Here is a 230,686-nt window from a genome sequence, read left to right as displayed (position 1 = left end):
CATGGATTTATTTCAATAATCCCAACTAATTATCTTATTTTAGGGTATGAACCTAAAGCGGGAAATGATATGGGCAATGTAAAGATTGCGCTTGGCATGACTAGATTTGCACCGGTTAAAGAAAAAGTATTTGCATTAAGATCTATTGGCAATGGTTATGAAATTGATTATTTTGGAATTATAGATGCTTTTAAGAGATTTAACAGACAAAAGCTACCAGTTCGAATTTTAGGTTTTCCTTCTTATTTATATATGCTTTTAAAAATGATGAAAGACTCAGGCATAAGGCCATTAAAGTTAAATAAAAGGTCTGTAGTTCTAACAGGTGGTGGTTGGAAAAAGTTTGGTGATATGGCAATAGATAAGAATGAATTATATTCAATGGTTGAAGAATTTCTTGGTATTCCAGCTAAGAATTGTCGTGATTTCTACAGTGCTGTGGAGCACAGTGTTGCGTATCCTGAATGTGAAAAACACCACATGCATGTACCCATATGGAGTAGAGTTATTATCCGTGATGTGAAAACTTTAGAACCGTTAGGTTTTAATCAGCCTGGATTCCTAAACTTTGTAAGTCCATTGGTTTCTTCTGTGCCTATATCTTCTATACTTATGGGGGATATGGCAGTATTAAGAGATGGTAAAAAATGTGGCTGTGGAATTGAGACACCCTATTTTGAAGTACTTGGTAGAGCAGGAACAGCTAATGTAAGAAGCTGCGCAGTTGCTGCTTCAGAGTATATGAAGGGAGACTAATATGGATAATATTTATAGAGGGGAACTAATTTCTAAGGATAACTTTATCAATAATCTTAGTGAACTAAAGGAAATAATAGAAGCTGATTTATTGCTTGAGACACTGATGCCAGAAATAGTCATTGAAGCAGCCCATAGTTTGGCAAAGGAAATCAATAAACAGGAGGTTGTGCAGCAACTTATAGCAATGGGGATGCCAAAATGGGTTTCCGAGGAATATGTAAAGGTTATTATAGATAGTATAGATAGAAAGGCACTGCTGACTAAAGTACATTCTGAATTAGGAGAGAACCCTTTTGTGTGGAAAACGGTTGAGACAGGGATAGAAGAAAAAGAACAGCCTCTTGGAGTAATCCTACATATTGGAGCAGGAAATGCTTTAGGACTTTCTGCATTTAGTGTTATAGAAGGCCTCTTAACAAGGAATATAAATATATTAAAGTTGCCAGAACATGAAGGTGGCTTGTCCTCTAAGATACTTATGAGATTAGTTGAGATAGAACCTAGGTTAAAACCATATATCTATGTTCTTGATGTGTCTTCAAAGAATAGTGAAGTGATTGGTAAACTTGTGGAAATGGCAAATGCAGCTGTAGTCTGGGGATCAGATGAAGCTATTAGAGCTATAAGGAAACTTGCTCCACCATCTTTGCCTATAATTGAATGGGGTCATCGCTTGAGTTTTGCCTATTTTACAAAGCAAGAGAAGGATGAAAAAGATTTGGCAGGTTTAGCAAGGGATATATGTTTAACGGATCAGCTTTATTGTAGTTCTCCTCAATGTGTTTTTTATGAAACTGATGAGAATAAAGAGCTTGATGATTTTGCAAATAGGTTGGCAAAACATATTGAAAGTGTGGCAGCAGAATATCCATCATTAGTTAGACCTATAGATGTACAAGCACAAATCACATGGACCCATGAACTTGTTAAAATGGAGGAAATTCTAGAAGAAAAAAGATTGATTACTGATGAAAAAAAGCAGTATAGTGTTATGGTAGACTATAATGCTGAACTAAAAGCATCTCCACTTTTTCGTAATATTTGGGCAATGCCAATAAAACGAGAAAAATTATTAGGTTTGTTAAGAGCTCACAAGGGTCACTTGCAAACTGTTGGATTGAGTTGTCATAAGGAAGAATTAGATGAATTGTCTAATATTTTATATTCAGCGGGAGTAAATAGAATTACAAGTTGTGGTTATATGTCTGTTAATTATAGTGGTGAACCCCATGATGGGGTTTATGCTTTGGGAAGATATGTTCGGAAGGTTAATAGAAGAGTGAAATAATAAAGAAGGAGAATTTTCTAAGTAATAGAAATTTTCCTTCTTTTTCAGTTTAAAAACATACCACTTACAAGTAATAACTAACCACTTACTGTTATACCATTTACAAGGGCAAAAGCAATTAATATAATAATAACTGTGGGGAGGGAAAATATGAAAATACGAATTGAAGTAGATAATAAAATAACTGAAAATGAAGTTATTATTAAGTGTAGTGAACTAAGTGAAGAGGTTGAAAATATTCAAGTTATGCTTGGCGATATGCTATCGAATAAGAAAGGTATAATTTTTTACAGAGGTGATGCGGAGTATTATCTTTCTTTGGAAGAAGTTTTATTTTTTGATACTGAAGAAAATGGTATTTGTGCACATACCATTAGTAATATATATAGTGTTAAATATAAGCTTTATGAACTTGAAGAATTCTTGCCAGGATATTTTATGCGAGTTTCAAAATCAACAATTCTAAATACAAATCATATTTATTCCATAACACGTAGCCTATCATCAGCAAGTAAGGTTGAATTTCAAAATACTCATAAACAGGTATATGTTTCAAGATATTATTATAAACCATTAAAAATTAAATTATTAGAAAAGAGGAAATAAGATGAAAAAAGAAAGTGTTTTTTGGGGAATTTTATTAATATTAGCAGGTATTTTTTTGATTGTAAGTAAACTTGGATATATCCCTAATATACATGTATTTAGTTTATTGTTAACAGTTTTTTTGGTAGTAGTTATTGGAAAAAGTTTACTTCGTCTGAATTTTCAAGGTATTCTATTTCCTATTGCATTTATTTGTATAATATATGATAAAGAATTAGGGCTTACAGCTATTACACCTTGGACAGTGCTAATGGCAGCGCTATTTGGTAGTATTGGTCTTTCTATGATTTTTCACAAGCACATTAAATGGATTAATCATGAGCATAATCATGATGATTACAAGTTTGAGAAAATTAATATAGAAGATGGAAGTAATGTTGGATTTAAAACTTCATTTGGTGCTAGTATAAAATATATAAATACAGATAAGTTTGAGCAAGCTGATTTTAATTGTTCTTTTGGAGCTATGAAGGTATATTTTGATAATGCAATAATGAGTAATGAAAATGCTGTAGTTAGAATTAATGCTTCTTTTTCAGGAATGGAATTATATATACCCAAAACTTGGAGTGTTAATGATAAAACAAATGTGTTTTTAGGATCTATTGATGAAAAGAATAGAAATAATCAAACAACAACAAATACTTTAACATTAGTTGGTGATATTAGCTTTTCAGGAGTAGAGATAATTTATATCTAATGTATAAGGCATAATCAAAAAATAAGAAAACTTGTTATAATGCTAGGTGGTCAAAGTCTTGAAGTTCAATGGACTTTGATCACTTAGTGTTTTTTGTTGTGTTAAGTGTAGGGGAAATAACAAATGTACTTGTTGGAATAGCAAGTGCAAGGTGGTTTAGAATAATGACGGGTGAGCCACATCATAAGTAATATCAATGATAACTTAATAATGTATTTAAGTAAGGTCGAAGAACTAAGTACTGATGAGGTGATTTGTATATCATTTCATGATGATGAAATATAAAAACATAAATAGATTATTATAAAAAACTTTGAAAAGATGCTGTATCGCTCAAAATGAACGACAGCATTTTAAATTATTTGACAATTGAGATTTTTAAAATAAATCCCTAACCAATAATCACTCACGGGAAACTTCCTGTGAGTGATTTTTCAATGCCTAGTAAATTATAGAATTATTAGAATATTTCTTTTCTTAAGAAGTGTAATAAGTAAAACGTTGTAATTATATTACAACATTTTAAAATAATGTATAACTTAAACTTATTGAACATAAAGAAAAAGCAACATTTCATAGGGGTAATATGAATGTTGCTTCTTTATATTTATAGGGTAAATATTTATGAAAAAAAATATTATTATCAGCTTTATAAACTTATTATAATATGAAATTATGTCAGAATGGTGGCAAGTTTAGATTAAACTCATTAAAAATTTAATAATATTATATTTATAAATATGTATATGGTTCACCATGAATATGGAGAAGAATATTACCATAAATATGGTGAAGAATATGCGCCAAAAATGAGGGCTGAGAGGTTTCGAGGTTGGAAAAACTAGTTATTTTAAGAATATTTCTTAATTTAAAATATATATATCAAAATATCAACATAGTAAGCAAGTGATTATTTTGTAGTTACTGAATTTTATTTGTAGATGTCCAGTTCAAACCAGAAGATACTGCCTTGACCAACAGTACTTTTAACTCCATAATTGGCATGATGTTGGCCAAGAATAGTTTTTACAATTGACAAGCCAAGTCCCGTTCCAATTGCTGCACGTTTATGCTCTTTGCTAACCTTATAATACCTATTCCATATAAGTGGTAGTTTATCTTGGTTGGATTACTTCAGGTTTAAAAGATGAATTACCTCCACCAAATAGAGAAATAGGTTATGGTATTTCAAAAGATATACACGTAAGGGGCATGCAACTCAAGCTTCTAAAGGGTTAATTAAGTACTTATTTGAAAACACTAATTGTGAGGTATTAAATACTACTGCATTAACATATAATACTTCTTCAAATAAGGTGATAGAAAAATGTGGTTTTAAGCTAATTGATACTATAAAAATTGATGGGGAGAACTATTACTATTACAAACTCAAAAAGGTGAATGGGAACATAAAAACATAGAAGAATAATAAACATATAAGTATATATAATAATGAGTAAAAATAAAAGGAATACTTAAATCGTTAATGATGAAAAGTAAGATGAGAAATACGATTAGTAAAATAGAGTATATATAAATAATTAACGTATAAAGCAAAATACATTAAATAAAAGTGTCAAAAAATATGTAGCATCAAAATATACAAAGGACAATAACCGTTTCTTTACTTATATAATAAAATTTTGTTTTTCACCAAAATTTTCTTCATATTTTGGGCACCCAAAACGTTTTGCAAGCCATTGTACGATAAATGGACATAAAATTGCTGATAAAACAGCAGCACACGATATTTGCACAGTTGCTAATTTTACATAAGAAGAAAAGCTCGGAACTATTTGTCCAATCATCGCTGGCACTGCAATTGTGTTACCAGCAACAGATACAGTTGCCATACCACCATAACCAGGTCTTTTTAATAAAACTCTGTCAACAATAAAGGCAACAGGCCCAGTTACAACTATTACAATAATAAAAAGAAAAACTCCGCTAAAGCCTGCCTCAAAAATTTTCCAAAGATCAATATTTGCTCCTAAAATAAAGCCCATTATAGGTAGCACTAATGCAGTTCCGTTTTTCCTGATAGTTTAATTTTATCATCAAGGGTGCATAATAAAATTCCAATGCATATAGGTAATAAAATGGTTACATATTCTTGCCAACTTATTGCATTGCTTCCTGCAATTCCGATAGTAAGTAAAGAGAGCATAGGGCCTGAATTTAAATTAAACATTGGTCTTGCAACAAGGTCAGCATGGTCGCCATAACTTTGTACGAGCCCCATATATAAACTACCATTATTGTTCGTTAAAGCACATAAAATTGCTAAGCTACATGTTCCTAGTATTCCGTTATTTCCAAAGTAGTGAAATATAAGAATATAAACACCAGCACCTGCTAAATATTTAAACAACACGTGACTGCCACCTCGCTTTAAAGCTTCTGGTATATCACTAATGCTCATTTGTGTTCCTGTAAATAATAAAGTCAAGACCATCATAACTTTTAATCCATCATCAGAAATTAAAGCTTGACTATAACTACCTATTCTCAAAATTGAAGGACAAATTGTATTTAAAATAGCTGATATAAATAATGGCACAATCATTGTCCCAGCTGGTATTTTATTTATTTTTTCTAATATTCGCATGTTTATCTCCTTTTCTGCTTATCTAAACTTAGTAAAAATAAGTTTATTCTATTTAATAGTACATATTTATTATGATATTTTTTTCCATAGTAATAAATATTAAATTGTATAAAAGTGATCTGTTGCTGAAAAATACACAAAGTAGTTAAATAAAGCCTAAAAAGGGATTATCTTAAGAAATTAAATAAGAGTTTTAATTAATGAACAATGTGTAGATTTGGCGTAGTAATTTATTGAAATAATGTTCTTTGAAAATTGAATAGTGTGATATTTACAAAACATGATATAATTAACTGAAATATAAAATAATTTGTTGAGGTAATAAATATGAAAGATAATATCATAAATCGATTAAAGACATGGGGAAGAAGTGCCGCTGGAAAAATCTCTTTTTTTTATTTTTTATCAGTGTAGTATTGATTTTTATAGCATGTTCTTCATGGGGGAATTTAAGTGAAAATGCAGCTAATAACACAAATAATATTTTAATTGGATTAGCAACTAATTTATTAGGAATTATTGTTACGGTTTCATTTGTTCAGCACTTTATAGATCGGCAAGATGAGAAACAAGAGAGAATTGAAGAAATTGCGTCAATAAAAAGATATGATAGATTAATGCTTATATTAATTAAAAAATATGTAATGTATTTTAATTATGTAATTACACCTATGGAGAAAAGAGCTGGATTTAATCATTTAGATTTAAAAACGGATTTTTTATTTGAAGATATGTGTGATATGTATGTACAAACACTAGAGAATTGTGATGCCTTGTTCAAACCACGTATAACTTTATTTTATGATTCAGAAGAAAAATTAAGGGATTATATGATTAGAATGATTGAAAATGTTCCATTTAAATATAATGATAAACTCAAAGATTGTATTATGAATTTTATTGAAAAATCTTTAGCTTATGATGTGCGTGGCGCAATATTGGACAAGATTAATAATAGAACAGCTGATAATCAAAAGTTATCTGAAATTATTCAAAAAGAAATAAAGGACCCATCAAATAAATGGCTTGAAAAAGCACTGAATGGGGAGCACATAGGTTTTATGTTGCCATATGTTAAGTTGTATAATTTAATGCAAATAGAAATCCAATTAATAATAGAATACCAGAATTATTTAAAAAATTTAGAGTAGTTCTGATAATATTTATATTGTATAGCTTCATGCAAAAATCAAATGCCAGCTCTCTATATACAATTTTCGTTCTAATGAATTTCAATTTATGAAACATAAGTATTATTTCATTTAAAAATTTAATAGTAAATTAAAAAATATCGCACTATTCTATACTATGAATAGATTTGCGATATTTTTTAATTTGAAATACTACGTAATACTATTAAGGGATGCACTAAAAATGGGTAATAAATTAGAATAAAAGAACTTAACATATAAAAAGTAATATGGTAAGTTTTGTTTTATTTTGGTAAAATATATTGAAATTAATTTTATAAATGGTATATAATAGAATTTAGTATAGGTTTGTATTAAATCTATACTATGAGAACATAAGAGAAAGGGGCGTAGCTTTATGACAAGACCTGTTATTTATGCATAGCAAAGGCTATTGCATAAGAGTTAATGATAAAAATATAAAATAGCCTTTGCTCAATCCTAAGATAAAATTATATTTAGGAGGAGCATAAAATGAGCTATGCAAAAGCTGGGGATGTTTTCCCAGATGAAATATTAAAAATAATTCAAAACTATATACAGGGTGAATACATTTATATACCAAAGAAAGAGGAAAATAAAATTGCATGGGGTGAATTAACTCAAAGCAAAAAGGAACTTTCAAATAGAAATACAAGTATATATGAAGATTATTTAACTGGAATGTCTACACAAAGCCTTTCAGAAAGATATTATTTATCACCAAAAACTATACAAAGAATTATTTTGCAAAAAAAGAAAATATCATGATAGAGAATATGCTGCCTAATTTGTATTAGGTGGCACTTTTTTGTTTAAGAATTAAGTAAGAGGTTGTGTGTGTAGAAGGACTAATGTTATTGTTAATAAGTAATGAAAAGCGAAGAAATGCGTGTATAACTATTAAGAGTAGTTACTATAACTTTGTAAAAATTCGAATTATACATTATTTTATAACTGCACGACAATAGGGGAGATTATATATGTTAAATGAGTTGATTTCTGAGTTAAAAACCCGTGGTGTGAATTTTGTCAAAGTAGTTGATATATCCATGCTCTCGGTAAAGGAAAATAAGGGGTATAGTGTTGCTATTTTGATAGGAATAATTTTGAGCCCCAGTTATATTTTTCGTCTGTCAAAAGAAAACATAGTAGACTATTTTGAGTTTTCAAAAAAGGAACATGATGTTAATGAACTTTCAGAATGGACGGCTGATTTTATCAAAGCAAAAGGATACAAAGCATATGCTCAATCAGAAAGAAATCTTATAAATGGATTTTATGATGTAAATACTAAAACCACTACACTTCCACATAAAAAAATTGCCATGTTGGCTGGATTGGGTTGGATTGGGAAAAGTAATTTGCTAGTTACTGAAGAATATGGAAGTGCACTTTGTATGTGTAGTGTATTGACAAATGCACCGTTACCCACTCAAAATAAACCGATAATAATGCCTAAATGTGGGGGATGTACTGTTTGTAAGGATATTTGTCCAGCAAAGGTTATCCATGGATCTACATGGGAAATAGGTATGAATAGAGATTTAATAGTCGATGTATACCACTGTGAGACTTGTTTGAAATGTTTAACTAATTGTTTATGGACCCAGAAGTATATGAAAATTTCAAGTGACTGAACAGCAGAAGCCAAAGGTGAAGTCTTGATTTGTAAAAGTTTTAAATGTATATGGAGTATAATCCTTATGATTTTTATCATATTGCCTCATTTTTATTTATGAAATAAGAATGAGGTTTTATGTAATATGCAGGGGTGATAAAATATATTTATAGAAAAGAGATTGGAGGAATTATTTATGACAACAGATATTTTTAATGCATAGCAGAGGCTAGTGAATTATTATAAAAATGTAATGAGATAGCCTTTGCAAATCCTAAAAATTCAATTGACTTAGGAGGAGCAACATGAGCTATTTAAAAAAATATCAATGGGAATTAGATCCTATAAATTTACCAATAATAAGAAGGAATTGTCCTAAATGTAATGAAAAAGCAAGCTATATAAATACTGAAAGATTTAGAGTAAATGCTAATAAAAGTAATATTGACGTTTGGCTAATTTATCAATGTGAAAAATGTAAATCAACTTGGAATATGACAATATATGAAAGAATAAAACCATATGATATTAATAAAGATGAGTATGAAAGATTTCTTTCTAATGATAAAGAATTAGCCAGAGAATATGCTTTTAATTTAAGTATATATAATAAAAATAAAGCTGAAGTTATTCTAGAAGATGTTAATTATAAATTAATTCAAAAGAAATTAGAAGTATATTATATTAAGGAAACTCCTACTCCTAACGTCGTAGGAGTAAGCGATTCGCGCAAAAAGCAAGTTTTTGGCTCTCTGCTTAATGAGAATGAGCTTGTTATTGAAATTGCTTGTAAGTATCCAATAGAGATTAGAGTGGACAAGCTTTTAAGTGATAAACTGGGAATTTCAAGGAGCCAAATAAAAAGTATGCATAAAAAAGGATTAATATTAATTAAAGATGATAAAAATTCATTAAATGCAAAAGTAAGAGATAAAATGGAGATACATGTTTTAAAGGTAGTAGAGAATATAGAAGTTTTAGAAGCTATAGTATAAAGGCGTTTTATTAACTAATACAATTAAATAAAAGTTAGAGGGGAGTATTCAAAAAATGCAGAAAGAAGAAATAAACATGAGCCCACTTACGAGAGAAGAAAAGGATTCTTTTGTGGGCTATTGTGAGGTTGAACTTGTGGATAATTACGGTGGAGTTACGTAAGCGTCAAAGAATCGACGCGTAGCGGTAGTATAATTTAAGTGATAAAATAAACCCAACAGAAAAACTTATATTCTCTGTTGGGTATAATTTTATATAGAAATAATTATTTGGTAGTCTTAACGCGCAGTTCATCTGGAATGCTTTCAGACCATGGCATACATTTTTCTAGTATGTCCATTTCCTTAACTTCTGAATTTGCAAACATTTCAAATAAATATACTAAATACTTTTCCACTGCTAAGCCATTGGCTTTAGCCGTTTCAGTAATACTATAAAGTAATGCACTTGATTTTGCGCCTTTTACTGTCTTGGAGAACATCCAGTTTTTTCTGCCAATTACAAATGGTTTTATAGCTCTTTCAGCTGCATTATTATCAATTTCAAGACATCCATTTGTCAAGAAAGTTCTCATATATGGCAACAACTTTTGAGCATATGCAAGAGCTTTACCTAAAGGACTTTTAGGAAGAGCATTAACAATTTCATTATCTACATATTCTTGAAATTTATTAAGAATGGGTGCAGATCTCTTGAGCCTTATTGCATGTCGATCACCATAATAATCATCACTACATATATATTGTTCCCTTAGATCTTTTTCAACTTTATAAAGTCGCTCACAATAATTAAACCCTTCTATTGCGTGAGACTGCTTTAGAGCTTCGGGGTTTAAGGTTGATATTATATCAAAGAATTTTCTTCGAATATGGGCCATACAATATAGTCTTTTTATATTCTTAACTTTATTATAGCCATCATATCCATCTGTTTGAAGATATCCAGAGAAACCTTCAAGAAATTCTTCAGCACAAGAACCAGATCTTGTTTTCTGATAATCATATAAAATTATATGGTTCTCTATGCCTCCGGAGCGATATAGCCACATGAACCTTTTTGAGTTGGAGTCTTTTCCATTTTCCTCAATAACCTTCACATAAGTTTCATCGGCGTGGATATAATTTCTTCTTAAGAGTTCCTCTTTCATATAATGAAAAACAGGCTGAAGTTCATTTGCACAACTTATTATCCAGTTGGATAATGTCTGTCTTGAAAGATTAACATTCATCATCTTAAAATATGATTCCATTCTATATAATGGCATTGCATATTGATATTTCATGCTCACAACATGAGCTAATAATTCATTTGAAGCCATACTTTTATATAAGAAAGTATTTGGAATTTTTGCAGAAATTATATTGGCTTTATCAGCATCCGCTTCGCAATTTTTGCAAGCATATGTATATGAAATATGTTCTTCTATGTAAAGTTCTGCTGGCTTATATTTTAAAATTTCTTTTGATTTTTTACCGATTATAATTAAATCATTCCCACATTTATCGCAAAATGTTTCAGAGTCAGCAAGTTTATGCTCAATTGTAACTCTATCTAGGCCGGATAGATTATCTTTCTTTCCTAAATGAGAAGATGATTTTTTTCTTGTATATGTAATTTCTTCAATGGAAGGCTCATCTATTTTAATATCACTGTTTTTTTCAGCATCATTAAAAAGTGAGAGCTGTCTTGAATCAACTTGTTCACTAGATTGTCCAAAAATTTTTCTGTTTTTATTAAGGAGCTGTCCTTTAAGAAAAGCCAATTCCTTTTTTAAATCATCAATTTCCTTATCTTTTGATTCAATGTCTTTTTCCATTTTAGAAATCAATAATTTTGTTTTTTTATCAAGTTGATCTTCTAAATCTAAAATATCCATCCCTATACCTCACAACAAATATAGGGGTATTTTACCACAAAACCCTCAATTCCGAAACTTGTAAAAGTTCAAAATTAAGGGTTTACAGCGATATTTGTTTTAAAAGCTATTTCTTACTTCAATTGGCTTAAATTTAGACTTAGTTCTAACTTCATATCCCATAAGCAACCATTTCAATTCCTCTTTGTTGATTTTAAGAGCTTCGTCTGGAGTCATCGGCCATTTCAATTTACTATTTTCAAGTCGGAAATAGTACAGCCAGAATCCTTCATCAAAGTGAAGTATCTTAATTTTATTCATTTGCCTATTGCAAAAAACAAACAAGGCTTTTTCAAACGGATCCAACTTTAGCTGCGTTTGCACAATCACTACTAGTCCATCAATACTTTTTCTCAAATCTGTTATTCCACATGCAAGATAAACTGTATTAACTTTATTAAGATTAAACATTTGTAATCAAATCCTTAAGCAACTTACTCAAAATAGCTATTTCATTAGCCGGTACATATATTTTAGCGGCTCCTATTTCTATTATTATATTAGGTCTATCAGCTGGAACTACGGTGACTTCAGTTGTTACTTTTTCTTCTCTCATTGAAATTGCATGAAACTGTAAATTATTATCTTCATTCTTGAATTTCTTTTTATAGTAATGAAATTGACTTTTAGTAATGTGATTTGCATTGCAGAAAGTTCCTAACGTTCCTTCGTAAGAAGAAAAGGTAGCAACAATTTCTCTCCAATTTATCTTCTCATTATTATTCATGTAAATAAACCTCCATTGTTAAAATCTATGTTAATTTTAACAATAGAGACTTACATTTATCTATCCGTTAATTTTTTTACGCTTACGGAGTTACGTTTCCTATGTCAGTTATGTATCCTACAGATGAGGCTGGAAAGATAGAAGAGCTTGGTCCATTTTGCTTGGACTTATCAATAAATGCAAAACCTAAAGATGACAAATTTCCATTGATAATAATATCTCATGGAAGCGGTGGGGGGAACTTACTTTATAGAACTCTTGCTCATCATTTAGCTTGTAATGGGTTTATAGTAGGAATGCCTGAGCATCCATTCAATAATTTCAATAATAATACATTGGAGGGAACTGTAGAAAATTTAGAAAATAGACCAAGACATATTAACACTGCTATAGATTGGTTTTTTGATAGCGAGAAATTTGTAAGTGTTTTAAAAGCAGATTCTATTTCTATAATAGGTCACTCTACTGGTGGATGTACTGCATTAGCAGTGGCAGGAGGTATACAAACTTCATTGCCTAATGAATCTTCAGATGGAAAGACTAAACAGATAAATGTAGCACATAATAGAAAGATTAATTCACTTGTTCTTCTAGCTCCAGGAACAGTTTGGTTTAAGGATAAAGGAGCTTTGAGTGGAGTAGATATTTCAATTTTAATGCTTGCTGCCGAAAAAGATCAATTCATTCAACCTTTCCATGCACAAATTGTTTTGGACGGGGTTGCGGATAGCAGTAAAGTCGAGTACAAAGTTATTGAAAATGCTGGACACTTCTCATTCTTGAGCCCATTTCCAAAATTTATGATTACGCCAGAGTTTTTTCCAGCACAAGACCCAGTTGGTTTTGATAGAGAGAAGTTTCATAATGAACTTAATATTGAGATATTGGATTTCTTGATGAAAGTGAAGTAAAAAATTAATTAATATATATTTTGCAATTAACAATTGATGCCATTTATGGATAGTCTGTGACCAATTTATGATGAAATCACTATTTGATTTTTTTTAATCTTATTTACAAGATTGTTTTAGGTATGTGTCATAATAATCCCCCGCATGTTGAAATTACTATACAACATGCGGGGGATTATTATTTCAAAATGAATTCATAAAAGCAATAAATTCATTATATTCTTGCTACTGTGAATTTAAATAATTTTGAAAATTTCTAAGAATACATCTATCAGAACTACTCATAATTTTATATTTGTACCATTTTTTATAGTTATCATATCTATATTTTGAAGCTTGGAAAGATAAAGCACAGTAAATCTCAATATCAGATGAAGATCTTATCTTTAATTCATCAAATACTTTCTTAACCTTGTAAGTACCACTGTAATCTTCAATGATTAATTCGGATTTTGCCAATACATTGTTGGAGTCTTTTTCTTCTACTGTTAAAGTAACATTAATCTCTCTAGAAAGCGTATCTGGTTTAGCATAACTTATTTCTGCCACAACAATAAACAATACTGATTCTCCTGAATTAATTATTTCCTTTACTGGACCATTTGGGGTATCAAACATTTCCGTATCAAGGGTTTTTCCTTTAAACTTTTTTGTATCACTATTTATTGACCAATGATACTGTATGTCTTTATCGGTAGTTTCTTCTAGTTTGGGTAGTAATGTTATTCCCTTAACTGAAGACATATAAAGACCATAGGTATCCACATCATTTACAATTGAAACACTAAGTGGTTTAGGTTTGCTAATATTTTTTGGAGCACTACATGATACAAATGAAAATAGTAATAAAAACATTACTAAATAACTTAATCTTTTTATTATAATCTACTCCTTTATATTTTAATTTAACTGGTATGATATCTATTTAAATATAATAGTTTTAAACAATTATCTACAAGGGTGTAGTTACTACAAAACCTTAATTGTTACACATTTTAAGAATATTTAGAATAAGAAAATCATTTATTACTCAATGTTTCTTCTATCAACTTTGGTAATACAGTCATCCTATATACAAAAACCTTCCACTGTCCATTCTCTTTTGAAAGTCCAATGTATCCTTTCCCAACATCTGTTTGTTCGGTATTATCTTTGTTTAAGCTAAACTTTAATTTAGTTTCAAAATTATATCCTGCTTTATTTTCTTTGATATCATAAGAATTTTGGGACAAAGTTAAGTCTGTAACTTGCATTGTATAATTACCTTCAGCACAGCCTTGAGTATTTAAAGTGTTGAATCTGTTTGCAACCAAAGAATTATATCCCTCTTCCGTCATTAAAGATTTTATAGTTTTATCATTGGATTGCATAGTTTCAGCAAGAGCCTGAACATCTTTAATTTTAATTAAATTATTATAGTCATTAATTTTATTTGAATCTACTGTATAAAGTTCTGTTTCAAATTCTTTAGCAACTTTTTGAGCATTGTTTTCATTTGAATTACTACATACAACTAAAATTAATGTAACTAAAGATAAAATACTAAATAATTTTGTTACCTTTTTCATAAATTCCCCCTCATATAAAAACAATGGATTATACAAAATTATCTACTATTATTCATTAAAAATACCATATTATTTATATTATAGACATATATATCAGAATAAACAATTTTAAGTTACTATACTTTTTGAGAAAACAAATAGAGTCAATGCTCCTTCATAAAATGAGTTGAAATGGGCAAGTTAAATCAAAAAAATTCTACGTAAGTAATTACATTTTTATATGCACTTTGTCTAAGTAGGATGCAGTGAAAAACGCAAATTCACTCCCTTGAATAATTACAATTCTGTAATTATTATTTTATTAATTTATAAAAAACTTTTATGAATTTTCTAAAAGTTGCGATAATCCTACTTGTATACTATGCACAGATTTATTAAATTCTTTATTACTTAATATAATAACCACGTATTTTTTATCAGCATTTCTTTCTATAAATGTAGTATATCCTGGTAAACTTCCATCATGAAATATAAGTTTATCTCCTTCACTATCTTTATTAATAAACCATCCATAACCATAATTATTTAAATAAGGAGTAAACATTTCATCTAATGATTCTTTTTTAATTAATTTACCTGCAAATAAAGCACTTTCCCATCTATATAAATCTTCAACTGTTGAACATATTTCTCCAGCAGAGTATGGAAGTGAGCTTTCACAATCAATTGCCTTTGTATATTTATTTGTATTTTCCCATATTACAGAGTAGCCAGTTGCTTTGTTTTTTATAGTAGATTGATTGCTTAAAAATCCTGTTTCATTCATTTTTAAAGGTATTAATATATTTTTTTGTATATAATCTTCATATTTCATTTTTGATACTTTTTCGATTATATCTCCAAGTAATATATAATTTGAATTGCTATATTCATATGATGTTCCTGGATCAAAATTAAGTTGTTTATTTTTAAACACTTCAATTAATTCATCATGAGTATAAGTATGTCTTCCACTTTCCAATGAGTCGATAATCTTACGGCTGTCTGGAATTCCCGAGGTATGTGTAAGCAGATTATAAATTTTTATTTTATCTCCATTGGGATAATCAGAAATATATTTGTTAAGTGTGTCTTGTACATTTAGAAGTTTATTTTCTTGAAGCATTAAGATCGCTGTAGCTGTGAATTGTTTTGTTAATGAGGCAATTTCAAAAACTGTGTGAGAAGTATTAGCAATATTATTTTCATAATCTGCCATTCCATATCCTCTATCTAATAATATATCATCATCTTTTGCAATAAGAATTGTACCACTAAATCCATCTTTTTTAGAATAATCATTCATAGATTTAATTAATTTAGATTGAATTTCCTTGTAATTTGCTTGTGTACTTTCTTGTACACTTGTTCTTTGATTACTTGCACAACCTGTTAATAAGATTGTAAATGTACATATTAAAGTTATTATTTTTAACACAGTTATTTTTATCATTATTAACTCCCCCAACTTTACCAATTTCATTACAACTAAGATTAAATGCGATTACGTTTCCATATCCTAACCTTTAATGTATAAATATAATAGTATTAATAGTGAGGATTAACAACTAAGAACGTTCCAATTATACAATTTATCAATTAAAATGTCTGTTGCAGTTATTTTAAAATATAAATATTTCAAAGAATATATTTTAATTTACTTTGTCAAATCTACAGATTGTGTACTAATTTAATTACCGATAACTTGAATATTTTTTTCTTAAATTCATAAAATAGAACTTGAATCATTTAATACTGCAAACAAATTATGAAAGGTGGCTATAATTGTGAGAAAATTTGCCCTTATATTTTCTGCTTTTTTATTTATATCTTTTAACCTCAATACGGTATTCACAGTAGCTGAAACTAAGCAGACTTTTTCTGAAGGAATTTATAGTCTAAAAGATTTGAATTTGCTAGCAAACGTTCCATATAAAGTTCAAAATGTTTCTGGCGGTAAAGCTTTTATTATTCTACTTAATAATGATCTTGTACTAGAACAATCTATACGTTTTGATTCGAATTCATTACAATATATATTGAATCCAATGTCATATGATTATAAGATTCTAATAGCAGGTACTGATCAATTATCATTTTCTTAAGCAAAAAGTCCTTATTGATTTATATAAGGTTTAAGGACTAGTTACAAAATTAAGTGACTAGTCCTTAAACCTTAAATAGGGGAGTGTCCACTTATAATTTTTAATATAAGAAGATTACGTATTAGCAAAAGACTAATTAATGGGGAGATACAATCTTTAACCCTATAGCTCATCTCATTTCAAGTACACATGCAATAATCAAAATTAACCATTCCGTAAGTTTCACTCCTTGCAATATTTAAAAATTAAAAAAGGCCAAGGCGATATTATATTATGTATTAGTTTTACTAACTATTTAGTAGCTCCTTTGAAATTTCCTCAAATCTTTCATCAGTTATACCAAGTTTTTTATTAAATCTTTCATCTTCCATTCTTGCAACAATTATCGTGCTTGGAGATATTTCATTGATAATATTTTTTATCTTTTGAATTGATGTTTCATCATCGTTATAGCCCTTAATGATAGTAATTTCAAATATAAATTTCCCTTTATATTGTTTATTAAATGAAACCATATTTGAAATATATTCTACTAAAGTATACCCTTCAATAGGTCTTTGGACTTTTTGAAAATCTTCTTCTGTTATTACTTTTATCTCTCCAACTATCTCATCACATTTATTAGCAATTTTTATATATTCATCTCTACCTAGTAAATATCCATTAGAAAGCAGTCTTACAGGTATTCCTTTGGTTTTGACAAGGTCAATAATATCACCAATTTTATCATTTACTAAGGCTTCTCCCTTTGAGTTAATAAAAATTAATTCTGCTTTAGTATTTTCTATCATGCTGTTCAGTTCAACCAAGGATCTATCTACTTTATCAAATGACTTTTGGGTATCTACCTTATTTTGCGACTTTCCAATAGGACAAAATATGCAGTCAAAATTACAATGCTTTTCTGGAAGTATGTTAACTTCCAATACCTTTCTTCCATCTTCTATATAAATATCGTTATAACTGAAACCATCAATAACCGTATTCTCCTTAAATTACTTTATTAATACTTCTTTATTGTTAATATCAAGAATTGAAATCGTACATGTTCCGCCTAAATTATTCTGTACTAAATTATTATTAATCATTTAGCCTCCTAGATTAAAATAATTGAAAATAAAAAAAGCCATAGAAATATTATCACAATATCTCCCAGGCTTTTATCCTTCCGTGTACACAGTTAACTGTGCGTTTTCTCTCGGACCTGCCAGTTACAAACTGCGGAACCCTAGAAAACTTAAATATATAATTAAATTATGATTTACAAGTTTAAAATTGTAAATTGATTTTAGCATAAGATTAATATTAAATCAATATAACCAAAATAGAATTTATTCTTAAACCCTGGTTTCATTTAGAAATAAGTGTACTTATGGGAACTTTAAAATTATTTTCCGAGTAATCCCCAAATATTATTGTTAAAATCATTACCCATGAGAACAACATCTTTCATCATTCATTAAAATTGCTTCGCACTTAATTAGTATGACACAAGAAAAAAATTGCAAATTCAATTTTGAATAATGCGAAATTTTAATTTAATTTTTATTTTTACTAATCGTAATGTAATAACTTGTAAAGCAATGTCATAGAAATTTATAAAAGTAAAAAATTGAATCTACTCTTAATGAATTACAGATATTTCTCCATCACCAGTTATAATTAATGTCTCTCCAATTTCTATAGGACCAAATTTTATATAGTCATTTTCATTACTAAGTATTGCAAACAATATCTGGGCGCCTTTAGAGTTAAGCAATGTAATAGTAACAGGTTTATCTGGAGTTGTAAGTTTAATATTACGATAATACCCCTTGTGTTCAGGAGAAATATTATAGATACCTTGTTTTAAAGTATCTGAAGTGGGAATTTTTTGTGCCTGCGTAACTTCTCCAAACATAAGTAAAGATACTAAAAGAATTATAAAAAATTTCTTTATTTGCATACCGTTCACCTCTTATTATTAGTATTTTCTTTACTAATAGAAATATACACTCTTTTGATATCTGAATTATCAATAGTTTTTGTATCCTTCAATTACTTAAAATTGTGAATTAATTATTGAATATAACATGAACATCGTATTATTTAATTTTCAAAGAACATTTATATACTTTACTTCATTAAAATGATTCCCACTTTCTAAGAATTGCGTAGAAAAAAATATTGCAAATTCATCTCTGAATAATGCAATATTTCAATATGTTATTTATTTTTATTAATTTATAATGCAAGAATATTGTATCCTATCTAAATTAATTGTTATTTTAGATAATCATTTTAATGATAATTCAGAATTGAATGCTATTATAGCATGTCCTGAAATTTTAACTTCTGTAGGCTCTTTATTTTCTATTTTTACCTCAACATCGATAATCCCTGGCCTTTTTATAGCATCACCTTGTTTAGCTTTAAATTTAAATAAAGAATTATTATGATTAACCAATTTGTGATGAACCAGATATGCACCTAAAGGACCATTCGCATTACCAGTTACAGGATCTTCATTAATACCTATTACAGGAGCAAACATTCTGCCATGTACTAAAATATCGTTATCCTGAGAATTAACTGTGAAAACATAATAGCCATTACACTTAATATCCTTGCTAAGTTTAGAAAGTGCATCATAATTTGGTTTGATTTTATTTAAAGTTTCAATGCTTTTTATACCAACCATAACCTTAGAATGACCTGTTGAAACTACCTGTATTGGATAATCTTCTAGTAGATCGTTATTACTTATATTAAGTGCCAATATAACATTTTTTATATTTATTTCATCAATAATTGATCCAAATTCAATTCTCCCTTGTGTCATAATAATTTTGTAATCATCATTTTCTTTTACTATATCAACAGGTAAAATTCCCGCACCAGTTTTATGATAAACCCTTGACGTAACAAGCTTATTTTCTATAGCACGAGCATAATGAGCTGCAATAGTTGCATGTCCGCAAATTGGCACTTCATTTGTTGGAGTGAAAAACCGTATGTGAACATCGTACTCATCACTATTTGAAGATAGAATAAAAGCTGTTTCAGAATTATTAAGTTCCCTAGCTATTTTCTGCATTTCATCTGTAGTTAATCCATCAGCATTTGTTATTACTCCAGCTGGATTTCCTGCAAATTTTTCCTTAGTGAATGAGTCGATTTGGTATAAATTATATTTCCTTATCATAATTTTCCTCCTGAAGATATTATCAATTTTTATATTGGAAGTTTGTTGATAGTCTCTGTTAATACTTCACTATACTATTATGATTGATTATAACATATTTTGTTAATACCACATTATTGAATTTTTAAAGAACAAGTTTTTACTTACTACACTAAATCTACATTAAACGCTCTTAAAAGGTAGTTTTAACATAAAATAAAACCAGGGTTTATTTTTAAACCCTGGTTTCATTTAGAAGTAAGTGTACTTATGGGGACTTTAATATTATTTTCGGAGTAATCCCCAAATATTATTGTTAAAATCATTACCCATGAGAATCACCTCTTTCATTTATTATTGTGTGCATTATTGAATTAAATATACACCTATATAAAAGTGCGCACTAATAAAAAAAGCACGAAGTGCGATATAAATGAGAAGGATTGTATTCATGTATAAATTCACAAAGGTACTGTAATTGATTATACTATATATTGCAATAAAGTTTTCACATATCTCTTAACCCGCATTTTACAAGCAAATTCTAAAATTCTTAAGTTCTTTAGAATATTAGAACTTTAGAATTCCTAATTGTAAAATCATTATTGAAACTTATATACTAATAAGTTGTGAAAAATATACTATCTAAATAGGGAGAAAGAAACATGGATAAAAAGTTAGATACTATATTGAATGAATTAAAAAATGAAAACAATAATTAATATTTATAGTATAAATATTGTGTTAATAAACAAATTTAAGAGAAGAAAATTTATATAAGGTTTAAGGACTAGTTGCAAAATTAAGTGACTAGTCCTTAAACCTTATAGGGGTGATCGTTCAGCTATAATTCTTAATATAAGAATATTATGGCTTATTTGACTTAGATCTCTTTTCTACCAATTTCATCTGTTAAATATCTGTTTATCTACGGCAACCAATAAATTCATTTTACAGGATAATACGATATTTAATTATTTATTTTCTATTGTAAATACTATACATGTATCAAGTCCAACAATATTAGGTAATCTAATATTGGTTTATTATTAATTATCTATAGTTTTTTCCAGCAACTTATTCAGCAGGCTTAGTTACATGAACTACACCTGCTGGATGTTGCGGTGGTGCATAAATAGAGTATACTTTAAGTGGTTTATTGCCTGTATTGATAACATTGTGCCAAGTGCCAGCAGGTATCATAATTGCAAAGTCATCATAGACGTTTGCTTGAAAGTCTAGACTTTCTTTACTTTTTCCCATTTTAACAATTCCTTGTCCATCCTCAATACGTATGAACTGGTCAATTTTGGGATGAACTTCTAAACCTATATCATCACCAACCTTGATGCTCATCAAGGTAACCTGAAGATTGTTTCCTGTCCATAAACCGATACGGTAATTATTGTTTTGCTTGGTGGCTTCATTAATATTAACTACGAAAGGTTGTGGACCATAATCTTTCAATACAATTGGAGCATTTCCCATTAATCTTGAATTATCCTCCATTTCATCATCAACTGGAACATAATGGTCATAGGAATAAGGGCACGAATAAGTTCTATAATCATTATAAATACCATCTTGGTTATAATCACAATAATGGCATGGATGGAGTCTATGAGTATTATTCATATTGTTTCTTCCTTATATAATATTTCAAATTTATAATATGTTTTAGTTTTTGAAAGTGTTCTTATATTCATTGTAAATACTGCATTATTCAATTTTCAAAGAATATTTTTTATTGGTTACTACACTATATTCTCTACAGATTGTGTAACAATTATATTTAAAGTATATTTATGTTTGATTTTTCGCATTCAATATACGCTATAGGGACAGTAAAGATAATTTCACCTTTTTTACTTGCTATATTATTTAATCTATTTTGGAGATTAAAGAACATACTTCGTAATGGAATAATGCAATAAAAAATCAAATTTAAAATTGGAGTTTATTTGAAAGTTTAAGGAAAGTTTAATAATAGGATACTTACAGAATATGTTATAATTAACAAGAAATATATAGATTCCGCGTAGTAATTGATAATAACAGTCTCTAAAAATTAAGTAATGGAATATTTGTAAAATATATTATAATAAAAGTATAATTTTGATTGGATGTATCAGTTAATATAGTTAATTATTACAGATAAAGAGGAGAGAACGATGATGAAATTTGATGTTAAAAGTATAATTGTAGGATTGGTGATTGGTATAATAGGAGTTTCTATTGTTTTTGTAGCAGTAGGAAAGAAAACAGCAGCTATAAGTGAGAAAGCGGCGGTGGCTGTTACTGCAGCAGAAGAAATAAAATCAGCAGCCATTAATAATGATAAGGTATATTTTAATGGAAATGATATTAAGTTAAAAAAGACTTTAGTTACTATTGTAAAAGAGGGGAGTTCTGAACCCCAATTATATATGCCAATGGACGAATTGCTAGAATACATGCATTTCAAAGTTGAATGGAATAGGAAAGATAATGCTGTGTATTTGACTATGAATGGTCAGAATAACCAAGAGAACCCAGAGGTTACACCTAATATTTCAGAAAATGAAACAAATACAGAATCTATAGAAACTACGAAGAGAATCCAAAAAGGCATAGATATTACAGCTGATGCTTCAAACAATGAAATAGATGCAGAAGCTATAGAAACCATGAAGAAAACAGGGAATTGGGGTTATATTGAGAAGTCTCTCCCACATATGACTGCTAATGGTATAGAAAAAGTTGTAGAAATATATAACTCAAAGCGTGCGAATTCATCTGAATATAAAAAAGCAACTGATTATATAAAGAATTAAATTAATATGAAAAATAATAAATTAGAATATCACATTTTAATATTGGATTTTATTATATTACGTAAAAAAGCAGTATATCGCTACTGCTTTTTTTATGATTAAATTTCAACACTGTGTTAAAACATAGACAAATTTTGAAGAACATTTTACTAGGCCAAATAAGAATATTGCGTACTATGTAAAATCTATATCCATTCCACAATTTCTTTCATAAGCTTTCTTGGTCGTGGATATGGAGATTGGTTTGGATATCCGATTGCCACTGCGGCTACAAGTTCTTCTCCACGATTTAACCATGAACATATTTCTTTATCACAATAAAAAACATCGCAGATCCAAAGAGTTCCCAGTTCAAAATCCAATGTTGCTAAAAGGAGTGTTTGTACAGCGGCACCTATTGATTGAGTATCAGTTAGCAATCTATAATGATTATAATCTTCTTCAAAATTAGAAAATGCATTAAATACTAAAACTACGGCTGATGATTCATTAATGGAATTTATGCTTAACTCAAAACTTCCAGTGGACTTATTTTCTTTCTTATGCTGATTTAATACATTCTCCATAATATTTACTAATTCATATTTTTTTCTGTTTTGAAGAACAACGAACCTCCATGGTTGACGATTTTTACCTGAAGGTGCTTTAGTTGCTAATTTTAATAATTCATCTATTATTTCGTTTGGTACTATTTTATTTTTAAACTTTCTTATACTTCTTCGTTCTTCTATTGCCTTTTTTACATTCATATTACTTCTCCAAACATGGGTTAACCTTTAAGACCATTTGTTTGTCGTTCCATATTTTCTATAACAATATCATGAATATCACCTAATGAAGCACAATATTCTAGCACTTTCCATGGAGTATTTGTGTGAAAATGTATTTTTATTAATTCTTCATCTCCAACTGCAAGTAAACAATCACCTTCAATATTTTTGGTAATATAGTCGTTTATTTTATCTTCTGAAAGATTTTCTCCCTCAATTAATAACTGGGTATCAAATTTGTATTCAAGCATAATTATTCTCCTTGTATACCAATATATTTTGTATTTTGCTGGTTACTACTAATATGTTTTTTTCATCATTCATGTTTGCTTCCTCCCTACTATATAAATCAAACTACAGAATTTAGTAGTTTTACGCAGAAAAAATATCGCAAATTCATTTCTGAAGTAATGTGATATTTCAATCTGTTATTAATTTTTATTGATTCACATAATAAAAATATTATGATTTATTTCTTTTAACTATTAGTGGTACAACATTTATACAGATAGAACTTAAAAATGCACCTACTATAATACTTATATAGTTATGCTCGCCATATTTATCATTCAACAATTGTTTTTCATACTCAAATGAAAATACAAATAAAAAAAATATCAAAATCAAAATAGTTTTAATATATTTGTGCATTCTAGTATTAACAAATAATTTGTTATGAAAATCAGTCTTTTTAATTATCCAATTAAAGATACCGTAAAAAACAGAGAAGATTATAAAAAACGTAAGAAACTTCATTTTTCCTCCCAATGCACTTTAAAGTTTTAAATTTACTATTATGGATCAATTATAACATATTTTATTAGTTTCAATTTGCTTTTGTATCTGTAGCATTAACCAATATTTTAATACATGGTCAGGGATTGGCAAAATTTAAACTATTAAGAACTTTCGTATAGCAAAGATACTTCCTATAGTACCTAGAATTATTCCAATAAGTATAAAACTCCATGATATAGTTGTTAATATAAAAGATGGATCTATAAAACTAATCGTTGTTGCAACATAAGGAGTTACTTGTCTATATACAGATCTATATAAGAAATACATTACACTTACTGCGGACATTGCTCCTAAAAATCCAATTATTATACCCTCGAAAATAAATGGCCACCTAATAAACCAATCTGTTGCACCAAGATATTGCATTATACTAATTTCATCACGTCTTGTATACATAGCAAGTTTTAGCGTATTTTTAATTAAAATAAATGATGCTACCAAAAGTGTAAGGAAAAGTATCACTCCTAGCAATTGAATTAGTATAGTAATTGTTACAATTTTACTCGGAAGAATTTTACCACCATTAATTTCATTTATACCTTGTAATTCATTAATTTGAGAAATTACTTTAGGTATATCATCTGATCCATTCACTTTAATTATATATGATGCGGATAGGGGAATATTATTTTTAAAAGTAATATCAGTTACACCATTTGCCGCTTTTATTTTATTATATATATTTTGCTGATCTGTAATCTTTATATCATCCTTTAAAGTTACCAGTATTTCAAATTCGGAGTAAACACCAATAATCCCCATTTTAATATTGAATATAAATAGCAAAAATGATCCTAAAAGAAATAACATTGACATTACTATAGCAATTGAAGCAATGCTGCTAGTAAGATTTCTTCTAAGATTTTTTAAAGCATCTTTAAAAAATGAATTTAAGGTACTAATCCTCATAATTCAAAATACCCCTTTCTTCATCTCTATTAACTATTGTGCATTAGATTATAATTCTATATAAAACCTATTGTAACATAATTTACATAATATATCACGAATATACATATAGTGTCAGCTTTTGTTTCAAAAACATTATTTTTATAACAAATATCTATTTTTTAAATTTTCTTATCTTGGGATTATCATGGATCACCTAAAATAACAGTCACATCTTAATGATATTATTATCATAATTACCGATAGAATTATTGGCAAGTTTAAGGGGATTAAAGTAAATGTAAGAGTTAGCCATATAATAACCGACGAGTATATAGAACATAAAAGATATTGGAGATTAGAAGAAAAGTTGAATATAACATATTCTAGAATAAAGCAGATAGAAAAAGAAGCAATTAAAAAGATGGAGAAATATATTGCATGAGGAATATTGAATAATGGAATTCAATATATTGGTATTTTTTACAAGGTGGTTGACTCTTACCTTAGGTAAGCGTGTATATTAATATTAAGCTATATTTTATCAAATCAATTAATTAACAATAGTAAAATTGAGTAATAAGGAGTGAGGCTTTTATGAACGATATTATTATAAAAGATGGAATTGAAAATATGGATTTTGAAAAAGTAACCCAAATGCTTTCAAATTCATTTTGGAGTCCAGAAATTAAAATCCATGAAGTAAAAAAGGGTGCTATTAATTCAGCTTTAATTGTCGGTGCATTTGTTAATGATACGGAACAAATTGGTTATGGAAGAGTAATTTCTGATAAAACAAGATTTGCATATATAACTGACGTATATATTGATGTGAATTTTAGAAAAAAAGGAATAGGTCAGAAAATTATTAATTATATCTTAAATAATCAAAAATTAGAGGATGTATATCAATGGTTACTAATTACAAAAGACGCTCATGGCGTTTATAATAAAGTCGGATTCAATCCTGTTGCGCGACCATTAGATTTGATGGAAATAAGAAAAATCAGACCAAGACGATAACTTATTGTACATTTTTATTACGTTATAAATTAATAAAAGTAAATAACACATTGAAATATCACATTATTCAGTAATGAATTTGTGGTATTTTTGTGATCCATACATGGAAATTGAAAATAAATATGAATTAACTAGAAAGTGTCTAATAGAGTTAAGTGAACTTCATATACCACAATGATTACTACAAAGGCACATTATGATTTGGTTTTTAGGGATATAGACATATTAAAAAATTATAAAGGAGATGTAACTGTATTGTTAGGTCTATCAAATTTAAACCTCCTTTCAAATTTAGAAGAATCTCATACAATTAAAAATATTGAAGTAGCAAATAAATTACATGAACAAGGAATAAAAGTATGGGCTTTCATAACTCCAATTTTACCAGGTATTACAGATGTAAATGAAATGATAGGAAGTTTAAATAAATATATACCAGTGTTTTTAGATAAATTGACCATAGAAAAAGATAGTATATCAATGGGAAAAATGCTAGAATATATAAATAATAAATATCCAAAATTAAAACCTATATATGAGGATATTATATTTAATGATAGAAATGATTATATTGATGAATTGAGAAATACATGGAAAAATAATTCTCTCGTAAAATTTGTATTTGATTAAAAAAGTAAGCTGTAATTCTAGAATTACAGCTTACGGATAAGGATAAAGAGTTAGGATTGACTTGTAAAATTAAAATATTAAATTGAAAATATGTTATGAATTAATATGAAAATAAGGTGATAATGTTATGATAAAAAATTTTTCTAAGAAAATTATAGTTTTAGTAATAATAATTATATTAGTTGGTTGTTATGCTGCTAAAAATATAATTATTGATTATTACTATTTAAGTTCTAGTGAAGCATGTGCAGATTCAATAAGTAACGAAGCAGATTTTAAATTTGATGCAGCAACAGGAACAATAACAAAATATATTGGTAATCAAAGTGAAGTAGTTATACCAAGCACAATTAATGGTGAGACAGTAACGAGTATAGGAAAAAATGCGTTTGTAGATTGTGGTATATTGATAAAGATAACAATTCCTGAGTGTATAACGAGTATAGGAACTAATGCATTTGGAAATTGTGGTAATTTAAATGATATAATTCCAAAACATAATAATAAATATTATACAAGTCTTGAGGGAGTATTATTTAATAAATTAAAGACTGAAATAATAAAATATCCCGAAGGGAAAAAGGATACAAGTTATATTATTCCAAGTAGTGTAGCAAGTATAGGCGATGGTGCATTTATATTGTCTCGTAATCTAACAAGTATAACAATTCCAAATAGTATAACAAATATAGGAGAAAGAACATTTAATGGCTGTATTGGTTTAACAAGCATAAATATACCAGATAGTGTGATAAATATAGGTGATAATGCATTTGGGCATTGTAATAAATTGATAAGCATAAAAATTCCAAAGGGTGTAACCAATATAAGTGGTAGTGAATTTTCAGATTGTATTAGTTTAGAAAGTATAACAATTCCAAGTAGTGTAGTAAGTATAGGAAATAGCGCGTTTTATGGTTGCCGTAATTTACAAAGTATAACAATCCCAAGTAGTGTAACAAGTGTTGGAAGCGCTGCATTCTATAGCTGCAGTAGTTTAGAAAGTATAACAATTCCAAATGGAGCAATAAGTATAGAAAAATATGCATTTAACGATTGCAGTAGTTTAACAAGCGTAACAATTCCAAGTAGTGTTACAAGTATAGGAAATAATGCATTTTTAGGGTGTGGTAATGCGATATTTTATGTGGAAAGTAAAAAAACTAAAGAACTACTTCTAAAGCCAGATGCAAATTCAGATATATATGTAGAGAGTAATAAAATAGTAATGAAATAATAGAGAAAAAGTTGTTATTTCAACAGTACTTATATCTCACATTATTAGTTATTACTATAAAAATTAACTATGATGTTGGAAAATATAATGCTCAAAAGCTTACAAAAATTCAACATGTAAGAACTAGATGGTATGACATATATTTATTTTTGATTGTGTCCTTAAAAGGTAATTATAGGCATTATGACACTATAGATACATATAATTGGGCTACTAAAATGTTAAAGGAAGCACTAAATGAGTGCAAAGGGGGTGAATTGCTTGAATGAGTTTTCTTTTTTTGATATAATGCTGATTGTTTTGGGAGCAAGTTTATTACTAAAAGATTTATATACAGTATGCCATCATGGGGAATTAATTATGAAAGTAAAAGAAGACAGAGGTTTAATTATTTTCTATATAGTGGGATTAATAATAGTTTGTATGATGTTCTGGCATAATGTAAGAGATTATTTTTACTATGGAAAAAGTAATAGAATTAATAATATTAATAATATTTTAGGAATAATATTTTTGATAGAAGTCTCAATATCAACTATAATAAAGACATTTATAAATTCACAAATAAGAGAAAATGGAATATATTACTTTGGTTATTTTTATAAATGGTCTAAAATTCAGAGTTATAGCCTGGTATCACCAAATAGAATTGAATTTAAAGTGAATACATTGTTTAAAACTAATAAAAGTTTTAAACTTAACATAAATGAAGAAGTTAAATTTAAAGTAGACGAAGTAATACAAAGAAACCTTTCTTCATAATTTTTTTATGATATATATATAAGATTGAAAAAACATCGTATTATTTAATTTATCCAATAATCACTCAAGGGAAACTTCCCGTGAGTTATTATTTATATATGTAGATTTGGTGAATTAATTGGTAAATAATGAGCTTTGTAAATTTAATAATACGGTATTTACTAAAAATACTATAATAAGAACACATCTACTGATGTGATAAAACTATATTCTATAAATAGAGTTCAATTTCAAGGAGGTCAAAAATGAATTTAATTAGAGATTATAGAAGTGATGCAGCAACATTAGCTACATTTGAAATGCGACAAGCTATGGCAAATGCAGAAGTAGGAGATGATTTTAGTCGTGAGGATCCAACCGTAAACCACTTAGAAGAAATGAGTGCTAAAATGTTTGGAAAAGAAGCTGGACTATTTGTAATTTCTTGTACTATGGCAAACCAAATAGCTATTATGACTTCTACTCACCACGGAGATGAAGTATTAGTTGGTGAGGAGTCCCACATTTATAATATGGAAACTGGAGGATTAGCTGCACTTGCAGGAGTACAAACCAGATCTCTTAGAAGCAGCGAAGGACATTTTGATTTTCAAGACATTCAAAAATCAATTAGAAAACGTGGACTACAAGTTCCAATGACAAAGGTATTATGTTTAGAAAATACATATGATTTAAACCGTGGTATTCCGCTATCAAAAGAGTATATATCTGAAGTATCTTTACTAGCTCATAAAAATGATCTACTAGTTTATTTAGATGGAGCTCGAATATTTAATGCGGCAAGTGCTCTAAAAGTTGAACCTAAAATATTATGTAAAGATATAGATATTATGCAGTTCTCTCTCTGCAAAGGATTAAGTGCACCTGTAGGATCTGTTCTTCTTGGAACAAAAGATTTTATTGAAAAAGCACGAAGAATGAGACAAAGAATTGGTGGTGGATTGGCACAGGCTGGTCATATGGCAGCAGCAGGTGTTGTTGCACTTGAAACCATGATTGATAGGATACAAGATGATAATATAAACGCTAAGAATTTAGCAATAGGACTTGCTAATTTAAATGAGAATATAGTCAATTATGAAAAGACGCTAACTAATATTGTACAAATAGACCTTAAAAGTGTTGGAAAAGATGCTTACTATATGAGTAAGGATTTAGAAGAACATGGAATAAAAATAAAAGTTATAGATAGAGAAACCTGCCGACTTGTAACTCATAGAGGTATTACAGCAGAAGATATTGAAGAAACAATCAACATAATAAAGAATACAATAAGATAGATGCAGCAATATTAGAGAAAATAATCTCAAGAGGCTAGATTAAAAAAGAAGATTTACAAAAAGATAATAGGACAACAAGACAGGATTGTGGTTTTACGATTTTTTTGATTGTCCTAATTTAGGTCCAAGCTTATCTAGGATAAAGTGAGTCTTATCTTACTATGTTCGTTCCTACAATTATATAATTCAAATACTGCTAAGTTAATAAAATTATGAGACGATTTGCTAAATGACTTGTTGACTTAACTAAGGTATTAATGTAATATAACAAGGATAAGTATGTTATAATTGGGAGTGAAGACATGAAAAATATTATAACAAAAGTAATCTCAAATGGAATTGCAGAAGAAGTCGGGATTGAAGTTAATGATGTTTTACTATCTATTAATGATAATAAAATAAATGATATTATAGATTATAAATTTTTATCAGCCGATGAAGAACTTGTTTTAGAAATAGAAAAGGCAAATGGCGAGATATGGGAAATTGAAATTGAAAAAGAATATGGTGAGGATTTAGGCATAGAATTTGGTGGCGGCTTAATGGATGTAGCAAAATCATGTAGCAATAAATGCATATTTTGTTTTATAGATCAGCTTCCAAAGGGAATGAGAGAAACACTATATTTTAAAGATGATGATTCAAGATTATCTTTTCTGCAAGGTAACTTTGTTACTCTAACCAATATGAAGGACGAAGATATTGATAGAATAATTAAATATCACATAAGTCCTATCAACGTATCTGTTCATACAACAAATCCACACCTTAGAGTTCAAATGCTTAACAACAAATTTGCTGGAGATGTATTTGAAAGAATGCAAAAACTAGCAGCTGCAGGGATTATAATGAATGCACAAATAGTTTCAGTTCCAGGAATAAATAATGGAGAGGAACTTAAAAGAACAATTAAAGACTTATATACATTATATCCACAAGTTTCTGATGTCGCAGTAGTTCCAATAGGTATAACTAAATTTAGACAAGGACTTAAAGAGGTTAAGACATATACAAAAGAAATGTCTATAGAAGAACTTGAAGCAGTTAAAAGACTTCAAGACATGTATATAAGAGAAATTGGAGAACCATTTGTTAGATTATCTGATGAATTTTATTTAGTCGCAGATAAACAAATTCCACGTCAAGAGTTTTATGATGATTATCATCAAATAGAAGATGGAATAGGTATGGTTAGATGCTTTAGAGATGCCATAATTAACACATTAGATGATTTGGATTTAAAGAATAGTGGCAGTTTTTCTATTGTTACAGGGTGCCTCGCATATAATGAATTGTTAGAAGCTACGCATAAAATTAAAAGACGAAATTCTAAAATAAAAATTGATGCTTACAAGATAATAAATAATTATTTTGGAGAGACAATTACTATAGCGGGACTTTTAACAGGAACTGATATAATAGATCAAATGAAGGGCATAATAAATAGTGAATATTTAATATTGTCTAATAATATGTTTAGAAAAGGATATGAGCTCGCGGATTCTGATGAACAAATTATGTTAGATAATATGAAAATAAAAGATATAGAATTAGCTTTAAACGTGAAGGTTATAGTAGTAGATTACACAGGAGAAGATTTGATTCAAAAATTAAATGAAACAAACAAGGAGGAAAATAAAAATGGCTAAACCGATAGTTGCTATAGTTGGAAGACCTAATGTTGGAAAATCAACATTATTTAATAAATTAGCAGGAAAAAGAATTTCAATAGTACAAGATACACCAGGTGTTACAAGAGATAGGGTATATGCAGAAGCTGAATGGCTAAGTTATAACTTTACAATGATAGATACAGGTGGTATTGAACCAGAAAACCAAGATATTATATTAAAACAAATGAGAAGACAAGCAAAAATTGCAATTGAAACTGCAGATGTAATAATATTTATAGTTGATGGAAAAGAAGGATTAACTGCATCAGACCATGAAGTTGCAACAATGCTTAGAAAGAGCAAAAAACCAGTAGTTTTAGTAGTTAATAAAATCGACAATTTAAAAGATGAAAATAATGCATTTGAATTTTACAATTTAGGAATAGGTGAGCCTATAACAATATCAGCAGGTCAAGGACTAGGACTTGGAGATATGCTTGATGAAGTAGTTAAGAATTTTGATAAATCAATTTACGATACAGATGATGATGAATATATTAGAATAGCTATGGTTGGTAAACCTAATGTAGGGAAGTCTTCATTAATTAATAAATTACTTGGTGAAGAAAGAGTAATAGTTTCAGATATTCCAGGAACAACAAGAGATGCAATAGATAGTTATTTAGAAACATCAGAAGGCAAATTTATCTTAGTTGATACTGCTGGGATTAGAAGAAAGTCAAAGGTAAAAGAAGAAATTGAAAGATATAGTGTTATAAGAACTTATACTGCAATTGAAAGAGCTGATGTTTGTATACTTATGATTGATGCAACAGATGGTGTTACAGAGCAAGATGAAAAAATCATAGGATATGCACATGAGCTTAGAAAAGCTATTATGGTTATTGTTAACAAGTGGGATCTAGTTGAAAAAGATGGTAAGACTTTAGATAAATTCAAAAAGGAATTACAAGGAAACTTAAAGTTCTTAAGTTATGCTGAGTATTTATTTATTTCTGCATTAACAGGACAAAGAACTAATAAGGTACTTTCAATGGCGAAATATTGTTATGATAATTATAGCAAGAGAATTTCAACAGGAATATTAAATGACGTTGTAAGTAAAGCAGTTCTTATGAAAGAACCACCTACAGTTTCACTTAAGAGAATGAAAATTTACTATGTAACTCAAGTTGCAACTAAACCACCAAAGTTCGTGTTCTTTGTAAATGATGAAAATGCTAGACATTTCTCATATGAAAGATATATGGAAAATCAATTAAGAAATAGTTTTGATTTTAAAGGAACTGGTATACAAATAGAATATAGATCAAGAAAGGAATAATTATGAGTAAGATTACTTTTCTAGGCGGGGGAAGCTTTGGTAGTGCCCTGGCTGTGTTACTTGCAGAAAAAAATAATATTGTTAATATATACGACAGGAATGAAAGTGTTGTTAATGAAATAAATATTAAAAGAACAAATGAAAAGTATATGAAAGATTTAATATTCCCGGCCACCGTAACTACATTTAATAATATTGATGAAGCAATTGAAGGCACTGATTATATTGTATTATCAGTTCCTTCTCATGTTATTAGAAGTATGTGCAAACTATTAAAAGGAAAAATATCTAAGGATATACCAATAATTTCAATTGCTAAAGGAATTGAAGAAAATAGTGATAAAAGATTATCAGTTGTAATTGAAGAAGAATTAGATAATCCAGTAGTTATTTTATCAGGTCCAAGTCATGCAGAAGAAGTTAATATGAGGCTTCCAACTACGATTGTAAGTACATCTAAAGATATGAAATATGCAGCAGACGTTCAAGACTTATTTATGAATTCATATTTTAGAATTTATACTAATGATGATCTTATAGGAGTTGAAATTGGTGGTGCTGTGAAAAATATAATTGCACTAGCTGCAGGTGTTATTGATGGTCTTGGATATGGAGATAATACAAAGGCTGCACTTCTTACAAGAGGGATGAAAGAAATTTCTAGAGTTGGAACAGCACTTGGTGGAAGATTAGAAACTTTTTATGGGTTGACTGGTATGGGAGATCTGATAGTTACGTGCACATCTATGCATTCTAGAAATAGAAGAGCTGGTTTATTAATAGGCAAAGGAATGCCAGTTGAAGAAGCTCTAAAAGAAGTTGGAATGGTTGTTGAAGGTGTAAAGGCATGTAGAGCTTTTTATGAGCTTAAAGAAAAGATGGATATATCCATGCCTATAACAGATGGTCTTTATAAAGGTCTATTTGAAGGCAGAGATGCTAAAGTTATTATTGATGAACTTATGAATAGAGGCAAAAAAAGCGAAACATTTTAAAATTAAATATACACGTAAATATAGTAATCACTCAAGGGAAACTTCCCTTGAGTGATTATTTTGTATTATATATTTAATTGTTTAGTTTTCACATTGGATATTTATAGAATTCTAAAATAATTTTAACCATCATATATATAAATGGTTACAGTTATTTTAGAATTTTTTTTATTTTTTATATGTGAAATGATCTTGGTTGCACTTAATAAGTTCCTAATTGTGCTTTGCACTTTTTAGAAGTGCGTGCTTTTTTATATGTGTTTATTTTTTTATAGGTGTGTATATTTTAAAATTAGAATGAATATATATATATTGGTAAAAAGAATATAGGAGGGAACTAGATGGATGATTTTAACATATACAAAGATATAGCAGATAGAACCCAAGGGGACATATATGTAGGAGTTGTAGGACCAGTTAGAACAGGTAAATCTACATTTATAAAAAAATTCATGGATCTTATGGTAATACCTAAAATTGATAATACTTATAAAAAGGAAAGAGCTAAAGATGAATTGCCACAAAGCGGATCTGGCAAAAACATTCATACAACAGAACCTAAGTTTGTACCTAATGAGGCAGTTGAAATAAATTTAGGAGACGAAATTAAATTTAAAGTAAGGATGGTTGATTGCGTAGGATATATTGTAAAAGGCGCACTAGGTTATTTAGACGGAGAGGAAAGTAAGATGGTTCATACGCCTTGGTTTGATTATGAGATTCCTTTTGAAGATGCTGCTGAAATTGGAACAAGAAAGGTTATAAATGACCATTCTACAATAGGTCTTGTAGTTACTACAGATGGTACTATAACAGGAATAGATAGAAATGATTATATAGATGCAGAGGAAAGGGTAATATCCGAACTGCAATCCTTAAATAAACCGTTTATTGTTGTTCTTAATACAAGTAAACCTAATTCTCAAGAAACTAAGGTACTGAAGAAAGAATTAGAAGATAAATATAATGTAACAGTACAAGTCATGGACGTTTATAATATGGAAGAACAAGATATTGAAGAATTATTTAAACATGTACTTAAAGAATTCCCTATAAAAGAGATTAATATAGATATGCCTGAATGGTTAGAAAAATTAGAGTGTAACCATTGGCTAAAAAAAGACTTTTTCAACATAATTATGAATATGAGTCAAGATGTTTCTAGAGTAAGAGACATTAAATATTGTTTAAATAATTTTGAAGAAGAAGATTTTATGGGAACAGCGGCAATAAAAGAAGTTGATTTAGGGAATGGAATGGCAAAAGTACTTATGAAACCTAAAGATGGAATTTTTTATAAAGTTCTTAGTGAAATATGTGATTTAGAAGTTAAATCTGAAAGTGATTTACTTGGTATCATAAAAGATTTAACTCATGCTAAATATGAATATGATAAAGTCAAAGATGCATTAGAAGATGTAAAGGAAACTGGATACGGACTAGTTGCGCCACAACTTGCAGAAATGAAGTTTGAAGAACCTGAAATTATTAAACAAGGTAATAAATATGGTGTAAAGTTAAAAGCTAGTGCTCCAAGCTTACATTTTATAAAATGTGATATAAAAACTGAAATAAGTCCTATAATGGGATCTGAAAAGGAATCAGAAGAACTCGTAAAAGGATTACTTGATCAATTTGAAACAAACCCAGATCTCCTTTGGCAAAGTAACATGTTTGGAAAATCATTAGAAGTGCTAGTAAAGGAAGGGTTACAAAACAAATTATATAAGATGCCAGAAGATGTACAAGTTAAGATTCAAAAAACATTACAAAAAATCATTAATGAAGGTAATGGCGGATTGATTTGTATAATACTTTAAAAAGATAGATGGAAAAAGTGTTGATTTTAGAGTGTAGTTAAATAAGTGCCGCTATATTTGTATATTATACAAATATAGTATAATCAACACTTCTTTTTTGTTTTTTTTATGTAACTAAGTGGAGAGAAATACATAGTCTTTGGATATAATAAAAGAAAGGATATAAATGAGGGGTATTATGAAAAGAGAGTATAAAGCTTATAAGAAAGTTGGCAAAATAAAAATCTCTATAAGTGAGTTCTTGGAGCTTGATTTATCTAGAATTGTTTATGCCTCTCCAGGTGTTATAAACCATATAAAAAAAAGACATGGTAGGCAACTCACCAAAAAGATGAAAGATAATATAATAGATATTATAGAAAAAATAATAAAAAACCCGGAATATGTTGGATTAGACTATGGTCGAGTATCGGTTGGATCACTTCAATTGATAAAAAAGATTGATAATATTATTTTACTTTTGGGATTGGAAATTGATATAGACGAACAATATATATATGTAGCAACAATGTATCCTATTACGTTGTCAAAATTGAATGCAAGAATATACAAGGGAAGAGTATTAAAAGCTGAAAATATTGAATTAAAAGAGAGTATATAGATAAGGCACAATCAAAAAAATAACAAGTCCATTTGCTAGCCTATTTCACATCATGCTGCGTCGGCAAATTGACCTAATAGGCCCACTATGAGGGCAATTCGTCTCCTTGCCTGATGAAAAATATTCATGGCAATTTTGGACTTGTTATTTATTTTCATGTGCCTAATATACTTTAAAAAACTTATTTTTGAGGTGAGAAAGGGCTCCTCACGCGCTAAGTATAGTAAATAGAGATGCAGGATACGCCGACCTGCCAAAAAATAAGCTGGAAATAGAGATTACCTTACAATGATTTTATAAAGGATCGTAAGGTAATCTCTTTTTTGTATTATATTTACTAAAAATAATATAAAATAAATATAAATGTTAACAATGTGTGAACAAAGCATTGACAGGGTATGCTTTGTTCATTTATGATTAGTCTATTGAACTAGTGAAACTATTTAGAAGGAGGTGTAAAGTTGATAAAAAGTATGACTAGCTTTGGAAGAGCTCAAAGTGAAGAAGGCAAAGCTTCATGTTTTTCTATAGAAATGAAAAGTGTAAATCATAGATATTTAGATATAAATATTAGAATGCCTAGAACAATGCTTGCCCTAGAAGAGAAAATAAGAAGTATAATTAGTAAAAAATTAAATAGAGGTAAAGTTGATGTTTTTATAAATTATAAGAATTATGGAAATGATGTTGGAAAACCGAAATTAAATATGGAGTTAGCTAAGAATTATTATGAATGTTTAAAGCAAATCCAAAAGGAATTAGGTAGTATAGATGATATATCTACTACTAAAATAGCTAGGTTTCCAGATGTAATTAATTTAGAAGAACGAGAAGAGGATTTGGATAATATTTTTAATGAAATTTCTCCATTGGTTGAATCTGCTCTGAGTCTCATGGAAGAAATGAGAGGTAAAGAAGGAGAAAAGTTAAAAGAAGACATATTATCAAAAGCTAAAATAATAGAAGAATATGTTGGAGAAATTGAAAAAGTAGCAGATAATATCCCTAAGCACTACAAGAAAAAGCTTGAAGAAAGATTAAGCGAATTATTATCTGGAGTAGATATTGATGAAAGTCGTATAGCCCTTGAAGTAGCTATTCTTTCTGATAAGGCAGCTGTAGATGAAGAAATAACTAGACTTAGAAGCCACTTAAGTCAAATGAGAAGCACTTTGGATTTAAATGAATCAATTGGAAGAAAATTAGATTTCATAATTCAAGAAATGAATAGAGAAGCTAATACTATAGCATCTAAATCAACAGATGTAGATATGACTAACAAAGTAATAGAAGTGAAGAATACAATTGAAAAAATAAGAGAGCAAGTTCAAAATATTGAATAATTAGGAGGAAAAAATGGGAATTAAATTAATAAACATAGGTTTTGGCAATATAGTTTCTGCAAATAGATTAGTTGCAATTGTTAGCCCAGAATCAGCACCTATTAAAAGAATTATTCAAGAAGCAAGGGACAGAGGGATGCTTATAGATGCTACTTATGGAAGAAGAACTAGAGCAGTTATAATAACCGATAGTGATCATATTATATTATCAGCAGTTCAACCTGAAACAGTGGCTCATAGATTAGCAACAAAAGATGAAGTAGTAGTTGATGAGGTTGATGAATAATGACAGTCGATGGTAGAGGGCTACTAATAGTTATATCAGGACCATCAGGTGCAGGGAAAGGTACTATATGTAAAAGTTTTATGGATAGAAATAAAAACGTAGAGTTATCTGTGTCTGCAACTACACGAAATCCAAGAAACGGAGAAGTGGAAGGAATTAATTACCACTTTATGTCTAAAAAACAATTTAAAGAAAAAATAAAAGCTAATGATTTTTTAGAATATGCAGAAGTATATGACAATTATTATGGCACACCTAAGTCTAATGTTGAAGAAATATTAGAAAGTGGAAAAGATGTTATTTTAGAAATAGATATACAAGGTGCATTAAAAGTTAAGGAAAATACAGAAGAGGGCGTTTTCATATTTATACTTCCACCATCTATGGAAGAATTAAAACAAAGAATTATAAGTCGTGGAAGCGAAACTCAAGAATCATTAATGAAAAGATTTAATTCTGCGTACAAAGAAATAAATTATATTTCTAAATATAATTATGCAGTCGTAAATGACAAGGTTGAGACTGCAGTTGAAAAATTGGAAGCTATAATATCTGCTGAAAAATGCAGAGTAGATAGAATAAAAGATAGTATATTATATTCGAAGGAGGGCATGACAAATGAACAACTCTATGATTGAACCATCAGTGGTAGATTTATTAGACAAAATACATGACAGATATTCTTTGGTAATGTTAACATCAAAGAGAGCTAGACAATTAATTGAGGGTTCTCAACCTAAAATTTTAGTGGATTCAAAAAAACCATTAACAATTGCAATTAAAGAATTGGATGAAGATGCATTTGAATTTGAAATCTTAAAGCAAGGTCAAGAATAAAATGAACAGAAATGTAGTGATAGGAGTAAGTGGGGGTATTGCAGCATATAAAGCCTTAGAAATTGTAAGTTTACTTATAAAAAAAGGTGTTAATGTGAATGTAATTATGACCGAGTCAGCTACTAAATTTGTAACACCACTTTCTTTTCAATCATTAAGTCAAAATATGGTTTCATGTGATATGTTTACAGAACCAAAAGCCTGGGAAATTCAGCATATTAGTTTAGCAGAAAAGGCAGATGTGTTTTTAGTAGCACCTGCTACTGCTAATATAATAGGAAAAGTTGCAAATGGAATAGCTGATGATATGCTTTCAACTACAATAATGGCAACAAAAGCTAAGGTTATTTTTGCACCTGCAATGAATACAAATATGTATGAAAATCCTATAGTTCAAGATAATATAAAAAAGCTTAAGTCTTTTGGATATGAATTTATAGATCCAGCAGAAGGACGACTTGCTTGTGGAACAACAGGAAAAGGGAAACTTGAAAGTCCAGAAGTTATAGTAGATCGTGTTTTAATGGAACTAAATGAGAAAAAAGATTTATTAAATAAGAATGTTATAGTAACAGCAGGGCCAACTATAGCACCTATAGATCCTGTTAGGTTTATTACAAATAGATCAACTGGAAAAATGGGTTATGCAATAGCTAAAGAAGCACGAAATAGAGGTGCTAATGTAACTTTAATCTCTGGGCCAACAGCGCTAGAGGTTCCAAGGAACATTAATGTTATTAACGTTTCAACAAATGAAGAGATGAAAAATGAAGTTATCAAGCGATTTGATAGTGCTGATATAGTAATTAAATCAGCAGCTGTTGCCGATTATAAACCTAAAAATTACAGCGCTCAAAAGATAAAAAAAACTAATGGAGATTTAGGGATAGAATTCACTCGCGATAATGATATTTTAATGGAACTTGGAAATAAAAAACAAAAACAAATTTTGGTGGGCTTTGCAGCTGAAAGTCAGAATTTAAAGGAAAATGCTAGACTTAAACTTAAAAGAAAGAATTTAGATTATATTGTAGCAAATGATATAACTGCAAGTGATACTGGTTTTGCCTCAGAAGATAATAAAGTAATAGTTTTATCTAAAGAAGGAAAAGAAATACATTTAGATAAGATGAGTAAAGAAAAAATTGCAAGTAATTTATTTGATATCATATTTGAGAAGCGCTAGAATCTTTGCGCTTCTTTATTAATATAAGGCACAATCAAAAAATAACAAGTTCATGTGCCTAAGGGTTGAAAAAGTGAATGACTTGGATATTGTGTTATAATAGACTAAGAATTAATGATACTAAGTGCCCTTGAGGGTATGAAATTGGTCGTAAGGTGGTAGAGGTAAATATTATGTATGCTGAAATAATTATAAATAGTGATGCCCAAGAGATAGATAGACCATTTACATATAAAGTGCCTTATGAACTTATAGAAAATATAGATGTAGGATTTAGAGTTAAAGTTCCCTTTGGGCAAAGAAGTAACCCTGTAGAAGGATTTGTATATTCAATATTGGAAGATGAGTGTGCAAATTTTAATTACAAGGTCAAAGATATTTTGAGATTATGTGATGATGAGGCTATATTAACACAAGATGATATTAAAATGATTAAATTTTTGAGAAAAAAATATCTTTGTAAATTTATTGATGCTGTTCGTCTTATGATTCCAGTTGGTATTATGAAAGGTTCAAAGAATAAAAAGAAAAAAGTAATATCTATTAATAAAGAAATAAACGTAGATGAACTCAAAAAAGAAAATTACATAAATTTATATAGGTTTATAGTTAGTAATAATGGTGTTTATACTAAAACGGAAATTACAAATAATGAACAGTTTTCTATATATTCATTAAATAAGCTTATCGAAAAAGATATTTTAAAAGTGGAAGAACAAGTAGTTTTTAGATATAATACTCGTAAATATGAAAGTGATAATAATAAATTGCTAAATGAAGAACAAGAACATTGTTTAAATACAATTTTAAAGGAACAAACATTAAAGTTCCTTATAAAGGGAGTTACAGGCTCGGGAAAAACAGAAGTATATATGAGATTAGTTGAAGATGTATTAAATCGAGGTAAAAGTGCAATTGTTTTGGTACCGGAAATTTCATTGACACCTCAAATGATAGAGAGATTTAAAGGCAGATTTGGCGAAGACGTAGCATTATTTCATAGTAGACTATCTGATGGAGAAAGATTTGATGAATGGTATAGAGTAAAGATGGGAAAAGCTAAATTAGTTATAGGGGCAAGGAGTGCATTGTTTTTGCCTGTGCTGGATCTTGGTCTTATAATAATTGATGAAGAACACGAAAATACATATAAATCAGAACATAATCCTAAATATCACACTAGAGAAGTAAGTGAATTTTTATGTGAACTTAAAAATTGTAAATTAATTTTAGGTTCAGCTACTCCAAGTATTGAAAGTTATTATAAATCTCTTCAAGGGGAATATAAGTTAATAGAAATGCATAAAAGAATTAATGGGAATAAAATGCCAGAAATGCACATAGTAGATATGCGGGAGGAACTTAAGAATAAAAATCTTTCTTTATTTAGTAAAAAACTTTTTGGAGAAATTGAAATAGCTTTAAAAAATAAAAAACAAGTAATTTTATTTTTAAATAGAAGAGGTTATTCCACATTTATATCCTGTAGAAGCTGTGGATATGTATTTAAATGTCCAGAATGTGATGTCTCTATGACATACCATAAGAATGGATATTTAATATGTCATTATTGTGGAAGAGCAGAAAAAGTTAGTAAGGTGTGTCCAAAATGCAATAGTAAATATGTGAAATTTTTTGGTGCAGGAACAGAGCGAGTTGAACTAGAAGTTAAAAAATATTTTCCGACAGCAAAAGTATTAAGAATGGATGTAGATACTACTAGGCATAAAAATTCGCATGAGTCTATTTACAATTCTTTTAAAAATGGAGAAGCAGATATTTTAATAGGAACTCAAATGGTATCAAAAGGATTAGATTTCAAAAATGTTACTTTAGTTGGAGTTTTGGCTGCGGATATGTCGCTTAATTTGCCAGACTACAGAGCTTCTGAGAGAACATATCAAATAATAACTCAAGTTGCAGGAAGAGCTGGTCGTGGCGAAGATGAAGGTACTGTAATTGTTCAAAGTTATACGCCAAACCACTATAGCTTAAAATATGCCAAGGAAGAAGATTATGAATCTCTATTTAAAGAAGAAATCAATATAAGACGGTTGATGGAAAATCCGCCTTTTGGTAAAATATTATTGATTAATGGCTCTTCAAAATTTGAAGAAAAACTAAAGAATTTTATGAATACTTTAGCAGACAATTTGAAAAAACTATTAGTAGAAGATTTTAAGCTTCTTGGTCCAGTTCCTTGTATGATTACAAAGATCAAGGAAAATTATAGATGGCAAATAATAATAAAAGGAAATTTTGATGATGAGTTTAGTGAAAAAGTTAAAGATACACTTTATCTATTAAATAAGAGTGTATATAATGAAATAAGGATTAGTATAGATATTAATCCTAATAATATGATGTAGGGGGAAACCAAACCATGGCAATAAGAACTATAAGACAATTTGGAGACGATGTATTAAGAAAGAAGTGTAGAGAAGTTGATGAAATAGATGATAGATTATTAACTTTAATTGAAGATATGAAGGAAACAATGTATGAATATGATGGTGTTGGTCTTGCAGCACCACAAGTTGGAATATTAAAGAGATTATTTGTTATAGATATTGGAGAAGGTCCATTAGTATTTATAAATGCAGAAATAATAGAAACAAGTGGTTCACAAATAGATGAAGAAGGATGCTTAAGTTTACCAGGAGAATTAAAAGAAGTTATGAGACCTAATTATGTTAGAGCAAGAGCTTTAAACGAAAAAGGCGAACAATTTGAAATAGAAGCAGAAGAATTACTTGCAAGAGCTATTTTACATGAGTATGATCATTTAAATGGAACTTTATTTATTGACAGAGTAAAAAAATAAATAATGACAGGAGAAAAAACAGAATGAACATAGTATTTATGGGTACTCCTGATTTTGCTGTTCCTTCTTTAAAAAGATTAATTGAAGAATATAATGTTACAGCTGTCTTAACTCAACCAGATAAACCAAAGGGTAGAGGCAAAAAGATGGCATATTCTGTAGTTAAAGAAGAAGCATTAAAACATGGGATTCCAATATATCAGCCTATAAAAATTAAAGAGGATATAGATTTAATTGAAAAATTAAAATCCTTAAAACCTGATTTTATAATAGTAGTAGCTTTTGGACAAATTTTAACTAAAGAAATACTGGATATACCTAAATTTGGATGCATAAATCTTCATGCATCTCTCCTACCTATGTATAGAGGAGCAGCACCATTAAATTGGGCAATAATAAATGGTGAAAAAGTATCTGGAAATACTACAATGCTTATGGATGTAGGGTTAGATACAGGTGATATGATTCTTAAAGATGAAGTTGAAATTACTAATAATATGACAACTGGAGAATTACATGATATATTAATGGTACGAGGAGCAGAGCTTTTAATTAAAAGTATAGAAGGTATTTCAAATGAAAATATAGTAATGCAAAAGCAAGCAGATGAAACTTTTTATGCAAAAATGTTAGATAAAAATCTTGCAAATATAAATTGGAACAAAAGTTCAATGGAAATTCATAATTTAGTAAGAGGATTAAATCCTTGGCCTATTGCTTATACTGAATATAAGGGCGAAAGAATGAAAATCTATGAAACAGAATTTTTGGAAGAAGAAAATTCAAAGGAACCTGGAACAATTATAGATGTAAGCAAAAATGGTATAAAGGTTGCATGTAGAATTGGTGTACTGATTATAAAAAAAGTACAGTTTCCAAACGGTAAGCCATTAACTATAGAACAATATCTCAATGGACATGAAATAGAGAAGAATATTATTCTTTAGTTTAAAATACCACAATTAATACGACTCATTGCAATTAGCAATAGAGACGACTAAGAAGAAGAGGTAGAATATGAATTGTAGAGAATTAGCAGTGAAAATATTAGATAGAGTTTTAAATGAAGGAGCATATTCTAATATAATACTATCAAAAGAACTAAATGAATCAGAATTAAACGATAAAGATAAATCATTACTAACTGAAATTGTATATGGTGTGTTAAGAAGAAGAAAAACATTAGATATTATAATTTCTAACTTTGTAAAAGACATAAAATTAATGAATAAGGATACACTAAATATTTTAAGAGTAGCAATATATCAAATGAATTTCTTGGATAAAATACCAAGCTATGCTGCTTGTAATGAAGCAGTAGAAGAAGCGAAACAAATATCTGAAGGTGATTCAAAATTAGTAAATGGAATACTTAGAAATTTCACTAAGAATCCAGATGATATTGAGGTTCCAGGAAATAAAATTGATGAATATTCATACAAATTTTCTTTTGAACCTTGGATGATAAGATTATTAATTAAGCAATATGGAGAACCAATATCTAAGAAAATAATGTCAGGCTTAAATGCAATTCCACAGGTTAGCGTTAGAGTAAATGAAATTAAAGTAGATTATGATGGAGCTTTTGAAGAACTAGAAGCACTAGAATATGAAATTGAAGAAGGTTCTATTTGTCCAGAAGCAATTTTAATTAAAGGTGGTAAATCCATAGAAAATAATCCACTTTTTAACGATGGAAAGATTACAGTTCAAGATGAAAGTGCAATGATTATCGCGCCTTTATTAGAATTGGAAGAAGGCATGACTGTTATAGATTTATGTAGTGCACCAGGTGGAAAAACTACTCATATAGCAGAAATACTTCAAAATACTGGAAAAGTATTAGCATTTGATCTTCATGAGTCTAAGCTTGGATTAATAAGAGAAAGCTGTGAGAGGTTAGGATTAACTAATGTTGAAGTTAATACAAATGACGCAACTAAATTAAACAGTGAGTTAATTGAATCTAGCGATAGAATTTTACTAGATGTTCCATGTTCTGGAATTGGTATAATAAGAAAAAAACCAGAGATAAAATGGAATAAGACTAGAAATGATTTAAGAGATGTTATACCTGTTCAAAGAGATATAATGGAAAATGCATGGAAATATTTAAAAACTGGTGGACTAATGATATATTCTACTTGTACATTAAATAAAGAAGAAAATGAAGAAAATATTGCTTGGTTTTTGAATCGTCATAAAGATTGTAACATTAAAAAAATCTTTGTTGGTAAGCAAGATAACTTAGTATACAATAGAAATGGGTCTTTAACTATTATGCCTAATGAATACATGGATGGATTTTTTGTGGCAAAACTTGAAAAAAGATAATAGTAGGTGAATAAATGAACAATTTACTAGATTATACTTTAGAAGAACTTAAAGTATGGATGAAAGAAAATGGTGAAAGTGCATTTAGGGGTAAACAAATATTATCATGGATTTATAAGGATATTAATGACTTTGATAATATGAAGAATATATCTAAGCCATTAATATCTAAATTAAAAGAAAATTTTACTGTTAACATGCCGAAGATAATAAAAGTATATAAATCTGATATTGATGGAACTGAAAAATTTTTACTAGGATTTGAAGATGGAAATTTAATAGAATCTGTACTTATGAGATATAAACATGGTAATTCCATATGTATATCAACTCAAATTGGTTGTAGAATGGGATGTAAATTTTGCGCATCTACTATAGATGGGCGTGTTAGAAATTTAACCACAGGAGAAATTTTATCACAGATTCTTGTAGTTCAAAACTACATTAAGGAAAGAATATCTAATATTGTCTTAATGGGAAGTGGAGAACCACTAGATAATTATGATAATGTTGTAAAATTCTTAGAAGTAGTTTCAGCGGAATATGGATTAAATGTTGGGCAAAGACATATAACATTATCTACTTGTGGAATTGTGCCAAAGATATATGAATTGGCGGATAAAGAATTTAGCATAACTCTTGCAATATCACTACATGCATTTAGTGATGAAAAAAGAAAAGAGATTATGCCTATAGCTAATAAACATACTATTTACGAAATATTAGAAGCTTGTAGATATTATATTAATAAAACCAACAGAAGAATTACTTTTGAATATGCATTAGTAAAAGAAATAAATGATAGCAAAGAAGATGCAAAAGCTCTTGGAAAGTTACTCCGCGGAATGCTTTGCCATGTAAATTTAATACCAGTAAATGAAATAAAAGAAAACACTTATAAACGATCTTCAAAAAAGGCAATCGATGATTTTTCTGAAATATTGACTTCGTTTGGCATAGAAGTTACTACAAGACGTGAAATGGGAAGTGACATTAATGCAGCATGTGGACAACTTAGAAGAAGTTACATCGAAACCCAAGAATAGAGGAGAGAATGAAATGGTAGGTTTAGTTAGTGATGTGGGATTAAAACGCACGTTAAATGAAGATTTTGCTTCTTATTTAGAAAAAGAAGAATTTAAGATATATGTAGTAGCAGATGGAATGGGTGGACACAATGCAGGAGAAGTTGCAAGCCAAATGGCCGCAGAACGAATTGTTAGCTATGTAAATGAAAATTTTTCTTCTTGCATATTAGAAAACTTAATTAATGAAGCTATTAAAAAAGTGAATAGGGATATATTTAATTTTTCGAACACTAATGAAATTTTAAGTGGAATGGGAACTACAGTTACAGCTTGTCTTATTACTGGAAATTTTATACATGTTGCTAATGTAGGGGATAGTTGTTGTCTTGGAATAAAAAATAATGAAATAAGAAAGATTACAAAAGATCACTCGTTAGTACAAGAGCTTGTTGATAGTGGAGACATAAGTGAAAAAGAAGCAGAAAATCATCCAAAGAAGAATATTATCACCAGAGCTTTAGGTACTAGTAGCACTGTGAATGTAGACGTATTTGAATTAGATAATAATGAATATGATGAGTATTTATTGTGTTCAGATGGACTTATAAATGAGTTGACTAAGGAAGAGATTCTACAAGTTGTCACTGAAGAAAGAGACTATGTAAATAGTGCTAATAAATTAGTGCATTTGGCAAAAGAAAAAGGTGGCAGAGATAATATAACAGTATTGTTGTTTGGAGGAGAAATGTAGTATGGATGGAATTGTACTTGGAAACCGATACGAGTTGTTAGAAAAAATAGGTGAAGGTGGAATGTCACAAGTATTTAAAGCAAGATGTAATAAACTAAATAGGTTTGTTGCAGTTAAAATTCTTAAAAAAGAATTTTGTGATAATGCTGACATTGTTGAGAAATTTAAGGAAGAAGCAACTGCCATTGCGACTTTATCTGACAACAATATAGTAAATATACTTGATGTAGGAACTCAAGATGATATAAGTTACATTGTAATGGAATATGTTAAAGGTAAAACTTTAAAGGATATAATAAAGCAAGTAGGAAAGATGAATTACGAGACAGCTATATCTGTTGCTATTCAAATTTCTAAAGCTTTGGATTGTGCTCATAGAAACAATATAATTCATAGAGATGTTAAGCCGCAAAACATTTTAGTAACGGAAGATGGAATAATGAAAGTAACTGATTTTGGAATAGCAAAATCGGTAACTTCTGAAACTATTACAAATACGGATACAATAATGGGATCTGCTCATTATCTATCTCCAGAGCAAGCAAAGGGAAGTTTTATTGATTGTAGAACAGATTTATATTCATTAGGAGTTGTTTTATACGAAATGGTTACAGGAAGTCTTCCTTTTCAAGCGGATACTGCTGTGACTATAGCATTAAAACATGTTCAAGAAGAGGTTGTACCTCCGAAAAATCTTAATTCAAAAGTTCCTGATAGCTTAAACCAATTAATTTTAAAGGCCATGGAAAAGGAACCTGTTAAAAGATATCAAAGTGCTAAAGAAATGATAGCAGATCTTCAAAAAATTAAGGATGACCCTAATGCGAAGATTGATAAAAAAGAAGAAGGTAATGATCATACTATTATAATGTCAGCTGTAACTGATCAAATGGCAAGTAAAGAAAAGACAAATAATAAGAATAATAATGAAGACTATGAAGATTATGATGAAGACGATGATTATTATGAAGAAGATGAGGAGAAAATGAGTGCGAAAAAAAGTAAGATAATAAAAATCGCAATAGGTGTAGTAGTATTATTATTACTGATAGGTCTAGGTGCTGGAGCATATAAAATAGCTAGTAATTCAATTGCGGCGAATACTAAAGAAGTTCAAGTTCCTAATATAATTGGAGAAAGTGTTAATGATGCAAAAAAACAACTTGAAGGCTTAAACTTAGTTTTAGTAGAAGGCGGAACAGACTCTAGTGATGAACCAGAAGGAACAATTATTAAAATGAACCCAGAAGTAGGAACTATGGTTAAAGAAAAGAGCTCCGTCAGGGTTATTGTAAGTGAAGGGAAAACAAAAGCTAAAATGCCTGATTTAATTGATAATGATATGGATTATGCAAATAATGTTTTAAATTCTTATGGAATTAAAATTAGTAGTGATAATATTAGTCAAGAATTTGATGATAATGCACCAAAAGGGCAGGTAATAAGGCAAACGCCTAAAAAGGATACTGAAATTACTTCAGATACTAAAGTAACTGTTGTTGTAAGTAAAGGAGCAGAAATTAAATTTACAACAGTACCTAATGTAATAAGCTTAGATACAGAAGTAGCTAAGAGTAGATTAATTGATGCTAAATTAAAGGTTAATGTTGAGGAGAAGCTAACTGAAATTGAGGGCGAGAATGCTAAAGTATTAAGCCAATCTATTGAAGGAAGTAAAGTAGAACAAGGAACTTCAATTACAATAGTAGTTGGAAAATATGTTGCAAAACAACAACCTCAAATAACTAATCCAGGAACTGTTAAACCAGATAAAAATACACCAACGCCAACACCAGGCACAACAACTCCTAGTACAGGAACAACACCAAGTACAGAAAAAACTCCAAGTACAGGAACAGCTCCAAGTACAGGAACAGCTCCTAAAGGTCCTTGGGATACTAAAACTAGTAATTAATATTTAAAGAAGCACTTTAAAATATAAAATCAAAATTGTTATTTTTAAGGATAACTTAATAAAAAAATATGAGGAGGGGTTGGTAAAAACCCTCTCCTTATTTTTATAACTGTATAAAATTATAAAAGATTCAATATACTAATAATGTAAGAAGATATATTAAAGTTCTTAAAAATTATTATACAAAGTCTGTAAAATTATGGAGGAAAAATATGAATGGAAAGATAATAAAAGGTATAGGAGGATTCTATTATATTAAGACAGAAGAAGGTTTAATAGAATGCAAAGCTAGAGGTATATTTAGACATAAAGATATAACACCCATGGTAGGAGATAATGTTACTATTAAAATAGAAAATGGAAAAGGTGTTATTGAAGAAATACATGAGCGAAAATCGAAATTAAGTAGACCAACTGTTGCAAATGTTTCACTAGCATTTATTGTTTTTGCAGTTAAGAGTCCAGATATAAATTTTGATTTATTAAACAAATTTTTAATTTTATGTGAGTATAATAATATTGAAGTTATAGTTTGTTTAAATAAAATAGATTTGGTTTCAGAGGAAGAAAGAGATGAAATAAAAAAGAGGATAAATGATATAGGATATGAAGTTCTTTATATAAATGCAAAAGAAGGACTTGGAATAGAGAGATTAGAAGAAAAAATTCAAGGGAATATTACAGTTTTCTGTGGTCCATCTGGAGCAGGGAAATCTACACTAATTAATAAACTCTCTAGTAAAGCACATATGGAGACTGGAGTCGTTAGTGAAAAGATTGGAAGAGGTAAGCATACCACAAGACATAGTGAACTTATAGAAGTTTCGGGTGGATATATTGTTGATACACCAGGATTTTCTACATTAGAAATAAAAGATTTAATGGATAAAGAGTCTCTTAAATATTGTTTCCCTGAATTTACTGAGTATAATGATAAGTGCAAATATAGAGGATGTCTACATTATAAAGAACCAAGTTGTGCTGTAAAAGAGGCAATGGATAATGAAGAAGTTAATAAATATAGATATAATTTTTATATAAAAACATTAGAAGAAATAATGAAGGAGGAAAAAAACAAATGGTAAAGATTGCACCATCAATATTGTCAGCAGATTTTTCGAAATTAGGAGAAGATATAGAGAGAATAGATAAAGGGGGAGCCGATTTTATCCATATAGATGTAATGGATGGATCTTTTGTACCTAATATATCCCTAGGATTACCAGTGATAAAATCAATAAGAAATAGAACAGATAAACCATTTGATATACATTTAATGATAAACAATCCATCAAAGTACATAGATGATTTTATAATTGCAGGAGCAGATATAATTACTGTTCATTATGAAGCAGATCAACATATAGATAGAACAATTAATTATATTAAGTCAAAAGGTATTAAAGCTGCAATTTCATTGAATCCAGGAACTCCAACAAGTGTATTAAAGGATTTAATAGTAAATTTAGATATGGTTTTAATAATGTCTGTAAATCCAGGTTACGGAGGACAAAAATTTATACCATATTGTTTAGATAAAATTAGAGAAATAAAAGAATTTAGTAATAAAGTTAACCCATCACTATTAATAGAAGTGGATGGTGGCGTAGATAAAACGAATGTAAAAGAAATTATAGAAGCTGGTGCTAATGTAATTGTTGCAGGTTCTGCTGTGTTTTGTGGAGGAGAAATCAGCGATAATATAAAAGCTTTAAGGGGGTAATACTTTGAATGTGGCGATTGTAAGTGGAGGAACAGCACCTTCAGAAAAATTGTTAAGAGGTTATCTAGGTAAGGTAGATTTTATAATAGCTGCTGATAGAGGGAGTGAATGTCTCTATAATTATGGGATTGTTCCAGATTTGCTCCTTGGAGATTTTGATTCTGTTAAAAAGGAAATTTTAGATGCTGTAAAATTACAAATAAAAGAAGTTTTAGAGTTTCCACCTGAAAAGGACTATACAGATACTGAAATTGCAATAATAGAAGCTATTAAAAGAGGCTCAGAGAAAATATATTTATTTGGAGCAATTGGATCTAGAATGGATCATACACTTGGGAATATAGGTCTTCTTTTAACAACTAAAAAAAGAGGAGCAAATCTTGAAATAATAAATGATAATAATAGACTTTATTTAGCTGAAAAGAAAATGGAGTTATTTGGAGACTATGGTGAAAACATATCTTTTCATGCACTATGCGATAAAGTTAAGAATTTTAATATTAGAGGTGCTAAGTACAATTTAGAGACTTGTGATTTAAGCTTATTAGATCCAAGAGCTATATGTAATGAGTTTATTGATACTCCAATAGAGATTAGTTATGAAGATGGAGAATTATTAATTCTGCACTCAATTGATTAGGTATATGAAAGCAAATAACAAGTTAAATATGACTTGTTATTTTTTATGTCTAATATACGTTCAATGGTTTGAAGTTATTTTTTTTTAATCAATAAAAGTTGGAACATTTTTAGGAGTAACTGAATATTAATATAATAAGACGAAATTAATTTTAAGATGGGTACTTTATATTATTAATATTTAGGAGGGATAGTTATGAAAATAATAGCATTTAAATTGCCAAGATTTTTATCCAATATAATAAGATTTTTTAGAAGAAAAAACTAGAGTATACATAAAAGTAACTTTCCAATTGACAAGTGTCAATTTACAATGGACAATAAAGGAATATCATCCTCAACTGTAAATTGTTAATTGTTAACTGTTAAGAGCTTAAATAACTCTAAACAACAAAAAATGCAATTGGGATAACAATTGCATTTTTTATTATGAACTATATTGCTCTTTGGACCTTTCCAGATCTAAGGCATCTTGTACATACATGAACAGTTCTTGGTGTTCCGTTAACTAAAGCTTTTACTTTCTTTATGTTAGGAGCCCAAGTTCTCTTTGATTGACGATGTGAATGGCTGTATTGTACACCTGCTACAACACCTTTATCACATATTTCGCATCTTCTTGCCATTAGAAAACACCTCCTTATATTGCATAGATAATCATCTTCAATAGGACAGACTAAATTATACCATAGGGAAATATAATAGGCAAGATAAATTAGTATTTATTATAAATTAATAGTAGTTTATAATAAATAGTAAATAAATAGTAGTTTAGAATAATATAATATTAGTAGTTTACAATATATATTATCTGAATACTTGAATAATATATTGTTCTAATATAAAATATAAAATAGGATATAAGATTTTAGGAGGAATATGAATGATTGGATTTTCAAATGAAAATGGTAATATAAATTATTCAGAAGAAGTTTTAGCTAAAATTGTTGGATTATCAACAATGGAATGCTATGGAGTAGTTGGTATGGTTTCTAGAAATGCTGGCGAAGGACTTTGGGAACTTATGGGCATAGAAAATTTAGCAAAAGGTGTTAAATTACAATTAACAAATGAAAACAAATTACAAATCGAATTGTTTGTTATGGTTGAATATGGAACAAAAATATCGGTTATATCTAATAATATAATTCAAAAGGTTCGTTATAGTGTTGAAAACTATACGGGTCTTAAGGTTTCATCTATAACAGTAAATGTTCAAGCGGTTAGAGTTTAGGAGGATAAACTGAATGGAATATACAAAAATCAATGGCCATGATTTTTATAACATGGTTGTTAATGCTAGTAATAGACTACTAGAACAAAGTGACTTTGTAAATGCACTAAATGTATTTCCGGTTCCAGATGGAGACACTGGAACTAATATGTCTATGACATTTAAAGCAGCAGTTAAAGAAATAGAAAATATAAATACTGATTCTATAGGAGAAGTATCTAAAAAATTAGCCAAAGGTGCATTAATGGGTGCTAGAGGTAACTCGGGAGTTATATTATCTCAAATACTTAGAGGAATTTCTAAGGGACTCGAAGGGAAAAAAGAAGTAGATGTTATTGAATTTGCAATTGGTTTCCTTGAAGGGTCAAAATCAGCATATAAGGCAGTTATGAGACCAACGGAAGGAACTATACTTTCTGTAATCAGAGCAGCAGCAGACGCAGCAATAGCATCTGAAGCTAAAGATATAGTAAGTTTTATGGAAGAAGTAACAATTAAATCTAAAGATATGCTAGATAGAACTCCAGAAATGCTACCAGCACTTAAAAAAGCTAAAGTAGTCGATTCTGGTGGAATGGGACTTTATATAATACTTAAAGGTATGCATGAAGCTTTAAAGGAAGAAATTAAAGCTGAAATAAAGGATATAAAAATAGGAATACCTGGTAATACATTAGCACAAGCTACTGAAGACATAGAGATTAAATTTGGTTATTGTACTGAATTTATAATCTTAGGTGATGCTAAACGTGCAAAGAAATTCCAAAATGAAATAGAGTCTCTTGGAGATTCTATGATTGTTGTTGGATATGATGATGTTATTAAAGTTCACATACATACGAATGATCCAGGACTTGTATTATCTAAGGCAGTAGCTATAGGAGAATTATCAAAAATTAAAATTGATAATATGAGAGAAGAGCATAGAGAAATTTTAATGAATGCTAAGGACAAAGAATTAAATAATGATAATATAGAAGAAAACAATCTTCAAAATGAAGATGAGATTTTAGACGATGAAAAGAAGAAATATGGATTTATAACAGTAGCAATGGGCGATGGAATTTCAAGCATATTTAAAGATTTGGGTATAGATTATGTTATTGAAGGTGGTCAAACCATGAATCCATCTACTCAAGATATTTTAGATGCTGTTAATAAAATAAATGCTGAACATATTTTTATTATGCCAAATAATAAAAATATAATTATGGCAGCTAATCAAGCAGCAGAAATATCTGATAAAGATATTCGTGTAGTACCTACAACAACTATTCCACAAGGAATAGCATGTGCAACTATGTTCAATTTCGATTCTGAACCAGAGGATAATTTCAATAATTTGAAAAACACAATTGAAGAGGTTAAAACTGGGTCAGTAACTTATGCAGTTCGCGATACTGAAATTGATGGGATTGATATTAAAGAAGGAAATATGCTAGGACTCGTAGAAGGCAAAATAAAAGAAGTAGGCGAAGACAAAAAAACTGTAGCAAATAAAGTTCTAGATGACATGATAGATGACGAATGTGAACTTATTACTGTATATTATGGTGAAGAAGTAACTGATGAGGAAGCGAGTGGGTTTCAACTTGAGTTACAAGGTAAATATGAGGAGTTAGATATTCAATTCTATAAAGGAAATCAACCTCTTTACTATTTTTTAATGTCAGTAGAATAAGGATAACAATAAAAGCGCCTAAATAATGGGCGCTTTTTGTCATTTTTGGAAGGAGGGAAATTTTGGATATATATAGTAATATTTCTGAGTTAAAGGGAGTAGGTCCTAAAGCTAGTGAAAAATTAAATAGATGTGGAATTTTTAATATATTAGATATCTTATTATATTTCCCAAGAAATTACGAATTTGTAGATGGTAATGCAGATTTTGAAAGTATTAGTGGAGAAGATAAACAAATATTAAAATGTGAAGTTGTTAAATTTAGAAGTGATATTAGAACAAAAACTGGTAAGATCCTCACAACAATAGATTTTAATTATGATGGATATAAAGTGTCTGGAAAATGGTTTAATCAAAGATATATAAGAAATACTTTTAGACAAGGACAAGTATATAATTTAATGGGTAAGTTTAAAAAAATAGGAAATACATTAGAAGTAGTTAATCCTACAGTTACTTGTGAAGAAGCACTTTCTAGTGAGATTTTACCTAAGTATCCATTAAAATCAGATATAAGTAATAAATTATTTGAAAAATTGATTAACGAGATATTATCACATATGGAAGTTAAAGAAAATTTACCTAAGGATGTAGTAGATAAATATTCTTTGATTTCATTAAATGATGCCATAAGAAGCATACATTTCCCAGAAAATAAAGAGATGCTAGAAAAAGCTGAAATAAGACTTAAGTTTCAAGAATTATTTACATATTCATTAAAATTATTGCTTCTAAAAAATAATATTAAAAAAAATACCAATGGAATATTTTTTGAATGGGTAGACGAGTTTAGTGAATTTAAAGAAAAACTACCATTCCCTCTTACTGGTGCACAAACTAGAGTTGTACGTGAAATTTTGAGGGATCAAAAATCAAAATATTCTATGAATAGATTGATTCAAGGTGATGTTGGAAGTGGAAAAACCATAGTTGCTCTAATAGCTATTTTTAATGTTATTTTGAATGGTTATCAATGTGCTTTTATGGCACCAACAGAAATTCTTGCAAGTCAGCATTTTGAAGAAGCAAAAAAAGTTTTTAAGGATTTTAATATAGAAATAGAATTACTAACAGGATCAACTACTTCAAAGGAAAAGCAAAGAATTAAAGAGAGAATTAAAACTTCAGAGCCTATTTTGGTAATAGGAACCCATGCACTTTTCCAAGACGATGTAGAATTTAGAAAATTAGGATTAATAGTAACTGATGAACAGCACAGATTTGGAGTGGAGCAAAGAAGTAAGCTCATAAATAAAGGAAAAAGAGCAGATTGTTTAGTTATGACAGCTACCCCAATTCCTAGAACCTTAGCTTTATATCTTTATTCTGATTTAGATGTATCTATAATTGATGAATTGCCACCAGGTAGAAAGAAAATAGATACTAGATTTTATGGAGAAGCTCAAAGAGATATAGGTTATGATTTGGCTTATGATGAAATTAAAATGGGAAGACAAGTATATATAGTTTGTCCTCTTATAGAAGAAGACGAAAAGGAAGAATTGAATTCAGTGGAGACAGTATATAATAAACTTACAACAGGAATATTTAAAGATTTAAAGGTTGAAATTCTTCATGGAAAAATGAAGGGAAGCGAGAAAGAAGATATAATAAAAAGATTTAAAAATAATGAATTTAACGTTTTAATTTCAACCACTGTAATTGAAGTTGGGGTTAATGTGCCTAATGCTTCTGTAATGATTGTTGAAAATGCAGAAAGATTTGGTCTTTCTCAGCTTCATCAATTAAGAGGGAGAGTTGGACGTGGAGAGTATTCTTCTTATTGCGTTCTTATAGCAAAAGCTAAAAGCAATACAACTAAAAAGAGGATGCAAATAATGACAGAATGTAGTGATGGTTTTTTAATATCAGAAAAAGATTTAGAACTTAGAGGTGCAGGCGAAATGTTTGGTAGAAAACAAAGTGGAGATGAAGGATTTATCCTTGCAAATCTTTATGAGGATATAAAAATATTAAGATGTGCTAAACTAGAAGCAAACAATATTCTACAAAATGAAAGTAGTGTAAATAAGGAAATAATAAATGAACTAAGCAAGAATCTAGAAAAAAGCAGTAAATATATTTGTTTTAATTAATTTGAAATACTATATATAGATGTGTTAATATATACACATATGAAAAAATACACACAGATAAAAGAAGTGCGAAGAACAACCAAGATCATTTCACAGATAAAAAAGGCACTAAGTGCAACCAAGATCATAAATTGTGAATTATAAATTGAAAAGTCTGCGAAGCAGATTTTCTTGTATGCTTAGTTAAGGAGGAATAAAACTTGAGAATAATAGCAGGAAAAGCAAGAGGACATAAATTGATACCTCCAGCGACAATGGAAACTAGACCAACATTAGATAGAGTTAAGGAAGCTATGTTTAGCACAATTCAATCATATATACCAGAGGGCGTAGTTGTAGACGTTTTTTCAGGGACAGGAAGCTTGGGATTAGAAGCTGCCAGCAGAGGGGCAAGTGAGGTTTACTTATTTGATAAGAGTGCAGTTACATTCCCACTGTTAAAGCAAAATGTTGAAAGTCTTAAATTTCAAGAATTTTGTTTTCCTATAAACACGGATGCATATGTAGGACTTAAACAATTAGCAAGCAAAGGAAAAAAATTTGATATAATATTTATTGATCCACCTTATTGTAAAGAAATGATTCCAGAAGCTATGAAAATTGTTAAGGAACATGATTTATTAAAGGATGATGGAATAATAGTTACGAAAATAGATACTATTGAAGAAATTTATGAAGAATATGAAAATATAAAGTTAATAAAGAGCAAGAAGTATGGAAATACAACTGTATGTTATTATAAGTATGAGGAGAAATAAACAATGAAAATTGCAGTATATCCAGGAAGCTTTGATCCTATAACTAATGGACATCTTGATATTATAAAAAGGGGATCAAAGGCTTTTGATAAAATTATAGTAGCAGTACTAGTTAATGTGGATAAAAAGTATCTTTTTGAAATTGATGAAAGAGTTCAATTAATAAAGAAAGTGACAAAAGATATAGAAAATGTTGAAGTTAGAAGTTTTAATGGGCTTTTAGTAAATTTTCTAAAAGAATGTAATTCTAATATAATTTTAAAGGGCTTAAGAACGACTTGTGATTTTGAATATGAAATGCAAATGTCATTTATGAATAGTGAATTGGATTCAGATATTGAAACTGTATGTATGATGGCATCTTCTAAAAATTTACATATAAGTTCATCTGGTGTTAAGCAGGTGGCAAAATTTGGAGGGAATATTAAGGGACTTGTCCCAAGCGAAATTGTCTCAGATATAGTAGCTAGAATAAATATCTAAGGAGTGTTTTTATGGAAAAAATGGAGGTTAATGTTATAGAATTATTAGAATATTTACAGGATTTGGTGGAAAATTCATCAAAGGTACCAATGAGTGGTAAAGTTATGATTGATAAAAAAGAAATTATTGAAGTAATTGATCAAATAATTAATTATATGCCAGATCAATTTAAAAAAGCTGAATGGGTTATGAATGAAAGAGAACGAATATTAGATGAAGCTAAAAAAGAATATGATTCTGTTAGAAAAGACACTATGACTATGATGAAGCAAAATGTTGAAAAACATGATATTGTAAAGGAAGCAAAGATAAGGGCAGAGGAAATTATAACCTCAGCACAACGAGATGCTAAGGCTATAAGACTAGGTTCTAGAGATTATTCTGATGAAATATTAACTCAATTAGATAAAGAAATAGAAGATCAAAAGATAAAATTAATAAAAAGTCTCCAAAGTAGTTTTGAATCAGTTGCAAAGAATATAGATACAAGTTTAAGTGGTGCATGTGATGTTATACAAGACAATGTTAAAGAATTACGTGGTATGAAGAAATAATTTAGAAACCTTATTAACTATAATCAATAAAAGTGTTAGCAAAATTAATACTAATATTGGATAAAAATGTGCATATACACTCATATAATAATTTAGGCCAAGCTTAAATGTATATATGCTTGTAGGCAAGATTTCTAATGATATATAAGTTATAATAAAACTAAAGATTCCTTGGACTATTTTAAAAAAAATATATTTACTATAATGAATTTTAGTATCACTTACAAAAGAGCTTACTTGTGCGATCACAGCTAGACCAGAAAATGAGCATAAGAAACTTATCATACTTAATTTAAGAGAAAGAGAAAGGGATAGGGTAGATATTATACTACATCCATTTGTCATTTCTATACTTCCTAAAAATAAACAATATAAAGTTCCGCTGGGTAAGCTAAAAAAATTCTCCAATTGTTGAAACATAATATAAAAATAAGTATTGTTTTTAATTAGAGAGATTACAACAGAAAAAATTATAATAAATCCACCAATAGATAAGGTGGTATTTATTCCATTTTGAACTGCATTTTTTATTGCGGAACCAAAATCTATAAATTCATATTTAGGACAAGACAGAGAACTTAACCGATTTAAGTTTCTCTTTTTTTTTGTTATAAATCCTATAAAGATAGCTGATGTATAATTCCCAATAAGCAAAATATAACCTAAAGAGAGATTCCCAAGTAAGGTTCCAGCAACAGAACCAATCAAAAACAGTGGTCCAACATTAGAAGCTATGTTCAAAAGTCTTTCATATTCATCTTTTTCAATATAGTTCATAGAATACAAATCAACACAATACTTTGCACCTAAGGGATAGCCACACAGAATGCTAGCTACGAGTGGAAAAGAACAATTCTTAGAAAGTCCCAGTGGTTTACAAACTAAAGGGCCAAGAAACTTAGAATAGAGGTTTATTCCATCATAATATATTAGTAAATTGCAAATAACTATAAAGGGAAAAGTTGTAGGTAATATGGAATTATACCATAATTTGCATCCTGAAATAGTAGCAGAAATACATTGATTTATATTCAATATAAAAAGAATTATTAATATAGAAATGAAAATGCAAATAATAATATTTTTTTTTATATTAAGTTGCTTAATTAAAACAATAATTAAGCTTATAATTAAAAACCATAAGATAATAGCATATATCATGAAATCACTCCAATTTTTATTTCATATGAATTATGTATATTCTTATGGTTATGTAAAATATTACTATATTATAATAGGACCTTTTAAATAATCATCCATAGGATTTACCTTTGGATTTAAAAGAGAATAGGTTTTCGTGCCTAAAATATCAATTTTCATATGGTCAGATAAATTATTTCTAGGAACTTTTGTTATTATATTAATATTACCTTTTGCTTTTATATTCTTTAGCATAGTACGTCCAATAGAATTAAATCCAAGAACTCTCGCATAAGGTGTAGGCGTTTTAGATAAGCTAAATAAATCAAAATCTTCAAGATTTAAAAAACTTTGAGTAAGAATTCTATTAATTCTAGTATAAGTATATCTTTTACTCTTAGAATTTAGTATTAATTCATTTAAAGAATTGGCCTTAATAATTTCTTTTAATATTTTGTTTTCTAAACCCTCCGAGACATCAGGTAAATTAAAAAGAGATTTTTCATTTGTAAATAATTTATATTTAATATATTTAAACATATCCTCTTCAAAAATAAATGGATAATTTGAGGAAGACAAATCATATAAAATATCATAACTAGATTTTGGAAGTATATCAATTAATGCGGTTAATGAATTTTCTTTAAGATAATTCCTTATGGAGGTGGCTGACGAAAAAGAACAATTCAAATTATTATCATTATAAGATGCACCTTCTCGTTTCAATGTTCTAGGTATTATTAAGCTATTTAGTGTTTTTAAAGCTTTTATATATTCAATGCCTAAAATATTATTAGAATTAGATAATAAATTTAAAACATCATTAGAATTTAAATAATCATTAAGAGCATTTGCTCGGCTTAAATGAAAAGGTAAGCCTAATTTTAAATTATTTTTCAAAAGACTTTTATATTCGGAAGGCTCAGAAACTAAAGTGTTAGCTATATCGTCTAAGGTATTTATAGTACCTTCTTCACTTCCGAAGTAGAGATAATCTACTATTCCCAAAGAATTAAGAAGAGATACACCTCCAAAAGCAAAATGTTCAGCAGAAGATATTGAATAAACTAGAGGTAATTCTAAAACTAAATCTACTCCATTTCTAATTGCCATTTCTGCTCTTTTCCATTTATCTATAATTGAAGGGATCCCCCTTTGCATAAAATTACCACTCATAACGCAAACTATTCCATCTGCATTTGTGTGCTCTTTTGCTTTTTGAAGATGATATTCATGCCCTTTGTGAAATGGATTATATTCTGTAATTATTCCTGTAATTATTATAATCATCCCCTTTTTAATAAAAATCTTAGACTTGATATTTTCTTGCCTATGTTTAAAACTAGTATAGCATATATATAATATTTGCCAAATAAGAGTAACGAAATATGGTTAAAAGTAATTGTTAAAAAATATACTTTAATGGTATTACTATATTAATGAGATACTTTTTCAATATTCAGAGAATTGAAAAAAAAATAAAATTTATATTAAGAGATATTTAGGTTGAAAAATAAGTATATGTCGTATTTACAGGATTATTATGTGCTTTTTTATTGATTATAACTAAGAATATCCTATAGTATATTGAAATACTTAATATATAAATTGCTTAAGGTAGAATATATAGCTATATTTACGAATGAATTATAAAGTAATTTTATATAAAAAATAATTGTTAAAAAAAATACTTTTAGTATATTGTTATTTTACAATCGTGTTATCAGATAATTTAGATTATTGCCAATCTAAAGACTTCTATTTTTATAGCGAATTTATGTTGAAAAAACCCCTAATATAGGAGTATAGTAGTATTAGAGATAGAGTATAGAGAGGAGAAACGAGATATGGACCTTATGAAAAAAATATGGACTCATGCACAAGCAAACAAAAAGAAAATTGTTCTTCCAGAAGGTAATGAAGAAAGAAATATAGCAGCAGCAGAAAAAATACACAAATTAGGATTAGCATATCCACTTTTAGTTGGTAATAAAGAAGAAATAATAAATAAGTCAAAAGAATTGGATGTAGATTTATCAGGAGTTGAAATAATAGATCCAAATGAGTCAGAGAATTTAACTAAATATATAACAGCTTTTTATGAACTTAGAAAGAAAAAGGGTATGACTATGGAGAAGGCAGAAAAAATAGTTAGGGACCCTCTATATTTTGCGACTATGATGGTTAAATTAGATGATGCAGACGGGATGGTATCAGGAGCAATTCATACTACTGGAGACCTACTAAGGCCTGGACTACAAATAATAAAGACAGCCCCAGGGGTATCTGTTGTTTCAAGCTTTTTTATAATGCAAGTTCCAGGATCAAGTTATGGAGAAGAAGGATTACTACTATTTGCAGACTGCGCAGTTAATCCAAACCCTACTGAAGATCAATTAGCTGCAATTGCAATTGCAACAGCAGAAACAGCTAAGAAATTGTGTAAAATGGAGCCTAAAGTAGCAATGTTATCGTTCTCTACAATGGGAAGCGCTGATAATGAATTGGTAGATAAGGTGAGAAATGCAACACAAAAAGCACAAGAACTCAGACCGGATTTAGATATAGACGGAGAATTGCAATTAGATGCAGCTATAGTTAAAAAGGTGGCAGATCAAAAGGCACCAGAAAGTAAAGTTGCAGGACGCGCTAATGTTTTGGTATTCCCAGATTTACAATCTGGGAATATAGGATATAAACTAGTTCAAAGATTTGCAAATGCGGCTGCTATTGGACCAATTTGTCAAGGTTTTGCAAAACCAATAAATGATTTATCAAGAGGATGTAGCTCAGACGATATCGTAAATGTTGTTGCATTAACAGCAGTTCAAGCACAAACTAATATTTAGTATTATGAATTATAGATTTTAGGAATTTTTAAGGCATATTCTAAAAAAAAATAATAAGTCAGTATGCTAGTTTATTTCGTGTAATACTTTGCTAATATGTTTACCTAATAGTAAATATCAGGTAACATAATTCCTCGTCTGACCTAAAGTGAAAAATTTCATGTGGAATTTTATATTCTGCCTGGAAATTTTTACTAGGTACCCTTAGGGGAACATAGTCTTAAGACAAAATATACATTGCATAGTTGGCTCATTATTTTCTTTCATATGTCTAATTGAAAAATATTGAGGATTAGTAAAGGAGAGAAAATTATGAAAATATTAGTTATAAATTGTGGTAGTTCTTCACTAAAGTATCAACTTATTGATATGGCGAGTGAGCAACCTTTAGCGCAAGGACTTGTGGAAAGAATAGGAATTGAAGGATCAATATTAACACAAAAAGTTGAAGGTAAAGATAAATATGTGGTTGAAACACCACTTAAAGATCATCAAGATGCAATTGAACTTGTGTTAAAAAGTTTAGTTGATGAAACTTATGGTGTAATAAAATCAATGGATGAGATAGCAGCAGTTGGACACAGAGTTGTTCATGGTGGAGAAAAATATGCAACTTCAGTAATAATTGATGATGAAGTTCTTGAAAATCTTCAAGATTTCGTAAAGCTTGCACCTCTTCATAATCCAGCTAATATAACTGGAATAAAAGCTTGTCAAGAACTTATGCAAAATACACCAATGGTTGCAGTATTTGATACAGCATTTCATCAAACTATGGAAGAAAAAGCATTTATGTATCCACTACCATATAAATTCTATAAAGAGGATAATATCAGAAGATATGGTTTCCATGGAACATCACATAAGTATGTAGCGGGTAAAGTTGCTGAAACTATGGATAAGGATATTAAAGATTTAAAGATTATTACTTGCCATATAGGTAATGGAGTAAGTATTACAGCAGTTGATGGTGGTAAATCAGTTGATACAACAATGGGATTTACACCTCTAGATGGTATTATAATGGGATCAAGATGTGGAAGTATAGATCCATCAATAGTTACATATTTAATTAAGCAAAAGGGATATTCAGCAGAACAAATAGATGAATTATTAAATAAAGAATCAGGAATTTTAGGCATATCTGGTATAGGAACAGATTTTAGAGACATAAGAAGTGGTGTTGAAAGAAAAGACCCTAGAGCAATACTTACTATGGATATTTTCGGATACCAAATTAAGAAACAAATTGGTGCTTATGCAGCGGCAATGGCAGGTGTAGATGGAATTGTATTTACTGCTGGTGTAGGTGAACATGCTCCGGAAATAAGAGGAAGAGCTTTAAACAATATGGAGTTTTTAGGCATAGAAATAGATGCAGAAAAGAATAATAATCAAAACATTGGAGATGGCATGGAAATTTCTAAAGAGACTTCAAAAGTTAAAGTGTTTGTAATACCAACAAATGAAGAGCTAATGATTGCTAAAGAAACTTTAGAACTAGTTAAATAAATGAAAAATTAAGAATGAATGATGAATAATTAAGGAAGAAAAGCTGTAGCTTTTCAAAAAATAGATTAATAAAAAGAAATTACTTAGTAATTTCAACCTCAATCATTCATTATTCATCATTAACTATTAATCATTTATAATAAATACCTTGACTTTTTACTAGTCAATTTATATAATAAGTTGTGTTTGGTTTATAAATATATGTGCTAAGGAGTGAAAAAGGGAGATTGTTATATAGTGTGCTGTAAGTTTATTATATAATGTACTCTGTAATTTTATGAAAGTACAAATTTCAGATATTATTTTAGGTAAAGATAGAAGCAAAAAAATTGATTACGCATTTGAAATACCACAATTTGACTTTGAAGGGGATATAATTAAATATATAGGCTCTTGTAAAGTTATTGGGGATATTGTACCAAATGGAGATATATTAATAGTAAGTGCTAATATTAAAGCTGATTTAGAAATGATATGTTCAAAATGCTTAGATACCTTTATCTATCCAATAGATATTGATATAGAAGAAAGGTTTACAGCTAATAGTAAATCTGAAGATGATGAAGCTATTGTTGTATTTGATGATGTTTTAGACATCACCGAAATTGTTGAAACTAGTATAATTTCAACATTACCTATTAGAAGAATTTGCAAAGATGACTGTAAAGGACTTTGCCAAGAATGTGGATGTAATTTAAATTTAGATACATGTTCTTGTAATAAAGAAGACGTAGATATACGTTTTGAAGCCTTGAGAGGTTTGTTTGATAATAAGGAGGTGTAAGATATGGGATGTCCAGCAAGAAAGCAATGTAGCGCTAGAACAAAGAAAAGAAGAGCTCAAACTTTTAAAGCTAGTTTACCTGGTATAGTAGAATGTCCACAATGCCATGAAATGAAACTTGCTCATAGAGTATGTAAAAACTGTGGTTTTTACAAGGGTAAGGAAGTTGTAGCTACTGCAAACTAATGAAGAAAGTCTTTATGACTTTCTTTTCTTTTATACAAAATGATATGGAAAATCATAGTCAAGATTCAACAAAAATCAACTTTTAAACATATTATCTACGTAGATAAGATGAAGGGGGATTATTATATGAGGATAGCTATAGATGGTATGGGTGGAGATAATGCGCCTGTAGCTGTAATAGATGGTGCAATTCAAGCTTTAAAAGAATATAATAATATTGAATTATATATTACAGGACCAAAAGAAATTATAAATTCAGAATTAGATAAATATACATATCCTAAAGATAAGGTTACTGTTATTGATGCTAAAGAAGTGATTTTACCGAGTGAACATCCTGTAATGGCACTTCGAAGAAAAAAAGATTCTAGTATTGTTAAATCATTAAATTTAGTTAAAGACGGAACTTGTGATGGGATAATATCAGCAGGAAGTACAGGCGCATTTTTAGCAGGATGTACTCTAATAATAGGTAGAATTAATGGGATAGAAAGACCTGCACTTGCACCTATAATGCCAGGTAGACATGGAAATTTTATGATAGTAGATGTTGGTGCTAATGTTGATTGTAAGCCAGCGTTTTTAGTTCAATTTGCGAAAATGGGGAAAATCTATTATCAAAAGATTTTTAATGTGAAAAATCCTAGTATAGGACTTATAAATATTGGAGAAGAAGAAGAAAAAGGCAATGAACTTACAAAAGCAACATATCAGCTTTTAAAAGAAGAAAATTCTCTTAACTTTAAAGGGAATATAGAACCAAGAGATATACCTACAGGGGATACTAATATTTTAGTTAGTGATGGTTTTGTAGGAAATACAGCTTTAAAAATGTATGAAGGTTCCGCCTCAAGTATTTTAGGCATAATGAAGGATGAAGTGCTTAGGTCATCAATTATTTCTAAATTAGGTGTAGTTTTATTAAAACCTGTACTTAAAAATATAATGCGAAAATTTGATTATAAAGAAGTTGGTGGAGCGCCTTTTTTAGGTGTTGATGGAATATGCATAAAAGCTCATGGTAGCTCAGATGCAAAGGCATTCAAAAACGCTATTAAGCAAACTAAAATTTTCTATGAAAATGATGTGCTAAAACATATAAAAAATGAGTTTTCTATAGAAAATTAATTAAAATATTGATAAACTAATATTGACGATTTAAACAATATATACTATTATCTAAATGTAGAACTTGGGAGGTGAAAATAATGTTTGAAAAAATACAAGCAATTATTGCGGATAAGTTAAGCGTCGATGTAGGAAGCGTTGTTATGGAAGCATCATTTATTGAAGATTTAAATGCTGACTCATTAGATATAGTTGAACTTATAATGGCTCTAGAAGATGAACTTGATTTAGAAATACCTGATGAAGACGTTGAAAACTTCAAAACAGTTGGAGATGTTGTAAATTACGTAAAAGCTCATCACGAAGAATAAAATAATCCCGCAGGTTTGCGGGATTTTATATTTTCAGATTAATTTAGTTTATTCTTGAATTTGTTATACTAGGAATATGCCTTAAGCATAAAAAGTGTTTTAGCAAGTTGAAGAATAAACTTCAAGGAGTGGAATACATGAATAGATACACACTTAAAGAAATAGAAGAAAACCTGGGAGTTTGTTTTAATAATCCTACTTTACTAAAAACAGCACTTACACATAGTTCGTTTGGAAATCAATTTAAAGATGCTGAATATAATGAAAGACTTGAGTTTTTAGGAGATTCAGTATTACAGCTTTGTATTACAGAATATCTTTTTAATAACTTTAAGTATAAGAGTGAAGGCGAATTAACTAAAATAAGAAGTTTGATAGTTTGTGAAAATTCTCTTTATGAAATCGCAAAAAAAATAAATCTTGGGTCTTATATTAGAATGAGCAAAGGTGAAGAACTTACCGGTGGAAGAGAAAGAATTTCAATACAAGCGGATGCTGTTGAAGCGGTACTTGCTGCTGTTTATTTAGACAAAGGTCTTGGATTTGTTAGAGATTTTATATTGCTTCATTTTGAGGAAGTAATAAATAAAGCTATAAATAATGAAATAGTATTGGATTTTAAAACAAAACTTCAAGAACTCCTTCAAAAAGATGGAGAGATAATAATTCAATATGAATTAACAAGATATGAAGGACCACCTCATAGAAGAAAATTTTTTACCAATGTGGTTATAGATAAAAAACTAATGGGTGAAGGATCCGGTTACAGTAAAAAAGAATCAGAACAAAATGCAGCCAAACAAGCTTTAGATATATTGGATAAGATAAATGAGTAAGAATTATTATATAATACCTATATTTGTGCCACACGCGGGCTGTCCACATAATTGCGTGTTTTGCAATCAAGATAGAATAACTGGAGCCAGTGATGATGTTACAGCACAAACTGTAAGGGATACAATAAATGATTATTTAGAAACAATACAAAATAAGAATGCAACTATTGAAGTTTCATTTTTTGGAGGAACATTTACAGGAATAAGAGAAGAAAAGCAAAAAGAACTTTTAAACATAGCTAAAGAATTTAAAGATAAAAAACTTATAGAGAAAATAAGGTTATCTACAAGACCGGATTATATTAATGATTATATATTAACTTATCTTAAGGAATATGGAGTTGATATAATAGAACTTGGTGTTCAATCATTGGATGAAGATGTATTGAAAAAGTCTGGAAGAGGACATAACGTTTTTGATGTTATAGAAGCGTCTAAACTGATTAAAGAATATAATATTGTTTTAGGTCATCAAATAATGCCAGGACTTCCGGGGGATACATTTGAGAAGGATATAAACACAACTAAAGCGTCCATTGAGATGAAGCCAGATATTTGCAGAATATATCCATCTTTAGTTATAAAAGATACACCTATGGAAAAAATGTACACTTCTGATCAATATATCCCATACTCTTTAGAAGAAGCGGTGAACATAAGTAAAGTTATGTACGACATGTATAGAAAAAACGAAATTAATGTAATAAGAATGGGACTTCAACCAACGGAAAGTATAAATGAGGGCGGAGATATTGTAGCTGGACCATTCCATCCTTCTTTTAGAGAATTAGTTGAAGGTAGCCTGCTCGTAGATATAATTTTAGAAAATATGAAAGAAGAAAAAAATGCATGTATTCATATTAATTCTAAAGACTTGAGTAAACTCTATGCTAATAAAAAAATATATTTTAACAAACTTAAGGATAATAATAAATTTATTGTGGTAGAACAAGATGATAAAATTGATAGAGGACATATAAAACTCTGTCTAAAAGATAAAAAATTAGATATAATATATTAGCGAGAGGTTTCCTCTCGCTTTTAATATTATACTTACATACTATATTGATATTTATTAAGCTTTAATATAAACTAAAATATAATGAGGAGTGTTTAATATGAAAAAAAAGACTAGAGACAAGATGACAATTGCATTAGCTATTTTTATGGCATTAGCTATTATTATAAGTTTTATACCAGCAATATTTTAAAGAGAAGGAGTGAATGAATTGTTTTTAAAATCTCTGGAAATAAGAGGATTTAAATCCTTTGCTGATAAAACAGAATTAAAATTTAGAAAAGGTGTAACAGCAGTTGTAGGTCCTAATGGAAGTGGGAAAAGTAATATTTCTGATGCTGTAAGATGGGTACTTGGAGAACAAAGTGTTAAGGTACTCCGAGGTGGGAAGATGGAAGATGTAATATTTTCAGGAACTCAGTTTAGAAAGGCTGTTGGACTCGCACAAGTTTCACTAACTCTTGATAATAGTGATGAACAATTAGCAACAGAATATAATGAAGTGACAATATCTAGAAGAATATTTAGGTCAGGAGACTCTGAGTATTTAATTAATAATTCAAAATGCAGACTTAAAGATGTAACAAATCTTTTTATGGATACAGGAATAGGTAAAGAAGGATATTCACTAATTGGACAAGGTAAGATTGAAGCTATTTTAAGTGGTAAGGCTGAAGAAAGACGATCTCTTGTAGAAGAAGCAGCAGGTATTGTAAAATTTAAGACTAGAAAAGAAGAAGCAGAAAAAAAGTTGAGTAATACTGATGATAATTTAGTTAGAATAAATGATATTTTATCAACTTATGAAGAGCGAATAGAGCCTTTAAGAATTGAACGAGAAAAGGCATTAGAGTTTAATGAATTATCTAAAGACCTAAAAACAAAAGAAGTATCACTTATCGTCCATACTATAAAGAATATGGAAGAGGAACTAAAAAACTTTAATGAAGATTTAGAATTGAAAATTAATGGTATTGAAGATAAACGAAAAGAAATGGTTAGTGATAAAGAAAAACTTAAGGTTTTAGAATACAAAATAGAAGAAATAGAAAAGAAAAATTTAGAAGAAAAAGAACAATATTATAATTTGAAAGAAATAGTAAGTGATGATGAAAAAAGTGTTGAACTTTACAAGGAAAGAATCAAGAGTTTTGAAGAGAAAATCAATAGAAATAATTATGAAGTAAGTGATATTGGAGTTAAAATAAGAGAAATAAATGAAAGTAAAATAATATTAGAAGCAGAATTAGCTAAAAAGCTAGAAGAGCAAAAGTTCAAAAATCAAGATATTGAAAAGTTAGAAGAAAGCAATGTGAAAAGTTCTATAGAACTTAAAAGCATAGAAGAAGAACTTAAAGCTTTAAAAGAAGGCGAATTTGAACTCTTAAGAAGTAATTCGGATATAAAAAATGAGATTACTATATTAAATAAAGATATTTCACTTAGAGAAGAAAAAAGAGAAACTTTAAATTCATCTATATCATCTTTAGAGCATAACATAGTGATTAATTTGGCAACTTATAAAGGATTAAGTAATGATATTGAAAGTAAGAAAGACAATATCAAGTTATTAAGTCTACAAATAGTAGAAGATAAGAAAAAAATAAGTTCATTATCTTCAGATTTGACTAAAAAGGAAAATGACCTTAGAGAATTAAATAGAATATTAACTAAACTTGATGCAAATAAGGTTATGCTAGAAAACTTAGAGAAGCATTATGAGGGGTATAATAGGTCTGTAAAATCATTGATGGAGTCAATCCATGAGGAAAAAATTACTTCTGCTTCCGATACTAAAGTTTTAGGTGAAGTTTTTACAGCTCCAAAGAATTATGAAACAGCTATAGAAATAGCATTAGGAGCTGCAATATCTAACGTAATAACAAAAAATGAAGAAATAGCTAAAGTTCTTATTGGATATTTGAAAAAAAATAACTTAGGAAGAGCGACATTTTTGCCGTTAAACATAATAAGAGGCAGAAAATTAGATTTAGATAAAAACATTACGTCAGCTAATGGCTATATTGGCATTGGAAGTGACATAATTTCTTACGATAAAGAGTATAAAAATATAATAGACTACGTTCTTGGAAGAACGATAATTTGTACTAATATGGATTGCGCTTTAAATATTGCACGTATTGGAAAATATAATTATAAGATTGTTACTTTAGATGGAGAAGTATTAAATCCAGGAGGATCATTAACTGGGGGCAGCATAAAAGGAAAAAATTCTAATGTTCTAGGTAGAAAAAGAGAAATCGAAGAATTAACAAAAGATATACATCGTAAAAAGGAATTTTATGAAGAAGCGGTAAAAGTAGTTCAAGATATTAAAGAAGAAATCAAAAAGTTAGATGAAGATATATTAAATAAAAGAGATGAAGTTCATGAAAAAAGTATTGAATTAACTAAAAAAGAAAGTGAAATTCAAGGGCTAGGTGATGAGACTGATAAATTAAAAAGAAATTTAGAAGTATCTAAAGAAGAGATTGAAAGAATAGTAAATGAAAAAGAAATTATATTAAAAAAGCTTATAATTAAAGAAAATGAAATTAAATCTATTGAAAATGAAAATACATTTAATAAAAGTAAAAGTATAGATTTAGAAGAAATAATAATCGTAAAAGTACAAGAAGTAAATGACAACGATACGAAACTTACAGAAATGAAAATAAATAAGGCAACTTTAGATGAAGCTATACAAAATAGAAAAAATGAATTTACGCGTTTGGGAAAAGAAATTCAGGATATAGCTATTAAAAGTGAACTTTTAAATAAGGAAAATACTGAAAATAAAAATAGTATTGAAAGTTTAAATTTAGAGATAGAAGTTAGAAATAATAATATAAAAGAGAATATTATTGATATTGAAAAATTGGAATTAAATTTTAAAGATCAAGAAATAATAAAAGAAAAGTTAAAGCAAGAATTTAAAGAAAAAGATAATATAATAAGTGGTATTTTAGACGAAATTAGAGTAAAAGAAATGGAAGTTAATAAAAGAGAAGTAGTTAAGGCTAAAAAAGAAGCTGATAAAGAACACATGTATAGAAAACTTAACGAAGAATTAGAACTAACATATGCAGAAGCTTTAGATATATGCGAACCAGTAATTGATGATGAAGCTTTAAAACAAGAGATTTATACTACAAAGGGTAAAATAACAAAGCTTGGAGTGGTAAATTTAGCCGCTATAGAGGAATATGAGGAAATAAAAGATAAGTATGAGTTTATGTCGACGCAAGCAGAAGATTTAGAGAATGCTAAAAAAGAATTAAAATCTGTTATCGAAGAGATGACGGGTGAAATGAAAGTTTTGTTTAGGGATAATTTTAGAATTTTAAATTATAATTTTAATGAAACTTTTAAAGAGCTATTTAAAGGTGGAAGTGCAGAACTTATATTAGGTGAAGGTGATGAACTTACAGCTAATATTGATATAAATGTAGAGCCACCAGGGAAGAAACTTCAAAATATTAATTTAATGTCAGGTGGAGAAAAAGTTTTATCTGCAATAGCATTACTTTTTGCAATTTTAAAAATGAAGCCAACTCCATTTTGTATACTAGATGAAATTGAAGCAGCACTAGATGATGCTAATGTATACAGATATGCAGAGTTTCTAAAACTGTTTTCTAAGAATACTCAGTTTATAATTATAACTCATAGAAAAGGCACTATGGAAGTTAGTGATATTATATATGGGGTAACTATGGAGGAAAAAGGAATATCTAAAGTAGTATCAGTAGACTTATCGGAAAATTTTATTTAGGAGGAAATGAATTTGTTTGAAAATTTATTTAATAAACTAAAAGATGGATTAACAAAGACTAGGAATGGATTAACTGATAAAATTAATGAGGTTTTAAATTTAGCAATAACCATAGATGAAGATTTATATGAAGAATTAGAAGAAATATTAATTATATCGGATGTAGGGATGGATACTACAGTAAATATTATAGAAAGATTAAGAAGCAAGATACGTAAGGAAAAGATAAATGATCCTAAGGAAGTTAAGATTGCATTAAAGGAAGTTATAAAAGATATATTGCTTGAAGGTTCTTATGACGATGATGAAGAATCTAAAAAAGTAATCCTTGTAATTGGAGTTAATGGTGCAGGTAAAACAACTTCTATTGGAAAACTTGCAGCTAAGAACAAAGAAGCTGGTAAAAAAGTATTATTAGCTGCTGCAGATACATTTAGAGCAGCAGCTATAGATCAACTTGAAGTTTGGAGCAGCCGAGCAGGCGTTGATATAGTGAAACATCAAGAAGGTTCAGACCCTGCAGCAGTTATTTTTGATGCAATAGCTGCAGCTAAAGCTAGAAATATTGATTTATTGATATGTGACACTGCAGGAAGACTTCATAACAAGAAGAATTTAATGAATGAACTTGAAAAAATTAATAGAATAATAGATAGGGAGTTAGAAGGTTATAAAAAAGAAACATTACTTGTTTTAGATGCAACTACAGGACAAAATGCTGTGATTCAAGCTAAACAATTTATGGAATCTTGCCCGATTGATGGAATAATATTAACTAAATTAGATGGAACTGCAAAAGGTGGAGTAGTTTTATCAATAAAACAAAGTTTAAATATTCCTGTTAGATATATAGGTGTTGGAGAAGGCATTGAAGATCTTCAAAAGTTTGATGCAGAGGGATTCGCAGAAGCATTAATATAAAATTTTTATATGTGTTAAGTAAAAGTACTTGACACATATAAAAAATCCTGTTAAAATCTTTTTTGTGGGTAAGGTGATTAAATGGAAGATAGAGTTGAAATTTCATTGCTTATGGATTTTTATGGTCCATTGTTAACTGAAAAGCAAAATGAAATTCTGCAGTGGTATTATAATGATGATTTATCTTTATCTGAAATAGCGGAACTCAATAAAACGAGTCGTCAGGCTATTCACGATTTAATCAAAAGATGTTATAAACAACTTCTCTCCTATGAAAGTAAGCTGAGCTTACTTAAAAATAGTATGAATAGAGAAAAGGAAATTATAAATTTTTTAGAGTATTTAAAAAATAAGTATTCCATAGATAATGAGGATATTATAAAATATAAAGAGAAACTAGAAAATTTATAAGGAGGAGACAAACATGGCTTTCGAAGGATTAGGTGAAAAATTACAGGAAACTTTCAGAAAATTAAAAGGTAAAGGAAAGTTGAATGAAAAAGATATAAAAGAAGCCATGAGAGAAGTAAAGCTTGCCTTATTAGAAGCTGATGTTAACTATAAAGTTGTTAAACAATTTATTGCATCTGTTAGCACTAAGTGTGTTGGAGATGAAGTACTTGAAAGTTTAACACCAGGACAACATGTAATAAAAATAGTTAATGAAGAACTTACTAATCTTATGGGTGGTAGTGAAAGTAAAATTAACTACAGTAGTTCAGGTCTTACAGTTATAATGTTGGTTGGATTACAAGGAGCGGGTAAAACTACTATGTGTGGTAAACTTGCGTTAAACCTTAGAAAAGATAATAAGAAACCATTACTCGTAGCATGTGATATTTATAGACCTGCAGCTATAAAACAATTAGAGGTTGTAGGAAAACAAATTGAGATTCCAGTATTCTCTATGGGGGATAAAGTGAGTCCCGTTGAAATTGCAAAGAATGCAATAATTCATGCAAAAGATAATGGAAATAATGTAGTTATTATAGATACTGCAGGTAGACTTCATATTGATGAAGAATTAATGCAGGAATTAAAAAATATAAAAGAAAATGTAAAACCATCAGAAATATTATTAGTTGTTGATTCAATGACTGGTCAAGATGCTGTTAATGTAGCAGAAAATTTTAATAATGATTTAGACTTAAGTGGTGTTATATTAACAAAATTAGATGGTGATACTAGAGGTGGAGCTGCACTTTCAATCAAGAGCATAATTGATAAACCAATTAAATTTGCTGGTATTGGTGAAAAAATGAATGACTTTGAAGTGTTTCATCCTGACAGAATGGCATCTAGAATACTTGGAATGGGTGATGTGTTATCACTTATTGAAAAAGCTCAAGAAGCTATTGATGAAAAGGAAGCAACAGATTTAGGTAAGAGAATGTTAAATCAAGAATTTAACTTTGATGATTATCTAATGGCAATGGAACAAATGAAGAAGCTTGGACCGTTAAACAAAATTATGGAAATGATACCTGGTATGAATTCGAAAGAACTTCAAGGTGTTGATTTTGATAAAGGAACAGAAGCACTTGATAAAAGTAAAGCAGTTATTCAATCTATGACAGCTAAAGAAAGAAAAAATCCAAGTCTTATAGCAAAATCGCCTTCTAGAAAGAGCAGAATAGCTAAAGGATCAGGTACAAGTGTGCAAGAAATTAACAAGCTTATGAAAGGCTATGAAATGATGAAAAAGCAAATGAAGCAAATGAAGTCATTAACAAAGCAAGGAAAGAAGGGCGGCGGCTTATTTGGTAAGCTACCATTCTAGAAAAAAGACATATTTGGTTAAGTATTTTTATACAATACCTAAAATATATAAGCATATTTAAAGGAGGTGAAATTAAAAATGGCAGTAAAAATTAGATTAAGAAGAATGGGTTCTAAAAAAGCACCTTTCTATAGAATAGTTGTTGCAGATTCAAGAGCACCAAGAGATGGTAAATTCATCGAAGAAATTGGATACTACAATCCATTAACTGAACCAATTGACTTTAAAGTTAATGAAGAAAAAGCTACAGCATGGATTGCTAAGGGAGCACAACAAACAGATGTAATTAAAAGACTTTTCACTAACGCAGGCGTTACTAAGTAATTTTTGGAGGTGAATTTCACAATTAGTAGGTACTAATTGTGGACGTTTATGAAGGAATTAGTTGAATTTATCGCTAAATCCCTTGTTGACAACCCAGATTCAGTTGTTGTTAATGAAGTAAATGGAGAACAATCCATAATACTAAAATTAACAGTAGCACCAGAAGATATGGGGAAGATTATAGGTAAGCAAGGAAGAATTGCGAAGGCTATAAGAACAGTTATAAAGGCTGTAGCAGTTAAACATAATAAACGAGTTATAGTAGAAATCATCTAAAAATCAAGAGTTAGGGTTAACCTAACTCTTTTTAGGTATATGAAAAAATATTATATATAAAATAGAGGTGACAAGATTGGATAAATTATTTAAAATTGGTCAAATTATAAATACCCATGGAATTAAAGGTGAAGTTAAAGTTTATCCTTTAACAGAAGATATTAACAAATTTAAACGTCTAAAAACTGTTTTAGTAGGTGGAGTGGAAAAGAATATATTAGGAGTTAAATTTCAAAAGGATAGAGTTATATTAAAAATAGAAGGAATAGACTCTATGAATGATGCTGAAACTTATAAGGAAAAATATATTGAAATTTCAATTGATAAAGAACCTGAACTTCCACCAGATACTTATTATGTTTCAGATTTAAAGCAATGTACAGTATATGATACTGGTGAAAAAGAAATTGGAAGAGTTTTTGATGTAATAAGCACTCCTAATAATGATGTATATTGGATTCAACAACCTAAGGAAGTATTAATACCAGTTCTTAGAGATATAGTACTTAGTATTGATATAAATCTAAAAAAAATCATTATTAAACCAGTTGGACAGTGGCAAGATGAAGATTAGTATATTGACATTATTTCCTGAGATGTTTTCTATTTTTGACCATAGTATTATAGGGAGAGCAAGAGAAAATAATTTAATTGACTTCAGTTTATTAAATATACGAGATTATACTTTAAATAAACATAAAAAAGTTGATGATTCTCCTTATGGTGGTGGTGCAGGAATGGTTATGGCACCTCAACCTATAGTTGATAGTATAAGGTATGCAAAAGAAAATAATAAAGGCAAGGTCATATTTTTAGGACCTAGAGGAAAGACTTTTAATCAAGAAATTGCAAAAGAACTTTCTAAAGAAGATAATCTTATATTTCTATGTGGACATTATGAAGGAATCGATGAAAGAGTTTATAAACATATAGACATGGAACTTTCACTTGGTGATTTTGTATTAACTGGAGGGGAAATGGCTGCAATTCCAGTTATAGACTCCATTCTAAGACTTATTCCAGGTGTTCTTGGAAAAGAAGAAAGTTTTATGGAAGAATCTTTTTATGATGGATTATTAGAATATCCACAATATACTAGACCCGAAGATTTTGAAGGAGATAAGGTTCCTGAAATATTATTATCTGGACATCATGAAAATATAAGAAAATGGAGAAGGGTTAAGTCTTTGAATATAACTAAAAAAAATAGGCCGGATTTATATAAAAATATAACTTTGACTAAAGAAGATATTAAGATTTTGAAGAATAATACAGAAAATTCACATTAAAAAATAAAATATAATACATAATTTTTGTTGAAAAATAAAAAAACATGTGTTATTATTAAAATTGTGCTAGTACGGGCGTTCCTCTGTCACTATATAATATGTTAAGAACGTCAAATTATCTTTAAAGGAGGGAATGCACAATGAACGAAATAATAAGAGCTATTGAAGCTGAACAAATCAGAACTGATCTACCAAACTTTAAGGTTGGAGACAACATAAAAGTTTATGTTAAGGTTAAAGAAGGTACAAGAGAAAGAGTACAAATGTTCGAAGGTACTGTAATGAAAAAACAAAATGGTGGATTAAGAGAAACTTTCACTGTAAGAAGAGTTGCTTTAGGAACTGGAGTTGAAAGAACTTTCCCAATGAATGCGCCAATTATCGAAAAAATCGAAATCTCAAGAAGAGGTAAAGTAAGAAGAGCTAAACTTTACTACTTAAGAGATAGAGTTGGTAAATCTGCTAAAGTTAAAGAATTATTAACTAGATAGTATTAAAAGGGACTGTTTCAGTCCTTTTTTTTATACGTTCAAATAAAAAAATAAGGAGGAATCTACATGGTAATTAATTGGTTCCCGGGACATATGAAAAAAACTCAAAGAGAAATTAAAGAAAACTTAGCATTAGTTGATGCTGTTATTGAAATAAGAGATGCTAGAATTCCTAGAAGCTCAGCTAATCCAGATATTGAAAAGTTATTAGAAGGAAAACCTAGAATTATACTTTTAAACAAAAGTGATTTAACTGATGGTAATGTAACTAGAGAGTGGATTAAACATTTAACTAAAGAAGATGTTAGAGTACTCGAAGTCAACTGTTTAAAAGGTGATGGACTTAAAAATATAAAACCTGAGCTACTTATTCTTCTGAAAGAAAAGCATGATAGATTAAGAACAAGGGGTATGGTTAATATAACAACAAGAGTTATGGTTGTTGGAATACCTAATGTAGGGAAATCTACGTTTATAAATAAATTGGGAAAAAATAATATAGCTAAAACAGGAGATAGACCAGGTGTTACTAAGAGTAAACAATGGATAAAGACAGATATAGGAATTGAGCTTTTAGATACACCAGGAGTATTGTGGCCTAGATTTGAAGATAATAGAACAGCTTTAAATTTAGCTTTTACAGGCGCTATAAAAGATGAAATAATGGATATAGAAGAATTAGCCTTAAAGCTTGTAGAAAGACTGCAAATAAGTTATACAGCTAAATTAATAGAAAGATATAAAATAGCAGAAGTTTTTGAAAATCCAGTAGATACTTTAGATGCTATAGGCAAAAGGCGCGGAACTCTAATTTCAGGAGGACAAATTGACTATAATAGAATAGCAGTTATTTTACTTGATGAATTTAGAGGTGGAAAAATTGGAAACATTTCTTTAGAACGTCCGGGAGATGAAAAAACTAATGATGCTGTTGAATAAGGATACAAAGGTTTTGTCATTTTCAGAAATTAAAGAAGAAATAAATAAAATTTCCATAGTTGATTTATATAAAGATGGAGATAGTGCAAAAGTTATAGATTGGTTAGACGGCGATAAAAGAAAGAATGTATTATCTCTTAAAAATAAAATTCAAAGAGAATTAGATATATATTTAAATGAAATTCAACGAGTTAAAGCAATGTATGATTTTGATAAATCGTTTGGAAATTATAGATATGTGGCAGGTGTAGATGAAGTGGGAAGAGGGCCTCTTGCAGGTCCTATTGTTGCCTGCTGCGTTATGCTTGACTTAAATGTTTTAGATAAAGATTTGATTTTATATGTAAATGATTCTAAAAAAGTAAAAGAATCTAAGAGAGAAGAACTTTCTGAAATTATAAAAGAAAAAGCACTGAGTTATCATATAGCAGTTTCTTCAAATGAGGAAATAGATGAAAGGGGGATATCTTATTCTAATAATAAGATATTTTTAGAGAGCTGTAATTCACTTGCTATAAAGCCTGACTTAGTATTATCAGATGGATATTTAGTTAAGAATATTGAGATAGAAAATAAGGCGGTTATAAAAGGTGATACAAAAAGTGCTTGTATTGCTGCAGCATCAATTGTTGCGAAAGTATATAGAGATAATCTTATGAAAGAATATGCTAAAAAATATCCAAACTATGATTTTGAAAATAATGTTGGATATGGCACATCAAAACATATAGAAGCTTTAAAAAGATATGGAAAATGTGATATACATAGAAATAGCTTTTTAACAAAATTGTTATAAGTGATAAGTGATAAGTGATAAGTGAGAGTCGAAAAAGTGAGAATAGAAATTTCTATGTGAGCTTTTATATTTGGTTTCTCCAACTTAGTTGATGAGTAAATGTGATTTAAGATTAAGAAAAACTCTGTAATAATACTGGAATAAGTAGTATTATTACAGAGTTTTTATCTTTTTAAACAAACTAAATTCATATATGTTGACTAAGTGGGTGATTCACACAAAATCTATGATTTCATGTAAATCATTTATAGTCTAAAAGCATCCTTTAGATGGTTTATTTTAAAAAGTGTATTTTGATTGTTTAAATAAACTTCTATAACATCAAATCTTATATTAATGTTAATTAATTTTTTATAATAAATATAAGAGTTAGTAACTTTTATTATTGATTTTTGTTTTGAAAGATTAATTGATTCTTTAGGTAAACCATAATCATAATTATATCTACCCTTCACTTCAATAATTATTAGTATCTTATCTTTAACACAAATAATATCAATCTCACCTAAAAAATTTCTGAAATTACAATCTAATATATGATAGTTACTGTCAAGTAAATATTTCTTAGCTAAATTTTCACAATAATTTCCGATTTCTTTATTTAATTTTTTCACTAAATCACTCCAACTTTAGAATTAGGCACAAAATAGAATAGTATATTCACTTATAATTTTTGTATATGCCTAATATTAATTTTATGTATTTAAGATTATTAACAATTAAAAATAAATTAAACAAATTTACTTTTTTAGAATTAATATTTAAATGTGTGTCTATAATCGTTAATGGGTGATTTATATGGCAGTAAAAATAATTAGTGCAACGCACAATGGTTTAGAAGGTTTTTTAATAAACGTTGAGGTAGATATATGTAAGGGCTTGCCGGTATTTAATATAGTCGGACTTCCAGATGCCTCAGTAAAAGAAGCTAAAGAGAGAGTTAGAGCAGCAATTACAAATTGTGGCTTTGAGTTTCCACTCGGCAGAATTACTATTAATTTGGCTCCAGCAGATGTAAGGAAGATAGGCTCCCTTTTAGATTTACCTATTGCACTTGGAATTCTTATGGAGTCTAATCAAATATTTAGGAAAGATATGAAGGAATATATAGTATTTGGAGAATTATCTCTATTTGGTGAACTGAAAGGAATAAAAGGGACGATACCTATAATAATTGAAGGTGTTAAGGAGAAGATTAATAAGTTTATTTTTCCTTATGACAATGTAGAAGAAAGTTATTATTTTGAAGGTGGAGAGTACTATCCTTTAAAAACTTTAAAAGAAGTAATTTCATATATTACATATGAGGATGTACTTCCTTATGAAGCAGATAATGAAATTAAAGTTTACGAAAGTGACGATTCATTAGATTATGGTGGTATTATAGGTCAGTATTCATCTAAAAGAGCACTAGAAATAGCAGCGGCTGGAAATCACAATGTTATTCTCTATGGAGAGCCTGGATGTGGTAAAACAATGCTTGCAAAAGCTTTAATATCAATTTTACCATCTTTATCTCAAGAAGAATTAATAGAAATTGCAAAGATTTATAGCGCAAGTGGTCTTATAACTAAAACTTCACATATTAGTAGACCTTTTAGATCTCCACATCATACAACTACAAGAGTAGCATTAATTGGCGGTGGAAAAGAAATAAAACCTGGTGAAATAACACTTGCACATAATGGAATATTATTCTTAGATGAAATTTTAGAATTTAAAAAGGAAGCTTTAGAATCTCTACGGGAACCTCTTGAAGAGAAATATGTAAATATAAATAGGATTAGTGGAAGTTATCAAATGCCTGCTAATTTTTTGCTTATTGGTGCGTTTAATCCTGTTGAAAACAATCAAGATAAAGAGTGTAGTGAGGATAACTATTATTTAAATACTAAGATTAAAAAATACTCTAAAAAGTTTTCAAGTGCGTTATTAGATAGGATTGATATTTTGAATTATGTTCCTAGATTGAATTATGATGAAATAAAGAATGAAAGAGACACCTATGATTCGAAAATTATGAGAGAAAATGTTCTTAGAGCTAGATTGATTCAAAAAGAAAGATTTAAAAATACAGCATATAAATATAATTCGGATATAAAAGGAAAGAATATTTTTGAAATATGCAGAGTTAATAATAAATGTACAGAAATTCTAAAACATTATTACAATGACTGCAATGTATCTTTAAGAGGATATGGTAAGGTAATAAAATTATCAAGAACAATAGCAGATATAGAAAATGAAAAAGATATACTAGAAGGACATCTTTTAGAAGCTTTTAGTTATAGAAAAAATATTAATGGAGAAATTATTTGATGTCGAGCCACTGTAAGCAACTATTATGATTATATTAAAGTAGGAGTTAAGAGTGGCACGATCCTAGATAAGTGAAAGGAATATAGATAAATGGATTATGATTTATGGTTAATACTTGTTAATATATCAAACTTTCGAAAGAAAAAGTTAATTGATACATATAAAAGTGCAAAAAATGTATATAATAATTTTGAAGAAATATTAAAAGAAAATAAAATAATATCAAAAAAATTAAATAATTTTCAAAAAGATGATTTGTACTATGAAACTATAAATCTCAAAGAAACATTATTTAAAAAAAAAATCGGTTATATTACATACGCCAATCCTTTATATAGTGAGAAATTAAGTGGGATTTTAGATTCGCCATATTTTCTGTTTTATAGGGGAAATATAGATCTCATAAATAAGAAATCTATAGGAGTTGTAGGGGCAAGAAAATGCTCAAATTATGGATTGGCTGCAACAAAGCTCTTGACAAAGGAGCTTATTACTAATAATATAACGCTTATAAGTGGAGGCGCAAGAGGAATAGATTCCATTGCACATAAAACAGCTTTGGAGAATAATGGATATAACATATCCGTATTAGGTTGTGGAATAGACATAACGTATCCATCTGAAAACGAAGGTTTGTTTTCAAAGATAGCAGAAAATGGCGTAGTAATTTCTGAATTTTTACTTGGTACACCACCATTAAAAGATAATTTTCCTAGGAGAAATAGAATAATTAGTGGGCTTAGCGAAGGTGTAATAGTAGTAGAAGCGTCAGAAAAAAGTGGATCATTAATAACAGCAAGATTAGCATTACAGCAACAAAAGACAGTTATGGCTGTACCTGGTTCCATATTTTATAGTGGAGCAAGGGGTTCTAATAAATTGCTTAGAGATGGTGCTGTAATTTGTACAGATGTAGAAGATTTAAGAGTTACACTTAGCTTAGAACATGTTCACATTAAACCTATGAAGTTTACACCAGAAAAAAATGAAATATTAGATATGATAACAGATTCACCAGTTCATATAGATGATATTTTTAAAAATACGTCTGTAGATAGAGGTGCTTTATATGCATTACTATTTGAAATGCAGATAAAAAGTGAAATTATTTGTTTACCTGGAAATTACTATGTGAGAACAATTTAAAAATGTATAGGGGGGTGAATACTTCATAAATTTTATGAAGTTGTAATATGGGACAAAAACTTGTAATTGTTGAATCACCGGCAAAAGCAAAAACAATCGCAAAATATTTGGGAAAAAATTATATAGTAGAAGCATCAATGGGGCATGTAAGAGATTTACCTAAGAGTAGATTGGGCGTTGATATAGATAATAACTATACTCCTAAATATATAAACATTAGAGGAAAGGGAGAATTAATAGATAAATTAAGAAAAGCTGCTAAAAAAGCAGATAAAGTTTATCTAGCTACCGATCCAGATCGTGAAGGAGAAGCTATTTCATGGCACTTAGCTAATATTTTAAAAATTTCAGAAGATGAAACATGTAGAATTGTATTTAATGAAGTTACAAAGACTGCTGTAAAGGCATCTATAAAAGAAGCAAGAAAAATTGATTTAGATTTAGTAGATGCACAACAAGCAAGAAGAATATTAGATAGGCTAGTTGGTTATGAAATAAGTCCAATCTTATGGAAAAATGTAAAATGGGGACTTAGTGCAGGCAGAGTACAATCAGTAGCTTTGAAATTAATATGTGATAGAGAAAAGGAAATAAATGAATTCATTCCCAAGGAGTACTGGTCTATAGATTGTATGCTGAAAAAAGAAAAAAAGAAGTTTCCAGCGAGACTTTCAACATATAAAGGAAAAAAGATTGAAATTGAAAATGAAGAATTGTCAAATAGAATTGTAAGTGAACTTGAAGGTGGAAACTTTATTGTAAAAAACATAAAGAAAGGTAAGAAAAATAGAAATCCACTTCCGCCGTTCACAACAAGTACACTTCAACAAGAAGCAAATAAAAAATTAAATTTTATGACTAAAAGAACTATGTCTATAGCACAAGGACTTTATGAAGGTGTAGAAATAAAAGGTTATGGAACAGTAGGCTTGATAACATACATGAGAACGGACTCGGTAAGAATTTCTGAAGAAGCACAAACTAAAACTAAAGAATTTATTGAAAATACTTATGGCGAAAAATATGTACCGAGTTCTCCAAGAATATATAAAGGTAAAAAGAATATTCAAGATGCCCATGAAGCAATAAGACCTACTTATGTTGAAATTACACCACAAATTGCAAAAGAAAACTTGAATGCAGAACAATTTAAATTATATTCATTAATATGGAACAGGTTTGTGGCAAGTCAAATGGCATCATGTGAACTAAATACAAATTCAATAGATATATTAAATGGGGATTATAAATTTAAAGCATCAGGTTCAATAATTTCTTTTGATGGTTTTATGAAAATATATGAATATTCAAATGAAGATGACGAAAGTTCAGTATTATTACCAGATTTAGAAGAGGATGAAGAACTTAAAACAGATTCACTTAAAGGGACTCAACATTTTACTCAACCGCTACCTAGATACACTGAAGCATCATTTGTTAAATTGTTAGAAGAAAAAGGAATAGGTAGACCGAGTACTTATGTACCAACTATTTCAACTATACTTGGAAGAAACTATGTTATCCGTGAAAAGAAGAACTTATTACCCACGGAACTTGGAGATATAGTAAATAATATCGTAAGTGAATATTTTAAACAAATAGTAGACGTAGATTTTACAGCGGATATGGAGAAAAAGCTTGATGATGTAGAAGAGGGATCTGAAAATTGGACTAAAATAGTTGGAGAGTTTTTTGATCCATTAAAAATTGCAATTGAGAAAGCGGAAAAAGAAATATCGAAGGTTGTAATTGAAGATAAGGTCAGCGATGTAAAATGTGAAAAATGTGGACGTATGATGGTAATTAAAAGAGGTAGATTTGGTGAATTTTTAGCATGCCCAGGATATCCAGAATGTAAAAATGCTAAACCTATAGTTGAAGAATTAGATGTACCGTGTCCAGAGTGTGGAAAAACTATTGTAGCTAAGAAAAGCAAAAAGGGAAAGAAATTTTTTGGATGCTCAGGATATCCAGAGTGCAAGTTTGTAAGTTGGTATGAACCAGTAAAAGAAAAATGTCCTAATTGTAATTCTTATATGGTATTGAAATATTCAAAGACAAAAGGAAAGTATATACAATGCTCAAATAGTGAATGTAATTATAAAGAAGAATTAAAAAAGGATATAACAGAAGATGAAGAAAAGTAAATATAAAAATAGCGTTAATAAACAAGAAATATTATTTTGTCGAATCACAAAAAAAGAATGTTGAAAAGCAGAATTTTATATGATAAACTAGTCTTAATAGCAACTTGTAAAAAAATTCAATAAATTAAGAATTTTCTAACAATTATATTCTTTTTATTTAAGACATATTTGGACAGGTGTTTTTGTGTTTAAATAATATTGTTATACAGTTGCCAAGGAGGATAAGAATATGTCATCATTATTAAGTAAAACTAGAATGTTAAATAAGATTTTGCTGAGGTCTGGTACAGAACCTTTGGCATTCCAAGATATATGTACATTATTAAGTGAAGTTCTTGAATGTAATGCATACATAATAAGTAGAAAAGGAAAAGTACTTGGCTATACGTTTGGTAAGGATTTTGAATGTGAAGCTATGGAGAAAAAGGTAATAGAAGATAAAAAATTTCCTGAAGATTACAATAAATCACTTTTGCAAGTTAATGAGACATTGGCAAATCTTCCTAATGAAGGTAGATGTGTATTCCAAGAAATTGGTAACTGTAAAAAAGTAGATAAATTATCGACAATAGTTCCGATTATAGGAAGTAGAGAAAGATTAGGGACATTAATATTAGCTAGATTTGGGACCTCTTTTACAGATGAAGATTTAGTGTTAGTAGAATATAGTGCAACAATTGTAGGAATGGAAATGATTAGAGCTATGCAAGATGAAATTGCAGAAGAAACTAGAAAAAAAGCAGTTGTTCAATTGGCAATAGGAACTCTTTCTTATTCTGAGCTAGAAGCTGTTGAACATATATTTGAAGAACTAAATGGAAGTGAAGGATTGTTAGTAGCTTCAAAGATAGCAGATAAAGTGGGAATAACTAGAAGTGTTATAGTAAATGCACTCAGAAAGTTTGAGAGTGCTGGAGTGATTGAATCTAGATCTCTTGGCATGAAAGGAACTTATATAAAGATATTAAATGAAAAATTAACAGAAGAATTAAAAAAGATTAAATAAATTAAGTAGCTATAGGTAAAAGGTATCCTATAGCTATTTTTGATTTTAAAGGAACATATATGAAAATGAAATGTGGCATATTTAGCTAATTTATTTTTTAAACTGTCTAAATTGAAAAATTTTTGTTGATACGTTAAATACCTTGTGATATACTACTTAAGATAACAAATACACACATTATCCAATTTATAGATTAGGTGCCCTTAATTTAAGGGAAATTTATAAGCTAAAGATAGTGGCGGTAAAAACCAAGGAGGTAACAAAATGTCAGTAATATCAATGAAACAATTATTAGAAGCAGGTGTACATTTCGGCCACCAAACAAGAAGATGGAACCCTAAGATGGCTCAATACATCTTCACAGAAAGAAATGGGATCTATATAATAGATCTTCAAAAAACAGTTAAGAAGGCTGAAGAAGCTTATAACTTTATTAAACAAGTATCTGAAGAAGGAAAAGATGTACTTTTTGTTGGAACTAAGAAGCAAGCTCAAGAAGCAATTCATGACGAAGCTATAAGAAGTAACATGCATTTCGTAAATAACAGATGGTTAGGTGGAATGTTAACAAACTTCCAAACTATCAAAGGTAGAATAAGAAAATTAGAACAAATAGAAAAAATGCAAGAAGATGGAACTTTTGAAGTTCTTCCTAAGAAGGAAGTTATAAAGCTTAAGGCACAAATGGAAAAGCTTACAACTAATCTTGGTGGTATTAGAAACTTAGACGTTGAAAATGTTGGAGCAATGTTTATCGTTGATCCAAGAAAAGAAAAGAACGCTATATTAGAAGCTAGAATTTTAGGAATACCAGTAGTTGCCATTGTAGATACTAACTGTGATCCAGAAGAAGTTGATTATGTTATTCCAGGTAATGATGATGCTATTAGAGCTGTTAAATTAATAACTGCTAAAATGGCTGATGCTATTATGGAAGGAAGACAAGGCGAAGAATTAGCTGAATAATTCAAATATAAGGGGTAAGTGAGGTTCACTTTACTGCCCTTTTATTAGAAGTTAAAGGATTACTTTATTATTTAGGAGGAATTTAGATTATGGCAAATATAAGTGCACAATTAGTTAAAGAACTAAGAGAAATGACTGGTTCTAAAATGATGGATTGTAAAAAAGCTTTAGTAGAAACAGATGGAGATATTGAAAAAGCTGTTGAATTTTTAAGAGAAAAAGGACTTTCCGATGCAGCTAAAAAATCTAGTAGAGTTGCTGCAGAAGGTGTAGTTAAAACATATATTGCAGATGATAAGAAAAGTGGAGCAGTTCTTGAATTTAACTGTGAAACAGATTTTGTTGCTTTAAATGAAGAATTTGTTGCTTTTGCTGATAAGTTAGCTAAAATAGCAGTTGAAAAGTCAATTGCTACAGTAGAAGAACTTCTTAATGAAAAGTTTGATGGAGAAACTGTAGTTTCAGAAAGCTTAAAAGCTTTAATAGCAAAACTTGGTGAAAACATGTCAGTTAGAAGATTCACTAAATTCTCTGTTGAAAATGGAGTAGTTAAGAGCTATATTCATGGTGGTGGAAGAATTGGAGTTCTAGTAGAAGTTGCTTGCGACAAAGATTCAGAAGTTCTTGATGAAGTTGGAAAAGAAGTTTGTATGCAAATTGCTGCTTCAAATCCATTATTCTTAAGCAAAGATGATGTTGATACAGAATCTATGGATAAAGAAAAAGAAATCTATAGAGTTCAAGCTTTAAATGAAGGAAAACCTGAAAAAATCGTTGATAAAATGGTTATGGGAAGAATTAATAAGTACTTTAAAGAAGTTTGTCTTTTAGAACAACCATGGGTTAAGGATGGCGATAAGTCAATTGCTAAATTCTTAGAAGAGAAATCTAAAGAGGTTGGTTCTCCAATTACAGTAACTAGATTCGTAAGATACGAAAGAGGAGAAGGAATCGAAGTTGAAAAGGTAGACTTTGCTGAAGAAGTTGCAAGACAAATCGGTAAATAGTTAAAACCTAAAGAGAACACTTTGTGTTCTCTTTTTTTAAAGAATAAGGCAGATGAAAGAAAATAACAAGTCAAAGATGAGATGTATATTTTGCATCAGACAAGGAGGCATATTTATCTCATAGTAGGCTATTAGGTGAATATGCCGATGCAGTATGATGAAAAATAGACTAGCATACTGGCTTGTTATTTTTTGGAATGTGCGAAAGCAAATATAATCTCTAAAAAATTCAGGAGGTAATTATAAATGTCAGATTGCAAATACAAGAGAGTAATTTTAAAGATTTCAGGTGAAGCATTAGCTGGAGATAGTGGATTTGGACTTGATTTTAATGTTGCTAAGAGAATAGCACTTGAAATTAAAGAATTAGTAGACATGGGTGTTGAAGTAGGAACTGTAGTTGGTGGCGGAAACATTTGGAGAGGCAGAAGTGGAGAAGGCATGGACAGAACTACTGCAGATTACATGGGAATGATGGCAACTTGTATAAATGCATTAGCGCTACAAGATTCTTTAGAACAAGTAGGTGTTAGAACTAGAGTACAAACTGCTATAGAAATGAAGGAAATTGCAGAACCATTCATAAGAAGAAGAGCAATGAGACACTTAGAAAAAGGAAGAGTTGTTATTTTTGCGGCTGGTACAGGAAATCCATATTTTTCAACAGATACTACTGCAGCACTTAGAGCTGCTGAAATTGAAGCAGATGTAATTCTTTTAGCTAAAAAGGTTGATGGCGTTTATGATAAAGATCCTCATAAGTACCCAGATGCTAAAAAATATGATACACTATCATATATAGAAGTATTAGACCAAGGATTACAAGTTATGGATTCTACAGCAACTTCATTATGTATGGATAATGGAATTCCAATTCTTGTATTTGGATTAGATGAACCAGGAAATATTAAAAGAGCAATGTATGGAGAGAATATTGGTACATTAGTAACAAAGAAATAGGAGGAGAATCATGATTAAGGAAATCATTAAAAATGCAGAAGAAAAAATGAAAAAAACACTATCTGTGTTAGAGTCGGATCTATCAACAATGAAGGCAGGTAGAGCAAACCCAACAATGCTTGATAGAATTCATGTTGATTATTATGGAAGTATGTGTCCACTTAGCCAGGTGGCAAATGTTTCAGCTCCAGAACCAAGAGTACTTATGATAACACCATGGGAAAAACCTCTATTAAAAGAAATAGAAAAAGCTATCTTAAAATCAGATTTAGGTTTAAACCCTTCAAATGATGGTTCAATTATTAGATTAGTAGTACCAGAATTAACAGAAGAAACTAGAAAAGTTCTTGTTAAGAAAGTAAAGAAAACAGGAGAAGATGCTAAGGTAGCTATAAGATCAATTAGAAAAACCGCTAATGATAAAATTAAAGATTTAAAAAAAGATTCTGATTTCTCGGAAGATCAAATAAAAAAAGCTGAAGATGAGATTCAAAAGAAGACTGATGCAGTTGTAAAGCAAATAGATAGTATAATTGCGACAAAAGAAAAATCAGTACTATCAGTTTAAAGCTCAAAACCTGCTAAAAAGCAGGTTTTTTCCATTAAAAACCAGGGGGAGAAAATATGTTAAATATATTTAAATCAAAAAAAGAATATAAAGAAAATTTTGACTTGGATATGAATAACATACCAAATCATATAGCTATAATAATGGATGGGAATGGACGATGGGCCAAAGAACAAAATTTGCCAAGAAGCATGGGACATAAGGCAGGGGTTGAAACTATTAGAATAATCCTAAAAGAAGCTACAAGACTTGGTGTGAAGAATTTAACTTTATATGCTTTTTCAACTGAGAATTGGTCAAGACCTAAGGACGAAGTTGGAACATTAATGAAGCTTTTAGTTACTTATTTAAGAAAAGAGTTAAAAGAATGTCATGAAAATGGCGTTAGAATGAACGTTTTAGGTGATATTACAAAATTGCCACAGGAATGTCAAAAAGCTTTAAATGAAGCTATAGAAACTACTAAGAATAATACAAAGATAAACTTAAGTTTTGCTTTAAACTATGGTGGAAGAGATGAAATAGTTAGAGCTATTAAGCTTATTAGTTCAGATGTAAAAAATAATATAATAAAAGAAGACGAAATTAATGAAAAGTTGGTAGAAGAATATTTATATACTAAAGATATACCAGATCCGGATTTAATTATTAGACCATCTGGAGAACAAAGAATTAGTAATTTCTTGCTATGGCAATGTGCTTACTCTGAATTTTGGTATTCTGATATAAATTGGCCAGATTTTAAAGAAATAGATTTAAAAAGAGCCATAGTGGATTATCAAAATAGGGATAGGCGCTTTGGAAAAGTTAAATAGAGGAGTGATTAGATTTTGAAGTCTAATAATAGATATTTAGGTGCTGCGATAATTGCTCCATTTATAATATTTGTTTTTCTTGGAGGAATGTATCTTAAAGGCTTTGTATTTGCATTATCTATAGTGGCAATTTGGGAATTTTATAATGCGCTAAAAGAGAAAAATTTCAAACCAATAAGAAGTGCGGGATATATTCTTTTGGTAATATATTATCTTCTAAATAATAATTTTGAACTAATGATGTATGTTATTGTTGCAGCAGCATTTATATTATTAATACTTCCAGTTATAAATTCGGAATATACGTTTATTGATGTTTCATTAACACTATTAGGATTTATATATTGCGGAATTTTATTTGGTTTTGTATATTTAGTTAGTGCAAAACCAGCGGGTGAATTTTTAATTTGGATTATATTTATTGGTTCATGGCTTTCAGACACAGCAGCTTTTTATAGTGGCAAATTTTTTGGTAAACATAAACTTTCACCTAGAGTATCACCTAAAAAAACTATAGAAGGTTCAATAGGGGGACTTATAGGAGCGACGATTTTTACTGGAATTTTTGGAATTATAGTACAAAGATATATAAATATTATGCCAATATATAATTATTTTATAATAGGTGCTTTGTGCGGAATATTTGGTCAATTTGGAGATTTAGTTGCGTCTTCAATAAAAAGATATGTGGGAATTAAGGACTATAGTAATTTAATACCAGGACATGGAGGAATATTAGATAGATTTGATAGTATAATATTCTCAGCAACTGTTGTTTTTTATTACTTAACTTTTATAATAAAACTTTAGGAAAATAATCGCAAATTTATAAATTTGCGATTTTTTTATGTAAATTAAATTATGGAGTTTTTAAGCAAATATAATAAGCATATACATACTATAAAGTAAAACTTTTAAGGTGGAAATTTGTACTTTAATTCAAGTCAGGGAGGTGAAGAATATTTTTAAAACATATAAAAAACTTTTTTCGCTTTTGTTATGCTTTATATTTATAGTAATAGGTACGTTTTTTATAAAATATTATTTTAAACCTTTTTTATTTATGATTCTAATGACTATAATTTGCACACCTATATATATAATTATGCTCAAATTAAAAATATCAAATAAAATTGCAGGTGTTTTAAGTATAATAATTGTTAATATTATTATAATTCTTATAGGAATATATTTAGGAAGCGAAATTATTAGTGTAGTTAGAAAGTTATATCTAACAAATTTGGATGTGATAAATAAATTAATTCAGGATATTTCTATTGCACTAAATATAGACTTTCAAAATTTAAAAATTGGGAGAAGTGTAATTTCTATAATTAATGACCAAAATATAAGAAGAGGAGCAGTAAGTACTGGAGAAAGTATTCTAGCTTATTTTATAGGGAATATATGTACATTTTTTGTATTAATTGATAAGCAAAGAATATTAGAATTAATTTCAATGTTATTTCCGAAAGATATAATGCTAAAATTTAAAAATCAAAAGGAAAATTTTATTCAAATGATTGTAATAGAAGGAATATTAGTGCTAATTACAACTCTAGAAATTATAATTGGATTTGTTATACTTAAAATTCCTAATTTTTTTACTCTTGGTGTGATATGCGGTATTTTAGATATTTTGCCATACGTTGGAACTATAATTGTATTTATTCCGATTATAATATACAATATTGTAATGAAGAATTTTCTTTGTGCATTTGGGCTTATATGTTTATATATATTAGTGCAAATCGTTAGGGAGATATTAGAGGCTAAATTTTTAGGTGACAAATTAGAGATTCATCCTCTTGTCATATTATTATCTATATATATTGGAGTGGAGGTCTTTGGTATTTTAGGAATATTAGTTGGACCGATGTATAGTATTTTAGCAAAAGAAATAATTTATAGCACAGATTAATTCAATTAACAATTAACAATGAAGGATAAAAGCTCACAGAGAAAGTTCTGCTATGCAAATACAAGATTTGGAGCATCACTTTTCCTTCGGAATTTATAAAAGTTTATTCAAACTTAAAATGTACAATTTTGAGTGAGATTTATGTATTCAAATTTTCATATGATTATAGATATATTGAATTAATTATGGTGATTGTTGTGCTTGGATTTTAGGAGGAAAAAGAATGAGAAAACTTTCTATACTAGGGGTTACGGGTTCCATAGGAACTCAAACTTTAGATGTAATTAGAAAATCAAATGGAGAATTAGGATTAATAGGAATAACCGCAAATACTTCAGTAGAAAAGGTTATTGAAATAATAGAAGAGTTTAAACCTCTTTATGTAGCTATGATGGATTTAAAAAGTGCTTATGAAATAAAGAATTATTGTAAAAAACAAAATAAAGCAATTGAAGTTTTAGAAGGTATAGAAGGGCTTAATAAAATAGCCTCTTTAGATGAAATTGACATAGTATTGACATCTGTAGTTGGTATGATAGGATTGGGACCTACTATGAAGGCTATAAAAGCTAAAAAGGATATTGCCCTTGCTAATAAAGAAACTTTAGTTGTTGCAGGGGAAATTGTAATGAAAGCTGCGAAAGAAAATAATATAAAGATACTTCCAGTAGATTCAGAACATAGTGCTATCTTTCAAGCTTTAAGAGGAAATGATATAAATACATTAAGAAAAGTTATTTTAACTGCATCAGGAGGCCCTTTTAGGGGGAAAATAATAGATGAATTAAAAGAAATAAAAGTAGAGGATGCACTAAAGCACCCAAAGTGGAATATGGGAAGAAAAATCTCTATAGATTCTGCAACACTTATGAATAAAGGACTTGAAGTAATAGAAGCACATTGGCTTTTCAATTGTGATTATGATAATATACAAGTTGTAGTACATCCACAAAGTATAATACATTCTATGGTAGAATATACTGATGGAAGTATAATAGCACAACTTGGAGCACAAGATATGAAATTGCCAATACAATATGCTCTCAATTATGAAAAAAGAGGAAATCTTATTGCGGATACAATAGATTTTTATGAAATATCAAAATTAACTTTTGAAAAACCAGACTCAGATACGTTTAAGGCATTAAATTTATCATTTAAAGCTGGGAAAATAGGCGGACTTATGCCAACTATTTTAAATGGAGCTAATGAAGCAGCCGTAGAGTTATTTTTAGATAAGAAAATAAAATTTTTAGAAATTTCAGATATAATAGAAAAATGTATGGAATTATTTAAGGCTGAAGTTAAAAACGAATTAACACTAGAAAATATTATTGATTTAGATAAAAGAGTAAAAGAATATGTTGTAGAAACATCAGTACTTTAAGGAGGTAATTTTTTGTATATACTATATATAATTATGGCTATATTAGCCTTTGGAGTTTTAATAATCGTTCATGAACTGGGGCATTTTACATTAGCAAAACTAAATGGTGTTAGGGTTGAAGAATTTTCTATTGGAATGGGCCCAAATGTTTTTTCAAAACAAGGAAAAGAAACGAAATATTCTTTGAGACTTTTCCCAATAGGTGGATATGTAAAAATGATGGGAGAAGAAGAGGCTGTTGAAGATGAAAGAAGTTTTTCTGCTAAATCTCCTTTAAGAAGAATAAGCATAATTATAGCTGGAGTTATTATGAATTATTTATTGGCAATAGCTATATTTACTACAATAACATACAATTTTGGATATAGACCAACAATTGCTGGTAACATAGAAAATGCATCACCTGCATATGAAGCAGGACTGATGAACGGTGATAAGATTTTAAAAATAGCAAATTCTAAAGTTTTTTCATTTGATGATATAATGGCTGATATATATTTATCAAAGGGGGAAACAATAAATTTTTTAGTTGATAGAAATGGTGACAAGAAAGATATAGCTATAACGCCTAAACTTAATGATGAAGGTCAATATAAAATAGGAATGGGTTTTGCTGAAAAAGTAGAAAACCCAAGTATGGGAACTAGTTTTAAGCAAAGTTTAAATCAAACAGCATCATTGGTGTCTCAAACTTTTAAAGGGCTTAAAATGATATTTACTGGGAAAGCAAACCTTAAAACCGATGTGGGTGGACCTGTTACAATAATTAAAATGTCAGCAGCAACTGCAGAATCAGGGATTTGGAATTTAGTCTATTTTGTTGGATTTTTAAGCGTAAATTTAGCAGTATTTAATTTATTACCTTTTCCAGCATTAGATGGTGGTTGGTGTGTAATATTATTAATTGAATTAATAACTAGAAGAAAAGTCCCAGATAAGATAGTTGAAAAATTAAATTATGCTGGATTTGCAGCGCTTATAGGACTTATGATATTAGTAACTATAAAAGATTTTGTATTTCCAGTCAACATTAAATAATTTAAGATTATATAGCTTGCTTACACGTGTAATTTTATGTGAGCAAGCTATTTTTATTAAGGAATTTTCCATTTTATAAGTTTACAATTATGTGTTTGAAGAGATATAATTACTAAGATGTAATACAAAATTTAAATTTTATAGTCTAGTAAATTTAATGAAATAGAATATTTTGATTGATGATATAAGTACATTTCTAATAGTTAAATTGGAAATGTAAAAAAATATTTTTATTAATTATAAAATGTATCTTGTTAATCTAAGCAATAGGATAGGTGGAGGAAATATGAAAAGAAGAATTTCAAAGAAGATTAAAGTTGGAAATATATATGTTGGGGGAGATGCCCCTATTACAGTACAATCAATGACTACAACTCAGACTAAAAATATAGATGATACATTAGAACAAATAAAAAAGTTATATGATGCAGGCTGCGATATTATAAGATGTGCAGTACTAGATATGGATGATGCGGAAGGTTTAAGAGAAATAACAAAGAAATCACCTATTCCAGTAGTTGCAGATATACATTTTGATTATAAGTTAGCTTTAAAAGCAATTGAAAATGGAGTTTCAGCTCTTAGAATAAATCCTGGTAATATAGGAAGCATAGATAGAATTAAAATTCTTAAAGAGGCTTGTGTGGAAAAACAAATACCCATAAGAATTGGTGTTAATTCTGGATCTTTAGAAAAAGATATTTTAGAAAAGTATGGTATGCCAACAGCAGAAGGATTAGTTGAAAGTGCACTCAGACATGTTAAAATTTTAGAGGATTTAGATTTTCATGAGATTGTCATATCAATAAAGTCATCTAATGTATCTATGATGATAGATTGTTATAGATTAATAGCTGGAAGATGTGATTATCCTCTTCATTTAGGAGTTACAGAAGCCGGAACTATTCAAAGAGGAACAATTAAATCAAGTATAGGAATTGGAACACTTCTTGCAGAAGGAATAGGAGATACTATAAGAGTATCGCTAACGACTGACCCAATTCATGAAATAAAGGTTGGGATTGAAATTTTAAAGACTCTTGGATTAAAGAAAAAAGGTGTTGAATTCGTATCTTGTCCCACTTGCGGAAGAACTCAAATAAATTTGATAAAGATTGCAGAAGAAGTTGAAAAAAGATTAGAAACTTACAAGAAAGATATAAAAGTTGCAGTTATGGGATGCGTTGTAAATGGACCGGGAGAAGCTAGAGAAGCTGATATTGGAATTGCTGGCGGCATCGGAGAAGGAATCATTTTTAAAAATGGCAAAGTTATAAAGAAGGTAAAAGAAGAAGACTTAGTTGATGCTCTTATGGAAGAAATAGATAAACTATAATTAATATTTAAAGAAAGCCAAAGGCTTTCAAAAACTCAACTGTTAATTGTTAACTAAATTTAAATATTCCTTGTATTGTAAAAATATTTGTGATATCATGTAAGTAGATTTATTTCTAATAGCTAGAAAAAAGGAGTGGGAAAGTTACCCGCTCTTTCTGTTTGTAACGCAACTAATCTAAGATAGTTGCGTTTTTGATTACAAATTTTAAAAATGCATAAGATAAGCTTAAGCTAGGTGTTTTTAAATGATGAAAGTGAGGGTTAGAAAATTGAAAAAGAATGCATTGATTGAAAAAATCGAAGAACTAATTGAACCTATTATTTCAGAATTATTGTATGAATTATATTATGTGGAATATATAAAGGAAAATGGAGAATTTTATTTAAGAATATATATAGATAAAAAAGATGATAGAATATCATTAGATGATTGTGTAGCAGTTTCAAGAAGAGTTAGTGAAATTTTAGATGTTGAAGATCCAATTAAGGATGCATATTTCTTAGAAGTTTCTTCACCAGGTCTTAATAGAGGCTTATATAAAGAAGAACATTTTAAAATGGTTATAGGAAAAGAAGTATTAGTTAAGCTTACTAGCTCAATTAATGAAACCAAAAGTGTAAAGGGAATATTAAAGGATGTTTTAGAAGACGCTATAGTAATAGACGCAGAAACAGAAGTTAAAATTCCAAAAGATAAAATAAAATTTGCAAATTTAGAAGGGGAAATATAGCAAGGAGGGTATAAAAATGAATGAAGAGTTTGTAGGTGCTCTTAAAGAATTAATTAAAGAAAAGGGGATTTCAGAAGAGTTACTTTTTACAACAATTCAAGATGCAATGGTTGCAGCATATAAGAAAAATTATGCTAATGCTAATACAAATGCGCAAAATGTAAAAGTAAATATGGACAGAGAAACGGGAGAAATACATGTCTATGCTCAGAAAACAGTAGTAGATGAGGTATATGATGATGTAACAGAAATTTCACTTGAGGATGCAAAAGAATTAAGTCCTAGAAATGAAGTTGATGATATTATAAACATAGAGGTGACTCCAAAAAACTTTGGAAGAGTTGCAGCTCAACTTGCAAAGCAAGTTGTTACTCAAAGAATTAAAGAAGCTGAAAGAAATATAATATATGATGAATATAAAGAAAAGGAATTTGATATAATTACAGGAATTATACTAAGAAAAGACAAAGGTATCGTTTTTGTTAATTTAGGAAAATTAGAAGGTATAATAGGCCCTAATGAACAAATTCCAAATGAGGAATATAATTTCAATGAAAGGTTAAAACTATATATAGTTGAAGTTAAGAATGGAACAAAGGGTCCTCAAATACATGTTTCAAGAACACATCCAGGATTAGTTAAAAGATTATTTGAACTTGAAGTACCAGAAATTTTTGAAGGCGTAGTTGAAATTAAGAATATTTCAAGAGAAGCAGGTTCAAGAAGTAAAATAGCTGTATATTCTAACAATGAAGAAGTAGATCCAATGGGAGCTTGTGTAGGACCTAAAGGAGCAAGAGTACAAAGTATAGTTAATGAACTTAAAAATGAAAAGATAGATATAATAAAATGGAGTAAAAAGCCAGAAGAATTTATAGCTAATTCATTAAGTCCAGCAAAAGTTTTAGAAGTAGTAGTTAATGAAGATAACAAAACTTGCAAGGTTGTTGTAGATGATAATCAACTATCACTAGCAATTGGTAAAGAAGGTCAAAATGTAAGACTTGCAGCTAAACTTACAAATTGGAAGATAGATATTAAGAATAAAACTCAAAAAGATGCTCAAGATGCAGAAGAAGAAAGAATTCTAAACACTGAAGTAGAAATAGAAAATGAAAATACTACGGACTTAAGTGAATTAGAAATTTCAGATGATATTGAAGTTGATGATTCAAATGAAGATGCTTCAATTGAAAAAATAGAAGAATAGTGAGGTGCTTTTCATGAAGGTTAAGAAAATTCCTTTAAGAATGTGCACAGGTTGCATGGAAATGAAACCAAAGAAAGAATTAATTAGAATAGTGAAAACTCCAGAAGAAGATGTTTGTGTCGATTTAACTGGTAAAAAATCGGGAAGAGGCGCATACATTTGCAAAAACATAGAATGCTTCGAAAAAGCATTTAAAACAAAAAGACTTAGTAGAAACTTGGAAATTCCTATAAGTGAAGAAATTTATGATAAACTAAAGGATGAAGTTAATAATGAATAAGTTTTTCAACTTTTTAAGTATTGCAAAAAAATCAGGGAATTTGCTTGAAGGATATAGTAAATGTGATGATTATAGAAATAAAACTAAAATCTATATGTTTATAATATCTAATGATTTATCAGATAAATCTAAGGATAAATTTAAAAAACATTGTATAGAAAAAAATATACCATATATTGAAGATTTCTCGAAAGAGGAACTAGGAACTCCAATTGGGCGTAAAGAAATTATGCTACTTGGAATACTGGATAACGATATAGCAAAAAAAATGTTGTCGTTATACGAGGAGGAAAAAAATATATGAGTAGATAATAATATGGGGGTGACTGCATGTCAAAAATAAGAGTGCATGAATTAGCAAAAGAATTAAACATCGAGTCAAAGGAATTAATAACTATATTAATGGAAGAATTTAATATAGAAGCAAAAAATCATATGAGTACAATTGAAGATGATGATGCTATATTAATAAAGGAATTATTAGCAGAAAGAGCAGAAAATTCAGTGGTAAAAACTGAAACTTCAAAGAGCATCGTTGACGTATATGAAGATGAATTAGCGGAACAACTTAACAATGTAAGTAGAAAAAAGAAAAAAACTAGAAGAGAAGAAGAAGAAGAAGCTTTAAAAATTGAAGCTGAGAAAAGTATGGAAGATGCTAGAGTAATAGAAATAGGTGAAAGCATAACAGTTAAGGAATTAGCTGAAAAGCTAGAGAAACCTACAAATGATGTAATAAGAACATTGATGTTTTCAGGAGTTATGGCGGGAGTAAATCAAGAAGTAGATTTCGAAACAGCAAAAAAAGTATGTGTTGAATATCAAGTTATTGTTGAAAAGAAAGAAGAAAGCCAAGAGTTAGAAGTTTTGGAAATCGAAGAAGATGATGAAGAAGATCTTCAAAAGAGACCACCAATTGTAACTGTTATGGGTCACGTTGACCACGGTAAGACATCACTACTTGATTGTATAAGAAAAGCAAAGGTTACTGATTCAGAAGCAGGCGGGATAACTCAACATATAGGAGCTTATACTATTACATTAAATGGAGAAGAAATAACTTTCTTAGATACTCCAGGTCATGAAGCTTTCACAGCAATGAGAGCTAGAGGAGCACAAATCACAGATATTGTTATATTAGTTGTAGCAGCTGATGATGGAATTATGCCACAAACTAAAGAAGCTATTGATCACTGTAAAGCTGCCGGAGTTCCAATAGTAGTTGCAATAAATAAAATTGATAAACCAGGCGCTAATATTGATAGAGTTAAACAAGAATTAGCAGATCGTGGATTGCTTACAGAAGATTGGGGCGGAGATACTATAAGTGTAGAAGTATCTGCAAAACAAAATTTAAATATTGATAAGTTACTTGAAATGGTTCTTCTTTCAGCAGAAATGCTTGAACTTAAAGCTAATGAAAATAGAAGAGCAAGAGGAACTGTAATTGAAGCTAAACTTGATAAAGGTAGAGGTTCAGTTGCTAGTTTATTAATTCAAAATGGAACTTTAAGAGTTGGAGATTCAATTGCAGTTGGCTCTACATATGGTAGAATAAGAGCTATGTTTGATGATACTGGTAAAAACATTAAATCTGCAGGTCCATCAATTCCAGTAGAAGTTTTAGGACTTTCAGAAGTGCCAGAAGCAGGAGATAGATTTAATCAAGTAAAAGACGAAAAAACTGCTAGAAATATGGCTGAGAGCAGAAAAAGCAACTTAAAAGCAGAAACTTTACTTGCAAATCATAGAGTTTCATTAGAAGACTTATATAACCAAATTAAAGAAGGTAGTGTTAAAGAACTTGCTATAATAGTAAAAGCAGACGTTCAAGGTTCTGTTGAAGCTATTAAGCAATCATTAGAAAAACTTTCTACTGATGATGTAAAGGTAAGAGTTATTCATGGTGGTGTTGGAGCTATAACTGAAACAGATATAACACTTGCAAATGCTTCTAATGCAATAGTTATAGGGTTTAATGTAAGACCTGATAATAATGCAGCATTCCAAGCAGACAGAGATGGTGTAGATGTTAAGAACTATAGAATTATCTATGATGCAATTGATGATGTTAAAGCAGCTATGATAGGAATGCTTGATCCAATATACAGAGAAGTTATATTAGGTTCTGCAGAAATAAGATCAATATATAAGATTTCAAATGTTGGAACAATAGCAGGATGTTACGTATTAAATGGTAAGCTTCAAAGAAATGCAGAAGTAAGAGTTATAAGAGATGGAATAGTAATTTTTGAATCAACATTATCATCACTTAAGAGATTTAAAGATGATGCAAAAGAAGTAAATGCCGGATATGAATGTGGTTTAACTGTAGATAAATTCAATAATATTAAAGAGGGCGACATCGTTGAATGCTTTATGATGGAAGCAATTAAGAGAAAAGAACTTTAAAAGAGGTGAAGTAAACATGGCTAATTATAGAGGTGGAAGAATTAACGAAGAGTATAAAAGAGAAATTAGTAATTTAATTCAAAATGAAATTAAAGATCCAAGACTTACAGCTATGATTTCAGTTACTGATGTTCAAGTTACTAAAGACTTAAGATATGCTAAGGTTTATGTAAGTATATTCACTAAAGATGATGAAGAAAAGAAAAGTAATCTTGAGGCATTAAAGCGTTCAAGTGGGTTCGTAAGAAAAGCAATAGGTCAAAAAGTAAATTTAAGACACACCCCAGAAATAATTTTTGAATTAGATGATTCTATAAACTATGGTATGCATATGGATGAATTAATTCACAAGATAAGTAAAGAATAATGAATTTTAAGGCTATAAAAGAAGAAATTTTAAAATCAAAAAGAATTGGATTATCATTTCATGCATCTCCAGATGGAGATGCTATAGGGAGCATATTAGCACTTTTAAATGCACTTAGATATTTAGGAAAGGATTCTTATATTATATCAAGAGATGTTATTTCTGATAACTTCTCTTTCCTTTCTTTATCTAATGAGATTGATGGCAATACACCAGGACCTAAAATGAATACTGATTTAGTAATAGTATTAGATTGTGGTAATGCTGACAGAATATCTGCAGATTTAGATAATTATAATGGAAAGATAATTAATATAGATCATCATATTTCTAATGAAAAGTATGGATTTATTAATTATGTAGATGTAAATGCAGCTGCTACATGTGAGATATCATATTTATTAATAAAGGAACTTGGAATTGAATTTAATAATAAAACTGATATTGAAATAGCTATAGGAAGTGCAGTTTATACTGGGATTGTAACAGATACAGGTTCCTTTAGACATTCAAATGTTACAAGTAGAACTCATGAGATAGCATCCAAACTTATTGAACTTGGAGTTGATAATAGCAAGGTTCATACTAGTCTTTTTGATAATAAGCCTTTTAATAAAGTGAAATTAATGGGAAGTGTTTTATCTAATATAGAGCTTGTTTTAGACAACAAGGTAGCAGTCCTTCAAATACCAAAAGGAATGCTGGAAGATTTTAATCTAATAAATACTGATACTTCAGACCTAAGTTCAGTTGGACTTGGAATTAAAGGTGTAGAAGTTTCTATGCTTCTAAAAGAAGTAAAAGATGGTGTTAAAGGAAGTTTAAGATCTAAGAACAATGTAGATGTAAGGAAAGTCGCCGAAGTGTATGGTGGTGGTGGTCATATAAAGGCTGCTGGAGTTATGCTAAAAGGTGTAGATATTATAGAAGCAAAAGAAAAATTATTAAATGCACTCAAAGAAGAAATGCACCTATGAAAGAAGAAATAAAAACTTCACCTATTAAAAAAGGGGATAGGAGCTTTAATTATGAAAAAAGAAACTTCACATATAAATGGAGTATTAAATGTATTTAAAAATAAAGGAATGACTTCTTTTGATGTAGTTAGAAAAATTAAATTTTTAGCTCATGAAAAAAAAGTTGGACATACTGGAACTTTAGATCCTGAAGCAACTGGAGTTCTTCCAGTTTGTCTCGGGAAAGCTACAAAAACTATAGATTATATTATGAATAGTAAAAAAGTATATGATGTTAAATTATTACTTGGAACAAAAACAACTACATATGATTTAGAAGGTGACGTAGTAGAAAGAAAGAACACAGAACATCTTACAGAAGATGAAGTTTCAGATGTTGTATTATCTTTTATTGGAGAATATGATCAAGTTCCACCAATGTATTCTGCACTTAAAAAAAATGGAGTAAGACTTTATGACTTAGCTAGACAAGGTATTGAAATAGAAAGAGAAGCTAGAAGAATTAATATATATAATATATCTAATTTGGAAATTGATTTACCTTATGTATACATGAAAGTAGCTTGTTCAAAAGGAACATACATAAGAAGTTTATGTTACGATATTGGTGAAAAGTTGAATGTAGGCGGAACTATGGCAGAGCTGAATAGATCGGAGACATCTATTTTTACACAGGAAAATAGTGTTAATATAGAAAATTTAACTGAAGAAAATATACAAGAATATATAATAACTATTGAAGAGGCTCTTTCGTTTTATCCTAAAATCACTGTAAATAGTTCGTTTACTAAATTGTTAGTGAATGGAGTTAAAGTTTTTGATAGGCGGCTAACAAATGAAAGATGCGAAAAAAATGTTTTATATAGAGTATATGATAGTGAAGAAATTTTCATAGGTATTGGAAAACAAGATGATGAGGGCTTTAAAATTGAAAAATTGTTGCTTTAAGCATATTTGATTTGCATATACCTAATTACTTTTTTAGATGCCTTAATTTGGGAGTGAAGACATGATTATTATAAATAAAGATTTAAAAGATATTCAAAAATTTAATAATTATATAGCGCTTGGAAGTTTTGATGGACTTCATATTGGGCATCTTTCTTTAATATATAAAGTGGTAGAGATTGCTAAGAAGAATAACGGTAAAAGCATGGTTTTTACATTTAAAAATCATCCTAAAACCTTTATAAATAAAGAGCATGTAACTAAACTTTTGATGGATAATGATAGAAAAGTTGAAATTTTAACAACTTACAAAGTAGATATAGTTTGTTTTCAGGAATTTAATCTTGAATTTATGAAAATGACACCGGAAGAATTTGTGGAGTTTTTAGTGATTAAGTATAATGTAAAAGGATTTGTTGTAGGTTTTAATTATAAATTTGGATACAAAAACTTAGGTAATATAGAACTGCTGAAAAAACTACAAAATAAGTATGGATATGAATTATGTGTTATGGAGCCATGTACATATAAAACACAAGTTATAAGCAGCACTAGAATAAGAAAATCTTTAGAAGATGGAGATGTTTTAGAGGCTAGTAAAATGCTTAGCTTACCATATGCATTAAGTGGGGAAGTTATTAACGGAAAGAAGATTGGAAGAACTATAGGATTTCCAACAGCAAACTTAAAATATAATGAAAAATTTATTTTACCTAAAGTTGGTGTATATTATACCAATATAAAGGTGAATAATAATATATATAAAGGAATTACATCAGTAGGAAACAATCCTACTGTACAAGGTGAAAAATTAACAATAGAAACATATATTTTAGACTATAATAAAAACATTTATGGAGAAAAAATTGACATAAATTTTATAAAAAAAATTCGAGATATGAAAAAATTTAATAGCGTAGAAGAATTAAAAAATCAGCTTGAAAAAGACAAATCTTTTGCAAAAAATGAGAATTACATGTCGAGTTTAATAATATAGTTTACAATAATAGTTACTTTTGATATAATAACACATGGAACCTACTTCTAAGTTTTAAGGTGCCATCTTTTTACTTGGAACTGGGGGATAATATAATACACGGAGGTGCACTTATAATGGATAAGGCAAGAAAATTAGAATTAATCAAACAATTTGGAAGAAGTGAAGGAGATACTGGTTCTCCAGAAGTTCAAGTAGCATTACTTACTGAAAGAATCAAATCTTTAACTGAACATTTAAAAGTTCATAAGAAAGATCATCATTCAAGAAGAGGACTATTAATGATGGTAGGACAAAGAAGAGGTCTTTTAAACTATTTAAGTGATCAAGATATCGAAAGATACAGAACTTTAATCAAAGAATTAGGATTAAGAAGATAATTTTTAGAGCGGAGTTTTTCCGCTCTATTATTTTAAAAAATAAACACCTATGGAAAGAGTGAGTAGAACAATTTCGAACATTTCACCTATAGAAAAAGCACGAAGTGCAATCAAGAACATGTTACATTTTAATATTTAAAAAATTATAATAAATAGATGAACCTAAAGGGAGGTCAAAATTATGAATAACGTTCTAACGACTGAAATCGCTGGAAGAGTATTGAAAGTTGAATTCGGAAAAGTAGGTATGTTATCAAACGCAGCAACATTTACTAGCTATGGAGACACAGTAATTTTAACTAATGTTAATGCATCAGAACAACCACGACAAGGAATAGATTTCTTTCCTCTAAGCGTTGAATATGAAGAAAGATTATATGCAGTAGGTAAAATTCCAGGTGGATTTATTAAGAGAGAAGCTAGACCGTCAGAAAGAGCTATATTAAATGGTAGAGCTGTTGATAGAACTCTAAGACCTCTATTTCCTCACGGATACAGAAATGATGTTCAAGTAGTTAATACAATAGTATCTGTTGAAAATGACAATTTACCTGAAATATTAGCAATTAATGCAGCGTCACTTGCATTATGTCTTTCAAGTATTCCATACACAATTCCAGCTGCTGCAGTGCAAGTGGGAATTATAGATGGTAAATTTGTTGTAAATCCAGATACTGAAGCACGTGGGAAGAGTACTCTTTTTTTAACAGTATGTACTACAAAAGAAAGAGTAATGATGGTTGAAGCTGGTGGAAACGAAATACCAGAAGATACTATGATAGATGCTATTAAATATGGTTTTGATGAATGTCAAAAGATTATTGCATTCCAAGAAGAAGCTGTAGCTAAATTTGGAAAGACAAAGGATGTACCAGTATTATATACTGTAGATGCAGAACTTGAAAAAGATATTAAAGAATTTGCTCAAGATATGGTTAAAGAAGCAATGTATATCATGGATAAGGATCCAAGAAATGCAGCTATAGATGCAGTAAATGAAAAAGTTAAAGCAGAATTCGGTGAAAAATATGCTGATAAATCAGGGGATATAAAAGAAGTTCTTTATACAATGCAAAAGAAAGTTGTAAGAAACATGCTTTTAAAGGATAAGAGAAGACCTGATGGAAGAGCATTTGACCAAGTTAGACCTTTGGCTTGCGAAGTAGGAATTTTACCTAGAACACATGGTACAGGATTATTTACAAGAGGATTAACTCAAGTAATGACTGTTGCAACACTTGGATCAATTAGCGAAATTCAAATATTAGATGGAATAGATGAAGCAAAATCTAAAAGATATATGCATCATTACAACTTCCCAGGATATAGTGTTGGAGAAGTAAAACCTTTAAGAGGACCTGGTAGACGTGAAATTGGTCATGGAGCATTAGCAGAAAGAGCTCTTTTACCGCTGCTTCCATCAGAAGAAGAATTCCCATATACTATTAGATTAGTATCAGAAGTTTTAAGTTCAAATGGATCAACTTCTCAAGCATCAGTTTGTGGTTCGACATTAGCATTATTAGATGCAGGTGTACCTCTTAAAAGACCAGTTGCAGGTATTGCAATGGGATTAATAACATCAGATGATCTATCAGAAGAAGCGGTAATAACTGATATTCAAGGAATAGAAGATTTCTTCGGAGATATGGACTTTAAGGTAGCAGGAACAACAGAAGGTATAACATCAATTCAAGTGGATACTAAGCTTCATGGATTTAGTTTTAATGTAGTAGAAAATGCAATTCGCGATGCAAGAAAAGCAAGACTTACTATAATTGATAAAATAAATGAATGTATGGCATCTCCTAGAGAAGATGTTTCATTATATGCACCAAAGACTCAAACAATGAGCATAAATCCAGATAAGATAAGAGATGTAATTGGAGCTGGTGGTAAGGTTATAAACAAGATAATACAAGATACAGGCGTTAAAATTGACATAAAAGAAGATGGAACTGTATTTGTAAGTTCAACTGACCACGAAGGTGTTACAAAAGCTCTTAAAATAATAGAAGCTTTAACTAAAGAGTTTAAAGCTGGAGAAGTTTATTTGGGAAAAGTTACTAAGATAACTACATTTGGAGCATTTGTTGAAATTTTACCTGGAAAAGAAGGCTTAGTTCATATTTCTAAGTTAGCTAAAGAAAGAGTAAATAAAGTAGAAGATGTAGTATCAATTGGAGATGAAATTTTAGTTAAGGTTACAGAAGTTGATAACCAAGGTAGAATAAATCTTTCAAGAAAAGATGCTTTAGAAGAACAAGAAAATAAAGAAGCTAAATAAAGGGCAATTAATTGCCTTTTTTAGGCATATTAAAGAAAATAGTAAGTCTATGATGCGATGTATATTTCCAGCTAGACAAGGAAGTATGCTTGCCTTATAGTGAACTATTAGGTAAATATACTGATGAAGTATAGCTGGAAATAGACTAGCATGCTGATTTGGTATTTTTTTCATATGCATAACTAACAAGGAGGGCAAATATAACATGTATAATACATATACCCTTAAAAATGGATTAAGAGTGGTAACCGAAAAAATAGAACATTTAAATTCTATTAGTGTTGGAGTAATGGTTCAAAATGGTTCGAGAAATGAAAGTATAGAAGTTAATGGAATATCACATTTCATTGAGCATATGTTTTTTAAAGGAACTGATAAAAGAACTTCAAAGGGAATTATGGAAGAAATAGAAAATGTAGGTGGACAAATTAATGCTTTTACAAGTAAAGAAGCTACGTGCTATTATATTAAAGCATTAAATACCCATTTAGATTTATCATTGGATGTACTTTCAGATATAATATTAAATGCAAAGTTTGATCCAGAAGAAATAGAAAAAGAAAAAGGCGTAGTAATTGAAGAAATTAATATGGGTGATGATTCACCAGAAGATGTACTAGATGATATACATTCTAAAGCTTCCTTTGGAGAAGGATCACTCGGATACCCTATCCTTGGAACTATACCACTCGTGAAATCATTTACTAGAGAAAAAATATTAAATTTTATTAGTGAGAAATATACGCCTTATAACTCTGTAATATCAGTTTGTGGTAAATTTGATGATAAAGAATTGGAAGATTTAATTAATGAATATTTTGGTTCTTGGGAAAGTAAAAATGAGTATAAACCAGAATATAGTGAAACAATAATACAAGTTGATTCTGCATATGCAAAAAAAGAAATTGAACAACTACATATTTCGTTAGGATTAGAAGGATTACCTTATGGAGATGAAAATAATTATGCATTAGTACTTCTTAATAACATATTTGGAAGTGGAGCTTCATCAATTCTTTTTCAAAAGGTAAGAGAAGAATTAGGGCTATGTTATTCAATAACATCATATTTACAACCATTTCAAGGTGTAGGTACATTAAATATATATGCAGGTTTAAATAGAAATTATGGAGAAAAAGCTTTAGAAGTTATAGATAAAGAAATTTCTTTATTTAGTAAAAATGGAATAACTGATAAACAACTTGAAATAAATAAGGAAAAGATTAAAGCTAATTATATTTTAGGATTAGAAAGTACTAGTTCAAGAATGTTTGCAAATGCAAAAACATATCTTTTTAGAAATAAGATAAAAACTCAAGAAGAAGTTATAAAAAAGATAGATGATATAAATAAAGATAATATTCAATATGTTTTAGATAAATGCTTTAAAAAAGGAGTTCTAAATACAGCTTATGTTGGGCAGGATGTTGAATATGCTAAATTAGACTCTATAATTTTAAAGAATAGTAAAGCTTATGATAATTCGAATAATAATAAGATTAATTTATAAAGAAATATGTAATAATACACCTCCTTTTCTCATATTATTTTATGAGTACTAAAAGGAGGTTTTTGTTATGAGTGAAGAAAGTAAAATTAAATACTTAAGTGATATAGAAAGATATGAACTGATAAACATCAACGATGGAGAAAAATATGATTATTTATTAAATAACGATTTAATAATAGATGAAGAAGGAAACTTTAAATATCTAATAGTTAATTTAAGTGGTGGGAAATTCAATCTATTTAGTAGTAAGGATTTTTTAGAAATTCCATGGGAGTGTGTAAAAAAGATTGGGGCTAAAACTATTATATTAGATGCAGATGATGATGTGATTAAAAAGGTAAAACTATAATTAGGAGGAAATGCAATGAAAATAGTTGTACAAAAATTTGGAGGAACTTCAGTTTCAACACATGAAAGTAGAACGAAAGTTATTGAAAAAGTTAAAAATGCTATTAAAGAAGGATATAGTCCTGTTCTAGTAGTGTCTGCCATGGGTAGGATGGGGGAGCCTTATGCTACAGATACATTGCTATCATTAGTAGATGATAAATTCAAAAATACAAATAAATTAGCAAAGGATCTGATTATGTGCTGCGGAGAGACTATAAGCTCAGTTGTTATGAGCAGTGATTTATATAGTGCAGGAATTGATGCTATGCCACTTACTGGCGGGCAAGCAGGTATACTAACTGATAATAATTTCACAAATGCTACGTGTACTGAAGTTAATCCAAAGAAGATTTTAGAATTAGTATCTCAAGGAAGAGTTCCTGTAATAACAGGATTTCAAGGAATTAGTGAAAGTGGATATTTGACTACACTCGGTAGAGGTGGAAGTGATACTTCAGCTTCTATCTTAGGAGTTGCACTTAAGGCTTCTGCTATTGAAATATATACTGATGTAGATGGAATTATGACAGCTGACCCAAGAATAGTTGAAAACGCCAATCTAATTGATGTGATAAGTTACAATGAAGTATTTCAACTAGCTGATAAAGGTGCCACTGTAATACATCCTAAAGCTGTAGAAGTTGCTATGGAAGGTAATGTTCCTATATTGATTAAAAACACTATGAGTAGCTGTAAAGGCACCTTAATAAATAATTTTGGGGATAAAAGTAAAGATAGAATTATGACTGGAATTACTAGCCAAAAAAATAGAATTCAAGTTTCTATTAAAGCTTCTGAAAATGAAGGCAATATTAAATATAAAAATGTCTTAGACTTAGTTGCTGCAAATAAAATTAGTTTGGATCTAATAAATATATTTCCAAGCGAACAAATTTTTACTATAAATCAAAATGACAAAGATGTTTTAGAAGATATTTTAGATACCGCTAGTTTGAGTTATGATCTAATAGAAGATTGCAGTAAAGTGGCTGTTATTGGATCAAAAATGAAGGGCATACCAGGTGTTATGGCAAAGATTATAAAGGCCTTAAGCGATAATAATATAGAAGTATTGCAAACAGCAGATTCACATATGACGATTTGGTGCTTGGTTCACTCTAAAAACGAAAAAGATGCAATAAATGTTTTACATAAAACTTTTAAGCTTTAATTATGAATAAAATATTTCCTACTGTACAAAATAAAAGAGTATAGGAGGAATTATTTTATGTATAAAAATATTTTAAATAGTGAAGATTCAGAAAATGAAAATAATAAATCAGAAGTAAAAGATAAAATAGATAATGTGAAGGAACTAGGAAATACAGGTTTAGCAAATCCGAATAGGAAAATTCAAGTTTTATCTATTATAGGTCAAATAGAAGGGCACTCAGTACTTCCGCCACAAACAAAAACTACAAAATATGAGCACATTATTCCACAATTAATAGATATTGAACAAAATGAAGACGTTAAGGGATTACTTATAGTATTAAATACTGTTGGGGGCGATGTAGAGGCGGGTCTTGCTATATCTGAAATGATTAGCAGTATGTCCAAAGCTACAGTTTCTATAGTGATTGGAGGAGGACACTCTATAGGTGTGCCTCTTGCAACATCTTCAGATTTTTCGTTTATAACTCCATCTGCAACCATGATAGTTCATCCGGTGAGAATGAATGGATTTGTGATTGGAGTATCTCAAACATTTGAATATTTTAAAAAAATGCAAGATAGAATAAATGAATTTATAGTAAGGACATCTAATATTAAGCAAGACACTTTAGAAAAACTTATGCTGCAAACAGATGATTTACTAAATGATGTTGGAACAATGTTAATTGGAAAACAGGCAGTAGATTGCGGATTAATTGATCAAGTTGGAGGGATACACGAGGCTATAGATAAACTTAATGAACTTATAGAAAAATAGAAATGCCGGCTATAGAAAAAAATCTATAGCCGATTTTTGTTTTTAGTGTTATCTTATTATAGGAGAATAGATGTTTGATTTTTATAAAGTGAGACTTTTTAGGTGGTGTTTTATACTCCAGGTGAATTTAGTTGGACTTATACCATCAAGGGGCACCTAGTCCAGAAGCATGCAGCTGTTATCTTCCGCTTGAATAAGAAGGAGATTTACAGATGCTCTAGATATCGGATAAAAAATATGAGTTGTAGTATGTATATTTAATAAAAATAGAGGAGAATAATTATTTAGTGTAGAAATAAAAATACGAGGTGATTTAAGTTGGGTAGGACTAAAGGTAAAAATACTACTGTGAAAAGCAAAAAAGATGAAAATACAATAAATCCTGATATAGTAGGAATTGTGTATATTGCAACAGGAATAATACTTGCCATAGCAATATATACGTCATTAGCTGGAATATTATCATCTTTAGCACAAAGAATATCATATGTAGTAATTGGAATAGGTGCAAATGCATTGCCTATGTATTTAATATATTTTGGATTCCAATATATAAAAACAAGAGGAAATATTAAATTAAATAAGAGATTTTTTGGAATAACCATATTAGTAGTTGTTATTATGTTGATATTCGGAATTATAAATATTCAAAGTTTAGACAATCAAAGTGATTTTTTTGAAAATATTAAATGGATGATTAGTGATAATACTAAAACTATGCATGGAGGAATAATATCATATCTTATATGCTATCCATTTTATAAAATTGTAGGAGCTTTAGGCACATACATTATACTTCTTGCGTTTTCAATAATAGCTGTTATTTTAATTTTTGATATTACATTATATGATTTAGGTATAAAGGCATATAATAAAGGGGAAAAAATAAGAAATAATAGAAATAATAAGGTAAAGGAAAGAGAACGAATTGAAAAACAAAAAACTCGTGAAAACTTTATAAATATAGTAGAAAAAGATGGAAATGAACAAAAAAGTCAAAATGAAAAAGAGGCTTTTTTATCTGGAGTAAATAAGAAAATAAAGATTTTAGATTTTATGAAGAACTCAGAGGAAGATGAAGAAGAAGCTTCACCACAGTTAAAATCTGAAATTTCATCAGATATTCAAATAGATAATTTCTTAGATAAACCAATACAGAACCATTCTCGCAAAAAAGAAAATTTAGATAATGATGTTAAAGATGTAGTTAATAAAGAAATACAAGAACAAATTTCTGAACATAAAGAAGTAAAAGAATATAAACATCCTAATATAGAATTGTTAAAACTAAATGCTAATACAAAGTTAAATAGTACAGATAAAAAGGAATTAATAGAAAATGCAAACAAACTTGAAGAGATATTATCTAACTTTGGGGTTGATGCAAAGGTGACTCAAGTAACTAAAGGTCCGTCTGTTACAAGATTTGAACTCCAACCAAGTCCAGGGGTTAAAGTCAGTAAAATAGTAAATTTATCAGATGATATAGCACTTGGACTTGCAGCTTCAGGAATAAGAATAGAAGCTCCAATTCCAGGAAAAGCAGCAGTTGGTATTGAAGTTCCAAATGGAAAACAAACTCCAGTATTTTTAAGAGAAGTATTAGATAATGAGGAGTTCATTAATTCTAAGAAAAAGTTAGCCTTTGCACTAGGAAAAGATATTTCAGGCAAGTGTGTTGTAGGAGATTTAAGTAAAATGCCTCATACATTAATTGCAGGGGCAACAGGTTCAGGGAAAAGTGTATGTATAAATTCACTTATAATAAGTTTATTATATAAATATAATCCTGATGAAGTTAAACTTCTTATGGTTGATCCTAAGGTTGTAGAATTAAATGTTTATAATGGAATACCTCACCTTTTGATTCCAGTTGTTACAGATCCTAAAAAGGCTGCAGCAGCTTTAAATTGGGCGGTAAATGAAATGACCAATAGATATAAGCTTTTTGCCGAGTTTGGAGTTAGAAATATGGAATCATATAATGAATTATTTGATAAAGGTGCCATAGAAGCAAAGATTCCTTATATAGTTATAATTGTAGATGAGCTTGCTGACCTTATGATGGTTTGTCCAAATGATGTAGAAGATTATATTGGAAGATTAGCTCAAATGGCAAGAGCTGCTGGTATGCATTTGGTTATAGCAACTCAAAGACCATCAGTAGATGTAATAACGGGAGTAATTAAGGCTAATATACCATCTAGAATATCTTTTGCAGTTTCATCTCAAATAGATTCTAGAACTATTTTAGATGGAGCGGGTGCAGAAAAACTTCTTGGAAAAGGGGATATGTTATATTATCCGGTAGGAGAAAGTAAACCACTTAGAGTACAAGGATGCTTTATATCTGAAGAAGAGGTTGAACAAGTAGTTTCATTTATTAAGAGTGAACAAGGTGATAGTAATTATGAAGAAGATATAATTGAACATATTAATAGTGCAACAGATTCAAAATCATCAGAGTCAGGTAAAAATAATGATGATGTAGATGAATTACTTAATGAAGTAATAAATGCTGTGGTAGAGTATGGTCAAGCATCAACTTCATTTATTCAAAGAAAATTCAGAATAGGGTTTAATAGAGCTTCTAGAATTATGGATCAATTAGAAGAAAGAGGTATTATCTCTGAAAAGGATGGAAGCAGACCAAGACAAATTCTTATTACAAGACAACAACTTTTCGATGATAATAATGAGGAAGAAAATAACTAAAATAAAATTAAATTTTATTTTTTGCATAAGTTTGAACTAAATATGAAATTATGGTAAATTTTATGTTAACTTTTTCTTATGTATGCATTAAATTAAAGGAATTAATATATTTTCATGTAATATAACAGTATATATATTATTAGTGGCTTGTAAAATATAGTTTTAATTTGTTATAATTAAAACTATTAGAAAACAGGAGGATATGAGACTTGAGTGAAATTAAAATAGAAATGACAAATGTAAAAGAAAAACTAAGTACTACTTCGGATAAGTATAAGGTGGGAATGGTTAGTTTAGGGTGCGATAAAAACAGAGTTGATTCAGAAATAATATTAGGTAAAATGAGTAATGAGTATGAAATTACAAGTGATCCTAAAAATGCAGATATAATTATTGTAAATACCTGTGGATTTATAGAAAGCGCAAAGCAAGAATCTATTGATACAATACTCGAAATGGCAAATTATAAAATTAATTATAAATGTAAATTGCTTATAGCAACAGGATGTCTTACTCAAAGGTATGGAGAAGAATTAAGAAATTTAATACCTGAAATGGATATAATACTTGGAGTTAATGATTACAATAAAATAAATGAATATATAACAGATTTCATAGATGGAAATAAAATAGCTTCAGAACTTTTAAATTATTCTGATGAAAATATTAATGAAGGAAAAAGAATTCTTACAACTCAAAAGGAAAGTGCATATATTAGAATTGCAGAGGGCTGTAATAATTTTTGTACATACTGTGTAATTCCTAAAATAAGAGGAAAATTTAGAAGCAGAAAAATGGAAAATATCATAAATGAAGCAAAAGATTTAAGCGAAAGTGGAGTTAAAGAAATAATACTCATAGCTCAAGATACCACTTTATATGGTAGTGACATATATGAAAAGAAAAGCCTTCATTTATTACTTAGGGAATTATCTAAAATTGAAGGCATTAAATGGATTAGAGTGCTTTATTGTTATCCAGAAGAGATATATGATGAGCTTATAGATGAAATTGCAAGTAATGAAAAAGTTGTAAAGTACTTAGATTTACCTATTCAACATATAAGTGATAAGATTTTAAAGCTTATGGGAAGAAAAACAAGTAAGCAAGATATAATGAATAAAATAAATAAATTAAGAGAAAAAGTTTCGGGAATTGTATTAAGAACAACCTTTATAGTTGGATTTCCAAAAGAAACTGAAGAAGATTTTAATGAAATAATTGATTTTCTTAAAGAATATAAGCTTGATAAAGTAGGTGTGTTTACTTATTCTCAAGAAGAAGATACTGCAGCTGCTAAAATGGAAGGACAAATAATAGAAGAAATTAAGAAAAAAAGAGAAGAAAAATTAATGATAGTGCAAAAAGATATTTCAGAGCAAATAAATAAATTGAAAATTGAAAAGTTATATGATATCCTTGTTGAAGGAAATGACGGTAAATATTACTATGGAAGAAGCTATGAAATGGCTCCTGATATAGATGGAAGTGTATTATTTGAATCATCAAAAAATATAAATGTGGGTGAATTTATAAAGGTCAAAATAGTTAAGAATATGGATTATGATCTAGTGGGAGTTGAAGCTTATGAATCTTGCAAATAAGTTAACATTAATGAGAATATTTTTAGTTCCTGTATTTTTGTTATTTATGGCTACTAAAGATATACCTTATGGAAGTTTTATAGCTACTTTTATATTTATCTTGGCGGCATTAACTGATAAATTAGATGGATATATTGCTAGAAGTAGAAATCAAATAACTAATTTTGGGAAATTTATGGATCCCTTAGCTGATAAATTATTAGTTACGGCAGCATTAATTTCATTAGTTGAATTACATGTGGTGCCAGGATGGGCGGCAGTTGTTATAATTGCACGTGAATTTGCTGTTTCAGGATTAAGATCAATAGCAGCAGCCCAAGGTAGAGTTATTGCTGCTAGCTGGTGGGGGAAAATTAAGACTGTAATACAAATAATAGCTATAATTTTATTGTTATTAAAAGTAAATATACATGATTCAATAGATCTAAAACATTTCGTAACTGGCAGTTATTATTTAAAGGAATTTTTTGTAATAGTACCCAATATAATGCTCATGATTGCAGTAGTTATAACTTTGGTTTCAGGATATGATTACTTTAAGAAAAATAAAGAAGCTGTTTCTATTGATAAATAAGAAAATAAGCTAAAAATAGAAAATTTAAATTATAAATAAAATTTATGTTTAAGAATATAAAAAAGTGGATATTAATTAGATGATTCCTTCTTTTAATGGATTAAAGAAGGAATTTTTCTTAGAATTAATTATTGACTATAATTTATAATTAATTTATAATAAATATAGAACGTAAGTTCGGTGAGAGGAGTTTAATATTATGGGACATATAGATGCTGAAAAATTAAAAGCAATTGAAAGTGCAATGAGTCATATAGAAAAGCAATTTGGAAAAGGATCAGTAATGATACTTGGAAATAACAATATTGCTAAAATGGAGGCTATATCAACTGGATGTTTAGATTTAGATATAGCACTTGGAATTGGCGGAGTACCTAAGGGTAGGATTATAGAAATTTATGGACCAGAAAGTTCAGGAAAAACTACAATTGCCCTTCATATAGCTGCAGAAGCACAAAAAAAAGGCGGTGCTGTAGGATATATAGATGCAGAACATGCTTTAGATCCTAGTTATGCTCAAAAACTTGGTGTTGATGTAGATAGCTTAATAATATCTCAACCTGATACAGGAGAACAAGGCCTTGAAATTGCAGAAGCTTTAGTTCGTTCAGGAGCAATTGACGTTTTAGTAATAGACTCTGTTGCAGCTTTAGTACCTAAAGCTGAAATTGAAGGGGAAATGGGAGACTCACATATGGGTCTTCAAGCGAGACTTATGTCACAAGCCTTAAGAAAACTTGCAGGATCAATAAATAAAACAAATTGTGTTGCTATATTTATTAACCAATTAAGAGAAAAAATAGGGGTTATGTTTGGTTCGCCAGAAACAACGACTGGAGGAAGAGCATTAAAATTTTATGCATCAGTAAGAATGGATATTAGAAGAATAGATTCTATAAAACAAGGTGATGCCATCGTTGGTAATAGAACCAGAATTAAAATAACAAAAAACAAAGTAGCACCACCATTTAAACAAGCAGAATTTGATATTATGTATAATGAAGGGATTTCTAGAAACGGTAACATAGTGGATGTTGGAGTAAAAGAAGAAATAGTTCAAAAAAGTGGAGCTTGGTTTTCTTATGGAGATATAAGACTCGGACAAGGAAGAGAAAATTCTAAGATATTTTTCAAAGAAAATCCGGAAATAGCATTAGAAGTAGAAAATAAAATTAGAGAAAAATATAATCTTCCATTAGCAGAATTAGCTAAAGAAGATATAGTAGACAAAACTAAAGATGATAAGACTAATGAAATTAAAGGTACTAAAAATGATATAGCTAAAGGCGATGCTAAGGATACAAAAAAATAGAATTTAAGGGTGAAAAACGAATACAGTATTGTTGCATTAATATACTGATAAATGCAACGCATAATATAGCTACATTTGTGCTGATTCACATTATGTAGCTATACTTATAATTAAGTATTATAGAGTATAATGAAAGATATAGCATTATATGAGCAAACTTGACATAATTTTATTTTTAATATAAAATATAAGGGAATACTGGTTTATCATATTTCTAAAGTGCAGTGAGAAGAGTATGACGCCTTTTATACTTTCTTGTTAGAAAATATAATGAGAAAATAATAAATTAGGAGGTGTTTATGTGGGACTAACGGTAATGATATTAATAGACGTAGTAGTTTTATTAGTATTAGGAATAGTGGTTTATAAAACGATTCAAGGTACATCAAAAACTAAAGTTGAATCGCTTGAAAAAGAAGCAGAAGAAGTTTTACTTAGAGCTAAAAAGGATGCAGAAACAGCTAAAAAGGAATCAATCCTTGAGGCAAAAGAAGAACTTCATAAATTAAGAAATGATTTTGATAAGGAATCTCGTGAAAGAAGAAGTGAGATTCAAAGGCTTGAAAGAAGAGTAATCCAAAAGGAAGAATCACTTGATAAGAAAAGTGAACTTCTTGAAAAGAAAGACGAAACAATCAATGAAAGAATGCTTGAAGTAGATCAAGTAGAAGCAAAGGTACAGAAACTTTATGAGGAAAGAAGAGCAGAGCTTGAAAGAGTATCAGCCCTTTCTGGTGAAGAAGCTCGTGAAATCCTTTTAGATGAAATTAGAAAAGAGATTACACATGATGCTGCTTTAATGATAAAAGATATTGAAAGTAAGGCAAAGGAAGAAGCAGACAAGAGATCAAGGGAAATAATCACAACTGCGATCCAAAGATGTGCTGCTGATCATGTGTCTGAAACAACTGTACACGTTGTTGCACTACCGAATGATGAGATGAAGGGTAGAATAATAGGCAGAGAAGGAAGAAACATTAGAACATTAGAAACTTTAACAGGGGTAGACTTAATTATAGATGATACTCCAGAAGCAGTTATTCTTTCTAGCTTCGATCCGATTAGAAGAGAAGTTGCAAGAATGGCACTAGAAAAGTTAATAGTGGATGGAAGAATACATCCAGCAAGAATCGAAGAGATGGTTGAAAAAGCAACTAAGGACGTAGAGAACAATATAAAAGAAGAAGGGGAACAAGCGGCCCTTGAAACTAGTGTACATGGACTACATCCAGAAATCATAAGACTTCTTGGTAGATTAAAGTATAGAACAAGTTATGGTCAAAATGTGTTAAAACATTCCATAGAGGTTTCATACTTAGCTGGTTTAATGGCTTCAGAGCTAGGTTTAGATGTTACTCTAGCTAAAAGAGCAGGATTGCTACATGATATTGGGAAAGCTGTCGATCAAGAACAAGAGGGGCCTCATGCTTTAATTGGTGGAGATCTAGCTAAAAAGTATCATGAATCACCATTAGTAATTAATGCAATAGCAGCGCATCATTCAGATGTAGAAATGCAATCTTTAGAAGCCGTACTAGTTCAAGCAGCGGATGCAATATCAGCAGCTAGACCAGGGGCTAGAAGAGAGACATTAGAAGCATATATTAAGAGATTGGAAAAGTTAGAGGAAATTGCAAATTCACATGAAGGTGTAGAGAAGTCATATGCCATTCAAGCTGGTAGAGAGATTAGAATTATTGTTAAACCAGATAAAATTGATGATGCTGGGACAATTGAATTAGCACATAATTTAGCTAAGAGTGTCGAGGAAGAACTTGAATATCCGGGACAAATTAAAATTAATGTGATAAGGGAAACTAGATCAGTAGATTTTGCTAAGTAAAAAAGGAAGTATATTTTATTTATATGATAAAATATACTTCCTTTTTAAATACATGAAATATAATGTTAAAATTATTATAGAGTAAAGATGGTAGTAATAGTGATTCATAAAATAAATTTAAATTTTATGAATTATAAAAAAGGAATTTTAAGAAAGTTATAGAATTATATTAAATGAAAACGATTTGTATAATAAACTCTAGGAGGAATAACAAAAATGGATGTATTAAAAGTATCAACAAAATCAAATCCGAATTCTGTAGCAGGTGCACTTGCAGCTATAATAAAAGAAAATAACATTGCAGAAATGCAAGCCGTTGGAGCAGGTGCTATAAACCAAGCCGTTAAGGCTATTGCTATAGCAAGAGGATTTATTGCTCCAAGTGGAAAAGACATAGTGTGTATACCTGCATTTACAGATATAATAATAGATGGAGAAGAAAGAACAGCTATAAAATTAATAGTACAACCTAGATAAGTAAATTTATTTTCAAATTAATGAAGAAGTAGTAAATTTTAAGTTGATATTATTTAAAAAAACGATTATACTATAATAGATAAATGCTATAATTATTAATATTATTAATATTTTGTAAAGAGGTGTATATATGATATCAAAAGAAGTTTCAGTAAAAAATTCATCTGGTCTTCACGCTAGACCAGCAACATTATTAGTTAAGAAAGCTTCATCATTTAAATCTGACGTTAGTATAGAATATAACGGAAAGAAAGCAAATGTAAAAAGCTTAATTGGAGTGTTATCTTTAGCAGTAACTAAAGATGCTGTAATCAAAGTTGTAGCTTCAGGAGATGACGAAGCTTTAGCAGTTGAAGAAATTGTAAAATTAGTTCAAACATTAGAAGACTAATATACAAATCAAGGTTCCATATTTTTAATATGGAACCTTTTTCTTTTTGATAATATATGCTGAATTGAGATTTTAACTATTAGAATAGGATTAGCATATCAACTTTTCAATATAGACTTAGTAAATGTTTAATTATCATCAATAATTAAATTGCATCTGAATAATACAATAACTAAATCTACAGCTGCAAATAATATAAGGATGTAAATTATTCTTTCTATTAATGAGCTGTTTAAAGAAATTACGGTGACTAAATTTAAATCGAATAATCCTATTATTCCCCAATTTACAGATCCTATAAAAACTAACAAAAAAGAAAGTTTATCAAATATATTTAGTTTACACATGATATTTCACTCCAATCTTTTATAAAACTCTTATTATATTTATATGAATCTTAACGAAGATAATAACTTAAAGTTAAAATTTAAGTTATACATAATTTAAACAAATGAAACAAAATAGACAAGCGTGCGGTTTGTTATTTTTTTTGATTTGTTTAAATAGAAAAAGTAGTGCAAATTGTTACAAAATAAAAATTTTAATAGGCAAAAACGAGGGAAATATGATATAATACGAATATTGTAACAAAAAGTTTAAAATATATTCGTGTGGAGGTTTTTTAATGAGAAATTTATACAGCACACCTTTAAATTCAAGATATGCATCTAAAGAAATGAGTTTCATTTTTTCAGATGATATGAAATTTACAACTTGGAGAAAATTATGGGTAGCTCTTGCAGAAGGTGAGAAAGAATTAGGATTAAATATAACAGATGAACAAATAAAAGAACTTAAAGAACATATAACCGATATAAATTATGAAGAAGCAGCAAAACGAGAAAAAGAAGTTAGACATGATGTAATGAGCCATGTATATGCATATGGTCTTCAATGCCCATCTGCTAAAGGTATTATTCATCTAGGTGCTACATCTTGTTATGTTGGAGATAATACAGATGTTATAATAATGAGAGATGCTTTAATTTTAGTGAAAAATAAAATAGTTACTGTTTTAAATCATTTGAAAAATTTTGCTATTGAGTATAAAGATATGCCAACACTAGGCTTTACACATTTTCAACCAGCTCAATTAACTACAGTAGGTAAAAGAGCTACATTATGGATGCAAGACTTAGTAATGGATATTGAAAATATAGATTTCGTAATATCAAAATTAAAACTTCTAGGTGTTAAAGGTACTACTGGCACTCAAGCTAGTTTTATGGAACTTTTTGATGGAGATGAAAGCAAAGTTAAAACGTTAGATAAAATAGTAGCAGAAAAAATGGGATTTGATAAAAGCTTTGGAGTTACAGGTCAAACTTATCCAAGAAAGCTTGATTCAATAGTTTTAAATACTTTATCAGAAATTGCTCAAAGTGCTTACAAATTCAGTAATGATTTAAGATTACTTCAAAATATGAAGGAAATGGAAGAACCATTTGAAAAAAATCAAATTGGATCATCAGCTATGGCATATAAGAGAAATCCTATGAGAAGTGAAAGAATAAGTGCATTGGCAAGATATGTAATAGTAGATGCATTAAATCCAGCAATTACTGCAGGAACTCAATGGTTTGAAAGAACTTTAGATGATTCAGCTAATAAGAGATTATCTGTTGCTGAAGGGTTTTTAGCATTAGATGGAGTATTAAATCTGTACATAAATATTTCTGAAAACATGGTAGTATATGAGAAAGTAATAGCAGCGCATGTATTAAATGAATTACCATTTATGGCTACTGAAAATATAATGATGGAAGCTGTAAAAAGAGGTAAAGATAGACAAGAGTTACATGAAAGTATTAGAGTTCACTCAATGGCAGCAGCTCAAAGAGTAAAGGGTGAAGGCCTAGATAATGATTTAATAGATAGAATCATAAATGATGAATCATTTGGCCTTACTAAGGAAGAAATCTTAGGTGTTATTGATCCTACTAAGTTTGTTGGTAGATCACCAAGCCAAGTTACAGAATTCATTGACGAATATGTAAATCCAATTATCAATGATAATAAGGATGCATTAAAAATTAAGAGTGAAATAACTGTTTAACTTAAATATTATAATAAGATTTTAGATATTTATATGAAGATACCTTGGCTAAAATAAGACTAAGGTATCTTTTTATTTTAGTTAAATGTTAATGCTCTAATTTTAGGATATCTATGTGGATAAATCTGGCTAAGTGGATAATTTAGCTTATCATAACTATGACAGCAATAAAGACAATCATTATTTTGAAGTTTGTAAGTAATAAAGCCATTATGAAAAAATCTACCTATAGCAGGAGTATAAAATTGAATTAAGCAACCTTTATCTAACGATTTATCATCAGGAAGATTAGTGCCTAATTTATGTGTTGTTAGGTATGCGTAAAACTCTTGGACTCTAATCCAAACATGAGTATAAGGTTTCCAAGTTGGAGTTTGTTTAAAGCCACCAGCATGAAGAATTTGAGACATAAAGTTGGTACAATCTCCACCAATGCCTGCAAAAGATTTGTAGTTAGGATTATAATTTAATGCGAATCTTTCAGCATAATTACAAGCTTCTTCTATATTAAAATTAGAAACTTTTCTTTCGGCATGATTGCTATTAGAAAAGAAATTAGAAGTCATAAAGGTTTCATATAATGAATCAATTAAAGAAATGTTATTTTCTTCTGAAATTCTGCTTTTATAAAAAATAGAATTATCTATATTTGATAAATCTGTTTCTAATACATAGTAATACAAAGCGGGCTTTTCTTCTTTTTCTAGTAAGAATTGTATTTGATATTTACCCTGTAAATGTTCTAAAATAACAATATATTCATGAAGGCAAGCAGAGGGGATATTGTTTGGATAATTCTGTATAATGAAAGAGGCTTTAAAATTAAGCTTTAGTTTGATAAATTTGAAGTTTTGATCTATTATATTATAGTTGTAGTCAAACTGAAAATTTTTAAATATAGAATTCAGTTTTTTACTCCATTCAAAATCAAATAATTTCTTTAAATATATTTCTTGCAGTAAAGAGTTATCTAAATCATAAATATTATTAGAACTTGAATTAAGATTATCGTAAGGAGTTGAAAGCAAAGCACATAGATTATATAAACTTTTTGATAACATATATATTTCCTATTAAAAATTATTATATTAATATCTTTATGAAGAAAATTATAAATATATATCAAAATAAGTATATAGTATATAATTTTAATTTCAATGTGGATAAAATATAAATGTGATGAAAAACAAATAAAATCATAAAAATTAATAAGTAGATATATTTGTAAATAATGTGCTATAATATATCGTGATTGAATTCATAAAACAATATATGATATTTTTTATATTTAAATATGAATAATTTAGATATAGAAATATAAATTTGATGAATATACTTGTAAATAGTACTTGTTATAGGATAAAATCAAATTTATTAAAGACTTTTATAAAGGAGCTATAAAAAGAATGCAAGAATTATCTAACGTAATAGCTAACAAATATGAGGAAATAATTGATAAGATAAAAAGTTTTTCAAGTGAATATCTTAGTGATGAATACAAGAATATTTGTATTGGAGCTGCAGAAACATTATTTTTAAACAATGAAGAACAATTAAAAAAGGGAAAAAGTCTTTCATGGGCAGCCGGAATAGTGCATGCTATAGGAACTATAAATAATTTATTTGATTCGAAAGAAGAGCCATATATTAAGGCTACTGATTTATATAAGGCATTTGGTGTTAGTGGTAGTACAGGCTCAACTAAATCAAAAGAAGTACAAAAATTATTAGATTTATCAAAAGAAAATAAACAATGGATACTTGATAATGATAAAAACATAAAAAATTCAATAAACAATAGATTAGAAGAGAAACAAGAAGTTACAGTCACATTGGATGATATATCAAAATCAAGTGAAAAGATTGAAAAACAACAAGAAGAACCTTTTAAATTTGCTGTTCATAAGAATTTTGTAGCAGCAGAAAGAATCTTAGATTATGCATGGAAGCAAAAGAATTATAACAATAAAGCAAAGTATGCAAAAGAGGCACTAAAAATATATGAAGATTGTGCAGATGCATATATTATTTTATCAAAGAATTCTAGTTTAAATAATCTTGAGAAGAAAGCTCTTTTAGAAAAAGCAGTTAAGGCAGCACAAAATCTATTAAGAATAGATAATTTAGAAACTGCAGAGCCGCAAATATTTGAACTAAAAATAGCTGAACCTCTTTTTGGTGCTAAATACAGTTTAGCTGTTCATTTGTGGGAAAATGGAGAAAAAGAAGCAGCAATAGAAAATGCTCTTGAAATTTTAAAATATAATGAGCAAGATAACTTAATGATTAGAAGTTTACTCGCAAATTGGCTATTAACTGAACAAAGATATCCAGAGTTAAAAGATTTATTAGAAAAATATGAAAAAGATAATTCAGCAGCTATAAATTATAGTAGAGTTGCATTTTTATATAAAACTAATGAAATTAAGGCAGCAGAAAATGCATTAAGACGAGCATATAAGAGAAACTCATTTGTAATACCATATATAGTAAAGCAAAAAACAATTCCAAGTTCTGTGCCACATTTGATTAAATTTGGAAGTGAAGAAGAAGCTATAAGATATGCTAGTTTGGGATTAGAGGTCTGGAATGACCCTAAGATGATTCAATGGGTTAAGGAAAAGAAAAAAGATTTTGATATGATAACTTTTAACTAATACTTTACATAAATATAATCATGTGATACCATACAATAGTAAATTGAATAAAGTGTCTTCGGGGTTGGGTGAGATTCCCTACTGGCGGTATAGCCCGCGAGCTTTAAAAAGCAGATCCGGTATAATTCCGGAGCCTACAGTTATAGTCTGGATGTTAGAAGATGATAATTAATATAAATTATATTTAAAATTAAAATTTTAAGTATTCTTATTAGTTTGTATTTGTGCCCTGAATTTTTTTGAAAAATTCAGGGCTTTTTGATTTTAGTAAGATAATATATTGAAACATATATTATTATATATATAAAGCACTCATAACTTTATGTATTTTTAAAAAAGAATCAAAAGTCATGCAAATTACTTTGAAATTTTAATTGTAAATAAAATTAATAATTGCCATTTATAATAAAAACTCTGAAGATTTTAAATCTTTAGAGTTTTTTGAATTTAGAAATTTATAATGGGCAAAATGTATAGAAAGGGAGATGATAATTCTTGGATGAAAAATATATGGAAAAAGCCCTGGAATTAGCTGCGATGGGAATTGGGAAAGTAAATCCTAATCCATTAGTAGGTGCTGTTATAGTAAAAAATGGTCAAATAATAGGAGAAGGATACCATGAATGTTATGGTGAAGCTCATGCGGAAAGAAATGCTGTGAAAAATGCAGTGGAACCAGTAGAAGGTAGTACTATTTATGTTACATTGGAACCTTGTGCCCATTATGGAAAAACACCTCCATGTGTAGATTTAATAATTGAAAAGAAATTCAAAAGAGTTGTAATAGGAATGTTAGACCCAAATGAACTAGTTTCCGGAAAAAGTATTGAAAAATTAAAAGAACATGGAATTGAAGTTGAGGTTGGGGTTAAAGAAGAAGAATGCAAAAAGTTAAATGAGATATTTATAAAATATATTACATCAAAAATTCCATTTGTAGTTTTAAAAAGTGCTATATCATTAGATGGAAAAATAGCAACCTATAGTGGAGAATCTAAATGGATTACTTCTAAAGAATCTAGAGAAGATGCACAAAATTTAAGGAATAGATTGAGTTCAATTATGGTAGGTGTTAACACAGTTATTGCTGATGATCCATTTCTTACATGCAGAGTTAATAATGAAAAGAGATTAATAAGAATTGTTTTAGATACTAATCTTAGGATTCCACTAGATTCAAAATTAGTTAAAAATAATGATAAACTCACTATTGTTGCAACTACATTAAGCTCAAGTGAAGAGAAGAAACAATCTTTAAGAGACTTAGGAGTTAAGGTTATAGAAGTTTCAAAAAAGAATGATAGAGTAAATTTAAAAGAACTTGTAAAAAGCCTAGGGCAAGAAGGTGTAGATTCTATACTTATTGAAGGTGGAGGAACATTAAATTTTTCTGCACTGGAAGAAGATATAGTAGATAAAGCAATTTTTTATATAGCTCCTAAAATATTAGGTGGAGAAAATAGTAAAAGCTGTATAGCTGGAATGGGTTTTTCTAAATTAGATGATGCAGTTAATTTAAAGAATTTGAGTTATAGAAAAATTGGTGAAGATTTAGTAGTTGAAGGATATATAAGGCATAGTTAATAAAGTAATTATAACTTAAAAAGCAACTTTAACAAAAAGTGCATCAAAGTATAAAAAAATAAGGAGGCAAAATGTTTACTGGAATTATTGAAGAAGTTGGAACCCTTAAAGAACTTAGTATAGGAAATGGTTTTGGAGTTATGGAAATCAAATGTAGCAGAGTTTTGGAAGACGCTAAAATAGGAGACAGTATAGCTACAAATGGAGTTTGTCTAACGATTAGAGAGAAAAGTTCAGATTCATTTAAAGCAGAGGTAATGGGAGAAACTTTAGCAAAAAGTAACTTAGGTAGTTTAAAAGTTGGTGATAAGTTAAACCTTGAAAGAGCATTAAGACTTAGTGATAGACTTGGTGGACATATTGTTAGCGGACATATAGATGGAGTTGGCACCATAGTTTCAATAAAAGAAGAAAGAGATGGAACTTGGTTTACAATTTCTGCACCTAAAGAGGTTTTAAAGTACATCATATATAAGGGCTCTATTGGAATAGATGGAATAAGCTTAACAGTTGCTACAGTTTCCGAGGAAGTATTTAAGGTTTCAGTTATACCGCATACTCTTGAAAATACGATTCTTATAGATAAACAAATTAATTCTAAAGTAAACTTAGAATGTGATTTAGTAGGTAAGTATTTAGAAAAATTTATTAATATAAAAAATGAAGAGCAAGAAATTAAAGAAACTAGTAATATTACAATGGATTTTTTAATGAAGAATGGATTTTAGATTAAGGTATATAGGAAAAGAAAATAACAAATTTAGCAGTACAATTTGTTAACTGAGAGTTCTAAGGAATGTTTATGATATTGAATTGAATTAGTATTATGTAAAAATAAATTATTAATGTAGGGAGATAGGATTATGAATTTTTGTAGTGTAGAAGAAGCAATAAAAGATATTAAAGAAGGAAAAATGGTAATAATTGTAGATGATGAGGGGAGAGAAAATGAAGGAGATTTAGTAATTCCAGCAGAACTAGCAACTGGCGAAAATATTAATTTTATGATTAAGTATGCAAGAGGACTTGTATGTGCACCAATAGAAGAGGAAATTGCAATAAGACTCGGATTAAATCCAATGGTTGAAAAAAATACAGATAATCATGAAACTGCATTTACTGTAGCTGTTGATCATATAGATACAACAACAGGTATATCAGCATTTGAAAGAGCTTATACAATAAATAAGCTTGTAACTTCAACAGATAAACTTGATTTTAGAAGACCAGGACATGTATTTCCTTTAATAGCTAAAAAAAATGGTGTATTAGAAAGAGTTGGTCATACTGAAGCTTCAGTGGATTTAGCAAAACTTGCAGGTTTTAAAGGTGCAGCTGCTATATGTGAAATAGTTAAAGATGATGGGCACATGGCAAGAAGAGAGGATTTAATTGAATTTTCTGAAGTACATGATTTGAAAATTTTATCTGTAGAGATGTTAATAGAATATAGAAAAAAATATGATTTAAGTGTATCTAAGGAAGCAGAAGCTAAATTACCAACAAAATTTGGAGATTTTAAGGTTTGTGGATTTAAAGAAAAAGACAGTGAAAAGTGTCATTTGGCATTAATAAAAGGAGATATTACAACCTGTGAACCAGTACTAGTAAGAGTTCATTCTGAATGTTTAACTGGAGATGCTTTAGGTTCTAGAAAATGTGATTGCGGTGAGCAATATGCAAAAGCTATGGAAATGATAGAAAAAGAAGATCGTGGAGTACTTTTATATATGAGGCAAGAAGGTCGTGGAATAGGTCTCTTAAATAAATTAAAAGCATATGCACTTCAAGATACGGGATTAGATACAGTTGATGCAAATTTAGCTTTAGGATTTAAAGATGATATGAGAGATTATAAAGTAAGTGCAGATATGCTTAAAATTTTGGGAATAAATAGAATTAATTTAATTACAAATAATCCAGCAAAAATACAAGGTCTTGAAAAATATAATATTGAAGTAGCTGAAAGAGTTTCAATACAAATGCCTTTAAACAAAAATGATGAATTTTACTTAAAAACTAAAAAAGAAAGAATGAATCATTTATTAAATATATAAAACTAACATATACAATTTAATTTTGGCCTGTTAATACAAATTTAGAAGTGATAAGTTTAATCATTAATAAATTAGTAATTATATAATAAAATTTATACAAAAAATAATTAAAATAATGGAGGAAAAAGTAATGAATATATTTGAAGGAAATTTGATATCAGAAGGATTAAAGTTTGGAATAGTAATAGGAAGATTTAATGAATTTATTGGTGGTAAGCTTTTAGATGGTGCATTAGATGGATTAAAAAGACATGGAGTAAAAGAAGAAGATATTGATATTGCATGGGTGCCAGGTGCATTTGAAATTCCATTGATAGCTAAAAAAATGGCTAAGAGTTCTAAATATGATGGAGTAATATGTTTGGGTGCAGTAATAAAAGGATCTACGCTGCATTATGATTTAGTTTGTTCAGAAGTTTCAAAGGGAATTGCAAATGTTTCTCTTGAAAGTGAAAAGCCAGTAATATTTGGTGTACTTACAACAAATACTATAGAGCAAGCAATAGAAAGAGCAGGAACTAAGGCAGGAAATAAAGGATATGAATGTGCAGTTTCAGCTATTGAAATGGCTAACTTACTTAATACAATAAAATAAAGTAAATATTTAGAGTTATATAAAGATAATTATTTATATGAATTTTGGAAATGTGATTATACATTAAGTTTGTATAATCACATTTTTTATAATATCAGTTGTTAACATACAATATTATGCTACTACCATTTTCTGAGTTTTCAAAATGAATTGTACCACCATGTACTGCAATAATTTGCTTTACAATAAAAAGTCCAAGACCATGTGAAGTACCAGTAGGCATTTCATTAGAAGAGTTTAGATTTTCTAAAACATCATCTTTAAAGCCTGTTCCATTATCTTTAATTTCAATTATGCAGTATTCTTTTTTCTTTTTCATTTCAATGGAAATATCACAACCATTTTCATTATGTTTCATGCTATTTCCTATAATATTATTAAGAGCACGTTCAAATAATCGCATATCACCATTTATCATATAACTTTGAACCTCATCAGAAACTGAAAGTTGTAGAGTGTATTTATCATCACGTAAATTATTTAAATGATCTACGACTATCTTTCGAACAAGTTCTGCAATATAAAAAGGCTGAATGTTTAAAGGCTGCATTTCATATTCAAGCTTTACTGTTAAATTTAAATCATTGACTAGCTGCTTTATTTTTTCGCTTTGCAATCTTATAATGCTAAATTGTTTTCTTTCTTCTTCAGAAAAATTTTTATTATTTTCTAAGGAACTAGAATAGCCCATAATCATAGAAAGTGGAGTACGGATATCATGGGATACTGAGGTAATCCAATTGTTTCTTGCGGTATCTCTTTTTTCTATTAATTTTTGCTGTCTTAATAATTCTGTAGATGTGATATTTATGTTGTTTGCTAAATCTTTAAAAGCCCCTTTAATATTAAGCAAAATCGGCTTTTTTTCAGCCATATCTTCTACTCCTTTTATAATTATACGAAGAGAAAGAAAAAAACGAATTCCAAATAAAAATGCTAATAATATAGCAATTAAAAAATTTATTATTAATCCAGCTAATAACCACTTAGGAGCATTGTACATAGATATTTCAGAAGCTTCAAAATTATATTTCCAAGTGCTATTTTTACTATCACCGAGAACAAATAATCCATTTTCATGTTGCCATTCCTTAACTGGATAATCATTTAGAAACCATTTAGAAAAAGATGCAATATCTGAAGAAGTGTAACTTAAAGGAACATCTTCTGGTAAGTTTTTACTCCATATAACTTTCCCATCATCACTTAAAAGCATTGCCCATTGAAATTTATCTGTTATTAAAGAAGAAGCTTCATCAGATAATATATAGTTTGTACCTTCTCTTTTTAAATCTTGGCTAATATTAGATATACTATATTTAGGGGTTTGATCTTTACTGGAATATGCTGCCCATGAAATTAAAATAATCAAATTAGTTATTAATAGTAATACAGCAATTCCTCCAGCTGAGAGAACATTACGTAAAATTATTTTCATTATTCCCTTCATTTTATGCCTCCAATACAAGCTTATATCCAAGGCCTCTTACTGTTAAAAGGTACTTTGGATGAGATGGTTCTGGTTCTATTTTTTCTCTGAGTCTTCTTATATGTACCATTAGTGTATTTTCATATCCAAATAAATTATCATCCCAGGCAGCTCTGCATAAGGCATCAATAGTAACAATATTTCCTTTGTTAGCATAGAGCTTGTCTAACAAAGCATACTCTTTAGCTGTTAAGGTTAATTCTTCTTCTTGTTTTTTTATAGTCCCACTATTCATATCTATAAGCATATTGCCTAAATAAAAAGTAGGTTTTTCCTTAGGTTTCATACCTGAGGGGAAATATGTTCTTCTAAGTATAATGTTAAGCCTAAGGATTAATTCTCTAGGAAGAAATGGTTTGGTCATATAATCATCTGCACCAAGTCCAAGTCCTAAAAGTCTATTTTCATCTTCATCTCTAGCAGATAAAAAAAGTATAGGAACTGTCGAAATTTCACGAAGCTTTTGCATAAGAGAAAAACCATCTCCATCAGGAAGCATTACATCTAAAATAACAACATGAGGAGTTACCTCTTTAAATTTTTCTATAGCCATACGACAATTAGATGCTGTAAATACTTCATGAAAGCCTTCATTTAACATAATAGTTTTAACCATTTCCAATAGGGAAGGTTCATCGTCTATAATTAGAATTTTTGAATTTTTAATATTATCCATTTTAAAGCACCTTTCTATGTAATTAATTTTAGTTATCTATAACTGTAAATAATTATACACTAGCATTTAGCTATAAAAAATTACTTTTTACAATATTAAGGTAAATGTAAGGTAGAGTTCATTAAGCTGTAAGGTAAGTATTTTATATTTATAAGTGAAGTGAGACAGACATATTTTAGAAAATACTTCAGCAGGTTAAGTTATTTTATTTAATATATTTTAAGAAGAATGAAAGGGGTTATTAGATTTGGAACATATAATTACAACTAATAATTTAAGCAAAAAGTATGGAAATGTTTATAGGGTAAAAGATGTTGATTTAAAGATATCAACCAACACTATTTATGGATTTTTAGGTCCCAATGGAGCTGGAAAGTCTACAACATTAAAAATGATTTTAGGGTTGGCTAAACCAACAGAAGGGGAAATAAAGGTATTTGGAAAATTATCAAATGATAAAAATAGATTAGAGATTTTGAAAAATGTAGGAAGCCTTATTGAATCTCCAAGTTATTATGGACATCTAACAGGAATAGAAAATTTGAAAATTGTTCAAACCTTGCGTAATGCGCCAAAAAAAAATATAGATAAGGTATTAGAGATTGTTAGATTAGACAATCAAAAAAATAAAAAGGTAAATCAATATTCCTTAGGGATGAAACAAAGATTGGGACTTGCAGCTGCATTACTTGATTTTCCTAAGCTCCTTATTTTAGATGAACCTACCAATGGACTTGATCCAGCGGGAATACAAGAAATGAGAGAGTTAATATGTTCTCTTCCTAAAAAATATGGTATGACAGTTGTGGTTTCAAGTCATCTATTAAGTGAAATTGATCAAATGGCTAATACTGTAGGAATTATAAATCATGGAGAATTGATTTTTCAAGATAATCTTGAAACTCTTCATGAAAGAAGTCAACATAAGATTGCAATTAAAACTTTGGATAATGCAAAGGCAAGGAGTGTTTTAAATAGCCAAGGTATTATTTGTGATGCTGAAAGTGAATATTTATTATTACCACAAACTTCTAATGACTTAATTATAAAATGCAATGAATTATTTTATGAAAATAAAATTATGATGCTTCGCATAGAAGAACGTCAAAAGAGCTTAGAAGATATTTTCTTAGAGTTAACTGGAAAGGCAGTGAGCTTATGATGAAAGCACTTTCTATGGAATTTTATAAAATACGTCATCGTAAAATAGGCCTTATGGTATTAGCTATAATTGCAGTACAGTTTATTACAGTTGCCTATTCAATAAAAAGAATGAAACCTTATGAATTACCACAAGGCTGGATGTACTCAATATTATTGTTTGCACAAATTAACTGCTTTTTTATGCCAATAGCGGTAGCTGTTATAGGGTCGCGCTTAAGTGATATAGAGCATAAAGGAAATACTCTTAAATTGTTAAAAGCTATTATGCCAAGCAGTCAATTATTTGCGGCAAAATTTGTATGCGGTACAGTATATATTGTTATTACAGTTATTTTACAAATTGGATTTATGATTTTTGCAGGACATTTAAAAGGTTTTACACAAGAGTTTCCAAGTGGTTATTTTGCTTATTATTTATTATTTACACTTATAGTTAACTTAACTTTATTATTATTACAGCTAATCATTTCATTATTATTTATAAATCAAATGATTTCATTTGTTGTAGCAATTACTGGAACACTTTTGGGAATATTTTCAATGTACATTGGTAGTATATCTAAATTTGTATTATGGGGTTATTACTGTGAATTATCACCAGTAAGAATGAATTGGGATAAAGATACACGAATAATTGATTTATATTGGATTAATATTCCTTTTGGTGAACTTTCAGCATTAGTTGTAATATTTATTTTAATATATATGATCGGGAAAAAACTTTTTGTAGGAAAGGAGATTTAGATATGTTTTTAAATGCATTAAAAGCTGAACAAATAAAACTTCACAAATGCCATATAGGGATAGCGTTTTTTATAATACCATGCATTTCAGCTATTTTAGGAACTGTCAATTACGTAAGCAATATAGATATATTAGACAATGAATGGTATAGTCTTTGGACACAGCATACTTTGTTTTTTTGCTACTTTTGCTTTCCAGCTTTGATAGGAATGTATTGCTCTTATATTTGTAGATTAGAACATATGAATAATAATTGGAATAGCGTTTTAACTGCACCTGTCAGTTTTAGCAGCATATATTTTTCAAAGTTTATCACAATTATGAAAATGTTATTTTTAACACAAGTTTTTGTAGGAATATTATTTTATATTTCAGGGAAAATAGTAGGATTGACAAGTCCAGTTCCAAGCGGTATGTTTTTGTGGCTTTTCTTTGGATTTTGCGCAAGCATTTCTATTGCCTCAGTTCAGCTTGCACTTTCACTGATAATACGAAGTTTTGCAGTGCCAATAGGTATTTCATTACTTGGAGGAATTATGGGAATCGCAGTTAGGGCGAAAGGCCTTGGACTTTACTATCCTTATTCCTTATTTCCAATTGGAATGTGTTCAAACAATCCAGAAAGCAACTTGGAATGCAGTGTAATTTCATTTATGATTTCATGTATTTTATTTGTAATAATATTTAGTGGAGTTAGTATTTTAAAAATGAAGAAAAGATAAAAGAAAATCTATTACAAAATTTATTGAGAATAAGTATAATAGTTATTATAGGAAAATTAAACAGAAAGAAGGTGAACTCTGGTGTTGGTTGGGCTTATTATTTATTTTCATGTGCCTAAGTGTATATAATATCCAACACTGAGATAAAACTATGAAAGAAAAGACAAGTACTATAATAAATGAAATGATAAGATATTATGCAAAAGATCCAAGAAGAGTAAATCACTTTTTAAAGGTATTTTCTTTTGCTAAATCAATAGGTGAGCTAGAAAAACTAAATGAAGAGACTCAAGATGTTTTAGAAGTAGCAGCTATAATGCATGATATAGGAATAAAAATTAGTGAAGAAAAATATAATTCATCAACAGGAAATTATCAAGAGATTGAAGGACCACCAGTTGCAAGAGAAATGCTTTTAAAATTTGAGTTTGATGAAAAATTTATAGAAAGAGTATGTCATTTAATTGGGCATCATCATACATATAGTGAAATTGATGGAATTGATTATCAAATATTAATAGAAGCAGATTTCTTAGTTAATATTTATGAAGATGAAATTAAAATTCCTCAAATAGAAAGTATTAATAATAAATATTTTAAAACAAAAGCAGGAACTGAATTTTTAACCAATTTGTATTTATAAGAAAAATTAATTATATCCTCTCCAATACTTAATATGAGTGCTGGTGAGGATTTTTTAATTTTAGTGAAAGGACTGTAGAAATAAATAAAAAAATTAGTGAAAAGAATGAGGGGATTAAAGGAAAAATAAAGAGGAATTTGTAAAAATTGTAGTATAATGAACGGAGGATATTTGTGAAGAAATAGAGGGGCTACAATTTTTATCTTCTGAAGAAAAGTAAGAAAGTAGTATTGTAGAGATGCTCATAATGTCTAAAATGGGAAGTCAGTGATTTGGATTTTTTAGAAAATAGATACACGAAGGTATCAAGATGTTGCGAGGCTGTTATATAAAATAAATACATATAGTTTTACAGTTTATAATTATACCAATTAGGCTAATAATACGAAATTAAGACATTAGACGTATTATAAAATATCCTAGTAAAGCTTATTCATGCCTTACTAGGATATTTTACTGCTGCCTTTAAAAAAATATTAAAGGTGCTAAAATTTTTACGATTACCATAGAAAAGTACTATCACACTTTTTGTATTATTATAATTAACATATCTTTAGTTTATAGTAATTAAATTAGTTGATTATTTATTTTAACAGATCTAATATTTCGTCTTCTGTAATTGAAGAATCGCAACGAACCTCTATTTCTCTATTTTTACTAACAATAAATCCTGGTACAGTTACAATATTATATTTTTCCCTAAATGAGTTAATTGAATTATCTGAAAAATTATCACTATCCACATAGTAAATAGTTATGTTAATTTTATTAGTCAAGCCACTTAATTTTTTAGCAAATTTACGGCAGAATGGGCATGTTGCACGACCAATATAAGCAACAGCTAAGTCTTCATTAGATAATAATTCGTCTGCTTGTGTAGAAATTACTTTTTCAAATAACCTTACATCTTCTTCATAGCTATCTTTTTCAAACATTTGTATCCTCCTTGTTTTTTATAATATTATATCAAAGCTAAATTATTAAATCAATTTAGTTAGCTTTTCTAGTAGTAATTTTGTGAAATTATAGAAAATATTATAACTATCCATAATATGATGGTGATCATATCATATAGAGAATGTGTTTAAATTATCTGGAACTAGAAAAGAAGGCATAGAAAAAGAAAATTATATGAGAAGTGATAAGTATGGTATTTTGAAAATATGTTGAATTAAAAGATAAATTGTAATTTTATACAAGGGGGGAACAATAGGTGAGTCTCGAATTTAAAAAAAAAGCGACTTTTATAGAGGAATATTGTACCGATTATTGGTGGATGGATATTCCTTTGATAATAGATGGCAAAAATGTTTTGAACCCAATTGGATAGAATTTGATAACTTTTTCTTTGATAATTTGGAAATTGCAGATAAATATGGTTTTATTACAACTTTGGATGGTGAGCCCATTGGACATAACTGCATTGTAACCAGATACAAGGGTAATGGTTATGGGGAAATATAACTTGAGGAAGCTGTTCGTAAAATCTTTCAGTATGATGGTGTTAAAAAAATTGTTGTAAGCACAAATGGCAAATTAATTTCAGCACAACATAATTATGAAAGTATAGGCTTTAAACTTCGCCAAAGAAGGGAAAATAAAGATGATACAGCTTTTTCGGGTGAGCACATTGATTATGAAATTATTTTATGAATAAGCTTAATTATAAAAAGATAAGGAATGTAGAAACTCCAATTTGTAGTGTTTTCATTGATTATGAAATTTTAATAGTAAATTAGAATCACACTATTTAGTTAAATAATGCGATATTGGAAAGTATGGTATAATTAACTCATAATAAACAGATAAGTTAGAATTTGGAGGATAATTATGAAAAAATGGTATGATGAAGAGTATGAATGGGAAATTGAGGTAACAGGGTTTCTTCGAAGTGACCACACAGAGCGGTATTGCCGAAACGGCGAGGAGGTTGGAGATAAGTATACCTGCACCTATGGCTGTCCTGTAAATAACGATGGACAGGGTATTTGCTCCAAAGTAATGATGATTATGTTCCCAATCATGGAGGCTGTCAGAAGTGGTGGAGATTTAAAGAATATTGGTGGTGATGGCAAATACAGCAAGGATGTTGTATGTCCAGATGGCTGTGTTATGTTTAGGATGACGGCAAATAAACTTGAAAATGAGAATTTTTATAAGGGGAAGTTTTTCGATTAGATTAAATTTTTATTGTGTTCAGTTTGAAGATAGACCAAAATGTATAAATTTCAGTTTGGTAATCTGACAAACAGGAGTTGAAATTTGAATTTGGTTCGATTGTGAGGTGGTAGAATGGAAAATTTACCTTTGAATACTGATTTCGATACAGTAGTCGAAGAGTTAATAAAAGAAATTCCAGAGGTAAAACCTTTTTATGATATGGTATTAAAGCAGTGGCATGGAGAAGAACCAGGACCACATATTATTTTTGAAGATGTTTTAAATCCATATTTGGTTAATTTGCTAAAGATTAACGAAGATAGAGAATTAATAATCCGAATTTTTAATTTTTTAGAAAAAATGGCTACTAATGACGAGTTTTTAGTTCAAAATTCATTATTAGAATTTACGGTATTAGAAAGACTGTCAAAAGATGACACAATATTAGCAAAATCCAAGGAATATATGGGTAAAGAAACAAAGAGTGTATGCGATGAAGCTGTATTTTTCAATTACAATACAGCATACAAAGAATTAATAAAAGAAATTCCAGAAATAAAACCTTTTTGTGACAAGAAGTTAGAACAGAATTATGGTGAAGAAACAGAAAAATATAGCATTTTTAAAGATGTTTTAAATCCATATTTGATTAATTTGCTTGAGATTAACGAAAATAAGGAATTAATAAGCAGAATTTTTAATTTTTTAGAAAGAATGGCTACGAGTCACGATTATATACTTAAAAACGTATTAGAATTAACGGTATTAGATGAATTAGCAAAGGATAAAACAATACTAACAAAATCCCCAAAATATATGGGGGAATATACAAAGGAAATGAATGATAAATCTCAATTTATAAATAACAATACAGTGGAAATAAAATTATTAAAAGAAATTCCAGAAATAAAACCCTTTTATTATAAGAAGTTAGAAATGTATCATAGTGAAGAACCACAACGACATATTATTTTTGAAGATGTTTTAAATCCATATTTAGTTAATTTGATTAAGATTGACGAAGATAGAGAATTAATAAGCAGAATTTTTAATTTTTTAGAAAAAATAGCTACTTCTTATTATAATGAAGTTCAAGATGTATTAAGATATTTGGGATATGATATGACAATACTGTCAAAATCTCAAAAGTATATGGGGAAAGAAACAAAGAAAATAACCCATGATATAGAAAAAGTTTTAGGAAAGCTAATGGTGCAAAGGGAAAATGTAATGGAACTTTTAATTAATCTATGTCCATCATTTGAGGGCAAATGGAAAGAACATTTAGAAGATAATTTTGATAGAGACTGTGAGACAATTCTGTATAGAGACTTGTACGTATTTGCAAGGCATCTAACAGAATTGACAATAAATAATAGTTTTGGAGATTTTAATGATATTTTCGATGAAATAGAGCGTTTGATTCAGGAAGGAGATTCTTTTGTTAGCGATGCAATTGTTGTAGGTTTGCTTGAAGATTTTCAAAATGGTTTATTAAGTAATGGATACGAGTTAAAAATAATGGAGAAATATCTAAAGCCAGATACAAAGAAATATTGGATAGCTTTGATAAAATATTGGAATCCTTAGGTTAGTTTGTAGAAATTTTTGACTTATAAGAGCTTTGCATATTAATCAAAACATATAACGCATTGTAAAATCGCATTATTCAAGAGATTGAATCTGCGGTTTTTTTACTGCGTAATTCTATGTATATGTGCATCTATAGCTTATAAAATTGAATAGTATGGTATTTACAAGATATGTTATAATTTATAAAAAGATAAATTGTACAATATTAAGAAATTTAGAATATAAATTATTTATATTTTCTAGTCAGGAGTGTGAAAATTTGCTGAAAGAACGTATTTATTTATCCGTTGAAAAAATAGGAATGAAAGACTTGAAAATCCTATTTTTTATAACAGTCCTGTAGGAATAAGATTTGAAATAAGTGAGTCTTGGGGTGAAGTATATTGTAATGACGAGTTAAATCCTAAATATCTACAAGAAACTCATAAAAAGGTTTTAACTATATATCAGAGTTTGCCCTGTAAATTTGATACTCTTCTTTGGACAATGTATCCGAATGAGTATAATGAGTATGGTAGAGATTTTCTTCAGAATTTTATGGAAATAACAGAATTACCTTTACCTCAGGAGAAATATTCCGATATGGTTTATTTAGATGAGGATAGTGATGAGCAAATAGAAAAGATATCTTATTATTGGGATTTGAGAACAAATGTTATAAATATAAATAAACTTTTAGAAGAGATAAGTAAAGCTGATCTAGGTGGATTTTCAGCACTTGTATCAGCCATATTTCTATTTGATACGAATTTGAATGTATTATTCCATTATTATGATGATAGAGGATTAGATATTGTCTCTGAAAAGAGAGAAACAATTTATCCACTTTATAAGAATTATAATGAATGGATACTAGATTATGATAGAGAACATATAAATAAAGTATTTAGAAATAATTAATAACTTATTTAAAAATATCACTAATTCAAAAGAAATTTGAATTAGTGATATTTTTTTATTCGTAATAGTATAGTTAAGAAACAAATTACAATTTGTAGGGTAAGTTATAAGTGTTATTAATTGCTATTGATACGATGAACTATCATAAACAGAATACAAAGTCCCATTATTCATAAACTAGGAAGTATATAAAATGTTAGTTAATTCAGTTCCCTCTATAAAGTCTTAGAGTAAGACATCTAAGACTTCCACCACCGGCAAGGAGGGCATCATCTGGATGAAACTTTATAATTTTCACACTGCGATCATGAAGCATTTTCTGAGTTTTTGTGGTTAATGAAAAGTCATAATGAATAATTACATTAGGTTCAAGAGGAATGAAGGAGGTTCCCCAATATAATTGTTCACGATTTGTAATGTTGATTATTTCTACTCCATTATTAGCCATGTAGGTTTTAAAATCTATCTGAATTTTGGCATCTTTTGTAATGAGAAAAGTTTTTAGAAATGCAGGAATGTACGCTAGAGCTAAGGTGTCGCTAATACGATTATAAATCATATCGGGATGCATATACCTCCTGAGCTTAGGAATTTTTACATAAATTACTTTCTTGAAAATCTCTAAAAACTTTGGAATACCTTTCATAATAGAAGCTTCAGTATGCCTTTCGGTGTTTGCTATTAAAAGAGTGTCTGGAGATAACATTAAGCATCCTTCAAAATTATCACCTGTATTAAATTCGTGGAATATAGGAATTCCAAGATTTGTTAGAGCCTCCTTAAGAACAATATCTTCATGTTCTCTTCCTCCAGGGCACATCTTAGATAAAATAGCTCCATTTGTATTAACAACTCCAACATCGTGTAGGTATGTTAGATTAGGGTGTTTATTCATTAAATCTATATTTTCACTTACAAGACTACTAAGCTCTAAAACCTCTATTCCAAGAGATTTTAAAAACTGTGAGTATCTTATATGTTCATTTATGAACTTGTGATAATTAGGTGATTTATTAAATAGATAATATTTATAGTTATTTTTGTTTATTATATTAAGGGACGTTTTAGGAGTGTGAATCATAACACTTTTCAATTTGCCAAGCTTTTCAGTACCATATTGCCCTATAAAGCGATTTGTTTTCACGTCAGTTAAATGTATATCCATATATTATTACAGCTCCTCATCTTTTTTATATGATTTAGTTTATCCAGATTCACTTTATTTATAATTTATGTATATTGCAAGAAAGCTTCGTCATAATGACGAAGCAATTAAATTTGCAATAATAATCATAATGTTTTAAATTATGATTATAATAAAGATACTGAAAATAAAAATAGAAATTAGGTGTTAAAGATGAAAAAAACATTGTATGATTATAGGGATAAAATAAAGAGATTACCCATAAAAGATAAATATAATAAAGATGAAATTTTAATAAATGATTTTTTAATAGAAAAAGAGAAAGACATAGAAATATATTATTCACCTCATAATGAGTATATAAATTCAAAGGCAAGGGTATTTATAGTTGGAATAACTCCTGGTTTTCAGCAAATGAGCACTGCTATTTCTACTGCAAGAAGAGAACTGAAAAATTATAACAATATTGAAAAAATTCAATATCAATGTAAGAAAGCAGCACGTTTTAGTGGTAGCCTTAGAAATAATCTAATTAATATGCTAGATGAAATAGAAATTAATAAATATTTAAAGATAAATAGCTGTAGTCAGTTATTTGAAGAAAAGGATTATTTATTACATACTGTTTCATTAATACCATATTCTGTTTTTGTAAAAGGTAAAAATTATTCAGGTCATACTCCAAAGCTTATGAAAAGTGAATTTTTGATGAAATATATTAATGAGAACTTCGTTAATGAATTAAAAAGTTTAGATAATGTAGACAATATTCTTATAATACCTTTAGGAAGATCAGTAGAAGAAGTTTTATATAAGTTATGCGAAAATAATATCATAAATGAAAATCAAATTTTAAAAGGATTTCCACATCCATCTGGAGCCAATGTAAATAGATTAATTCAATTAAAAGAAAATAAAGAAAAGATGATTGAAATAATAAAAAATAATTTTAAATAAGACTTGTAAAACCAATACTAAAGTATTCTACTTAATACACAAGTTCCCAAAAGATAAATAAAATAGTGTAGTATAATTATGAGAGACTATATACAAATAAACATATACTATTAAAAGTTGTTTGATTGGTTAAGAATCTTAAAATTAAAAATGGAGGTCTTAAATATGAGGGGGAAAGAAAATAAAGTAGTAGTAGAATATTTTCATGTTGCATTGCTATGTATTTTTATTGCAGTATTTATTTGGTCATTAATTAATCCTATGGATTTATTTACGTGGTTTTTAGAAGTATTGCCTGCAGTAATAGGCTTAATTCTTATAATAATCACATATAAGAGATTTAGGCTAACTAACATAGTTTATGTGCTAATACTAATACATTCTATTATTTTAATTATTGGTGGACATTATACATATGCAGAAATGCCTGCTTTTAACTGGTTAAGAGATACTTTTGAACTTTCTAGAAATCATTATGATCGTTTAGGTCACTTTGCACAGGGTTTTATACCTGCAATTATTATGAGAGAAATACTACTTAGAACTTCACCACTAAGAAGAGGCAAATTATTAAATATTTTAGTAATATGTACTTGCTTAGCGATTAGTGCGTCATATGAATTAATAGAATGGGGAGTAGCAGAAGCTACAGGTAGTGCGGCAGATGCATTTTTAGGAACTCAAGGCGATGTATGGGATACACAATGGGATATGTTTTTTGCATTAATAGGGAGCATTAGTTCATTGTTATTACTAACAAGAGTTCATGATAAGTTTTTAAAACAATATAATAAATGCTAGAAACGAAATAGATTAATAAGTGATTTTATAAAAAAAGGAATAAATTTACGTGAACTACAATGTTATAATCCGTTTTCATCAAGGAATTTAATGAATTTCTTTTCTGATAAAATTTCATTTGTTACAAACTTACCATTAAAGAAAAAGCTATATGTTGTAAATGGTGAGGGCGCATTTTTAGCACTATCTAAGTTTTCAAATTTGTGTATTATTAATTCAACACTTCGTTTATTAGCTATTTCTTTTATTATTTGAATATATTTTTCGGTATGTGGACATTGATTAGAATAATATACTACCAAACCATCTTCTGAAATTTTGCTTTCTTTTGCACAATTTTTAAAAGATGGTTTTTCTGTTCCGTCTTCAAAAGGAAGATACAAAAGTTCATAGTATGGTTCAGCAGTGTCAGCAATTTTGAAGCCTTTGTATTTCAGATAATTTCCATCACTTAAAAATGGCATTTTCTTTTTTGATGAAATTACGACAATGCCTTTTTTTCCTTGAGATTTACTATCTTTAATACACTCATTTAATAATATATTTGATATTCCTTTTCCTTTATATTGTCCAGAAATCCAAAAGCAATCAATAACCATATATTCATCTGCATTAATTGGATACCAAGCTTTTTTACCAGGTATATATTCAATAAAAACTTTGCCTCTTACATCTGCTTTTTTAAAAATAAGTCCGTCTTTAAAGCGATCTTTAAGCCAGTCTTTTTTTGAACTAACACAACATTCTCCTTTTTTTTCGGAAATAGCACAACATATATGCTCTTGATATATATTATTTTCTGTTATTTGAATAAGTTCCACAATAATCTCTCCCCTCGTTTAATTAAAGAATACCACATATAACATGACAACAGTAGGTCATATTAAGTTGAATATATTCAAATATTTATTTCTATACTAATGGTTGAATCTAAAAATCAAGAATTACGTTATGAAGTTTGTGTGAATAAAGTAACAGTAATTTTAAAACAAAATCAGGAACTGAATCTTTAACCAATTTGCACTTATAAGAAAAATAAAGAGATAGAGATATTAATATTTCTATTATAATAAATTAATTATGTAAAAAGAAGGAGGGGAGCTGTAGGTTAGTAAAGGGAAACTTGTGAAATTTGTAGTATAATGAAGGGAGGACATCTGGGAGAAATTGTGTAAAGGACTAAATTCTAAAATTGATATAAATATATTATATGAATCCTTTATAAATACCCCTATAGATATGCAAATGATAGAATTTATAGATGAACTAAAACAGCAAAATTATAAAATTGGTATGGTTACTGATAACAAGAAAGACCGTATAGATGATATTGTTAAATATTATGATTGGAATGAAATATTTGATTCAATTACTATTTCGGCAGAAATTGGTTCAGGAAAAGACTATAATGAAATTTTTGTAAAAACTATAGAGGGATTGAATGTAAATACTGATGAATGTGTATTCATTGATAATCAAGAAAAGAATCTTATTGTTCCTAAAAGCATGGGAATGAACATTATTTATTTTGACCATGAAAAAAGAAACTATGAAAAACTTATTCAAGAGTTTAAAAATTTATCAATTAATATTATAAAATATTAATATTACATAAAACGAGCATAACATACGCAACATTTTTATATTGATCATTATAGGTGGACAATCTCACCTATAATTTTTTAAGGCTATATTTCAACACTATATTAAACCATAGCCAAATTTAAAGAAAGAAACAAATTTTTAAATAGATACTTTTTAAAGAAAAATGGGGTTAAATTTAAATGTTTTACAATTTTAAAAATAAAAAAGTTAAGAATAAAAAAATTGAACAAATGACAAACAATAATGAAGTAAATACTGTTTATGAGTAAAGCACAACTATTCTTTGGGATAGAGTGCTTTTTTGTTTTATCTCAAATATTATAATAAAAAATTTCTACATATAAAATTATGTAGAAGAAATACAAAAAATTAATATGAGATTTAAAAGATACTATAGTATGCTATGTAATAAGTTGTACCAAGAAATAATGAAATTGTTTAATGATCAATATAATTTCTATTTTATGATAAAATTAGATTAATAGGATAAAGAAAGGTAGGATTATGATGGAAATAAGAACAGTATCAATTATTGGATTAGGTGCATTAGGAATTTTATTTGGAAATCACTTATCTAAAAGAATGCCAAAGGCAGATTTAAGAATAATTGCTGATAGAGATAGAATAAAGAAATATGAGAGCAATCACATGTATTGTAATGGAGAACCTTGTGAATTTAATTATATGACACCAGAAGAATTATGTGAACCTGCTGATTTAATCATTTTTACAGTTAAATATGATGGATTAAACGATGCTATCCAAGCTATGAAAAATCAAGTGGGAGAACAGACAATTATTTTATCTGCATTAAATGGCATTACCAGTGAGACTGTTATTGGAGAGACTTATGGCATGGATAAAATTTTACATTGCGTTGCACAGGGAATGGATGCAGTAAAAATAGGAAATAAGCTAACCTATGAACATATGGGAATGTTATGCTTTGGAGAAGGGCAACCAGGAGTTATATCTACAAAAGTAAATAAGGTCACAGAGTTTTTTGAGAAGATGGAATTTCCGTACCAGGCTGTTATTGATATGAATAGGAGGCTATGGGGTAAATTTATGCTAAATGTTGGTGTAAATCAAACAGTAGCTGTATATGAAAGTAATTATGGTCAGATTCAAAAAGAAGGACAAGCAAGAGATACAATGATTTCAGCTATGAGAGAGGTTATGGTACTGTCAGAGATTAAAGGTATAAATTTAAATGAAGATGACTTGAACTATTGGTTAGATATATTAAGCACTTTAAGCCCAGGTGGAAAGCCATCAATGCGTCAAGATTTAGAAGCAAAGCGTTATAGCGAGGTTGAGTTGTTCTCAGGTACGGTAATTAAAATGGGCGAAAAATATTGTATTCCAACACCTGTGAATCAGCAGCTGTATGATAAAATTAAATTTGTAGAAAGCCAGTATTAAAAAAGTATTAATGCAGGAGGTAAGATGAATTCTAAATTTAAAGTTAAGCAAATTACGAAATTGTACGAGAGTTGCAACAAATGTGGGCTACCAATAATAAATTGCATCTGCAATATTACACCTAAAATAGGAACTAAAGCAAAGATGTGGATATTATCAACGGAAAGAGAATTCCGTAGACCTTCAAATACAGCTAGATTACTGAAATTGGTTAATCCAGAATCAACTGAGTTAATTCTTTGGGAGAGAACAAATGATCCTGAAAAATTAATTGAATATATTAATAGTGAAGAGTATGAAATATATATGCTATTTCCTATAGAGAATGATGATTTATCAGAAAGAAAGTTTGAATATAAAAGTTCGGAAAAAACTCCAGCATTTATTATCTTGGATGGTACATGGAAAGAAGCTGCGAAGATATTAAGGAAGAGTGATTATTTAAAGAAGTTACCAAGAATTTCATTAAATCCAATTCATAAGTCAGAATACACTTTGAGAAGAGGTGCATCAGAAGGCGAACTGTGTACTATTGAAGCAGCAATTGAAGTACTTAAGTTAAATTATGAGTTTGAGAATGCACAGTTAATTAAAGGTGTCTTCGATTTGTTTATAAAAAGTTTTATAGCAGGAGCTAATGGACTGAAATTTTAAGAAATTTATATTTATAAGAAAAAGAGGATAAATTAATGGTTAAATATAAAGAATTAACGAAGGAACATATTAAAGAAATAGCTGAAATTTATGTAGATGCCTTTAATTGTGAACCATGGAATGATGAATGGACCACTGACAGTGCTTCTAAACGTATTTCTCAAATGATAAATTGTGAAGGATTTGATGGATTGGTTGCTTATGAAGATGAAAAGCTAATTGGAATGATACTAGGTAATCATGAATATTATTATGATGCAATGCTTTTCCAAATTAAAGAATTCTGTGTGGATGTAAAAGTTAAATGTACTGGAATAGGAACTAAACTCATTGATGAATTTACAAATAGATTGAAATCGAAAGGTATAGATAGAATTGTTTTGCTAACAGTAAAAGCTGATGTAACGGAAGGTTTTTATAAAAAGCAAGGATTTGAGAGTTTTGAAAATATGGTTATGATGGGAAAAGAAATTTCAAAATAATTTTGTAAAAGTTGCAAGAAAAATATGGATGAAGATAATGATGGAAAATTACAGCAATTATTCCCAACTTAATCGTTTTGTAGGAAAAGGCAAGTCATTTAAATCCTCGATAATGTAGTTGATATTTTTGATTGATTTTTAATAGGAGTAAGGTATTTTTATATGTTTCTATGAAACTTTGTTTATAGAAACATATTTTAAAAGATATATATGTTCAAAGAAAAATATATAAATATATAAATATGTAAATATTTATAGGAAACATCGATGGTTGAAGTAGTTTGCTTTCATTTTGAAGATTATTTATTTTTATAAGGGGGATATGATGGAAAGGCAAAAGTTGTTAGATGAATTAGTTGAATATGGTTGTCGTATTTTCGAGAACGATCTGAGTGGAATATATCTACATGGGTCTATTGCCATGGGATGCTTTAATCCAATCAAAAGTGATATAGATATTTTGTTTGTAGTAGAAAACGCAATTACAGACCTTCAAAAGAAAATGTTTATGGACGTTATTGTTGCTTTAAATGATAATGCACCCGCAAAAGGAATTGAAATGAGTTTAATTAGAAGTGAGTATTGTAAAAACTTTGTTTATCCAACTCCGTTTGATTTGCATTTTTCAAATACGCATCTAAACTGGTATAAGAGTAATCCAACTGAATATATTGAAAAAATGAATGGTACAGACCATGATTTAGCAGCCCATTTCGTCATTACTAAGAATCGGGGTATTGTTCTATATGGAAAACCAATTAATGATGTTTTTGGAGAGATACCATCAGAAGCGTATTTAGATAGTATTAAGAGCGATATTATCGGTTCACAAGATGAAGTAATAGATAATTCGATTTATATTATTTTGAATCTTTGCAGAGTTTTGGCATATGTGCAAGATAGGTTGGTGCTTTCTAAAAAAGAAGGTGGAGAATGGGGAATAAAAAATGTTGATGGTAAATATAAAGGATTAATTAAAGAAGCACTTGTATGTTATACTTCAGACCAAAATATTGTGCTGAATCATTCACTTGCATTGGAATACTGTGAGTATATGGAAAGTAAGATAGGATTAAAAGAATAATCATAAGAATAGTCTAATTCGCAATCTATGATTGTGCACAACAGTAGAATATTATTCTGTAAGTGCAATCTATTACGTCGAACTGACACTGTATTAACCAATAAATTACTTGGGGTAAAAAGGGGAAAGATATGTTTAATAAAGTTAAGAAATTTTTCAAAAGAAATAGAGTATTAAGCATTGGAATTATACTATGCTTGGGAATTATGAGTACTTATGCATATACTAAATTTATGCCTAAATGGTTTTCGGAGACAGATACGTACAATGTAGTAAAGGAAGCATTTTTAACTGATAATGGATACTCTGAGGAATTATCCAAGCATATGTCACAAGAAACATTTAAAAGCATAAATATTTATAACATTTATAATGTGAATAGTCCCGACTATAAAAAACCTTTTAAAGTAGACTTTAGTCTACATGAAAATTCACGATTTAAAATTCCAGGTATAGTTTATGTGCAAATGACTTATTCAGTTGAAATATATGATTCAAATAATAAAACCATAGGAGGTTCATGGAATATACCAATCAAATTTACTATTAAAAAAATAGAAGGTGAATGGTATATTACAGAAAAATATGAACCTGCATAAATACTAAAAAATAGGGAAAAACCTATCATGCCACCTGATGTTTTCGAAATGATCTATAAGCAAAAGGTAATAATAAACTTGCCAATATACCATATAAAACAGGAAGTAGCTGATAAGGTGTGATTACCTTTCCTCCAAAATCATAAAGTGTAAATGTCTGCAGCAATTTCCAACCTAGCAGCATCTGAGATGGTAGCATGTTTAAAATTTTATCCCAGAAGCTTCCTTGAATTAGAAACTGATCAATGGTTGAAGGAACCATGATAATTAGAACTATCAAAATAATCGTTGCAAAGGATGTTTTTACTTTAGATGAAAGGAACATAGTCAAACTACTAATAAACAGGCATCCTACATAACCCAAAAGCAATACCATCAAAAGAGCCTCACTGTTTGTGATATGATAGAAACTTTTCCAGCCATCGGAAGACGCCTGAAGTTGAGAATTACCACCCTCAAAGCCAAATATAATAAAAATAGAACCAAGCACTATACATATAGTTATCCAATATACTAGAGAGGTGGATAACAATCCAGCAAACAGCTTATATACAATCCCTTTTTTCTTTCCATGCTCAGTAGTAAGTAAGATTACATCGCTGCCTGTTTGATATTCTACAGAAAATATGGGTGCCATTAAAATACAAATTACAAATGATAAAGCAAAAATTACAGTTGCACTCTTTTCCAATGCATTCAGCCAACCATCTGCATAGGAATACTTAAGTGGTGTAGTTAAATTCTTAGCAGAATCTATCAAATATTCTTTCTCGTTTTTTGTAAGGCAGCTTGATTCCTCACTAGCCAGTAATTCTTTTAAATAATCAACCCGATTTGAATAAAATCTGCCTGCATCATCAACACTTAAGCTGTCAATAATGTTATAATCATAGAAATGAATTTTACAATAAGAGGCCATAATTAGGTGATGTATATCCATAAATCCCTGTTTTTGATAATATTGCATATTTAAAAGCTGAATATCTGATTTTGAAAGCTGAGTATCTGATTTGGGAATACCAGCATATTTACTATCTGAATTGATTTCATGATTTTCTTTTATTACATTCCCAATGAATTCTTCTGTTAAAATACCATTCCATTTCATTTTTTCATTCTTCACTAAGTTTATTGCTTTAATTCCGCTAATGCCATTTCCAGCATCATCAGCAGCATTACCAGATATTGCTTGGACACAGGAAAATATCGAGCTTCCTAAATAAACTCCTAATACTATTAAACTTATAATCGCACTCCTTTTATAAAATATTTTTTTCATTTCATATTTCAAAATTTGCATTTTCATTCACCTCGCCAAAATAGTATATAAACAAATCTTCCAAAGCAGGCTCAACCTGTATAGCAGATTCAGAAGGGCTTGTTTCTGAAATAATTCTAAGTTCAACCTTCTCGCCACAGTTCTTTTCATTGCTGAATAAATACGTGGAACATAATTCTTCTGCCTCTTTTGAATCTGCTAAGCAAGTCCATGTCTTACCTCTTACTTCAGACAGTAAATTTTCAATATCTCCCTGTGCAATAATGCTTCCATCTTTCATAATTAAAATTTCTTTTGCCATGGATTCTAAATCTGACACAATATGAGTAGATAATAGAACAATTCGTTCCTCAGCAATATGGCTGATTAGCGTACGAAAACGGATTCTTTCTTTTGGATCTAGTCCTGCTGTTGGCTCATCTAATATTAAAATCTCTGGATCATTCAGCACCGCCTGAGCAATCCCAAGCCTTCTCTTCATTCCACCAGAAAAAGTTTTTATTTTCTTCTTTTTAACTTTTGTTAGTGAAACTATATCCAATAATTCATTTACACGTTTTTTTGCAATTATTGGCTTTAATCCTTTTAATGCAGCTATATATAATAGGTAATCTTGTGCTGAAAATTCCGGATAATATCCAAATTCTTGTGGCAGATAACCAAGAATTCGCCTATATCTTTCATCCATGTCTTGGATATCTTCATCATCATATTGTATCGTTCCACTAGTAGGAGTAACTAGCGTACAAAGCATTCTCATAAGAGTTGTTTTCCCTGCACCATTAGCTCCAAGCAAACCATATACTCCTTTTTCTAATGTAAAGCTCACATGATTAACAGCCGTATTTTCTTTAAAATTCTTACATAAATTATTTACTCGTAATTTCATTAATATACCTCCAAATAACATCTTCCAGATTCCACAATTCTTTTTCCAGCAAAAATAATATACACCAAAGAAACAATCAAAAGTACATACCATGTTTTTATCTGAAGTAATTCATATACATGATAATTTTTCACCAGTAGATACCAAAAAAACGCTCCACTTATACAGCTACTTACAGCAAGAAGTTCTGAACATATTCTTCTTTTACTCCATAGCAAGGAAAAACAGATGCCGCAATTGAAATTAAATGGTACAAAGAAATAAATTACTGCTTCATATGGTGAAAATCCTCCTGTCTGCACGGTTATTACAGTTAATAAGCTCAATAATATCAAATCCAACATTCCTACTAACACTAATCTTGAAAGGTATACCTTTCGTAAGTCAAAGTATGTTGTATTTTCTACTTCATAGGTATTAGTAGATATATTTTTCCATAGCTCTGGTATTGAAAATATAATCAACAAAGGTGCAAAGATAGCACAATAGCTAATTTTATTTTCACCTATACCTTCATATAAGTTCATGAAACCCAAACTAAAAGCAGCTGCAAAGAAAACAATAAGTTGTGTCAACCAATATTTTTTACTCAAAGATAACATTTGCTGAAATAGAAACTCTAAGCTATTCATGGGTTGTAAAAGCATTTGCCTGCGATATTCCTTCTTAGCAACATCAATTGTCTGCAGCATCTTTTTTTCATCATAAGCTGGAATTTTCTGATTCGAATGAATATCCATAAAAATCCTCCTTATTTATACTTTTTTTAAGCATCTTTTTACTTTCTGAGAGACGATATTTTACTAATGAAATATTAATACTCAGTATTTCTGCAATTTCTCTGATCTTCAAATTTTGAAAATAGTATAAAAGAACCACTTCCTTGAACTCATTTGGCAACCTAGAAATTTCCTGTTCCATGGATACCTTCAGCACAAATTCTTTTTGTACTTCTTTCATATCCGCTATTTGGTCTTCCACTTGCAAGTCGGACACTTCTTTATGCTTTTTATATTCATTTTTACACAAGTTACCTGCAATAACATAAAGATAATTTTTTGCCTTACCTTTGTGAATATAGCTGTTAAAATGTTTAAAAAAATTAGTGAAAGTATCTTGTGTAACATCCTCAGCCTGCCATTTATCAGACAGTTTATAATAACAATATCTATATATTTCGTTATAATACTGCTTTACAAAATCGTCAACTGCAGATTCATCGCCATGTTTCATTCTTCGTATTAGAAAAAAGTCCTTGTCCACTACTTTACCTCCTTTCGACAGACTAAAAAGTGCGTTTCATTATGTATAACAACTTATGCAAACAAAAAGTCAGGATAATTTATATTTTTTCTCAAATTACTTTTTATATAAAAATATAGGCTGCTTACCTATGCAAGCAGCCCAATATATTCAATATAAAGACAAAAGTATTTCTTGAATTTACCATTAGTATATCATACCTATGTAAGAACAACAAAAATACAGAAGTACTGCTTAGCAGGTTTTTATTTATTTTTTTGATTGTGCCTTAATCTCAAATTAGCATAAAAAAATTAAGGAGCTATAGAATTTAATCGATGTATTAATCAAATTAAACATATAAAAATAATAAGCAACACTTGATTGGTATATTGAACTAAATTGCACTTGTCATGTTTTTTCAGAGAAAGAATGGTAGAGTACTATAATGGAGTATATTAGTTATCGATTAGTTACTTAATTATGTTTGGAGCCTGTTTTACAAAATATGTTATAATAAAAATACTCAACTATACTTCAAAGTTATGAATATTATTTATATTTTAAGGGGGAAAATTTATATATGGAGAAATTTAAGCAATTTGTTAAAAATGAATTGTATGGCTGGAGTAAAATAGAAAAATTTTGGTTGTTTTTTGCATCAGCAGTGATTTTAGTTTTATCAATATATTGGAAAGATAGCATGGTTGGAATTTTTGCGGCATTAACTGGCGTTATCTGTGTTATTTTGACGGGGAAGGGAAAAATATCTTCTTACATATTTGGAATATTTAATACTGTTTTATATGCGTATATTGCTTTGGGCGCCAAATATTATGGTGGAGTCATGCTTAATTTAATTTATTATCTTCCAATGAATTTTGTTGGATGGTATATGTGGAAAAAACATATAAATTCTGAGACACAAGAAGTAGTAAAAGATAAATTAAATTTAAAATGGCAATTAGTAACAGGAGCACTTTGTGTGGTCTGTGTATATGGTTATGGTATCTTATTAAGGTATATGGGTGGGAATTTGCCTTTTGTCGATAGTATGAGTACCGTAGTATCAATTTTTGCTCAGATTTTATGTGTAAAAAGATATATGGAGCAATGGATTTTATGGATTGTGGTTGATGTGGTAACAGTATTTATGTGGATAGCTGCTTTCTTTAATGGAGGGGAAAGTGTTGCGACATTGCTTATGTGGAGTATTTATTTGCTTAATGCAATCTTTATGTTTATAAAATGGTACAAAGAAAGTAAAACAATTATTAGTGAATAGGGGAAACTATTATGTATGAAGTTGGAATGTATGGTGGTTCGTTTAATCCTTTGCATCAAGGACATGTAAGATGTATTATCGAAGCTGCAAATCAGTGCAAAGAGTTACATATCATTATTAGCAATGGTAAAAATCGTAATGAAATTGGTGTAAGAATAAAATATAGATGGGTTTATCATATTATAAAGCATATTGGAAATGTTAGCCTTCATATACTTGAAGATGATTCAGATTCAAAAGAAAATTATACTAGTGAGTATTGGGAAGATGATTCAAAGAAGGTTAAAAAAATGATTGGTAAAAAGATTGATATTGTTTTTTGTGGTGATGATTACAATGAGGAAAGCTTTTACGCAAAATGTTATCCAGAAAGTAAGATTTATTATTTTAAGAGAGATGAAATAAGTTCTACAAAAATTCGTTCTAATCCTTATAAATATTGGGACTGGATACCTAATGTTGTTAGACCATATTTTATAAAAAAAGTATTACTAATTGGTGGAGAAAGTGTTGGAAAATCAACATTAACTATAAATCTCGCAAATTATTATAATACAAATTATATTGATGAAGCTGGGCGTGAATTATCTGAAAAATCAGGGAATGATGAATTAATGCTTCCAGAGGATTTTACGGAAATACTGCTAAGACATAAAATAAATGAAATTGAAATGCTTCAAACTAGTAATAAAGTATTATTTGTGGATACAGACTGCTTAATTACAAAGTTTTATCTTCAATTTTTAGAGACTAATGAGCAAGAAAGAATTGAAAATGAGCAATTAGCGGATACTATTAGTGCAATAAATAATTATGATTTGGTATTGTTTTTGGAGCCAGATGTTGAGTTTGTTCAAGATGGTACAAGGACTGAAGAAATAAAGAAAAACAGAAAGAAATATAGTAATCAGATTAAAAGTATCTTTGATGAAAAAAATATTGAGTATCAGTGCATTACAGGGAATTATCAAGAACGATTTTTGAAGGCAATAGAGCTTATTGATGGCATTGAAATGTTTCTTTATTTTGATGGAGCAGTAAAAGATATAAAATAAGGGGAGAATAATGATTAAATATAAAGAATTAACCAAAGAGCACATTAGAGAAATAGCTGAAATTTATGTAGATGCTTTTAATTATGAACCATGGAATGATGAGTGGACTATTGAAATCGTCTCTAAACGTATTTCTCAAATGATAAATTGTGAAGGCTTCTATGGATTGGTTGCTTATGAAGATGACAAGCTAATTGGAATGATACTTGGAAATCATGAATATTATTATAATGGTATGCATTTTAATATTAAGGAATTTTGTGTAGACTTAAAGCTTAGAGGTAAGGGCATGGGTTCAAAGTTATTTGAAGAATTCATAAAGCGATTAAAGAGTAGAGGTATAGATGAAGTGATTTTACTTACATCAAAAACAGTAGGAACTGAAGGCTTTTATAAAAAGCATGGATTTAAAAGTTTTGAAGGTATAGTTATGATGGGAAAAGAAATTTGAAAATAATATTGTAAAAGTTGCAAGAAAAATATTGATGAAGATAATAAGATGAAGCTAAATAGAAACACTTTCAAAAGTGTAAAATAGTCTGTGTATACTTAAGGATGGTACAAAAGTATCTTGTAATACATTCACGCAGTAGAAATTTGGGAACTCAAGTAGCGAGTATGTATCCAAAACTTGGCTATAGATTTATGCAGTGGTAAAGAAGATTATTTTATCAAAAGAGATAAAATAATTAAAGAATATAAGGCAGAAGGACGTAGAAAAGAAATCCTAGTATTTTAAATGAGTTTTTTAAAAAGACCCTTAAAAATTATTATGGAGGGATATTATGAGTGCTGTAACAAAAGATATTTTAAATAAAGAGGAATATAAGTTTATCAATTCAAATGAAAATTTAGCTAATAATATAATTTATTTGACACTTTCAGGTTCTATTGGTTATGGAACTAATTTAGATCATAGTGATATAGATTTACGTGGAGTGACAATAGAAAGAAAAGAAAATATTTATGGTTTTCAGAATTTTGAGCAATTTGAAGATATAGAAACAGATACTGTTATATATGGACTTAAGAAATTTGTTTCATTAGCATTAAAAGGTAATCCTAATATCCTTGAATTATTAGGTACTAAAGATGAGCATATTATTTATATGAATAAGTATGGGGAGACATTACGCAAAAATAAAGAGTTGTTTTTATCAAAAAGAATAATAAATACTTTTGGTAATTATGCTACTGCACAACTAAGAAGGTTACAAAATGCATTAGCAAGAGACCAGTATCCACAGGAAGAAAAAGAAAAACATATACTTGCTACAGTAAATAGTCAAATGAATCATTTTTCATCTAATTACACAGAATTCCCTGAAGGAAGTATCAATTTATATATTGATAAATCTAATAAACAAGACAAGGAAACAGAGATATTAATGGATATTAATATAGATAAATATCCATTAAGGGATTTTGCATCTATATATTCAGAAATGAGTAATATTGTTCGTGACTATGACAAGCTTAATCATAGGAATAGAAAAAAAGATGATGGAAAGCTTTTAAAGCATGCTATGCATTTAATAAGACTGCTTATTATGGGAACTGAAATATTGAATACACATCAAATTAATACATATCGTGCAGAAGAACATGATTTATTAATGTATATTAGAAAAGGCAAGTATAGTTATGATGAATTATTCAAGATGGTAGAGTTGTATGATTTTAAGTTTAAAGAAGCATCAATTAGTACTACATTGCCTAAAGAGCCTAAGGAAGAACAAGTAGAAGAATTATTGATTTCTTTATATGAAGATTATTACAATAAATAAGGAGGTGTTTTAAAATGAAAAAATCATTTTGAGATATCTTCTTTTCTACTTTTATTAATGTACTTTAAGGTAACTAAACTTCGTAACAATGAATATTATCTATTCCTAGGAAACTTTGTTTATAGAAATATATTTTTAAAGGTATGTATGTTCAAAGAAAAATATTTAAATATGAAAATATTTATAGTAAACATCGGGGGTTGAAGTGGTTTGATCTTGTTTTTAATATTATTTTTATGATGAAATTAAGCAAGAAAAGTTTAAGTGAGTTAATAAAAAATTAATTGAAGCATAGGCAGTTGTCTGTGCTTTTTGTGTAATAATATATAATTTAAAATTAAATGTAAATATTTTTGGGGACACATTGGGAAAAATGATGTTACTTGGTAAAAGCTGTAGTACAATTATATGTGATACAAAGTGTAATTATGTCTATAATGCGCAATTGACTTAAACCAAATGAAGAGATTGCTTATTAAATAAGGTTTAGGATAATGAATGGTGAACCATATCATAAGTAATGGGCTTTTTTGAATGATAGTCTTATTGATTGATTTGTTTTAAATGAAATAGAATTTAGAATAAAATAAAAGGATAAATGGGGAGCATATATAGATGTGATTTACACAAGTATATATTATGCTCCCCAAAAGCTACACTGTTGCTTTTAAAACATATTGATTAAATTAACTTATTCATTATCTTCCATAAATTTTATATATTTATCTAATACGGAATTTTTATCTTCAGAATAATTGTATGTCAACTGATTTATGGCATATAGCTTACTTCCGCCTTGCAAAGTCATATCAACATGTTTCTTTTGAAAATTAAGTTTAGCCAAAATTCTTTTGAATTGCTCTATTTGCATTTTAGTTTCTTCAAGGAAATTTTTTAGTTCTTTTGAAGTATCGTCTGACATGTTTTCTTGTGTTTGCCAAGTGGATTTAACATTAGTGTTGCTTAGCCTTATACTTTGGTAATTGTTAGTCTGTAGTTCTATATTTATATGTTGTTCAATAGAACCAATGTTTTGTGGCATATTTATGGTAGTCTTTGAAAGAATATTTTTAGTTTTATTAGGTTCATTATCTACTGTTTTTAGAGAGTTTTCGGTAAAGTTTTCTCGTGGTGAAGTGTTTAAGCCACTACTATTTTTATCTAATGCAAAATCCACATGTTGAATAGTACCAGCTGTAAAATTTTCTCTAAGGAAAACTCCTGTTTGACGAATCATTCCATTTAACTCATTGTCAGAAGATTTTAGAGAATAATCAGTATTAACATTACCTAAATAAACTGCACCAATTCCTTTTTCACCAAGACCGACTAATTGGTTATTTCCCTTTTCGTCCATTGTCCATATGCGAAGCTTATCATATATTTCATCACCGCTATCAATCCAGCCATTTTTATCAGTATCATATGATGCCAAATCAGCAAAACCATCTCCTGATTTTGTTCCAAATAGTTCACTGCCATCATTAATTTGTCCGTCATTATTTTTATCCAGTGCTAAAAAGCCACTACCTTTCGAAAGTCTAGAAATTTGGTCTGATGTTCCATCACAATCCAAGTCAAAGGAAAATTTAACATTGCTAAGCTCAGCGCTAGATGCATCAAAATTAATAACAAGAGGATCTACAAGTTTTTGCATAGTTTTTTCAAACTTGATGCTATCAGTACCATCTAACTTCTCATAAAACTCTCTAGAAACATTTACTGATAAGCCTATAGAGCTAGCTTTGCCTGAGGATGTTTGTACAATCATATGAGCATTGAAGTTCAAATTTTGCTCATTAAAGGTTTCTGATTGTATTTTTTCAACAGATTCAGAATGAGTCAACGATGTTTGATTATCTTCTATAGTAAAGTCCCCAGTGGTGCTGCGGGTGCTTGTGTTATCTTTATATGGTGCGTCTTCTGCAAAACTAAAATTTGCCTTTACACTTTCCGTATGATCTAAAGACATTTCAACACTATCTGCTGAATAACTCTTATAAGAGCCACCAACAGAGCCACCAGCATAATTGTTGCCAACATACGTAGAAGCTGAGTTTGTTTTTGTAAAGCTAACACTTTGATTACTTAAGGCTGTCAACGTACCATCTATTAAGGTTTGCGTTAATTCCCCTTTTGAGTTTATAACCTTACTATCGCTAGTTTGTCCTAATTGTTCTATTTGCTGACTATTACTGTTGGAGAGGTTTTCTAACTGATTTCTGCCTTCATCTGATATGGTAATAATTGCTGCCGGATTATTAGATGAATCACTAGTAATACTTGATTCGATGTTTTTATGATTTTGTGATGTAGTGTAAATTTCACTTGTGTTTCCGCTCATGCTCACACTTGATGAAGTAATTCTCATATACACTCCTCCTAAAATACTTGTTTATCCTAATATGGTTATATAAAATTTACCATATATTCTAAAAATGCATAAACATGTTATAATATATATATCGATGTACAGAAAATTATCTTTAGTTAAAGTTAATTGTGTTACATGAAAGATAAATAGTAAGTTGGAAAGGAAATGAATTAAATGATACGCTTGATTCAAGAAAAAGATATAGAAATTGTTTGTAAAATTGTAAATGATAATTGGACATCTGTATATGCTGGTTATGTAAATGAACAATTACTGAATAACAATGGCTGTTTTGATAGAAAAAAGAGGATGGAAAAAGATTTCTTATCTGGTAGATTATCAAACTATGTTTATGAATGTAATGAGCATATCATAGCGTTATTATCAGTTGGGGATACAGCTGATAGTGATAAAATAGGAGCCTTTGAAGTTTGGCGTATCTATATTTCGGAAGCTTATAAAAATCAAGGAATTGGAAATCAATTACTTGATTTTGCAGAGAAACAAGCTATTAAATATGGCTGTAAAGAAATAGTTATATGGGCTTTTAAAGAAAATATAAAGGCTATCTCATTTTACAAAAAACATGCATATGTAAAAGATAAGGAAGAATATTTAGGAGAACCATATTTAGCTTACGGTGTTCGACTTAACAAAAAATTAGATAAGTAAATTCCAGTTTTAAGGTTGAGTAATATAAATTGTAATTTGTAGGGATGATTTTTTTGGTAGAATGGATATTCATGGATATGGGGTCTACATTTATTGATGAAGAACAATATAGTGGTTATGTTCACAGCCATATTTATTCTGTACCATAGATATGGAGAAGAATATTACAATATATATGGTTCACCATATGTATTCTGAAGAATATGCGGAAAAAATGCGGTTTGACAAGGTGCTAGGTTAAATAAAGTAAAAAGTTGATATATACAGTACATTAAAGTTTTCAAATAGTTCTTAACCCCCATTTTACAAGCAAATTCTAAAGTTCTTTAGAACTTTAGAATTTGCTCGTAAAATAATTATTAAAACTTATATAATATATGTAGGTGTTGATTATTACAATTTTTCATTAAAGCTAGAACATTCTGTTTCAGCATATATTTGAGCTCTTGAGCCAGACACATCTATAGACTGCAAATCACAAAAATTATTATAGTTATGATTACAGTTTTCAGCTTTACAAATAAGGGAATCGCACTGCATAGTAGAATTTGTATTATTGGTTAATGCACTATATAAAGCTTTATTTAAAAATGAACCACAACAAGTTCCACTTTCACTATTAGCTGATATACCTCCAATATCCACTCTGTTTGAATAACAAACACCACTTTTGTTATGTGAACAATTATTTACATCACAATTAATTTTTTGCACAAGAAACACTCCTTTAATTTAGAAATTATTTAATAGGGCTTAATATTTTTATTCACATATAATATTAGTTTAATTATTTATTAAAGTATCTATCTAATAATCCTTTAAATGCTTTACCATGTCTGGCCTCATCTTTACACATTTCATGAACCGTATCATGAATAGCATCTAAATTGCTTTGTTTAGCCAATGTTGCAAGTTTCTTTTTGCCTTCACATGCACCATATTCAGCTTCAACTCTAGCACTTAAGTTAGCTTTAGTATCAGCAACTACAACTTCACCTAAGATTTCAGCAAATTTTGAAGCATGCTCAGCTTCTTCAAAGGCAATTCGCTTGTAAGTTTCGCCTACTTCAGGATAACCTTCACGATCAGCTTGACGAGACATTGCTAAATACATTCCAACTTCAGTACATTCACCAATGAAATTAGCTCTTAAACCTTCCAATATTTCATCATTAAGTCCTTCTACAATTCCAATCTTATGTTCATCAGCAAAATCTAGAGAATCAATAATTTCTTTGAACTTGTCAGCACCAACTTTACAAATAGGACAAATATCAGGTGGTGCATCGCCTTCATGAATATAACCGCACACAGTACAAATAAATCTCTTCATTTAAAATTCCTCCATAACTAGTATTATTTTTCATATACTTATAGGTTTCATAGAACCTAAGAAATAGTATTACCTTTAAAAAGTAAAATTATTAATTTTTTTATGGAAAATATGATAACCTACATTTTTGATAAATGAATTAATGATTTGAATTCTTGATTATGCTAAAAAAGTTCTTACGTTATAGTTCATTTAGAATATATATTTTAAAATGTGTTATAATTTACGTATATAATACAACATGTAAAGACAAGGAGGAATTTTTAATTGGATAATAATTTTAAATACATATTATTTGACTTAGATGGAACAATAACTGATTCTGGAGAGGGAATAACTAAATCAGTTCAATATGCATTAAAATATTTTGATATTTTAGTGGATAATCTTGAGGATTTACAGAAGTTTATTGGACCACCTTTAAAAGAATCTTTCAAAGAATATTATAAGTTTGATGAAGAAAAAGCAACTCTTGCACTTATAAAATATAGAGAATATTATGCAGATAAAGGCATTTATGAAAATAATTTATATGATGGAATAATAGAAGTTTTAGATAAACTTAAAGAACGTGGGAAGATAATTATACTGGCTACATCAAAACCTGAAGTGTATGCTAAACAAATTCTTGAATATTTTAAGATTGATAAGTATTTTACATTTGTAGCTGGATCTGACTTTGAAGAAACAAGAGTTAAAAAAGGTGATGTTATAAATTATGCATTAGAAGGAGCTAAAATTGCTGATTTATCAAAAGTTATTATGGTAGGTGATAGAGAACATGATATTATTGGTGCAAAGGATAATGATATTAAATCAATAGGTGTTCTTTATGGATTTGGAGATGTAATAGAATTAACACAGGCTAGAGCAGATTACATAGTAAAAGATACTAATGAATTATTAGATATTCTTATTTAAGTTAGAAATAGGACACAAAAAACAACAAGTCATTTTAATATGATTTGTTGTTTTTTTATATGAATTATATGCAAGTAATAAAATTAAATAAGATAAAAGCTTAAAAATTCAATTAGATATTGATGAATATTATATGAGATTATGAAAATAATAAGATAGAATAATACTTTAAGAATTGATATCTATTGACGAAAATCCTATGGTTTGTTATCAGTATGAACAAACAGCAAGGGTAAAGGTTGTACTAAAATATTCGTATGCTTTAAAAACTTGTCTGCAACAATGAATATAGATAAAAATAAAAGTTAAGTGTAACATGTGTTACCGATTAAGAATCAATTGAGTAATATAATATGATATAGAAGGTAACTTAATAACAACAGACTATAATAAATTCATAAGTTAAATAAATTAAATAGATTAAAGTAGAGGAGAAGATTAAATATGATAACTAAAGATTTAACAATTGGAGAAGTAATAAGAATAAAGGAAGATGCACCACAAATTTTAATGAGTTTTGGAATGGGATGTGTTGGATGTCCATCTTCTCAAGCAGAAACAATTGAAGATGCGGCAAAAGTTCATGGACTAAATTTAGAAGAATTATTAGAAGCATTAAATAAATAATTTAACTAAATGTAGAAACTAAAAGTGAAAAATATAAAAATGAATATATTTCGCAAAAAATCCCCAAAGGCAGTCTACCTTTGGGGATTTTTAAAAATTCAAAACAAGTTAAATATACATTGTATAATACTTTTGAAAAATATAGAATTCCAATCATAGTTTGAATTAGGTTTTATGCTATGTTTTAAATGAATGTTGAAAATGGGTATTTATTAGTTTTTGAAATTATGGTATTTTAAGAGTAATAGAGATATTAAGAGAAATTTAAAGAAGAGAGAGGACGGGTAAGTATGAATACTAAATATGTTGTTATTATTCAGTGCGATATTGCACATAGAAGGTGCAGTGGTTTTGCATGTACAAATGCTTTTTGTAATAAGGATGAAGTTTTTAAAGATTATGATGATGATACAAGATATATTTCTTTCACTTGTGGTGGATGTTGTGGAAAAGGAGTTGCCTCGAAATTAGAACATTTCTCGAAGATGGCATATAAAAAGAATAATATTAGTAAAGATGAAGTTGTGGTTCATTTATCATCTTGCATGGTAACTGATAATTATCACTACGATAGGTGTCCACATGCAGACTATATCAAGAGTATAGTTACGAAGAAAGGCTTTAAAAATGTAGTCGATGGGTCTTATATAAGTGTTGGTGCAAAAAGGAAAAGAGAAGAAGGTATATACAACTGTTATGAGTAAAATAAATTTTTGATACTTAAAGATAGAAAAAGAATATGATTAAATATATATATAAGTAAATGATTCTTAATTAGGAATATAGGTGGACAAACCACCTATATTTTTTATCGTATTTTACACTATATTAAAACATAGCGATTATTAAAAGTTTTTCTGTAGAAAATAAATCAAAATTTGCACATAGAATTTTAATTTGATATGGTGGAAGATTTTGAGTGGTTAGAAGACATTTTCTTAATATTATTCAAAAAGTATATATATAGAATATCAAATAAGGAACAGAATATTCCAAGAACAAGAATCAACTTATTTCCTTGAATAACACCATATAAAATAGTAGGTGCCAAAGTACCAATCCATTTATATATAGCAATATTTAAATTTTGACCTTTTAGATCCATTCTATTAACAAGCAAGTTAATAAATAATATAGACATTATAAGATTTTGAAGAAATCCTGAATATAACCCACCTAAAGCTCCGAATTCTATAACAAAATAGTATTGAATAATAAATGACATTAAAAATATAAGTATAGTCCAAGGCATAAAGAATTTTTTACTTGTGTGTTTTGGAAAAAAATTTCTTCCATATTTTAAGTAAGTATAAACAATCACAATATCTAAAAGTAACCAAATTAATGTAATCCAAGTTTGAATGCTTGAAAGATTACTTTTTAAGCCAATATAGGAATGAAGTACTTCCCAAGCGAAATTAAGTGCTAATGCAATAAAGGGCATTCCATAAGTTTTGTCTTTAAAACCTACCAAAATTAATTGAATATAAACTATTGTCCAACAAATTCCACTTAGCAATAATAAAAATAACACCATTTTAATCCCTCCTGATAATTTTTTATGTTACATTTGTAACCCTTGTGTTAACATGGTATTAATATACAATATTCATACATAAAGGGAACTAGACTTATATTCAGAGGGTATTAGAAAATATATGTTGATTATAAACTCATACACTTGATTTGAAATTGATTGTGAATACAACAGTTTCAGAAAAAGATACTGATATGAAAGTAAAATTGTTGCTAGAAAAATTAAATATTCAAAGTTGGATGGAATACTTACAAGGTGGTGGTTAAATGAGAATAATGACATTTAATTTAAGATGCGATTTTCCATTGGATTTTAATAATAGATGGGATAGCAGAAAGGACATGGTTTATCACATAATGAGAGACTATAAGTGTGATATTATTGGAACGCAAGAAGTCAAAGATAATATGTTTTATGATATAGAAGACAATATTAAGGAGTATAATATTATTGGAAAGCCAAGAACTAAAAATATTTCGTCAGAGAGAAATAATATTTTAATTTCAAAAAAACATATTATACACAAATATAAAACTTTTTGGTTATCTGAAAATCCAGATAAGATTGGAAGCCGTAAGTGGTATTCACTCTTTCCTAGAATCTGCACAACAGCTATAGTAGAAATTGATAATGATAAGGTTAGAATTTGTAATTCTCATTTAGATAATTTTCTTCCAAAGGCAAGAGAATATGGATTAAAGAAGCTCATGGAAATTATAGAGAAAGAACAAGAAAAAGAAGAACTTCCAATCATATTAATGGGTGATTTTAATGCTATTCCAGATAGCAAATTAATAGAAGATTTTACACGCGGAAAATTATCAAAGAAAAAATTAGTAGCAGTACAAGATATAAATAAAAATTTATATAATGAAGTGACTAGAGATAACTTTAAAAGAAAACAAAAGGGAGTTCACATTGATTACATCTTTGTATCAGAAGAAATAGAAGTGGTTAATGCTGAAATAATTAAATATAACATTGATGGGAAATATCCATCAGATCATTATCCTTTAATGGCAGATATAAAAATAAAAAAATTATATTAGGCACAATCAAAATATGAAAATATTATTTATATTTATAACTTAAGAAAAAAGTTTACATATAATCTAAAATAATAAAGACCTTGATAGTTCTAAAGTAGGATTATCAAGGCCTTTAAAGTCAATTGAAAAATAGTATTTTAAACTAATAAAATATAATACTTTAACCATATAAGTATTAAAAAGGAATAAAAAACTTCAAAAGTATGAAAAAATATAGTAACTATTCAGCTATTGAATAAATTTATTATATATTAAATAATTTTTCAAAAAATTATTCCTATTATTCTTAGCTTTTGGTATTATAAATATTGTCTTTTAAAAAACTAATGATAAGGTGGTGACTATCGTGAGCGAAGGCAAAATTATAGAAATCTATAATCAAGGATTAACGCAAGTTATGAGTGTTATAAAAGAACTTACAAATGAAATAAAAGGTCTAAATTCTCAAGTAGAAAAAATTTCAAAAGAAAATAAAGCTCTCGGTGAGCGTGTTCAATCTTTAGAAAAACAAACTCAAAAGAATAGTAATAACAGTAGCAAACCACCATCGACAGATGGTTTTAAAAAGAAAACTAAAACTTTAAGAACTAAATCAGGCAAAAAACCTGGTGGTCAAGAAGGTCATGATGGAAAGACACTTGAGCTTACTGAAAATCCAGATGAAATAATTGTACACACTGTAGATAAATGTGATATTTGCGGAGAATCCTTACAGGATGTAGCTCCGGACAGTATAATTGTACGACAAGTGGTTGATCTACCAGAGACTAAAGTAAAAGTTACTGAACATAGATCAGAAGTTAAAAAATGTCCAAAGTGTAGAAGAAAAAACACCGGTAAATTCCCTGAGGGAATAACAAACACAGTTCAATATGGCGATAAAGTAAAAGCGATAGCTGTTTATTTAACTCAATATCAATTAATTCCGTTTAAACGTGGTGCTGAATTGATTTCTGATATGTTTAATATAAGTTTAAGTCAAGGTACAATAGTCAATTTTAATAATAACTGTCATGAAAAATTAGAACTTGTTGAAGAAAATATAAAAAATGCAATAACTAATTATCAAGGTGCTGTACATTATGACGAAACTGGAATATATATAGATAAAAAACGCCAATGGCTACATGTTGCTTCAAATGATAAATATACTTATTATGAAGCACATGAAAAACGAGGTAAAGAAGCTATTGATGATATAAATATATTACCTAAATTTACCGGAACAGCAGTACATGACTGCTGGAAGACATATCATCAATACTCTTGTGAGCACGCTTTATGCAATGCTCACATATTAAGAGAGTTAAATGCTATATCAGAGCTAGAAAAACAAAAATGGGCAGAGCCTTTGAAAAATCTATTAGTAGAAATAAAAAAAGAAGTAGATTTATCTTGGAATACTGCCAATGCCTTAACTTTAGATAAAATTGAAGCCTTTGAAAAAAGATATGATCAAATATTAGAAGATGGCTTCAAAGAAGATTATATAGCAAATAGTAAAGCATACAGTAAAAAGAAAGTAAAGAAAAGTACTAGTCTTAATCTATTAAATAGATTAAGCGGTTATAAAAATCAAATACTTGCTTTTATGTATGATTTTGAAATACCTTTTGATAATAATCTTGCAGAGCGTGATCTACGAATGACTAAGGTTAAACAAAAAATCTCTGGAACATTTAGAAGTAAAGATGGCGCAAAAGCATTTACTAGAATTCGTGGATATGTATCCACGGTTCGAAAAAATAGCTTGAATACTTTGGATTGTATAAAATCAGTATTTACTTCAAATATAATCGATCCGACCTTAGTTTAACTAAGATATTTCTAGGGGTATTGAGAATAAGTTGATACCCCTATTTGCCATACCTAAAAGTATATCTATTAAAATTTTAAATGACTACAGCTGAATAGTTACAAAATATAATATAATAGTATATAATGTAAAAATATTAGACTTAATCATATGAAGAAATATTATTATATATCTTGCAACATGTATAATATAAAAACAGAGGGGAATGATTACTTGTCAAGATTAGGGAAATATGTATGTGCTCTGTATATATGTTTAGCAATTGTTATAGGAGGATTTGCAGCTTATTTTAAAGTGATATTAAGTGATCCTAATAATTTAATTGCACAAAGATATAATGCTTTTTTCTATGGTAGCTATGATAATAATTTAAGTAACCCCCAAGGAAAACTTGTAACTACTGCTCCTAATTATAAAAAACATGGGCAAGTAATAAATATTGATTCTAACTTATGCATTAGGGAAGAACCCAATTTAGATAGTTATATAAGTTATTGTTTGTATGAAGGAATGATATTTGATATATTAGAGAAAGATAATGGTTGGTATAAGATAAAATATGAAGATATTATAGGTTATGCCAATGGTGATTATATTGAAGAATATGATGAAACTCCACCTAATAAGGTATATGATGAAATACAAAGCAACTCAATATTTAAAAAGGCTACACCTATTGAAGCAGAGTTAACTGCTTATTGTAATTGTGCAATATGTTCAGAAGCATGGGGATCCCAAACTGCAATGCAAACACATACTAGAGTGGGTGTTATTGCTGCGCCAAAAGATATACCACTTGGAAGTAAAATTTATATTCCGGAACTAAAAGATTATAAAGAAGATCGAATATTTAATGTTGAAGATAGAGGCGGAGCAGTGGTGGTAAAAAATGATGGGACGTATATAATAGATATTTGGTTACCTACTCATGAACAAGTTAATGAATTTGGCAGAAAAAAGACCATAGTTTACTTAATGGAATAATCATCTATTGAAGTTTCCTTAAGATTCAATTAAAATGATGTTAGTGAAAGAAAAGAATAAAAAATATTATTAATAGTAGTCTTTTTTAGAATTAAGGGGGACAAAAAAATATGGGTCAGTTAAAAGAAAATGAAAAGATATTTTTTGGTGGAGGAGATATGATCATATCGCCAGAAGAAGTTGAAGAAAAAATAGAAGAAATGAATGAAACGTTGCTAATTTATCGTTCAGCTATAAAAGAAGTTAAGACTAAATTAGATATTTTAGATGATGAACTTAAAATAAGAAGAAAAAGAAATCCAATAGAGTATATGAAGTCTAGAGTTAAAACACCAGGAAGTATTATGGACAAGCTTAGACGTAGAGGACTTGAAATGAGTGTTGATGCTGCTAAAAAGAATTTAAATGATATAGCAGGTATAAGAGTAATTTGTTCTTTTGTTGGTGATATATATGATATTGCTGAGATGCTTAAAAGACAAGATGACATTATATTAATTGAAGAAAAGGATTATATAAAGAATCCAAAGCCGAATGGATATAGAAGCCTTCATTTAGTTGTACAAGTTCCTATATTTTTTTCAGATCATGAAGAATTAGTTAGAGTAGAAGTGCAAATAAGAACAATAGCAATGGACTTTTGGGCAAGTCTTGAGCATAAATTATATTATAAAACATCAGGAGAAAATCCGGTACATATTACAAATGATTTAAAAGAGTGTGCGGATGTTATAGCATCAACAGATATGAGAATGCAAGATATACAAAGAGAAGTTGAAAAATTAAGATAGATAGTGAGGGATAACAATGATTAAAGAACTAATTTTAAAAAATAGATCATATAGAAGATTTTATGAAGAAAAGCTTATTGAAAAAAGTAATTTAAAAGAATTAGTTAATTTAGCAAGGTTATCACCTTCTGGGGGAAATATACAAGCATTAAGATATATTTTAGTAAATACAAAAGAACAAAATGATAAAATAAATAAACATATATTTTGGGCAGGATATTATAAAGAGTGGGATGGTCCTAAAGAAGGAGAAAAACCAAGTGCTTATATAGTTGTAGTTAAAGATACTAATCTTAAGAATAGTTTACCACAAGATGAAGGAATATCCGTGCAAAGTATTTTACTAGGAGCAGTTGAGATAGGCCTTGGTGGATGTATAATTGCTAATATAAATAGAAAAAAATTATCAGAAGAACTTAAATTAGATGAAAAATATGAAATTGCGTTGGTGGTTGCATTAGGATATCCAAAGGAAGAGGTAGTTATTGAAACTGTTAATGAATCTGGTGATATAAAATATTGGAGAGATGAAAATGAAATTCATCATGTACCTAAAAGATCTTTAGATGAATTGATTTTGTAGTCCCTTAAATTAAATATTTAATCATAGTTAAGAATATTAATGAAGTTTCAAAATAAGGTAGATAAGTATACATATAATAAATAATTAAAATTTAATATAATGTAGTGATTTTGAACATACTATACTTGTAACTTTTTAGAAAAGGAGAGTATTATATATGGAAAGAGAACACTATAATGTTGATGGATTAGCTAATGAAAATATGAAGACACAAGTTAAGAATGCACTTGAAAAAATTGAGGGTGTAAGTAATGTTTGTATAGATCTTGAACGTGGAAGCGTTGAAGTAATATACAATAAACCTGCGACGCAAGATGAAATAAAAAGTTGTATAGAAAATACAGGACATAATGTTAAGTAAAGAAGTCCTAACTATTTTGTAAGCTAAAGAGGAATGTATATAAAAGTACATTCCTCTTTGCTTTTTGAATAATCAAATGTTACGTTCTTTTTTTTAAAGTTATTTTGATTCTATTTTATAAATTATGTTAATAAAAATAGTAAAGAAGAATATATTTTATATAGCATATAGAGGAGGATAAGATGATGAAAAATAACTTTTTAAAAAATTTAGTAATATGTACACTTGTAATTATAGAAATATCTGCATTTTGGGTAGCTAATGAAGTGAAAGTAAATGCAGAAACTAATGGTTCGTGGGTATATGAAAATAATAGCTGGCGTTATTATAGTGGTCCTGCTATAAAGAGTGGTTGGACTCAATATAATGGCTATTGGTATTACTTAGATGATAATGGGCGGATGAAGACAGGTTGGATTAAGAGTGAAGGAAAATGGTATTATCTTGATTCTTCTTCTGGGAAAATGCTAACAAGATGGATTGAGGATAATGGAAAATGGTATTATTTAAATAATTCTGGCGAAATGAGAATAGGATGGCTCGAAGAAAATGGGAATTTATATTACTTAAATGATTCTGGTGTAATGGTTAAGGATATATACATTGATTCACGTTATTTAGATTCAAATGGAGCTTGGAAAAAAGAACCATGGTGCAATAGAGATGATAACAGAAGTAGATAATATAAAAATTAGTAATAATACAATAATGATATATCAGTTTTGATTGAAAAAGGACTGTTCCACAGGCTTTACTCTGTGGGATAGTCCTTTTAATTTATAATTAGTGTCCTATAAGTTTATCATTTTCAAATATATGTCCTGTTAACCAATCATTTAAAAGTTGTAGTATGTTAATTATATATTCATCTTGATTATGATCAATTTTTTTAAAATCTACATCTTTAATTCTTTTTATAAATGCATCATGTTCAACTTTTTGAGTGAACATCCTTTTATAATTAATGCTGTTCATATATTCTTCTTCAGCATTAAAATGAAATACTGTATAGTCTTGAAGTTGTCCTATTAGTGTTACTATTTTGTCATATTTATCAAGTGTAAAATCATTTTTTAATAGATTATATGTTTTATCAGCTATTCCAAATAGAACTTTATGTTGTTCATCAATAAAATCTATTCCAGTTTTATATTCTTCTTTAAATTCGTACATTAAATGATACCTTCTTTCCCTATAATATATTATAATTATTATACAACTAATTTGAAAAATTGACTATAGAATTTTAATAATTTTTATTAAACAATAACATTTATTAACAAGAAACATTAATAAACAAATTTATAGCTTATGATAAGGAGAAAGTATACAATATGAATATAATTCAAAATATTGATAATAGTATTTTACAATTTATACAAGTAAATATGAGAAGTTCTATTATGGATAAAGTAATGCCTTTAATAACTGATTTGGGGAATGGAGCAATAATATGGATGTTAATTGCGATTGCATTTTTAATAAACAAGAAATATAGAAGATATGGACTTATGATTATAGTTGCATTGATGCTATGCTTTATTGTAGGGAATTTGAGCATTAAACCTTTAGTTGCTAGAGTCCGCCCATTTAATGCAAAACCATTGTTAGATGGACTTCTTATAAAACAACCAGCGGATTTTTCATTTCCATCAGGACATACAATGTGCTCATTTGCATCTGGAGTTGTAATATTTTATATGAATAGAAGGATTGGAATTTTTGCTTTAATTATAAGTTCTCTTATTGGATTTTCAAGATTATATTTATATGTACATTATCCATCAGATGTATTTTTGGGAATGGTAATTGGAATTTTGCTCGGAAGTTTGTCTATAATTATTATTAAAAGATTAAAGGTATTTTAACTCTTTTTGTAGAACTATAGTTTGTGTGGAGTAAATAATCACAAGGTACCTATCTTAAGGGTAGTAAAATGAAATATGACTATAGGGGGATGCTGTTATGAGTTGGAATTGTGCAGTATGGCACAGTAATAGTGTTAAAAGTAAAGAAGATGCAGAAAAATTATATGAGAAGTTATGTGTAGATGATACTTCATTAATAGGACCAACACAAAGAATACAAGATTTTTATGAAGAATTAACAGCAAAACATCCAGAAGTTGATGATGTGAGTGAAGATGAGATTAACAATTTAGATATATGTCCATGGAGTGTTGCTTTTGATAAATCAGAAGGACATATTATTATGTCATGTGTATTTAGTAGAGCTGAATATATAAATAGTTTAATTCAAGAACTCGCTAAAAAATATGAATTATCTTTTTATGATCCTCAAAATATAACTTTTGTTTTATAGTTTTATAAAAAATTATATTTACCTTTGATTTAAATGGAATAATATGGTATACTAAACTAGTTGGTTTTAAATAATAGATTAAAAAAATGGTTGGGTATATGAGAAAAGTTTAACATTAAGGGGGAGAAAAAATACTATATGGTCAATTTAAAATATTCTGCTTTATATTCTGATAGTTTAGGATGTGAGCAAACATCGGTATGTTTTTTTAAAGGGGAATTTGAGCTAAAAGTGAGAGGGTGCACTTTTAAAAGCGACGGTTTAAATTTTGATTTTTATACTAAGAATTCTAAGAAAATAAGCCATTTATTTTATCTTAAGGATGATGAGCTAATAGAATATGTTATAGATATCAAAATTCCGTTAACATTAGTTTGTGATAATAACGAATGTATAGAAGAATTTTTATTGCGTGTTGAAAGGCATAAGAATTATTATAGTAATTCGCTTTCTGTTGATTTAGAAGGTTTAGTTTATAAGGCTAAAGGGTATGATTTACAAGAATTACTCATTAATATGAATAAGGAATTACCAAAAAAGTATAAGCTGGACTGTTATTTTCCACATGAGTGTGGAGTGAATTATATTCAAACTAGTAATGAAAGTGCTTTTTATTTTTTGAAAAGTTTTAAAGATGAATGGAAAATAAATTCAAAAAAAGATGGCTATTTGAATTTATTTAAAATTAAACATGAAAAAGAATTTAATAAACTTCAAACAGTTCCAATTACATATATTTGTGATGAGTACTGTTTAAATTAATTCCAGATATTTTCATTAAAAACCATACTTATGCATAATAGTTTTTTTATTTGCATATAATAAAATGAACATGATTTTCTAAATTGTTTTAATTAACCAAAAGAGATAGCGTATATTATAATGCTATCTCTTTATAATTATTAGAATATTAATTAATTTTCATGTAATTGATTATGCCTAAAATAGTTGTCTTAAATGTAAAAACTTATTTGCATTTAAGGCAGCTTTTTATAGTTAGGCACATGAAAATATGCTGGCAAATGTACTTGTTATTTTGATTGTGACTTAAAATCTAAAAGATAGAATAAATTGAAAAGCTGTGTCATAAAATTATATAAGTGTAAATATAAATTAATGAGTTATTTAGGCAATAAAGTATTTCTAAAATAATAAAAGTATTTAATAAAAATTATAAGGAGGAAATATTGTGAATGAATACGAGGAAAAGTTAAACGAAAATAAGAACATAATATTGAGAAACATAGAACAAGGTAAGAAAGCTGGGGTTAATAAGGTTTCAGCTGTTTTTGCAATAAGCAAGAGAGATGAAATAAGAAAAAACATGGTTACAGATTTAGCTACATGGCTAATAACTGATGGGTTTAAAGTATCGCTTAAAGAAGGGGAGCTGGAAATACTAACAATTGAATGGGAATAGTTATAAAAACATAATTAAGCCTTTAAAATGCAAGAATTAGCAAATTAAAAAATATTAAAACGTACTAATATAAATTATCAAGTTTATTTAGGTACATGAAAATAAATAACAAGTCCAAAGTTGCCATGAATATTTTTCATCAGGCAAGGAGACTTGTTATTTTTTTGATTGTGCCTTATTACAATAATGTCTTTGCTGTGATAAAGAGGTGAATATATATCAAGCGTAGTTTGTAATTTTTCATGCCATAGCCTTTCAGATACCGAAAGTGGAGTGAATACTAGTTCGATTAATAAAGATACATGAGTGTCTTAAATCATGAAGTCGAATTATTTTTACTCCACTTTTTTTGCATACTCTTTTCAATTTAGTAAGTTTCTCATATAATTGCTGAACAGGTGATCTAATAGGTTCTACATTATATAAAAATAAAGAGAAAATATATACTAGGTTGACAAATAACTGACATAAACTAATGATATTATATTAATTAGAAATGATAAGGTTTACTGGAACTTTAAGTAATTTAATTTAACAATTTAATTATATTATAAGTATAAAAGGAAGGTGAGGAAAATGGGAAATATAATCAAAATTAATATGTACGTAGAAATGAAAAGGAAAAAGAATAATCAATTAAAATTAAAAACAGTAGAAGAAGCTATTTTAGAATATAATGATTGGATAAAAAAGACCAACAGAGAGGATAAAATAGAGAACTATGAAAGATTTTTGCAAGCACAATAATTATTTTTAGAGGTAGGTTAGACATCAAAGTTTAATCTACCTCATTTTTTATTTTGTGGAAAAATTGCGCTAATTGTAGCATTATTTAAATATAACTAAATAAAAAAGAGCTTACATATGAAAATGCAATATCGTGAGTTCAATTTGTGGTAGAGTCTGAACAATTCTTCTCATAAATTTATAACAGAAAAGTCAAAGTAAATTTTAGATATAGTAAGAGGTGGAATCAAAACATAGGTTAAATATATTATAAATGTATATCTCTTAAATAAGCTTAGGAGATATTTAAAGATATCAGATTAATGTTCATTCTATAATAAGTTTTATTATTAATACAGTAGAAAAATATCAAGGTATATTGTGAATATAGAAAAGCAAGTATGATTATTACGCGTTAATAGTAATATATAACTCGAATCGTTAGTTTATGGTGGTTGTAATAATACTTGTATAATTATATAATTTTAATAACAGGAAGGGGTGAATGCTATGAAGGTTGAGTTTTGTCTTATAGATAGTGGTGATATTGTATTTACAAAAGAATCAAAAGACTTGAAAGATGTAATAGATGTTATTACAAAAGTTGGAACGGAAATAAATTTGTTTTTTAGCAAAGATGATTTCATCCATGGGTATGTACAAAGTATAATGTATCAAGTTAATGCTGAAAATAATGATGAAAGCCTAAGAATATATTTTTCAAATGATTATACAAAATCTAAAAATAAAGAAAGAATATCTAGTGAACATTTAAGCACTACAAAATTAAGTGAAAAGAAATAATATTAATTAAAAAAATAGATTAAATTTATTTAAAGCAGTAAGTATGTGAACTTACTGCTTTATTTGTTAATATAATTATTTAGTATTTTAAATAACATAAAAACTGTAAAATAAAAGAAATAACACGAACAAAAAGAAAAAAATATTGTAAAATGTTCAGTGAAAATTGACAAAATATAATATAAATTATAGAATAAATATAGCATAAAAATAAACTTATGAATGGAGTAGATAAGCATGAAAGCAATATTAACAGTAATTGGGCAAGATAAAGTTGGTATTATAGCAGGGGTTAGTCAAAAAATGTTAGAATATAGCATAAATATATTAGATGTTAATCAAACTATAATGCAAGGGTTTTTCACTATGATAATGGTATTAGACTGTGAACATATGAAAGGAAGCTTTGAAGATGTTCGCGGCGGACTTACAGCTGAAAGTGAAAGACTTGGGGTAGAAATAAAGATACAAAGAGAAGAAATATTTAAGTCAATGCATTCATTATAATTAGGAGGGGCTTATGAATACTAATAATATACTTGAAACAATAAAGATGATTGAAGAAGAAAGATTAGATGTAAGAACTATAACAATGGGTATTTCATTACTTGATTGTATAGATCCAGATGGAGATAAAGCTAGAATTAAGATATATGATAAAATTACAAAAGCTGCTGAACATTTAGTAGAAGTTGGTAGACAAATAGAATCAGAATTTGGTATTCCAATAGTTAATAAAAGAGTTTCAATAACTCCAATGTCAATAATTTGCGGAGCTACAGATGAAACTGATTATGTTGAGTTTGCAAGAACTTTAGATAGAGCAGCTCATACGCTCGGAATAGATTTCTTAGGTGGATTTTCAGCATTAGTTCAAAAAGGTTGCACTAAAGGAGATAAAATTTTAATTAGTTCAATTCCAGAAGCACTAGCAGTAACAAAAAAAGTTTGTGCATCTGTTAATGTAGCATGTACAAAATCAGGAATAAATATGAATGCAGTAAGAGATATGGCAGAAGTTATAAAGAGAACTGCAGAACTTACTAAGGATCAAAAGGGATTTGGATGTGCAAAATTAGTTGTATTTGCAAATGCAGTTGAAGATAATCCATTTATGGCAGGAGCTTTCCACGGAGTTGGAGAAGCTGAAAAAATTATAAATGTTGGAGTAAGTGGACCTGGAGTTGTTAAGAGAGCTCTTGAAAAGGTGCGCGGAGAATCTTTTGACGTTGTTGCAGAAACAATTAAGCAAACTGCATTTAAAGTTACTAGAATGGGTGAATTAGTTGCAAGAGAAGCAGCGAGAAGACTAGATGTACCTTTTGGTATAATTGATTTATCTCTTGCACCAACACCAGCTATTGGAGACTCTGTTGGTGAAATTTTAGAAGAAATAGGACTTGAACAAGTTGGAACTCATGGTACTATTGCAGCACTTGCAATGCTTAATGACGCAGTTAAAAAAGGTGGAGTTATGGCATGTAGCCATGTTGGAGGATTAAGTGGAGCTTTCATTCCAGTATCAGAAGATTCGGCTATGATAGATGCAGTTAATAGTGGATCAATAAATTTAGAAAAATTAGAAGCTATGACATGCGTATGTTCAGTTGGTCTTGATATGATTGCAATCCCTGGAGACACACCAACTTCAACAATTGCAGGAATGATTGCTGATGAAGCTGCAATAGGAGTTATTAACAATAAGACTACAGCAGTTAGAATTATACCAGCACCAGGATGTGTAGTTGGAGATATGGTTGAATTTGGTGGACTTTTAGGTAGAGCACCTGTAATGAAAGTAAACGGAAAATCATCAGAATTATTTGCAAATAGAGGCGGAAGAATTCCAGCACCTATACATTCATTTAAGAACTAACCTAAAATATATTTAAGTAAATACGGGAATAGATTAAAAGTGAGAAATGAATTAGAGACTGTAACAAATAATTACATATATAAATCCTTATAAAAAATCAAGACCTAAAAGATTAAATTAATATATCTTTTAGGTCTTTTTCATATGATATTTGTTGTTAATTTTATAACATAATATCCATGAAGATTTAATCTTTTGTATATTTGTAATTGTGAATAATTTTAATAATATAAGTGGAAGTTAGTTATTTTTATAAGAAAAATAAGAAAGGTAACCAAAAGAATGAATTAAATCCACCATTAAATCCATTATTAAATCCACAACAGTTATTGCAACAACAATTTCTACGGTGATGCCTACAGCAATTTCTATTACAACTACTCATAATTCATTTCTCCTTTGCATATCTAATCATTTGTTATAGTAATAATATATTCAACATAATTAAAAAGTGTTACACAATAAAGAATGACTTTGGATTTTTATTTCAATTCATATTGTAAATGATACAGATTAAGTTTCTTTATGTTATAATAGCGAAAGAGAAAATTAAAAACATAAGAAAATTAAGTAGGTGCAAATATGATAAATGAAAAAAAGTTTTTACCAATAAGCAAAAAGGATATGAAAGAAAGAGGCTGGGATGAATGTGATTTTATAATAGTCACAGCTGATGCATATATAGATCATCATAGTTTTGGAACTGCAATTATTTCAAGAGTTCTTGAAGCACATGGATATAAGGTTGGAATAATAGCACAACCTGATTGGAAGTCAGTTTATGATTTTCAAAAATTAGGGAGACCTAAATATGGATTTTTAGTTAATGCAGGAAATATGGATTCTATGGTTAACCATTACACAGTAAGCAAGAGATTACGTGAAAAAGATCTTTATTCACCAGGTGGTGAGATGGGACTTAGACCAGATATGGCAACTATTGTTTACTGTAATAAAATAAGGGAAGCGTATAAGGATATTAATATTGTTATTGGTGGAATAGAAGCAAGTCTTAGAAGATTTGCACACTATGATTATTGGAGTGACAAAGTAAGAAAATCAATACTTATTGATAGTACAGCAGATCTACTTATTTATGGCATGGGGGAAAAACAAATTGTAGCAGTTGCAGAAAGTCTGAAAAATGGAGTTGCTGCAAAGGATATAACTTATGTACGAGGTACTTGCTATGCAACAGAAAGTTTAGAAGATGTTCAGGATTATATTGAAAATCCATCATATAAAGAAGTTTGTACAGATAGATACAAGTATGCAAAAGCAAGCAAAATTGAATATGAAGAACAAGATTCAGTAAGAGGTCATATTATTGTACAAAAACATGGAAATAAGTATGTAGTTCAAAATAAACCAGAGACACCTTTAAATAGAGAAGAGTTAGATGAAGTTTATGGACTTCCATATATGAAGAATTATCATCCAATATATGAAGGTAAAGGTGGAATTGCTGCAATTGAAGAAGTTAAGTTTAGTACAGTAAGCTCAAGAGGTTGTTTTGGAGATTGTAAATTTTGTGCTATAACTTTTCATCAAGGAAGAGTTGTTCAAAGTAGAAGTAAGGAATCAATATTAAAAGAAGTTGAGGAAATTACAAATTTACCTGACTTTAAAGGATATATACATGATGTTGGAGGCCCAACTGCTAACTTTAGAAAACCAGCATGTAGTAAACAATTAGCATTTGGTGCTTGCAAAGGAAAAGAATGTTTATCACCTGATGTTTGCGAAAATATGGATGTAGATCATAGTGAATATTTAGATTTGCTTAGAGCTATAAGAAATGTTCCAGGCGTAAAAAAAGCATTTGTTCGTTCGGGGCTTAGATATGATTATATTATGGCTGATAAAGATGATACTTTCTTTAAAGAATTAGTAGAACATCATGTAAGTGGCAAGTTGAAAGTAGCACCAGAACATGTTTCAAAAGATGTTTTAAAATACATGGGTAAACCAGCAGGGGAAACGTATGATAAATTTGTAGCTAAATTTGAGAAATTAACAAAGAAAATAGGAAAAAAACAATATATAATTCCATATTTAATGTCTTCGCATCCAGGGAGTACATTAGATTGTGCTATTGAACTTGCAGAATACCTAAGGGATACAAATTATCAACCAGAGCAAGTACAAGATTTTTATCCTACACCAGGGACACCAGCGACTACAATGTATTATACAGGACTTGACCCAATGACGATGAAAGAAGTATATGTACCGAAGACTAAACATGAAAAAGCTATGCAAAGGGCACTTCTTCAATTTAAAAATCCAAAGTATTATACATTGGTATATGAAGCACTAACTGAAGCTGGAAGAACAGATTTAATTGGAAATGGACCTGAGTGTCTTATAAGAGATAAGAATCACGGGAGTACTAATAGATATAGAGAAACGCAAGTCCAAGGAGAAAATAATAAAAACAATTCTTATAAAGGTACAGGAAGTACTGCAGAAAAAAATAGGAATAAAACTGGGAAATCAAACGATAAAAACGCGCATGTTCAAGGGAAATTTAAAGATAAAAATGATGGGAAAAACAAAAATAAAAATGAAAGTAAATATAGTGATAAAACTCAAACCAGCAGAGGAAAAAGTACCGGAGTAGGTAAAGGAAAATCTAGTACAAAAACTAAAGCTAAACGTAAATAGAAATTCACTTTTTTAAGCCTTCTAATGGCAATTTTGCGATTAGAAGGCTTTTTTGAACACATATTTAATTAAAAAAAATATATTAAGCAAATTCTATACAAGTAGGTGTTGGAATAGTTTCTGAGTTTATAAATGTTAATACACCTGTTGTTTGATTGATAGAAAATATAGATATATTATCGGAGTTTTCATTAGCACAAAGTAAGAAATTACCTGTTGGGTCTAATTGAAAATCTCTAGGTGAATCTCCATTACAAGAAAAAGTATCTATATATTTTAATTTTCCATTATCTTGGTTTATAAAAAATAAGCTTAAAGAGTTATTGGCTCTATCAGAAGTGTATAAAAATTTATTATTTTCATGAATACGCACAGCTGCACCTGATTTGTTACCGCTATAATATTTAGGTAAACTACTCAAAGCTTGAATGTTAATAAAAGGATTTTCTGATTTTGAGTTATACTTAAAAACAAAAACTTCTGAAGTTAACTCACTTAATATATAGTAAAAAGGCTTTGTCTTGGAATAAGTTATATGTCTAGGACCTGTTCCAGGTGGAAAGGAATAACTAAGGTTATCTTTTTTTACAAGGTTATTATCTTCTAAGGTATAAATTATCATTTTATCGATGCCTAAATCAACGGATAAAATATACTTTTCATCAGCTGTGAACATAGAACAGTGAATATGAGGTTTTTCTTGCCTTGAAATATTTATGCTATAACCACTATGTTTACCAAGTGCAGGAGAATTTAATATTAATCCATCTAAGGTATTGTAAACAAGCATTTTATTTTCATGATAATTTGATGAAATTAAGACTTGTTTGATATTACTTATACTTACATGACAAGGTGGCTTCTCTTCAGAAAGATTAGAATTTATTAAATACAGTTTATATTGTTCTTGCCAATATTTAAATGATGATACCCCAGACTTTTCACCAATTTTACAAGTGGAATAAACAATATGTCGTACTTTATCGATGGATAAATATGTAGGATTTTCTATTTCATAAGTTAAATTACTTTTTTGAATTTTACCAGAAGTTATATCGAAATTAATTCGATAAATTCCTTTGCTTTTATTTTTAGTATAAGTTCCAATAAACCCCAAGATAATATTTTGATGTAGTACCATTATATATGCCCCCTTTTCTAGTGTATAGCTATAAGTATAGCATAAATATAAGTTGGATTTTTCCTCATAACTAGCATAGGAAATCATGATTTTGACTATTTAATGATTTCAAATAAAAATATCAAAAAATTCATAATTATACACAGTAATTAATATTAAAATGTAAAGATAGACGAAATAAATTTTATAAATAATCAATGGTAAAATTAAAATTTGAGAAATATGTAAAATATAATAATATTAATTGCCTGGATTAGGTGATTTTATACAAAATTAAATAATAAAACAAAATAGAATGTATATAATTAATTTTATTAATGTTGATAAGGCATAGAACTTTGATATAATAGTAATATGGTGTCTTTAAACAGACATTTATTTGTAGAGAGTTAAATAAAATAATTTTACGAAATAAAATATTTAAATAGAAGGGGGACTTTAGGAATGCCAATAAGAATTCCTATGGAATTGCCTGCATTTCAGGTTTTGTCTAATGAAAATATATTCATTATGAATGATGAGAGGGCTAATAATCAAGATATAAGACCACTAAAAATAGCAATTCTTAATTTAATGCCTAAAAAGATAGTAACAGAAAATCAATTACTTAGATATTTATCTAATACACCGTTGCAAGTAGAAATAAAGCTCATTCAAACTAAAAGTTATGTTTCTCAGAATACACCATCAGAACATTTAAATAAGTTTTATAGTTACTTTGATGATATAAAACATGAAAAATTTGATGGACTTCTAATAACTGGAGCTCCAGTTGAGCAAATGGAATTTGAAGATGTTACATATTGGAAAGAGCTTACTGAAATAATGGAGTGGAGCAAAACTAATGTATTTTCAACTGTCCACATTTGCTGGGCAGCTCAAGCTGGCTTGCATTATCACTATAATATACCAAAATATGATTTGAAAGAAAAAATGTTTGGAATATTTTCACATGGGGTAAATGATGAAAAGGCTGATCTTACAAGAGGTTTAGATGATGTTTTTTATGCGCCTCATTCTAGACATACTGAAGTTAAACGTGAAGATATAGAAAAAGTTCTAGAACTTGAAATTTTATCTGAATCTGAAGATGCTGGAGTATTTATTGTAGCAACAAAGAACCGAAGAAATGTATTTATAACAGGGCATATGGAATACGATAGAAATACATTAAAAGAAGAATATCTAAGAGATAAAGAAAAGGGAGATAATATAGAAATACCAAAAAACTATTTCAAAAATAACGATGTAAATGAGACCCCTCAATATACATGGAGAGGTCCTGCAAGCATAGTTTTTGGTAATTGGTTAAATTATTGTGTATATCAAAATACACCTTATGATCTTAGTACGCTTTAAAATATAATATAATTAGAAAAATCTGCATAAGAAGTATAAACGGAACCCCGATTGTAAACTTCTTATGCTTTGTTTTATGTCTAAAACAAGACATTCCAAATAGCATACCAATAGCTCCGCCAAAAACAGAAATTCCAAGTAGAGTCTTTTCGGGTATTCTCCATTCTCTATGGATAGCTCTTTGCTTGTCCATAAGCATTATAAAGAACCCTAGCAAGTTAATAATAAATAAATATGTTAATCCAATTTTAAGCATAATTTTCACTCCAATATATAAATTTATTATTATGATAACATAATTTATATTGGAGTACAAAAATTATTAATAGTTTGAAGAAGCCAAAGTTTAATTACCCCCCAAGAGTTATGTCTTGTTCATTGTACCAGGAAAGCGCGTTACAAAAATCTTCTTCTTTAAAATCCGGCCAATAGTTATCTAAAATATAAAAATCTGAATAAACTGATTGAACTGGTAATAAACCACTTAATCGTCTTCGTCCACCCCATCGTATTATAAGATCTATTCTAGAAATATCCTTTGAATGTAAATATGGCTGAATGTGCTTTTTTGAAGGATCACTATTTTTTAATAAGTTTAAATCCCATTCCCAACCATAATTAATTAAAAAGTTTGCTTTAATCCCACCTAAGCCAAATTTTTGCCTGGTGGTAAATGGTAATAATTCTTTGGGAAAACAACTAGATTCAGTATTTCCTAAGACTAATATTTCACAATTTTCTTTTGTTAAAAGCATAACTGAATCTATACAAGCCTTTGTGAAGGCTTCTTTTTGATCACTAGGACGTTTTGTATTATCTATTGTAAAACCATAAAAGGTTACTTCCTGAACATTTTCTTTTTGGCATAATTTAAAAACTTGTAGCCCGGGATTTATTCCGTGGTCATATCCTTTATGTTTGCTAAGTTCATTGGATAAAGCCCAACGTCTATTGCCATCAGGAATAATACCTATATGTTTTGGTATTCTCATAATTTTATTTCACCTCTTATAATTAATAGTGCATCTTAAGAGTATAACCAAGTAATAGTAAAAAATACACCCATATAAAAAAAGTGCGAAGCACAATCAAGAACTTTCCCTGATAAAAAAAGCACGAAATGCAACCAAGAACTTTCCCCAATAAAAAAAGCGTGAAGCGCAACCAAGATCATTTCACAAATAAAAAAACCAAGTATAAGATAGGGGATCTTATACTTGGTTTTGCCATTTCTTTATTCAAAATGACTATTATAATTAATAAGGGGTAATTAACTACTTTATATATATTATTATATTACTATAATGTGTCAAAGTTATGTCAGAAAAATGAAAAAAGTAAAATATTATTTTTATTTCAGTTCGTAAAAGAACTTTAAATTAAAAATAAATATAGATAATAATTTTAATATACTATATAATAGTTATTATTATATAAAAATTATTGACCATGATAGGTAGGAGGATATATACGTGAAAAAGTTAATTTCGTGGAATGTTAATGGATTAAGAGCTTGTGTAAAAAAAGGATTTGAAGAATATTTTAAAGAAGCAGATGCGGATATATTTTGTATACAAGAAAGCAAGCTTCAAGAGGGGCAAATAGATTTATACTTAGAAGGTTACAAATCTTACTGGAATTATGCAGAAAAAAAAGGATATTCAGGTACAGCAGTATTTACAAAGGAAGAACCAATAAATGTGAAAATAGGCATGGGAATTCAAGAGCATGATACGGAAGGAAGAGTAATCACATTAGAATTTCAAGAGTTCTATTTAGTAAATGTTTATACTCCAAATTCAAAACAAGGTTTAGAAAGAATTGATTATAGAATGGTGTGGGAAGATGTCTTTAAAGATTATTTAAAGTCTCTTGAAGAAAATAAACCTGTTATAGTATGTGGAGATTTAAATGTTGCTCATAATGAAATAGATCTTAAAAACCCTAAGAGTAATAGAAAAAATGCTGGATTTAGTGATGAGGAAAGAAGTAAGATAGGACAGCTTTTAGATGCTGGATTTATAGATACATATAGATATTTTTATCCAGATAAAGAAGATGCATACTCATGGTGGTCATATAGATTTAATGCAAGGGCAAATAATGCAGGATGGAGAATAGATTACTTTTTAGTTTCAGAAAGTTTAAAAGATAAATTAAAAGATTCTAAAATTCATATGGAAATAATAGGCTCAGATCATTGTCCAGTGGAATTAATGATTGAACTATAGTATTAATAATTAAACTGCAAACTAAATTACCGGTATACACATGTTGTATACCGGTAATTTAGTTTATAAGTTATTATGTATTGAAATTAAGGCACAATCAAAAAAATAACAAGTCCATTTGCCAGCCTATTTCCCATCATGCAGCGTCGGCAAATTGGCTTAATAGGCCCGCTATGAGGGCAATTAGTCTCCTTGCCTGATGAAAAATATTCATGGCAACTTTGGACTTGTTATTTATTTTCATGTGCCTAAATTATTTTACAATGAATTTTTTTATTCCTGGCCATGCAGCAAAGCTGGTAATAAAAGATAGCATACTAAATGTGAAAATTAAAAGAATTGGAAAAGTTAAAGGGAAAAAGACAATATTAATTCCTAAAAAAATCCCACAAACTAAAGCAGATAATAATGCATTCTTCAGACATACTATACTAAGAAATATAGAGTTTTTAAAAATATCCTTTATAGGAAGGGAAATTGTAGTGAGCAAAGGATAAATATATATACAAGCAAATCCAAGCAAAACGGTAATGAAAAGGCATACAAAGAAAATGCAATAAAATATAGGTTGTTGCTGTGCCAATTTATAATAGAAGAATAGTGCTACACCAAATAATGTAAATGTTAAAGCAACTATAAAACTACAAATTAGTGATTGTTTCCAATTGGATTTAAATGCTTGATGAAAATCGCTGAAAATATAAATATGTTTACGCTGAATCATTGACATAGTAATTGAGGTCAAAGCGCCGAAAGCTGGACCAACTGTGACAATAGGTATGCAATAAATAATAAAAATAATATTCAGTTTAAGAATATCCCAAAACCTTGTAATAAATAGTTCGAAAAATAATGATATACCTTCTTTTGAAGGCGAATCTTTTTCTACACCAGGACCTTCACGTTGGAAGTTCGGTGAAAATATTCCCATAAAATCAATCTCCTTAAGTGTTTTCTAATAAGCATACAATTATTATAAGCAAACAAATATAATGTTTACTTTAGGTCAAGTTAAAAATAGTATAGCATTTGAAAAATCAATCTGCAATATATATTAGATTATTTTAAAAAAAAGTAAAATAATTTAAATAAATATAATACAAATGTATTGACTTTAATATATAAATGAATATAATAAAAGTATGAGAGTAAAGAAAAATACAACAATATAACATTTGAAAAGGATTACTAAGCTTAAAGAAGTACAGAAAATACAAAAATATAATATATAAAGATGAATAAAGAAAATATATATATAAAATTAATTTATATATATATAAACTAAAATTAATACATGTATGTGTATAGGAATTTAAAGTAAACGTATATATTGTATGATAAAAATTATTACATACTTGAGTTGGTCATTGTTCTTAATTAAGTATATTTATTTTAAGTTTAACTTAAAGAAGAACGATGTTCATTAATAAATTGACAAAATAATGGGAGGTAAATAATATGAAAAGTGCAAAATTATTAAAGAAGATTGCAACTATAGCTGTGACTACATCTCTTGTAGCTACAATGTTTATGGGATGCGGCGGAAATGGTGCTTCCACTAGTAGCAGTTCTAGTGGAAAGGAAGCTGCTTCAGGGGAAAAATTGGAAATGTGGACATTTGTTGAATTGCATGCTAAATTCTACGAAAAAATGTTAGCTAAATGGAACGAAAAGAACCCAGATAAGAAACTTGATATTAATTTCTCAGTACTTCCTTATGATGATATGCACAATAAATTACAATCTGCATTGTTGTCCGGACAAGGCGCGCCTGATATATGCGACATCGAACTAGGTAAATTCCCTAACTTCTTAAAGGGAGAGCCTCAATTAGAGACACTTGATGATGTTGTTGCACCTTATAAGGATAAAATAGTTAAATCTCGTCTTGATCTTTATAGTAAAGATGGAAAAATATATGGTTTACCAACACATGTTGGTGCGACTGTTGCATACTACAACACTGAACTTTTAGAAAAAGCAGGTATTGATTATAAATCTATAGCAACTTGGGATGATTTCAAAAAAGCAGGAGAAAAATATTATGCTGCAACTGGTAAAAACTTCGGTACAGCTGATACAAGTGCTACTTGGCAAATAAATGCTATGTTAGCACAACAAAAATCTGATATTACTGATGCAAGTGGTAAACCACAAATAAACAGCCCTCAAATGGTTAAAGCACTTACTACTTTAAGAACTATGCAAGATGCTCATGCAATTGCAACTATTCCAGGTGGACAACCTGATACAACAGATGCTGAAGGTGCAATAAACAATGGAGATTATGCAGTTGTAATTAAAGCTATGTGGTATATGTCAAGATTCTTACAATATATGCCTGATCAAGCAGGTAAATGGGCAATTGCTCCAGTTCCAGTATTTGAAAAAGGTCAACCACGTTCTGTAGGTCTTGGTGGTACTGGTACAGTTGTAACTAAAACAGCTAAAAACAAACAAAATGCTAAAGAATTCTTAGCATATGCAAAACTTTCAGAAGAAGGAAACCAAGCAATATGGGAAGACTTGGGATTTGATCCAACTAATACAGATTTATGGACTAACAAAGCAATCACTCATAATCCAGAAAATAAATTCGTAAAATACTTCAAGACTAATCCTTTTGATACATTAAATGAAATCAAAAATGAAATTGGATTAATTAAATCAACTGAAGCTAGTCCAAACATCAACAACGTTTTATGTACAGTTACTTTAAATAGTATATTTGAAGATAAAAAAGATGTAAAACAAGCATTAGATGAAGCACAACAACAAGTAGAAAATGAATTGAAATAATAATATAATTATGCAGAGAAGCTGTTTTATGAAAAGATGAAGCTAGAAAAATGGCTTCTCTGTGTTATCTAAATTTGTAATAGGAGGAAGTTGAGCAATGTTTAAAGGATTTATTTACAATAAAAAAGCAGCACCATATGTATTCATATTGCCGTTTATTCTTGTATTTTTATTATTTTTCTTATCTCCAATGATAAATACAATAATAATGAGTTTTCAAACTATATTACCAGGTTCAAGAAAATTTGTTGGATTAGATAATTATACGAAATTATTGGGAGATAAGGTTTTTTTACTTGCATTGTGGAATAGTTTTAAATATATGATATGGACATTAATATTACTTATTCCAATTCCAATGGTACTTGCATGTATCATAAACAGCAAATTGATGGTTGGTAGAGAGTTCTTTAAAGCTTCATTATACTTACCAGCTTTAACATCTATTGCCGTAGCCGGTATAGTTTTTAGGTTTAGCTTCGGAGAACAAGCTTCTTCATTAATGAATCAAGTTATTTCATTATTTGGTATGGATCCATTTAAATGGCTGAAAAATGGAACTACAGGGTTCATTGTATTATTAATTTTAGCTTGTTGGAGATGGACCGGCGTTAACATGTTATATTTCTTATCAGGATTGAAGAATATACCAGCAGAATTATATGAATCAGCAAACATTGATGGAGCAAGTACATGGCAAAAGTTTAGATATGTAACAATACCTCAACTTAAACCAACAACTGTTTATGTACTTACTATATCTATATATGCAGGTCTTGCAATGTTTATAGAAAGTTACATGGTGTATAATGGTAACAACTCGCCGAATAATATAGGTCTTACAATTGTAGGATATTTATATAGACAAGGTATTGAGAAGAATGCTATGGGTTATGCATCAGCTGTAGGTTTAGTGTTGTTCATTATTGGAATGGCTATTAACTTAGTACAATTAAAGTTAAATGGAACATTTAAGAAGGAGGATTAGTATGCAAATTAATATAAGTTTAAATAGTAGAAAAAGAACTAAAAAAACCACTCAAAAAATAGCAGGACAAGGACATAACATAACTACTAAAGTGATGATTTTTATATTATTTGCTGTCATAGCAGTAATAGTGCTAATTCCTTTTTACACACTTTTTATTTCAACTTTTAAAGACGGCGCAGTAGTAGTTGCTAATGGTATGGATGCATCAATCGATATATCTAAAATGTCTCTTAAAAACTACGTTATTTTATTTACAGCAAAGAATAGTTTCTTTACATGGTTTTTTAACAGCTTGTTTTTAACAATAGGTCAAGTAGCACTTCAATTATTTATCAGTGCATTTGTTGCATATGGGTTTGCAATGTATGATTTTAAAGGGAAAAATTTCTTATTTGTTTGTGTTCTATTCGTTATGATGGTGCCTTTTGAAATTTTAATGTTACCTCTTTACAGTCAAGTAAGTGCTATGCATTTAACAAACAGTTACGCTGGAATTATTTTACCTAGCATAGCAAATGCTTCGACAATATTTTTCTTTAGACAGTATTTGTCTGGAATTCCAAGAGACCTTGTCGAAGCAGGAAGAATAGATGGAGCATCAGAATATGGTATCTTCTTTAGATTGATTTTACCAATAATGAAACCATCCTTTGCAGCAATGGGAATTTTAAATGCTATGGGTAGCTGGAATAACTTATTATGGCCAATGTTGGTATTAAAGGACGCATCAAAATTTACATTACCAATAGGTTTAAATACGTTATTGACTCCTTATGGAAATAACTTTAACCTATTATTTGTAGGTTCTTTCCTTTCTATATTACCAATATTTGTATTGTTCATGTGCTTCCAAAAGTACTTTGTTGATGGTATGACAGCTGGAGCAGTAAAAGGCTAATAGTTTTAACAAGAAGATAATATAAATATATTTTGACGAAAGTTCAACCTAAATTTCTGAGGAGATGGATTATAATGCAAAAAAAAGCAAAGATGGTAATAGATAAAGATTTTAAAATATCTGAAATAGACAAAAGGATTTATGGTTCTTTCATTGAACATTTAGGAAGAGCTGTATATGGAGGGATTTATCAGCCGGATCATATGTCAGCTGATGAAAATGGTTTCCGAAAGGATGTACTAGAGTTAGTAAAAGAACTAGATGTTCCTATAATTAGATATCCAGGTGGAAATTTCGTATCAAATTTCTTCTGGGAAGATAGTGTTGGACCAGTTGCGGAAAGACCAAAGAGATTAGAACTTGCTTGGAGAAGCCTTGAAACTAATGAAATTGGATTAAATGAATTCTCAAAATGGACTAAAGCTGTTGGAGCAGAAGTGATGATGGCAGTTAATCTTGGAACAAGAGGAATATCAGATGCTTGTAATTTATTAGAATACTGTAATCACACTGGCGGAACAAAATACAGTGATTTAAGAATAAAGCATGGTGTTAAAACTCCACATAAGATTAAAACATGGTGTTTAGGAAATGAAATGGACGGGCCATGGCAAATAGGACATAAAACTCAAGAGGAATATGGAAGGTTAGCTTTAGAAACAGGAAAAGCAATGAAATTAATAGATCCAGATATTGAATTAGTTTCATGTGGAAGTTCAAATACAGCAATGCCTACTTTCCCAGAGTGGGAAGCATCAACACTAGATCATACTTATGAGGTAGCGGATTTTGTATCTCTTCATCAATATTATGGAAATAGATTTAATGATACTTCAAATTTCCTAGCACAAAGTGTTGATATGGAGCATTTCATTAAAACTGTTACAGCTACTTGTGACTATATTAAAGCTAAAAAACGTAGCAAGAAGACTATGAATCTAAGTTTTGATGAGTGGAATGTATGGTTTCATTCTAATTCAGATGATGAGAATATAATGAAAAATGATCCATGGCAAAAGGCACCTGCGCTTTTAGAGGATATGTATAATTTTGAAGATGCTCTATTAGTTGGACTTATGTTAATAGTTTTAATGAAACATTCTGATAGAGTTAAAATGGCTTGTTTAGCACAATTAGTTAATGTTATCGCACCAATTATGACTGAAGAAAATGGTCCTGCATGGAAGCAAACTATATACTATCCATATTTACATGCTTCAAAATATGGTAGAGGAATTGCACTAGAGCCAGTAATTTCTTCACCAAAACATGATACTATAGATTTTACAGATGTAGCGGATATTGAATCAATAGCGGTATATAATGAAGAAAAGGATGAAGTTACTATATTTGCAGTTAATCGTAATCTAAAAGAAGATATTGAATTAACTTGCGATGTAAGAAGTTTTGGTGATTTTAAAATCATTGAACACATTGTATTAGAACATGAGGATATGAAGATAGTAAACTCTGCGAAAGGCGAAGCTGTTACACCAAAATGCGTTAACAGAAGTGAGCTAGTGGATGGAATAATTACTTCAGCTTTAGGAAAAGCATCTTGGAACGTAATCCGTTTAGGAAAGAATAAATAGTTTGTAATAAGAATATATAAAAACAGCATTTTGGGATGAGTTGTTTATGTAAATAAAATGGCTTAAAAATTAAGTTCATTATAATTTATAGAAATTAGGATTTAGTATATGTTTGCATGTGCTAAATCCTATTTCATTATATAGGGAGTGAAGTTAAAAGATGAAAAAGAAGATTTTAGTTTTAGCAGTATTATTATCTCTAATCGGGATAATAGGATGTTCATCAAAACAAAATAGTGAAAATAGCTTGGCAAAAATCAGCTTTCCGGAAAACCCAAAGTTAGAAGAATCAAGAGATCCAAGTATAGTTCTTGATAAAAAGAATTGGGGGACTTTAGGGGCTCATGATCCGTCAATATTTAAAGATAAAGATACCTACTATGTATTTTCAACAGATGCTAGAGTAGGCGGATCAGCAACTCCAGGAATACAAGTGAGAAAATCTAAAGATTTAATTAATTGGGAGTTCGTGGGGCAAGCGCTAAAGGGAATTCCAGAAGAAGCAAAGAAATGGAGTCGTGCACAGGGTATATGGGCTCCTGAAGTAACTAAAGTAGGAAATGAATATTATTTATATTATTGTGCATCAAGCTTTGGTAAAAATAAATCATATATAGGGCTGTTAAAAAGTAAAACTATAGAGGGTCCATGGGAAGATCAAGGACTTGTTTTAAAAACAAATCAAGGAGAGGATAGAAATGCCTTAGATCCAAATATAGTTTATGATAAGGATGGTCAAATGTGGATGTCCTATGGGTCATTTTGGAGTGGAATATATATAGTAAAACTTGATAATAATACTGGAAAGCTAGTAAATCAAAGTGACAAAGGGAAAAATATCGCACAAAGGAATGGAAGTGTAAGTGGAGCTGTAGAGGGGCCATTTATTATATATAATGAGGAACAAAAGAAATATTATTTATTTGTTTCGTATGGTTCGTTGTCTTCAGATTACAATGTTAGAGTAGGAAGAGCGGATGATATTGAAGGGCCATACTTAGATAGTAACGGCAATGACATGACTGATATATCAAATTCGAATTATAATGAAGTTGGTAATAAAGTTTTAGGCGGATATAAATTTGGAGATAGTGAAGGTTTTATAGCACCAGGTCATAATTCTGTATTAAAGGATAATGGAAATTACTATATAGCACATCATGTAAGAACGGAGAAAAAGACCGATTGGTTTTACCTAAATGTAAGAAAAATTTTATGGTCAGAAGATGGCTGGCCTATGGTATCTCCAGAGAGATATACAGGTGAAACAGAAGAAAAGATAGAAAAAGATGCTATTATAGGTAACTGGCAATTGATATTACAGGATAAGAATGTTAATGAAATAATACCTTCACTGCAATATGAGTTTAAGAGTAATAATAAGATAAAAAGTGAAAAGCAGTCAGGAAAATGGGAATTAACAGGGGATAATAATATCGTTATTGAAATGAGTAATAATGGAGAAGAAACTAAATATAATGGAAAAGTAATACCATCATGGGATTTTGAAAATGAGAAATCAACTTTAGTATTTACAGCAATAAATAGAAATGGAGTTGCTTTATGGGGTAAATTAATAAGATAAATAAATTCAATATATTAATAATCATGAAATAGAGAAAAAGAGTATAATTGTTTGCATGAAATTCTGCACAAAACAAGTGTACTCTTTTTGCTAATAATTAATAGATATAGCTATGCTATATTATTAAGTTAATGTATTGTAAATAAGTCTTACACTTATGCCTTGACTATAATTACCGAAATTTTTGCCGAAGATAGTTAAACCACCAACATGTTTTGTTTCTTCTGGAACAGCCAGCTTAAGTAAGATATCACTTTTGTAATTCAATTCTAAATCTGATAGAGTTATGTCTGAAATCTTTATTCCATCAATGAAAGTTCCAAAAGAATTTATGTTTAAAAGTTTTAACAAACCGTATTGGTTCCAGTTAGGGAACCACCAAGATGGTGTTAAGATTCCTTTGCTATCTCCAAAATCTCCAGGACTAGTCCAGCTACCAACATTCACATTGTTAATAAAAAAATGTATATCAGAAGGCCAGATAGTACATGTACCAGGAGCTTCTGAACTTATTTCCATGGATATTTGTAATTCTGAAAATGTTTCATTAGGTTTTAGATAATTTGGAATTCTATACTCTATAGAGCCTTTAGTAAACCACAATATATCTGCATTAATTCTTTCTGGATCTGCAAAATAATTAGGATTATCTACTTCTCCTATAATCTTTTCTTGAGTTGCAAGACCACAAGTTGGAGCAATGTCATAATTAGAATAATGACCTATATTTAAATCAATATCATAAGAATCTACAACATCTTGTGTACCTATATCGATTATAAATTTATCTTCATGGAGGGAACATATCTTTTGTAAACCATGTTTTCCAGTTAAATTGTTTGTTTTAATTAATCCGCAATCTTCTAATTTCTTTATATGCATGGTGACTGCACCATTAGTTAAATTAAGTTTTTCAGATAATTCATTCATGTTTAGTTGTTTATATGTAGATAAAAGCTCTATTATAGTTACTCTTACGTCAGAGCTTAAAGCTTTAAAGAGTGGCAAACTTTCTTTTAGATCAGTAATATGAATCATAGTAACCTCCGATATAATTTATTTAATATATATAAACTAATAATAATATTAATATTTCAGAAAAATTGTTTTACAAATAATTAATTTGTTTATAAAACATAAATTAGTCTTAAAAAGTGGTGTGTTTTATTGTAGCAACATTATTATACTATTGAATAAGATAAAAGTGAATGATTATTTTAAATGTTTGTAAAATAAAACTAAATTCATAGGATTGTTTTAGTTAATTTACTGAAAATCAACTTTTATTTAAAATTTTTCTAAAATAAGCATCTCTATATTGAGTTGGTGTAACATCCTCAAATTTTTTAAAGAGTTTCATAAAATGTTTATCATCATTAAAACCTACTTGCCTTGCAATTTCTTTAATAGAGAAAGAGGAATTTAATAAAAGTTGTTTGGAAACTGATATCTTTGTTTTATTAATATATTTTAAAAGGGGTAAACCTGTATATTTTTTAAATGATAAAGAGAGATAATCAGGATTATAGTTAAAGGTATCTGCAATTTGTTTGACAGATATATTTGAATTATAATTTATATTTATCCAATCCATAATATCTATTATGTTATGGTTTATATTTGTAAAATTTTCATCTTGAAGAAGTATACTATCTATAAAATCTTGGGATATTTCCATTGCCAGTAGGCTTAAGGCATAATTTGTTAAATACTTAGAGTAGCTTTTTTTGCTAGCTAAGTCGAGAAGTTGCCTGAAAATAAGACTTGTTCTAGCAGCTGATGAAATTGAACCGTACTCAGGTAACATATAAACACTTGAAAATTCATTTTCTGAAGGATTGTTTTTTAATTCTAATATATAATTATTAATTTGCTCATCATTGAAAAGCTTATATCCATTAGAGGTTATTTTGAAATGACACCAGTAGTAAGAAAGGTTACCTTCGGATTTTTTGTAACCATAATGAGTGTGGGATGGAAATAAAATAACGAATTTATTTGGAGTGAGTTCATATTTTTTATCATCTTGGGCGATATATAGAGTGCCTTCACATCCAATTAATATAACAAAAACATCTAAATTTCTCTTTGAATGAATGAAATTTTCACTATTTACTAATTTTCCACTAGAGCAATGATCAAGTGGGTGTTTATTATCAGAAATAAAATAAAACATATAGGATTTAACCACCTTTTCTATTGAAATGAAAGTTGTTTATATATATTAAATATACTATAGTTTAATATATAAATGCTAGTGTTATTCGGATATTTAAAGAAATTTTTAAAATAGATATTAGAATATATCTTTAATATAAATATCATGATTTTGACACTAACTTAAATTTTAGGAGGAATTAATAATGGATAAAAATAAATTTAGTAAACCTTTACCAATAGATTCGATAAATGTAACGGATAACTTTTGGAGAAATATGATGGAACTTGTAAGGAATAATGTTATTCCTTATCAATGGGAAGCATTAAACGATAGGATTGAAGGGGCAGAACCTAGTTATTGTATGCAAAATTTTAAAATCGCAGCAAACATGATGGAAGGTGAATTTAAAGGCTTTGTATTTCAAGATAGTGACTTTGCAAAATGGATAGAAGCTGTTGGATTTTCACTTATGTGGCATAAGGATGAGAATTTAGAGAAAACTGCTGATGAAGCAATTGATATTGTTTGTGCAGCACAACAGCCAGATGGATATTTAGACACCTATTACATTATAAATGGATTAGATAAAAGATGGACTAATTTAAAAGATAATCATGAATTATATTGTTTAGGACATTTGATAGAAGGAGCAGTAGCATATTATCAAGGAACTGGTAAGGATAAACTTTTAAATGCAACAATTAAATATGTTGATTATGTAGACACTATTTTTGGAAGTGAAGAAAATAAAAAACATGGATATCCAGGTCATGAAATAATTGAAATGGCATTGATTAAGCTTTATAAAATCACAGACAATGAGAAGTATTTAAAACTAGCAAAATATTTTATAGATGAAAGAGGAAGATCTCCTTTATACTTTGAAGAAGAAGGTCTTAAACACGAAAATAAATTTTGGTGGGAAGATAGCTATTTTAAATATCAGTATTATCAAGCAGGAAAACCAGTTAGAGAACAACATGTAGCTGAAGGTCATGCTGTAAGAGCAGTGTACTTGTATTCTGGGATGGCTGATGTAGCTAAGGAAACCAATGACGATGAATTATTAGAAGCATGCAAACGATTATGGGATAATATGACTAGAAAGCAAATGTATATAACAGGAGGAATTGGATCATCACAATATGGAGAAGCATTTACTTATGATTATGATTTACCTAATGATACTATTTATGCTGAAACTTGTGCATCTATTGGATTGGTGTTTTTTGCAAGAAGAATGCTAGAAATCACACCAAAATCTGAATATGCAGATGTTATGGAAAAAGCGTTATATAATGGTATCATAAGTGGAATGTCACTTGATGGAACTAAATTTTTCTATGTAAATCCATTAGAAGTAGTGCCAGAAGCTTCTTTAAAAGATCATTTAAGAGCCCATGTGAAACCAGAACGTCAAAAATGGTTTGGATGTGCGTGTTGTCCTCCTAACATTGCAAGACTTTTGTCTTCAATTGGGAGTTATGCATATTCATTAAAAGAAAATACAATATTTATGCATTTATATATGGGGGGAGAGATTTCCACAAATCTATCGAATAATGACATAATATTTAATGTTGAAACAGAGTATCCTTGGAATGAAAGCATTAATATTAGTTTAAATATGAAAGAGGAAACTAATTTTGAATTATCATTAAGAATACCAGAGTGGTGTAGAAAGCATACAATAAAAGTAAACAATCAGGAAGTTGAATATAAAGTCGTGGATGGATATGCATACATTGCAAGGATTTGGGAAAATGACGATAAAATTAATATTTATTTTGAAATGCCAGTAGAAATAATGACTTCTAATCCAAATGTTAGAGAAAATGTTGGAAAGGTCGCTATTATGAGAGGACCAATTGTGTATTGCCTTGAAGAAGAAGATAATGGAGCTGATTTACACAGAGTTTATGTGAGCAATAATCCGGAATTTACTTATAAATATGAAAAAGATTTACTTGGTGGAGTTGTAACAATTGAAGGTAATGGAAAATTTATAAAAAACCAAGAATGCGATGAATATAAGCTATATAAATCTAAAGCAGAAATTAAATTTGAAGATAAAAAATTTAAATGGATTCCATATTATTCATGGGCAAATAGAAATCCAGGAGAAATGTTAGTATGGGTAAAGACTGCGCAAATATAATATACTATTCATTTATATGACTAATTAAATTTTGTATTATAGGAACTTGTACGCTGTTTATATGTTTAGCTATGTTATATAATTTATATAAATGTATACTTAAGGCACAATCAAATAAATATAAATAAGAGAAGAGGTCTATTATGGATGAAATTTTAAATAAGCCAATAAAAGAAATGGCTAATATGGAGTTTGAATGTAGTTGTGGAAAACACCATAAAATAGAAATGAAGCACATTTATGTTGGACAAGGTGTAAGTTCAAAAATTGTTGATATTGTAAAGGAAGTTTTACCAAAACAGATTTTACTTGTAAGTGATAATAACACTTATGATGCTCTTGGTAGAGCTGTAGAAGGTAAACTTAAGGAAGCAGGCTACATAATTAACAGTATTGTATTAAGTAGACAAGGTGATTTAGTTCCAGATGAAAGAGCTATAGGAAGAGTACTCGTTGAAATTGACGATAATACAGAGCTTTTAGTTGCTGTGGGATCAGGAAGTATTAATGATATAGCTCGAATTATAAGTGCAAAAACAAAAATACCATATGTTATTATGGGAACTGCGCCATCTATGGATGGATATGCATCAACAGTATCGCCATTAATTATCGATGAAACAAAAGTAACATATCCAGGGGTTGCACCATATGCAATTATAGCAGATTCTAATATTATGAAAGATGCACCTTTTGAAATGATATGTGCAGGATTTGGAGATATTCTCGGAAAATACACAGCACTTTCTGATTGGATGTTATCTCATAAAATGAATGATGAATATTTTTGTCATACAACAGAAACACTAGTAAGAGAAGCTATGAATAAATGCTTTGAGAATATAGAAGGTGCAGTTAATAGAGATGCTAAAGCAATAGGAGATATAGCAGAAGCTCTTATTTTATCAGGTGTAGCTATGACGTTATCAGGAAATTCAAGACCAGCATCGGGAGCAGAACATCATCTTTCTCATTATTGGGAGATTGACAAAATTTCAAGGAAGCTAGAACATCCACTTCATGGTAATTCAGTAGGAGTTGGTACTGTTATATCTGCATTGATATATAAAGAACTTAAAATAGAAGAAAAATATGGAATAAAGGTTCCAAGTCCAGAAGAAATTATAAAATTATTAGATTCTATTGGAGCTGCATCAAGCCCTAAAACTTTAGGCATTGAAAAAGAATTATTTCATAGAAGTGTAATTCATGCACTTGAAATTAGACCAAGGTATACAATTTTACAATATGCAAAAAATGAAAACAAGTTAGAAGAATGTGCAGATAAATTAACAAATTTATTTTATGGAGAAGAATGATATGCTGAAAGATAAAAAATTATTTCTATTAGATATTGATGGAACAATAGCACTAGATACTACACTAATTGATGGAACTTTAGATTTTATGAATTATGTTTTAAGAATTGGTGGTAAGTATATTTTTATAACAAATAATTCTACTAAAAGTATTGGAGATTATATTGTAAAATTTGAGAAGTTTGGTATTCAAGTAGATGAAACAAGTTTTGTAACCTCATCTTATGCAACAGCGCTATATTTAAAGGAAACCTATAATGATAAAAAAATATTTATCCTTGGGACAAAATCATTTATTGAAGAATTAAGAAGTTTCCAAGTAAATGTTACAGAAGAGCAAGATGAAGATATTGTTTGCGCAGTAGTAGGCTTTGACAATGAATTGAATTATAAAAAGATAGAAAAGATATGTGAATTATTAATTACTAGAGATATTGATTATATAGGGACAAATCCGGACCTTGTTTGTCCAACAACCTTTGGTTTTGTACCAGACTGTGGTGCAATATGTGAAATGATAGGTCATGCAGTCAAAAGGGAGCCTTTATATATTGGGAAACCTAATAAGGCTATAGTAGAAATGTGTTTAAAACAAACTGGAGTTACAAAGGAAGAAACTTTAGTTATAGGAGATAGACTATATACAGATATTGCTTGTGGAATAAATGGAGGTGTTGATACTTGCGTTGTATTTACCGGAGAAGCAACAAAAGAAGATATAGTAGATACTGAATTTAAACCAACATATAGTTTTGACACTATTAAAGAGTTATTTGAAGAAATATCAATTTAAAATTTATTAAGTTTAATCTTAAATATTATATTATATTATATTATATTATATTATATAAATTTAAACTATAAAAAATAAAGTGAGCTGTTAAAATGGAAATTGAAGTTCTGTTTATGCAGTTCACTTTTTGTAAAATAAATGATTGGAAGGTATGATAAAGTTATGGATAAAAATCAATTTGCATTAACGCCACCAATGGGATGGAATAGTTGGGATTGTTATGGTGCAAGTGTAAGGGAAGATGAAGTTAGAGGTAATGCCGAATATATGGCAAAAAATTTAAAGGAGTTCGGATGGGAATATGTTGTTGTAGATATACAGTGGTATGAGCCCAAAGCATATTCATGTGATTATAGACCATTTACAGAATTAGAAATGGATGAATATTCTAGAGTGATTCCAGCTACAAATAGATTTCCTTCTGCTGCAGATGGTGCTGGATTTAAACCTTTAGCAGATTATGTACATACTCTTGGCTTGAAATTTGGTATTCATATAATGAGAGGAATTCCAAGACAAGCTATTCATAGAAATACAAAATTATTAGGAACATATATTACAGCTAGGGAAATTGCATACACTAATTCAATTTGTAGATGGAATACTGATATGTATGGTGTAGATCCTGCAAAAGAAGGAGCCGCAATTTATTATGATTCATTATTTGAATTGTATGCATCATGGGGTGTAGATTATGTAAAGGTTGATGATAGTTCATGTGCTGAAATAGGAGATATACCTTATTTTGCAGGTGAAATTGAATTAATAAGAAAGGCAATAGATAAATGCGGAAGAAACATTGTTCTTAGTTTATCTCCAGGACCAACTCCATTAGAATTTGCAGAACATGTTAAAGCTAATGCTAATATGTGGAGAATGACCGGGGACTATTGGGATAGATGGGCTGATTTATTCGCTGAATTTGAAAGATGTAATAATTGGAGTCCTCATGTAGGACCAGGACACTTTCCAGATGCAGATATGCTTCCAGTTGGGCATATTGGAATTCGTACAGATCCAAATGATTTAGGAAAAGGTAGAATGACTCAATTTACTAAAGATGAACAAATAACAATGTTAACTCTTTGGTGTATTTTTAGATCTCCACTTATGGTTGGGTGCGAGCTAAGAGATAATGATACGTGGACACTTTCTTTATTAACTAATACTGAAATTTTAAGGGTCCTTAAACATTCTTCAGAAGGAAAGCAATTATATAGAATAGATAATAGAATTGTTTGGATAGCAAAAGATGAAGATGGAAGCTACTATATAGCATTATTTAATACAGGAGAAGAAACTCATAAGGTAGAGGTTTTGTTAAAAGATATTAATATAGAGGGAACTTATATTAGTAGAGATTTATGGAAACATGAAGATTTAGAAAAAGTGTCGGATATACTAGAACTAGAAGTTCCAAGCCATGGAGCTAGATTAATAAAATTAAGTGAATTTGTTTAGATATTTTTAAAGAGAAATAAGCTGCATTTTGAGCTAAGGCACAATCAAAAAAATAACAAGTCCATTTGCTAGACTATTTTCCATCATGCTGCGTCGGCAAATTGCCCTAATAGGCCCGCTATGAGGGTAATTCGTCTCCTTGCCTGATGAAAAATATTCGTAGCAACTTTGGACTTGTTATTTATTTTCATGTGCCTAATAATTTATATACTTATTGAGTAATATAATTATTAGTGAAATGTAGCTTTTTGTTTTTCATAAAACTTAAATATATTTATTAATGTTAACATTTGATATAATATCAATATACAATTAATGGTTAGGGAGTGATTATAGAATATGAATATAAAAGATATTAAGAATAAAATAAAAAATAATAAACCATATATTAATGGATGGGAAAGAATGCGAAGAGCAGCTATAATTATTCCTATAGTAGAAATAAATAATGAAGTATGTATATTATTTGAAGTAAGATCAAAAAAATTAAATAGTCAACCAGGTGATATATGTTTTCCAGGTGGAAAGATAGATGGAGACGAGACTCCCAAAGAAGCTGCACTACGAGAAATGTTTGAAGAGCTAGGAATTGAAAATATTGATATTATAAATGAATTAGATACTGTAGTTAGATATGATGGTATAATAATTCATCCTTATTTAGGGATTATTGAAAACATTAAAGAAATCAAGATAAATGAAAGTGAAGTTGATCATGTGTTTTACGTTCCAATTAATTATCTTTTAAATCATAGGCCTTTAGAAGTGAATAGTAAATTAAAAATTGAGAGACCGGAAGAGTTTCCATATGATTTAATTGTTAATAAGGAAAATTATAAATTTAGGGAAGCTAAACATAGATTGTTATTTTATAAATATGAAAATTATAATATATGGGGGATTACGGCGGAGATGCTAAAAAACTTTTTGGAAAAGTTATAACATCTTATTAAAGAATTCCATTATGATAAATATGAGTTTAAATGGATAAAGTATTAGAGGATTAAGGTAAAACTTAGTCTTTTTTTGTTATAAAATTAGCTGCTGTATATTTTTATATTAATTTAACACGTTATGATTGCTAAAATTTAAGTATCCTATTATATATGAAAAGCTATACAAAAAATATTGACTAAAAAATAGAAGCAATATAGAATGATATTATTAAATAACATTTTAAAAGTTATTTTAAATGTTATATACTATATAGATTTTTAGTATAAGAGGAGTTTTAAATGATGAGAGATTTAAAGAAAGTCGTAGTTATTATATTAGTTATTCTTTTTTGTATGGGTAATATATATTTTCTTTATTTATTAAAAGATAAGACGGTAGACAAAGAACCGATAAAACCCAAAATAGTATTAATATCTCATATAAAAACAAATCCTTATTGGGTGAATATAAGAGAAGGAGCAGAAAGAGCTGCTAAAGAAAGAGGTGCAGTAATTGAATTTCTAGGGCCAACAACTGCAAGTACAGAGGAAGGATTAAATCTTTTTGAAATGGCTACATCTGCTAAAGTAAGTGGAATAATAACATATGTTCAAGAAGAGGGGAAATATAAAAAGAGAATTAATAGAGCAATGGAAAAGGGAATTCCTGTAGTGACAATAGATTCAGATGAAGAAGATAGCAATAGGATAGCTTATGTTGGGACTGATAATATTTTAGCAGGACAAGCAGCAGGCGAAGAAATGATAAAGCAAATTGGAACAGATGGAAATGTTGCAATAGTGATGGGGGGAAAGGAGGTTAAAAATCAAAAGGAAAGGGTAAAGGGTTTCGAAAATTATATACTTTCAAATTCTAATTTAAAAATTGTTGATGTAGATTCATCAGATGCTATGCTTTTGGAAGCAGAAATTATAACTAGAAAAATATTAAATAGAAATGATAGTATTAATGCATTATTTTGTACTTCAGCCCTTGATGGTATAGGAGCAGCTAAAGCAATACAAAGTTTGAATGATAGCGGTAAAGTAAAGATTATTTGCTTTGATGATTTAGAGGAAACTTTAAATAATATTAAAAATGGAGTAGTAGCAGCAACAATAGTACAGAAAAGTGATGAAATGGGCTATAAAGCAGTTAATATTATTATGGATAAAATTGAAAAGAAATCTGATATTGATCAAAAGTTTTTAACTAATGTAGGTGTTATTAACAAAAGTAATATAGATACTTATAAACAAGGAGATGATAAATTTGAAAATTAAAACTTTGAATAGCAGATTTATTATATTTGTTATATGTTTGATTATTCCAATAGGCATATGCAATATTATATCCTTAGGCATGAGCAGAAAAATTGAAAATGGATATGTTAATATGCTTAATAATATGCTTATAGCAAATGAAATTAAACAACATATTGAAAATTCTTTGGATAGTTTTAATCAATATATATTAAGTGGAGCTGAAAAAAAGAAAGAAAGCTATAATAATGAAGTATATCTAGCGAAACAAAAAATACAAACGCTAAAGAATAATTCTGATAATAGCAGTCAATACATTTTACGGGATTTAGATAATACATTGGACTCATACAAGGAGAACTCTGGAAAAACAATTTCAGCTTACGAAAATAAGGAAGGGTATATTTTTTATTATGATGATTTTATAGCAGCTAAAAATATTGCATCATATTTCAATGTATATGCATCAACACTTATGCAGAATTATTTGGAAGTCAATAGTATAGATTATAAAGAATTAAATAAAAATAGTAGCATTATATATGTATCGTTGACAACTTATCTAATATTAATCTTATCTATGTGTGTTATATATGCTATGTTTTTTATAAGAAATATTTCAAAAGGATTAAAGGGAATTGTTGAAACATCTAACAAGGTATCTAAGGGACAGTTTGAATATTATGAAGGAAATAAAACTGATATATATGAATTAGATGTACTTACAAATGCTTTCAATACTATGATAAAAGATATAAAAGAGTTTGTAAGTTCAATTAATGATAAGCTCATATTGGAGAAAAAATTAAAAGAAGAAGAAATGAAGAATCTCCAATATGAAAACGCTTTAAAGAAATTTGATCTTAAGGTACTCCAGTCTCAGATAAATCCACATTTTTTGTTTAATACGTTAAATTGTGTAAATGTTACAGCGATTATGGAAAATGCAACAACAACAAGTAAATTAATAAAATCAGTTTCAAATATTTTAAGGTATTCTTTACGATGCATGAATAGAAATTCATTTTTAGAAGAAGAGATAAACATTGTAAAGGATTATATTTATATACAAGAATGTCGATTTAATGATAGGGTGAAATTTAATTTAAATGTAAATATGGATATGAAAAAAGTGAAGATTCCTGGTATGACAATACAGCCATTGGTGGAGAATGCATTTATACATGGGATAGAATCCAAAGAAGAAGGTGGATGCATAGATATAAGTATAAATGATGACGATGGTATATGTTGTGTTGTTATTGAAGATGATGGAGTTGGTATTCCAAAAGAAATTTTGGATAAGATTAATAATTGTAATTATGATACTCAGCATATTGGTCATACTACTGGACTTGGAATAAATATAGTTGAAAAGAGACTTAGGTATTTATATGATAAAAAAGATATGTTTAAAGTAGAAAGTGAAGAAGGCATAGGGACAAAAGTTTATTTGAAAATACCAATAACGGGGGATGGTAATTGATGATGAAAATTTTACTTGCTGAAGATGAAAAATATGATAGAGAAATAGTTAAGCATATAATAAAAGAGAATTTTTCAGATAAATTACAAGTATATGAAGCTAAAAATGGAAGAGAAGCAATTGAAATGTCTGAAAGTATTAGGCCAGATATAGTTATAATGGACATAAAAATGCCAGGTATAGATGGAATACAAGCTTTAAAAGAAATAAGTGCCAGCTTACCTAATGTATATAGCATAATATTAACTGCTTATGATTATTTTGATTTTGCAAAAGAAGCTGTGAAAATAAATGTAAAGGAATATCTTCTAAAGCCATTTGCAAAGGAGGAGATAATAGAGAAAGTTTCTATAGGTATTCAGTTTGTGAAAAAGGAGCAGAATAAGAGGAAAAGCGAGATTGAAGATAAAGAAAAAATATATACATTACTACCAGTACTTGAAAATCAATTAAGTGATTTAATAATAAATGATAAACTTATTGGTGTTGATTATGGAATGTATTTGCAATGTTTAAATATGAATTTTATAAATAGCTATGCAATGGTTATATCTATTAAGGATAAGTATGATTACGAGGATGCATGCAGGAGTGAAAAAGATCAAATTAAAATGAAGATTGGAGACTATATTAAAGAATACATTAATAGAAAATATAAGTGTATAGGAAATTATATGTTTTATGAAGAATTAACTTATTTTATACAGATTGAAAATGAGGATACTGAGGATTTTAAAAATTTAGGAATTGATCTTGCATTTAATTTGAGAAGAGAAATAAAAAAGAGATTTAATGTTTCAATAAGAGCTGGGCTTGGAGAAATATATAATTCAGTGGAACATATAGTTGAATCATATAGACAAGCTACTAAGTGTTTAGTATATAATTCGGATAATGTAAATATTATTCATATAAATGATATTGATGAAAATATGTTAGAAGAAAAAATTATAAATCATAATGATGCTAATATTAATTTAAATGATGTAAAGGATAATAAAATTAAAAATGTTAATAAAATAAAACTGAAATTATTTGATGATGTAAAGAACTATATTAAAGAAAATATTAAAACAGAGCTTGAACTAGAAAAAGTTGCAAGTAATTTTGGATTAAGTGTATATTATTTTAGCAGAACATTTAAAGAAGTGACAGGAACTAATTTCTCAGATTATATAAATAAATGCAGAATAGATATAGCTAAGGAATTACTTTCAAATGGAGAAATGAATGTTAAAGAAGTTTGCTATAAGGTTGGATATAATGATCCTAATTACTTTAGCAAAGTGTTTAAAAAATATGAAGGAATAAGTCCAGTTAATTATAAGGTATAAAGTGAAGAATAGATATTTTAGAAGGAATTATTATAAAAAATAGGATGGTGAGCAAAATATTGCTATAAGTTATATAAAAAATCTATGATGATATCTTAAGTTTAAGATGTCATCATAGATTTTTTGTCGCTAAATGTTATTATATGCTGTCCATATTTCAAAGAAGAATATTAAAAACCAATTTATTTGATGTTTGTTATTAAATTATGAGGGATGGATTGTTATTTTGATTTATTAATCATAGTAAAATATTGCGGTAAAAAGACAGCAATATAAAATTATAAGTCAGCAAATGAGTCTATTCTAAACGTTTACTTAAGAAGCTATAATTAAGATTGTAAAAAAGATTTACATTAACGAATAAAAAGGGGAGATAAATTATGAAATCAAAAAAAATGATTAAATTATTAGGTATAACACTAAGCGGAATATTAATGTTTTCAGCATTAACAGGATGTGGAGCAAAGACAAGTGGACAAGCAGCTAGTGGTGGAGATAAGAAAATAAAAATTGGGGTAAGTATGGATGATTTAAGACTCGAGAGATGGCAACATGATAAAGATATTTTTGAAGCAGAAGCAAAGAAACTTGGAGCAGAAGTAGTTTTTCAGTCTGCCAATGGAGATGATACAACACAAATGTCACAGGCTGAAAACCTTATATCTCAAGGAGTAAATGTTTTGGTTATAATACCACATAATGGAGAATCAATAGCACCTATTGTGGAAGAAGCTCATCAAAATAAAATAAAAGTTTTATCTTATGATAGATTAATTACCAATAGTGATGTAGATTATTATGTCTCATTTGATAATGTTAAAGTTGGAGAATTACAAGGAAAAGCAATTGTAGATAAAACTCCAAAGGGAAATTATTTTATGATGGGAGGCTCTCCAACAGATAATAACGCAAAGTTATTTAGACAAGGACAAATGAATGTAATAAAACCTTATGTAGATAAAGGAGATATAAAACTAGTAGGAGATCAATGGGTAAAAGATTGGTCAGCAGAAGAAGCATTAAAGATAATGGAAAATGCGCTAACTGCAAACAATAATAAAATTGATGCTGTTGTTGCTTCAAATGATAGTACTGCTGGTGGAGCTATTCAAGCATTACAAGCACAAGGATTATCAGGAAAAGTTACAATTTCCGGACAAGATGCAGATACAGCAGCTTGCCAAAGAGTTGTTGAGGGAATTCAATCAATGACAGTATATAAGCCTATTAAGGATATTGCTGCAAAAGCAGCTGAAATGGCTGTAAAAATGGCCAAAGGTGAAGAGGTTCAAACAAATGGAAGTGTAACTAATAATGGTCAAAAGGATGTTCCTTCAGTATTACTTACTCCAGTAGCAGTTACAGCGGATAATATGAATGATACTGTTGTAAAAGATGGTTTCCAAAAGTTTGATGATGTATATAAAAATGTGCCACAAGATAAAAGACCAAGTAAGTAAATAGCATATTGGGGTCTGAAATTATAATTTCAAACCCCAATATAGAAAGGAGATATGTATTTCATGAGTGAGTATATTTTAGAAATGAACGATATAGTCAAAGAATTCTTTGGAGTAAAGGCATTAGATGGGGTGTCTTTAAAAGTTAAAAAGGGAGAAATTCATGCTCTTTGTGGTGAAAATGGAGCGGGAAAATCTACACTAATGAAAATTTTAAGTGGAGAGCACCCTGCTGGGTCTTACTCAGGAAAAATAATTTTTGAAGGTAAAGAATTAAATCAAATAGGTATAAGAGATTCTGAAAAAGTTGGTATAGCAATTATCCATCAGGAATTAGCTATTATTAAGCAATTATCTGTAGCAGAAAATATTTTTTTGGGAAATGAAATTAGCGAATATGGACTAGTAAGTTTTAGTGAACAATTAAATAAGACAAATGAATTATTAAACAGGGTTAAATTAAATGTTAGTCCAATTACTAGAGCAGGAGATTTAGGAATTGGACATCAACAATTGGTTGAAATAGCAAAGGCCCTATCTAAAAATGCTAAATTATTAATTCTTGATGAACCTTCAGCTTCTTTAAGTGAAGGTGAAGTAGAAGTTTTAATGGGAATACTAGATGATTTAAGAAAAGATGGAGTTACGTGTATTTATATTTCTCATAAACTTAACGAAGTTACAAGAATATGTGACAATGTTACTGTAATTAGAGATGGGTCAACAATAGGCCAAGTTCCGATTAAAGAAATAAATCAAGATAAATTAGTACAAATGATGGTTGGAAGAGAAATGAAAAATTTATTTCCAAGGGAAGAACATGAAATTGGGGAAGAATTTTTTGAGGTAAAGAATTTCAATGTTTTAGATCCATTTAATAAGAGTATTAAAAGAGTAAAGAATGCAAGTTTTACATTAAGACGTGGAGAAATACTTGGAATTTCAGGTTTAGTTGGTTCAGGTAGAACAGAAATGGTAGCAAGTATATATGGAAGTTTCCAAGGCCAAAAGAGTGGTGAAGTATTCTTTGAAGGTAAAAAAATTGACATAAAAAATCCAAGTGATGCTTTAAGCAAAGGAATAGCTATGGTTCCAGAAGATAGAAAAAAAGATGGGATAATTTCAGGAATGAGTGTAGCTAATAATATGACAATAAGTAATTTATTAAAATATAAAAAAAGACTTGATGTAATAGACAATGATAGAGAAATGATGGATGTTCTGAAATGTATTGATGAAATAAAAATAAAGACTGCATCAACAGAGCTCGCAATAAAAAATTTAAGTGGTGGAAATCAACAAAAAGTAATACTCGCAAAAAATCTTTTAGCAGAACCTAAAATATTAATATTAGATGAGCCAACTAGAGGAATTGATGTAGGAGCTAAGTATGAAATTTATAAGTTGATTTTTAAATTAGCGAAGCAAGGTATATCTATAATAATGGTTTCATCAGAACTTCCAGAAGTACTTGGAATTAGTGATAGAGTTTTAGTAATGAATGAAGGTGAAATAAAGGCAGATCTTGAGAATAAAGACTTAACTCAAGAAATGATTATGAGATATTCTGTAGGAAAGAAAAATGAAAATATGAGTGAAAATAATAACAAAGAAATTATGACTTCTGTAGGAGGGGTATAGATATGCAATTAAGTAAAAGTAAAAATATAGGTATAGGTTCAGAGAAAGAAAAGAAATTTGGGTTCAATACAATATTTAAATCTAAGATGACAGCAATATTAATAGCAACAGCAGCGTTGTGGATTTTATTTACAATGTTAACGGATGGGAATTTTTTGACAACAAGAAATTTATCAAATTTATTTAGACAAATGTCAATTACTGGGGTACTTGCAATAGGAATGTGTTTTGTAATTATTTTAGGAGAGATAGACCTATCAGCAGGATCAACCCTTGGATTACTTGGAGGAATTGCAGCAATATTAAACGTTTGGTTTGGTTTTTCAGCTATTCCAACTGTAGTAATAACATTAATACTTGGCGTAATTATGGGTGCTTGGAATGGATATTGGATAGCAGTGAAAAATGTACCATCATTTATAGTTACTTTGGGTAGTATGCTTATTTTTAGAGGAATATTAATAGGGATTACTGGAGGAAATACTGTAGCTCCATTATCCTCAGATTTTAAAGCAATAGGACAAGCTTATCTACCAACAGCCCTTGGGTATGTTTTAGTAGTATTAGCAATTGCAGGTTCAGCATATTTAGTATTAAATAATAGAAAAAATAAAATTAAATACAATATTGATGTTAAACCAATGATTTTAGATGTATTTACAATAGCTGGAATTGGAATTGTATCATTAGCATTAGTAGTAATACTTAATGACTATCAAGGATTTCCAATACCAGCCTTCATAATGTTACTTATAGCTTTGATATTAGGATTTGTAGCAACAAAAACTGTTTTCGGTAGACGAATGTATGGAATTGGTGGAAATAGAGATGCAGCAAGATTATCAGGTATTAATGTAAAAAAACATATTATAGTTATATATTCAATACTTGGTTTGCTTTGTGGAGTTGCAGGAATATTATTAACAACAAGATTAAATGCAGGTTCAGTTTCTGCTGGTCAAAGTGCAGAAATGGATGCAATTGCAGCATGTGTTATTGGTGGTGCAAGTTTAGCTGGTGGTAGTGGTACCGTTATTGGAGCCTTAGTTGGTGCTCTTGTAATGGCAACTATAGATAATGGTATGAGTATGATGAATACACCAACGTTTTGGCAATATATTGTTAAAGGTCTAATATTGTTGATTGCTGTATGGATGGATATAGCTTCTAAAAATAAAAAATAATTAATTAAGGAAATATTAATTGTTAACATATTATAGATAACCACAGTGGAACTCATACTTATGCCTACATCCGCCGAAATTGAATACATATTTATTCCGTAGGACTGTGAAAATTTCGCTGGAAGCATTCTAAATGGGAGGTTGCACCCATTATAGTTTGCTCCAAATGTAAAATTTGGACAAACTATAATGGAACAACCTCCCATTAAGAAGCTTCAGCAGCTTATTTTCAATGCCTACTTCACAAATATGTATCCAATTTCTCTGTTGGATATGCTCCTAAGTATAGCAAATGTTGAATATAATACCGAGCATAAGTAAAATTTCAGTTGTGGGTATCTATATAGTAGAGAATAAAATCATTTGTATAACAATAGGTAGTTTATTTAGAATAAACTACCTATTGTTATACAAATTTAATTAGCGCACTTTATTCTATCGAATCTTTATTTTTTAAAATACAGTAAATATTATATTAGCATAATTTAAAAATAATAGATGGTATTTATGAACTCTTTTAAAAACTTAAGAATAGCACAAAAGTTTAAAATAGACATTAGAGATATTAAAAGAAAATAATTATGAAAAAGTTTACTGAAAGATATTGACTAGAAGTAAAAATAGAAGTAAAATGAACTTATTAAAATACATTTAAAAAGTAATTTCAAATCTAAAGTTTGAGATTATATAAAAGCAAGGCATATTAAAAATGGGAGGTTTATCATGAGATATTTGTTAGGATTAGATATTGGAACATCAGGAACTAAGACAGCTTTATTTGATGAAGAAGGAAAAACAATAAAAACTGCTACATATGGTTATGATTTATTTCAACCACAAGTAGGATGGGCAGAACAAAATCCAGAAGACTGGTGGGAAGCGTGTGTTAAAGGTATAAAAGATGTTATCGAAAAAAGTGGTGTACAAGCTTCTGACATTAAAGGTATTGGCTTAAGTGGTCAAATGCATGGACTTGTTTTAGTAGATAAAGATTATAAGGTAATTAGGAATTCTATAATATGGTGTGATCAAAGAACAGAAAAAGAGTGCGATTACATGACAGAAGTTATAGGAAAAGAAAGATTAATTAGAATAACAGGAAATCCTGCATTAACTGGATTTACACTTTCAAAATTATTATGGGTTAGAAATAATGAACCAGAAAATTATGAAAAAATATATAAAATACTTCTTCCAAAAGATTATATAAGATTAAAATTAACAAATATTTTTGCAACAGAAGTTTCAGATGCCAGTGGAATGCAAATGCTAGATATTAATACTAGAAACTGGAGTGATGAGCTGCTTAAGGATTTAAATATAGATAAAAATATATTAGCAGATGTTTATGAATCAGTAGTTGTTAGTGGACATGTCACAGAAGAAGCTGCTAAATTAACAAACCTAGCATTAAATACGCCAGTTGTTGGTGGTGCAGGAGATCAAGCAGCAGGAGCTATCGGAAATGGGATAGTAAGTGAAGGGATAATATCAACAACTATAGGTACATCAGGAGTTGTATTTGCAGCAACTGACACACCAAGATTTGATAAAGAAGGAAGAGTTCATACTTTATGCCATGCTGTACCTAATAAGTGGCACATAATGGGTGTTACTCAAGGAGCTGGTTTATCATTAAATTGGTTTAAAAGAACATTTTGTGCTAAAGAAGTTGAAGACAGTGAAAAGTCAGGAAGAGATATATATGATATCTTAACTGAAATAGCAGCTGCATCAAAACCAGGATCTAATGGAATAGTATATTTACCATATCTTATGGGAGAAAGAACTCCACATATAGATCCAAATGTAAAAGGTGCATTTTTAGGAGTATCTCTAATAAATAATCATGATGATTTTGTACGTAGTATATTAGAAGGTGTTAGTTTTAGCTTAAAGAACTGCCTGGATCTTATTGAAAACATGAATGTAAATATTGATGAAATAAGAGTAAGTGGTGGCGGTGCAGAAAGTAGTGTTTGGAGACAAATATTAGCTGATATTTTTGGGTATTCATTAACTACAGTAAAAGCATCAGAAGGTGGAGCACTTGGAGTAGCAATACTTGCAGGAGTAGGAGCTGGAATATATGATTCAGTAGAGGATGCTTGTAGTAAAATCATAAAAGGAAATTCAAAGGTGGATCCAAATGTTGATTTAAAAGAAGTATATGCTAAAGTATATGCTGTATATAACTCAGCTTATCCTAAAATAAAAGATATTTAATAAAATACATAATAGTGATATTATTTAAGAAAAACTATTATTGTCTATAATAGTAGGCGAGAGGGGTACTTTCAAATTTGATGGAGATAAATCATAGTAAAATAAAAGAAACAAATAGAAAGAAAATAATAACATTATTATTAGAAAAAAATGAAATTACTAAATTAGATATTTCTAGAAAGCTAGATATAAGTATAACAACAGTTTCAACTAATATTACAGAGCTAAAAGATGAAGGCATTGTAGAAGAAGTAGGATCATTAGAATCTACTGGCGGAAGAAAAGCAATTGCAATTAAATTAAATGAAAACTGTAGATACTCCATTGGCGTTGCATTAACACCAAATCATATAAAGATATCTTTGGTTAACTTAAAGAAAAACATTATTGAAAATATAAGAGTTAGACATAAAAATGATGGAATAGAAAATATAATAGTTCTTGCCAATGAAAATATAGGAATAATAATGAATAAATATAGCATAAGTTCTGAAAAATTATTAGGAGTTGGAATTTCACTTCAAGGGACTGTTGACTTTAAGACTGGTATAGTAAAATATTGCTACCTTTTAGGAATAAAGGATTTCAACTTGAAGGAGAAATTTGAACATTTAAATGTACCTATATATGTCGATAATGAAGCCAATTTATCCGCTTATTATGAATTCCTAAATAGAAAAGATATATTAAATAATTTATTATATATATCAATAACAGATGGATTAGGTCTTGGGATAATAATAAATGGGAAGATATATAGAGGCGATAATAATTCCTCTGGTGAAATGGGTCATATGAAAATAGCAATCAATGGTAAAAAGTGCAAGTGTGGAGCTAAAGGATGCTTAGAAGCATATACTTCAATGAATTCATTAATAGATAATTATAATGAAGTATCATCTTGTAATATTTTAGATATAGACGAGTTTGAAGAAAAATATATTCAAAAAGATGAAGTAGCTCAAAAGATATTGGATAAATATTTAAAGACATTATCATTAGGTATATCAAATTTAATTATGATATTGGATCCAAATAGTGTAATTATAGGTGGAGACATAAATAGTTTACTAAAAGATAAAATAGAGGTTGTAAAGAAAAATATTTATAAAGACAATTTATTTACAGATGAAAATAGCTGTAATATTAGTATTGCAAGTTTTAAAGAATCATATTTGTTAGGGGCAGCAATGATGCCCATTGAAGAATTTTTAGAAATTAAATAGTGGAGTGGTGAAAATTACTCTATTAATTCGAAAACTTATCAAATGATATTTAAAAATAATGTAAGCAATAATTAAAGAGGAGATGTTAAGAAAATGAGATTTTTTTTAGACACAGCAAACATAGAGCACATTAAAGAAGCAAACGAAATGGGAGTAATATGTGGTGTGACTACAAACCCATCACTAATTGCAAAAGAAGGCAGAGATTTTAATGAAGTTATAAAGGAAATAACAGAAATAGTAGATGGACCAATAAGTGGAGAAGTTATAAGTGAAGATGCACAAGGAATGATTAAAGAGGGAAGAGAAATTGCTGCAATTCATAAGAATATGATTGTAAAAATTCCAATGACAGCAGAAGGACTTAAGGCAACTAAAGTTTTATCTAAAGAAGGAATTAAAACAAATGTAACTTTAATCTTCTCAGTAACACAAGCATTACTTGCAGCAAATTCAGGAGCAACATATGTAAGTCCGTTTTTAGGAAGAATAGATGATATATCAATGGATGGAATGGAACTAGTTAGAAATATCGCAGATATATTTGCAATTCATGGAATAGAAACAGAAATAATTGCAGCTAGCGTAAGAAATCCAATTCATGTTATTCAAGCAGCACAAGCAGGAGCAAATATATCAACAATACCTTATAGCTTAGTTCTACAAATGATAAAACATCCATTAACAGATCAAGGACTAGAAAAGTTTAAGGCAGATTGGGCTGCAGCATTTGGAAAATAAATCGTACTTATTCGTATAATCGCCGAAATTAAATACATATTTATTCCGTAGGACTGTGAAAATTTCGCTGGAAGCATCTAAATGGGAGGTTGTACCCATTATAGTTTGCTCCAAATGTAAAAGCTCACAGAGAAAGTTCGAAGAACGAAATATAAAATTTCGATTCTCACTTTTTGGACAAACTATAATGGAACAACCTTCCATTAAGAAGCTTCAACAGCTTATTTTCAATGCCTACTACACAAAAATGTATCCAATTTCTGGTTTTAGATATACACTTAGGTGTGGTGAATATTAAATGAAATACCAAATATAGTATAAGTTATATTGAGGTTATCTATATAAAAGTTGATAAAATATATTAGATATTTGCCAAGAATTTAAGAATTTTAGAATTTTAGAATTTGCTTGTAGAATGCGGATTTAGGTAGATATTATAAAAAATAAATAATGCAAAGTGAGGAAAAAAATGAGTAGAGAATTAGATAAGTTATCTATTAATGCAATAAGAGTGCTTTCAGCAGATGCTATTGAAAAATCAAAGTCAGGACATCCAGGACTTCCACTTGGAGCAGCAACTATGGCATTTACACTATGGACAAAAATGAACCATAATGGAAAAAATCCAACTTGGGATAATAGAGACAGATTTGTATTATCAGCAGGGCATGGGTCAATGCTTGAATATTCATTATTACACTTATTTGGATATGGAGTAAAAGTTTCCGATATTAAAAATTTCAGACAAGTAGGAAGTTTAACTCCAGGACATCCTGAGTTTGGTCATACTAAAGGTGTTGAAATTACAACTGGACCTCTTGGACAAGGTGTATGTAATGCAGTAGGTATGGCGATGGCAGAAACGCATCTTGCTGACAAGTTTAATAAACCAAACTGTAGTGTAGTTGATCACTATACATATGCAATATGTGGAGATGGTTGTCTTATGGAAGGGATTTCAGGAGAAGCATCATCACTTGCTGGAACTTTAGGACTTGGAAAATTAGTTGTATTATATGATTCCAATAATATTTCAATTGAAGGAAGTACTGATATAGCATTTAGAGAAGATGTTGCTAAAAGATATGAAGCTTATGGCTGGCAAGTATTAAAAATTGCTGATGGAAATGATATAGATGCAATAGAAAGTGCAATAGAAGCAGCTAAAGCAGAAACTTCAAAACCTTCAATTATAATAGTTAAAAATCAAATTGGTTTTGGATGTCCTGCAAAGCAAGGAAAAGCTTCAGCTCATGGAGAACCACTAGGTGCTGAAAATGTAATTGCAATGAAAGAAAACTTAGGTTGGAAAACAGAACCTGCTTTCTATGTACCAGATGAAGTGTATTCAAATATGAATGAACACATAGAAAAAGGTGTTTCAAAAGAATCAGCTTGGAATAAATTATTCAGTGAATATTCTAAAGAATACCCTGAACTTGCAAAAGAATATGCTGCATGGATGAGTGGTGAAGTTGATAAAGAAGCATTATTAAATAATGAAGAATTCTGGGGCTTTGATAAAGAAATGGCTACAAGAGAATCTTCAGGAATATTGATAAATAGATTAGCAAAGCTCATTCCTAATTTAATAGGAGGATCAGCTGATTTAGCTCCTTCAAATAAAACTTATATGGCGGGCAAAGGAGATTTCTCAGATACAGACAGAGGTGGACAAAATCTTCACTTTGGAGTTAGAGAACATGCAATGGCAGCTATAGTTAATGGTATGTATGTACATGGTGGACTTAAGGTATTCTGTTCAACATTCTTCGTATTCAGTGATTACATGAAGGGTGCTATGAGATTATCAGCTCTTATGAATCTTCCTGTAGCTTATGTTTTAACTCATGATAGCATTGGAGTAGGAGAAGATGGCCCAACTCATCAACCAATAGAACAACTAGCAGCACTTAGAAGTATGCCAAATATGACAGTATTTAGACCAGCTGACTCAAAGGAAACTGCAGCAGCTTGGTATTATGCGGTAACTAATGGAACAACACCAACATCATTAGTTTTAACAAGACAAAAGTTGCCATTATATGATGGATGTCCTAAGAGAGGATTAAAGGGTGGATATATCCTTAAGGATTCTAAGAATGAAACTCCAGATGTACTTCTTATGGCATCAGGTTCAGAAGTTGAATTAATCTTTAAAGCAGCAGCTGAACTAGAAGCTAAAGGAATAGATGCAAGAGTTATAAGTATGCCATCATTCGAATTGTTTGAAGCTCAAGATGCAGCTTATAAGGAATCAATTATGCCAAATAAAGTTCGAGCAAGAGTTGCTGTTGAAGCATTAACAAGTTTTGGATGGCATAAATATGTAGGTCTTGATGGAGATGTTATTTCATTAGATACTTTCGGAGCATCAGGAAATGCAGGTACATTATTTAAGCAATTTGGATTTACTGTAGAAAATGTTGTAGAAAAAGCTACTAAGGTGGTCAATAAATAAAATCCTAAATTTAAGTAGATTTAGCATATTGTAATAAAGTAGATAAGAATTAAATAAAGATGTCTTAAATATTTGTGACTATCAAAATATTGCAATATGTATATAAATATAAGAAATATGAAAGGTAGGGTTAAGATGATTATAAAAAAGGTTACTGACATTGATTTTAAAAAATATGGACAAGTTTTAAAGAACTATGATTGCTCTGAAATAATTGAAAAGATGAAAAGTATTACACCTCTTCCAAGTGATGTAATATATGAACCATCTATTAAAGAACTTGAAGATTTAAAAATTGCTGAAGATTTAAGAGTAAGAGAATTTGGTGAATTACCAATTCAAATAGGATATTGTAATGGCAATAATTATATGCTAAATGCAGTTGAATATCATCGTTCATCTGAAATAAATATAGCAGTAACAGATCTTATTTTACTAATAGGTTGTCAGCAAGATATTGAAGACGATTACTCGTATGATACTGCGAATATAGAAGCCTTCATGGTTCCAGCTGGAACGATAATTGAAGTATATGCAACTACTCTTCATTATGCACCTTGCAATGTACAAGAAGATGGATTTAAATGTGTTGTTGTATTGCCAAGAGATACTAATTTGCCTTTAGAAAAAACAATTGAAAAAGTTAACGAAGATGCATTGTTATTTGCTAGAAACAAGTGGTTAATTGGTCATAAAGACACAGATTTAGGTGAACAAGGAGCATTTATAGGATTGGTTGGAGAAAATATTCACCTATAAAAAGAGTGCGAAGCATAATTAAGAACAATTCACTAAATAAAAAATATAGCTCATAATATCAAATTATATAATAAAGTATGTTTGAAAAAATTAAATTAAATGGAGGAATTAGAAATGAATAATATACCAGAAGTGAAATTAGGAATAGTTGCGGTAAGCAGAGATTGCTTCCCAATGGAGTTATCAGTTAATAGAAGAAAGGCTGTAGTAGAAGCTTATAAAAAATCTAATGGAGATATTTATGAATGTCCAACAGCTATTGAAAATGAAAAACATATGGGAAAAGCTTTAGCAGAAGTTAAAGAAGCAGGTGTAAATGCATTAGTAGTATTCCTTGGAAATTTTGGACCTGAAACTGCTGAAACTTTACTTGCTAAAAAATTTGATGGGCCTGTAATGTTTGTTGCAGCAGCTGAGGAAACTGGAGATAACTTAATTAATGGACGTGGAGATGCATATTGTGGAATGCTTAATGCAAGCTACAATTTAGCACTTCGTAATATAAAAGCATACATCCCTGAATATCCGGTTGGAACAGCAACAGAAGTTGCAGATATGATTTCTGAGTTTGTACCAGTTGCAACTGCGTTACTTGGAATACAAAACTTAAAAATTATTTCATTTGGACCTCGTCCACAAGATTTCTTAGCTTGTAATGCACCTATTAAACAATTATATAACTTAGGTGTTGAAATAGAAGAAAACTCAGAACTTGATTTATATGCAGCATTCAATGATCATGCAAATGATGAGAGAATTCCAGCTGTAATGGCTAGTATGGAAAAAGAATTAGGTCAAGGAAACAAAATGCCTGGAATTTTGCCAAAACTTGCGCAATATGAAATTACATTATTAGATTGGATGGAAGAACATAAAGGATCAAGAGAATATGTTGTATTTGCTAATAAATGTTGGCCATCATTCCAAACACAATTTGGATTTGTACCTTGTTATGTAAACAGCCGTTTAACAGCAATGGGAATTCCAGTAGCTTGCGAAGTTGATATTTATGGTGCATTAAGTGAATATATTGGAACTTGCATCAGCCGCGATGCTGTTACTTTACTTGATATTAATAATTCAGTACCAGCTGATATGTATGAATCAGAAATTAAAGGCAAATTTGATTACACATTAAAAGATACATTTATGGGCTTCCATTGTGGTAACACAGCAGCTTGTAAATTATCATCTTGTACTATGAAAAATCAAATGATTATGGCAAGAGCGCTTGAACCAAATGTAGAACCAAACATAACTAGAGGAACACTTGAAGGGGATATTGTTCCTGGAGATATTACATTCTTTAGATTACAAAGCAATGCAGATGCAGAATTAACAGCTTATGTAGCACAAGGAGAAGTTCTACCAGTTGCAACTCGTTCATTTGGATCTATTGGTATCTTTGCAATTCCTGAAATGGGAAGATTCTATCGTCATGTATTAATAGAAGGTAGATATCCACATCATGGAGCAGTTGCTTTTGGACATTATGGAAAGGCAATTCACAATTTATTTAGATATTTAGGTGTTAAAGAATTAGGATTTAATCAACCTAAAGGTATGCTTTATAAAACAGAAAATCCTTTTGAATAAAATATATGAATAATTAGAAGAAACATTTTTTATGCATTGGTTAATAGAGATATTAATCAATGCATTTTTTTATTTTAGTTGTAAGAACATTTTGTTCTTTGGCTTCAACAATGGAAAGTTCTATTAACGTAGATATAGAAATTTAAAAATAATATTTATTGAAAAAATTTTAAATAGCAACTTGACAAACTGTATTTTGTTGAAATATAATAATATTAGATGAAGGCAATGGAGCATTTATTTATATAGGTGCTCCATTGTCTTTTTTATTTATTATTACTGATATATCAGTGGGATTTCAATGAGAGGAGAGATAAATCTGTGTCAAGTTGATAAGTCATATGCCAAAGAAATATATAAGAAAATTAAATTAGATATTTTAAATTTAAAAATAAAAGATGGAGATTTTCTTACATTAGCTGAATTAGCAGAAAAATATAATGTAAGCAAGACACCTGTTAGAGATGCATTAGGAACATTAGAAATACAAGGATATCTTAAGTCTTTGCCAAGAAAAGGCTATTTGGTAAAAGCTGTAACACAGAGAAATATAAGAGAATCTTTTCAAATGAGGTCTATTTTAGAAATAGCAGCTGTGAATTCAGCAGTTGAGATAGCTAGTGATTCAGAATTAGAAAGTATACTTCAATTGGCTATGAAATTTCCAAACGATTCTCAAAGTGGTGAAATATCAGAATTTAATGAACTAAATGATATGTTTCATATGTTAATTATAAAAGCAACTCATAATTCATTATTAATTGAAACATGTGAAGTAATAATGGAAAATCTTTCACGAATTTTGTTAATGGATTGTAAGAAGTTGGAGTTTATAAATGAAAAAGAAGATCATATAAATATAGCAAAAGCGCTGATTGAAAGGGATAGTAAAAAGGCTGAAGAACTAATGGTAAAACATATTTCACATTTAGAAGCACGATTTTATTCTAAGTAAACAGGGTGTAATATAAGATATAAAATTTAAAGCAAGCTTTTTAATAAAGTAAGAATTCTAAATTATATTTGAATAAAAATTTATAATAATCTAAGAATAGATATAAGGAAGAAGTCTTAGTTTATAAAAATAAAAATTAATAAATAAGGTTTAAAAGCAGATACTGCAATTAAAAAAATATTTAGGGGGAAAAAACAATGAATAAAAAATCATTAGTAGGAATTTTATTAGCATCAGTAATGTCAATAAGCATAATGTCAGGGTGCGGAGCAGCAAAAAACGATTCAGCTAAAAGCAGTGATGGAAACAAGAAATTCATAATTGCATGTGATGCAAAATATGCACCATTTTCTTTTGAAGAAAACACAAAATACAAAGGTATAGATGTTGAAGTGTTAGAAGCAATTGCTAAAGAAGAAAAATTTGAATATGAATTAAAGCCAATGGACTTTAATGGAATTATTCCAGGACTTACAGCTAATCAATTAGATGGAGCTATAGCTGGAATGAGTATTACAGATAAAAGAAAAGAATCTTTAGATTTTTCAGATGGATATTTTGTATCAGGAGTATCATTAGTAGTTAACAAAGATAATACAACAATTAATAGTGAAAAGGACTTAAATGGTAAAAGTGCATCACTTAAAAAAGGTACAGCGGGAGCAACTTTTGCTGAAGAAAATAAAGATAAGTATGCATTAAACTTAAGTTATTTTGATGATTCTCCATCAATGTTCCAAGCAGTTGAAAATAAAAATAATGACTTTTTATTAGAAGATTATCCTGTAATAGCTTACAAAATCAAGGTTGATCCTAACTCGAAATTAAGAATTGCTGGAGAAAAATTAACAAATGTTGATTATGGATTTGCAGTTAAAAAAGGTCAAAATGCTGAGCTGCTAAAGAAATTTAACGAAGGTCTTAAAAAGATAAAGGCAAATGGAGAGTATGATAAAATAGTTGGTCAATATATCGCTAAGTAGTGCATTAAAATGAATTAAGTAATTAAGTAATTATATAAAAAATTTAAATTGAAAGGCTATGAGTTTAAGAAAAAAGAATTTTCTGATTTATAGCTTTTCTTATTTGAATATTAAAATGTTAATAAAAATTTAAATATTTTATTGTAGATGTATACTAAGTTGCTAGAAATGAAATATTAAATATATTTAAATTCATAATTGGAAAAAAGTATATTGAAATTAAGATTGATTTAAAAAACATGTATGCCTTGTGAAATTAGATAAATAAAGGAACCGCTTTGGAGAAAATACTTATTCTGAAGTATAGACATAGTCAAGAATATTGACAGCTTTTGAATTGAACGATATAATAAACTTCATAATGCGAGTTAAAAAATCAGCTTATATTTATTCAATAGAATTAAATAAATTGGATTTTTTGATCTATCTAAAAAATGTAAAGGGGCATAAAAAATGAATAAAAAAACATTAGTAGTTATTTTATTAGCATCGGTAATGTCATTAGGATTAATGGTAGGTTGTGGTGCTTCAAAAAATGATACAAAAGCAGATGGAGTAAATAAAAAATATATAATTGCATGTGATTCAAAGTTTGCACCATTCTCTTTTGAAGAAAAAAGTGCGTATAAAGGAATTGATGTAGAGATTCTAGATGCAATTGCTAAAGAAGAAAAATTTGAATATGAATTAAAGCCAATGGACTTTAAGGGAATAATTCCAGGGCTTACGGCTAATCAATTAGATGGTGCTATTGCAGCTATGTCTATAACTGATGAAAGAAAGAAATCATTAGATTTTTCAGATGGATATTTTGAATCAGGTTTATCAATAGTTGTTAATAAAAATAACACGTTAATTAATGGATTAAATGATTTAAATGGTAAAGCTGTTTCAATAAAACAAGGAACATCAGGAGCTGAATTTGCAGAAAAGAATCAAGCTAAGTACGGATTAAATTTAAGATACTTTGATGATTCTCCATCAATGTTCCAAGCTGTTGAAAATGGAAATGCTGATTTTTTATTAGAAGATTATCCTGTTATTGCATACAAGATTAAAGTTGATAGTGGTGCAAAATTAAAAATTGTTGGAGATAAATTAGATACTGTTAATTATGGATTTGCAGTAAAAAAAGGTCAAAATGCTGAATTGTTAAAGAAATTTAATGATGGGATTAAGAAATTAAAAGAAAATGGAAAATATAACGAAATAGTCGGTCAATACATAGCAAAATAGTAAGGAGAATGGAAAATGGAAATCTTAGGATTGCTAAAAGATAACTTCCCTAGCTTAATTAGTGGGCTTTGGGTAACAATAGAAATTGCAGTAATATCATTGATATTAGCTGTAATACTTGGAATTATTTTAGGAATATGTAGCATAAGTACATCTAAAATATTAAAAGGTATATCTACAGTATATATTGGTATAATTCGTGGAACTCCGCTTATGATTCAAGCGTTGTTCTTATTCTTTGGTGTTGGTCAAGCATTTGGTATAAGATTTGATCCAATGGTTGCAGCTATAATGACGCTTACAGTAAATGCATCAGCTTATATGGCTGAAATATTTAGGGGTGGAATTCAAGCCGTAGATAATGGTCAAATGGAAGCTGCAAGAAGTTTAGGACTTAGCTATTCAAAAACTATGAGAAAAGTTATTCTGCCACAAGCAGTTAAGATTATGATCCCATCTATATTAAATCAATTTATTGTTACACTGAAGGATACTTCAATTTTATCAGTTATAAGTATAAGAGAACTTACTGCAACTGGGCAGATTATAATTGCTAGAAACTATAAGGCACTTGAAATGTATGCAATTGTAGGTTGTATGTATCTTATATTAATTACAATATTAACTTTGGTATCAAGTTATATAGAAAGGAAAATTAGCTATGGTAATAAGCGCTAAAAATCTTAAAAAACATTATGGAAAATTAGAAGTTCTTAAAGACATATCAGTAGATGTAGCAGAAGGTGAAGTCCTTTGTATTATAGGTCCTTCTGGTTCAGGTAAAAGTACACTTTTAAGATGTCTAAATAGATTAGAAGAAATTCAATCTGGTACAATAACTATATTAGGTGAAGAATTAGTAAATAATAAGAATATAGATAAATTAAGAGAAAATATAGGAATGGTATTTCAATCATTTAATTTATTTCCACATTTAACAGTGCTAGAGAATATGATTCTCGCACCTTTAGAACTTAAGAAAATGAATAAAAAAGAAGCCACCGAAAAAGCTATTAGTTTATTAGATAAGGTTGGCTTAAAAGATAAGAAAGATGTTTATCCAGATACATTATCAGGTGGACAAAAACAAAGAGTTGCTATAGCTAGAGCTCTTGAAATGAATCCTAAGATAATGCTATTTGATGAACCAACTTCAGCATTAGATCCAGAAATGGTTGGGGAAGTTCTTAAGGTTATGAAGGATTTAGCACAAGAAGGTATGACTATGGTAGTGGTAACTCATGAAATGAACTTTGCTAAAGATGTAAGTGACAGAGTTATATTCATGGATCAAGGATATATATTAGAAGAAGGGCCACCAGGAGAAATATTTACAGCACCTACAAGTGACAGGTGTAAAGAGTTTTTAGATAAAGTAATTAATAATTAAAAGCATAATTATTAATTAGAAGAAACTGCATATTTTTTTGATTTAACTATTAAAACAAATGCTTTTAATTCTATAGAGTTTGGTTGTCTTGGATATATGAGAGATAATATACCTTATTTCTTTAATAAATCTATAAAACCACATACAATTGATTCACAATTTGATATTGAAGGATTGGATAAGTTACCTGAAGTTTCTATTGCATATTTTAGTATTTGAGCAGATCCTTTAATTATTGATTATTTAGCAGATAAATCAGAAGGAATTGTAATTGTAGGAGCTGGATACGGAATTTTTAGCTCTGCATGGGTAGAAAAAGTTAAATTAAATAGTTGGAGATGAAGTTAATCTGTTTGTAAGGTTAGCTTCATCTTTTTATTTGTATATGTTGCAAAAATAAATCTCCGTTTTAATTTAAGAAATTCTGTAAGGATTTCAACTATAATTGAGCATTTATAATTGCAACATATATATAAATTATATTAAAGAAAATAACAGATCAGTGATGTAATTTATAATTTTGAGCCAGATGAGGGAATATTATTTAAAATATATAGCTATGTTTTACTATAGTGTTGGAATATAGCAAAAAAATATAGATGCGATTATCCACTTATAATGCTCAAAATAAGAATAATACGAATTAAACTTTTAGATAATTCTAATCAAAAATAATCTAAATCTGTTATCTGATCTACTTGTTTTATACTATCTAATACCCATCTCTTTTCATTTCTTATAAATTTCCAATATTCCTCAAAATGAACATCTCTAGAGACTTTTCCTTTTATTACTTCATTAGTTTCTTCATTTACTGTATAATCTTTGGATTTTGCCTTTATATGAACCCATATATAGTCTTTATTAATTCCAGCAAAATCTTGTAACCCTATAGGCGTTGCATCTAATAAAATCATATTTTCAAGAATATTTTTTTCTTTCCTTATTTTCATCTCTTCAATTTGCTATCTAGTTTTGATAACTCTTCCATTGTCTCAATACTCTTATCTTTCTTTTTAGCTAATCTTGCTTTTCGAATAATTATGTTTGCAAAAATAATAACAGCAATTAATATTACTATAATTATTATTGTTTCTATTAAAGTAGGGTGTTCTGATGTACTACTAGAGGATGAACTGTTATGGGATGTACTGCTATGAGATGAGCTACTGTGAGATGAACTTGACCTTCCGCCGCCTGCTCTTGCAAATGCAATTGTTTGTCCACTAAATATAAAAACTAATATTAATATCACAAATACATATCTAATTTCGGGATATATACATAAACCTAGTTTTCACTAAGGATATCCATATTAGCACGCTGACTTGTTATTTATTTGAATATACCTAAATATAAATTGTCAATTAAAAACTTAGCAGTCATATAATAAATTAATACACTATCAAAAAATAATAGATTGGTATGCTAGTTTGTTATTTTCTTTCATGTGTCTTAAATAATAGGAGTGTGAATTGACTGTATGGGTGAAAATTGTACAAGAAGTAAAGATTTCATTAAAAGAATATTGAAAACAGGCAAACTAATTGAATTTGATGAAACTTCAAGGATAGTTTTAATAAGTGATGCTCATAGAGGAGATGGAGGATATGCAGATTCTTTAAGGCAAAACAGAAACATTTATAAAGCTGCCCTTGGATTTTATTATGAAAATGGCTATAATTTAATTGAGCTGGGTGATGGTGATGAGTTATGGAAAAACAAAGATTGTTTAGATATAGCTTATAATTATAAAGATATTTTTGAAATATTAAATAAGTTTTATGAAAAGGATAGGCTATGTTTAGTTTTCGGAAATCATGATATAGTTAAATCGAATCCGGAATTTATAAAAAAACAAGAAAAGCTTTTTGAGAATACAAGTTATGGTTTTGGACGTGAAATGATGAGTCTTTATAGTAATATAAAATTTTATGAAGGAGCTGTACTTAAATTTACTCCTTTAAATAAAGATATAATTGCATTTCATGGACATCAAGTTGATTTAATTAATTGTGATATGTGGAAAAGTAGCAGGTTTTTAGTTAGATATGTATGGAGATTCATGGAAGGAATTGCTGGATTTAAATCTCCTATTAGCCCTGCAAGTAATTACAATAAAGGAAATAAAATAGATATTATACTAGAAAAATTAGCGAGAAAAGAAAGAAAAATGATTATTTGCGGACATACACATAATGATATATTTCCAGAGCCAGAAGAAGGTCTTTATTTTAATGATGGATGTTGTGTATTCCCATCAGCAGTAACTTGTATTGAAATAACTAATGGGGAAATTTCTTTAGTTAAATGGGAAATAGAAGTTGGCAGTAAGGATATTTTGTATATAAATAAAAGTATAACAGGAGGACCTGAAAAAATATGGAAATATTTAGAGTTTGCTAGAAGTCTTTAGTAAAAAATGCTTTAAGAAATAGGAGAGTAATATGAATAAATTAAGTGGTAAAGTTGCACTGATTACAGGCGCATCAAAAGGTATTGGAAGAGCTATAGCTATGGAATTTGCAAGACAAGGCGCAAGTGTAATAATAAATTACTGTGCAGATGATGAAGGCGCAAAAGAAACTTTGGAAGAAGTAAGAAAAGTAAATGGATATGGAATTATAATAAAAGGGGATATATCCTCTTTTGAAAAGTGCAGAATAATAGTTGAAGAAGCTTTGAGAATCATGGGCAAAATAGATATATTGGTAAATAATGCTGGCATAAGTCAAATTGGATTATTTATGGATGTTACAGAAGAAGAAATTCAAAGAATTGTAAGCACTAATCTTTTAGGCGCAATGTATTTAACAAAACATGTTCTTAAAGGGATGATTTCAAGAAAAAATGGAAACATAATAAACATTTCTTCTATGTGGGGAGAAGTGGGAGCATCTTGTGAAGTATTGTATTCAGCTACGAAAGGTGGACTGAATACATTTACAAAAGCCCTGGCAAAAGAAGTTGCTCCTTCAAATATAAGAGTAAATGCTATTTCTCCAGGAGTTATAGATACAAAAATGAATTCATTTCTGGGAGAAGAAGAAAAAAAATCCCTAGAAGAAGAAATTCCTCTAGGGAGATTTGGAAATTCGAGTGAAATAGGAAAACTTGCAGTATTTTTATGCAGTGATGATTCTTCATATATAACAGGGCAAATCATACGTGCAGATGGTGGATTTATTTAATCATATTTTTGTTCTAGTATTTTTTGTCTTATTCTAAATCATTTTCATGGGATACGATTTTTTCTAAGTAGAAGTAAAATTCTACTCCCTCATCAATGTTTTGAAGATTAAATTCACTATTGTGAAGAAGTAAAATATTTTTAACTATGGATAAGCCAATGCCGGTACTGTTTTTTTGAGTTCTTTCTCTAGATTTGTCTAGCCTATAAAATTTATCAAAAAGTTTACCTATTTGATCTTCAGGAACGGTTACACCCATATTTTGAACTGATATTTTAAATTTATCTAATCCTTCTTCAATGTTTATATTAATATCATTCTTTGGAGGAGTATATTTAATAGCATTTGTTATAAGATTAGTGAAAACTTGCTCCATTTGGAATGGATCTGCATAAACATAGCTATAAGGCGTTGAAGAATTAAAGTTTACATTAAATTTATTTTCTTCAAAGTCAGGTTTATGCTTTTTAAGTACTTTTGCAATTAGTCTATTTATGTTAATAGCTTCAGGATTTGGTTTAATAGTTCCAGATTCAAGTTTTGAAAGTTCCAACATATTAGTAACTAAAACACTCATTTTTTTAGATTCATCGATTATGGTTTCTAAATACATGGTGGCATCTTCGCCAGATACAATACCATCTTTAAGTCCTTCTGCATAACCTTCTATTATCCCAATTGGAGTTTTAAGTTCGTGACTAACATTGTCTGTGAATTCTTTTCTCATATTATCTAATTGTCTTTCTTTTTCAATGTCATTTTCTAGCTTTTTATTTTTCTTTTGTAAATCAAGAAGTGCAGTTTGAAGATTTTCAGATAAAATGTTTAAGGAGTTAGCAAGACTACCTATTTCATCTTCTCTATTAGTTTGACAAACTACAGAAAAATCCATTCTAGACATTTTATTTGCAACATAAGTTAAAGTTACAAGAGGTTTAGAAATTAAATTAGAATAAATTAAAGCAAGTACTATAGAAATAGTGATTAAGCCCCAAAACAAATATATAAAAAATTCACGCATAACTTCAGAAGCTTCTTTTATAGGCTCAATAGAAGATACACAATAAATAATGCTATCATTTTTACTACTTAAGGACATAGGACTAACTACTCCAATTTTCTTTAGGCCACTACTTTTATTATAAAAAGATTTAGACTTAGTTTGAGAATATGTAATAGCTTCATTTATTAAATCTTTATCATTAATTAGCTCTTCACCAAAAGCAGTAAATGTTTCAAGATTATCCTTATTATCAATAACATTATTGGAAATATATATAAACTTATCATTTGAAGCGACAATAACTTTAGCATTATTATCATTTTCAAGCTTTTGAAGAGCTTTATATAAGTCAGAATTATTATCGATGTTAAGAGAATATAAATCATGAAATTTATTAATTTCTTTAACTAAGGACTGTGTTTTTTTATAAGAATAAAAACTTTCAAAGAAAAAAGCTTGTGCAAAATATGTTATAAGCATTAAACCGAAAATTAGAGATAAGGTTATAATAAATAGTCTTTTAGATAAACTGGTCTTCATTATTTCGCCTCAAATTTATATCCGCTACCACGAACAGTAACTATATAATTTGCCTTATCCAATAATTTTTCACGAAGTCTTTTAACATTAGTGTCTACAGTACGAATGTCTCCATAATAATCAATACCCCATACATTGTCCAAAATATTATCTCTAGTTAATGCAATGCTTTGATTAGTAAGTAAATAAATTAAAAGCTCATATTCTTTTGGGGACAATATTATTTCATTTCCATCAATTTTAACTTCATGAGAAAGTTTATTTATAGTAAGACCATTAAAATCTTGAGAGCTTGAATCTAAATTTTCCCTAGTCCTTTTTAAGAGTGCTTTAACTTTAGCAATTAAAACCTTAGGACTAAATGGTTTTGTCATATAATCATCAGCACCAAAATCATACCCTTCAAGTTTATCCTCTTCCTCGCTCTTTGCAGTAAGTAAAATTACAGGAACAGTAGAGACTGCTCTTAATTTTTCAAGCATAGTTAATCCATCCATAATAGGCATCATTATATCTAAAAGCACCAAATCAATTTTTTCAGAGCTAAATAAAAATAAGCCCTCTTCACCATTTGAAGCTTCAAAAACATTAAAATCTTCTTTAGTTAAATAATCTCTAAGTAAAAACCTAATTCTAAGTTCGTCCTCAACAATTAAAATAGATTTTCTCATTATTATGTCATCTCCCTTCATATATATATATAATTAATAATATAACATAAATAAGGCAATTAGATTACAATTGTACAGTAATGTAAGTTATATTGATTAAATTATATTATAATATTAGAAATATCAATATAAATTTATTAAATAAAAGATATGTAAAGAAAAATATTTTAGAAATTATCGTTTTAAGCTATAAAGAATATATTTGTTACGGTATAATATTTATACATATAATATTATATACAATTAGGAGATTAATAAATGATAAAATTAAATTTTGATGTAAAGAGACATACTTTAGCAAATGGGCTAGAAGTAATAACAATAAATAAAGATACTCAGATTGCAGCTATAAATATAGGAATTAAAGTTGGAGCATTATATGAGAACCTAGAACAAAAGGGTATAAGTCATTTTATTGAACATACATTGTTTAAAGGAACTAAAAATAGAAGTGATGAGGAACTTAATGAAGAATTAGAAGCATTAGGTGGAGAATACAATGCTTATACAGATTATGATGAAACCGTGTATACAATTAGTTGTTTAATGGAAGAATTTAAAAATGCAGTAGAACTTTTAGGTGATATGATAACAAATCCAAAGTTTGATAAGAATGAAATTGAAAAAGAAAGAGGAGTTATTTTATCAGAAATAAGGATGAGTAAAGATGATATAGAAGATTTAAGCTTTAAAAATGTAAATAAAATTGCATTTGTTAATAGTGCCCTTAAATATGAAGTGACTGGACTTGAAGAAAATGTTTCGAGGTTTACTAGAAACGAAATATTTTCGTTCTATACTAAGCATTATACACCAAGAAATTCACTTATAACTATGGTATCATCTTTAAGTCACGAAGAAGCAATTGAATTGGTAGAAGATAATTTTAAACTCTGGGAAGGTGAAAAACCTAAGCCTATAGATATTATAAAAGAAAAAAATAAGGAAGTAACAGAAATAAGCTATAAAAAAGATATTGAACAAAGTACTATAGTGTATTTATACACTTTTGATGAACTGGAAAAGTCTGATGAGCTTCCACTTAGAATACTAAATCATAGACTTGGAGAAAGTTCAAATTCACTACTTTTTAGAGAAATAAGGGAAAATAGAGGATTAGCTTATGACATTTATACTCATCTTGAAATAACTAATAGCATAAAAACTCTTTATATATATACTGCAGTTAGTGAGGAAAATGTTGATGAAGCAAAAGATGCAATTGATGAGACTTTAAAGAGTTTAGTTGATGGAAAAATTCAAATTGTAGATAAGGATTTAAATATAATGAAGAAAGTTCATAAGACAGCAGTAATATCAACTTTAGAGGATTCTTCAGAATTATGTAATTATATGCTTCATCAAGCTTTAGAAGATGAAGATATATTTGAATTTGTTAAGGATATGGACAGACTAAATAACTTAGACATGATTAAAATAAATGAAGTGGGTAAAAAAGTCTTGAAAAATCCAACTGTTCATATACTAAAATCAAATTAACGAATTTAAATTATAGATGAAGGTGAAAATAAAGAATTATGGCGATAATAACAAAAATAGAAATTCAAAAAAGAAATAAAGAAAGGGTTAATTTATTTTTAGATGGTGAATATGCATTTTCTCTTTCAATAGAGTTAGTTTATAAAGAAGGTCTTAATAGAAATGATGAAATAGATTCGGAAAAACTCAAAATTTTAGCGGAGCATGAGAGCCAAATAAGATGCAAAAATTCTGCTTTAAGAATCATTGAAAAAAGCTGTAAAACTGAAAAAGAGGTTAGAGATAAGTTAATACTAAAGGGGTATGAAGATAACTCTATAAATAAGAGTATTAAATTTCTTAAAGAATACAATTTCATAAATGATAGTAATTATACAAAGGCATTTATACGTGAAAAATTAAAGTCTCAAGGGAGTCAGAAAATTAAATATACTCTAATTCAAAAGGGTATATCTAAAGAGAATATAGAAGAAGAATTATCTGATTTAAATAAGGAAAATGAAAAAAATATTGCACTTAATATAGCAAAGAAAAAGTTTGATATCATAAAAAAGAAGGAAAATGATAATTATAAAATTTCAGGTAAGCTATATAGATATTTGATTTCTAAAGGATATGAATATGATATTACAAGTGAGGTTGTTAAAGAAATTATGTCATTAGATGAGCTTTAATATACATTAAAGATAAATAATAACTTACAATAATATTATAATTTTTGGTATAATAATATATAGAGTAAAAAAATTTAGGCGTAATTTTATATTATAGATAAAATTTAATAAGATAAGGATATTATTTGTGGAGGAATAATCATGAAAGAGAGTAAATTTTTACTGGTGATTGCTGGAATTCTTTCGGGATGTGTTCAAATAAGTGTAATTATTGCAATGTTGGTGTTTCCTAATATAACATTTAATTCCACTGCAGTGAGTTCCTTTTCAGAAAATGGATTGAAACAAGATTTTTCATCTAATGATGATAGTGAATATAGCAAACGCGAGAATAGTGGATTTTTTAAGAATATACAATCAAGTAAAAGCAAGTCTTCTAAGGCAATTATTATTTATAATGGAATTACTATAGATGATGGGATAAAATCAAACGAAAATATTAATAATAAAGCAGTTGAATTAACAGAAAATGCTACAAGTGATAGAGAAAGAGCTAAAATTTTATATACTTGGATTGGAAGCAATATAAAGTATGATGATGCTAAAGCGGAACAGGTAATAAATGGAAATCGTAAAATGCCAGAAAGTGGCGCTATATGTGCTTTTGAAAAAAGATCAGGTATATGCTTTGATAAAGCATGTCTTTATGTAGCCATGTCAAGAGCTATAAATCTTAAAGTAAGAATAATAGGTGGCCAGGCATTTGATGGTACACAATATGTAGGTCATGCATGGAATCAAGTTTATTTAAATGACGAAAATACGTGGATAAATGTAGATACAACCTTTTATGATGGAGGAAATTATTTTGATTCAAATCTGTTTAATAATCATAATGTAGAAGAAATTGCTGGAGAATGGTAATAATACAATATTTTATTAATGTATATATGTTCTAATTAACAATTTACAATTGATTCCCTTTATGGGTAGTATGTGACCAATTATGGATGAAATTTTTACAAAATTTCTTAAATTTGAAATGAAGAATAAATTTTTAAATATATACAATATTATAGAGTTTTAGATGGTTAAAACATACAAATGCATTGTGCATTTAAATGTGTGCTAAATTATTTTTTTATGAAGCTTTGAAATAATAAGGTCAATAGCCTTTTCACAGTCTTTGTCATTAGGATCTATTGACCAAGCTAGATTGAAAAGACGCAAAGCAGTATTAAGACATTCTTTCATAACATAGCAATATCCTAGATTAAAAAAATATTTACTTTCACGTTTAAGGGTGATTGCTTTATTTAACATTATTATTGCATCATCAAAATTTTTTAGTTTAATAAAGCAAACACCACAATTATAATAGGAGCAGGCTTCATTTGCATTTTGGGATGCAGATTTTTTATAACAATCAATAGCTTTTTCATAATCTTGTGTATTATAAAATTTATTTCCTTCATTAAAATAATTCATTTGTTTCCTCCAAAAATAAAATTGTAAATATTGCCCTAAATACTTTATAATTATAGACAGTAATTTAAATAACTATACATATGAACTTATTAATTTATAATTTCAATTTATGAAGACATAGCATGCAAATTAAAAAAAGAGTGTATGTTAATTGAAAAAAGCAAAGAGGTGAATGCTAAAATATGATAAATTATAAAATTGGATTAGATATAGGATCCACAACAGTAAAATTAGCAGTTCTTAATAATGAGGACAGCATAATATATAGTAAATATCAAAGACATTTTTCGGATATAAGAAGCACAATTATAGATTTAATAAATAAATGTTATGATGCCTTAGGTGATATTAACTGTAGAATTAATATAACTGGTTCAGGCGGTATGTCCGTATCTAAATGGCTTGAAATTGGTTTTGTGCAAGAAGTAATTGCATGTTCAAAAACAGTTGAAACAATTATTCCACAAACTGATGTTGTAATAGAGCTTGGCGGTGAAGATGCTAAAATAACATATTTTAAAGGTGGAATAGAGCAACGAATGAATGGAAGCTGTGCAGGTGGTACTGGGGCTTTTATAGATCAAATGGCAATATTATTAAATACAGATGCATTAGGACTTAATAATTATGCAAAAGAATACAAAGTATTATATCCTATAGCATCAAGATGTGGAGTCTTTGCAAAAACAGATGTACAACCACTGATAAATGAAGGTGCTCATAAAGCAGATATAGCTGCATCTATACTTCAAGCTGTAGTAAATCAAACTATAGGAGGACTTGCATGTGGTAAACCTATAAAAGGAAATGTAGCATTTCTTGGAGGACCATTATTCTTTTTACCAGAACTCAGACAAAGATTTATTGAAACATTAAATTTACCAGAAGAACAAGTAATTGCACCAAAAAATTCGGAGCTTTTTGTTGCTATTGGAGCTGCACTTTTATCAGAAAAAGAAAAAGTAACATCTCTAAAAAAGATAGTAGGTAAGATTTCGGATATTTCTAATATAAAGGATGATACTGAGCCTAGGCTGGACCCTTTATTTAAAGATGAAGAAGATTATAAAAAGTTTAAAGATAGACATAATAAAAGCGTATTAAAGAGAGCCGAACTTAGCAGTTACAGAGGACAAGCGTATCTTGGAATAGATGCGGGGTCAACAACAACTAAGGTTGCACTTATAAGTGAAGATTCTGAACTTTTATATTCTTATTATGGAAGCAATGAAGGAAATCCACTAAATAAAGTTGTAGGAATTATTAAAGATTTATATGAAAAACTTCCTGAAGCAGTAGAAATTGCAAATTCTACAGTTACAGGTTATGGAGAAGCTTTAATTAAAGCTGCTTTACATATAGATATTGGAGAAATTGAAACAATTGCACATTATAAAGCAGCTGATTATTTCTTGCCTGGAGTAGACTTTATCCTAGACATAGGTGGA

229 protein-coding genes, 2 pseudogenes and 2 riboswitches (2 of these 233 running past the window's edge) are annotated in these 230,686 nt (G+C 28.9%); of the genes and pseudogenes, 183 read left to right on the top strand and 48 right to left on the bottom strand.

Annotated features, from left to right (window positions below; translation table 11 throughout):
• From psyc5s11_RS20975 to psyc5s11_RS27950, 5 genes are all read left to right on the top strand, one after another.
• Positions 1–756: the 3' portion of a LuxE/PaaK family acyltransferase gene (locus psyc5s11_RS20975; RefSeq protein ID WP_224034416.1), read on the top strand. The gene continues 363 nt to the left of window position 1, outside the view; 756 of the gene's 1,119 nt are visible here — the last part of the coding sequence; its start codon lies beyond the left edge, outside the window; the stop codon is at positions 754–756.
• 1 nt (position 757) lies between these two features.
• Entirely contained in the window at positions 758–2,047 is a 1,290-nt protein-coding gene (locus psyc5s11_RS20970) for an acyl-CoA reductase (RefSeq protein WP_224034415.1), read from the top strand.
• A 150-nt stretch (positions 2,048–2,197) separates the two neighbouring features.
• Positions 2,198–2,653: a LytTR family DNA-binding domain-containing protein gene (locus tag psyc5s11_RS20965; protein ID WP_224034414.1), complete on the top strand. Its 456-nt coding sequence runs from the start codon at positions 2,198–2,200 to the stop codon at positions 2,651–2,653.
• A 1-nt stretch (position 2,654) separates the two neighbouring features.
• A complete protein-coding gene (locus psyc5s11_RS20960) occupies positions 2,655–3,353 on the top strand; it encodes a LiaF transmembrane domain-containing protein (protein WP_224034413.1) in 699 nt (232 codons plus the stop codon).
• 68 nt (positions 3,354–3,421) lie between these two features.
• The gene (locus psyc5s11_RS27950; RefSeq protein WP_258712371.1) at positions 3,422–3,544 is read left to right on the top strand and encodes a hypothetical protein; all 123 of its coding nucleotides are present in this window, start codon (positions 3,422–3,424) and stop codon (positions 3,542–3,544) included.
• A 740-nt stretch (positions 3,545–4,284) separates the two neighbouring features.
• On the opposite strand, the gene psyc5s11_RS20955 is transcribed toward psyc5s11_RS27950, so the two are convergent.
• Entirely contained in the window at positions 4,285–4,458 is a 174-nt protein-coding gene (locus tag psyc5s11_RS20955) for an ATP-binding protein (RefSeq protein WP_311196455.1), read from the bottom strand.
• Between the two features lie 133 nt (positions 4,459–4,591).
• Here psyc5s11_RS20955 and psyc5s11_RS28270 point away from each other — a divergent pair, with 133 nt between their 5' ends.
• Positions 4,592–4,774, top strand: coding sequence for a GNAT family N-acetyltransferase (locus tag psyc5s11_RS28270; protein WP_375542019.1), 183 nt, complete (start codon positions 4,592–4,594; stop codon positions 4,772–4,774).
• Positions 4,775–4,981: 207 nt separating this feature from the next.
• On the opposite strand, the gene psyc5s11_RS27945 is transcribed toward psyc5s11_RS28270, so the two are convergent.
• Both psyc5s11_RS27945 and psyc5s11_RS27940 read right to left on the bottom strand, forming a co-directional pair.
• Positions 4,982–5,359, bottom strand: coding sequence for a 2-keto-3-deoxygluconate permease (locus psyc5s11_RS27945; RefSeq protein ID WP_258712370.1), 378 nt, complete (start codon positions 5,357–5,359; stop codon positions 4,982–4,984).
• Between the two features lie 11 nt (positions 5,360–5,370).
• Positions 5,371–5,961 (bottom strand): 2-keto-3-deoxygluconate permease, encoded by a 591-nt coding sequence (locus psyc5s11_RS27940; protein WP_258712369.1) that lies wholly within the window; start codon positions 5,959–5,961, stop codon positions 5,371–5,373.
• A gap of 416 nt (positions 5,962–6,377) precedes the next feature.
• On the opposite strand from psyc5s11_RS27940, the gene psyc5s11_RS20940 reads away from it, so the two are divergent.
• The 4 genes from psyc5s11_RS20940 to psyc5s11_RS20925 all read left to right on the top strand — a co-directional run bounded on the left by psyc5s11_RS20940 (position 6,378) and on the right by psyc5s11_RS20925 (position 9,746).
• The gene (locus psyc5s11_RS20940; RefSeq protein WP_224034412.1) at positions 6,378–7,112 is read left to right on the top strand and encodes a hypothetical protein; all 735 of its coding nucleotides are present in this window, start codon (positions 6,378–6,380) and stop codon (positions 7,110–7,112) included.
• 513 nt (positions 7,113–7,625) lie between these two features.
• Positions 7,626–7,901, top strand: a complete 276-nt coding sequence (locus tag psyc5s11_RS20935; protein WP_224034411.1) for a CD3324 family protein — start codon at positions 7,626–7,628, stop codon at positions 7,899–7,901.
• A 212-nt stretch (positions 7,902–8,113) separates the two neighbouring features.
• Positions 8,114–8,770 carry an epoxyqueuosine reductase gene (locus tag psyc5s11_RS20930; RefSeq protein WP_224034410.1) on the top strand — a complete coding sequence of 219 codons (657 nt, stop codon included), beginning with the start codon at positions 8,114–8,116 and terminating at the stop codon, positions 8,768–8,770.
• Between the two features lie 286 nt (positions 8,771–9,056).
• Positions 9,057–9,746: a DUF1062 domain-containing protein gene (locus psyc5s11_RS20925; protein WP_224034409.1), complete on the top strand. Its 690-nt coding sequence runs from the start codon at positions 9,057–9,059 to the stop codon at positions 9,744–9,746.
• A 266-nt stretch (positions 9,747–10,012) separates the two neighbouring features.
• On the opposite strand, the gene tnpC (psyc5s11_RS20920) is transcribed toward psyc5s11_RS20925, so the two are convergent.
• From tnpC (psyc5s11_RS20920) to tnpA, 3 genes are all read right to left on the bottom strand, one after another.
• On the bottom strand, positions 10,013–11,623 hold the full coding sequence (gene tnpC / locus psyc5s11_RS20920; RefSeq protein ID WP_224033632.1) for an IS66 family transposase: 1,611 nt from the start codon (positions 11,621–11,623) through the stop codon (positions 10,013–10,015).
• Positions 11,624–11,722: 99 nt separating this feature from the next.
• Positions 11,723–12,073, bottom strand: a complete 351-nt coding sequence (gene tnpB, locus psyc5s11_RS20915) for an IS66 family insertion sequence element accessory protein TnpB (RefSeq protein WP_224033073.1) — start codon at positions 12,071–12,073, stop codon at positions 11,723–11,725.
• On the bottom strand, positions 12,066–12,389 hold the full coding sequence (gene tnpA / locus psyc5s11_RS20910; protein WP_224033074.1) for an IS66 family insertion sequence element accessory protein TnpA: 324 nt from the start codon (positions 12,387–12,389) through the stop codon (positions 12,066–12,068). The genes tnpB and tnpA overlap by 8 nt, the downstream gene beginning before the upstream one ends.
• Before the next feature lie 101 nt (positions 12,390–12,490).
• Between tnpA and psyc5s11_RS20905 the strand changes: the two genes are divergently transcribed.
• Positions 12,491–13,300 carry an alpha/beta hydrolase family protein gene (locus psyc5s11_RS20905; protein ID WP_224034408.1) on the top strand — a complete coding sequence of 270 codons (810 nt, stop codon included), beginning with the start codon at positions 12,491–12,493 and terminating at the stop codon, positions 13,298–13,300.
• 225 nt (positions 13,301–13,525) lie between these two features.
• On the opposite strand, the gene psyc5s11_RS20900 is transcribed toward psyc5s11_RS20905, so the two are convergent.
• From psyc5s11_RS20900 to psyc5s11_RS20890, 3 genes are all read right to left on the bottom strand, one after another.
• Complete coding sequence (locus psyc5s11_RS20900; RefSeq protein ID WP_224034407.1) at positions 13,526–14,155, bottom strand: hypothetical protein; 630 nt, start codon at positions 14,153–14,155, stop codon at positions 13,526–13,528.
• A 164-nt stretch (positions 14,156–14,319) separates the two neighbouring features.
• A complete protein-coding gene (locus psyc5s11_RS20895) occupies positions 14,320–14,868 on the bottom strand; it encodes a hypothetical protein (RefSeq protein ID WP_224034406.1) in 549 nt (182 codons plus the stop codon).
• 319 nt (positions 14,869–15,187) lie between these two features.
• On the bottom strand, positions 15,188–16,300 hold the full coding sequence (locus psyc5s11_RS20890) for a serine hydrolase domain-containing protein (RefSeq protein ID WP_224034405.1): 1,113 nt from the start codon (positions 16,298–16,300) through the stop codon (positions 15,188–15,190).
• A gap of 334 nt (positions 16,301–16,634) precedes the next feature.
• Between psyc5s11_RS20890 and psyc5s11_RS20885 the strand changes: the two genes are divergently transcribed.
• Complete coding sequence (locus psyc5s11_RS20885) at positions 16,635–16,952, top strand: hypothetical protein (protein ID WP_224034404.1); 318 nt, start codon at positions 16,635–16,637, stop codon at positions 16,950–16,952.
• Positions 16,953–17,239: 287 nt separating this feature from the next.
• On the opposite strand, the gene psyc5s11_RS20880 is transcribed toward psyc5s11_RS20885, so the two are convergent.
• From psyc5s11_RS20880 to psyc5s11_RS20865, 4 genes are all read right to left on the bottom strand, one after another.
• Positions 17,240–17,929 (bottom strand): radical SAM protein, encoded by a 690-nt coding sequence (locus psyc5s11_RS20880; RefSeq protein WP_224038242.1) that lies wholly within the window; start codon positions 17,927–17,929, stop codon positions 17,240–17,242.
• A 170-nt stretch (positions 17,930–18,099) separates the two neighbouring features.
• Positions 18,100–18,195, bottom strand: a riboswitch (guanidine-I (ykkC/yxkD leader).
• A 381-nt stretch (positions 18,196–18,576) separates the two neighbouring features.
• Entirely contained in the window at positions 18,577–18,897 is a 321-nt protein-coding gene (locus tag psyc5s11_RS20875; RefSeq protein ID WP_224034403.1) for a hypothetical protein, read from the bottom strand.
• Positions 18,898–19,227: 330 nt separating this feature from the next.
• Positions 19,228–20,136 (bottom strand): PhzF family isomerase, encoded by a 909-nt coding sequence (locus psyc5s11_RS20870; RefSeq protein ID WP_224034402.1) that lies wholly within the window; start codon positions 20,134–20,136, stop codon positions 19,228–19,230.
• Between the two features lie 1,056 nt (positions 20,137–21,192).
• Entirely contained in the window at positions 21,193–21,750 is a 558-nt protein-coding gene (locus psyc5s11_RS20865) for a cupin domain-containing protein (RefSeq protein ID WP_224034401.1), read from the bottom strand.
• Positions 21,751–22,286: 536 nt separating this feature from the next.
• Between psyc5s11_RS20865 and psyc5s11_RS20860 the strand changes: the two genes are divergently transcribed.
• Positions 22,287–22,928: a hypothetical protein gene (locus psyc5s11_RS20860; RefSeq protein WP_224034400.1), complete on the top strand. Its 642-nt coding sequence runs from the start codon at positions 22,287–22,289 to the stop codon at positions 22,926–22,928.
• A 185-nt stretch (positions 22,929–23,113) separates the two neighbouring features.
• Here the strand turns inward: psyc5s11_RS20860 and psyc5s11_RS20855 are convergent, their stop codons facing one another.
• The 3 genes from psyc5s11_RS20855 to psyc5s11_RS20845 all read right to left on the bottom strand — a co-directional run bounded on the left by psyc5s11_RS20855 (position 23,114) and on the right by psyc5s11_RS20845 (position 25,408).
• A complete protein-coding gene (locus psyc5s11_RS20855; RefSeq protein ID WP_224034399.1) occupies positions 23,114–23,677 on the bottom strand; it encodes a nitroreductase family protein in 564 nt (187 codons plus the stop codon).
• A gap of 20 nt (positions 23,678–23,697) precedes the next feature.
• Complete coding sequence (locus psyc5s11_RS20850; protein WP_224034398.1) at positions 23,698–23,949, bottom strand: kinase to dihydroxyacetone kinase; 252 nt, start codon at positions 23,947–23,949, stop codon at positions 23,698–23,700.
• 640 nt (positions 23,950–24,589) lie between these two features.
• Complete coding sequence (locus psyc5s11_RS20845) at positions 24,590–25,408, bottom strand: FtsX-like permease family protein (protein WP_224034397.1); 819 nt, start codon at positions 25,406–25,408, stop codon at positions 24,590–24,592.
• A 576-nt stretch (positions 25,409–25,984) separates the two neighbouring features.
• Here psyc5s11_RS20845 and psyc5s11_RS20840 point away from each other — a divergent pair.
• The 26 genes from psyc5s11_RS20840 to psyc5s11_RS20715 all read left to right on the top strand — a co-directional run bounded on the left by psyc5s11_RS20840 (position 25,985) and on the right by psyc5s11_RS20715 (position 51,560).
• Positions 25,985–26,410: a GNAT family N-acetyltransferase gene (locus tag psyc5s11_RS20840; RefSeq protein ID WP_224034396.1), complete on the top strand. Its 426-nt coding sequence runs from the start codon at positions 25,985–25,987 to the stop codon at positions 26,408–26,410.
• Between the two features lie 174 nt (positions 26,411–26,584).
• On the top strand, positions 26,585–27,040 hold the full coding sequence (locus psyc5s11_RS20835; RefSeq protein ID WP_224034395.1) for a radical SAM family protein: 456 nt from the start codon (positions 26,585–26,587) through the stop codon (positions 27,038–27,040).
• A 127-nt stretch (positions 27,041–27,167) separates the two neighbouring features.
• A complete protein-coding gene (locus psyc5s11_RS20830; RefSeq protein WP_224034394.1) occupies positions 27,168–28,277 on the top strand; it encodes a leucine-rich repeat domain-containing protein in 1,110 nt (369 codons plus the stop codon).
• Positions 28,278–28,288: 11 nt separating this feature from the next.
• Positions 28,289–28,546 (top strand): hypothetical protein, encoded by a 258-nt coding sequence (locus psyc5s11_RS20825; RefSeq protein ID WP_224034393.1) that lies wholly within the window; start codon positions 28,289–28,291, stop codon positions 28,544–28,546.
• A complete protein-coding gene (locus psyc5s11_RS20820) occupies positions 28,539–29,039 on the top strand; it encodes a DUF5673 domain-containing protein (protein ID WP_224034392.1) in 501 nt (166 codons plus the stop codon). The genes psyc5s11_RS20825 and psyc5s11_RS20820 overlap by 8 nt, the downstream gene beginning before the upstream one ends.
• 245 nt (positions 29,040–29,284) lie before the next feature.
• On the top strand, positions 29,285–30,319 hold the full coding sequence (locus psyc5s11_RS20815; RefSeq protein ID WP_224034391.1) for a GntG family PLP-dependent aldolase: 1,035 nt from the start codon (positions 29,285–29,287) through the stop codon (positions 30,317–30,319).
• A 302-nt stretch (positions 30,320–30,621) separates the two neighbouring features.
• Complete coding sequence (locus tag psyc5s11_RS20810) at positions 30,622–31,968, top strand: DUF512 domain-containing protein (RefSeq protein ID WP_224034390.1); 1,347 nt, start codon at positions 30,622–30,624, stop codon at positions 31,966–31,968.
• Complete coding sequence (gene der, locus psyc5s11_RS20805; protein WP_224034389.1) at positions 31,961–33,277, top strand: ribosome biogenesis GTPase Der; 1,317 nt, start codon at positions 31,961–31,963, stop codon at positions 33,275–33,277. Before psyc5s11_RS20810 ends, der begins: the two co-directional genes overlap by 8 nt.
• A gap of 2 nt (positions 33,278–33,279) precedes the next feature.
• The gene (locus psyc5s11_RS20800; RefSeq protein ID WP_224034388.1) at positions 33,280–34,272 is read left to right on the top strand and encodes an NAD(P)H-dependent glycerol-3-phosphate dehydrogenase; all 993 of its coding nucleotides are present in this window, start codon (positions 33,280–33,282) and stop codon (positions 34,270–34,272) included.
• Positions 34,273–34,613: 341 nt separating this feature from the next.
• Positions 34,614–36,092: a stage IV sporulation protein A gene (gene spoIVA / locus psyc5s11_RS20795; protein ID WP_224034387.1), complete on the top strand. Its 1,479-nt coding sequence runs from the start codon at positions 34,614–34,616 to the stop codon at positions 36,090–36,092.
• Between the two features lie 178 nt (positions 36,093–36,270).
• On the top strand, positions 36,271–36,693 hold the full coding sequence (locus psyc5s11_RS20790; RefSeq protein ID WP_224034386.1) for a PBECR3 domain-containing polyvalent protein: 423 nt from the start codon (positions 36,271–36,273) through the stop codon (positions 36,691–36,693).
• A gap of 461 nt (positions 36,694–37,154) precedes the next feature.
• Complete coding sequence (locus psyc5s11_RS20785) at positions 37,155–38,036, top strand: YicC/YloC family endoribonuclease (RefSeq protein ID WP_224034385.1); 882 nt, start codon at positions 37,155–37,157, stop codon at positions 38,034–38,036.
• Between the two features lie 13 nt (positions 38,037–38,049).
• Positions 38,050–38,322, top strand: a complete 273-nt coding sequence (gene remA / locus psyc5s11_RS20780) for an extracellular matrix/biofilm regulator RemA (protein ID WP_224034384.1) — start codon at positions 38,050–38,052, stop codon at positions 38,320–38,322.
• A complete protein-coding gene (gmk, locus tag psyc5s11_RS20775) occupies positions 38,322–38,960 on the top strand; it encodes a guanylate kinase (protein WP_224034383.1) in 639 nt (212 codons plus the stop codon). Before remA ends, gmk begins: the two co-directional genes overlap by 1 nt.
• Positions 38,941–39,159 carry a DNA-directed RNA polymerase subunit omega gene (gene rpoZ, locus psyc5s11_RS20770; protein WP_224034382.1) on the top strand — a complete coding sequence of 73 codons (219 nt, stop codon included), beginning with the start codon at positions 38,941–38,943 and terminating at the stop codon, positions 39,157–39,159. The genes gmk and rpoZ overlap by 20 nt, the downstream gene beginning before the upstream one ends.
• Position 39,160: 1 nt before the next feature.
• Complete coding sequence (coaBC, locus tag psyc5s11_RS20765; protein WP_224034381.1) at positions 39,161–40,345, top strand: bifunctional phosphopantothenoylcysteine decarboxylase/phosphopantothenate--cysteine ligase CoaBC; 1,185 nt, start codon at positions 39,161–39,163, stop codon at positions 40,343–40,345.
• Between the two features lie 173 nt (positions 40,346–40,518).
• Positions 40,519–42,714 carry a primosomal protein N' gene (gene priA / locus psyc5s11_RS20760; protein ID WP_224034380.1) on the top strand — a complete coding sequence of 732 codons (2,196 nt, stop codon included), beginning with the start codon at positions 40,519–40,521 and terminating at the stop codon, positions 42,712–42,714.
• 14 nt (positions 42,715–42,728) lie between these two features.
• Positions 42,729–43,169, top strand: coding sequence for a peptide deformylase (def, locus tag psyc5s11_RS20755; RefSeq protein ID WP_224034379.1), 441 nt, complete (start codon positions 42,729–42,731; stop codon positions 43,167–43,169).
• A gap of 23 nt (positions 43,170–43,192) precedes the next feature.
• Positions 43,193–44,116, top strand: coding sequence for a methionyl-tRNA formyltransferase (gene fmt / locus psyc5s11_RS20750; RefSeq protein WP_224034378.1), 924 nt, complete (start codon positions 43,193–43,195; stop codon positions 44,114–44,116).
• Positions 44,117–44,186: 70 nt separating this feature from the next.
• A complete protein-coding gene (gene rsmB / locus psyc5s11_RS20745) occupies positions 44,187–45,503 on the top strand; it encodes a 16S rRNA (cytosine(967)-C(5))-methyltransferase RsmB (protein ID WP_224034377.1) in 1,317 nt (438 codons plus the stop codon).
• 14 nt (positions 45,504–45,517) lie between these two features.
• Positions 45,518–46,549, top strand: coding sequence for a 23S rRNA (adenine(2503)-C(2))-methyltransferase RlmN (rlmN, locus tag psyc5s11_RS20740; RefSeq protein ID WP_224034376.1), 1,032 nt, complete (start codon positions 45,518–45,520; stop codon positions 46,547–46,549).
• Between the two features lie 13 nt (positions 46,550–46,562).
• Entirely contained in the window at positions 46,563–47,282 is a 720-nt protein-coding gene (locus tag psyc5s11_RS20735; protein WP_224034375.1) for a Stp1/IreP family PP2C-type Ser/Thr phosphatase, read from the top strand.
• 1 nt (position 47,283) lies between these two features.
• Positions 47,284–49,197, top strand: coding sequence for a Stk1 family PASTA domain-containing Ser/Thr kinase (gene pknB / locus psyc5s11_RS20730; RefSeq protein ID WP_224034374.1), 1,914 nt, complete (start codon positions 47,284–47,286; stop codon positions 49,195–49,197).
• Positions 49,198–49,409: 212 nt separating this feature from the next.
• Positions 49,410–50,282, top strand: a complete 873-nt coding sequence (gene rsgA, locus psyc5s11_RS20725; protein ID WP_224034373.1) for a ribosome small subunit-dependent GTPase A — start codon at positions 49,410–49,412, stop codon at positions 50,280–50,282.
• Entirely contained in the window at positions 50,276–50,920 is a 645-nt protein-coding gene (rpe, locus tag psyc5s11_RS20720; protein ID WP_224034372.1) for a ribulose-phosphate 3-epimerase, read from the top strand. Before rsgA ends, rpe begins: the two co-directional genes overlap by 7 nt.
• A 4-nt stretch (positions 50,921–50,924) precedes the next feature.
• Positions 50,925–51,560, top strand: coding sequence for a thiamine diphosphokinase (locus psyc5s11_RS20715; protein ID WP_224034371.1), 636 nt, complete (start codon positions 50,925–50,927; stop codon positions 51,558–51,560).
• Between the two features lie 433 nt (positions 51,561–51,993).
• Here psyc5s11_RS20715 and rpmB read toward each other — a convergent pair whose 3' ends face one another.
• Positions 51,994–52,185 carry a 50S ribosomal protein L28 gene (gene rpmB / locus psyc5s11_RS20710; protein WP_158518185.1) on the bottom strand — a complete coding sequence of 64 codons (192 nt, stop codon included), beginning with the start codon at positions 52,183–52,185 and terminating at the stop codon, positions 51,994–51,996.
• A 257-nt stretch (positions 52,186–52,442) separates the two neighbouring features.
• Here rpmB and psyc5s11_RS20705 point away from each other — a divergent pair, with 257 nt between their 5' ends.
• The 6 genes from psyc5s11_RS20705 to psyc5s11_RS20680 all read left to right on the top strand — a co-directional run bounded on the left by psyc5s11_RS20705 (position 52,443) and on the right by psyc5s11_RS20680 (position 58,365).
• Positions 52,443–52,793, top strand: coding sequence for an Asp23/Gls24 family envelope stress response protein (locus psyc5s11_RS20705; RefSeq protein ID WP_224034370.1), 351 nt, complete (start codon positions 52,443–52,445; stop codon positions 52,791–52,793).
• Between the two features lie 13 nt (positions 52,794–52,806).
• Positions 52,807–54,474: a DAK2 domain-containing protein gene (locus tag psyc5s11_RS20700; RefSeq protein WP_224034369.1), complete on the top strand. Its 1,668-nt coding sequence runs from the start codon at positions 52,807–52,809 to the stop codon at positions 54,472–54,474.
• Positions 54,475–54,536: 62 nt separating this feature from the next.
• Positions 54,537–56,570 carry an ATP-dependent DNA helicase RecG gene (gene recG, locus psyc5s11_RS20695; protein ID WP_224034368.1) on the top strand — a complete coding sequence of 678 codons (2,034 nt, stop codon included), beginning with the start codon at positions 54,537–54,539 and terminating at the stop codon, positions 56,568–56,570.
• Positions 56,571–56,770: 200 nt separating this feature from the next.
• A complete protein-coding gene (gene rsmD, locus psyc5s11_RS20690) occupies positions 56,771–57,328 on the top strand; it encodes a 16S rRNA (guanine(966)-N(2))-methyltransferase RsmD (RefSeq protein WP_224034367.1) in 558 nt (185 codons plus the stop codon).
• Between the two features lie 3 nt (positions 57,329–57,331).
• A complete protein-coding gene (gene coaD / locus psyc5s11_RS20685) occupies positions 57,332–57,811 on the top strand; it encodes a pantetheine-phosphate adenylyltransferase (RefSeq protein ID WP_224034366.1) in 480 nt (159 codons plus the stop codon).
• A gap of 11 nt (positions 57,812–57,822) precedes the next feature.
• Positions 57,823–58,365 carry an FIG domain-containing protein gene (locus tag psyc5s11_RS20680; RefSeq protein ID WP_224034365.1) on the top strand — a complete coding sequence of 181 codons (543 nt, stop codon included), beginning with the start codon at positions 57,823–57,825 and terminating at the stop codon, positions 58,363–58,365.
• Here the strand turns inward: psyc5s11_RS20680 and ylbJ are convergent.
• Both ylbJ and psyc5s11_RS20670 read right to left on the bottom strand, forming a co-directional pair.
• On the bottom strand, positions 58,345–59,526 hold the full coding sequence (gene ylbJ, locus psyc5s11_RS20675) for a sporulation integral membrane protein YlbJ (RefSeq protein ID WP_224034364.1): 1,182 nt from the start codon (positions 59,524–59,526) through the stop codon (positions 58,345–58,347). The two genes, psyc5s11_RS20680 and ylbJ, sit on opposite strands and share 21 nt — an antisense overlap.
• Positions 59,527–59,589: 63 nt before the next feature.
• Complete coding sequence (locus tag psyc5s11_RS20670; RefSeq protein WP_224034363.1) at positions 59,590–60,795, bottom strand: nucleotidyltransferase; 1,206 nt, start codon at positions 60,793–60,795, stop codon at positions 59,590–59,592.
• 557 nt (positions 60,796–61,352) lie between these two features.
• On the opposite strand from psyc5s11_RS20670, the gene pta reads away from it, so the two are divergent.
• From pta to psyc5s11_RS20575, 19 genes are all read left to right on the top strand, one after another.
• Complete coding sequence (gene pta / locus psyc5s11_RS20665) at positions 61,353–62,354, top strand: phosphate acetyltransferase (RefSeq protein ID WP_224034362.1); 1,002 nt, start codon at positions 61,353–61,355, stop codon at positions 62,352–62,354.
• Positions 62,355–62,666: 312 nt separating this feature from the next.
• Complete coding sequence (locus tag psyc5s11_RS20660) at positions 62,667–63,866, top strand: acetate kinase (RefSeq protein ID WP_224034361.1); 1,200 nt, start codon at positions 62,667–62,669, stop codon at positions 63,864–63,866.
• A gap of 277 nt (positions 63,867–64,143) precedes the next feature.
• Positions 64,144–64,650, top strand: a complete 507-nt coding sequence (locus tag psyc5s11_RS20655) for a YceD family protein (protein ID WP_224034360.1) — start codon at positions 64,144–64,146, stop codon at positions 64,648–64,650.
• 3 nt (positions 64,651–64,653) lie between these two features.
• Positions 64,654–64,836 (top strand): 50S ribosomal protein L32, encoded by a 183-nt coding sequence (gene rpmF, locus psyc5s11_RS20650; protein WP_224034359.1) that lies wholly within the window; start codon positions 64,654–64,656, stop codon positions 64,834–64,836.
• Between the two features lie 126 nt (positions 64,837–64,962).
• A complete protein-coding gene (gene plsX, locus psyc5s11_RS20645) occupies positions 64,963–65,964 on the top strand; it encodes a phosphate acyltransferase PlsX (protein ID WP_224034358.1) in 1,002 nt (333 codons plus the stop codon).
• 80 nt (positions 65,965–66,044) lie between these two features.
• Positions 66,045–66,275 (top strand): acyl carrier protein, encoded by a 231-nt coding sequence (gene acpP / locus psyc5s11_RS20640; protein WP_224034357.1) that lies wholly within the window; start codon positions 66,045–66,047, stop codon positions 66,273–66,275.
• A 137-nt stretch (positions 66,276–66,412) separates the two neighbouring features.
• Positions 66,413–67,111, top strand: a complete 699-nt coding sequence (gene rnc, locus psyc5s11_RS20635) for a ribonuclease III (RefSeq protein ID WP_224034356.1) — start codon at positions 66,413–66,415, stop codon at positions 67,109–67,111.
• Positions 67,104–68,132 carry an elongator complex protein 3 gene (locus psyc5s11_RS20630; RefSeq protein ID WP_224034355.1) on the top strand — a complete coding sequence of 343 codons (1,029 nt, stop codon included), beginning with the start codon at positions 67,104–67,106 and terminating at the stop codon, positions 68,130–68,132. The genes rnc and psyc5s11_RS20630 overlap by 8 nt, the downstream gene beginning before the upstream one ends.
• Positions 68,133–68,340: 208 nt before the next feature.
• On the top strand, positions 68,341–71,904 hold the full coding sequence (gene smc / locus psyc5s11_RS20625; RefSeq protein ID WP_224034354.1) for a chromosome segregation protein SMC: 3,564 nt from the start codon (positions 68,341–68,343) through the stop codon (positions 71,902–71,904).
• 12 nt (positions 71,905–71,916) lie between these two features.
• The gene (gene ftsY / locus psyc5s11_RS20620; RefSeq protein WP_224034353.1) at positions 71,917–72,825 is read left to right on the top strand and encodes a signal recognition particle-docking protein FtsY; all 909 of its coding nucleotides are present in this window, start codon (positions 71,917–71,919) and stop codon (positions 72,823–72,825) included.
• A gap of 81 nt (positions 72,826–72,906) precedes the next feature.
• Positions 72,907–73,236, top strand: coding sequence for a putative DNA-binding protein (locus tag psyc5s11_RS20615; protein WP_224034352.1), 330 nt, complete (start codon positions 72,907–72,909; stop codon positions 73,234–73,236).
• Positions 73,237–73,249: 13 nt separating this feature from the next.
• Positions 73,250–74,605 carry a signal recognition particle protein gene (gene ffh / locus psyc5s11_RS20610; protein ID WP_224034351.1) on the top strand — a complete coding sequence of 452 codons (1,356 nt, stop codon included), beginning with the start codon at positions 73,250–73,252 and terminating at the stop codon, positions 74,603–74,605.
• Between the two features lie 78 nt (positions 74,606–74,683).
• Positions 74,684–74,929 (top strand): 30S ribosomal protein S16, encoded by a 246-nt coding sequence (rpsP, locus tag psyc5s11_RS20605; RefSeq protein ID WP_224034350.1) that lies wholly within the window; start codon positions 74,684–74,686, stop codon positions 74,927–74,929.
• 48 nt (positions 74,930–74,977) lie between these two features.
• The gene (locus psyc5s11_RS20600) at positions 74,978–75,205 is read left to right on the top strand and encodes a KH domain-containing protein (RefSeq protein ID WP_224034349.1); all 228 of its coding nucleotides are present in this window, start codon (positions 74,978–74,980) and stop codon (positions 75,203–75,205) included.
• A gap of 76 nt (positions 75,206–75,281) precedes the next feature.
• Positions 75,282–75,779, top strand: a complete 498-nt coding sequence (gene rimM / locus psyc5s11_RS20595; protein ID WP_224034348.1) for a ribosome maturation factor RimM — start codon at positions 75,282–75,284, stop codon at positions 75,777–75,779.
• A complete protein-coding gene (gene trmD / locus psyc5s11_RS20590; RefSeq protein ID WP_224034347.1) occupies positions 75,769–76,494 on the top strand; it encodes a tRNA (guanosine(37)-N1)-methyltransferase TrmD in 726 nt (241 codons plus the stop codon). Before rimM ends, trmD begins: the two co-directional genes overlap by 11 nt.
• A 140-nt stretch (positions 76,495–76,634) precedes the next feature.
• Positions 76,635–76,985, top strand: coding sequence for a 50S ribosomal protein L19 (gene rplS / locus psyc5s11_RS20585; RefSeq protein ID WP_158518210.1), 351 nt, complete (start codon positions 76,635–76,637; stop codon positions 76,983–76,985).
• 66 nt (positions 76,986–77,051) lie between these two features.
• A complete protein-coding gene (gene ylqF, locus psyc5s11_RS20580; RefSeq protein ID WP_224034346.1) occupies positions 77,052–77,924 on the top strand; it encodes a ribosome biogenesis GTPase YlqF in 873 nt (290 codons plus the stop codon).
• A complete protein-coding gene (locus psyc5s11_RS20575) occupies positions 77,896–78,720 on the top strand; it encodes a ribonuclease HII (protein ID WP_375541968.1) in 825 nt (274 codons plus the stop codon). Before ylqF ends, psyc5s11_RS20575 begins: the two co-directional genes overlap by 29 nt.
• 245 nt (positions 78,721–78,965) lie before the next feature.
• Here the strand turns inward: psyc5s11_RS20575 and psyc5s11_RS20570 are convergent, their stop codons facing one another.
• Positions 78,966–79,334, bottom strand: a complete 369-nt coding sequence (locus psyc5s11_RS20570) for a YraN family protein (protein ID WP_224034345.1) — start codon at positions 79,332–79,334, stop codon at positions 78,966–78,968.
• 184 nt (positions 79,335–79,518) lie between these two features.
• Here psyc5s11_RS20570 and psyc5s11_RS20565 point away from each other — a divergent pair, with 184 nt between their 5' ends.
• From psyc5s11_RS20565 to psyc5s11_RS20390, 36 genes are all read left to right on the top strand, one after another.
• A complete protein-coding gene (locus tag psyc5s11_RS20565; RefSeq protein WP_224034344.1) occupies positions 79,519–81,039 on the top strand; it encodes a YifB family Mg chelatase-like AAA ATPase in 1,521 nt (506 codons plus the stop codon).
• Positions 81,040–81,129: 90 nt separating this feature from the next.
• Positions 81,130–82,185: a DNA-processing protein DprA gene (gene dprA, locus psyc5s11_RS20560; protein WP_224034343.1), complete on the top strand. Its 1,056-nt coding sequence runs from the start codon at positions 81,130–81,132 to the stop codon at positions 82,183–82,185.
• Positions 82,186–82,232: 47 nt separating this feature from the next.
• Positions 82,233–84,332: a type I DNA topoisomerase gene (gene topA, locus psyc5s11_RS20555; protein WP_224034342.1), complete on the top strand. Its 2,100-nt coding sequence runs from the start codon at positions 82,233–82,235 to the stop codon at positions 84,330–84,332.
• Positions 84,333–84,561: 229 nt separating this feature from the next.
• Positions 84,562–85,338, top strand: coding sequence for a GTP-sensing pleiotropic transcriptional regulator CodY (gene codY, locus psyc5s11_RS20550; protein ID WP_224034341.1), 777 nt, complete (start codon positions 84,562–84,564; stop codon positions 85,336–85,338).
• 264 nt (positions 85,339–85,602) lie between these two features.
• The gene (gene rpsB, locus psyc5s11_RS20545; protein ID WP_224034340.1) at positions 85,603–86,304 is read left to right on the top strand and encodes a 30S ribosomal protein S2; all 702 of its coding nucleotides are present in this window, start codon (positions 85,603–85,605) and stop codon (positions 86,302–86,304) included.
• Positions 86,305–86,393: 89 nt separating this feature from the next.
• Positions 86,394–87,311 carry a translation elongation factor Ts gene (gene tsf / locus psyc5s11_RS20540; protein ID WP_224034339.1) on the top strand — a complete coding sequence of 306 codons (918 nt, stop codon included), beginning with the start codon at positions 86,394–86,396 and terminating at the stop codon, positions 87,309–87,311.
• 246 nt (positions 87,312–87,557) lie between these two features.
• Entirely contained in the window at positions 87,558–88,271 is a 714-nt protein-coding gene (gene pyrH / locus psyc5s11_RS20535; protein ID WP_224034338.1) for a UMP kinase, read from the top strand.
• 10 nt (positions 88,272–88,281) lie between these two features.
• Positions 88,282–88,839, top strand: a complete 558-nt coding sequence (frr, locus tag psyc5s11_RS20530) for a ribosome recycling factor (protein ID WP_224034337.1) — start codon at positions 88,282–88,284, stop codon at positions 88,837–88,839.
• 56 nt (positions 88,840–88,895) lie between these two features.
• Positions 88,896–89,654, top strand: a complete 759-nt coding sequence (locus tag psyc5s11_RS20525; protein WP_224034336.1) for an isoprenyl transferase — start codon at positions 88,896–88,898, stop codon at positions 89,652–89,654.
• Positions 89,655–89,669: 15 nt separating this feature from the next.
• The gene (locus psyc5s11_RS20520) at positions 89,670–90,464 is read left to right on the top strand and encodes a phosphatidate cytidylyltransferase (RefSeq protein WP_224034335.1); all 795 of its coding nucleotides are present in this window, start codon (positions 89,670–89,672) and stop codon (positions 90,462–90,464) included.
• A gap of 142 nt (positions 90,465–90,606) precedes the next feature.
• Positions 90,607–91,575, top strand: coding sequence for an AI-2E family transporter (locus tag psyc5s11_RS20515; protein ID WP_224034334.1), 969 nt, complete (start codon positions 90,607–90,609; stop codon positions 91,573–91,575).
• 223 nt (positions 91,576–91,798) lie between these two features.
• Positions 91,799–92,962: a 1-deoxy-D-xylulose-5-phosphate reductoisomerase gene (gene dxr / locus psyc5s11_RS20510; protein ID WP_224034333.1), complete on the top strand. Its 1,164-nt coding sequence runs from the start codon at positions 91,799–91,801 to the stop codon at positions 92,960–92,962.
• Between the two features lie 33 nt (positions 92,963–92,995).
• On the top strand, positions 92,996–94,000 hold the full coding sequence (locus tag psyc5s11_RS20505) for a M50 family metallopeptidase (RefSeq protein ID WP_224038240.1): 1,005 nt from the start codon (positions 92,996–92,998) through the stop codon (positions 93,998–94,000).
• A 286-nt stretch (positions 94,001–94,286) separates the two neighbouring features.
• On the top strand, positions 94,287–95,336 hold the full coding sequence (ispG, locus tag psyc5s11_RS20500; protein WP_224034332.1) for a flavodoxin-dependent (E)-4-hydroxy-3-methylbut-2-enyl-diphosphate synthase: 1,050 nt from the start codon (positions 94,287–94,289) through the stop codon (positions 95,334–95,336).
• A gap of 271 nt (positions 95,337–95,607) precedes the next feature.
• Positions 95,608–96,069, top strand: a complete 462-nt coding sequence (gene rimP, locus psyc5s11_RS20495) for a ribosome maturation factor RimP (RefSeq protein WP_224034331.1) — start codon at positions 95,608–95,610, stop codon at positions 96,067–96,069.
• Positions 96,070–96,085: 16 nt separating this feature from the next.
• Entirely contained in the window at positions 96,086–97,279 is a 1,194-nt protein-coding gene (nusA, locus tag psyc5s11_RS20490) for a transcription termination factor NusA (RefSeq protein WP_224034330.1), read from the top strand.
• A 13-nt stretch (positions 97,280–97,292) separates the two neighbouring features.
• Positions 97,293–97,559, top strand: coding sequence for an RNase P modulator RnpM (gene rnpM, locus psyc5s11_RS20485; protein WP_224034329.1), 267 nt, complete (start codon positions 97,293–97,295; stop codon positions 97,557–97,559).
• Positions 97,552–97,863: a ribosomal L7Ae/L30e/S12e/Gadd45 family protein gene (locus psyc5s11_RS20480; RefSeq protein ID WP_224034328.1), complete on the top strand. Its 312-nt coding sequence runs from the start codon at positions 97,552–97,554 to the stop codon at positions 97,861–97,863. The genes rnpM and psyc5s11_RS20480 overlap by 8 nt, the downstream gene beginning before the upstream one ends.
• Before the next feature lie 26 nt (positions 97,864–97,889).
• Entirely contained in the window at positions 97,890–99,971 is a 2,082-nt protein-coding gene (gene infB / locus psyc5s11_RS20475) for a translation initiation factor IF-2 (RefSeq protein ID WP_224034327.1), read from the top strand.
• Between the two features lie 16 nt (positions 99,972–99,987).
• Entirely contained in the window at positions 99,988–100,338 is a 351-nt protein-coding gene (gene rbfA / locus psyc5s11_RS20470) for a 30S ribosome-binding factor RbfA (protein WP_224034326.1), read from the top strand.
• Positions 100,338–101,315, top strand: coding sequence for a DHH family phosphoesterase (locus psyc5s11_RS20465; protein WP_224034325.1), 978 nt, complete (start codon positions 100,338–100,340; stop codon positions 101,313–101,315). The genes rbfA and psyc5s11_RS20465 overlap by 1 nt, the downstream gene beginning before the upstream one ends.
• Before the next feature lie 72 nt (positions 101,316–101,387).
• Positions 101,388–102,263 (top strand): tRNA pseudouridine(55) synthase TruB, encoded by an 876-nt coding sequence (gene truB, locus psyc5s11_RS20460; RefSeq protein WP_224038239.1) that lies wholly within the window; start codon positions 101,388–101,390, stop codon positions 102,261–102,263.
• 61 nt (positions 102,264–102,324) lie between these two features.
• Positions 102,325–103,260, top strand: coding sequence for a bifunctional riboflavin kinase/FAD synthetase (locus psyc5s11_RS20455; protein ID WP_224034324.1), 936 nt, complete (start codon positions 102,325–102,327; stop codon positions 103,258–103,260).
• Between the two features lie 116 nt (positions 103,261–103,376).
• Positions 103,377–103,640, top strand: a complete 264-nt coding sequence (rpsO, locus tag psyc5s11_RS20450) for a 30S ribosomal protein S15 (protein WP_224034323.1) — start codon at positions 103,377–103,379, stop codon at positions 103,638–103,640.
• Between the two features lie 181 nt (positions 103,641–103,821).
• Entirely contained in the window at positions 103,822–105,927 is a 2,106-nt protein-coding gene (locus tag psyc5s11_RS20445; protein ID WP_224034322.1) for a polyribonucleotide nucleotidyltransferase, read from the top strand.
• Between the two features lie 205 nt (positions 105,928–106,132).
• Positions 106,133–107,437 carry a M16 family metallopeptidase gene (locus psyc5s11_RS20440; protein WP_224034321.1) on the top strand — a complete coding sequence of 435 codons (1,305 nt, stop codon included), beginning with the start codon at positions 106,133–106,135 and terminating at the stop codon, positions 107,435–107,437.
• Positions 107,438–107,504: 67 nt separating this feature from the next.
• A complete protein-coding gene (locus psyc5s11_RS20435) occupies positions 107,505–107,786 on the top strand; it encodes a YlmC/YmxH family sporulation protein (protein ID WP_224034320.1) in 282 nt (93 codons plus the stop codon).
• A 15-nt stretch (positions 107,787–107,801) separates the two neighbouring features.
• Positions 107,802–108,998 carry an aspartate kinase gene (gene dapG / locus psyc5s11_RS20430; RefSeq protein ID WP_224034319.1) on the top strand — a complete coding sequence of 399 codons (1,197 nt, stop codon included), beginning with the start codon at positions 107,802–107,804 and terminating at the stop codon, positions 108,996–108,998.
• Positions 108,999–109,055: 57 nt separating this feature from the next.
• Positions 109,056–109,760, top strand: coding sequence for a ClpP family protease (locus psyc5s11_RS20425; RefSeq protein ID WP_224034318.1), 705 nt, complete (start codon positions 109,056–109,058; stop codon positions 109,758–109,760).
• Positions 109,761–110,078: 318 nt separating this feature from the next.
• Positions 110,079–112,475: an FtsK/SpoIIIE family DNA translocase gene (locus psyc5s11_RS20420; protein ID WP_224034317.1), complete on the top strand. Its 2,397-nt coding sequence runs from the start codon at positions 110,079–110,081 to the stop codon at positions 112,473–112,475.
• Between the two features lie 230 nt (positions 112,476–112,705).
• Complete coding sequence (gene rimO, locus psyc5s11_RS20415; protein WP_224038238.1) at positions 112,706–114,079, top strand: 30S ribosomal protein S12 methylthiotransferase RimO; 1,374 nt, start codon at positions 112,706–112,708, stop codon at positions 114,077–114,079.
• Complete coding sequence (pgsA, locus tag psyc5s11_RS20410; RefSeq protein ID WP_224034316.1) at positions 114,063–114,653, top strand: CDP-diacylglycerol--glycerol-3-phosphate 3-phosphatidyltransferase; 591 nt, start codon at positions 114,063–114,065, stop codon at positions 114,651–114,653. Before rimO ends, pgsA begins: the two co-directional genes overlap by 17 nt.
• Positions 114,654–114,852: 199 nt before the next feature.
• Positions 114,853–115,965, top strand: a complete 1,113-nt coding sequence (gene recA, locus psyc5s11_RS20405) for a recombinase RecA (RefSeq protein WP_224034315.1) — start codon at positions 114,853–114,855, stop codon at positions 115,963–115,965.
• A 301-nt stretch (positions 115,966–116,266) separates the two neighbouring features.
• Complete coding sequence (rny, locus tag psyc5s11_RS20400) at positions 116,267–117,808, top strand: ribonuclease Y (protein WP_224034314.1); 1,542 nt, start codon at positions 116,267–116,269, stop codon at positions 117,806–117,808.
• A gap of 216 nt (positions 117,809–118,024) precedes the next feature.
• The gene (locus tag psyc5s11_RS20395) at positions 118,025–118,285 is read left to right on the top strand and encodes a stage V sporulation protein S (RefSeq protein ID WP_224034313.1); all 261 of its coding nucleotides are present in this window, start codon (positions 118,025–118,027) and stop codon (positions 118,283–118,285) included.
• 130 nt (positions 118,286–118,415) lie between these two features.
• The gene (locus psyc5s11_RS20390) at positions 118,416–118,676 is read left to right on the top strand and encodes an HPr family phosphocarrier protein (protein WP_224034312.1); all 261 of its coding nucleotides are present in this window, start codon (positions 118,416–118,418) and stop codon (positions 118,674–118,676) included.
• A 128-nt stretch (positions 118,677–118,804) separates the two neighbouring features.
• Here psyc5s11_RS20390 and psyc5s11_RS20385 read toward each other — a convergent pair whose 3' ends face one another.
• Positions 118,805–119,023 carry a DUF378 domain-containing protein gene (locus tag psyc5s11_RS20385; RefSeq protein ID WP_224034311.1) on the bottom strand — a complete coding sequence of 73 codons (219 nt, stop codon included), beginning with the start codon at positions 119,021–119,023 and terminating at the stop codon, positions 118,805–118,807.
• A 278-nt stretch (positions 119,024–119,301) separates the two neighbouring features.
• Here psyc5s11_RS20385 and purB point away from each other — a divergent pair, with 278 nt between their 5' ends.
• Positions 119,302–120,732, top strand: coding sequence for an adenylosuccinate lyase (purB, locus tag psyc5s11_RS20380; protein WP_224034310.1), 1,431 nt, complete (start codon positions 119,302–119,304; stop codon positions 120,730–120,732).
• Between the two features lie 77 nt (positions 120,733–120,809).
• Here purB and psyc5s11_RS20375 read toward each other — a convergent pair whose 3' ends face one another.
• Positions 120,810–121,793: an amidase domain-containing protein gene (locus psyc5s11_RS20375; RefSeq protein WP_224034309.1), complete on the bottom strand. Its 984-nt coding sequence runs from the start codon at positions 121,791–121,793 to the stop codon at positions 120,810–120,812.
• 345 nt (positions 121,794–122,138) lie between these two features.
• On the opposite strand from psyc5s11_RS20375, the gene psyc5s11_RS20370 reads away from it, so the two are divergent.
• The 5 genes from psyc5s11_RS20370 (at position 122,139) to ribH (ending at position 127,625) form a co-directional block, all read left to right on the top strand.
• Positions 122,139–123,389, top strand: coding sequence for a DUF6398 domain-containing protein (locus psyc5s11_RS20370; protein ID WP_224034308.1), 1,251 nt, complete (start codon positions 122,139–122,141; stop codon positions 123,387–123,389).
• A gap of 50 nt (positions 123,390–123,439) precedes the next feature.
• A riboswitch (FMN riboswitch) is annotated at positions 123,440–123,556 on the top strand.
• A 328-nt stretch (positions 123,557–123,884) separates the two neighbouring features.
• On the top strand, positions 123,885–124,973 hold the full coding sequence (gene ribD, locus psyc5s11_RS20365; protein WP_224034307.1) for a bifunctional diaminohydroxyphosphoribosylaminopyrimidine deaminase/5-amino-6-(5-phosphoribosylamino)uracil reductase RibD: 1,089 nt from the start codon (positions 123,885–123,887) through the stop codon (positions 124,971–124,973).
• A 71-nt stretch (positions 124,974–125,044) separates the two neighbouring features.
• Positions 125,045–125,701 carry a riboflavin synthase gene (locus psyc5s11_RS20360; protein ID WP_224034306.1) on the top strand — a complete coding sequence of 219 codons (657 nt, stop codon included), beginning with the start codon at positions 125,045–125,047 and terminating at the stop codon, positions 125,699–125,701.
• Positions 125,702–125,836: 135 nt separating this feature from the next.
• Positions 125,837–127,030: a bifunctional 3,4-dihydroxy-2-butanone-4-phosphate synthase/GTP cyclohydrolase II gene (locus tag psyc5s11_RS20355; protein WP_224034305.1), complete on the top strand. Its 1,194-nt coding sequence runs from the start codon at positions 125,837–125,839 to the stop codon at positions 127,028–127,030.
• 130 nt (positions 127,031–127,160) lie between these two features.
• Positions 127,161–127,625, top strand: a complete 465-nt coding sequence (gene ribH, locus psyc5s11_RS20350) for a 6,7-dimethyl-8-ribityllumazine synthase (RefSeq protein WP_224034304.1) — start codon at positions 127,161–127,163, stop codon at positions 127,623–127,625.
• Positions 127,626–127,719: 94 nt separating this feature from the next.
• Here the strand turns inward: ribH and psyc5s11_RS20345 are convergent, their stop codons facing one another.
• Together psyc5s11_RS20345 and psyc5s11_RS20340 are read right to left on the bottom strand one after the other, a co-directional pair.
• Positions 127,720–129,075, bottom strand: coding sequence for a sensor histidine kinase (locus psyc5s11_RS20345; protein ID WP_224034303.1), 1,356 nt, complete (start codon positions 129,073–129,075; stop codon positions 127,720–127,722).
• Between the two features lies 1 nt (position 129,076).
• Positions 129,077–129,790, bottom strand: a complete 714-nt coding sequence (locus psyc5s11_RS20340) for a response regulator transcription factor (RefSeq protein WP_224034302.1) — start codon at positions 129,788–129,790, stop codon at positions 129,077–129,079.
• Positions 129,791–130,037: 247 nt separating this feature from the next.
• Between psyc5s11_RS20340 and psyc5s11_RS20335 the strand changes: the two genes are divergently transcribed.
• From psyc5s11_RS20335 to psyc5s11_RS20320, 4 genes are all read left to right on the top strand, one after another.
• Entirely contained in the window at positions 130,038–130,952 is a 915-nt protein-coding gene (locus tag psyc5s11_RS20335) for an ABC transporter ATP-binding protein (RefSeq protein WP_224034301.1), read from the top strand.
• Positions 130,949–131,698: an ABC transporter permease gene (locus tag psyc5s11_RS20330; protein WP_224034300.1), complete on the top strand. Its 750-nt coding sequence runs from the start codon at positions 130,949–130,951 to the stop codon at positions 131,696–131,698. Before psyc5s11_RS20335 ends, psyc5s11_RS20330 begins: the two co-directional genes overlap by 4 nt.
• A 2-nt stretch (positions 131,699–131,700) precedes the next feature.
• Positions 131,701–132,420, top strand: coding sequence for an ABC transporter permease (locus psyc5s11_RS20325; protein ID WP_224034299.1), 720 nt, complete (start codon positions 131,701–131,703; stop codon positions 132,418–132,420).
• Between the two features lie 151 nt (positions 132,421–132,571).
• A complete protein-coding gene (locus psyc5s11_RS20320) occupies positions 132,572–133,063 on the top strand; it encodes an HD domain-containing protein (RefSeq protein ID WP_224034298.1) in 492 nt (163 codons plus the stop codon).
• A gap of 584 nt (positions 133,064–133,647) precedes the next feature.
• On the opposite strand, the gene traF is transcribed toward psyc5s11_RS20320, so the two are convergent.
• Complete coding sequence (traF, locus tag psyc5s11_RS20315; RefSeq protein ID WP_224034297.1) at positions 133,648–133,998, bottom strand: conjugal transfer protein TraF; 351 nt, start codon at positions 133,996–133,998, stop codon at positions 133,648–133,650.
• A 337-nt stretch (positions 133,999–134,335) separates the two neighbouring features.
• Here traF and psyc5s11_RS20310 point away from each other — a divergent pair, with 337 nt between their 5' ends.
• From psyc5s11_RS20310 to psyc5s11_RS28320, 4 genes and pseudogenes are all read left to right on the top strand, one after another.
• A complete protein-coding gene (locus psyc5s11_RS20310; RefSeq protein WP_224034296.1) occupies positions 134,336–134,527 on the top strand; it encodes a hypothetical protein in 192 nt (63 codons plus the stop codon).
• A gap of 366 nt (positions 134,528–134,893) precedes the next feature.
• A complete protein-coding gene (locus psyc5s11_RS20305) occupies positions 134,894–135,241 on the top strand; it encodes a TIGR04076 family protein (RefSeq protein ID WP_224034295.1) in 348 nt (115 codons plus the stop codon).
• A gap of 114 nt (positions 135,242–135,355) precedes the next feature.
• Positions 135,356–136,813 carry a DUF7674 family protein gene (locus psyc5s11_RS20300; protein WP_224034294.1) on the top strand — a complete coding sequence of 486 codons (1,458 nt, stop codon included), beginning with the start codon at positions 135,356–135,358 and terminating at the stop codon, positions 136,811–136,813.
• Positions 136,814–137,131: 318 nt separating this feature from the next.
• A pseudogene (locus psyc5s11_RS28320) lies at positions 137,132–137,716 on the top strand (DUF3885 domain-containing protein); the annotation flags it as partial.
• Positions 137,717–137,921: 205 nt separating this feature from the next.
• Here psyc5s11_RS28320 and psyc5s11_RS20290 read toward each other — a convergent pair.
• Positions 137,922–138,881, bottom strand: coding sequence for an arginine deiminase family protein (locus psyc5s11_RS20290; RefSeq protein WP_224034292.1), 960 nt, complete (start codon positions 138,879–138,881; stop codon positions 137,922–137,924).
• 192 nt (positions 138,882–139,073) lie between these two features.
• Between psyc5s11_RS20290 and psyc5s11_RS20285 the strand changes: the two genes are divergently transcribed.
• Both psyc5s11_RS20285 and psyc5s11_RS20280 read left to right on the top strand, forming a co-directional pair.
• A complete protein-coding gene (locus psyc5s11_RS20285) occupies positions 139,074–139,817 on the top strand; it encodes a hypothetical protein (RefSeq protein ID WP_224034291.1) in 744 nt (247 codons plus the stop codon).
• Between the two features lie 165 nt (positions 139,818–139,982).
• Entirely contained in the window at positions 139,983–140,618 is a 636-nt protein-coding gene (locus tag psyc5s11_RS20280; protein WP_224034290.1) for a DUF2238 domain-containing protein, read from the top strand.
• Positions 140,619–140,680: 62 nt separating this feature from the next.
• Here psyc5s11_RS20280 and psyc5s11_RS20275 read toward each other — a convergent pair whose 3' ends face one another.
• On the bottom strand, positions 140,681–141,439 hold the full coding sequence (locus psyc5s11_RS20275) for an N-acetyltransferase (RefSeq protein WP_224034289.1): 759 nt from the start codon (positions 141,437–141,439) through the stop codon (positions 140,681–140,683).
• Positions 141,440–141,785: 346 nt separating this feature from the next.
• On the opposite strand from psyc5s11_RS20275, the gene psyc5s11_RS20270 reads away from it, so the two are divergent.
• From psyc5s11_RS20270 to psyc5s11_RS20245, 6 genes are all read left to right on the top strand, one after another.
• Positions 141,786–142,223 carry an HAD family hydrolase gene (locus tag psyc5s11_RS20270; RefSeq protein ID WP_224034288.1) on the top strand — a complete coding sequence of 146 codons (438 nt, stop codon included), beginning with the start codon at positions 141,786–141,788 and terminating at the stop codon, positions 142,221–142,223.
• Positions 142,224–142,730: 507 nt separating this feature from the next.
• A complete protein-coding gene (locus tag psyc5s11_RS20265; RefSeq protein ID WP_224038237.1) occupies positions 142,731–143,648 on the top strand; it encodes a ketopantoate reductase family protein in 918 nt (305 codons plus the stop codon).
• Positions 143,649–143,672: 24 nt separating this feature from the next.
• A complete protein-coding gene (locus psyc5s11_RS20260; protein ID WP_224034287.1) occupies positions 143,673–144,302 on the top strand; it encodes a tRNA-uridine aminocarboxypropyltransferase in 630 nt (209 codons plus the stop codon).
• 35 nt (positions 144,303–144,337) lie between these two features.
• Positions 144,338–144,784, top strand: a complete 447-nt coding sequence (locus psyc5s11_RS20255; protein ID WP_224034286.1) for a GNAT family N-acetyltransferase — start codon at positions 144,338–144,340, stop codon at positions 144,782–144,784.
• Positions 144,785–145,109: 325 nt separating this feature from the next.
• Positions 145,110–145,868 (top strand): aminoglycoside adenylyltransferase domain-containing protein, encoded by a 759-nt coding sequence (locus tag psyc5s11_RS20250; protein ID WP_224034285.1) that lies wholly within the window; start codon positions 145,110–145,112, stop codon positions 145,866–145,868.
• Between the two features lie 131 nt (positions 145,869–145,999).
• Positions 146,000–146,467: a hypothetical protein gene (locus psyc5s11_RS20245; RefSeq protein ID WP_224034284.1), complete on the top strand. Its 468-nt coding sequence runs from the start codon at positions 146,000–146,002 to the stop codon at positions 146,465–146,467.
• A 25-nt stretch (positions 146,468–146,492) separates the two neighbouring features.
• On the opposite strand, the gene psyc5s11_RS20240 is transcribed toward psyc5s11_RS20245, so the two are convergent.
• The 4 genes from psyc5s11_RS20240 to psyc5s11_RS20225 are packed head-to-tail and all read right to left on the bottom strand — an operon-like array spanning position 146,493 to position 149,898.
• Positions 146,493–147,767, bottom strand: coding sequence for an ABC transporter permease (locus psyc5s11_RS20240; RefSeq protein WP_224034283.1), 1,275 nt, complete (start codon positions 147,765–147,767; stop codon positions 146,493–146,495).
• Entirely contained in the window at positions 147,748–148,635 is an 888-nt protein-coding gene (locus tag psyc5s11_RS20235; protein WP_224034282.1) for an ABC transporter ATP-binding protein, read from the bottom strand. The genes psyc5s11_RS20240 and psyc5s11_RS20235 overlap by 20 nt, the downstream gene beginning before the upstream one ends.
• Positions 148,635–149,375: a hypothetical protein gene (locus psyc5s11_RS20230; protein WP_224034281.1), complete on the bottom strand. Its 741-nt coding sequence runs from the start codon at positions 149,373–149,375 to the stop codon at positions 148,635–148,637. The genes psyc5s11_RS20235 and psyc5s11_RS20230 overlap by 1 nt, the downstream gene beginning before the upstream one ends.
• The gene (locus psyc5s11_RS20225; RefSeq protein WP_224034280.1) at positions 149,338–149,898 is read right to left on the bottom strand and encodes an RNA polymerase sigma factor; all 561 of its coding nucleotides are present in this window, start codon (positions 149,896–149,898) and stop codon (positions 149,338–149,340) included. The genes psyc5s11_RS20230 and psyc5s11_RS20225 overlap by 38 nt, the downstream gene beginning before the upstream one ends.
• A 562-nt stretch (positions 149,899–150,460) precedes the next feature.
• Here psyc5s11_RS20225 and pnuC point away from each other — a divergent pair.
• From pnuC to psyc5s11_RS20200, 5 genes and pseudogenes are all read left to right on the top strand, one after another.
• Positions 150,461–151,162 carry a nicotinamide riboside transporter PnuC gene (gene pnuC, locus psyc5s11_RS20220; RefSeq protein WP_224034279.1) on the top strand — a complete coding sequence of 234 codons (702 nt, stop codon included), beginning with the start codon at positions 150,461–150,463 and terminating at the stop codon, positions 151,160–151,162.
• A gap of 11 nt (positions 151,163–151,173) precedes the next feature.
• Positions 151,174–152,217 (top strand): AAA family ATPase, encoded by a 1,044-nt coding sequence (locus psyc5s11_RS20215; protein ID WP_224034278.1) that lies wholly within the window; start codon positions 151,174–151,176, stop codon positions 152,215–152,217.
• Positions 152,218–152,230: 13 nt separating this feature from the next.
• Complete coding sequence (locus psyc5s11_RS20210) at positions 152,231–152,668, top strand: GNAT family N-acetyltransferase (protein ID WP_224038236.1); 438 nt, start codon at positions 152,231–152,233, stop codon at positions 152,666–152,668.
• Positions 152,669–152,781: 113 nt separating this feature from the next.
• A pseudogene (locus psyc5s11_RS20205) lies at positions 152,782–152,944 on the top strand (RNA-splicing ligase RtcB); the annotation flags it as partial.
• 58 nt (positions 152,945–153,002) lie between these two features.
• Positions 153,003–154,004: a nucleotidyltransferase domain-containing protein gene (locus tag psyc5s11_RS20200; protein WP_224034277.1), complete on the top strand. Its 1,002-nt coding sequence runs from the start codon at positions 153,003–153,005 to the stop codon at positions 154,002–154,004.
• A gap of 691 nt (positions 154,005–154,695) precedes the next feature.
• Here the strand turns inward: psyc5s11_RS20200 and psyc5s11_RS20195 are convergent.
• Positions 154,696–156,348: a hypothetical protein gene (locus tag psyc5s11_RS20195; protein ID WP_224034276.1), complete on the bottom strand. Its 1,653-nt coding sequence runs from the start codon at positions 156,346–156,348 to the stop codon at positions 154,696–154,698.
• A 204-nt stretch (positions 156,349–156,552) separates the two neighbouring features.
• Between psyc5s11_RS20195 and psyc5s11_RS20190 the strand changes: the two genes are divergently transcribed.
• The gene (locus tag psyc5s11_RS20190; RefSeq protein WP_224034275.1) at positions 156,553–157,050 is read left to right on the top strand and encodes a GNAT family N-acetyltransferase; all 498 of its coding nucleotides are present in this window, start codon (positions 156,553–156,555) and stop codon (positions 157,048–157,050) included.
• A 393-nt stretch (positions 157,051–157,443) separates the two neighbouring features.
• On the opposite strand, the gene psyc5s11_RS20185 is transcribed toward psyc5s11_RS20190, so the two are convergent.
• Together psyc5s11_RS20185 and psyc5s11_RS20180 are read right to left on the bottom strand one after the other, a co-directional pair.
• Complete coding sequence (locus tag psyc5s11_RS20185) at positions 157,444–157,764, bottom strand: DUF1540 domain-containing protein (protein ID WP_224034274.1); 321 nt, start codon at positions 157,762–157,764, stop codon at positions 157,444–157,446.
• A 73-nt stretch (positions 157,765–157,837) separates the two neighbouring features.
• Positions 157,838–158,383 (bottom strand): NADH peroxidase, encoded by a 546-nt coding sequence (locus psyc5s11_RS20180; protein WP_224034273.1) that lies wholly within the window; start codon positions 158,381–158,383, stop codon positions 157,838–157,840.
• 267 nt (positions 158,384–158,650) lie between these two features.
• Here psyc5s11_RS20180 and psyc5s11_RS20175 point away from each other — a divergent pair, with 267 nt between their 5' ends.
• The 3 genes from psyc5s11_RS20175 (at position 158,651) to psyc5s11_RS20165 (ending at position 160,635) form a co-directional block, all read left to right on the top strand.
• The gene (locus psyc5s11_RS20175) at positions 158,651–159,304 is read left to right on the top strand and encodes an HAD-IA family hydrolase (RefSeq protein WP_224034272.1); all 654 of its coding nucleotides are present in this window, start codon (positions 158,651–158,653) and stop codon (positions 159,302–159,304) included.
• A gap of 444 nt (positions 159,305–159,748) precedes the next feature.
• A complete protein-coding gene (locus psyc5s11_RS20170; RefSeq protein WP_158519443.1) occupies positions 159,749–159,931 on the top strand; it encodes a DUF1858 domain-containing protein in 183 nt (60 codons plus the stop codon).
• 290 nt (positions 159,932–160,221) lie between these two features.
• Entirely contained in the window at positions 160,222–160,635 is a 414-nt protein-coding gene (locus psyc5s11_RS20165) for a CGGC domain-containing protein (RefSeq protein ID WP_224034271.1), read from the top strand.
• Positions 160,636–160,823: 188 nt separating this feature from the next.
• On the opposite strand, the gene psyc5s11_RS20160 is transcribed toward psyc5s11_RS20165, so the two are convergent.
• Entirely contained in the window at positions 160,824–161,468 is a 645-nt protein-coding gene (locus psyc5s11_RS20160; RefSeq protein ID WP_224034270.1) for a transmembrane-type terpene cyclase, read from the bottom strand.
• 266 nt (positions 161,469–161,734) lie between these two features.
• Here psyc5s11_RS20160 and psyc5s11_RS20155 point away from each other — a divergent pair, with 266 nt between their 5' ends.
• The 7 genes from psyc5s11_RS20155 (at position 161,735) to psyc5s11_RS20125 (ending at position 167,735) form a co-directional block, all read left to right on the top strand.
• A complete protein-coding gene (locus psyc5s11_RS20155; RefSeq protein ID WP_224034269.1) occupies positions 161,735–162,517 on the top strand; it encodes an endonuclease/exonuclease/phosphatase family protein in 783 nt (260 codons plus the stop codon).
• A gap of 346 nt (positions 162,518–162,863) precedes the next feature.
• On the top strand, positions 162,864–164,333 hold the full coding sequence (gene tnpC, locus psyc5s11_RS20150; protein WP_224033641.1) for an IS66 family transposase: 1,470 nt from the start codon (positions 162,864–162,866) through the stop codon (positions 164,331–164,333).
• Positions 164,334–164,654: 321 nt separating this feature from the next.
• Positions 164,655–165,317 (top strand): SH3 domain-containing protein, encoded by a 663-nt coding sequence (locus tag psyc5s11_RS20145; protein ID WP_375542018.1) that lies wholly within the window; start codon positions 164,655–164,657, stop codon positions 165,315–165,317.
• A 110-nt stretch (positions 165,318–165,427) separates the two neighbouring features.
• Positions 165,428–166,108, top strand: a complete 681-nt coding sequence (locus psyc5s11_RS20140; protein ID WP_224034268.1) for a GTP pyrophosphokinase — start codon at positions 165,428–165,430, stop codon at positions 166,106–166,108.
• Between the two features lie 16 nt (positions 166,109–166,124).
• Complete coding sequence (locus psyc5s11_RS20135) at positions 166,125–166,691, top strand: nitroreductase family protein (protein WP_224034267.1); 567 nt, start codon at positions 166,125–166,127, stop codon at positions 166,689–166,691.
• A 157-nt stretch (positions 166,692–166,848) separates the two neighbouring features.
• The gene (locus tag psyc5s11_RS20130) at positions 166,849–167,052 is read left to right on the top strand and encodes a heavy-metal-associated domain-containing protein (RefSeq protein ID WP_224034266.1); all 204 of its coding nucleotides are present in this window, start codon (positions 166,849–166,851) and stop codon (positions 167,050–167,052) included.
• A gap of 185 nt (positions 167,053–167,237) precedes the next feature.
• A complete protein-coding gene (locus tag psyc5s11_RS20125) occupies positions 167,238–167,735 on the top strand; it encodes an N-acetylmuramoyl-L-alanine amidase family protein (protein ID WP_224034265.1) in 498 nt (165 codons plus the stop codon).
• Between the two features lie 100 nt (positions 167,736–167,835).
• Here the strand turns inward: psyc5s11_RS20125 and psyc5s11_RS20120 are convergent, their stop codons facing one another.
• Complete coding sequence (locus tag psyc5s11_RS20120; RefSeq protein WP_224034264.1) at positions 167,836–168,225, bottom strand: bacteriohemerythrin; 390 nt, start codon at positions 168,223–168,225, stop codon at positions 167,836–167,838.
• Between the two features lie 161 nt (positions 168,226–168,386).
• Between psyc5s11_RS20120 and psyc5s11_RS20115 the strand changes: the two genes are divergently transcribed.
• The 8 genes from psyc5s11_RS20115 to psyc5s11_RS20075 all read left to right on the top strand — a co-directional run bounded on the left by psyc5s11_RS20115 (position 168,387) and on the right by psyc5s11_RS20075 (position 174,200).
• A complete protein-coding gene (locus psyc5s11_RS20115; protein ID WP_224034263.1) occupies positions 168,387–168,920 on the top strand; it encodes a phosphatase PAP2 family protein in 534 nt (177 codons plus the stop codon).
• 97 nt (positions 168,921–169,017) lie between these two features.
• Positions 169,018–169,374 carry a hypothetical protein gene (locus psyc5s11_RS20110; protein ID WP_224034262.1) on the top strand — a complete coding sequence of 119 codons (357 nt, stop codon included), beginning with the start codon at positions 169,018–169,020 and terminating at the stop codon, positions 169,372–169,374.
• A gap of 138 nt (positions 169,375–169,512) precedes the next feature.
• Positions 169,513–170,136, top strand: coding sequence for a DUF6304 family protein (locus tag psyc5s11_RS20105; protein ID WP_224034261.1), 624 nt, complete (start codon positions 169,513–169,515; stop codon positions 170,134–170,136).
• A gap of 427 nt (positions 170,137–170,563) precedes the next feature.
• Complete coding sequence (locus psyc5s11_RS20100; RefSeq protein ID WP_224034260.1) at positions 170,564–170,794, top strand: hypothetical protein; 231 nt, start codon at positions 170,564–170,566, stop codon at positions 170,792–170,794.
• A 576-nt stretch (positions 170,795–171,370) separates the two neighbouring features.
• Positions 171,371–171,541: a hypothetical protein gene (locus psyc5s11_RS20090; RefSeq protein ID WP_224034259.1), complete on the top strand. Its 171-nt coding sequence runs from the start codon at positions 171,371–171,373 to the stop codon at positions 171,539–171,541.
• Positions 171,542–172,030: 489 nt separating this feature from the next.
• Positions 172,031–172,324, top strand: coding sequence for a hypothetical protein (locus psyc5s11_RS20085; protein ID WP_224034258.1), 294 nt, complete (start codon positions 172,031–172,033; stop codon positions 172,322–172,324).
• 237 nt (positions 172,325–172,561) lie between these two features.
• The gene (locus tag psyc5s11_RS20080) at positions 172,562–172,831 is read left to right on the top strand and encodes an ACT domain-containing protein (protein ID WP_224034257.1); all 270 of its coding nucleotides are present in this window, start codon (positions 172,562–172,564) and stop codon (positions 172,829–172,831) included.
• Positions 172,832–172,844: 13 nt separating this feature from the next.
• Entirely contained in the window at positions 172,845–174,200 is a 1,356-nt protein-coding gene (locus psyc5s11_RS20075) for a PFL family protein (protein ID WP_224034256.1), read from the top strand.
• A gap of 250 nt (positions 174,201–174,450) precedes the next feature.
• On the opposite strand, the gene psyc5s11_RS27935 is transcribed toward psyc5s11_RS20075, so the two are convergent.
• Positions 174,451–174,585, bottom strand: a complete 135-nt coding sequence (locus tag psyc5s11_RS27935) for a hypothetical protein (protein ID WP_258712366.1) — start codon at positions 174,583–174,585, stop codon at positions 174,451–174,453.
• A 197-nt stretch (positions 174,586–174,782) separates the two neighbouring features.
• Here psyc5s11_RS27935 and psyc5s11_RS20070 point away from each other — a divergent pair, with 197 nt between their 5' ends.
• Complete coding sequence (locus psyc5s11_RS20070; RefSeq protein WP_224034255.1) at positions 174,783–176,867, top strand: YgiQ family radical SAM protein; 2,085 nt, start codon at positions 174,783–174,785, stop codon at positions 176,865–176,867.
• Positions 176,868–176,949: 82 nt separating this feature from the next.
• On the opposite strand, the gene psyc5s11_RS20065 is transcribed toward psyc5s11_RS20070, so the two are convergent.
• Positions 176,950–178,008, bottom strand: a complete 1,059-nt coding sequence (locus psyc5s11_RS20065; RefSeq protein ID WP_224034254.1) for a lactonase family protein — start codon at positions 178,006–178,008, stop codon at positions 176,950–176,952.
• Positions 178,009–178,452: 444 nt separating this feature from the next.
• On the opposite strand from psyc5s11_RS20065, the gene metA reads away from it, so the two are divergent.
• Positions 178,453–179,367 (top strand): homoserine O-acetyltransferase MetA, encoded by a 915-nt coding sequence (gene metA / locus psyc5s11_RS20060; RefSeq protein ID WP_224034253.1) that lies wholly within the window; start codon positions 178,453–178,455, stop codon positions 179,365–179,367.
• On the opposite strand, the gene psyc5s11_RS20055 is transcribed toward metA, so the two are convergent.
• Together psyc5s11_RS20055 and psyc5s11_RS20050 are read right to left on the bottom strand one after the other, a co-directional pair.
• Positions 179,354–179,623, bottom strand: a complete 270-nt coding sequence (locus tag psyc5s11_RS20055; RefSeq protein ID WP_224034252.1) for a DUF1294 domain-containing protein — start codon at positions 179,621–179,623, stop codon at positions 179,354–179,356. The two genes, metA and psyc5s11_RS20055, sit on opposite strands and share 14 nt — an antisense overlap.
• Positions 179,624–179,717: 94 nt before the next feature.
• On the bottom strand, positions 179,718–180,359 hold the full coding sequence (locus psyc5s11_RS20050) for an undecaprenyl diphosphate synthase family protein (protein WP_224034251.1): 642 nt from the start codon (positions 180,357–180,359) through the stop codon (positions 179,718–179,720).
• A gap of 480 nt (positions 180,360–180,839) precedes the next feature.
• Between psyc5s11_RS20050 and psyc5s11_RS20045 the strand changes: the two genes are divergently transcribed.
• The gene (locus psyc5s11_RS20045) at positions 180,840–181,598 is read left to right on the top strand and encodes an exodeoxyribonuclease III (protein ID WP_224034250.1); all 759 of its coding nucleotides are present in this window, start codon (positions 180,840–180,842) and stop codon (positions 181,596–181,598) included.
• Positions 181,599–181,851: 253 nt separating this feature from the next.
• Here psyc5s11_RS20045 and psyc5s11_RS20040 read toward each other — a convergent pair whose 3' ends face one another.
• Positions 181,852–182,529, bottom strand: coding sequence for a DUF624 domain-containing protein (locus psyc5s11_RS20040; protein ID WP_224034249.1), 678 nt, complete (start codon positions 182,527–182,529; stop codon positions 181,852–181,854).
• 527 nt (positions 182,530–183,056) lie between these two features.
• On the opposite strand from psyc5s11_RS20040, the gene psyc5s11_RS20035 reads away from it, so the two are divergent.
• From psyc5s11_RS20035 to psyc5s11_RS20015, 5 genes are all read left to right on the top strand, one after another.
• Complete coding sequence (locus psyc5s11_RS20035) at positions 183,057–184,397, top strand: ABC transporter substrate-binding protein (RefSeq protein WP_224034248.1); 1,341 nt, start codon at positions 183,057–183,059, stop codon at positions 184,395–184,397.
• A 97-nt stretch (positions 184,398–184,494) separates the two neighbouring features.
• Positions 184,495–185,385, top strand: a complete 891-nt coding sequence (locus psyc5s11_RS20030) for a carbohydrate ABC transporter permease (RefSeq protein WP_224034247.1) — start codon at positions 184,495–184,497, stop codon at positions 185,383–185,385.
• Between the two features lies 1 nt (position 185,386).
• Positions 185,387–186,286 (top strand): carbohydrate ABC transporter permease, encoded by a 900-nt coding sequence (locus tag psyc5s11_RS20025; protein ID WP_224034246.1) that lies wholly within the window; start codon positions 185,387–185,389, stop codon positions 186,284–186,286.
• A gap of 74 nt (positions 186,287–186,360) precedes the next feature.
• A complete protein-coding gene (arfA, locus tag psyc5s11_RS20020; protein WP_224034245.1) occupies positions 186,361–187,878 on the top strand; it encodes an arabinosylfuranosidase ArfA in 1,518 nt (505 codons plus the stop codon).
• A gap of 160 nt (positions 187,879–188,038) precedes the next feature.
• Positions 188,039–189,463: an arabinan endo-1,5-alpha-L-arabinosidase gene (locus psyc5s11_RS20015; protein WP_224034244.1), complete on the top strand. Its 1,425-nt coding sequence runs from the start codon at positions 188,039–188,041 to the stop codon at positions 189,461–189,463.
• Positions 189,464–189,586: 123 nt separating this feature from the next.
• Here the strand turns inward: psyc5s11_RS20015 and psyc5s11_RS20010 are convergent, their stop codons facing one another.
• Both psyc5s11_RS20010 and psyc5s11_RS20005 read right to left on the bottom strand, forming a co-directional pair.
• Entirely contained in the window at positions 189,587–190,501 is a 915-nt protein-coding gene (locus psyc5s11_RS20010) for an ArsR/SmtB family transcription factor (protein WP_224034243.1), read from the bottom strand.
• A 238-nt stretch (positions 190,502–190,739) separates the two neighbouring features.
• A complete protein-coding gene (locus tag psyc5s11_RS20005; RefSeq protein ID WP_224034242.1) occupies positions 190,740–191,639 on the bottom strand; it encodes an AraC family transcriptional regulator in 900 nt (299 codons plus the stop codon).
• Between the two features lie 187 nt (positions 191,640–191,826).
• Between psyc5s11_RS20005 and psyc5s11_RS20000 the strand changes: the two genes are divergently transcribed.
• From psyc5s11_RS20000 to psyc5s11_RS27930, 23 genes are all read left to right on the top strand, one after another.
• On the top strand, positions 191,827–193,782 hold the full coding sequence (locus psyc5s11_RS20000; RefSeq protein ID WP_224034241.1) for a glycoside hydrolase family 127 protein: 1,956 nt from the start codon (positions 191,827–191,829) through the stop codon (positions 193,780–193,782).
• Between the two features lie 143 nt (positions 193,783–193,925).
• Complete coding sequence (locus psyc5s11_RS19995; RefSeq protein WP_224034240.1) at positions 193,926–195,101, top strand: sn-glycerol-1-phosphate dehydrogenase; 1,176 nt, start codon at positions 193,926–193,928, stop codon at positions 195,099–195,101.
• A 1-nt stretch (position 195,102) separates the two neighbouring features.
• Positions 195,103–195,894, top strand: a complete 792-nt coding sequence (locus tag psyc5s11_RS19990; RefSeq protein ID WP_224038234.1) for an HAD-IIA family hydrolase — start codon at positions 195,103–195,105, stop codon at positions 195,892–195,894.
• A 138-nt stretch (positions 195,895–196,032) separates the two neighbouring features.
• Positions 196,033–197,355: a glycoside hydrolase family 27 protein gene (locus tag psyc5s11_RS19985; protein WP_224034239.1), complete on the top strand. Its 1,323-nt coding sequence runs from the start codon at positions 196,033–196,035 to the stop codon at positions 197,353–197,355.
• 339 nt (positions 197,356–197,694) lie between these two features.
• Entirely contained in the window at positions 197,695–198,297 is a 603-nt protein-coding gene (locus psyc5s11_RS19980; protein ID WP_224034238.1) for an NUDIX hydrolase, read from the top strand.
• 296 nt (positions 198,298–198,593) lie between these two features.
• The gene (locus tag psyc5s11_RS19975; protein ID WP_375542017.1) at positions 198,594–199,574 is read left to right on the top strand and encodes a substrate-binding domain-containing protein; all 981 of its coding nucleotides are present in this window, start codon (positions 198,594–198,596) and stop codon (positions 199,572–199,574) included.
• Complete coding sequence (locus psyc5s11_RS19970; protein WP_224034236.1) at positions 199,564–201,039, top strand: sensor histidine kinase; 1,476 nt, start codon at positions 199,564–199,566, stop codon at positions 201,037–201,039. Before psyc5s11_RS19975 ends, psyc5s11_RS19970 begins: the two co-directional genes overlap by 11 nt.
• A complete protein-coding gene (locus psyc5s11_RS19965) occupies positions 201,039–202,373 on the top strand; it encodes a response regulator transcription factor (protein WP_224034235.1) in 1,335 nt (444 codons plus the stop codon). The genes psyc5s11_RS19970 and psyc5s11_RS19965 overlap by 1 nt, the downstream gene beginning before the upstream one ends.
• Before the next feature lie 380 nt (positions 202,374–202,753).
• Complete coding sequence (xylF, locus tag psyc5s11_RS19960; protein WP_224034234.1) at positions 202,754–203,833, top strand: D-xylose ABC transporter substrate-binding protein; 1,080 nt, start codon at positions 202,754–202,756, stop codon at positions 203,831–203,833.
• Positions 203,834–203,896: 63 nt separating this feature from the next.
• Positions 203,897–205,474, top strand: a complete 1,578-nt coding sequence (locus psyc5s11_RS19955) for a xylose ABC transporter ATP-binding protein (protein ID WP_224034233.1) — start codon at positions 203,897–203,899, stop codon at positions 205,472–205,474.
• 2 nt (positions 205,475–205,476) lie between these two features.
• A complete protein-coding gene (locus psyc5s11_RS19950; protein WP_224034232.1) occupies positions 205,477–206,658 on the top strand; it encodes a sugar ABC transporter permease in 1,182 nt (393 codons plus the stop codon).
• Between the two features lie 723 nt (positions 206,659–207,381).
• Complete coding sequence (xylB, locus tag psyc5s11_RS19945) at positions 207,382–208,884, top strand: xylulokinase (RefSeq protein WP_224034231.1); 1,503 nt, start codon at positions 207,382–207,384, stop codon at positions 208,882–208,884.
• A gap of 77 nt (positions 208,885–208,961) precedes the next feature.
• On the top strand, positions 208,962–210,110 hold the full coding sequence (locus psyc5s11_RS19940; RefSeq protein WP_311196381.1) for an ROK family transcriptional regulator: 1,149 nt from the start codon (positions 208,962–208,964) through the stop codon (positions 210,108–210,110).
• Positions 210,111–210,203: 93 nt separating this feature from the next.
• Complete coding sequence (gene fsa, locus psyc5s11_RS19935) at positions 210,204–210,851, top strand: fructose-6-phosphate aldolase (protein WP_224034230.1); 648 nt, start codon at positions 210,204–210,206, stop codon at positions 210,849–210,851.
• A gap of 469 nt (positions 210,852–211,320) precedes the next feature.
• Complete coding sequence (gene tkt / locus psyc5s11_RS19930; RefSeq protein ID WP_224034229.1) at positions 211,321–213,312, top strand: transketolase; 1,992 nt, start codon at positions 211,321–211,323, stop codon at positions 213,310–213,312.
• Positions 213,313–213,447: 135 nt separating this feature from the next.
• The gene (locus psyc5s11_RS19925) at positions 213,448–214,071 is read left to right on the top strand and encodes a DUF4867 family protein (RefSeq protein WP_224034228.1); all 624 of its coding nucleotides are present in this window, start codon (positions 213,448–213,450) and stop codon (positions 214,069–214,071) included.
• 114 nt (positions 214,072–214,185) lie between these two features.
• Complete coding sequence (locus psyc5s11_RS19920; protein ID WP_224034227.1) at positions 214,186–215,667, top strand: L-fucose/L-arabinose isomerase family protein; 1,482 nt, start codon at positions 214,186–214,188, stop codon at positions 215,665–215,667.
• A 301-nt stretch (positions 215,668–215,968) separates the two neighbouring features.
• The gene (locus psyc5s11_RS19915; protein WP_224034226.1) at positions 215,969–216,622 is read left to right on the top strand and encodes a GntR family transcriptional regulator; all 654 of its coding nucleotides are present in this window, start codon (positions 215,969–215,971) and stop codon (positions 216,620–216,622) included.
• A gap of 197 nt (positions 216,623–216,819) precedes the next feature.
• Positions 216,820–217,605: a transporter substrate-binding domain-containing protein gene (locus tag psyc5s11_RS19910; protein ID WP_224034225.1), complete on the top strand. Its 786-nt coding sequence runs from the start codon at positions 216,820–216,822 to the stop codon at positions 217,603–217,605.
• A gap of 453 nt (positions 217,606–218,058) precedes the next feature.
• Positions 218,059–218,841 carry a transporter substrate-binding domain-containing protein gene (locus psyc5s11_RS19905; RefSeq protein WP_224034224.1) on the top strand — a complete coding sequence of 261 codons (783 nt, stop codon included), beginning with the start codon at positions 218,059–218,061 and terminating at the stop codon, positions 218,839–218,841.
• 15 nt (positions 218,842–218,856) lie between these two features.
• Complete coding sequence (locus psyc5s11_RS19900) at positions 218,857–219,519, top strand: amino acid ABC transporter permease (protein ID WP_224034223.1); 663 nt, start codon at positions 218,857–218,859, stop codon at positions 219,517–219,519.
• Positions 219,503–220,231 (top strand): amino acid ABC transporter ATP-binding protein, encoded by a 729-nt coding sequence (locus psyc5s11_RS19895; protein ID WP_224034222.1) that lies wholly within the window; start codon positions 219,503–219,505, stop codon positions 220,229–220,231. Before psyc5s11_RS19900 ends, psyc5s11_RS19895 begins: the two co-directional genes overlap by 17 nt.
• 96 nt (positions 220,232–220,327) lie before the next feature.
• A complete protein-coding gene (locus tag psyc5s11_RS27930; RefSeq protein ID WP_258712365.1) occupies positions 220,328–220,450 on the top strand; it encodes a hypothetical protein in 123 nt (40 codons plus the stop codon).
• 446 nt (positions 220,451–220,896) lie between these two features.
• On the opposite strand, the gene psyc5s11_RS19890 is transcribed toward psyc5s11_RS27930, so the two are convergent.
• A complete protein-coding gene (locus tag psyc5s11_RS19890; protein ID WP_224034221.1) occupies positions 220,897–221,184 on the bottom strand; it encodes a Tim44 domain-containing protein in 288 nt (95 codons plus the stop codon).
• Positions 221,181–221,486 (bottom strand): hypothetical protein, encoded by a 306-nt coding sequence (locus tag psyc5s11_RS19885; RefSeq protein ID WP_224034220.1) that lies wholly within the window; start codon positions 221,484–221,486, stop codon positions 221,181–221,183. Before psyc5s11_RS19885 ends, psyc5s11_RS19890 begins: the two co-directional genes overlap by 4 nt.
• Before the next feature lie 228 nt (positions 221,487–221,714).
• On the opposite strand from psyc5s11_RS19885, the gene psyc5s11_RS19880 reads away from it, so the two are divergent.
• Positions 221,715–222,647 carry a metallophosphoesterase gene (locus tag psyc5s11_RS19880; protein ID WP_224034219.1) on the top strand — a complete coding sequence of 311 codons (933 nt, stop codon included), beginning with the start codon at positions 221,715–221,717 and terminating at the stop codon, positions 222,645–222,647.
• A gap of 31 nt (positions 222,648–222,678) precedes the next feature.
• Positions 222,679–223,422: an elongation factor P 5-aminopentanone reductase gene (gene ymfI, locus psyc5s11_RS19875; protein ID WP_224034218.1), complete on the top strand. Its 744-nt coding sequence runs from the start codon at positions 222,679–222,681 to the stop codon at positions 223,420–223,422.
• Between the two features lie 28 nt (positions 223,423–223,450).
• On the opposite strand, the gene psyc5s11_RS19870 is transcribed toward ymfI, so the two are convergent.
• Positions 223,451–224,965, bottom strand: a complete 1,515-nt coding sequence (locus tag psyc5s11_RS19870; protein ID WP_224034217.1) for a HAMP domain-containing sensor histidine kinase — start codon at positions 224,963–224,965, stop codon at positions 223,451–223,453.
• Positions 224,965–225,636, bottom strand: coding sequence for a response regulator transcription factor (locus tag psyc5s11_RS19865; RefSeq protein WP_224034216.1), 672 nt, complete (start codon positions 225,634–225,636; stop codon positions 224,965–224,967). Before psyc5s11_RS19865 ends, psyc5s11_RS19870 begins: the two co-directional genes overlap by 1 nt.
• A gap of 258 nt (positions 225,637–225,894) precedes the next feature.
• Here psyc5s11_RS19865 and psyc5s11_RS19860 point away from each other — a divergent pair, with 258 nt between their 5' ends.
• From psyc5s11_RS19860 to psyc5s11_RS19850, 3 genes are all read left to right on the top strand, one after another.
• The gene (locus psyc5s11_RS19860; protein WP_224034215.1) at positions 225,895–227,136 is read left to right on the top strand and encodes a M16 family metallopeptidase; all 1,242 of its coding nucleotides are present in this window, start codon (positions 225,895–225,897) and stop codon (positions 227,134–227,136) included.
• Between the two features lie 38 nt (positions 227,137–227,174).
• A complete protein-coding gene (gene recX, locus psyc5s11_RS19855) occupies positions 227,175–227,810 on the top strand; it encodes a recombination regulator RecX (protein ID WP_224034214.1) in 636 nt (211 codons plus the stop codon).
• A gap of 141 nt (positions 227,811–227,951) precedes the next feature.
• Positions 227,952–228,674, top strand: coding sequence for a transglutaminase-like domain-containing protein (locus psyc5s11_RS19850; RefSeq protein ID WP_224034213.1), 723 nt, complete (start codon positions 227,952–227,954; stop codon positions 228,672–228,674).
• Positions 228,675–228,878: 204 nt separating this feature from the next.
• Here the strand turns inward: psyc5s11_RS19850 and psyc5s11_RS19845 are convergent, their stop codons facing one another.
• Positions 228,879–229,238: a tetratricopeptide repeat protein gene (locus tag psyc5s11_RS19845; protein ID WP_224034212.1), complete on the bottom strand. Its 360-nt coding sequence runs from the start codon at positions 229,236–229,238 to the stop codon at positions 228,879–228,881.
• A gap of 182 nt (positions 229,239–229,420) precedes the next feature.
• Between psyc5s11_RS19845 and psyc5s11_RS19840 the strand changes: the two genes are divergently transcribed.
• On the top strand, positions 229,421–230,686 hold the 5' portion of the coding sequence (locus tag psyc5s11_RS19840) for a 2-hydroxyacyl-CoA dehydratase (RefSeq protein ID WP_224034211.1). 3,033 nt of this gene lie beyond the right edge of the window; only the first 1,266 of its 4,299 coding nucleotides appear in the window; it begins with the start codon at positions 229,421–229,423; its stop codon lies beyond the right edge, outside the window.

This window comes from Clostridium gelidum (assembly GCF_019977655.1).
Taxonomy (GTDB): domain Bacteria; phylum Bacillota; class Clostridia; order Clostridiales; family Clostridiaceae; genus Clostridium; species Clostridium gelidum.
Note: the sequence above shows the minus strand (reverse complement) of the source record. Positions and strands in the feature narration are given on the sequence as shown.

Coding starts and splice junctions, on each gene's coding strand:
- psyc5s11_RS20240 (WP_224034283.1), bottom strand. CDS start 147,767: ATGCAAATTTTGAAATATGAAATGAAAAAAATATTTTATAAAAGGAGT.
- frr (WP_224034337.1), top strand. CDS start 88,282: ATGATTAAGGAAATCATTAAAAATGCAGAAGAAAAAATGAAAAAAACA.
- psyc5s11_RS20860 (WP_224034400.1), top strand. CDS start 22,287: ATGATGAAATTTGATGTTAAAAGTATAATTGTAGGATTGGTGATTGGT.
- def (WP_224034379.1), top strand. CDS start 42,729: ATGGCAATAAGAACTATAAGACAATTTGGAGACGATGTATTAAGAAAG.
- psyc5s11_RS20440 (WP_224034321.1), top strand. CDS start 106,133: ATGTATAATACATATACCCTTAAAAATGGATTAAGAGTGGTAACCGAA.
- arfA (WP_224034245.1), top strand. CDS start 186,361: ATGCAAAAAAAAGCAAAGATGGTAATAGATAAAGATTTTAAAATATCT.
- rnc (WP_224034356.1), top strand. CDS start 66,413: ATGAATAGATACACACTTAAAGAAATAGAAGAAAACCTGGGAGTTTGT.
- psyc5s11_RS19865 (WP_224034216.1), bottom strand. CDS start 225,636: ATGAGAAAATCTATTTTAATTGTTGAGGACGAACTTAGAATTAGGTTT.
- psyc5s11_RS20925 (WP_224034409.1), top strand. CDS start 9,057: ATGAGCTATTTAAAAAAATATCAATGGGAATTAGATCCTATAAATTTA.
- psyc5s11_RS20810 (WP_224034390.1), top strand. CDS start 30,622: ATGAAAAATATTATAACAAAAGTAATCTCAAATGGAATTGCAGAAGAA.
- psyc5s11_RS20250 (WP_224034285.1), top strand. CDS start 145,110: ATGGAAAGGCAAAAGTTGTTAGATGAATTAGTTGAATATGGTTGTCGT.
- psyc5s11_RS20165 (WP_224034271.1), top strand. CDS start 160,222: ATGAATACTAAATATGTTGTTATTATTCAGTGCGATATTGCACATAGA.
- dapG (WP_224034319.1), top strand. CDS start 107,802: ATGAAAATAGTTGTACAAAAATTTGGAGGAACTTCAGTTTCAACACAT.
- psyc5s11_RS20345 (WP_224034303.1), bottom strand. CDS start 129,075: ATGAAGGGAATAATGAAAATAATTTTACGTAATGTTCTCTCAGCTGGA.
- psyc5s11_RS20320 (WP_224034298.1), top strand. CDS start 132,572: ATGAAAGAAAAGACAAGTACTATAATAAATGAAATGATAAGATATTAT.
- psyc5s11_RS27930 (WP_258712365.1), top strand. CDS start 220,328: ATGAGAGATAATATACCTTATTTCTTTAATAAATCTATAAAACCACAT.
- psyc5s11_RS20835 (WP_224034395.1), top strand. CDS start 26,585: ATGATTACTACAAAGGCACATTATGATTTGGTTTTTAGGGATATAGAC.
- psyc5s11_RS20865 (WP_224034401.1), bottom strand. CDS start 21,750: ATGAATAATACTCATAGACTCCATCCATGCCATTATTGTGATTATAAC.
- psyc5s11_RS20900 (WP_224034407.1), bottom strand. CDS start 14,155: ATGTTTTTATTACTATTTTCATTTGTATCATGTAGTGCTCCAAAAAAT.
- psyc5s11_RS19925 (WP_224034228.1), top strand. CDS start 213,448: ATGATTATAAAAAAGGTTACTGACATTGATTTTAAAAAATATGGACAA.
- psyc5s11_RS19870 (WP_224034217.1), bottom strand. CDS start 224,965: ATGAAGACCAGTTTATCTAAAAGACTATTTATTATAACCTTATCTCTA.
- psyc5s11_RS20125 (WP_224034265.1), top strand. CDS start 167,238: ATGAAAAATAACTTTTTAAAAAATTTAGTAATATGTACACTTGTAATT.
- psyc5s11_RS19900 (WP_224034223.1), top strand. CDS start 218,857: ATGGAAATCTTAGGATTGCTAAAAGATAACTTCCCTAGCTTAATTAGT.
- psyc5s11_RS20010 (WP_224034243.1), bottom strand. CDS start 190,501: ATGATTCATATTACTGATCTAAAAGAAAGTTTGCCACTCTTTAAAGCT.
- purB (WP_224034310.1), top strand. CDS start 119,302: ATGAGAAATTTATACAGCACACCTTTAAATTCAAGATATGCATCTAAA.
- psyc5s11_RS20300 (WP_224034294.1), top strand. CDS start 135,356: ATGGAAAATTTACCTTTGAATACTGATTTCGATACAGTAGTCGAAGAG.
- psyc5s11_RS27945 (WP_258712370.1), bottom strand. CDS start 5,359: ATGGGCTTTATTTTAGGAGCAAATATTGATCTTTGGAAAATTTTTGAG.
- psyc5s11_RS27935 (WP_258712366.1), bottom strand. CDS start 174,585: ATGAGTAGTTGTAATAGAAATTGCTGTAGGCATCACCGTAGAAATTGT.
- psyc5s11_RS20960 (WP_224034413.1), top strand. CDS start 2,655: ATGAAAAAAGAAAGTGTTTTTTGGGGAATTTTATTAATATTAGCAGGT.
- gmk (WP_224034383.1), top strand. CDS start 38,322: ATGACAGTCGATGGTAGAGGGCTACTAATAGTTATATCAGGACCATCA.
- psyc5s11_RS19895 (WP_224034222.1), top strand. CDS start 219,503: ATGGTAATAAGCGCTAAAAATCTTAAAAAACATTATGGAAAATTAGAA.
- rpmB (WP_158518185.1), bottom strand. CDS start 52,185: ATGGCAAGAAGATGCGAAATATGTGATAAAGGTGTTGTAGCAGGTGTA.
- tnpC (WP_224033632.1), bottom strand. CDS start 11,623: ATGGATATTTTAGATTTAGAAGATCAACTTGATAAAAAAACAAAATTA.
- psyc5s11_RS19915 (WP_224034226.1), top strand. CDS start 215,969: ATGAGAGGAGAGATAAATCTGTGTCAAGTTGATAAGTCATATGCCAAA.
- psyc5s11_RS20700 (WP_224034369.1), top strand. CDS start 52,807: ATGGAATATACAAAAATCAATGGCCATGATTTTTATAACATGGTTGTT.
- psyc5s11_RS20845 (WP_224034397.1), bottom strand. CDS start 25,408: ATGAGGATTAGTACCTTAAATTCATTTTTTAAAGATGCTTTAAAAAAT.
- dprA (WP_224034343.1), top strand. CDS start 81,130: ATGGATTATGATTTATGGTTAATACTTGTTAATATATCAAACTTTCGA.
- psyc5s11_RS20305 (WP_224034295.1), top strand. CDS start 134,894: ATGAAAAAATGGTATGATGAAGAGTATGAATGGGAAATTGAGGTAACA.
- psyc5s11_RS19845 (WP_224034212.1), bottom strand. CDS start 229,238: ATGAATTATTTTAATGAAGGAAATAAATTTTATAATACACAAGATTAT.
- psyc5s11_RS19965 (WP_224034235.1), top strand. CDS start 201,039: ATGATGAAAATTTTACTTGCTGAAGATGAAAAATATGATAGAGAAATA.
- psyc5s11_RS20130 (WP_224034266.1), top strand. CDS start 166,849: ATGGAAAGAGAACACTATAATGTTGATGGATTAGCTAATGAAAATATG.
- psyc5s11_RS20525 (WP_224034336.1), top strand. CDS start 88,896: ATGTTAAATATATTTAAATCAAAAAAAGAATATAAAGAAAATTTTGAC.
- psyc5s11_RS20080 (WP_224034257.1), top strand. CDS start 172,562: ATGAAAGCAATATTAACAGTAATTGGGCAAGATAAAGTTGGTATTATA.
- rpsB (WP_224034340.1), top strand. CDS start 85,603: ATGTCAGTAATATCAATGAAACAATTATTAGAAGCAGGTGTACATTTC.
- rbfA (WP_224034326.1), top strand. CDS start 99,988: ATGGCTAATTATAGAGGTGGAAGAATTAACGAAGAGTATAAAAGAGAA.
- psyc5s11_RS20160 (WP_224034270.1), bottom strand. CDS start 161,468: ATGGTGTTATTTTTATTATTGCTAAGTGGAATTTGTTGGACAATAGTT.
- psyc5s11_RS20070 (WP_224034255.1), top strand. CDS start 174,783: ATGATAAATGAAAAAAAGTTTTTACCAATAAGCAAAAAGGATATGAAA.
- psyc5s11_RS20905 (WP_224034408.1), top strand. CDS start 12,491: ATGTCAGTTATGTATCCTACAGATGAGGCTGGAAAGATAGAAGAGCTT.
- psyc5s11_RS20200 (WP_224034277.1), top strand. CDS start 153,003: ATGAGTGCTGTAACAAAAGATATTTTAAATAAAGAGGAATATAAGTTT.
- psyc5s11_RS27940 (WP_258712369.1), bottom strand. CDS start 5,961: ATGCGAATATTAGAAAAAATAAATAAAATACCAGCTGGGACAATGATT.
- psyc5s11_RS19860 (WP_224034215.1), top strand. CDS start 225,895: ATGATAAAATTAAATTTTGATGTAAAGAGACATACTTTAGCAAATGGG.
- topA (WP_224034342.1), top strand. CDS start 82,233: ATGGGACAAAAACTTGTAATTGTTGAATCACCGGCAAAAGCAAAAACA.
- psyc5s11_RS20445 (WP_224034322.1), top strand. CDS start 103,822: ATGAATAACGTTCTAACGACTGAAATCGCTGGAAGAGTATTGAAAGTT.
- rpoZ (WP_224034382.1), top strand. CDS start 38,941: ATGAACAACTCTATGATTGAACCATCAGTGGTAGATTTATTAGACAAA.
- psyc5s11_RS20465 (WP_224034325.1), top strand. CDS start 100,338: ATGAATTTTAAGGCTATAAAAGAAGAAATTTTAAAATCAAAAAGAATT.
- psyc5s11_RS19850 (WP_224034213.1), top strand. CDS start 227,952: ATGAAAGAGAGTAAATTTTTACTGGTGATTGCTGGAATTCTTTCGGGA.
- psyc5s11_RS20970 (WP_224034415.1), top strand. CDS start 758: ATGGATAATATTTATAGAGGGGAACTAATTTCTAAGGATAACTTTATC.
- psyc5s11_RS20385 (WP_224034311.1), bottom strand. CDS start 119,023: ATGTGTAAACTAAATATATTTGATAAACTTTCTTTTTTGTTAGTTTTT.
- psyc5s11_RS20435 (WP_224034320.1), top strand. CDS start 107,505: ATGAGTGAAGAAAGTAAAATTAAATACTTAAGTGATATAGAAAGATAT.
- psyc5s11_RS20075 (WP_224034256.1), top strand. CDS start 172,845: ATGAATACTAATAATATACTTGAAACAATAAAGATGATTGAAGAAGAA.
- psyc5s11_RS20705 (WP_224034370.1), top strand. CDS start 52,443: ATGATTGGATTTTCAAATGAAAATGGTAATATAAATTATTCAGAAGAA.
- psyc5s11_RS20195 (WP_224034276.1), bottom strand. CDS start 156,348: ATGAGCGGAAACACAAGTGAAATTTACACTACATCACAAAATCATAAA.
- psyc5s11_RS20105 (WP_224034261.1), top strand. CDS start 169,513: ATGGTCAATTTAAAATATTCTGCTTTATATTCTGATAGTTTAGGATGT.
- psyc5s11_RS20280 (WP_224034290.1), top strand. CDS start 139,983: ATGAGGGGGAAAGAAAATAAAGTAGTAGTAGAATATTTTCATGTTGCA.
- tkt (WP_224034229.1), top strand. CDS start 211,321: ATGAGTAGAGAATTAGATAAGTTATCTATTAATGCAATAAGAGTGCTT.
- ffh (WP_224034351.1), top strand. CDS start 73,250: ATGGCTTTCGAAGGATTAGGTGAAAAATTACAGGAAACTTTCAGAAAA.
- recX (WP_224034214.1), top strand. CDS start 227,175: ATGGCGATAATAACAAAAATAGAAATTCAAAAAAGAAATAAAGAAAGG.
- psyc5s11_RS19890 (WP_224034221.1), bottom strand. CDS start 221,184: ATGAAAATAAGGAAAGAAAAAAATATTCTTGAAAATATGATTTTATTA.
- fmt (WP_224034378.1), top strand. CDS start 43,193: ATGAACATAGTATTTATGGGTACTCCTGATTTTGCTGTTCCTTCTTTA.
- psyc5s11_RS20180 (WP_224034273.1), bottom strand. CDS start 158,383: ATGAAGAGATTTATTTGTACTGTGTGCGGTTATATTCATGAAGGCGAT.
- psyc5s11_RS20670 (WP_224034363.1), bottom strand. CDS start 60,795: ATGATTATAATAATTACAGGAATAATTACAGAATATAATCCATTTCAC.
- xylB (WP_224034231.1), top strand. CDS start 207,382: ATGAGATATTTGTTAGGATTAGATATTGGAACATCAGGAACTAAGACA.
- metA (WP_224034253.1), top strand. CDS start 178,453: ATGCCAATAAGAATTCCTATGGAATTGCCTGCATTTCAGGTTTTGTCT.
- psyc5s11_RS27950 (WP_258712371.1), top strand. CDS start 3,422: ATGGACTTTGATCACTTAGTGTTTTTTGTTGTGTTAAGTGTAGGGGAA.
- psyc5s11_RS20615 (WP_224034352.1), top strand. CDS start 72,907: ATGGAAGATAGAGTTGAAATTTCATTGCTTATGGATTTTTATGGTCCA.
- xylF (WP_224034234.1), top strand. CDS start 202,754: ATGAAATCAAAAAAAATGATTAAATTATTAGGTATAACACTAAGCGGA.
- psyc5s11_RS20265 (WP_224038237.1), top strand. CDS start 142,731: ATGGAAATAAGAACAGTATCAATTATTGGATTAGGTGCATTAGGAATT.
- psyc5s11_RS19920 (WP_224034227.1), top strand. CDS start 214,186: ATGAATAATATACCAGAAGTGAAATTAGGAATAGTTGCGGTAAGCAGA.
- pyrH (WP_224034338.1), top strand. CDS start 87,558: ATGTCAGATTGCAAATACAAGAGAGTAATTTTAAAGATTTCAGGTGAA.
- psyc5s11_RS20360 (WP_224034306.1), top strand. CDS start 125,045: ATGTTTACTGGAATTATTGAAGAAGTTGGAACCCTTAAAGAACTTAGT.
- pta (WP_224034362.1), top strand. CDS start 61,353: ATGGACCTTATGAAAAAAATATGGACTCATGCACAAGCAAACAAAAAG.
- psyc5s11_RS20215 (WP_224034278.1), top strand. CDS start 151,174: ATGTATGAAGTTGGAATGTATGGTGGTTCGTTTAATCCTTTGCATCAA.
- psyc5s11_RS20655 (WP_224034360.1), top strand. CDS start 64,144: ATGAAAGTACAAATTTCAGATATTATTTTAGGTAAAGATAGAAGCAAA.
- pnuC (WP_224034279.1), top strand. CDS start 150,461: ATGGAGAAATTTAAGCAATTTGTTAAAAATGAATTGTATGGCTGGAGT.
- psyc5s11_RS19910 (WP_224034225.1), top strand. CDS start 216,820: ATGAATAAAAAATCATTAGTAGGAATTTTATTAGCATCAGTAATGTCA.
- psyc5s11_RS19990 (WP_224038234.1), top strand. CDS start 195,103: ATGCTGAAAGATAAAAAATTATTTCTATTAGATATTGATGGAACAATA.
- coaD (WP_224034366.1), top strand. CDS start 57,332: ATGAAAATTGCAGTATATCCAGGAAGCTTTGATCCTATAACTAATGGA.
- psyc5s11_RS20890 (WP_224034405.1), bottom strand. CDS start 16,300: ATGATAAAAATAACTGTGTTAAAAATAATAACTTTAATATGTACATTT.
- psyc5s11_RS20600 (WP_224034349.1), top strand. CDS start 74,978: ATGAAGGAATTAGTTGAATTTATCGCTAAATCCCTTGTTGACAACCCA.
- psyc5s11_RS20155 (WP_224034269.1), top strand. CDS start 161,735: ATGAGAATAATGACATTTAATTTAAGATGCGATTTTCCATTGGATTTT.
- psyc5s11_RS20040 (WP_224034249.1), bottom strand. CDS start 182,529: ATGGGAATATTTTCACCGAACTTCCAACGTGAAGGTCCTGGTGTAGAA.
- coaBC (WP_224034381.1), top strand. CDS start 39,161: ATGAACAGAAATGTAGTGATAGGAGTAAGTGGGGGTATTGCAGCATAT.
- psyc5s11_RS20870 (WP_224034402.1), bottom strand. CDS start 20,136: ATGATAAGGAAATATAATTTATACCAAATCGACTCATTCACTAAGGAA.
- psyc5s11_RS19995 (WP_224034240.1), top strand. CDS start 193,926: ATGGATGAAATTTTAAATAAGCCAATAAAAGAAATGGCTAATATGGAG.
- psyc5s11_RS20025 (WP_224034246.1), top strand. CDS start 185,387: ATGCAAATTAATATAAGTTTAAATAGTAGAAAAAGAACTAAAAAAACC.
- rpe (WP_224034372.1), top strand. CDS start 50,276: ATGGTAAAGATTGCACCATCAATATTGTCAGCAGATTTTTCGAAATTA.
- psyc5s11_RS19980 (WP_224034238.1), top strand. CDS start 197,695: ATGAATATAAAAGATATTAAGAATAAAATAAAAAATAATAAACCATAT.
- psyc5s11_RS20790 (WP_224034386.1), top strand. CDS start 36,271: ATGAAAAGAGAGTATAAAGCTTATAAGAAAGTTGGCAAAATAAAAATC.
- plsX (WP_224034358.1), top strand. CDS start 64,963: ATGAGGATAGCTATAGATGGTATGGGTGGAGATAATGCGCCTGTAGCT.
- psyc5s11_RS20340 (WP_224034302.1), bottom strand. CDS start 129,790: ATGGATAATATTAAAAATTCAAAAATTCTAATTATAGACGATGAACCT.
- traF (WP_224034297.1), bottom strand. CDS start 133,998: ATGTTTGAAAAAGATAGCTATGAAGAAGATGTAAGGTTATTTGAAAAA.
- psyc5s11_RS20000 (WP_224034241.1), top strand. CDS start 191,827: ATGGATAAAAATAAATTTAGTAAACCTTTACCAATAGATTCGATAAAT.
- rpmF (WP_224034359.1), top strand. CDS start 64,654: ATGGGATGTCCAGCAAGAAAGCAATGTAGCGCTAGAACAAAGAAAAGA.
- psyc5s11_RS20855 (WP_224034399.1), bottom strand. CDS start 23,677: ATGAATGTAAAAAAGGCAATAGAAGAACGAAGAAGTATAAGAAAGTTT.
- psyc5s11_RS20375 (WP_224034309.1), bottom strand. CDS start 121,793: ATGTTATCAAAAAGTTTATATAATCTATGTGCTTTGCTTTCAACTCCT.
- psyc5s11_RS20815 (WP_224034391.1), top strand. CDS start 29,285: ATGAATTTAATTAGAGATTATAGAAGTGATGCAGCAACATTAGCTACA.
- psyc5s11_RS19975 (WP_375542017.1), top strand. CDS start 198,594: ATGAGAGATTTAAAGAAAGTCGTAGTTATTATATTAGTTATTCTTTTT.
- psyc5s11_RS20680 (WP_224034365.1), top strand. CDS start 57,823: ATGGAAAAAATGGAGGTTAATGTTATAGAATTATTAGAATATTTACAG.
- ispG (WP_224034332.1), top strand. CDS start 94,287: ATGAAAAGAAGAATTTCAAAGAAGATTAAAGTTGGAAATATATATGTT.
- psyc5s11_RS20935 (WP_224034411.1), top strand. CDS start 7,626: ATGAGCTATGCAAAAGCTGGGGATGTTTTCCCAGATGAAATATTAAAA.
- psyc5s11_RS20170 (WP_158519443.1), top strand. CDS start 159,749: ATGATAACTAAAGATTTAACAATTGGAGAAGTAATAAGAATAAAGGAA.
- psyc5s11_RS20355 (WP_224034305.1), top strand. CDS start 125,837: ATGAATTTTTGTAGTGTAGAAGAAGCAATAAAAGATATTAAAGAAGGA.
- infB (WP_224034327.1), top strand. CDS start 97,890: ATGTCAAAAATAAGAGTGCATGAATTAGCAAAAGAATTAAACATCGAG.
- nusA (WP_224034330.1), top strand. CDS start 96,086: ATGAATGAAGAGTTTGTAGGTGCTCTTAAAGAATTAATTAAAGAAAAG.
- spoIVA (WP_224034387.1), top strand. CDS start 34,614: ATGGATGATTTTAACATATACAAAGATATAGCAGATAGAACCCAAGGG.
- psyc5s11_RS20850 (WP_224034398.1), bottom strand. CDS start 23,949: ATGCTTGAATACAAATTTGATACCCAGTTATTAATTGAGGGAGAAAAT.
- psyc5s11_RS20235 (WP_224034282.1), bottom strand. CDS start 148,635: ATGAAATTACGAGTAAATAATTTATGTAAGAATTTTAAAGAAAATACG.
- psyc5s11_RS19955 (WP_224034233.1), top strand. CDS start 203,897: ATGAGTGAGTATATTTTAGAAATGAACGATATAGTCAAAGAATTCTTT.
- psyc5s11_RS20285 (WP_224034291.1), top strand. CDS start 139,074: ATGAAAAAAACATTGTATGATTATAGGGATAAAATAAAGAGATTACCC.
- psyc5s11_RS20110 (WP_224034262.1), top strand. CDS start 169,018: ATGAGTTGGAATTGTGCAGTATGGCACAGTAATAGTGTTAAAAGTAAA.
- psyc5s11_RS20090 (WP_224034259.1), top strand. CDS start 171,371: ATGGGAAATATAATCAAAATTAATATGTACGTAGAAATGAAAAGGAAA.
- psyc5s11_RS20325 (WP_224034299.1), top strand. CDS start 131,701: ATGTTTTTAAATGCATTAAAAGCTGAACAAATAAAACTTCACAAATGC.
- psyc5s11_RS20660 (WP_224034361.1), top strand. CDS start 62,667: ATGAAAATATTAGTTATAAATTGTGGTAGTTCTTCACTAAAGTATCAA.
- ylbJ (WP_224034364.1), bottom strand. CDS start 59,526: ATGATATATGCTATTATCTTATGGTTTTTAATTATAAGCTTAATTATT.
- psyc5s11_RS20245 (WP_224034284.1), top strand. CDS start 146,000: ATGTTTAATAAAGTTAAGAAATTTTTCAAAAGAAATAGAGTATTAAGC.
- remA (WP_224034384.1), top strand. CDS start 38,050: ATGGGAATTAAATTAATAAACATAGGTTTTGGCAATATAGTTTCTGCA.
- psyc5s11_RS20290 (WP_224034292.1), bottom strand. CDS start 138,881: ATGGATATACATTTAACTGACGTGAAAACAAATCGCTTTATAGGGCAA.
- psyc5s11_RS20390 (WP_224034312.1), top strand. CDS start 118,416: ATGATATCAAAAGAAGTTTCAGTAAAAAATTCATCTGGTCTTCACGCT.
- psyc5s11_RS20330 (WP_224034300.1), top strand. CDS start 130,949: ATGATGAAAGCACTTTCTATGGAATTTTATAAAATACGTCATCGTAAA.
- rsmB (WP_224034377.1), top strand. CDS start 44,187: ATGAATTGTAGAGAATTAGCAGTGAAAATATTAGATAGAGTTTTAAAT.
- rsgA (WP_224034373.1), top strand. CDS start 49,410: ATGAATGGAAAGATAATAAAAGGTATAGGAGGATTCTATTATATTAAG.
- psyc5s11_RS20035 (WP_224034248.1), top strand. CDS start 183,057: ATGAAAAGTGCAAAATTATTAAAGAAGATTGCAACTATAGCTGTGACT.
- rpsP (WP_224034350.1), top strand. CDS start 74,684: ATGGCAGTAAAAATTAGATTAAGAAGAATGGGTTCTAAAAAAGCACCT.
- rplS (WP_158518210.1), top strand. CDS start 76,635: ATGAACGAAATAATAAGAGCTATTGAAGCTGAACAAATCAGAACTGAT.
- psyc5s11_RS20260 (WP_224034287.1), top strand. CDS start 143,673: ATGAATTCTAAATTTAAAGTTAAGCAAATTACGAAATTGTACGAGAGT.
- pknB (WP_224034374.1), top strand. CDS start 47,284: ATGGATGGAATTGTACTTGGAAACCGATACGAGTTGTTAGAAAAAATA.
- rpsO (WP_224034323.1), top strand. CDS start 103,377: ATGGATAAGGCAAGAAAATTAGAATTAATCAAACAATTTGGAAGAAGT.
- psyc5s11_RS20255 (WP_224034286.1), top strand. CDS start 144,338: ATGGTTAAATATAAAGAATTAACGAAGGAACATATTAAAGAAATAGCT.
- psyc5s11_RS19880 (WP_224034219.1), top strand. CDS start 221,715: ATGGGTGAAAATTGTACAAGAAGTAAAGATTTCATTAAAAGAATATTG.
- ribH (WP_224034304.1), top strand. CDS start 127,161: ATGAATATATTTGAAGGAAATTTGATATCAGAAGGATTAAAGTTTGGA.
- psyc5s11_RS20575 (WP_375541968.1), top strand. CDS start 77,896: ATGAAAAAACTAATGATGCTGTTGAATAAGGATACAAAGGTTTTGTCA.
- psyc5s11_RS20895 (WP_224034406.1), bottom strand. CDS start 14,868: ATGAAAAAGGTAACAAAATTATTTAGTATTTTATCTTTAGTTACATTA.
- dxr (WP_224034333.1), top strand. CDS start 91,799: ATGAGAAAACTTTCTATACTAGGGGTTACGGGTTCCATAGGAACTCAA.
- psyc5s11_RS20190 (WP_224034275.1), top strand. CDS start 156,553: ATGATACGCTTGATTCAAGAAAAAGATATAGAAATTGTTTGTAAAATT.
- psyc5s11_RS20015 (WP_224034244.1), top strand. CDS start 188,039: ATGAAAAAGAAGATTTTAGTTTTAGCAGTATTATTATCTCTAATCGGG.
- tsf (WP_224034339.1), top strand. CDS start 86,394: ATGGCAAATATAAGTGCACAATTAGTTAAAGAACTAAGAGAAATGACT.
- psyc5s11_RS20425 (WP_224034318.1), top strand. CDS start 109,056: ATGTATAAAAATATTTTAAATAGTGAAGATTCAGAAAATGAAAATAAT.
- psyc5s11_RS19985 (WP_224034239.1), top strand. CDS start 196,033: ATGATTGGAAGGTATGATAAAGTTATGGATAAAAATCAATTTGCATTA.
- psyc5s11_RS20965 (WP_224034414.1), top strand. CDS start 2,198: ATGAAAATACGAATTGAAGTAGATAATAAAATAACTGAAAATGAAGTT.
- psyc5s11_RS20140 (WP_224034268.1), top strand. CDS start 165,428: ATGGGTCAGTTAAAAGAAAATGAAAAGATATTTTTTGGTGGAGGAGAT.
- tnpA (WP_224033074.1), bottom strand. CDS start 12,389: ATGAATAATAATGAGAAGATAAATTGGAGAGAAATTGTTGCTACCTTT.
- psyc5s11_RS20455 (WP_224034324.1), top strand. CDS start 102,325: ATGATTATTATAAATAAAGATTTAAAAGATATTCAAAAATTTAATAAT.
- psyc5s11_RS19905 (WP_224034224.1), top strand. CDS start 218,059: ATGAATAAAAAAACATTAGTAGTTATTTTATTAGCATCGGTAATGTCA.
- psyc5s11_RS20565 (WP_224034344.1), top strand. CDS start 79,519: ATGGCAGTAAAAATAATTAGTGCAACGCACAATGGTTTAGAAGGTTTT.
- acpP (WP_224034357.1), top strand. CDS start 66,045: ATGTTTGAAAAAATACAAGCAATTATTGCGGATAAGTTAAGCGTCGAT.
- tnpB (WP_224033073.1), bottom strand. CDS start 12,073: ATGTTTAATCTTAATAAAGTTAATACAGTTTATCTTGCATGTGGAATA.
- psyc5s11_RS20120 (WP_224034264.1), bottom strand. CDS start 168,225: ATGTACGAATTTAAAGAAGAATATAAAACTGGAATAGATTTTATTGAT.
- psyc5s11_RS20630 (WP_224034355.1), top strand. CDS start 67,104: ATGAGTAAGAATTATTATATAATACCTATATTTGTGCCACACGCGGGC.
- psyc5s11_RS20055 (WP_224034252.1), bottom strand. CDS start 179,623: ATGCTTAAAATTGGATTAACATATTTATTTATTATTAACTTGCTAGGG.
- psyc5s11_RS20505 (WP_224038240.1), top strand. CDS start 92,996: ATGGCTATATTAGCCTTTGGAGTTTTAATAATCGTTCATGAACTGGGG.
- priA (WP_224034380.1), top strand. CDS start 40,519: ATGTATGCTGAAATAATTATAAATAGTGATGCCCAAGAGATAGATAGA.
- psyc5s11_RS20050 (WP_224034251.1), bottom strand. CDS start 180,359: ATGAGAATACCAAAACATATAGGTATTATTCCTGATGGCAATAGACGT.
- rlmN (WP_224034376.1), top strand. CDS start 45,518: ATGAACAATTTACTAGATTATACTTTAGAAGAACTTAAAGTATGGATG.
- psyc5s11_RS20135 (WP_224034267.1), top strand. CDS start 166,125: ATGATTAAAGAACTAATTTTAAAAAATAGATCATATAGAAGATTTTAT.
- psyc5s11_RS20030 (WP_224034247.1), top strand. CDS start 184,495: ATGTTTAAAGGATTTATTTACAATAAAAAAGCAGCACCATATGTATTC.
- psyc5s11_RS20875 (WP_224034403.1), bottom strand. CDS start 18,897: ATGCAAATAAAGAAATTTTTTATAATTCTTTTAGTATCTTTACTTATG.
- codY (WP_224034341.1), top strand. CDS start 84,562: ATGTCATCATTATTAAGTAAAACTAGAATGTTAAATAAGATTTTGCTG.
- psyc5s11_RS20930 (WP_224034410.1), top strand. CDS start 8,114: ATGTTAAATGAGTTGATTTCTGAGTTAAAAACCCGTGGTGTGAATTTT.
- psyc5s11_RS20065 (WP_224034254.1), bottom strand. CDS start 178,008: ATGGTACTACATCAAAATATTATCTTGGGGTTTATTGGAACTTATACT.
- rimO (WP_224038238.1), top strand. CDS start 112,706: ATGACAAATGTAAAAGAAAAACTAAGTACTACTTCGGATAAGTATAAG.
- psyc5s11_RS20115 (WP_224034263.1), top strand. CDS start 168,387: ATGAATATAATTCAAAATATTGATAATAGTATTTTACAATTTATACAA.
- psyc5s11_RS20230 (WP_224034281.1), bottom strand. CDS start 149,375: ATGGATATTCATTCGAATCAGAAAATTCCAGCTTATGATGAAAAAAAG.
- pgsA (WP_224034316.1), top strand. CDS start 114,063: ATGAATCTTGCAAATAAGTTAACATTAATGAGAATATTTTTAGTTCCT.
- trmD (WP_224034347.1), top strand. CDS start 75,769: ATGAAGATTAGTATATTGACATTATTTCCTGAGATGTTTTCTATTTTT.
- psyc5s11_RS19950 (WP_224034232.1), top strand. CDS start 205,477: ATGCAATTAAGTAAAAGTAAAAATATAGGTATAGGTTCAGAGAAAGAA.
- psyc5s11_RS20830 (WP_224034394.1), top strand. CDS start 27,168: ATGATAAAAAATTTTTCTAAGAAAATTATAGTTTTAGTAATAATAATT.
- psyc5s11_RS20085 (WP_224034258.1), top strand. CDS start 172,031: ATGAAGGTTGAGTTTTGTCTTATAGATAGTGGTGATATTGTATTTACA.
- psyc5s11_RS20370 (WP_224034308.1), top strand. CDS start 122,139: ATGCAAGAATTATCTAACGTAATAGCTAACAAATATGAGGAAATAATT.
- psyc5s11_RS20840 (WP_224034396.1), top strand. CDS start 25,985: ATGAACGATATTATTATAAAAGATGGAATTGAAAATATGGATTTTGAA.
- der (WP_224034389.1), top strand. CDS start 31,961: ATGGCTAAACCGATAGTTGCTATAGTTGGAAGACCTAATGTTGGAAAA.
- rnpM (WP_224034329.1), top strand. CDS start 97,293: ATGAAGGTTAAGAAAATTCCTTTAAGAATGTGCACAGGTTGCATGGAA.
- ylqF (WP_224034346.1), top strand. CDS start 77,052: ATGGTAATTAATTGGTTCCCGGGACATATGAAAAAAACTCAAAGAGAA.
- psyc5s11_RS20395 (WP_224034313.1), top strand. CDS start 118,025: ATGGATGTATTAAAAGTATCAACAAAATCAAATCCGAATTCTGTAGCA.
- psyc5s11_RS20480 (WP_224034328.1), top strand. CDS start 97,552: ATGAATAAGTTTTTCAACTTTTTAAGTATTGCAAAAAAATCAGGGAAT.
- psyc5s11_RS20735 (WP_224034375.1), top strand. CDS start 46,563: ATGGTAGGTTTAGTTAGTGATGTGGGATTAAAACGCACGTTAAATGAA.
- psyc5s11_RS20005 (WP_224034242.1), bottom strand. CDS start 191,639: ATGTTTTATTTTATTTCTGATAATAAACACCCACTTGATCATTGCTCT.
- ymfI (WP_224034218.1), top strand. CDS start 222,679: ATGAATAAATTAAGTGGTAAAGTTGCACTGATTACAGGCGCATCAAAA.
- psyc5s11_RS20800 (WP_224034388.1), top strand. CDS start 33,280: ATGAGTAAGATTACTTTTCTAGGCGGGGGAAGCTTTGGTAGTGCCCTG.
- recA (WP_224034315.1), top strand. CDS start 114,853: ATGGGACATATAGATGCTGAAAAATTAAAAGCAATTGAAAGTGCAATG.
- fsa (WP_224034230.1), top strand. CDS start 210,204: ATGAGATTTTTTTTAGACACAGCAAACATAGAGCACATTAAAGAAGCA.